The organism is Acetobacter zythi (assembly GCF_963921165.1).
GTDB lineage: Bacteria > Pseudomonadota > Alphaproteobacteria > Acetobacterales > Acetobacteraceae > Acetobacter.
In genome coordinates, this window is sequence record NZ_CAWUEO010000023.1 from 1 (window position 1) to 227,420 (window position 227,420).

At 56.4% G+C, this 227,420-nt stretch carries 215 protein-coding genes, 5 tRNA genes, 1 other RNA gene, 5 pseudogenes and 1 riboswitch (1 of these 227 running past the window's edge); of the genes and pseudogenes, 105 read left to right on the forward strand and 121 right to left on the reverse strand.

Annotated elements, in window-relative coordinates; genetic code table 11:
* Positions 1–216 (reverse strand): hypothetical protein (locus tag AABE20_RS08600; protein ID WP_338332683.1); only part of this gene is annotated, 216 nt, incomplete at its 3' end.
* 51 nt (positions 217–267) lie between these two features.
* Here AABE20_RS08600 and AABE20_RS08605 point away from each other — a divergent pair.
* Positions 268–423 (forward strand): annotated as a pseudogene (locus AABE20_RS08605) (IS5/IS1182 family transposase); the annotation flags it as partial.
* A gap of 218 nt (positions 424–641) precedes the next feature.
* On the opposite strand, the gene AABE20_RS08610 reads toward AABE20_RS08605, so the two are convergent.
* Both AABE20_RS08610 and AABE20_RS08615 read right to left on the reverse strand, forming a co-directional pair.
* Positions 642–4,262: an ATP-dependent DNA helicase gene (locus AABE20_RS08610; protein ID WP_338332684.1), complete on the reverse strand. Its 3,621-nt coding sequence runs from the start codon at positions 4,260–4,262 to the stop codon at positions 642–644.
* A gap of 56 nt (positions 4,263–4,318) precedes the next feature.
* Positions 4,319–5,419, reverse strand: coding sequence for a restriction endonuclease (locus AABE20_RS08615; RefSeq protein ID WP_338332685.1), 1,101 nt, complete (start codon positions 5,417–5,419; stop codon positions 4,319–4,321).
* Positions 5,420–5,716: 297 nt separating this feature from the next.
* Here AABE20_RS08615 and proA point away from each other — a divergent pair, with 297 nt between their 5' ends.
* From proA to AABE20_RS08635, 4 genes are all read left to right on the forward strand, one after another.
* Positions 5,717–11,761, forward strand: a complete 6,045-nt coding sequence (proA, locus tag AABE20_RS08620) for an anti-phage protein ProA (protein WP_338332686.1) — start codon at positions 5,717–5,719, stop codon at positions 11,759–11,761.
* A 137-nt stretch (positions 11,762–11,898) separates the two neighbouring features.
* Positions 11,899–12,090: a hypothetical protein gene (locus AABE20_RS08625; protein ID WP_338332687.1), complete on the forward strand. Its 192-nt coding sequence runs from the start codon at positions 11,899–11,901 to the stop codon at positions 12,088–12,090.
* A gap of 24 nt (positions 12,091–12,114) precedes the next feature.
* Entirely contained in the window at positions 12,115–12,342 is a 228-nt protein-coding gene (locus tag AABE20_RS08630) for an AbrB/MazE/SpoVT family DNA-binding domain-containing protein (protein ID WP_338332688.1), read from the forward strand.
* On the forward strand, positions 12,342–12,737 hold the full coding sequence (locus tag AABE20_RS08635; RefSeq protein ID WP_338332689.1) for a type II toxin-antitoxin system death-on-curing family toxin: 396 nt from the start codon (positions 12,342–12,344) through the stop codon (positions 12,735–12,737). Before AABE20_RS08630 ends, AABE20_RS08635 begins: the two co-directional genes overlap by 1 nt.
* Before the next feature lie 26 nt (positions 12,738–12,763).
* On the opposite strand, the gene AABE20_RS08640 is transcribed toward AABE20_RS08635, so the two are convergent.
* Positions 12,764–13,066, reverse strand: coding sequence for a helix-turn-helix transcriptional regulator (locus tag AABE20_RS08640; protein WP_253531425.1), 303 nt, complete (start codon positions 13,064–13,066; stop codon positions 12,764–12,766).
* Between the two features lie 72 nt (positions 13,067–13,138).
* Here AABE20_RS08640 and AABE20_RS08645 point away from each other — a divergent pair, with 72 nt between their 5' ends.
* On the forward strand, positions 13,139–13,417 hold the full coding sequence (locus AABE20_RS08645; protein WP_338332690.1) for a hypothetical protein: 279 nt from the start codon (positions 13,139–13,141) through the stop codon (positions 13,415–13,417).
* A gap of 249 nt (positions 13,418–13,666) precedes the next feature.
* Positions 13,667–14,176, forward strand: coding sequence for a hypothetical protein (locus tag AABE20_RS08650; protein ID WP_338332691.1), 510 nt, complete (start codon positions 13,667–13,669; stop codon positions 14,174–14,176).
* A gap of 141 nt (positions 14,177–14,317) precedes the next feature.
* Here AABE20_RS08650 and AABE20_RS08655 read toward each other — a convergent pair whose 3' ends face one another.
* From AABE20_RS08655 to AABE20_RS08690, 8 genes are all read right to left on the reverse strand, one after another.
* A complete protein-coding gene (locus tag AABE20_RS08655; protein ID WP_338332692.1) occupies positions 14,318–16,198 on the reverse strand; it encodes an AAA family ATPase in 1,881 nt (626 codons plus the stop codon).
* Between the two features lie 158 nt (positions 16,199–16,356).
* Entirely contained in the window at positions 16,357–16,884 is a 528-nt protein-coding gene (locus tag AABE20_RS08660) for a tyrosine-type recombinase/integrase (RefSeq protein WP_338332693.1), read from the reverse strand.
* On the reverse strand, positions 16,871–17,383 hold the full coding sequence (locus AABE20_RS08665) for a DUF6538 domain-containing protein (RefSeq protein WP_408740816.1): 513 nt from the start codon (positions 17,381–17,383) through the stop codon (positions 16,871–16,873). The genes AABE20_RS08660 and AABE20_RS08665 overlap by 14 nt, the downstream gene beginning before the upstream one ends.
* A 382-nt stretch (positions 17,384–17,765) precedes the next feature.
* Positions 17,766–19,829: a 3'-5' exonuclease gene (locus AABE20_RS08670; RefSeq protein WP_212345523.1), complete on the reverse strand. Its 2,064-nt coding sequence runs from the start codon at positions 19,827–19,829 to the stop codon at positions 17,766–17,768.
* Complete coding sequence (locus AABE20_RS08675) at positions 19,826–22,861, reverse strand: site-specific DNA-methyltransferase (RefSeq protein ID WP_338332695.1); 3,036 nt, start codon at positions 22,859–22,861, stop codon at positions 19,826–19,828. The genes AABE20_RS08670 and AABE20_RS08675 overlap by 4 nt, the downstream gene beginning before the upstream one ends.
* A gap of 12 nt (positions 22,862–22,873) precedes the next feature.
* Positions 22,874–25,924 (reverse strand): BPTD_3080 family restriction endonuclease, encoded by a 3,051-nt coding sequence (locus AABE20_RS08680; protein WP_338332947.1) that lies wholly within the window; start codon positions 25,922–25,924, stop codon positions 22,874–22,876.
* 394 nt (positions 25,925–26,318) lie between these two features.
* Entirely contained in the window at positions 26,319–26,612 is a 294-nt protein-coding gene (locus AABE20_RS08685; protein ID WP_212345505.1) for a type II toxin-antitoxin system RelE family toxin, read from the reverse strand.
* A complete protein-coding gene (locus tag AABE20_RS08690; RefSeq protein WP_212345502.1) occupies positions 26,609–26,869 on the reverse strand; it encodes a type II toxin-antitoxin system RelB/DinJ family antitoxin in 261 nt (86 codons plus the stop codon). Before AABE20_RS08690 ends, AABE20_RS08685 begins: the two co-directional genes overlap by 4 nt.
* A gap of 215 nt (positions 26,870–27,084) precedes the next feature.
* On the opposite strand from AABE20_RS08690, the gene AABE20_RS08695 reads away from it, so the two are divergent.
* Positions 27,085–27,531, forward strand: coding sequence for a hypothetical protein (locus AABE20_RS08695; RefSeq protein ID WP_338332696.1), 447 nt, complete (start codon positions 27,085–27,087; stop codon positions 27,529–27,531).
* Positions 27,532–27,792: 261 nt separating this feature from the next.
* Here the strand turns inward: AABE20_RS08695 and AABE20_RS08700 are convergent, their stop codons facing one another.
* From AABE20_RS08700 to AABE20_RS08785, 18 genes are all read right to left on the reverse strand, one after another.
* Positions 27,793–28,140 carry a TIR domain-containing protein gene (locus AABE20_RS08700; RefSeq protein ID WP_212345451.1) on the reverse strand — a complete coding sequence of 116 codons (348 nt, stop codon included), beginning with the start codon at positions 28,138–28,140 and terminating at the stop codon, positions 27,793–27,795.
* On the reverse strand, positions 28,137–28,613 hold the full coding sequence (locus tag AABE20_RS08705) for a hypothetical protein (protein ID WP_212345448.1): 477 nt from the start codon (positions 28,611–28,613) through the stop codon (positions 28,137–28,139). The genes AABE20_RS08700 and AABE20_RS08705 overlap by 4 nt, the downstream gene beginning before the upstream one ends.
* 497 nt (positions 28,614–29,110) lie before the next feature.
* A complete protein-coding gene (locus AABE20_RS08710) occupies positions 29,111–30,220 on the reverse strand; it encodes a 3'-5' exonuclease (protein WP_338332697.1) in 1,110 nt (369 codons plus the stop codon).
* Between the two features lie 282 nt (positions 30,221–30,502).
* Positions 30,503–32,260, reverse strand: a complete 1,758-nt coding sequence (locus AABE20_RS08715) for an ATP-dependent nuclease (RefSeq protein WP_338332698.1) — start codon at positions 32,258–32,260, stop codon at positions 30,503–30,505.
* A gap of 124 nt (positions 32,261–32,384) precedes the next feature.
* Positions 32,385–35,570 (reverse strand): type I restriction endonuclease subunit R, encoded by a 3,186-nt coding sequence (locus tag AABE20_RS08720; RefSeq protein ID WP_338332699.1) that lies wholly within the window; start codon positions 35,568–35,570, stop codon positions 32,385–32,387.
* Positions 35,567–36,841: a restriction endonuclease subunit S gene (locus AABE20_RS08725; RefSeq protein ID WP_338332700.1), complete on the reverse strand. Its 1,275-nt coding sequence runs from the start codon at positions 36,839–36,841 to the stop codon at positions 35,567–35,569. Before AABE20_RS08725 ends, AABE20_RS08720 begins: the two co-directional genes overlap by 4 nt.
* Positions 36,842–36,853: 12 nt before the next feature.
* Complete coding sequence (locus AABE20_RS08730) at positions 36,854–37,156, reverse strand: nucleotidyltransferase family protein (protein WP_338332701.1); 303 nt, start codon at positions 37,154–37,156, stop codon at positions 36,854–36,856.
* Positions 37,153–37,554: a nucleotidyltransferase substrate binding protein gene (locus AABE20_RS08735; RefSeq protein ID WP_338332702.1), complete on the reverse strand. Its 402-nt coding sequence runs from the start codon at positions 37,552–37,554 to the stop codon at positions 37,153–37,155. Before AABE20_RS08735 ends, AABE20_RS08730 begins: the two co-directional genes overlap by 4 nt.
* Positions 37,554–39,167 (reverse strand): class I SAM-dependent DNA methyltransferase, encoded by a 1,614-nt coding sequence (locus tag AABE20_RS08740; protein WP_338332703.1) that lies wholly within the window; start codon positions 39,165–39,167, stop codon positions 37,554–37,556. Before AABE20_RS08740 ends, AABE20_RS08735 begins: the two co-directional genes overlap by 1 nt.
* Positions 39,168–39,292: 125 nt before the next feature.
* On the reverse strand, positions 39,293–41,029 hold the full coding sequence (locus AABE20_RS08745) for a hypothetical protein (protein WP_338332704.1): 1,737 nt from the start codon (positions 41,027–41,029) through the stop codon (positions 39,293–39,295).
* Positions 41,030–41,048: 19 nt separating this feature from the next.
* Entirely contained in the window at positions 41,049–41,438 is a 390-nt protein-coding gene (locus AABE20_RS08750) for a MobC family plasmid mobilization relaxosome protein (protein WP_338332705.1), read from the reverse strand.
* Positions 41,439–41,614: 176 nt separating this feature from the next.
* Positions 41,615–43,231: a DUF6538 domain-containing protein gene (locus AABE20_RS08755; RefSeq protein WP_338332706.1), complete on the reverse strand. Its 1,617-nt coding sequence runs from the start codon at positions 43,229–43,231 to the stop codon at positions 41,615–41,617.
* Between the two features lie 86 nt (positions 43,232–43,317).
* Positions 43,318–43,403: transfer RNA gene (locus AABE20_RS08760), tRNA-Leu, on the reverse strand.
* A 65-nt stretch (positions 43,404–43,468) separates the two neighbouring features.
* The gene (locus AABE20_RS08765) at positions 43,469–44,191 is read right to left on the reverse strand and encodes a M48 family metallopeptidase (RefSeq protein WP_338332707.1); all 723 of its coding nucleotides are present in this window, start codon (positions 44,189–44,191) and stop codon (positions 43,469–43,471) included.
* Entirely contained in the window at positions 44,145–44,618 is a 474-nt protein-coding gene (locus AABE20_RS08770; RefSeq protein WP_338332708.1) for a YcgN family cysteine cluster protein, read from the reverse strand. Before AABE20_RS08770 ends, AABE20_RS08765 begins: the two co-directional genes overlap by 47 nt.
* The gene (locus AABE20_RS08775; RefSeq protein WP_338332709.1) at positions 44,615–45,037 is read right to left on the reverse strand and encodes a spermidine/putrescine ABC transporter permease; all 423 of its coding nucleotides are present in this window, start codon (positions 45,035–45,037) and stop codon (positions 44,615–44,617) included. The genes AABE20_RS08770 and AABE20_RS08775 overlap by 4 nt, the downstream gene beginning before the upstream one ends.
* The gene (locus tag AABE20_RS08780) at positions 45,034–46,137 is read right to left on the reverse strand and encodes an extracellular solute-binding protein (RefSeq protein WP_338332710.1); all 1,104 of its coding nucleotides are present in this window, start codon (positions 46,135–46,137) and stop codon (positions 45,034–45,036) included. Before AABE20_RS08780 ends, AABE20_RS08775 begins: the two co-directional genes overlap by 4 nt.
* A 35-nt stretch (positions 46,138–46,172) precedes the next feature.
* A complete protein-coding gene (locus AABE20_RS08785) occupies positions 46,173–47,294 on the reverse strand; it encodes an ABC transporter ATP-binding protein (protein ID WP_338332711.1) in 1,122 nt (373 codons plus the stop codon).
* Positions 47,295–47,367: 73 nt separating this feature from the next.
* Between AABE20_RS08785 and AABE20_RS08790 the strand changes: the two genes are divergently transcribed.
* The 6 genes from AABE20_RS08790 to AABE20_RS08815 all read left to right on the forward strand — a co-directional run bounded on the left by AABE20_RS08790 (position 47,368) and on the right by AABE20_RS08815 (position 51,457).
* Positions 47,368–47,670, forward strand: a complete 303-nt coding sequence (locus tag AABE20_RS08790) for a hypothetical protein (RefSeq protein WP_338332712.1) — start codon at positions 47,368–47,370, stop codon at positions 47,668–47,670.
* Between the two features lie 40 nt (positions 47,671–47,710).
* Entirely contained in the window at positions 47,711–48,136 is a 426-nt protein-coding gene (locus AABE20_RS08795; protein ID WP_165991098.1) for a phage holin family protein, read from the forward strand.
* Positions 48,137–48,270: 134 nt separating this feature from the next.
* Entirely contained in the window at positions 48,271–48,765 is a 495-nt protein-coding gene (locus tag AABE20_RS08800; protein ID WP_338332713.1) for a MarR family winged helix-turn-helix transcriptional regulator, read from the forward strand.
* A gap of 22 nt (positions 48,766–48,787) precedes the next feature.
* On the forward strand, positions 48,788–48,982 hold the full coding sequence (locus AABE20_RS08805) for a DUF1656 domain-containing protein (protein ID WP_059024613.1): 195 nt from the start codon (positions 48,788–48,790) through the stop codon (positions 48,980–48,982).
* Between the two features lie 26 nt (positions 48,983–49,008).
* A complete protein-coding gene (locus AABE20_RS08810; RefSeq protein ID WP_338332714.1) occupies positions 49,009–49,920 on the forward strand; it encodes an HlyD family secretion protein in 912 nt (303 codons plus the stop codon).
* Positions 49,921–49,942: 22 nt separating this feature from the next.
* The gene (locus tag AABE20_RS08815; RefSeq protein ID WP_338332715.1) at positions 49,943–51,457 is read left to right on the forward strand and encodes an efflux transporter outer membrane subunit; all 1,515 of its coding nucleotides are present in this window, start codon (positions 49,943–49,945) and stop codon (positions 51,455–51,457) included.
* Between the two features lie 105 nt (positions 51,458–51,562).
* Here the strand turns inward: AABE20_RS08815 and AABE20_RS08820 are convergent, their stop codons facing one another.
* From AABE20_RS08820 to hpnA, 6 genes are all read right to left on the reverse strand, one after another.
* Entirely contained in the window at positions 51,563–52,288 is a 726-nt protein-coding gene (locus AABE20_RS08820; protein WP_338332716.1) for a phosphorylase family protein, read from the reverse strand.
* Positions 52,289–52,522: 234 nt separating this feature from the next.
* Complete coding sequence (gene hpnE, locus AABE20_RS08825) at positions 52,523–53,821, reverse strand: hydroxysqualene dehydroxylase HpnE (RefSeq protein WP_338332717.1); 1,299 nt, start codon at positions 53,819–53,821, stop codon at positions 52,523–52,525.
* 18 nt (positions 53,822–53,839) lie between these two features.
* Entirely contained in the window at positions 53,840–54,718 is an 879-nt protein-coding gene (hpnD, locus tag AABE20_RS08830; protein WP_338332948.1) for a presqualene diphosphate synthase HpnD, read from the reverse strand.
* Between the two features lie 93 nt (positions 54,719–54,811).
* Entirely contained in the window at positions 54,812–55,672 is an 861-nt protein-coding gene (gene hpnC / locus AABE20_RS08835) for a squalene synthase HpnC (protein WP_338332718.1), read from the reverse strand.
* Positions 55,673–55,779: 107 nt separating this feature from the next.
* Entirely contained in the window at positions 55,780–56,994 is a 1,215-nt protein-coding gene (locus AABE20_RS08840; protein WP_338332719.1) for a glycosyltransferase, read from the reverse strand.
* Positions 56,995–57,008: 14 nt separating this feature from the next.
* A complete protein-coding gene (gene hpnA, locus AABE20_RS08845; RefSeq protein ID WP_338332720.1) occupies positions 57,009–58,004 on the reverse strand; it encodes a hopanoid-associated sugar epimerase in 996 nt (331 codons plus the stop codon).
* Positions 58,005–58,219: 215 nt separating this feature from the next.
* On the opposite strand from hpnA, the gene AABE20_RS08850 reads away from it, so the two are divergent.
* Together AABE20_RS08850 and AABE20_RS08855 are read left to right on the forward strand one after the other, a co-directional pair.
* On the forward strand, positions 58,220–59,290 hold the full coding sequence (locus AABE20_RS08850) for a lysylphosphatidylglycerol synthase domain-containing protein (protein WP_338332721.1): 1,071 nt from the start codon (positions 58,220–58,222) through the stop codon (positions 59,288–59,290).
* Entirely contained in the window at positions 59,291–60,193 is a 903-nt protein-coding gene (locus tag AABE20_RS08855) for a prephenate dehydrogenase/arogenate dehydrogenase family protein (RefSeq protein ID WP_408740822.1), read from the forward strand.
* Positions 60,194–60,199: 6 nt separating this feature from the next.
* Here the strand turns inward: AABE20_RS08855 and AABE20_RS08860 are convergent, their stop codons facing one another.
* The 3 genes from AABE20_RS08860 to AABE20_RS08870 form a co-directional block, all read right to left on the reverse strand.
* Entirely contained in the window at positions 60,200–60,898 is a 699-nt protein-coding gene (locus AABE20_RS08860) for a tetratricopeptide repeat protein (RefSeq protein ID WP_338332722.1), read from the reverse strand.
* 3 nt (positions 60,899–60,901) lie between these two features.
* The gene (ykgO, locus tag AABE20_RS08865; protein WP_003625637.1) at positions 60,902–61,027 is read right to left on the reverse strand and encodes a type B 50S ribosomal protein L36; all 126 of its coding nucleotides are present in this window, start codon (positions 61,025–61,027) and stop codon (positions 60,902–60,904) included.
* Positions 61,028–61,193: 166 nt separating this feature from the next.
* A complete protein-coding gene (locus AABE20_RS08870) occupies positions 61,194–62,123 on the reverse strand; it encodes a hydrogen peroxide-inducible genes activator (protein ID WP_338332723.1) in 930 nt (309 codons plus the stop codon).
* A 167-nt stretch (positions 62,124–62,290) separates the two neighbouring features.
* Here AABE20_RS08870 and AABE20_RS08875 point away from each other — a divergent pair, with 167 nt between their 5' ends.
* Positions 62,291–62,833 (forward strand): peroxiredoxin, encoded by a 543-nt coding sequence (locus tag AABE20_RS08875; protein WP_165991085.1) that lies wholly within the window; start codon positions 62,291–62,293, stop codon positions 62,831–62,833.
* A gap of 200 nt (positions 62,834–63,033) precedes the next feature.
* Complete coding sequence (gene ahpD, locus AABE20_RS08880; protein WP_338332724.1) at positions 63,034–63,561, forward strand: alkylhydroperoxidase, AhpD family; 528 nt, start codon at positions 63,034–63,036, stop codon at positions 63,559–63,561.
* Positions 63,562–63,693: 132 nt separating this feature from the next.
* Here ahpD and AABE20_RS08885 read toward each other — a convergent pair.
* From AABE20_RS08885 to ppa, 3 genes are all read right to left on the reverse strand, one after another.
* A tRNA-Asp gene (locus AABE20_RS08885) sits at positions 63,694–63,770 on the reverse strand.
* 157 nt (positions 63,771–63,927) lie between these two features.
* Positions 63,928–64,752 carry a DODA-type extradiol aromatic ring-opening family dioxygenase gene (locus AABE20_RS08890; RefSeq protein ID WP_338332725.1) on the reverse strand — a complete coding sequence of 275 codons (825 nt, stop codon included), beginning with the start codon at positions 64,750–64,752 and terminating at the stop codon, positions 63,928–63,930.
* Between the two features lie 174 nt (positions 64,753–64,926).
* Complete coding sequence (gene ppa, locus AABE20_RS08895; protein ID WP_338332726.1) at positions 64,927–65,454, reverse strand: inorganic diphosphatase; 528 nt, start codon at positions 65,452–65,454, stop codon at positions 64,927–64,929.
* Positions 65,455–65,611: 157 nt separating this feature from the next.
* On the opposite strand from ppa, the gene AABE20_RS08900 reads away from it, so the two are divergent.
* The 3 genes from AABE20_RS08900 (at position 65,612) to AABE20_RS08910 (ending at position 67,999) form a co-directional block, all read left to right on the forward strand.
* Positions 65,612–65,685, forward strand: a tRNA-Ile gene (locus tag AABE20_RS08900).
* A 78-nt stretch (positions 65,686–65,763) separates the two neighbouring features.
* Positions 65,764–67,443: an energy-dependent translational throttle protein EttA gene (ettA, locus tag AABE20_RS08905; protein WP_338332727.1), complete on the forward strand. Its 1,680-nt coding sequence runs from the start codon at positions 65,764–65,766 to the stop codon at positions 67,441–67,443.
* A gap of 58 nt (positions 67,444–67,501) precedes the next feature.
* Positions 67,502–67,999 carry a GNAT family N-acetyltransferase gene (locus AABE20_RS08910; RefSeq protein WP_338332728.1) on the forward strand — a complete coding sequence of 166 codons (498 nt, stop codon included), beginning with the start codon at positions 67,502–67,504 and terminating at the stop codon, positions 67,997–67,999.
* A gap of 67 nt (positions 68,000–68,066) precedes the next feature.
* Here AABE20_RS08910 and AABE20_RS08915 read toward each other — a convergent pair whose 3' ends face one another.
* The 3 genes from AABE20_RS08915 to AABE20_RS08925 all read right to left on the reverse strand — a co-directional run bounded on the left by AABE20_RS08915 (position 68,067) and on the right by AABE20_RS08925 (position 70,634).
* A complete protein-coding gene (locus AABE20_RS08915) occupies positions 68,067–68,690 on the reverse strand; it encodes an MlaC/ttg2D family ABC transporter substrate-binding protein (protein WP_338332729.1) in 624 nt (207 codons plus the stop codon).
* Positions 68,691–68,715: 25 nt separating this feature from the next.
* Complete coding sequence (locus tag AABE20_RS08920) at positions 68,716–69,564, reverse strand: MlaA family lipoprotein (protein ID WP_338332730.1); 849 nt, start codon at positions 69,562–69,564, stop codon at positions 68,716–68,718.
* Between the two features lie 242 nt (positions 69,565–69,806).
* Positions 69,807–70,634: a TerB family tellurite resistance protein gene (locus tag AABE20_RS08925; protein WP_338332731.1), complete on the reverse strand. Its 828-nt coding sequence runs from the start codon at positions 70,632–70,634 to the stop codon at positions 69,807–69,809.
* Positions 70,635–70,750: 116 nt separating this feature from the next.
* Here AABE20_RS08925 and AABE20_RS08930 point away from each other — a divergent pair, with 116 nt between their 5' ends.
* Both AABE20_RS08930 and AABE20_RS08935 read left to right on the forward strand, forming a co-directional pair.
* Positions 70,751–71,692 (forward strand): ketopantoate reductase family protein, encoded by a 942-nt coding sequence (locus AABE20_RS08930; protein ID WP_338332732.1) that lies wholly within the window; start codon positions 70,751–70,753, stop codon positions 71,690–71,692.
* A 102-nt stretch (positions 71,693–71,794) separates the two neighbouring features.
* A complete protein-coding gene (locus tag AABE20_RS08935) occupies positions 71,795–72,667 on the forward strand; it encodes a PhzF family phenazine biosynthesis protein (RefSeq protein ID WP_338332733.1) in 873 nt (290 codons plus the stop codon).
* A 49-nt stretch (positions 72,668–72,716) separates the two neighbouring features.
* Here AABE20_RS08935 and AABE20_RS08940 read toward each other — a convergent pair whose 3' ends face one another.
* From AABE20_RS08940 to queA, 4 genes are read right to left on the reverse strand one after another with little or no spacing between them, the layout of a single operon-like run.
* Positions 72,717–72,962: a ribbon-helix-helix domain-containing protein gene (locus AABE20_RS08940; protein ID WP_338332734.1), complete on the reverse strand. Its 246-nt coding sequence runs from the start codon at positions 72,960–72,962 to the stop codon at positions 72,717–72,719.
* Entirely contained in the window at positions 72,959–74,071 is a 1,113-nt protein-coding gene (gene queG / locus AABE20_RS08945) for a tRNA epoxyqueuosine(34) reductase QueG (protein WP_338332735.1), read from the reverse strand. Before queG ends, AABE20_RS08940 begins: the two co-directional genes overlap by 4 nt.
* A gap of 45 nt (positions 74,072–74,116) precedes the next feature.
* Complete coding sequence (tgt, locus tag AABE20_RS08950) at positions 74,117–75,277, reverse strand: tRNA guanosine(34) transglycosylase Tgt (protein ID WP_338332736.1); 1,161 nt, start codon at positions 75,275–75,277, stop codon at positions 74,117–74,119.
* Between the two features lie 47 nt (positions 75,278–75,324).
* Entirely contained in the window at positions 75,325–76,386 is a 1,062-nt protein-coding gene (gene queA, locus AABE20_RS08955; protein ID WP_338332737.1) for a tRNA preQ1(34) S-adenosylmethionine ribosyltransferase-isomerase QueA, read from the reverse strand.
* Between the two features lie 166 nt (positions 76,387–76,552).
* Between queA and AABE20_RS08960 the strand changes: the two genes are divergently transcribed.
* Together AABE20_RS08960 and AABE20_RS08965 are read left to right on the forward strand one after the other, a co-directional pair.
* Positions 76,553–76,765: a hypothetical protein gene (locus AABE20_RS08960; RefSeq protein ID WP_338332738.1), complete on the forward strand. Its 213-nt coding sequence runs from the start codon at positions 76,553–76,555 to the stop codon at positions 76,763–76,765.
* A 14-nt stretch (positions 76,766–76,779) separates the two neighbouring features.
* Positions 76,780–77,268: a kinase inhibitor gene (locus tag AABE20_RS08965; RefSeq protein WP_338332739.1), complete on the forward strand. Its 489-nt coding sequence runs from the start codon at positions 76,780–76,782 to the stop codon at positions 77,266–77,268.
* A gap of 47 nt (positions 77,269–77,315) precedes the next feature.
* Here AABE20_RS08965 and AABE20_RS08970 read toward each other — a convergent pair whose 3' ends face one another.
* The 6 genes from AABE20_RS08970 to AABE20_RS08995 form a co-directional block, all read right to left on the reverse strand.
* On the reverse strand, positions 77,316–79,460 hold the full coding sequence (locus tag AABE20_RS08970) for a hypothetical protein (protein ID WP_338332740.1): 2,145 nt from the start codon (positions 79,458–79,460) through the stop codon (positions 77,316–77,318).
* A gap of 72 nt (positions 79,461–79,532) precedes the next feature.
* Complete coding sequence (locus AABE20_RS08975) at positions 79,533–80,282, reverse strand: methylenetetrahydrofolate reductase (protein ID WP_338332741.1); 750 nt, start codon at positions 80,280–80,282, stop codon at positions 79,533–79,535.
* Entirely contained in the window at positions 80,279–81,187 is a 909-nt protein-coding gene (locus tag AABE20_RS08980) for a bifunctional methylenetetrahydrofolate dehydrogenase/methenyltetrahydrofolate cyclohydrolase (protein ID WP_338332742.1), read from the reverse strand. The genes AABE20_RS08975 and AABE20_RS08980 overlap by 4 nt, the downstream gene beginning before the upstream one ends.
* A gap of 124 nt (positions 81,188–81,311) precedes the next feature.
* Positions 81,312–82,472 (reverse strand): GNAT family N-acetyltransferase, encoded by a 1,161-nt coding sequence (locus tag AABE20_RS08985; RefSeq protein ID WP_338332743.1) that lies wholly within the window; start codon positions 82,470–82,472, stop codon positions 81,312–81,314.
* 18 nt (positions 82,473–82,490) lie between these two features.
* Positions 82,491–82,952, reverse strand: coding sequence for a RidA family protein (locus AABE20_RS08990; protein ID WP_086646354.1), 462 nt, complete (start codon positions 82,950–82,952; stop codon positions 82,491–82,493).
* 38 nt (positions 82,953–82,990) lie between these two features.
* Positions 82,991–84,529, reverse strand: coding sequence for a TSCPD domain-containing protein (locus tag AABE20_RS08995; RefSeq protein WP_338332744.1), 1,539 nt, complete (start codon positions 84,527–84,529; stop codon positions 82,991–82,993).
* Between the two features lie 186 nt (positions 84,530–84,715).
* Between AABE20_RS08995 and AABE20_RS09000 the strand changes: the two genes are divergently transcribed.
* The 7 genes from AABE20_RS09000 (at position 84,716) to AABE20_RS09030 (ending at position 89,282) form a co-directional block, all read left to right on the forward strand.
* Positions 84,716–85,096, forward strand: a complete 381-nt coding sequence (locus AABE20_RS09000) for an NADH:ubiquinone oxidoreductase subunit NDUFA12 (RefSeq protein WP_338332950.1) — start codon at positions 84,716–84,718, stop codon at positions 85,094–85,096.
* 56 nt (positions 85,097–85,152) lie between these two features.
* Positions 85,153–85,689, forward strand: coding sequence for an outer membrane lipid asymmetry maintenance protein MlaD (gene mlaD, locus AABE20_RS09005; RefSeq protein ID WP_338332745.1), 537 nt, complete (start codon positions 85,153–85,155; stop codon positions 85,687–85,689).
* A 34-nt stretch (positions 85,690–85,723) separates the two neighbouring features.
* Positions 85,724–85,957 (forward strand): hypothetical protein, encoded by a 234-nt coding sequence (locus AABE20_RS09010; RefSeq protein WP_408740826.1) that lies wholly within the window; start codon positions 85,724–85,726, stop codon positions 85,955–85,957.
* Positions 85,954–86,592 carry a DUF2155 domain-containing protein gene (locus AABE20_RS09015; protein ID WP_338332746.1) on the forward strand — a complete coding sequence of 213 codons (639 nt, stop codon included), beginning with the start codon at positions 85,954–85,956 and terminating at the stop codon, positions 86,590–86,592. The genes AABE20_RS09010 and AABE20_RS09015 overlap by 4 nt, the downstream gene beginning before the upstream one ends.
* A 96-nt stretch (positions 86,593–86,688) precedes the next feature.
* The gene (otsB, locus tag AABE20_RS09020; protein WP_338332747.1) at positions 86,689–87,432 is read left to right on the forward strand and encodes a trehalose-phosphatase; all 744 of its coding nucleotides are present in this window, start codon (positions 86,689–86,691) and stop codon (positions 87,430–87,432) included.
* Between the two features lie 3 nt (positions 87,433–87,435).
* On the forward strand, positions 87,436–88,779 hold the full coding sequence (locus tag AABE20_RS09025) for an alpha,alpha-trehalose-phosphate synthase (UDP-forming) (protein ID WP_338332748.1): 1,344 nt from the start codon (positions 87,436–87,438) through the stop codon (positions 88,777–88,779).
* Entirely contained in the window at positions 88,776–89,282 is a 507-nt protein-coding gene (locus AABE20_RS09030; protein WP_338332749.1) for a disulfide bond formation protein B, read from the forward strand. The genes AABE20_RS09025 and AABE20_RS09030 overlap by 4 nt, the downstream gene beginning before the upstream one ends.
* Before the next feature lie 146 nt (positions 89,283–89,428).
* Here the strand turns inward: AABE20_RS09030 and AABE20_RS09035 are convergent, their stop codons facing one another.
* Positions 89,429–89,917 (reverse strand): NUDIX hydrolase, encoded by a 489-nt coding sequence (locus tag AABE20_RS09035; RefSeq protein ID WP_408740828.1) that lies wholly within the window; start codon positions 89,915–89,917, stop codon positions 89,429–89,431.
* Positions 89,918–90,035: 118 nt separating this feature from the next.
* On the opposite strand from AABE20_RS09035, the gene AABE20_RS09040 reads away from it, so the two are divergent.
* From AABE20_RS09040 to AABE20_RS09055, 4 genes are all read left to right on the forward strand, one after another.
* Positions 90,036–91,019, forward strand: coding sequence for an aldo/keto reductase (locus tag AABE20_RS09040; protein ID WP_338332751.1), 984 nt, complete (start codon positions 90,036–90,038; stop codon positions 91,017–91,019).
* Positions 91,020–91,182: 163 nt separating this feature from the next.
* Positions 91,183–93,444 carry an excinuclease ABC subunit UvrB gene (gene uvrB, locus AABE20_RS09045; RefSeq protein ID WP_338332752.1) on the forward strand — a complete coding sequence of 754 codons (2,262 nt, stop codon included), beginning with the start codon at positions 91,183–91,185 and terminating at the stop codon, positions 93,442–93,444.
* A 78-nt stretch (positions 93,445–93,522) separates the two neighbouring features.
* Positions 93,523–94,182 (forward strand): 2OG-Fe(II) oxygenase, encoded by a 660-nt coding sequence (locus AABE20_RS09050; protein ID WP_338332753.1) that lies wholly within the window; start codon positions 93,523–93,525, stop codon positions 94,180–94,182.
* 42 nt (positions 94,183–94,224) lie between these two features.
* Complete coding sequence (locus AABE20_RS09055; protein ID WP_338332754.1) at positions 94,225–96,966, forward strand: M16 family metallopeptidase; 2,742 nt, start codon at positions 94,225–94,227, stop codon at positions 96,964–96,966.
* Between the two features lie 151 nt (positions 96,967–97,117).
* Here AABE20_RS09055 and AABE20_RS09060 read toward each other — a convergent pair whose 3' ends face one another.
* From AABE20_RS09060 to AABE20_RS09070, 3 genes are all read right to left on the reverse strand, one after another.
* Positions 97,118–98,170, reverse strand: coding sequence for a transporter (locus tag AABE20_RS09060; RefSeq protein WP_338332755.1), 1,053 nt, complete (start codon positions 98,168–98,170; stop codon positions 97,118–97,120).
* Positions 98,171–98,601: 431 nt separating this feature from the next.
* On the reverse strand, positions 98,602–99,681 hold the full coding sequence (gene dinB / locus AABE20_RS09065; protein ID WP_338332756.1) for a DNA polymerase IV: 1,080 nt from the start codon (positions 99,679–99,681) through the stop codon (positions 98,602–98,604).
* Positions 99,682–99,853: 172 nt separating this feature from the next.
* Entirely contained in the window at positions 99,854–100,453 is a 600-nt protein-coding gene (locus tag AABE20_RS09070) for a hypothetical protein (RefSeq protein WP_338332757.1), read from the reverse strand.
* Between the two features lie 164 nt (positions 100,454–100,617).
* On the opposite strand from AABE20_RS09070, the gene AABE20_RS09075 reads away from it, so the two are divergent.
* The 3 genes from AABE20_RS09075 to AABE20_RS09085 are packed head-to-tail and all read left to right on the forward strand — an operon-like array spanning position 100,618 to position 102,968.
* Positions 100,618–101,691, forward strand: a complete 1,074-nt coding sequence (locus AABE20_RS09075; protein ID WP_338332758.1) for a quinone-dependent dihydroorotate dehydrogenase — start codon at positions 100,618–100,620, stop codon at positions 101,689–101,691.
* On the forward strand, positions 101,688–102,563 hold the full coding sequence (locus AABE20_RS09080) for a TIGR01459 family HAD-type hydrolase (protein WP_338332759.1): 876 nt from the start codon (positions 101,688–101,690) through the stop codon (positions 102,561–102,563). The genes AABE20_RS09075 and AABE20_RS09080 overlap by 4 nt, the downstream gene beginning before the upstream one ends.
* Positions 102,564–102,566: 3 nt before the next feature.
* Entirely contained in the window at positions 102,567–102,968 is a 402-nt protein-coding gene (locus AABE20_RS09085) for an NUDIX hydrolase (protein ID WP_338332760.1), read from the forward strand.
* A 70-nt stretch (positions 102,969–103,038) separates the two neighbouring features.
* On the opposite strand, the gene AABE20_RS09090 is transcribed toward AABE20_RS09085, so the two are convergent.
* The 5 genes and pseudogenes from AABE20_RS09090 to AABE20_RS09110 all read right to left on the reverse strand — a co-directional run bounded on the left by AABE20_RS09090 (position 103,039) and on the right by AABE20_RS09110 (position 105,262).
* A complete protein-coding gene (locus AABE20_RS09090; RefSeq protein ID WP_338332761.1) occupies positions 103,039–103,854 on the reverse strand; it encodes a TIGR00282 family metallophosphoesterase in 816 nt (271 codons plus the stop codon).
* Between the two features lie 33 nt (positions 103,855–103,887).
* Positions 103,888–104,472 carry a 5-formyltetrahydrofolate cyclo-ligase gene (locus AABE20_RS09095; protein ID WP_338332762.1) on the reverse strand — a complete coding sequence of 195 codons (585 nt, stop codon included), beginning with the start codon at positions 104,470–104,472 and terminating at the stop codon, positions 103,888–103,890.
* Positions 104,459–104,614, reverse strand: a non-coding RNA gene (gene ssrS, locus AABE20_RS09100) — 6S RNA. The genes AABE20_RS09095 and ssrS overlap by 14 nt, the downstream gene beginning before the upstream one ends.
* A 141-nt stretch (positions 104,615–104,755) precedes the next feature.
* Positions 104,756–104,962: pseudogene (locus tag AABE20_RS09105) on the reverse strand (cell division protein ZapA); the annotation flags it as partial.
* Between the two features lie 3 nt (positions 104,963–104,965).
* Positions 104,966–105,262 carry a hypothetical protein gene (locus AABE20_RS09110; protein ID WP_338332763.1) on the reverse strand — a complete coding sequence of 99 codons (297 nt, stop codon included), beginning with the start codon at positions 105,260–105,262 and terminating at the stop codon, positions 104,966–104,968.
* A gap of 55 nt (positions 105,263–105,317) precedes the next feature.
* On the opposite strand from AABE20_RS09110, the gene AABE20_RS09115 reads away from it, so the two are divergent.
* The 3 genes from AABE20_RS09115 to AABE20_RS09125 are packed head-to-tail and all read left to right on the forward strand — an operon-like array spanning position 105,318 to position 107,367.
* On the forward strand, positions 105,318–105,833 hold the full coding sequence (locus AABE20_RS09115; RefSeq protein WP_338332764.1) for a hypothetical protein: 516 nt from the start codon (positions 105,318–105,320) through the stop codon (positions 105,831–105,833).
* On the forward strand, positions 105,830–106,744 hold the full coding sequence (locus tag AABE20_RS09120) for a class I fructose-bisphosphate aldolase (protein WP_025827857.1): 915 nt from the start codon (positions 105,830–105,832) through the stop codon (positions 106,742–106,744). The genes AABE20_RS09115 and AABE20_RS09120 overlap by 4 nt, the downstream gene beginning before the upstream one ends.
* Positions 106,745–106,782: 38 nt before the next feature.
* Positions 106,783–107,367: a thiamine phosphate synthase gene (locus AABE20_RS09125; protein WP_338332765.1), complete on the forward strand. Its 585-nt coding sequence runs from the start codon at positions 106,783–106,785 to the stop codon at positions 107,365–107,367.
* A 56-nt stretch (positions 107,368–107,423) separates the two neighbouring features.
* Here the strand turns inward: AABE20_RS09125 and AABE20_RS09130 are convergent, their stop codons facing one another.
* The 3 genes from AABE20_RS09130 to epmA form a co-directional block, all read right to left on the reverse strand.
* Positions 107,424–108,200 carry a fasciclin domain-containing protein gene (locus AABE20_RS09130; protein ID WP_338332766.1) on the reverse strand — a complete coding sequence of 259 codons (777 nt, stop codon included), beginning with the start codon at positions 108,198–108,200 and terminating at the stop codon, positions 107,424–107,426.
* A 73-nt stretch (positions 108,201–108,273) separates the two neighbouring features.
* Positions 108,274–108,678 carry a hypothetical protein gene (locus AABE20_RS09135; protein ID WP_338332767.1) on the reverse strand — a complete coding sequence of 135 codons (405 nt, stop codon included), beginning with the start codon at positions 108,676–108,678 and terminating at the stop codon, positions 108,274–108,276.
* Between the two features lie 95 nt (positions 108,679–108,773).
* On the reverse strand, positions 108,774–109,799 hold the full coding sequence (gene epmA / locus AABE20_RS09140) for an EF-P lysine aminoacylase EpmA (RefSeq protein WP_338332768.1): 1,026 nt from the start codon (positions 109,797–109,799) through the stop codon (positions 108,774–108,776).
* 20 nt (positions 109,800–109,819) lie between these two features.
* On the opposite strand from epmA, the gene AABE20_RS09145 reads away from it, so the two are divergent.
* Positions 109,820–110,869 carry a lysine-2,3-aminomutase-like protein gene (locus AABE20_RS09145; RefSeq protein WP_338332769.1) on the forward strand — a complete coding sequence of 350 codons (1,050 nt, stop codon included), beginning with the start codon at positions 109,820–109,822 and terminating at the stop codon, positions 110,867–110,869.
* 21 nt (positions 110,870–110,890) lie between these two features.
* Here AABE20_RS09145 and ggt read toward each other — a convergent pair whose 3' ends face one another.
* The 3 genes from ggt to AABE20_RS09160 all read right to left on the reverse strand — a co-directional run bounded on the left by ggt (position 110,891) and on the right by AABE20_RS09160 (position 114,744).
* On the reverse strand, positions 110,891–112,690 hold the full coding sequence (gene ggt, locus AABE20_RS09150; protein WP_408740832.1) for a gamma-glutamyltransferase: 1,800 nt from the start codon (positions 112,688–112,690) through the stop codon (positions 110,891–110,893).
* Positions 112,691–112,695: 5 nt separating this feature from the next.
* The gene (map, locus tag AABE20_RS09155) at positions 112,696–113,496 is read right to left on the reverse strand and encodes a type I methionyl aminopeptidase (protein ID WP_338332770.1); all 801 of its coding nucleotides are present in this window, start codon (positions 113,494–113,496) and stop codon (positions 112,696–112,698) included.
* A 114-nt stretch (positions 113,497–113,610) separates the two neighbouring features.
* A complete protein-coding gene (locus AABE20_RS09160) occupies positions 113,611–114,744 on the reverse strand; it encodes a D-alanyl-D-alanine carboxypeptidase family protein (RefSeq protein WP_338332953.1) in 1,134 nt (377 codons plus the stop codon).
* Positions 114,745–115,060: 316 nt separating this feature from the next.
* Between AABE20_RS09160 and clpS the strand changes: the two genes are divergently transcribed.
* Both clpS and clpA read left to right on the forward strand, forming a co-directional pair.
* Entirely contained in the window at positions 115,061–115,438 is a 378-nt protein-coding gene (gene clpS, locus AABE20_RS09165; RefSeq protein WP_165991040.1) for an ATP-dependent Clp protease adapter ClpS, read from the forward strand.
* A gap of 361 nt (positions 115,439–115,799) precedes the next feature.
* Positions 115,800–118,145 (forward strand): ATP-dependent Clp protease ATP-binding subunit ClpA, encoded by a 2,346-nt coding sequence (clpA, locus tag AABE20_RS09170; protein WP_338332771.1) that lies wholly within the window; start codon positions 115,800–115,802, stop codon positions 118,143–118,145.
* Between the two features lie 63 nt (positions 118,146–118,208).
* Here the strand turns inward: clpA and AABE20_RS09175 are convergent, their stop codons facing one another.
* Positions 118,209–118,709, reverse strand: coding sequence for a hypothetical protein (locus AABE20_RS09175; protein ID WP_338332772.1), 501 nt, complete (start codon positions 118,707–118,709; stop codon positions 118,209–118,211).
* 233 nt (positions 118,710–118,942) lie between these two features.
* Between AABE20_RS09175 and AABE20_RS09180 the strand changes: the two genes are divergently transcribed.
* Complete coding sequence (locus AABE20_RS09180; protein WP_338332773.1) at positions 118,943–119,956, forward strand: cache domain-containing protein; 1,014 nt, start codon at positions 118,943–118,945, stop codon at positions 119,954–119,956.
* 91 nt (positions 119,957–120,047) lie between these two features.
* Here the strand turns inward: AABE20_RS09180 and AABE20_RS09185 are convergent, their stop codons facing one another.
* Complete coding sequence (locus tag AABE20_RS09185) at positions 120,048–120,944, reverse strand: polyphosphate kinase 2 family protein (RefSeq protein WP_338332774.1); 897 nt, start codon at positions 120,942–120,944, stop codon at positions 120,048–120,050.
* A 109-nt stretch (positions 120,945–121,053) separates the two neighbouring features.
* Here AABE20_RS09185 and AABE20_RS09190 point away from each other — a divergent pair, with 109 nt between their 5' ends.
* The gene (locus AABE20_RS09190; RefSeq protein ID WP_338332775.1) at positions 121,054–121,662 is read left to right on the forward strand and encodes a YqgE/AlgH family protein; all 609 of its coding nucleotides are present in this window, start codon (positions 121,054–121,056) and stop codon (positions 121,660–121,662) included.
* A 49-nt stretch (positions 121,663–121,711) separates the two neighbouring features.
* On the opposite strand, the gene rapZ is transcribed toward AABE20_RS09190, so the two are convergent.
* Positions 121,712–122,683 (reverse strand): RNase adapter RapZ, encoded by a 972-nt coding sequence (gene rapZ / locus AABE20_RS09195; RefSeq protein ID WP_338332776.1) that lies wholly within the window; start codon positions 122,681–122,683, stop codon positions 121,712–121,714.
* Positions 122,684–122,926: 243 nt separating this feature from the next.
* On the opposite strand from rapZ, the gene AABE20_RS09200 reads away from it, so the two are divergent.
* Positions 122,927–123,325: a RidA family protein gene (locus tag AABE20_RS09200; protein ID WP_408740858.1), complete on the forward strand. Its 399-nt coding sequence runs from the start codon at positions 122,927–122,929 to the stop codon at positions 123,323–123,325.
* A gap of 20 nt (positions 123,326–123,345) precedes the next feature.
* Here the strand turns inward: AABE20_RS09200 and AABE20_RS09205 are convergent, their stop codons facing one another.
* Together AABE20_RS09205 and AABE20_RS09210 are read right to left on the reverse strand one after the other, a co-directional pair.
* On the reverse strand, positions 123,346–125,127 hold the full coding sequence (locus AABE20_RS09205; protein ID WP_338332778.1) for an ATP-binding protein: 1,782 nt from the start codon (positions 125,125–125,127) through the stop codon (positions 123,346–123,348).
* 9 nt (positions 125,128–125,136) lie between these two features.
* Positions 125,137–125,853, reverse strand: coding sequence for a response regulator transcription factor (locus AABE20_RS09210; protein WP_086646319.1), 717 nt, complete (start codon positions 125,851–125,853; stop codon positions 125,137–125,139).
* 190 nt (positions 125,854–126,043) lie between these two features.
* On the opposite strand from AABE20_RS09210, the gene AABE20_RS09215 reads away from it, so the two are divergent.
* The 9 genes from AABE20_RS09215 to AABE20_RS09255 all read left to right on the forward strand — a co-directional run bounded on the left by AABE20_RS09215 (position 126,044) and on the right by AABE20_RS09255 (position 135,788).
* Positions 126,044–126,625 carry a nucleotide exchange factor GrpE gene (locus AABE20_RS09215; protein ID WP_338332779.1) on the forward strand — a complete coding sequence of 194 codons (582 nt, stop codon included), beginning with the start codon at positions 126,044–126,046 and terminating at the stop codon, positions 126,623–126,625.
* A 193-nt stretch (positions 126,626–126,818) separates the two neighbouring features.
* Positions 126,819–128,729 (forward strand): molecular chaperone DnaK, encoded by a 1,911-nt coding sequence (dnaK, locus tag AABE20_RS09220; protein WP_338332780.1) that lies wholly within the window; start codon positions 126,819–126,821, stop codon positions 128,727–128,729.
* Between the two features lie 155 nt (positions 128,730–128,884).
* Positions 128,885–130,021: a molecular chaperone DnaJ gene (dnaJ, locus tag AABE20_RS09225; RefSeq protein WP_338332781.1), complete on the forward strand. Its 1,137-nt coding sequence runs from the start codon at positions 128,885–128,887 to the stop codon at positions 130,019–130,021.
* A gap of 5 nt (positions 130,022–130,026) precedes the next feature.
* Positions 130,027–130,806, forward strand: coding sequence for a 4-hydroxy-tetrahydrodipicolinate reductase (gene dapB, locus AABE20_RS09230; RefSeq protein ID WP_408740833.1), 780 nt, complete (start codon positions 130,027–130,029; stop codon positions 130,804–130,806).
* 188 nt (positions 130,807–130,994) lie between these two features.
* On the forward strand, positions 130,995–132,182 hold the full coding sequence (gene metK, locus AABE20_RS09235) for a methionine adenosyltransferase (protein ID WP_338332782.1): 1,188 nt from the start codon (positions 130,995–130,997) through the stop codon (positions 132,180–132,182).
* A gap of 18 nt (positions 132,183–132,200) precedes the next feature.
* Positions 132,201–132,938: a tRNA (guanine(46)-N(7))-methyltransferase TrmB gene (gene trmB, locus AABE20_RS09240; RefSeq protein WP_338332783.1), complete on the forward strand. Its 738-nt coding sequence runs from the start codon at positions 132,201–132,203 to the stop codon at positions 132,936–132,938.
* 95 nt (positions 132,939–133,033) lie between these two features.
* Positions 133,034–134,611: a bifunctional phosphoribosylaminoimidazolecarboxamide formyltransferase/IMP cyclohydrolase gene (purH, locus tag AABE20_RS09245; protein ID WP_338332784.1), complete on the forward strand. Its 1,578-nt coding sequence runs from the start codon at positions 133,034–133,036 to the stop codon at positions 134,609–134,611.
* Between the two features lie 119 nt (positions 134,612–134,730).
* Positions 134,731–135,489 (forward strand): OB-fold nucleic acid binding domain-containing protein, encoded by a 759-nt coding sequence (locus tag AABE20_RS09250; RefSeq protein ID WP_338332785.1) that lies wholly within the window; start codon positions 134,731–134,733, stop codon positions 135,487–135,489.
* Positions 135,490–135,611: 122 nt separating this feature from the next.
* Complete coding sequence (locus AABE20_RS09255) at positions 135,612–135,788, forward strand: DUF1328 domain-containing protein (protein WP_025826588.1); 177 nt, start codon at positions 135,612–135,614, stop codon at positions 135,786–135,788.
* A 101-nt stretch (positions 135,789–135,889) separates the two neighbouring features.
* Here AABE20_RS09255 and glyS read toward each other — a convergent pair whose 3' ends face one another.
* Both glyS and AABE20_RS09265 read right to left on the reverse strand, forming a co-directional pair.
* On the reverse strand, positions 135,890–137,950 hold the full coding sequence (gene glyS / locus AABE20_RS09260; RefSeq protein ID WP_338332786.1) for a glycine--tRNA ligase subunit beta: 2,061 nt from the start codon (positions 137,948–137,950) through the stop codon (positions 135,890–135,892).
* Positions 137,951–137,954: 4 nt separating this feature from the next.
* Complete coding sequence (locus AABE20_RS09265; protein WP_338332955.1) at positions 137,955–138,839, reverse strand: glycine--tRNA ligase subunit alpha; 885 nt, start codon at positions 138,837–138,839, stop codon at positions 137,955–137,957.
* Between the two features lie 233 nt (positions 138,840–139,072).
* On the opposite strand from AABE20_RS09265, the gene AABE20_RS09270 reads away from it, so the two are divergent.
* Positions 139,073–139,834, forward strand: a complete 762-nt coding sequence (locus AABE20_RS09270; protein WP_338332787.1) for a DUF2076 domain-containing protein — start codon at positions 139,073–139,075, stop codon at positions 139,832–139,834.
* Positions 139,835–139,938: 104 nt separating this feature from the next.
* Here AABE20_RS09270 and AABE20_RS09275 read toward each other — a convergent pair whose 3' ends face one another.
* The 4 genes from AABE20_RS09275 to AABE20_RS09290 all read right to left on the reverse strand — a co-directional run bounded on the left by AABE20_RS09275 (position 139,939) and on the right by AABE20_RS09290 (position 143,676).
* On the reverse strand, positions 139,939–140,451 hold the full coding sequence (locus AABE20_RS09275) for a helix-turn-helix domain-containing protein (RefSeq protein ID WP_338332788.1): 513 nt from the start codon (positions 140,449–140,451) through the stop codon (positions 139,939–139,941).
* A 135-nt stretch (positions 140,452–140,586) separates the two neighbouring features.
* Positions 140,587–142,257, reverse strand: coding sequence for an apolipoprotein N-acyltransferase (gene lnt / locus AABE20_RS09280; protein ID WP_338332789.1), 1,671 nt, complete (start codon positions 142,255–142,257; stop codon positions 140,587–140,589).
* A gap of 85 nt (positions 142,258–142,342) precedes the next feature.
* Entirely contained in the window at positions 142,343–143,188 is an 846-nt protein-coding gene (locus AABE20_RS09285) for a GNAT family N-acetyltransferase (RefSeq protein ID WP_338332790.1), read from the reverse strand.
* Positions 143,185–143,676 carry a transcriptional repressor gene (locus AABE20_RS09290; protein ID WP_165991018.1) on the reverse strand — a complete coding sequence of 164 codons (492 nt, stop codon included), beginning with the start codon at positions 143,674–143,676 and terminating at the stop codon, positions 143,185–143,187. Before AABE20_RS09290 ends, AABE20_RS09285 begins: the two co-directional genes overlap by 4 nt.
* Before the next feature lie 161 nt (positions 143,677–143,837).
* Here AABE20_RS09290 and AABE20_RS09295 point away from each other — a divergent pair, with 161 nt between their 5' ends.
* On the forward strand, positions 143,838–144,122 hold the full coding sequence (locus AABE20_RS09295) for a sulfurtransferase TusA family protein (RefSeq protein WP_338332791.1): 285 nt from the start codon (positions 143,838–143,840) through the stop codon (positions 144,120–144,122).
* Positions 144,123–144,172: 50 nt separating this feature from the next.
* Here AABE20_RS09295 and rho read toward each other — a convergent pair whose 3' ends face one another.
* Both rho and AABE20_RS09305 read right to left on the reverse strand, forming a co-directional pair.
* On the reverse strand, positions 144,173–145,471 hold the full coding sequence (gene rho, locus AABE20_RS09300; RefSeq protein WP_338332792.1) for a transcription termination factor Rho: 1,299 nt from the start codon (positions 145,469–145,471) through the stop codon (positions 144,173–144,175).
* A 250-nt stretch (positions 145,472–145,721) separates the two neighbouring features.
* Complete coding sequence (locus tag AABE20_RS09305) at positions 145,722–146,870, reverse strand: magnesium transporter CorA family protein (RefSeq protein WP_338332956.1); 1,149 nt, start codon at positions 146,868–146,870, stop codon at positions 145,722–145,724.
* Positions 146,871–147,136: 266 nt separating this feature from the next.
* Between AABE20_RS09305 and trpB the strand changes: the two genes are divergently transcribed.
* The 10 genes from trpB to AABE20_RS09355 all read left to right on the forward strand — a co-directional run bounded on the left by trpB (position 147,137) and on the right by AABE20_RS09355 (position 159,840).
* Positions 147,137–148,381 carry a tryptophan synthase subunit beta gene (gene trpB, locus AABE20_RS09310; protein WP_338332793.1) on the forward strand — a complete coding sequence of 415 codons (1,245 nt, stop codon included), beginning with the start codon at positions 147,137–147,139 and terminating at the stop codon, positions 148,379–148,381.
* The gene (gene trpA / locus AABE20_RS09315; RefSeq protein WP_338332794.1) at positions 148,378–149,211 is read left to right on the forward strand and encodes a tryptophan synthase subunit alpha; all 834 of its coding nucleotides are present in this window, start codon (positions 148,378–148,380) and stop codon (positions 149,209–149,211) included. The genes trpB and trpA overlap by 4 nt, the downstream gene beginning before the upstream one ends.
* Positions 149,212–149,230: 19 nt before the next feature.
* Positions 149,231–150,490, forward strand: a complete 1,260-nt coding sequence (locus AABE20_RS09320; protein ID WP_338332795.1) for a TIGR03862 family flavoprotein — start codon at positions 149,231–149,233, stop codon at positions 150,488–150,490.
* On the forward strand, positions 150,487–151,968 hold the full coding sequence (locus tag AABE20_RS09325; protein ID WP_338332796.1) for a helicase HerA domain-containing protein: 1,482 nt from the start codon (positions 150,487–150,489) through the stop codon (positions 151,966–151,968). The genes AABE20_RS09320 and AABE20_RS09325 overlap by 4 nt, the downstream gene beginning before the upstream one ends.
* Positions 151,969–152,020: 52 nt before the next feature.
* Entirely contained in the window at positions 152,021–153,205 is a 1,185-nt protein-coding gene (locus AABE20_RS09330) for an ATP phosphoribosyltransferase regulatory subunit (RefSeq protein ID WP_338332797.1), read from the forward strand.
* 69 nt (positions 153,206–153,274) lie between these two features.
* A complete protein-coding gene (locus tag AABE20_RS09335; protein WP_338332798.1) occupies positions 153,275–154,564 on the forward strand; it encodes an adenylosuccinate synthase in 1,290 nt (429 codons plus the stop codon).
* A gap of 253 nt (positions 154,565–154,817) precedes the next feature.
* Complete coding sequence (gene phoB / locus AABE20_RS09340; RefSeq protein ID WP_338332799.1) at positions 154,818–155,513, forward strand: phosphate regulon transcriptional regulator PhoB; 696 nt, start codon at positions 154,818–154,820, stop codon at positions 155,511–155,513.
* 30 nt (positions 155,514–155,543) lie between these two features.
* Positions 155,544–156,803, forward strand: coding sequence for a sensor histidine kinase (locus tag AABE20_RS09345; RefSeq protein ID WP_338332800.1), 1,260 nt, complete (start codon positions 155,544–155,546; stop codon positions 156,801–156,803).
* Positions 156,804–156,941: 138 nt separating this feature from the next.
* Positions 156,942–157,967 (forward strand): phosphate ABC transporter substrate-binding protein PstS, encoded by a 1,026-nt coding sequence (gene pstS, locus AABE20_RS09350; protein WP_338332801.1) that lies wholly within the window; start codon positions 156,942–156,944, stop codon positions 157,965–157,967.
* 157 nt (positions 157,968–158,124) lie between these two features.
* Positions 158,125–159,840 carry an OprO/OprP family phosphate-selective porin gene (locus tag AABE20_RS09355; protein ID WP_338332802.1) on the forward strand — a complete coding sequence of 572 codons (1,716 nt, stop codon included), beginning with the start codon at positions 158,125–158,127 and terminating at the stop codon, positions 159,838–159,840.
* Positions 159,841–160,067: 227 nt separating this feature from the next.
* On the opposite strand, the gene AABE20_RS09360 is transcribed toward AABE20_RS09355, so the two are convergent.
* On the reverse strand, positions 160,068–160,517 hold the full coding sequence (locus AABE20_RS09360; protein ID WP_338332803.1) for a glycine zipper family protein: 450 nt from the start codon (positions 160,515–160,517) through the stop codon (positions 160,068–160,070).
* A gap of 129 nt (positions 160,518–160,646) precedes the next feature.
* Positions 160,647–161,969: a hemolysin family protein gene (locus tag AABE20_RS09365; RefSeq protein WP_338332804.1), complete on the reverse strand. Its 1,323-nt coding sequence runs from the start codon at positions 161,967–161,969 to the stop codon at positions 160,647–160,649.
* Between the two features lie 234 nt (positions 161,970–162,203).
* Between AABE20_RS09365 and acuI the strand changes: the two genes are divergently transcribed.
* From acuI to AABE20_RS09395, 6 genes are all read left to right on the forward strand, one after another.
* On the forward strand, positions 162,204–163,178 hold the full coding sequence (gene acuI / locus AABE20_RS09370) for an acrylyl-CoA reductase (NADPH) (protein WP_338332805.1): 975 nt from the start codon (positions 162,204–162,206) through the stop codon (positions 163,176–163,178).
* Positions 163,179–163,616: 438 nt separating this feature from the next.
* Positions 163,617–165,278 (forward strand): thiol reductant ABC exporter subunit CydD, encoded by a 1,662-nt coding sequence (cydD, locus tag AABE20_RS09375; RefSeq protein ID WP_338332806.1) that lies wholly within the window; start codon positions 163,617–163,619, stop codon positions 165,276–165,278.
* Positions 165,275–167,011, forward strand: coding sequence for a thiol reductant ABC exporter subunit CydC (gene cydC, locus AABE20_RS09380; protein ID WP_338332807.1), 1,737 nt, complete (start codon positions 165,275–165,277; stop codon positions 167,009–167,011). Before cydD ends, cydC begins: the two co-directional genes overlap by 4 nt.
* Before the next feature lie 39 nt (positions 167,012–167,050).
* Positions 167,051–168,643, forward strand: coding sequence for a cytochrome ubiquinol oxidase subunit I (locus AABE20_RS09385; RefSeq protein WP_338332808.1), 1,593 nt, complete (start codon positions 167,051–167,053; stop codon positions 168,641–168,643).
* A gap of 15 nt (positions 168,644–168,658) precedes the next feature.
* Positions 168,659–169,795, forward strand: coding sequence for a cytochrome d ubiquinol oxidase subunit II (gene cydB / locus AABE20_RS09390; RefSeq protein ID WP_338332809.1), 1,137 nt, complete (start codon positions 168,659–168,661; stop codon positions 169,793–169,795).
* A gap of 14 nt (positions 169,796–169,809) precedes the next feature.
* Entirely contained in the window at positions 169,810–170,007 is a 198-nt protein-coding gene (locus AABE20_RS09395; RefSeq protein WP_165991001.1) for a hypothetical protein, read from the forward strand.
* 270 nt (positions 170,008–170,277) lie between these two features.
* Here the strand turns inward: AABE20_RS09395 and AABE20_RS09400 are convergent, their stop codons facing one another.
* Positions 170,278–171,009, reverse strand: a complete 732-nt coding sequence (locus AABE20_RS09400) for an SDR family NAD(P)-dependent oxidoreductase (protein ID WP_338332810.1) — start codon at positions 171,007–171,009, stop codon at positions 170,278–170,280.
* A gap of 33 nt (positions 171,010–171,042) precedes the next feature.
* Entirely contained in the window at positions 171,043–171,963 is a 921-nt protein-coding gene (gene argC, locus AABE20_RS09405; RefSeq protein ID WP_338332811.1) for an N-acetyl-gamma-glutamyl-phosphate reductase, read from the reverse strand.
* 78 nt (positions 171,964–172,041) lie between these two features.
* Between argC and mazG the strand changes: the two genes are divergently transcribed.
* Positions 172,042–173,013, forward strand: a complete 972-nt coding sequence (gene mazG, locus AABE20_RS09410) for a nucleoside triphosphate pyrophosphohydrolase (RefSeq protein ID WP_408740841.1) — start codon at positions 172,042–172,044, stop codon at positions 173,011–173,013.
* An 84-nt stretch (positions 173,014–173,097) separates the two neighbouring features.
* Here the strand turns inward: mazG and htpG are convergent, their stop codons facing one another.
* Complete coding sequence (gene htpG / locus AABE20_RS09415) at positions 173,098–174,960, reverse strand: molecular chaperone HtpG (protein WP_338332812.1); 1,863 nt, start codon at positions 174,958–174,960, stop codon at positions 173,098–173,100.
* Positions 174,961–175,098: 138 nt separating this feature from the next.
* The gene (locus AABE20_RS09420) at positions 175,099–176,043 is read right to left on the reverse strand and encodes an N-formylglutamate amidohydrolase (RefSeq protein ID WP_338332813.1); all 945 of its coding nucleotides are present in this window, start codon (positions 176,041–176,043) and stop codon (positions 175,099–175,101) included.
* Positions 176,044–176,109: 66 nt separating this feature from the next.
* On the opposite strand from AABE20_RS09420, the gene AABE20_RS09425 reads away from it, so the two are divergent.
* Positions 176,110–176,184 (forward strand) — tRNA-Val (locus AABE20_RS09425).
* Positions 176,185–176,311: 127 nt separating this feature from the next.
* On the opposite strand, the gene AABE20_RS09430 is transcribed toward AABE20_RS09425, so the two are convergent.
* Both AABE20_RS09430 and AABE20_RS09435 read right to left on the reverse strand, forming a co-directional pair.
* Positions 176,312–177,385: a tyrosine-type recombinase/integrase gene (locus tag AABE20_RS09430; protein ID WP_338332814.1), complete on the reverse strand. Its 1,074-nt coding sequence runs from the start codon at positions 177,383–177,385 to the stop codon at positions 176,312–176,314.
* 458 nt (positions 177,386–177,843) lie between these two features.
* Positions 177,844–178,122: a hypothetical protein gene (locus tag AABE20_RS09435; RefSeq protein WP_338332815.1), complete on the reverse strand. Its 279-nt coding sequence runs from the start codon at positions 178,120–178,122 to the stop codon at positions 177,844–177,846.
* Between the two features lie 28 nt (positions 178,123–178,150).
* Between AABE20_RS09435 and AABE20_RS14415 the strand changes: the two genes are divergently transcribed.
* The 5 genes from AABE20_RS14415 (at position 178,151) to AABE20_RS09460 (ending at position 182,602) form a co-directional block, all read left to right on the forward strand.
* On the forward strand, positions 178,151–178,735 hold the full coding sequence (locus AABE20_RS14415; protein WP_338332816.1) for a DUF3383 family protein: 585 nt from the start codon (positions 178,151–178,153) through the stop codon (positions 178,733–178,735).
* A complete protein-coding gene (locus tag AABE20_RS09445) occupies positions 178,732–179,211 on the forward strand; it encodes a hypothetical protein (RefSeq protein WP_338332817.1) in 480 nt (159 codons plus the stop codon). The genes AABE20_RS14415 and AABE20_RS09445 overlap by 4 nt, the downstream gene beginning before the upstream one ends.
* Before the next feature lie 130 nt (positions 179,212–179,341).
* The gene (locus AABE20_RS09450; protein ID WP_338332818.1) at positions 179,342–179,689 is read left to right on the forward strand and encodes a hypothetical protein; all 348 of its coding nucleotides are present in this window, start codon (positions 179,342–179,344) and stop codon (positions 179,687–179,689) included.
* Positions 179,690–180,104: 415 nt separating this feature from the next.
* Complete coding sequence (locus AABE20_RS09455) at positions 180,105–180,611, forward strand: hypothetical protein (protein WP_338332819.1); 507 nt, start codon at positions 180,105–180,107, stop codon at positions 180,609–180,611.
* A gap of 242 nt (positions 180,612–180,853) precedes the next feature.
* Entirely contained in the window at positions 180,854–182,602 is a 1,749-nt protein-coding gene (locus tag AABE20_RS09460) for a transglycosylase SLT domain-containing protein (protein ID WP_338332820.1), read from the forward strand.
* Positions 182,603–182,615: 13 nt separating this feature from the next.
* Here the strand turns inward: AABE20_RS09460 and AABE20_RS09465 are convergent, their stop codons facing one another.
* The 5 genes from AABE20_RS09465 to AABE20_RS09485 all read right to left on the reverse strand — a co-directional run bounded on the left by AABE20_RS09465 (position 182,616) and on the right by AABE20_RS09485 (position 185,594).
* Positions 182,616–183,380, reverse strand: coding sequence for a hypothetical protein (locus AABE20_RS09465; RefSeq protein ID WP_338332821.1), 765 nt, complete (start codon positions 183,378–183,380; stop codon positions 182,616–182,618).
* Between the two features lie 286 nt (positions 183,381–183,666).
* On the reverse strand, positions 183,667–184,149 hold the full coding sequence (locus AABE20_RS09470; RefSeq protein WP_338332822.1) for a hypothetical protein: 483 nt from the start codon (positions 184,147–184,149) through the stop codon (positions 183,667–183,669).
* Between the two features lie 71 nt (positions 184,150–184,220).
* Positions 184,221–184,523: a BrnA antitoxin family protein gene (locus AABE20_RS09475; protein ID WP_338332823.1), complete on the reverse strand. Its 303-nt coding sequence runs from the start codon at positions 184,521–184,523 to the stop codon at positions 184,221–184,223.
* Positions 184,507–184,770: a BrnT family toxin gene (locus AABE20_RS09480; RefSeq protein ID WP_338332824.1), complete on the reverse strand. Its 264-nt coding sequence runs from the start codon at positions 184,768–184,770 to the stop codon at positions 184,507–184,509. The genes AABE20_RS09475 and AABE20_RS09480 overlap by 17 nt, the downstream gene beginning before the upstream one ends.
* Before the next feature lie 488 nt (positions 184,771–185,258).
* Positions 185,259–185,594: an Arc family DNA-binding protein gene (locus AABE20_RS09485; protein ID WP_338332825.1), complete on the reverse strand. Its 336-nt coding sequence runs from the start codon at positions 185,592–185,594 to the stop codon at positions 185,259–185,261.
* Positions 185,595–185,680: 86 nt separating this feature from the next.
* Here AABE20_RS09485 and AABE20_RS09490 point away from each other — a divergent pair, with 86 nt between their 5' ends.
* From AABE20_RS09490 to AABE20_RS09520, 7 genes are all read left to right on the forward strand, one after another.
* The gene (locus AABE20_RS09490) at positions 185,681–185,878 is read left to right on the forward strand and encodes an Arc family DNA-binding protein (RefSeq protein ID WP_338332826.1); all 198 of its coding nucleotides are present in this window, start codon (positions 185,681–185,683) and stop codon (positions 185,876–185,878) included.
* A 55-nt stretch (positions 185,879–185,933) separates the two neighbouring features.
* Positions 185,934–186,665 (forward strand): Rha family transcriptional regulator, encoded by a 732-nt coding sequence (locus tag AABE20_RS09495; protein ID WP_338332827.1) that lies wholly within the window; start codon positions 185,934–185,936, stop codon positions 186,663–186,665.
* Between the two features lie 122 nt (positions 186,666–186,787).
* On the forward strand, positions 186,788–186,976 hold the full coding sequence (locus tag AABE20_RS09500) for a hypothetical protein (RefSeq protein WP_338332828.1): 189 nt from the start codon (positions 186,788–186,790) through the stop codon (positions 186,974–186,976).
* A gap of 64 nt (positions 186,977–187,040) precedes the next feature.
* Positions 187,041–187,757, forward strand: a complete 717-nt coding sequence (locus tag AABE20_RS09505; protein WP_338332829.1) for a phage baseplate protein — start codon at positions 187,041–187,043, stop codon at positions 187,755–187,757.
* Between the two features lie 3 nt (positions 187,758–187,760).
* Complete coding sequence (locus AABE20_RS09510; protein WP_338332830.1) at positions 187,761–188,069, forward strand: phage baseplate plug family protein; 309 nt, start codon at positions 187,761–187,763, stop codon at positions 188,067–188,069.
* The gene (locus tag AABE20_RS09515; protein WP_338332831.1) at positions 188,062–189,057 is read left to right on the forward strand and encodes a baseplate hub protein; all 996 of its coding nucleotides are present in this window, start codon (positions 188,062–188,064) and stop codon (positions 189,055–189,057) included. Before AABE20_RS09510 ends, AABE20_RS09515 begins: the two co-directional genes overlap by 8 nt.
* Positions 189,026–189,688: a Gp138 family membrane-puncturing spike protein gene (locus AABE20_RS09520; protein ID WP_338332832.1), complete on the forward strand. Its 663-nt coding sequence runs from the start codon at positions 189,026–189,028 to the stop codon at positions 189,686–189,688. Before AABE20_RS09515 ends, AABE20_RS09520 begins: the two co-directional genes overlap by 32 nt.
* Positions 189,689–189,746: 58 nt before the next feature.
* On the opposite strand, the gene AABE20_RS09525 is transcribed toward AABE20_RS09520, so the two are convergent.
* The gene (locus AABE20_RS09525) at positions 189,747–190,232 is read right to left on the reverse strand and encodes a hypothetical protein (protein ID WP_338332833.1); all 486 of its coding nucleotides are present in this window, start codon (positions 190,230–190,232) and stop codon (positions 189,747–189,749) included.
* A 218-nt stretch (positions 190,233–190,450) separates the two neighbouring features.
* Here AABE20_RS09525 and AABE20_RS09530 point away from each other — a divergent pair, with 218 nt between their 5' ends.
* Both AABE20_RS09530 and AABE20_RS09535 read left to right on the forward strand, forming a co-directional pair.
* Positions 190,451–190,804 carry a contractile injection system sheath initiator gene (locus tag AABE20_RS09530; protein ID WP_338332834.1) on the forward strand — a complete coding sequence of 118 codons (354 nt, stop codon included), beginning with the start codon at positions 190,451–190,453 and terminating at the stop codon, positions 190,802–190,804.
* The gene (locus AABE20_RS09535; protein ID WP_338332835.1) at positions 190,791–191,786 is read left to right on the forward strand and encodes a baseplate J/gp47 family protein; all 996 of its coding nucleotides are present in this window, start codon (positions 190,791–190,793) and stop codon (positions 191,784–191,786) included. The genes AABE20_RS09530 and AABE20_RS09535 overlap by 14 nt, the downstream gene beginning before the upstream one ends.
* 461 nt (positions 191,787–192,247) lie before the next feature.
* Here the strand turns inward: AABE20_RS09535 and vapC are convergent, their stop codons facing one another.
* From vapC to AABE20_RS09575, 8 genes and pseudogenes are all read right to left on the reverse strand, one after another.
* Complete coding sequence (gene vapC / locus AABE20_RS09540; protein WP_338332836.1) at positions 192,248–192,652, reverse strand: type II toxin-antitoxin system tRNA(fMet)-specific endonuclease VapC; 405 nt, start codon at positions 192,650–192,652, stop codon at positions 192,248–192,250.
* Positions 192,652–192,888, reverse strand: a complete 237-nt coding sequence (gene vapB / locus AABE20_RS09545) for a type II toxin-antitoxin system VapB family antitoxin (RefSeq protein ID WP_489752674.1) — start codon at positions 192,886–192,888, stop codon at positions 192,652–192,654. Before vapB ends, vapC begins: the two co-directional genes overlap by 1 nt.
* 912 nt (positions 192,889–193,800) lie before the next feature.
* The gene (locus AABE20_RS09550; RefSeq protein WP_338332837.1) at positions 193,801–194,169 is read right to left on the reverse strand and encodes a hypothetical protein; all 369 of its coding nucleotides are present in this window, start codon (positions 194,167–194,169) and stop codon (positions 193,801–193,803) included.
* A gap of 189 nt (positions 194,170–194,358) precedes the next feature.
* Positions 194,359–194,799 carry a DUF1493 family protein gene (locus tag AABE20_RS09555; RefSeq protein ID WP_338332838.1) on the reverse strand — a complete coding sequence of 147 codons (441 nt, stop codon included), beginning with the start codon at positions 194,797–194,799 and terminating at the stop codon, positions 194,359–194,361.
* A pseudogene (locus AABE20_RS09560) lies at positions 194,800–195,153 on the reverse strand (STM2901 family protein). It lies immediately after the preceding gene.
* A gap of 426 nt (positions 195,154–195,579) precedes the next feature.
* Positions 195,580–195,775: pseudogene (locus AABE20_RS09565) on the reverse strand (type II toxin-antitoxin system VapC family toxin); the annotation flags it as partial.
* 62 nt (positions 195,776–195,837) lie between these two features.
* Positions 195,838–197,199, reverse strand: a complete 1,362-nt coding sequence (locus AABE20_RS09570) for an MFS transporter (protein WP_338332840.1) — start codon at positions 197,197–197,199, stop codon at positions 195,838–195,840.
* A 531-nt stretch (positions 197,200–197,730) separates the two neighbouring features.
* Positions 197,731–197,958: a hypothetical protein gene (locus AABE20_RS09575; RefSeq protein ID WP_338332841.1), complete on the reverse strand. Its 228-nt coding sequence runs from the start codon at positions 197,956–197,958 to the stop codon at positions 197,731–197,733.
* 359 nt (positions 197,959–198,317) lie between these two features.
* On the opposite strand from AABE20_RS09575, the gene AABE20_RS09580 reads away from it, so the two are divergent.
* Positions 198,318–198,653: an acyl-CoA thioesterase gene (locus AABE20_RS09580; RefSeq protein WP_338332959.1), complete on the forward strand. Its 336-nt coding sequence runs from the start codon at positions 198,318–198,320 to the stop codon at positions 198,651–198,653.
* A gap of 55 nt (positions 198,654–198,708) precedes the next feature.
* On the opposite strand, the gene AABE20_RS09585 is transcribed toward AABE20_RS09580, so the two are convergent.
* On the reverse strand, positions 198,709–200,346 hold the full coding sequence (locus AABE20_RS09585) for a carbohydrate porin (protein ID WP_338332842.1): 1,638 nt from the start codon (positions 200,344–200,346) through the stop codon (positions 198,709–198,711).
* Positions 200,347–200,634: 288 nt separating this feature from the next.
* Positions 200,635–202,311 (reverse strand): alpha-keto acid decarboxylase family protein, encoded by a 1,677-nt coding sequence (locus AABE20_RS09590; protein WP_338332843.1) that lies wholly within the window; start codon positions 202,309–202,311, stop codon positions 200,635–200,637.
* 509 nt (positions 202,312–202,820) lie between these two features.
* Here AABE20_RS09590 and AABE20_RS09595 point away from each other — a divergent pair.
* The gene (locus AABE20_RS09595; RefSeq protein WP_338332844.1) at positions 202,821–205,259 is read left to right on the forward strand and encodes a membrane-bound PQQ-dependent dehydrogenase, glucose/quinate/shikimate family; all 2,439 of its coding nucleotides are present in this window, start codon (positions 202,821–202,823) and stop codon (positions 205,257–205,259) included.
* Positions 205,260–205,358: 99 nt separating this feature from the next.
* Here AABE20_RS09595 and arsC read toward each other — a convergent pair whose 3' ends face one another.
* Positions 205,359–205,709, reverse strand: coding sequence for an arsenate reductase (glutaredoxin) (arsC, locus tag AABE20_RS09600; RefSeq protein ID WP_338332845.1), 351 nt, complete (start codon positions 205,707–205,709; stop codon positions 205,359–205,361).
* Between the two features lie 121 nt (positions 205,710–205,830).
* Between arsC and AABE20_RS09605 the strand changes: the two genes are divergently transcribed.
* Positions 205,831–207,522 (forward strand): SulP family inorganic anion transporter, encoded by a 1,692-nt coding sequence (locus tag AABE20_RS09605; protein WP_338332846.1) that lies wholly within the window; start codon positions 205,831–205,833, stop codon positions 207,520–207,522.
* Between the two features lie 37 nt (positions 207,523–207,559).
* Here AABE20_RS09605 and AABE20_RS09610 read toward each other — a convergent pair whose 3' ends face one another.
* Together AABE20_RS09610 and AABE20_RS09615 are read right to left on the reverse strand one after the other, a co-directional pair.
* A complete protein-coding gene (locus tag AABE20_RS09610; RefSeq protein WP_338332847.1) occupies positions 207,560–208,345 on the reverse strand; it encodes a sulfite exporter TauE/SafE family protein in 786 nt (261 codons plus the stop codon).
* A 39-nt stretch (positions 208,346–208,384) separates the two neighbouring features.
* Entirely contained in the window at positions 208,385–209,311 is a 927-nt protein-coding gene (locus AABE20_RS09615; protein WP_338332848.1) for an MBL fold metallo-hydrolase, read from the reverse strand.
* 106 nt (positions 209,312–209,417) lie between these two features.
* Here AABE20_RS09615 and AABE20_RS09620 point away from each other — a divergent pair, with 106 nt between their 5' ends.
* The 3 genes from AABE20_RS09620 to AABE20_RS09630 are packed head-to-tail and all read left to right on the forward strand — an operon-like array spanning position 209,418 to position 211,070.
* Entirely contained in the window at positions 209,418–210,077 is a 660-nt protein-coding gene (locus tag AABE20_RS09620) for a peroxiredoxin (RefSeq protein ID WP_338332849.1), read from the forward strand.
* A complete protein-coding gene (locus AABE20_RS09625) occupies positions 210,074–210,499 on the forward strand; it encodes an ArsR/SmtB family transcription factor (RefSeq protein WP_338332850.1) in 426 nt (141 codons plus the stop codon). Before AABE20_RS09620 ends, AABE20_RS09625 begins: the two co-directional genes overlap by 4 nt.
* 7 nt (positions 210,500–210,506) lie before the next feature.
* Positions 210,507–211,070, forward strand: a complete 564-nt coding sequence (locus AABE20_RS09630; RefSeq protein WP_338332851.1) for a DNA-3-methyladenine glycosylase I — start codon at positions 210,507–210,509, stop codon at positions 211,068–211,070.
* On the opposite strand, the gene AABE20_RS09635 is transcribed toward AABE20_RS09630, so the two are convergent.
* From AABE20_RS09635 to AABE20_RS09650, 4 genes are read right to left on the reverse strand one after another with little or no spacing between them, the layout of a single operon-like run.
* Positions 211,043–212,653: a TolC family protein gene (locus AABE20_RS09635; protein ID WP_338332852.1), complete on the reverse strand. Its 1,611-nt coding sequence runs from the start codon at positions 212,651–212,653 to the stop codon at positions 211,043–211,045. The genes AABE20_RS09630 and AABE20_RS09635 overlap by 28 nt on opposite strands.
* Complete coding sequence (locus AABE20_RS09640) at positions 212,650–214,446, reverse strand: FUSC family protein (protein ID WP_338332853.1); 1,797 nt, start codon at positions 214,444–214,446, stop codon at positions 212,650–212,652. The genes AABE20_RS09635 and AABE20_RS09640 overlap by 4 nt, the downstream gene beginning before the upstream one ends.
* On the reverse strand, positions 214,427–215,476 hold the full coding sequence (mdtN, locus tag AABE20_RS09645; protein WP_338332854.1) for a multidrug transporter subunit MdtN: 1,050 nt from the start codon (positions 215,474–215,476) through the stop codon (positions 214,427–214,429). The genes AABE20_RS09640 and mdtN overlap by 20 nt, the downstream gene beginning before the upstream one ends.
* Before the next feature lie 3 nt (positions 215,477–215,479).
* A complete protein-coding gene (locus AABE20_RS09650; RefSeq protein ID WP_338332855.1) occupies positions 215,480–215,752 on the reverse strand; it encodes a YtcA family lipoprotein in 273 nt (90 codons plus the stop codon).
* Positions 215,753–215,889: 137 nt separating this feature from the next.
* Between AABE20_RS09650 and AABE20_RS09655 the strand changes: the two are divergent.
* Positions 215,890–216,333: pseudogene (locus tag AABE20_RS09655) on the forward strand (HIT family protein); the annotation flags it as partial.
* On the forward strand, positions 216,307–216,708 hold the full coding sequence (locus AABE20_RS09660; protein ID WP_408740861.1) for an ArsC family reductase: 402 nt from the start codon (positions 216,307–216,309) through the stop codon (positions 216,706–216,708). The pseudogene AABE20_RS09655 and the gene AABE20_RS09660, both read left to right, overlap by 27 nt.
* A gap of 55 nt (positions 216,709–216,763) precedes the next feature.
* Here the strand turns inward: AABE20_RS09660 and bfr are convergent, their stop codons facing one another.
* The 3 genes from bfr to AABE20_RS09675 form a co-directional block, all read right to left on the reverse strand.
* Positions 216,764–217,249 (reverse strand): bacterioferritin, encoded by a 486-nt coding sequence (gene bfr / locus AABE20_RS09665; RefSeq protein ID WP_025826363.1) that lies wholly within the window; start codon positions 217,247–217,249, stop codon positions 216,764–216,766.
* A 167-nt stretch (positions 217,250–217,416) separates the two neighbouring features.
* Complete coding sequence (locus AABE20_RS09670) at positions 217,417–218,418, reverse strand: Lnb N-terminal periplasmic domain-containing protein (RefSeq protein ID WP_338332856.1); 1,002 nt, start codon at positions 218,416–218,418, stop codon at positions 217,417–217,419.
* Complete coding sequence (locus AABE20_RS09675; RefSeq protein ID WP_338332857.1) at positions 218,415–220,376, reverse strand: esterase/lipase family protein; 1,962 nt, start codon at positions 220,374–220,376, stop codon at positions 218,415–218,417. Before AABE20_RS09675 ends, AABE20_RS09670 begins: the two co-directional genes overlap by 4 nt.
* Before the next feature lie 124 nt (positions 220,377–220,500).
* Between AABE20_RS09675 and AABE20_RS09680 the strand changes: the two genes are divergently transcribed.
* The 6 genes from AABE20_RS09680 to AABE20_RS09705 all read left to right on the forward strand — a co-directional run bounded on the left by AABE20_RS09680 (position 220,501) and on the right by AABE20_RS09705 (position 225,189).
* Positions 220,501–221,061 carry a histidine phosphatase family protein gene (locus tag AABE20_RS09680; RefSeq protein WP_338332858.1) on the forward strand — a complete coding sequence of 187 codons (561 nt, stop codon included), beginning with the start codon at positions 220,501–220,503 and terminating at the stop codon, positions 221,059–221,061.
* A 55-nt stretch (positions 221,062–221,116) separates the two neighbouring features.
* A riboswitch (cobalamin riboswitch) is annotated at positions 221,117–221,328 on the forward strand.
* Positions 221,329–221,366: 38 nt separating this feature from the next.
* On the forward strand, positions 221,367–221,807 hold the full coding sequence (locus tag AABE20_RS09685; protein WP_338332859.1) for a hypothetical protein: 441 nt from the start codon (positions 221,367–221,369) through the stop codon (positions 221,805–221,807).
* A gap of 85 nt (positions 221,808–221,892) precedes the next feature.
* Positions 221,893–222,600 carry a LysE family translocator gene (locus tag AABE20_RS09690; RefSeq protein ID WP_338332860.1) on the forward strand — a complete coding sequence of 236 codons (708 nt, stop codon included), beginning with the start codon at positions 221,893–221,895 and terminating at the stop codon, positions 222,598–222,600.
* Positions 222,601–222,708: 108 nt separating this feature from the next.
* Positions 222,709–223,434 (forward strand): IclR family transcriptional regulator, encoded by a 726-nt coding sequence (locus AABE20_RS09695; protein ID WP_338332861.1) that lies wholly within the window; start codon positions 222,709–222,711, stop codon positions 223,432–223,434.
* Positions 223,435–223,528: 94 nt separating this feature from the next.
* Complete coding sequence (locus AABE20_RS09700) at positions 223,529–223,927, forward strand: GlcG/HbpS family heme-binding protein (protein ID WP_338332862.1); 399 nt, start codon at positions 223,529–223,531, stop codon at positions 223,925–223,927.
* Between the two features lie 26 nt (positions 223,928–223,953).
* On the forward strand, positions 223,954–225,189 hold the full coding sequence (locus AABE20_RS09705; RefSeq protein ID WP_338332863.1) for an MFS transporter: 1,236 nt from the start codon (positions 223,954–223,956) through the stop codon (positions 225,187–225,189).
* 170 nt (positions 225,190–225,359) lie between these two features.
* Here AABE20_RS09705 and AABE20_RS09710 read toward each other — a convergent pair.
* From AABE20_RS09710 to AABE20_RS09725, 4 genes are all read right to left on the reverse strand, one after another.
* A tRNA-Glu gene (locus tag AABE20_RS09710) sits at positions 225,360–225,435 on the reverse strand.
* Between the two features lie 162 nt (positions 225,436–225,597).
* Complete coding sequence (locus tag AABE20_RS09715) at positions 225,598–226,029, reverse strand: DUF1489 family protein (protein ID WP_338332864.1); 432 nt, start codon at positions 226,027–226,029, stop codon at positions 225,598–225,600.
* 46 nt (positions 226,030–226,075) lie between these two features.
* A complete protein-coding gene (gene hemW, locus AABE20_RS09720; protein WP_338332865.1) occupies positions 226,076–227,230 on the reverse strand; it encodes a radical SAM family heme chaperone HemW in 1,155 nt (384 codons plus the stop codon).
* Positions 227,231–227,234: 4 nt separating this feature from the next.
* On the reverse strand, positions 227,235–227,420 hold the final stretch of the coding sequence (locus AABE20_RS09725; protein WP_242012599.1) for a potassium transporter Kup. Its footprint extends 1,680 nt past the window's final position; only the last 186 of its 1,866 coding nucleotides appear in the window; its start codon lies off the right edge, out of view — the gene reads right to left on this strand; its stop codon occupies positions 227,235–227,237.

Here is a 227,420-nt window from a genome sequence, read left to right on the forward strand (position 1 = left end):
GAACTCCTGCCCTGGCACTGGAAAGCCCACCAGCAGGTCCACAATACCATCGCCGCCTGAATACGCCCGCGTCTCTCGCCGGATGGTTACGCTTGGTTGCTTCTTTGGTATCTTAATAAAGTCTGGCAGTCGCTTCAGGCTCTGCATCTTGTCGAAGTAGAACCGTGCCTGTTCATAGGTGGAGGGTTCTAAAAACCCACTGGTTTTGTTTCGCACTTTGTGATTCCATTCCTTCTACGTTTGTTGGTTGGGGGGGAGGGATGAATGATGAAGCAGCCTGATTTCTTTGATGTTGAAGAGCGCCTTGCTCGTCTGAGCGGGCTTGGTGATCAGCTCGAGGCCCTTTCCCAGACTGTAGATTTCGAAGCTTTTCGTGCTGATCTGGATAAAGCACTGGCCTATGCGGATGCCGTCAAAGACGGTGAATAAGATTCGAACCCATGAACTCTCGAATAACAGTCATTTGCGACTTTTTCGTATAGCGACTTTTGCAGGTCGAACGCTGTAAGCTGACGGACTGCTGACGGTCTTGCCGGAGACGAGTTCTGCTCCATTGTTTTCAGCCTCTCTGACAGCGTCCCGAAGGGTTTACCTTTGTTATAGGTGGTCGGCAGGCCAGAGAGAGCCTAAACACCTAACGCCTACTTTCGCCTGATTTGCTGAATTAGTCTGTCTGTGTCGGAACTGAGCTGGCTACTTTCGAGCGTCTCGATCAGGCGCCCTGGGAAATTAGTCTCGTACCAAGCCTTCTTTTTATCGCGATGTGCCGAATACTCCTCATCTGACGTCATCCCCCAGTGTTCCCAGAAGTATTTTTCCCCACCCACTCGAAGCGTGAAATCCGGTAGAAAGAAGCTGCCGTCTCCAGCATAGAGTGGCTCTTCATATGTAAATGGGATACCTGCTTGATGGAGCAGGTTCGCGATTATCACCTCGGATTTTGACCGCACCATGTCGCCGCTGAGCGCTTCATGGATCTTGCCGCTTTCATACCAGTCGCTTCTAGCCAACAGTCGGTCATCAATGCTCCTAAAATGGCCGAAAAGCGATGACGAAACGAGTACGCTCTGAGCATTCTCTTTGCGCCGCGCGTCCAACAACGGTGAGAGATTACCTTGCACGTACAGCCTGCAATGGCCTTGGGCGCGCGTTAATGCAGTATAGAGAAGTTCCGCACTCAGCGGTCGTCGAGACGCAGGGAGGACAACAAATGTCTGCTCGAACTCGCTTCCTTGTGACTTATGGATCGAAATTGCATAGGCGAGCTCAAGATTGCTCTCGACACTCTCAGATGTGAATCTTCCTTTTGTCGCGGTGGGAATGTCGCGACCATAGTTTACGCAAATCTTCTCTTTTCTCGCGAACTTCACCTGAAACCGCTTCAGGCGCTTCTTGCTGTAGCCCGCAAACACTTTCTTTAGGTCTGCTCGGTCGAAGTTGTGAGGTTCGACATACCCGATTTCTCCGTTAAAAAGCTCAACTTGGCGGGCTTTTCCGATAGCGAAATCAAAGGCCCACAGTCCCCGTCGAGATGTTCTGTTCTGGATCTGGATGACCTTGTCGTTCAACGTGATGCCGTCAACTGCACCCACACGGTCGATCAGGTCATTTGTCAAAACAGATTGAAGCTCAATATTCAGCGCCTCGACGCCATGAAGCTCTCCGCGGTGAGGGGTTAAGACCTGCAAGCGTTCGGGATTGTTCTGGACGATCTCGTTGCGCCACAACTTATAAATTGGCGGGTCACTATCTTCTCGCGGCAGGACTGAGACCAAGTCTGACACTAGGCTAGCTACGAGGTCCTCGGCCGAGTTCCAATAGACAACATCCAGATCTTCGTCGATCTTCCCTCCTTGGTGCACCTTCTGAAGGAGCTGCTCTGCCTCAGGCGTCGTTTGTTGGCTTTGCACCGCCGAATCTACCAAAAATAGCTCTGCTAGGTCGAGGATGCCTTGACCCTTCCCGTCGAGCCTATTTTCCATCTGACGCATATTAGTCTCAAGAACCGCCAGATTATGCGTTTCGGCTTTGCGCAGCCATTCAATGATATCCGAGAAGACGCGCCCTCTGCCGATCGGAGGAAGCTGATTGTGATCGCCAACAAGGATGAGACGCTTCACGTTTTGCCATTCGATTGATCGGAAGAATGTGGCGGCGAGCGCAAGATCAAGCATGGATGTTTCGTCGATGACGATCGTGCCTTCGAGATCAGAGCGTTTTCCACCCCATTTCTTGAAAGTTAGGTTGTCATTGAGCCAGCCGTTTGAAGCCAAGAAGGAGTGGATCGTCGACACGTCGACACCAGCTATCATGTGACGTTCGAATACGGCGCGTACACGGTCCGTTGCCTTGCCGGTCGGCGTCATCACATGGATCGGCGCGCCAACTCCCTCGACTTGCCGGATGCCTTTGACTATAGCACGGATGATGGTTGTCTTTCCGGTGCCCGCACGACCGGACACAACCGAAAGAGGCAACCTAAATATTTGAGCACATTGCTCTGCTTGGGCTGCGACTGCCTTCTTGTATTTCTCACCCCCCTTCTTCGAGAGGAGTGATTCATCATCAGAAACAGCTTGCAGCCAAAACCCATCTGGGAGGGGGCGGGACAGAGCAATGGCGGGCCGGTCGAAAAGCTCTGTGAGCGCCTTTTCGACTCTACGCTCATCCTGAAATACCTGCTTCAGATAGAGGTAGAGGCGCTCGTCTTCATTTTTGAGTACCAAGGCTTTTTCGAGCGGATCTCGCTCAACCTCAAAATATCGCAGACTGAAATTATGCCTCTTCCATTCTGGCATCCGATCCATTCGGGCATTGATTTCCTTCAGAATGATATCCGCCGGACGGAAGGTCTGATTAGGTTCGCGTCGTAATTGTTCCACACATAGCGAACGAAGCCTGCGAGGATCATCAAGGAGCATGTCGCATAGTACATCACCGCCGAGCTCCGGTGACGGAAAGACCCCGCGATCCATCGTACTCCATGGGATGATGTCTTCGGGCACATCTCCGACAAAGAGTTCGCTTAGCAGATAGGGGTCTTCGACAATTTCCTTCAGGTCGTCAGGCAGACCATGCGCGGCACGCTTCTGACCAACAATGCTTTTAAGCTGATCGAGATAGAGGTCAACGCGCACTGCAATCGTTTTAAGGAACATACGCGCATCGTCTTCCAGCAACTGCCAGGAACGCGAGACACGTTTCGTCACGAACCCAGTCAATTCCAGTTCGGGGCAATCCTTGCCGCTGTCGAGGGCATCAAAGAAAAGCTCGTAGGCTTTCTTCTCCTCCCTTCTGTCGCAATACCATTTGGCGTTGTTGATGCTGACTTCCGCATCGAGAAGATCCATCACGGTAAGCAGGCCAGGATATAAACCGCGCCGCTGCCAAAGCTTGCCGATCTGCGCCTGTACCCATTTTTCGCGAAGGTCCCAATCTTCCTGGGCGTCTCCGATCTCTTTGAGCCGGCCTATGGCATCGAGCAACTGCTCCAGCATCCCGATGGCCGTATCATCGGTGAGGTGACGCGCACCGTATTTGCACGTGGCGGGGTTCTCAGGTGTGACGAGGATCTTCTCGAGAATTCCAGGTTGATCGCGATAAGCGTGGTAGGGAATGCGGAAACCTTCATCAGGGTAGTAGGACGTCACATTGCGTGCCCACACCATGCCCTGAGCGAAGCGCTTTTTGATGTCGTCCGTGGCGTTCGGATAGAAAAGCGGTTTGCCGACCTGTTTTACTCGTGAGACCCCGACGATCACATACTTGGGGTCATTTTCGTCGGTGAACGGGTTGGAGTGGTTGGCATAGTAGAAGATCAGGCTTTCGCCATCGTCCAGTTCTGCAAAAAATTCGTCCGCGCCTCTGCGTCGCTTATCGTTATCGAGCCGACCGTCAGTATAAACCTCATCGCCATACATGGCTTCATACGGCCAGACGCATACGGTCGAAGGCGGGATATCCCATTCTTCCCGATCAGCACCACCGTAGAAGAAGTCTGGTGGATTGGAATAGCCGCGGATCGCGTCGGGCCCAAAGGTATTGATGCTGTATATGCAGGGTGGCACGTCGTCCCCCTTGAGCTTGCAGACCGCTTGGCCGGCGCAAGCCGTTTCCCTCTCCAAGTTCCGCTCTCGGTGGATCACGTCCCCAGGATAGGACTTCAGGCCAACGCAGTAGGTGTTGAGTTCTGGCTTCGAGCAGACGCGTCCGTTCCATCCGTCGTCATGCCAAGCGATGCGGGCAGTGAGATGCGTGGTCATGTGGCCGATGCCTCCTCTTTGGACTTGTAACGGTTTTGTGCCGGTATGGGGTCTTGTTACGCTGCTTTGGCGGTCATGTAGAGACGACGCTGGCCGTGCAGATAATCCTGATTGTGAACCTTCACAAAGGCGCTGTCGTTATCTTCCCCGCCAAAGGTCACACCGGTCGTCCGGTGAGCTTCGTCGCAGACAATCAGATCGAATTCCGGGAAGTCATGCTCTTTCTGGGCCTGACTGATGACATCAATGGAATGATAGGTGGAGAACACCACCGTCATATGGGTGGCGTCGTGACGTTTCTGGTATTCGGTCGCCAGTCGTTTGGGGTTTGTGGTTGCAGGGTAGCGAAGTTCGTGAACCTTGACCTTGATTTCGTCGTCGTTGGATGCCTTTTTCTTTCCCACATCACTGTCTGAACAGACAGCGAAACTATGCAGGGGAACATGACTTTCCTGGGTCCATTCCGTCAGGGACTGGGAAAGCAGGGACAGGCTGGGAACCAGAAACAGGACGCGACCACCAGCGCCAACCAGTTCTTCTGCCAGTTTCAGACTGGTGAAGGTTTTACCTGTGCCACACGCCATGATGAGGCGACCACGCTGATGCTTTTTGAAACCAGCCAGCACGTTCCCGATGGCTGTTTCCTGATGCGCGCGGGACTTTTTTTTCTCCCGTAGGACAGGCTTCTGTTTCGGCTGATACTGTGACCAGTCAATGACGCTGGTTTCAAGGTCGAGCAGGTCAATCTTGCTAACTGGCGGGTGCTGGTTGGCCAGTGTGTCTTCGGCGTTGCTGTTCCAGTGGTTCGTGGTCGTCACAATGACGCGATGGGAGAACCAGCTTTTGCCGGACGCTGAGAAGAAGGTGTCGATATCCTTCTTGGTTATCTTGTGGTCTGGTGCGTAGAACTTGCATTGGATGGCGTGGAGATTGCCTGTCCCCCGTTCTTTGGCCACAAGGTCGATACCTGTATCCTTGACAGGATGTCCCTCTTCCTTTGCCCACTCCTTGTAGGGCCAGACCTTGTCATAGAGATCGACATAGCTGGGTTCTGTCCGGAGATAGCAGACCACCAACTCCTCAAAATACGTCCCTTTTTCGCTCTCGGTGACGGCCATATGGCGAAGGGTGTCAAGCAGGGTAGAAAGAGTAGACATAAACAGAGGCCTTCAGGATTAAGATATTTCACCATATCGCTGAACGTCTTGTAGCAAAACCTTTGTCTTTATAACTTTGTGATGTGTGAAGTCATGCTACGTTAACACAGTGCCGATCTTCGTGCAGGTAAGCAATAAAGTCGTCAACTGTCTTTAAGGAGCATAGCAAGCATTCCAGTCGAGCGTGTTTTTGGGGCTGAAAGCGGCTTGAAAAGCTGGCCTTAATGCCTGACAGTTCTTTGCAGTGAATTATGGATGTTTTTTCATGTCCCGATTGCCCTCATGGTACGCGGATACATGAATATGCCGGGCATGATGGAGTTTTCAGTGAATACAGAGCATGAACCGATTGAAACAGAAGATGGCGTCACGTTGACTGAAAACAAACCTGAACTTCAAATCGCGTTGCAGGGCTCTGTGAATGCAAGTCTGTGGGAGAATAGTGTACCTCTCCTTGAAGAACTGGCATTCGATAACAAAAGTACAAATCCATATCAACTTGTCGAAATCAGTATTACCAGCGAGCCCCCATTTCTTACCCCTCGTTCATGGTTGCTTCAACAAATTGGCGCTGGGGAACTTCGGGTTCTAAAAGACCGTGACCTGACGTTGGACGGGGCATTGCTTTCTGCCCAGAGTGAAGCGTCAAAATCGACCGTAACTGTTGTGGCGCGGGCTGGGGAAGTTGAGCTTGCCAGAACGGCACATGATATTCGGATGCTCGCCCGCAACGAATGGGGCGGATTGTCGGGCATACCCGATATTCTGGCGGCTTTCGTTCTTCCTAATGATCCGGCAGTAGCCCGTATTTTACGCAATGCATCCGATATTTTACGTCAAGCCGGACAATCACCATCCTTGGAAGGTTATCAGGGCGACAAGGCGCGGGTGTGGGCGCAGGCACAAGCTCTGTGGTGTGCCATATGCGCCCTTGATATTACCTATATCAATCCACCTGCGTCTTTTGTTGAAAACGGCCAGCGTATCCGCCTTCCGACGCAGGTTGTGGAAGAACGACTGGCGACGTGCCTCGACACGACAGTTCTGTTCGCAGCATGCTTGGAAGCCATTGGCCTTCGGCCCCTGATTGTTCTGACGCGAGGACATGCTTTCGCTGGTCTGTGGCTCGCACAGCAGGATGCGGGCGCATCGGTCGTTCAGGATTTGCCAGGTATCCGTAATCGTTTGAAGCTTGATGATCTGCGTGTTTTTGAAACGACACTGGTGACAGCCTTATCCAAACCGGGCTTCACCGTTGCATGTGAACGCGGCGAGGCGCATCTGAGTGAGATTGATGACGAAGATCAGGATACGTTCCGCGAAATCATTGATATTCACCGAGCACGCCTGCGTCGTATTCGTCCGCTATCCACTTCTACAGTTTTATCAAATGATACAACGGATGAGGCTTCTTCCGATTTAGCTGGACAGCCAATATTCGAAGCTGCTCCTGCATTGCGTGAAGAGCAGGAAGAAGAGCGCCTGCCAGAGCGTCCTGCTGACCGTGTGCAGCGTTGGTGTAATCGTTTGCTCGATATGTCTGCACGCAATCGGCTATTGAATTTGCCGAAATCAGATCGGCAACTGATTGAACTCGATTGCCCAGATCCTGCAGCTCTCGAAGACATGGTTGCTGACATGCGTTCTGGCGGGAATGCTAAACCGCTTCGTTTCGTTTCTGCGCCAGGCCTCATGGATGACGATGATCCAAGAAATAAAGCTCTTCATCAAGGGCGGCATCATGAGGATGCCTCAAGAGCTTATGCTCAGGAGGCTCTTACACGACGTGAAATTGTCGTGCAGTGGAAAGAGGATAAGCTTCAAACCGCGCTGACCGAGATTTATCGTCAAGCGAGAAGTTCAGAGCAGGAAGGTGGCACAAATGTACTTTTCCTGACGATTGGTGCTCTGGCTTGGACACCTCAGGATAAGTCAAAACCTTATCTTGCACCCCTTATCCTTGTTCCTGTGATTTTGGAGCGGACTAGCATCAAGTCGCCGTTTATGCTGCGTGCGCATAGTGACGAAACCCGGATCAATACAACGCTGTTGGAAATGCTCCGCGCTGAATATGACATTCGTATTCCACTTCTAGAAGGAGAGGCGCTTCCAGAAGATGAGTCCGGTCTTGATGTGCCGAAAATTATCGAGGCATTTCGGCTGCATCTTCGTCATATTCCAGGATGGGAGGTGCGGGAGCATGTTAGTCTGACCACATTGAGTTTTGCAAAATTCCTGATGTGGAAGGATCTTCTTGAGCGCAAAGATCATCTTGCCACAAACGATGTAGCCAGTCGTTTGTTGAATGGAGTTAAAGAGAGCGAACAAATCAATCCGCACCTGCCGACAGGCTTTGATTGCTCTGGCGATCTTGATGATTTACTTGCCAAAGCCGATCTCGTTTGTCCGATGGAAGCAGATTCTTCTCAGCTCAAGGCTATCGCTCGTGCTGCGGCTGGTGAAAACTTCGTCCTAATTGGTCCACCTGGTACCGGCAAAAGCCAAACAATCGGCAACATCATTGCTAATACCTTGGCTCAAGGCCGTACGGTATTGTTTGTAGCTGAAAAACGCACTGCACTGGAGGTCGTCCGTGCGCGGCTTGCCAAGTTGGGTATCGCAGAATTCTGTTTGGACCTGTTTTCACCCAAAGCCAATAAAATGGCTGTTCTACAACAGTTTCAGACAGCACAAGCTGCGCTGGAGGATTTTCAACCCGAGGAATATGCACAGACCAAGCATTCACTGGACACTCTTCGTGCCGAACTAAATACCTACGTACGTGATTTACATACGCCTCGTCGAAATGGTTGGACACCCTATCGCGGTATTGGTGTCACTCTTCGCGCTCAGGAATCCTCTATCGTACGTATTCCACTTGAATGGGCAAACGCCGATGTCCATTCAAAAGCCGACTATGATGCACTCCTTCAGTCTGTTGAAGATTTGGCAACGCTTTATGCTCGTATTGGAGACGTTGTCATCTCACCCAGACTGGCAGGTCTTGAGCAAACAGACTGGTCGCCATTGTGGGAAGCCAAGCTACTTGGTGCTGTCAATGAGGCACTTAGTGCATTCGATACATTTCAAGATGCAGCACAGGATGTTCTCAAAGCTCTTGCTTTGCCAGCGAATAATCTCTCTTTTCTTCGCCTTGAGCAAATTAACGCGCTTTGCCAGCAGTTGCTGTCACCTCATATGGCCGCCTGGGCTTTTGCTGAAACTGCGCAAGACATGCGCGATGCCGTGTTGTTGGAGCAAGCAGCGGTTGCGCGTCATAGCACTTTGGCTACGGATTTAGATATCCGTTGGAAAGACAGTATTCGTGCCCTGCCTTTAACTGAAATGCTAGCAGAGTGGCAGGTCGCTAAAGATAAGTGGCTCCTAGCCCGTTCTATGGGGCAAAAAGCAATCCGTAAACGGCTAGAGCCTCATGCTATTACCTTACCTGAAGATTGTGAAAGTGACTTGGAGGCGCTCGTTGAATGTAAAACGATTTTTGAAAAACTCGCTAATGCTCCACATAAAGCAAGTATCGGAGCAATGTGGCGTGGTTTGGATACTGATTTTAATCAAATTAATACCACATTTGATTGGGGGCAGGAAACGCGTACCTGTCTAGCAGGGTGCGCGACCGATACTGCTGAGTTACTTACTGCGCGTGCCAATCTCAGAACCCTTCTGAATGAAGGACAGGATCTGTTGGCTCCTGGTGGAGCCGTCCACGTTGTTCTGACCCGCTATCTGGCAGCTTTTTCTGCGCTCGAAGTTGCCATGAAAACACTGGGGGCCTGTAGTGCCAGCAATGTAGTTATGTTGGTCGACCCCGCAAATGCCAACTGGCTTAATTGTACTATAGATAAACTGCGTGAGTGGAAAAATGCTGCGCGTGAGTTGCGGGACTGGTGCTCTTGGCGTCGTGCCTGCCATAAGGCTGCACAGCTAGGCCTAAAACCTATGGTCGAAGCTATGGAGCATGGTTTAGTTGCGCAGAACGATGTGCTGATCGTTTTTGAAGCGAATTATGCGCGTTGGTGGACGATGCATGCGGTCAGTGATTCTGCTTTGCTGAGTGGTTTCGTCGCAGCGACACATGAAGGACGTATTCTTCGGTTCTGTGAACTTGATGAAAAGCTGAAAACTTTGGCCGTTCGCCTGATCCGCGCGCGTCTTGCCGGGCGTATTCCAGGAGAAGCCGCGCGACAACATGATCCAGAATACAAGGTTCTTACTCGGGAAATCGCCAAAAAAACGCGCCATCTGCCGGTCCGTCAGTTGGCGGAAAAGATGCCGGAAGCACTTCGAACCCTGACACCGTGCCTGATGATGAGTCCATTGTCGGTCGCACAATACCTGCCCGCTGATGCTGCGCCGTTCGATCTTGTGATCTTTGATGAAGCATCCCAGATTGCAACATGGGATGCGATTGGTGCTATTGGTCGTGGCAAACAAGTCATTGTGGTTGGTGATCCCAAGCAGTTGCCTCCGACTGATTTTTTCACGGCAGGCAGAGCGACCGCTGATGCCGATACATCTGATGAGATGACGGACCTTGATTCGATCCTTGACGAATGTTTAGGCGCAGGTATTCCGGCCATTAGTTTGGAATGGCATTATCGCAGTCGTCATGAAAGCCTGATCGCCTTTTCCAATCAGGCCTATTATGGTGGTGATCTGGTTACCTTTCCTTCGCCAGTTACGGCGGATCAAGCTGTTTCTTTTCGCTTTGTTCCGAAAGGTATTTATGAACCAGGTAGGAATGGTTCACATACTAATCCAACAGAAGCTCGGATGGTGGTTGCGGAAGCGGTTCGGATTATGCGTGATGCTACCGATCGTTCGGTCGGCATTGTTACCTTTAATGGGGAACAGCAAAAGCTTATTGTTGATTTGTTGGATGCGGAAGTCCGAAGAGATCCAGCGCTTGAAAGATTTACGGGAGAACAGGCGAATGAGCCGGTTCTCGTAAAAAATCTGGAAAATGTGCAGGGTGAAGAACGTGATGTGATGCTTTTCTCGCTCACCTATGGTCCGGATATTACAGGTAAGATCTCAATGAATTTTGGGCCGCTGAACCGAGAAGGAGGGGAGCGTCGCCTCAATGTCGCAATCACACGCGCTCGCGAACAGTTAATTGTCTTCGGATCATTACGGGGCGATCAGATTGCAATCGAGCGGACGCGTGCAGCGGGTGTCCGAGATCTGCGCCGTTTTCTCTTGTTCGCAGAGCGGGGGGCGATGGCGCTTGCAGGCGCACACGAAGGTTCCGTCGGAGGATATGACAGTGTTTTCGAAGTCGAAGTTGCGGGAATGCTTCAGGCAAAAGGTTGGGAAGTAACAACCCAGGTGGGTGTGTCTGGTTTTCGAGTGGATCTTGGTGTTGTAGATCCTGATTTGCCCAGTACGTTTCTTGCTGGCGTGGAATGTGATGGAGCAACTTATCACCGCAGCGCAACGGCTCGCGATCGTGACCGATTGCGGCAGGCCGTGCTTGAAAAGCTCGGATGGAACATCCTACGTATTTGGTCCACTGATTGGTGGACCAATGCTCCTCGCGAAGTTGAGCGGATTGACCGTGCTTTAAACAGTTTTCTCGAAGATGCGCGTCAGACCCGTTCTGAACAAGTTGAGCGCGACAAGGTGGCAGCTGAGGAAGCGCTTAACGCTACCTCTATTGCAATGGATTGCGAAGGTGCTGTTGATGAGGCTGGCGCAATTGCGCATACTGAAAGGCGTATTGAAGAGCCAACGTTCGAGCCTATGCAGGATCAAGAAAATATTTCTGAGTCTCGTTATGCCAAAGCGCCGGAAGACATCTCTGCTCATGGTGAAGATGATTTAAACATTGAGATCGCTCCATCTCGGTTCGCTCAGGACGACTATCTGCCGACACTGACCAAGCTGATTGTTCGTGCAATCGATCAGGCAACAGTTATCCGTGAAGACATTCTTATTCAGACGTTATCACGAGCACATGGTTTTAACCGTGCAGTTCGAGAAGTCCGCGAACGACTTCAGCGCGCGATTCCCGCAGCTACTGCTCGTACGGAGGAAGCAATTGGGACTTTCCTTTGGTCGGATCAACAGCCTGTCGTCCCACGGTTACCTTTGACATCCTTACCTGTTGAAAAGCCTTTGGACCCGGCGACATTACCTCTTCAAGCACTCGTAGATCTTGCTTGTCGAGCTATTGCAATTGACTGTCCGGATGACGATGCCATTGCCCGGATGCGCGATGCATGTGGTATGAGCCGTATGGGACAGGCGACCCGTGCACGCTTTGCTGTAGCTTTGAATGAAGCGCGTCTTATGAATGACCAACACGATAAGGCTGGAGTATAAAAATAATACTCTGTTGAGAACAGGACTCTTCTGCTTTGTGTCAGGATGCTGAGGAGCGCAATGGGGCATTTGCCTTTGATAGTTGTAAATTTGAGGCGTGCGCTACGCATTAAAAGACGTGGATTTTATCGGTGCTGATGCTGGAAGACCCTGTCTGTTCAAAGCGGAATCAACTACATTTTCACGTAAAATCTGCGTCTGATTATTGGGTTATGCACTTCGAAGATACTGACGATGATGAATATGATTATGCGGTAGCGATGGAAGATGATGTGAAGGTAGGCCAGCGGATTGTTCTTGCTATTGGCAGGAGGCGCAGCATAGTATGACGGCATGTAATACGGAGGTATGTCATGGAAACAGTGGTTGTTCGCAAACAGGGGAATTCTGTCGGCATCACTCTTCCCGCTGAGACCCGTATCCGTCTGGATCTGGAAGTCGGCCAGGAATTGACGTTGGTGGAAATGGCGGACGGAATCAAACTCGTCAAACGTAATCTCAAGCTGGAGCGCCAGATGCAGATAGCGCGGGACACGTTGCGCGAACAGGCTGACGTTCTTCAGGAACTGGCAAAACGCTGATGGTTCCCGAGTTCCTTGAGCCTGATGTCGTTCTCTTCATGCATGATCAGGCTTTACGGGAATATGGTGGCACGCACGGTCTTAAAAGTGAGCACTTATTGCTGAGCGCTTTGGCGCGCGCAGAAAACTGTTGGCACTATGCCGAGGGAGATTTTCCGGACGTGACGACGCTGGCTGCAGCCTATGCGTATGGTATTGCTCGCAACCATCCTTTTAATGACGCCAACAAGAGGACAGCATGGAGTTGCTGCGTTCTCTTTTTACGCGTGAATGGTTTTCGTGTTCATGTTGCCGCGTCCGAGGTTGTTGAAACGGTTGTCGCTTTAGCGTCCGGGGCGATGACTGAAGAGGCCTTCGCGCTCTGGCTCAAACAACATAGTCATGTCGCTCAATAAGTTCAGTTCGGTCGCGTAGAGGGTATTTACTCTTCTGCGGTGAATAATGTTTCCAGTTCCATGCCTGGTGGAAAAAAGGTTGTGAATGACTTTTCGCAATCCAGGCGCAGGCCAGGACCAAGGCTACCTTCAGCGTCCAGAAAAATAATCCCGAGCGAGCAAAGAGTCTCGCGGATCGCCTTCAGGGTACGAGGGTGTGGTGATCGTGTTCCCGTTTCAAAATCAGCCAGTGTTCTGGAGCCGACTTCGGCTTTTTGGGCAAGCTCCTTTTGGGAGAGTCCAAGCATGGCGCGTGCGGCTCTGCATTGTGAAGCCAGCAGAATGGACATTTCGATCATCCTTGTCGGTTGTGGGACGTGTTTGCGTCTGCACTTCCATGTTGCGCTAAAATTGCAGTTTTCATGTTGGTTGTCAAATGGATATGGATATCTGGTACCGAAAAATCGCTCATAAATATACATAAACAAAGCAATATGGAGCCAAATATGTTTACAATTGCGTTTTGGCTCGATAAAGAGGTGTTCTGGAGAGTGACATTCTGCGTCGCTCGAATGTCAGATGCGGGTACGGACATGATTATCAAAGCCACGCGGATCGTGGCCGCAGATTCATGGCATGGTTTGTGGCGACACCTGATGCGTACGGATGAGAACGAAGCCGACATTGCTAAACAACCGTGATAAACCCAACTAAAATTTTTTTGCCGTTCTCGACTAAGTCGGCGGTTGATAACTCCCAAGAATATCTAACTTTGACTTCGGCATGGAACCATGCCATCCGAATGGATAGAACATCTTTGAAAGGCGAATAGTTGATGGCCAGAAGAGATTTTAAATATTATTTCTTCACAGAATCGTTGATAGAAAAAATAATAAACAATTATTATGATGTTTGAGGGCGAAATTACAAAAAATTAAGGAGCGAAACGGATGGATGAATTCATAGATTCTTACTCTGACGACCAAATCTATTTAACATTGTTAGAAAAGCTTGTTGATGGCGATCCTGAAGAGGCACCTTGCCCGGAAAGAATAAAGTACTCAAGTTACTGTAGATTGTGGAGTACGATGATGATCGGATCCATAGAGATGATGATAAAAAAATGGAACACAGGGGACAACCTTTGGAGTGACATCTATTCTTATTTTAATAGAGGCACTAATGAAGAGCGTATCGATAGATTAAAGGAAGCCTTTACAGTTAGAGGGATGAAATTAGATGAGGATATATTTAAGGATTTATTAGCCATTAAATATATCAGAAACGCATACGTTCATGGTGACTGGAATGCGCAGCAGAAAACATACGTTGTCGAGCGGTGTTTCCCGGATAATTTAATGCAATTTTCCAAGCCTAATTTTGTTAGATTTCAGGAGGTTTATGCGTCAGTCATGAATGCTCTTGGAACGATAAACGCGATTAAAACCATCTCGAAATAGCGAGACACAGCACTCGCCCTTCACTACTGCCACTCAAAACGCAGCTGGTGAAGTCTTTAAATAGACTTCACCAGCTAACCGTGCAAGCAAGATAACTGCATATGCGCTTTATCTCGCTACTGTCTTGAAATATTTCTTAGATTACTTCTTCAAAAATGCTTCAAATAGATTCGTCCAAATTTTTATAAATTTTTCATCAACATATTTACCAGGCTTTTTTTGTAATTTTTGTTTAGTTTCAATGGATAATTGTACTTTCCAGTTGGTAACAAGATCTACATTGTGAGCGGACGCCCAGCTTTTGATCTGTGGAACGATAGGCTTGCCTTCCTCATACGTCCCTTCAAAGTCCGTATCAGGTCGTCTTTCCATCTTATCTATAAGTTCGATTATCAACTCAGGCGGAATTAGATCCTCAATTTCAGTGTTCTGGATACCATCGATAAATTGGTCGGTGTTTAACACGGAGCTCTCATGTCCAGCATAAAGACTTTCTTTAAGTGCTGTAGCAGCTTGCTTTCCGGGACTATCGCTATCTAGGAGAACAAATGGAAGTGTATCATCCCTTCCGAGCAAAATAGATGCGATAATTTTTGCAGTCTTAGCACCTCCAGAAGGGGGAAAAACAAGTTCCATGCTAGGTCTTATCAGACTTCGAGAAACCAGAATATTTTTTATAGCAGATAGATAATGTTGGTCAGACGGCCCCTCAACAATAATCGGTTCACACCCTAGTAAAAGACTCTCAGCAACGCTTAAGTTCAAAGCAGAATGTACGGCATATGTCGCTCCTGCTTCACGTGTGCCACTCCTTGATCTACCTGCTCCTAAATTGCTGGATGCGACTGTACCACCGCTGGCATCGATATAAATTTTCCTCACTCTATCAAGCCGATCAGCATCAATTATAAATGGTGAGTGCGTAGTAAACAGTATTTGGTGCTTCTCAGAGAGAGAATTAAAAAAATAAGACAAGTCACGTTGAGCAAGGGGGTGTAGAGAATGGCCGGGTTCGTCTAACAGAACGATAGAATTGTCATGTGCGGCATCACTTTCATAAGTAAAGACAAGGAAAAAGCTCAAAAACCATTGGAGCCCAGTACTCCGATTTTCTAATTCAACTTTTTCAGGACGACGACTATCAGATACCCAAATTCTAAAATAATTACCATCTGCCTGTAGTTCAAAAACATAATTTCCCTGTTTCCACCAATCCTTAAAAGATTTAGTGAGTTTTGACGAGGCGGATTGTAAAAGTATAGACCTTTCTCTGACCTTATCATTTCCTAGTTCTTGTTGATTTTCGCTTTGGTCAACCCTCTGAATTAGTTGATTGAGATGATTGTATTTCTCAGTAATAACTGTGCGCGTTGCCAACTCATAAATTTCGTCAGCACTTAGATTTACAAGATCAAAAAGTACTTTTATAGTGCGAACTTTTGCTAGTTCTTTAGGACCCAAATCGTCCCTTTTCATATTTTCAATAACATGAGGTAAATAAATCTGTGCATCAAGATTTCCATAATTAGAATAATATACAAATTTTGGAATCTTGGAAATAATTGCAGACTTAAGGCTTTCTGATGACTCTGATTTTACTTCCGCGTCTTCTTCATTGTGAGTGTTAAATGTATTATTTGCGTCTACATCTAGACAATCTATAAGGCAAACATCATATTCTCCCGAAAATTTGCGGGAAATCTCGATACGAGTAACTTTCCCCTGATCTATTCCAAATTTTTCTAGGAAGCTTTTTTCTTCATCAGTCAAGATGAATACTGCTCGTATGAATGTATGCTGGTCTGGGTGCTCTCTCATTTCGGCGTAGAGTGAACGAGGCATATCGTCGACAAGATTAATTTCCCCCCCTCCAGATGGCTTCAATTTCCATAGTGGGAGCAAAATATTTGTCTTTCCGGCTTCATTTTCTCCAATTAGAGCTGTCACATCTTCTGTGTTTATCCAATCACTGTCGATCACCGAACGAAAATTAGTAACGCGAAATTTTGATAGCAGCAACATCGATACTCCTCATTGATTACGAAGATGTTCACGCTTATTTCGACTGGGATCAAGCGAACATATCGGGTCCAGCGATCCAAACGTGAAAGGTGTCCGTTTTCCTCACGTATGAGCAGCAAAGCCGACAGGTGGTTTCCCCCCCAAAGCTACCGTTTACGTCATCTGTCAGGCGTGAAGTGTATGAAAGGCGGATAGATGAGCGCCTCAACAACCCGTTGCAGGTTCTTCACCTCAATGCCTGACATGTAGTTTGTTGTTCCCTGTGAACGATGCGTTGCTTCATGCCCTAGCAGCGCATCAATCCACAGTTCGCGGATATCGTTCTCCTGATTGCGCAGCTTGGTGGAGACAAGGTGACGGAAGGAATGGAAGGTCACATCTTCTGGAATGCCTATACGGCGTTTGAATTTCGAGAAGGCCTGTGCAAACTCGTTCCCTCTGACCCCGTGTGGTGCGATTGTCAGTTCATCAAATAAGTAGAGTCCTGAGTTTTTGAACGTCAGGATTCCAGTTTCAAGCAGTTTGCTGTGTATCGGGACAATGCGTGTGCCTGCGGCAGTCTTGGGCGACCAGTTGCGCTGCTTGCCGTTCACAATCTCGGTGTGAGGCTGGATGTGGAAGCAGGGGATGCCGTCGATAATCTCGACGTCCTTGTTACGCAGGTTGCAGATTTCACCCAGACGCATCCCTGTATAAAGGGCTGTCTGGATAATCCCCTGATATGTGCGCTCGGATGTTACCCGACTTGTCCACGGTGCGGATATCGGTGCTTAATCTGCTCAGACGGTGCAGAAGATCATTCATGGCGGGAGTGACACGCTCGAAAAAATCTTCGGTCTGCTTCACAAGGGTGAGTTTCTCGTAAAGATGACGGGCTTCATCGGCCTTGCGGCGTGATTGTGCAGCGGCGCGTTCAACGTCACGCAGGTCTTCATGTTCGGTGATAATCTTCTGCTGAAGGGCAATCAGTTCCTTCAGTTCGGCTTTGGTTGGCTCGGGTGCGGCATCCTTGGCCTTATTGAACAACTCGCCGATCCTTCCATAAAGCAGCCCTGCGCGTTCGCGCGCTATCACTTTATTGCTGGTTTTCAGCGCAAGGGAAAACTCTTTCCGACCTAGTATGGCTTGGATGTCGCGTGGCACGGCACGCCTGAAATAATACCTCGTCCCCATGACCCGTAGCATCCCGCACTCTCATCCCGCACGTTCAAGCTGCTGGCAAACTTATGGGTAAAAAATTACCGTCACAGTTCCGGAACTAATAAATCCTTCTAAATCAAGGATTTATGGTGCGAACTGCGGGACTCGAACCCGCACATTGTCGTCGCCCATAGGTTTTTACCCAGGGAAATTCCCCTTTGTTTCGAACAGTGAAATTTCTACGCTAAACATTATGGGAAAGGCAAATGCCGGTTCAGGGTGAGGCCTATATGGAGGGATATTGTTATAAGTCTCTCTTGAAGGTCGATAGGCTGATTGGGGGGGGGGCGAAAGGTCTGCTTTTAGATCCTACTACAAACAAGCAGACGTCGTTGATTAGTCTCCTTCGCTTCAAACGAAAAATTGATTACTTAAGACTCTCCAAATCATCTAGGAATTCTGATCCCGGTTCTATCCCCGACACCCAAAGCGCATCTCGCGCCCGCGTGCAGGCCACATAAAGAAGGTGACGCTCAGTGGCGTAAACTTCTTCGAGTTCACCTTCATCTGCAACCTGCTCGATCCGCGATTGAAGCGGGATAACCTCGTCGTCACACGCCATAACCACGACAACCCGGAATTCCAGTCCTTTTGCCAGGTGCATCGGCAGTATGGAAACGGAACCAGGCGTAAGGACAAGCGTGTCGTCCAATATTGTAGCCGTCATTCTGGCTGCACGAACGGCAGCCTTCGCCCGGTTGATCTCGGATCGGGAGCGAACAAGAACAGCGATCTCCTCCGGCAGACAGCCTTCCTTCATGCGTTCGGCAATCCAGCGTCCCGCCTCAGCCTCTTCTGTCTTAGCATCATCAAACAAGGCAATAATTGGCGTTGGGCCATCGAACAGAGAGACCGTCTCGGCCCGTTCGTCCACAATACCGTCAGCATCCGAGACGGATCGGGAGAGGAGCCGGTCTGCGTGCGTTCGGATCTGATGCGAGGTGCGATAGTTGATCTTCAAGGTGGACGACCGGCCTCGAACATCAATCCCCATTGCCTTCCATGAAAAAGGCTGCTGGAAAATCCGCTGGCCAAGATCGCCTGCAAAGAACAGACCGTTTTCCTTTCCACCAACAAGAGCGGAAAGGAAACGCGCTTCGGCGATATCCAGGTCCTGCGCCTCATCCACGATGACAAACCCATAAGGAGGCGCCAGTCGTCCAGCCTGCAATGCATCGGTCAGAGCCAGAAACACATCGGCCATGGTCATCAGGCCGTCCTGGGCAAGTGACTTCCGTAACGATTCAAAACACGTCCAGAGAGATGCGCGCTGCTTTTCACCCAGGCGGGCCTTACGTCCCATGCGTGACGCTGTGCGATAGGTCTCCCAATCACGGATCTGGCGCGCATCTACCACATCGCTCCATTCCCCGAACAAAAAGGATAGCGAAAACCGGCTGTCCGCTGCATCATTCGCGATTTGTGTCAACCGCTCCTGAATATCGGCTGAGAAGGCTATGAGCGGCTTTTTCCCCGTCAGGGTCGTGTAAAGCCCCAGTCCCGTTTGCATCAGACAACTTACGTCAATCCGGGAGGCGAGCGAACTGTCGTCCGAAACTAACAGGGACACCCGTGTCGCCAGCGCACGTGCCAACGGACCGGAAAAGGTTGTGAGTAGGACGCGTTCGTTCGGATGAACTCGTGCCAGATGTACAGCGCGATGTAGAGCAACGATCGTCTTTCCCGTTCCCGCGGAACCCATTACCCGCGCAGGCCCAGAGAATGACCGCTCCACCAGTGCCTGCTGTGCAGGATGAAGGAAAATGGCCCATTTGTCCCATGGATAATCCAACGCGCGGCGCAGTTCCTCCACTCCATGCAGCACGCGGAAACGACGTTGAGCATCGGGATGGGCGAAGCCCTGAACCTCTTTTTCGATCCGTGCCGGAGCTGGCTTTTCCCCTACTGCCAACGCCATCAATGCCTCTGCCGCCTCGCCAGGTAAGTGAGGGAGCAGATCGAGCAGCGCATCTTCATCACTGACGGCCAGAACATCCGCCAGCCAATCCGCTGGCACTCCGAAGGAAAGCAGTTCCGCCTCGGTGCGTCCCGCGAACAGTCGCTTTTCTCGCAGAACAGGGACGGGCAATTCTTCAACCCGTTCGCGGATTTCCACCATCTGCATCGCGCCAGTCGCAGGGTGAACCTCAATCCGCCGTCTCTCGGCCCAACGATAGGCGTCATCGTGGTGGTCCACCCAGACGAGCATCAAACTGCCTGCCATACGATGAACGATTAGGCGGATATCCCTGTTCACCCGGACAGACCAGAAATGCGGATCTTTCGCATGGTCGATGCGGTGGAAGCTCAGTCCCTTGCCGGTCGGGTCAAGTTGTAAATCCAGCGCCGTGATCTTCGCGGCTTTCTGCTCCTGCCCCGAAAGCCGCGCAAGGCTCGCAGTGAACGTGTCAGCAATGCGAAACTCGGTCATGAGATATCAAACACCTTCATCACCTCATCGCCAAACTGGTTGATGACTTTCACGGCAATCCGTCCGGTCTCTGGTTTCGGGAAGGGACGCGAGACCTCACTGTTCAGGCTGGTCCAAGCTTCTTCGTCAATTTCCGCTTTCAGTGTCGTCTTCAACGCCTTGTAAGGATCGTTTGCGCCAAGGAAGTAAGCATGACGCACAAAGAAGCTTTCCTCGTTATAGTCCGTATCAATCATCCACAGAGCGATATCCTCTGGCCCACCCGACACAACCTCGCCTGTCGAAGGCTTGAACACGTCCACACCATGGATGCGAACACGAATTTCTCCATCTTCCGTTTGTTCAATGCCTATATCCGGCTCACCAAACACGACGAACAGGTTGCCACTTGATTTCAGATCCGTCTGCATATGGAGGTCCGGGTTCATCCGTGCGCGCAAGACTTTCAGGCGCCCAAGGCTATTGAACTCGGACGCATTGGCTTCGTAAGCAAACGCACAGGAAATCAGCACATCAAATCCGGCGTCCCCAGCTTCACGGGCTGCCGAAGTCAGGTCAGGTTTCGTCACAGTTCCGAATTCAGGACCAATCAGGATACCAGCCCGCCGCTCGGTCTCGCCCTCCATGAAGCGCCCTTCAGCACAAAGCATTTTGCCCGGCCAGACATCGAGCGATGTGAAGGTAATCCGCTCGCGCTTGTCGCCCTGCTGTACGCCGGCTTCACGCAGGGTCGTCAGGATCATGGTGACGAAATCACGCACGGATGGATCGCGCGAGGGCGCCGTCGGCTTGCCGGGGTCGAAGAACTGATCGTCCGTGCCAACCGCCAGCATCCGATGTGGCGAGAGAGACTCAACCGTAAACGGTCCGCTCACCCGCACCTTCGAGCGGTCTTCGTAGGGCTTGTCATAGAGATACTCGGTATCCGCCTTGGCAGCGATGGAAGCGTCGATCTCCTTCTGACGGGCAATGCGCTGCTCCCACCATGCTGCGTGCGTTTTCCGTGCAGCTTCGGGCCAGTTCGCCTCTGCCTCACGCGGAATTTCCCATTCCTCCCGATGCTGGCCAAGGGATTTGTTAAGTTCTGCCCGCAGAGGCTCCAGCCGTATCTGGAAATCTTCCCAGATCACGTCGATTTCGGCATTGTTGGCGATGGATTTCAGGGTGATATGCGACACGCGCTCATAGACAAAGCCATGCTTAAGGTTGCCATGCGTCGGGTGAGATTTCGGAATGGACCGCGTAACTTCAGCCTCCTTGCGTTGCCCTTCCGGACTGTCAGCAAGGAGATAATAGGGGTAACGGGCACCCATAAGCCGAGAGCGAGCAAGTGCAAGTGCTACACGGGATGTATCAATAGTAATCCAGCGCCGCCCGCGTTGCTCGGCAACGTAGGCTGTTGTGCCCGACCCACAAGTAGGATCCAATACAAGATCACCTGGATCGGTGGCCATAAGCATGCAACGTTCTATGACTTTTGCAGCAGTTTGCACTACATATTTTTTATCAACAGCAAACGTACTTTCTATAGTATCATCCCAGAAAGCATTTATCTTCACAACAGGAAAATCTTTTTCATATCTTTTATATGCAAGCGTATCGGATACACCAATAATTCTTCCAGACTTACTTAATACATTCAATCCCACATAATTCGTCTTCCAAAATGTATTCTTTGAAGGCTTGTAATTTTTATTTTCGAAATTGAATGCGAAGCTGGATTTTTCTCCTCCACTTTGCGATACGAGAATAGATGTTTGGAAAATATTATCTCTTTCTAAAATTCCAAAATTTTCCTTTTCATGCTTCTTCAATCTTCTTGGAAGGAAATCGTCATCAACCCAATTATACCCTGACTGTATCATCGAAATAGGGCGTGATTTATATAAATCCCTATATTTTGTGATTTTTTTATTTTTTGAAAACCAGCATATGTAATCTGATATATTATCTATAAAATTTCCTCCCTTGCCTCCTGTTTTCTTGAAAGATATTTGTGCAATAAAGTTTTCCTCCCCAAATATCTCATCCAGAACCGCCCGAACACGATGAACGTTTTCATCCCCAATTTGAACGAAAATACTCCCACTTTCTGTCAGCAAATCATGCGCCACGGTCAGTCTGTCACGCAAATAGGTTAGATAAGAATGAATCCCATCACGCCATGTGTCACGAAACGCCTTGACCTGCTCTGGCTCCCGCGTCACCTGATCGAGCTTGCCATCCTTCACATCACGCGAGGTTGTACTCCACTGGAAATTCGAGTTGAACTTGATCCCGTAAGGAGGATCGAAATAGATGCATTGCACCTTACCCCGCAAACCTTCGCGCTCGGCGAGACTGGCCATCACCTGTAAGCTATCGCCAAGGATCATGCGGTTCGACCAGTGCTGGTCGTGACGGTAGAATTCGGTTTTTGCCTGACTGTCCGGCAGGCCGTTAAAATCGCCGAACAGATCGGGGGCATCATCCTCAATGCGTGCTCGGCTTTGCCGTTTGAGATCTTCTATCAGCGCCTGCGGATGAACTTTCTCCTGAATATACAGGGGCGGCGCGGACACACTGAGGGCTGCTCGGTCTTGTTCATCCTTCCCGCGCCAGACAAGTTGCGGGTCCAAGTCGGAGTTGCGGGGATAGAGCAGCGTCTTCGGCTTGCGGTCCTCTGCCTCCATGATGGATTCAAACTCGGCTGTCGGGATGTTCCGCCGCGTGGCTTCGTCGTGACGATAGCTGCTTATGGCATGCTTTTTTGTTTTCGTCCCTTTTGTCGCGGGCTTTGCCTTTGTACGTGACGTCGTAGCTATATTTTGAGATGAGGCTTTTGGTGCTTCGACGACGGAGGCTCCAGCAAGATGCACAGAGCCCCCCCTTCCACGTCCGTTTGCAATCGTCCCGGCAGTAAGCAATGCGTCTTTGACCTCTCTATAGTCACTCTCGTCCCAGCCCAGTCTTTCACGAAGAGTGCCGTTACCGGCTGATCCACCTTCAGCACGAAGGGCTTCTAAGAATTCGTTGTTCCGTGTGTCCGTCATCGTCTCGCTCTCTTAAGCCACTTCTGTTGTCTTTGTTGTCGAGGCGGCACGCAAGCGATCCACCAATTCGTTGAATTTGTCTTCGATCTCGAAAACGTCTTTGAATTCCTCAAAAGCCCAGCGTCCACAGGTTCCTAGATGATTCACACCGGGAATCCACAATGTGCGCATTGTCTCGGCCTTGGCTTTCGCGTCTTCCTTTCGATACCCCTTAATTTCGACCACCAGATTGAGTGGATCTGCTTCTCCATCATTAATGCGGACGATAAAGTCGGGCCGGTAATGGCGGGAAACATGGCCATCATTGTAAGGCACTTCGAAGCCAAGTCCCTGATTTTTTACATAGGCCAAAACGTGAGAGTTCTTCTCCACTACACGGCAGAACTCCGCCTCCCAGTCGCTGTCGCAAACGACCACGTTGATATGGCTTTTCTTTGGATCGGTTTTCCATGTCGTCTTTGTTGTAACGAAACTTACATCGGCCGATGAGCCGATCGGCGCGAAAGGATCGGGCACGACGATGACCGGTTTTTCACCAATATTGGCGCGCGTGATGGCATTCTTGATTTTCTCCGCTGCCCGCTCCGCAATATCAGGGCGAAGCAGGAGCGCAGGATAGGTTCCGCCTTTGCAGACGAGATGACTGTCTATCCATTCCCGAACGATCCGACGAATGGGGCCGAAGAGGTGCAAAGGCGGGTCTTCCCCCGCATCTCGATAGGTTCGAGTAATGAGATAGGTCGCAAGCTTGAAGATAATAGTGGAAGAACGGGCATCTTTCATGTCAGCAAGCGTAAGATTGTTACTCTCTCCAATAATACCCGCATTCTCTGTGTTTGTCGGACCAACAAGATCCGGCGTCAGTTCCAGTGTGGAATCTGGAGTGAACTCCGCTTTAGCTGTCTGGCTGGGCAATTCTGTACGATAGGCCGCCACACGAGGAAAAATGATTTCCAAAGCATCCCGGTCAGGACGCACAGCATGAACATGCGTGGTCGGTTTTGGGGTAGCCGGGACTGAAACGACGGGCTTTGCAGTAAAGTCGAACGGGATGCCAAGGATGTCGGCGTATTCGGGGTTTAGCAAGCCGTCTGCGTTCAGCTCATAGGACTGACGGCGCAGAGCACGACCGACGACCTGCTCGCACAGGAGCTGCGTGCCAAAGGCACGGACGCCAAGAATATGCGTGACGGTATTCGCATCCCATCCTTCGGTAAGCATGGAGACGGAGACGACACAACGGATCTGCGCGCCCAGTTTGTCGGACTTGCCAACGGTGTTCATGACTTCGCGCAACAAAGTCGCGTCATCAATCTTGGCTGCTGCCTGCGGGTTGCCTTCACGTTCTGCAATGTCGCGGCGGAAGCGTTCGATCTCGTCGGACGCAGCAGCACGGAAGCTGGGATCGAGAGCTTCCCCAGATTCAAGCTGGGCGCTGTCGATCAGGATGGTGCGCGGGCGGGAATAACGCTGATGATTTTCATCGTAATTGGCAAAGAGCGGGAAACGCCCTGTGTTTACGACTATTTCGTTACCGTCTTCGTCAATCTCGCTCCATCCAGAGATGTATTTATAGACGAGTTCGGAAGTCGTCGTGTTGTTGCAGACGACGATGAAGACCGGCGGCACGTCAATGCCTTGCTGCTCCCAAAGCTCAAAGACCTGGCGGTAGTGTCCATAAAGCGCGTCCAGCGCGTCATAGAGTAGATGCGGCAATTTTTCCGGATCAGCCACAGCGCTGCTACCGCGGCCTTTCTTGGGCATATCCTTGCCGATATTATCCCACAGATTGCGCAGCAGCGGCATCCGGCTGCCGGGCACGTTGTCGGAAATCGGGACGCGGGGCAGTTTTACGATCCCGCATTCGATGGCATCCATCAGAGAAAAGTCACTCATCGTCCATGGGAAGAGTGTGCCTTCTGCGTAACCTGAGCCTCGGAGGAAGAATGGCGTTGCGGAGAGATCGAAGATCGTTGCGATGCCAAGTTTACGCTGCACGATTTCAAGGCCGGACAGCCAGAGCCGGGCAGCCTTGTTGTTCTCGTCGGCTTCCGCCTTGTCGTCGCCCTTGAGTGTCCCTTCCTCGTCCGTTGTCGGCTTCTCGCGATAGCAGTGATGCGCTTCGTCATTGAGCACGACAACACGTTTGAGACCCATCAGTTCGGGCATGACCCGCTGAAGCATCTGTCCTTCTGTTTCCAGTGTCTGGACCGTTTCCTCTCGCCAACCCTCAAGAACCGTGCGAGTACCTTTTGCAAGATCCAGCCGTTCACGCAGCTTGAAAGCATGGTAGTTGGTAATGACAATCCGGGCCTTCATCACGTCTGGCATCATGTCGAGTGGAACAATTTCGCGCGAGCGGTAATAGCTGTCCGGATCGTTGGGGAGCAGGACACGGAGCCGGTCCTTGATTGTAATGCCGGGGGCCACGATCAGGAAGCCTGATGAAAACAGTTTGCTCCCTGGATGACGGACGGCGTTCACGGTTTGCCACGCGATCAGTAGAGCCATAACGGTCGTCTTGCCGGCCCCGGTAGCAAGCTTGAGTGCAAGGCGGGACAGTCCGGGATTGGCGCCGTCGTTGGCTTGTTTGAGATGCCTGATGAAACGTACGCCCCGATTACCCAGCTTGGGCGCGACCTCAGTTAACCAGATTGCCGTTTCGACTGCCTCGAGCTGGCAGAAGAAGGGCTTGATTCCGCTGAAATTATGGTGCCGCCAATGACGAAGCAGCCGTGCGGTTTCAGGCGTCACACCCCATTGGTCCGGGTTGGGAAGCTGCCGCCATGCATCGACGACTGCACGCACCTCGTTGATGAGGCGGCTATGATTGTATTCCTGCTCTTCGGAGGAAAGCCCTTCTGCATCTGTGTAGACCAGACTGGCTTGAGCTGCTGTCGCCTTGGTTTTCTTGGGTTTGGGAACCGGCGTAACGAATTCCGCCGCTCGCCGTGATTCTACAAGGATTCCTGTTGGCTGCCCATGTTCGTCTAGTGCCCAGTGAAGCGCCGGATATCCATAAGGGGAGTTGACGACGGGGCGGAGGAAGAAGTCGTGTTGCATCAAACCGGATAATCCAGACAGCAGAGGGATATTGAAATCAACTTTAACAAACAATTTGCAACCCGGCGAGGTATTGCTCACAGGCTGATATAGAAGATTGATAATGCCTTTTTTTGGTGTAAGCTCAATTTTGTTGCTCAAAATCTCGTCTTGAGATTTTTGACTGCTTCTCTCTCCCCTTGAAACAACCAGGTACAACGCGTCGGCGGTTAACCCGTCCTACACAAGGCATGGACCTATCTGCTCCGGCATCAGCAATTTTGAAGACAGTTGGGATTTACTGAGCCGACCAATCAGATGAGACATGTTCTCATGTCCGCTTTTTGGTTTTCCCAAAATTTGTAACGAGATCCGCCATGACGGCGAAAACAGACGTGTAATGGAAGCAAAAATTTCAGTCTGTCCGTTTTGTTGCTAATGCATAAATTTCATTATCGGTTCTACGGCCAACGGCAATCACATAAATGACGATACGTTCGTCTATGACCTGATAGACAAGGCGATACCCGTCTTTAAGAAGTTTGATTTTATAAAATCCAGCCAGATCACGATGAAGCTCATTTCCCCGGGAATGAGGATTCCAGATTAATTTCTCCATCTTCTTTTCGAATTTCTTGCGGACACTTCCGTCGAGCGCATCCCATTCTCTCAATGCCCTCTCATCGAATTCAAGCGAATACTCTTTCATTCGTGATGACGGCTCTTCAGTTCTGCAAAAGTCATGCGGTGTTTTGGGGCAGGGTTTTTAAGGCGTTCTCGTACAATTTCGAGGAGGTGGGCATCCTCATCCGTGACAAGCTGACGTTTAACGGGGGACCGGCCGGTTTCTGCGATGTAGGCCAAGGTATCGCGCAATGCATCGGAAAGAGAGATACCTTGCGCTGATAGTTTCTCAACGGCAGCCGCCTTCAGTGTTTCATCTACCCGAAATGTAACAGCGGACATGGAAGATCTCCCTTATTTGTATGAACATGTGTATCACATACGTTTATACAAATGAAGTGTAATCGTATCGGCGGGTAAGCGTCTGTTAAAATCTGACCGACGATCAAAACTGCCTCCTCATGCTTTGGAAGGTACTGAACCACTGGACCACACTGCGAGAGGATCGCCAGTTTGTAAGGCGTGCCTACAGACAAGCCAGTCAGGACGGGGATGTCATGCCCGAGGCTGTTTTGAAGCGTATGGTGATTCTGGCTGATCTTGTTCAATTTGAACTTCCCATCAACACGATTGATGATCTGATGAAGCGGGTCAGTTTTCAGATGGACACAAGGAAAAGCCGCCAGATGTCGGAGGCGATAAATCTGGAAGTGATCCTGCGTGATCTGGCGGCTGTTCGGCAGACCCATATCAGTGAGACTGAAGAACTGAAAACGCACATCAGGGAGACTGAGGCTCCGGAACCCCCCGATCCTGTGCAAACGACATGTCCGCCCAAGCCCAGACACAATACGGCTACAGGGCGCAGGAAGGAGATTGAGGCCATCCTTGCCTCCCCGGACAGTCAGAAAATGACGTTGCGTGAGATTGCCAATCGGGTCGGTGTATCACCAGCAACGGTTCTGAATATTCGGCGCAGGATGAAAAGGGTGCGTTCAATTTGAACATGAGGTCACAGAGGGTGAGAGGCCTGTCGCGTTTCTCTTTCTGTGATCTCTTGCTCCAATCATCACTCGCTATGGGCCAATAATATCGGCGGTTATGGGATGGAACTGCGCAGCCATGGGGTATTGCGCTGATTGGTGGGCTGCTGGCAAGTCAGGCCCAGCCCATGTTCACGATCAAAGCGTTTGATGGCAGATATGGGGGGGAAGCGGAAGGTCCGTTTACGAACGGAGACTGGAGTAAGCCGATATATAGTTTAGTCATGATAAATCATAAATTGCTTTAATAAGAAACTCTCTTGATTTTTCTATTATCAAACATGTGGACAAATCATTTGCATCAATTGTTATTTTATGCACTCTCAAAGAGTTTGCTTTATTTATTTCCCACGCAACCCATGGAGATTTCTTTATAGAACTAGTGCTTAATAGTAAAAAAATATCTGCTTCCTGAAGCTCATTTTTCACTCTTTCTTGTTTATCCTTAGAATCATTGTGCAGAATATCAATATATACATCTCCAAGATCAGATAGTTTTCCTGCAAGAGAAGATAAAAAATCTCTTGTTATCACACCATCCCTAGTCGTGTAGCTTACGAATATTTTCATACTTTTTGCACGCAGCAATGCATTATATTAATAGTTAATTTTGTTAATAGAAACAAAAGAAGTATTGAAATAAAATACATGTAGAGTATCATTGATTTGTTAAATATAGACATAATAAAAGAATTTTTTATAGGTTCTGAATTATAATTACCTTGCTCATTCCTGTTTGAAATTTTATTTTGTATGGAGGAAAGTTTTTGCCTATTAGCTCTTTGATAATAATAGGCTGTAGAATCACACATCCAGAATCCTATTGTAACAAATATACAAATTAATGGAACAAATATAAGAGTGCCTTGTGAATTTATTTTTAACATTGCCGCTATAATTATACCGATAGCTCCAACGCATAATTTTTTATATTCGAAACATTGATTGCTAATTTGCATAATAGATTCGTGGTATTGATCTATGCTACTGAAGTCTAATTCATCACTTAAGCTTTTTTTATATTCTTTCACATCATCACTCATTTTTACAATCCCAAAGAAAAACGTGTGTTTTTAATATACCTCGATTGTAAGACTGTGCACAATGATCAGTTATTATTTAATTTTTTTTGACACATGACGCAATCACCGACGGCGGAATCACAATATTTTATATTACTCCAAGAACGCAACTTTCCATGACGCTGTTAAGGATTCACGCGACAAGCTCGAAACCATCCGTGGATCAATCCCATTTAGCAGAAAATATGTTGATATTGTCATTACCTAGAAGTGTTCCGATCTTAGAATCCGACAGATAACATTCGTTCGTGTGCATTTCAGCGATACTCGCAAGTAATGCAAATCAAAAAGTTTCGCACCTCTAGCACTTGATGATATTAAACCGCATCCAAAATCGAGCAGTCCGCTTTACGACTACCAAATGGCTATGCACCATGTCCGACAAGTAGGCGATTGCCGCCTGTCTGCTGTTGCCATGCCGAGGAATAAGGGAAGTGGGGAATGGAAAGGGGCGTGTTTCAGGCACGGGCTGAGAAACGATCCCATGCGGTAATTTCACGGGTGAGCAGGGCGACCTCACGAAGATAGATTTCTGTTTTCAGGAAATGCTGTTCGTCTTCTTTTTGCGCCTGCGGCACTTCGGTAAACCACGCTTTGGGGCGACCATCTGTGCCGTCATTCCAGCGGTAGCCACGGGCCTTGAGCTTATCTTTAAGGTCAAAGGGGGCATTCTCCGCCCAGATCTGCCAGCGGGGTTGCCGCGCTTCCTGAAGCAGGGCGGAGAGGGCTGGGGTCTGTGTTTTAGGCAGACGTGTGCTGAGTAAGGTCACACCAGCCAGACAATCATCAGCGGCCCGGTGTCCCTCAAAAAACCACCCGGCCTGCATGACGAGATAACCAAGGCTGCGCCCTTCATAGCCTTCTGCCTGCCAAGGCACATCTTCCATGGAACAGGCCCAGGGTAGTGTTGAAAACCCCTCCCAGAAGCGTTCGGCAAACAGTCTGTCAAAGCGGGCGTTATGGGCGACGATGTCCGCCGCTGCCGACAGTTTCATGCTGCGCGGTTGTTTGGACGAGGATTTCTGCCCATCGGGTTTATCTTCATTGTGAGGCAGGCTGGTCTGGATCAGGCCACAAAGCGTGGTGATCTGGTTTTGTAAGCCCTGTTTTTCGGTGACAGCCCACACTTCCCGTTTTTCGAGGGTGTGCCTGAGTTGTCCCAATCCCTTCAGAAGGCCTTCCATGTGAGGCAGGACCGTATTGAGGAAGGTTGATTGCTTGGTGACCAGATCGGCTTTTTCAATGAGATGCTGGGCGCGCTCGGCTTCGAGCACTTTTGCGGCACTGTCTTCCTGAGCTTTCAGAGCGGCCTCGTAGCTGTCAATCAGGTCGCGATAGAGGGCCAGAAGGTCGTCTTTGGTGGGGTGTTGCATCTTGCCTGCTCTGAAAAGCTGTCCCGTCCTGGCATACAGGGCGGCTGCACGTTCACGGGCGACCAGTTTATCAGAGGTATGGAGGACAAGGGAAATCTCGGTCTTGCCCAACAGGGGGCGGAGCAGTGCCGGGACGATGCGGCGGAAGTGATAACGAGGCTGTCCTGTGCGTCGGGACGGGATGGCGCGGAGCATGAAGTTTTCCCATTATGGGAAAATTCCCTCTCGGACAAAATACCTCTGTTTTTCAACAGTTTGTGGTGCGAACTGCGGGACTCGAACCCTCATCAACCCGCAGTAGCACTTTTCTAACCCGTTGAAACAGCAAAAAGAGTAGCGACGTGCTGTCTTCTGATTACTGAATTCCTTATATCGTTGGTTAAACATTCTGGGAAGTGGTTATGCTCGAAATTATGTGGAAAGAAATTATCTTTTATCTCTAAATATATGTGAATTTAATAACTGTCATTGTGATATTCATTCCGAAATTATATTCGTCTGAAATTCATTTTCAGATTGCGGATATGGATTTGTATAGGAAAGTATTTTTTCAATAATTTTTCCATAAATTCTTATACCTTCATTGTAAAGAGCCTTTTCTAATACTGTGAGAAATAATAGCCAAGGTTCAGCCCAGTCTGGATTAGTTTCTTCTTCAATTTTAGCAAGAATTTGAGTCATGAATTGCCGTTTATGGCCGTCCACTACGCTGAAAGGCATTAATTTTCCCTCTGCATCTATTGCATAGCCATCAAACCAATTGGGATTTTTGTCGTAGAGTTCAGAAATCCAATTATCTGGAAACAGCCCCTCTATTGCGAAGCGGTCTCTTATAATAATAAAATTCTTGTTTGCTTCGAATGGAATTCGTTTTTGGCCTAAAAATCCTTGCAATGCTTTGCGACATTTATCACCAGCTGCGTCTCCGTCGATAAGTATTACGCAAGGGCGTTCTTCTCGAATGAATTGATATGTGGCGCGTACAAACCCCTCCAACCCAGTTACCCCACCTTGATCTAAGTATGAAATTGCTTTTGAAGTAATGATAGGAAAATCGATCGCACGATTTATTTTTTTAATATAGTTTCCAAAAAATTCTAGGTACTCTCTATCTGTTTCTCCTTCAACAATAACGTTAAAATGATTCAAGTTATAGAAATCACTAAATTTAACACCCAGAGATTTTCTAATTTTGTTTGTTGCTTCATAATAGGTTTTAAATACATGGGCTTTTGTCCAACCTTCTAGGCGTTCGATTCCTAACGTTCTTCGTGGATCTTGAGGGACAAATCCTAAGGAGTGAGTTGTACAAATTACTTGTGAACAGTCTCGGAGTTCGTCAATCATTCTGTCGCATTGTGATGCAAGTTCTGGATGTAAATATGACTCAGGTTCTTCCAGTAGCCAGATGACATTTTTATCATCTTTTATTTCTTCAAGCGTAATCCAATTAAACGAAGAAAGAATTGCAGCAGATTGGATTCCCATTCCTTTACTAAAAATACTAGTTTTTTCTGGATCACTTAATGAGAAATCAACTTCTTTAAAAAAACGATTGGGATCTGAAGGAAAAGTAAAAGAGCTTTTGAGCCCATTGATGCTTGCTTTTTGTAGAGAAAGATTAAAGCTTTTTGCAACGGAATCCATTGCTGAGCTTATTATTGTCATGTGTGGAGTAAGGGCACTAAAGGCTTTTTTTAATAAAAATGGAAGAATTAAATCATTATAAAGCTGTTCGCTACTTTTATCTGATGGTATATAATGAACAGAAAATTTGTTAAAAATAATATCCATGAAAGATCGCTCAAATCTTGAGTAAGAAGCTTTTGTGGTTGCAATGGTTGGTCTTTTTGAATTGGGATAAACTCTATAGATTGGGTTTGAGGAAGATGAGAAGGTCAAATATACTGTTATTTCGTTGTTTTTTGGTTTATCAACCTTTAATAATTCCGTTATATTTTCTATAATGTTGTTTATTTCGTCGCTGTCGCTTTGTTCTATACGGAAAGTAATGGATATATTAGTTTGATTTCTTCCTTGTCCAAAGCTGAGATCACTCTCTCTGTTATATCCAAGAGAGTTGTTATAGCCAGTAAAAAATAGCCTGATCGCTTTCAGTAAGTTTGTTTTCCCAGCATTGTTTGGGCCAACTAACGTCAATCCCTTGTCAAGATCAGGTAATACTTCGTCTAAAACAGTACGATAGTTACGAATTCGTGCAGAAATAATCTTCAAGGGTTAACTCCATGAATAAATATGGAAGATATGTTGATAATATAACATAAAAATAATGCATTTATTTCTCAAGGTGGTATTTTATTGGTTATTCTATTTGCATAAATTTTTATAACTACCACCATTAAAAATTCCTTTTTTTAGCCCAAACAGGTGCGAACTGCTCCGCTTGGCGTAGAATGTGCTGCACGGCTTCGTCCTGCATATCCGGCGGGTATCCATACTGCCGGAGCAGGCGTTTGACGGAAGTGCGCATCTTGGCGCGTGCCTGCGCCATGACGGTCCAGTCCACTGTGGCATTCTCCCGAATGGTCTTCACCAGTGCTGTGGCGATAACCCGTAGGCTGGGGTCGCCCATAGCTTCCTTGGCGCTCTGGTTCTGGGCCAGCGCGTCATAGAACGCGATTTCTTCCTGTGTCAGGCCCAGTTCTTCGCCCCGGTCGCGGGCGGAGGCCATGTCACGTGCCATGCGGATGAGTTCATCCAGAATTTGAGCGGACGTCAGGGCGTTGGCATGGTAGCGGGCGACAGCCTGTTCCAGCCGTTGTGAGAAGGCTTCGGCTTCCGTGATGTTGGAACGGGTTCGACTGCGTATCTGGCCTTCCAGCAGTTTCTTGAGCGCTTCAATGGCCAGATTGCGCTGGGGCATTTCCCGCACTTCCTGCAAGAAGGCGTCCGAGAGGATGGAAATATCAGGCTTTCCAATGCCAGCAGCTTCCATGATGTCGATGATGTCTGTTGAAACGACCGCCTTGCTAACCAGTTGCCTGATGGCCAGTTCGCGCTCCTGTGCACTGCGCCCATCGGTGCCATTGCTCAAGCTCTTGACTAGAGCCGCCCTGACAGCCTCGAAAAACCCGATTTCATCGCGCAGTCTGGCGGCTTCATCACTGGCGGAAGCCAGCGCAAAGGCAACCGAGAGTGCCTTGACGGCATCAGGGTAGCGTTTCTGGGCGGCCTTACGCTCTTCATCATTTTTGGCGGATGCCATGGCGCGTTGCTGCTGGCCCAGAATATGGTCAAGCGCTCCCGCCATGATGGACAGCTTGGCCTTGGGTGTCGCGCCGTCCTGCAAGGCGGGGCGGTAGTCAAAGCCACCAGTCTGGCCGGGGTTGAACATGGCCCGCACGACTTCGTAGCGTTCCTGCAAGGCGCGGATGGCCTCGCCTTCATCAATGCCAACCTGTTCGCGGTCTCCGGCGGAGTATTCGCCCAGAGCCGTCTTCAGGTTCTGGGCCAGACCTATATAATCCACCACTAAGCCGCCGGGTTTGCCCTTGAATACGCGGTTGACGCGGGCAATGGCCTGCATCAGCCCATGCCCGCGCATGGGCTTGTCCACATACATGGTGTGCATGGAGGGCACGTCAAAGCCCGTCAGCCACATGTCGCGCACAATGACCAGTCGGAGCGGATCATTGTTGTCCTTCATGCGCTTTGCCAGCAGCTCACGCCGGGCCTTGGACTTCTTGCCAATATGGGGCTGGAATCCGGCAGGGTCAGATGAACTTCCGGTCATCACCACCTTGATGGCTCCTTCATTGTCATCATCACTATGCCAGGTGGGGCGCAAGCGGATGATCTCGTTATACAGAGCCACACAGATGGCCCGGCTCATGCCCACGATCATGCCTTTGCCTTCAAGGGCGGTCAGGCGATTTTCAAAGTGGGTCACAAGGTCTTCGGCAATCCGACGCAGGCGGGGTTCTGAGCCGACCAGTGCTTCCACCCGAGAGTATTTCTGGCTGAGCTTATGTTCCTCGTTCTCGGAAAGCCCTTCGACAATATCGGCCAGTTCGTCGTCCAGCTCTTCCTTGAGGTCTTCATCCAGTTCGATGCGTACAAGGCGGCTTTCGTAATAGATGGGCACGGTTGCGCCATCCTCGACAGCCTGCGCGATATCATAAATGTCGATGTAATCGCCAAAAATACCGCGTGTGTTCACATCAGCATTTTCAATGGGTGTGCCGGTAAAGCCGATAAAGGAGGCATTGGGCAGAGCGTCGCGCAGATATTTGGCAAACCCGTAGGTCATTTTACCAGTTTTCGGGTTGAATTTGGCTTCCAGTCCATACTGGCTGCGATGTGCTTCATCGGCCATGACCACCACATTGCGTCGGTCGGCCAGCACGGGAAGGCTGGTTTCTCCGTCTTCAGGCTGGAATTTCTGCAAGGTGGTAAAGATGACACCGCCAGAGCTGCGCCGGAGGAGTTTCTGTAAGTCCTCCCGGCTTTCCGCCTGCTCCGGTGTCTGGCGCAACAAAGCCTGTGCGCCGGAGAAGGTGGCGAAGAGCTGGTCGTCCAGATCATTGCGGTCTGTCAGCACAATGATGGTGGGGTTTTCCATCTCCGGGTGGCGGGCAATCACACCAGCATAGAACGTCATGAGCAGGCTCTTGCCTGACCCCTGCGTATGCCACACGACACCGACCTTTCGGTCTCCATCCGGTGCCGAAGCCCGCACAGTCTGCGCCACGGCTTTCCGGCAGGCATGGAACTGGTGATAGCCCGCCAGAATCTTGATAGGGCTGCCGTTCTTCTCGCCAAACAGCACAAAGTCACGGATCAGGCCCAGAAACCAGTGTGGCGTAAACACGCCCCGCAATACGGTTTCCATTTCCTCATGGTTTTTGGCGATCAGGTCTTCGCCGTTGATCGTGCGCCATGGCATGAAGCGGTCACGGTCGGCGGTCAGCGAGCCAATGCGGGCTTCTCTGCCATCCGAAATCATCAGCGCTTCATTGAAGCGGAACAGCGATGGAATAAGGCTGCGGTAAGTCTGGAATTGGTTCCATGCAGAATCCAGCGTAGCGTTCTCGGAACTCGGGCTTTTGAGTTCAATCACCCCAAGCGGCATACCGTTGATGAACAGAACGAGGTCTGGCCTGCGGTTGGCTTCGTCTTTTTCAATGACGAACTGGCGCACGACCAGAAAGTCATTGTTCTTCGGGTTCTCAAAATCCAGCAGGCGTACCCGATCGCCAGACTGGGTGCCATCCCCGCGCACCACGTCCACCGGCACGCCATTGACCAGATAGTCATGCAGGCGGCGGTTTTCGTCTACATGGTCGGGTGTGTCTTCACGGATCAGAGCGAGTAGGGCTTCATCGCGCGAGGTTTGGGGAAGGTGTGGATTTAGCTTGTCTATGGCTGCCCGCAGGCGTTTTTCCAGAATGACGTCCGATAACGAAGTGCGTTCGGGCTTTTTGCCACCGGGGGCAATATCCGGCCCCCAGACAATGGTGTAGCCACATTCGCGCAGAATATCGCAGGCCCAATCTTCGATCTCGTTTTCGGACAGAAAGCTCATGCCGCGTCTTCCACCATTTTTTCGGCATCCCGGATGCTGATCTCGCCAGACATTAACTTGGGGAGAAGGAGATCTCGGAGTTGGGTGAGGGTACGGGATTCTGCTTCGTTGGCTATAATTTTAGAACAAGTAGGCATCACTTGGCTTTCAAAGGCTTTTTCCAAACCGCTTTCGATGACAAACAAGTCTTCAAATTGCTTTTTATTTATAGAGCCAAAAACTGTCCCAGTATTCTCAAAAGACGAAAAGACATTTCGTAAAAATTTCATAGTGAAATAAGTGTAGTAAGGAAGGTTATGAGGATGACGAACGGAGGCGAGTCCTCGGCCAATGCAACATTTTTCCTCAGAAAAATTGACATCGCCAACAGGAGCTCTGACGCTTACCAAGCTATCTAATGCGTTTGCGAAACGAGTGGGTGCGGTGCAATACATCCTGCGTTGCGGGAAAATAAAGCCAAAATCCGTCTTCCCTTGGTAAAAAGGAATGCCTACTCCGTCAGAGTTGTAAGTGTTTCCCGGTGGAGACTGCCCCATCGTGACATCAAATTGTTTGCCAACAAGACTATTTATCCACCCCTCAGGCTTCCCCTCATCATCCAGCCTATCGGGAAAGAGTTCCCACAGTTCTGGTGCGAGATAAGGAGCTTCTCCGGCCATTTTTGCCCGTGTCGGGCCAAAATCGACAAACCAGTCCCGAAACAACGCCTGCGCCATGGCTTCCAGCGTTTCGTTCGTCCGGCGGTTAAGGTCTATTTTATCGTCCAACCTACGTAACAGACTGCCAATTTTCTCTTGCTCTTTGATAGGAGGAGCGAAAAATTCATAATCTCCTATCTGATCTAGACTAATATGCGGAATTGTTGTTCCGGTTTGAACTGAGAGGATATAATTTGTAAAATTTCCTGATCCTATTATATATGGCAATATATATTTATGTATGCCTGGTAGGGAGCGTAATCTAGCGACGCGCTGCACTAATAGTGACCCATCATCTTCCTGGTGTATTACTGAATACTTTAATCCGCTGGATACCCAAGGACGATCCATTGCGATGACGACATCATCTTTTTGTAAAATATACTGGGATAACTGAGATGATTTTTCAATGGGCCAAAATTTAACACCATTCCATTGGAGAAAGCCTTGCCCAATATTGTCACCTCGTAGGAGTTTAATACCAGTTTCTGAGTATTCTGCGCTTTTAAAAGGGAATCCAACTTGAATTTCTGTGACATCTTTAAGTCGAAATTTATAAGTGAATATAGTCATTTTTTGAACATCTTACTCTAAAAATATAGAAACAGGGTTTATCAAACCCTGAAAAGTTTTATCTGATGAAAATTGATCGAGAATATCAACTTTCCACGGCAGATCAGACTCTGAGAAAGCTTCCTCCAGCCGTGCTCGTATTTCCAAAGGCAAAGGGTCATCACCCATAATCGCCAGATCGAGATCAGAAAATGGCTTGGCCTTGCCTGTGACACGCGAGCCAAAAGCCCGCACTTCACGGTCAGGCACAATCTCGTTGAGTATCCGCAGCACAATAGCCCGCTCTTCGGGGGTGATGTCGATCTGCCCTGTCACGCTGTGCGTTCTTTCAGCGTGGCCAGCAGAAACTCGGCTTCTGCAATAAAATCGGGAATGGTGGCCACAACCTGTTTGGCCGTCATTTCGTTGTAAGTATGGCTGGTCAGGTTGCGCATTTTGCGGAATACGCTCCACTGGGGCCATGCGCTTTTCAGCAGTCCGGCTTCGTTGGCGGAGCGGATCATGTCCGGAAAGCCCATGCGGTCATACTCCTCGGGCGAGGCTGAATTGGCTTCCAGAAAGCGCTTCAGGGTCTTGTGGCTGAGTTCATAGGTAAACTCGAAACGCTGGATCAGGCCATCCCGCAACTGTTCGTCGTCGGGTTGGGCAAGGTGTCGTACCCAGCCTTCCTTTAGCCGGTCGAGAGCGCGTTCCAATGGGGTAAGATACAGCATTACGCACTCTCCTTCTGCACAATCAGCTTGAGGGATGCGGCAATTTTAGTGTTCAGGACTTCTCCTTGTGCGAACTGCTCTTTCAGGGTCTTTTCAAGGGCTGCAAAGCGTTCGGTAAACGGTACACTGTCTTCCTCGGCTGCCTCTGCTCCCACGTAGCGGCCCGGTGTCAGCACAAAGCCGTGCTGTTCCACTTCATCCAGCGTGGCGGATTTGCAGAAGCCCGGACTATCCTCATAGGTGCCCGCGTTCTTCTCTCCACGCCATGCGTGGTAGGTGTCGGCAATGCGGGCCACGTCCTCGTCCGTCAGTTCCCGGCGGGTGCGGTCAACCATCGTGCCCAGCTTGCGGGCGTCAATAAACAGGATTTCCCCGCGCCGGTCTCGCCAGCCCTTTTGCTTTTTGGTGCGGGTGAGGAACCATAGACAGGCCGGAATCTGCGTGGAATAGAAAAGCTGACCGGGCAGGGCCACCATGCAGTCCACCACATCGGCTTCCACCATCCGGCGGCGAATTTCGCCTTCGCTGTTCTGGTTGGAGGACATGGAACCATTGGCCAGCACCACGCCAGCGGTGCCGTCGGGGGCCAGATGCCAAAGGATATGCTGGAGCCACGCATAGTTGGCATTGCCCGCAGGTGGCTTGCCATACTGCCAGCGCGGGTCTTCCTCCAGGGACGCATTCCACCAGTCCGAGACGTTAAAGGGTGGGTTGGCCAGAATATAGTCAAAGCGCAGGTCTTTCAGCTCGTCGCGCAGAAAGCTGCCTTCATTGTTCCAGCGGATATCCGCGCCAATACCCCGCACCGCAAGGTTCATGCGGGCCAGACGCCATGTGGTGTGGTTGCTTTCCTGCCCATAAATAGCGATGTCACCCAGCTTACCACCATGGGTTTCCACAAAGCGTTCAGACTGCACGAACATGCCACCAGAGCCACAGCACGGGTCATACACCCGGCCCTTATAGGGTTCGAGCATGGAAACCAGCGTGCGCACCACGCTGGAAGGCGTGTAGAATTCGCCCCCGCGCTTGCCCTCGGCTCCAGCAAACCCGCCAAGGAAGTATTCATACACCCGGCCCAGCACGTCCCGCGCCTTATCATCCGTATCGCCCATGCCGATGTCGGAGATCAGGTCAATCAGTTCCCCTAGCATCACGCTATCAAGGGCAGGGCGTCCGTAATCCTTGGGAAGAACGCCTTTGAGCTGTTCCGGGTTGGCTTTTTCAATGGCCAGCATGGCCTCATCAATCATCTTGCCAATGCCGGGGGAACGGGCGTTGTCTCTCAGGTGAGACCAGCGGGCGGTCTCGGGCACCCAGAAGATGTTTTCAGCCAGATATTCGTCGGGGTCTTCCGCGGCTGCCGGATCATCCAGCATCAGTTCAGCATGGCGGGCTTCAAACGCGGTGGAAATGTAGCGCAGGAAGATCAGGCCAAGGGCCACATGTTTGTAATCTGAGGGTTCAAGGTTCTTGCGCAGCTTGTCAGCCGCTAGAAACATCTGCTGTTCAAAGCCCAGTGTCGCACTCGCTGCCTTGGCTTTGCTGGCCTTGGTGGTTTTCTTGGGGGCAGGGGCAGCATCAGGGTTTTTGCGAGGGCGACCGCGTGGCATGAAAGAAAGCCTTGTTTCTCAGAAAATTCAGATGCCCCAGTTTGACGGAAACTGGCGATCTGGTCGAGAGGCAATGGCGGGATGGAGGGCTGTCTGACATTGCGTGACAGTGGCGAACCGGGATTTTATGGTGATGGTCCCATGGCCGGTTTGGGTTGGGCAATGCCCATGGTGTTCCTCAAGCCTTCTGGAACAGACAGTTTTGAGCGCAGGCGGGCGATTTCCTGCCTTGCCCGCTCTTTTTCCGGCTGGTGGGCTTTGTTCCATTTCCAGATGCGGTCCTGTCTGGCCTGCACCAGACTGTCAAAGCGGTATGAGAGCCAGACCTCAATTTTTTCCGGATCAGCCATGGCGGTAAATTCTTCATCATGCCGTTTGCGGAAATCCTCAAGGACTGGTCTATCCTGTTCTGTCAGGACAGAACGGACTGGTTCTGGCGGTGTGGAGCGCAGTCCGACAACATGCAGCAACGCCTGCACAACAAACCGCAGGACTTCCAGAAATTTGAGCAAAAGCTGCTGGCAGATTTTTTCCAGTTTCCCGGCTCGTCCGGTCATGCGTTGCCAGCGGCTTGCGTCAGCTTGTTTCCACTCTTTTTTGGCATGATGGTAACGCGCAAAGCTGCTCCGCAGTTGCTTCTGGTAGGGTGTGAGGGCTTTGCGCCATTTCGCGAGCATTTCTTCCCTCTTTAGAGGGGCCCAGTCCGCTTCTGGTGCTCTCCGGTCAAGGATAGCCTGTTGGTCCAGAATAGCCCGCCTGATCCGACGGCGGATACGGGCTTCGTCAGCGCTGAGAATCAGCGGATACAATGGTTCCGAAGGGGCGTGCTGCATGATGGCTGGCCTGTCCACATCCTTTATCTGCCTGAGTCTGAGTGCGTCAATCGCCTGATTCCTGCGTGGCAGGGAAATGCGTTTCGGCTCTCTTTTTTTGGCAGGTGGGGAGGCAGGGGCCGATAGTATCCCGGTCTGGTCATTTTCAGCTATCATGCGCACAGGAACACGGGTGCTCCTGATATCCAGTTCAGGCTTTTCGTGTTCCGGTGAGTGTTCTTCAGCCAGCAGCTTTCTGAATTCCGCCATGCGCACCTTTGTCAGCCGGGTAAAACTGCCAATCAGCGTTCCATCGCTGGTTTCAATGATATGAGCACCGGGGCGTGTGTCCTTTCGATCACCTTCCCGCATAGTCAGGCCGTGTTCCGCCAGCGCCGCCCGGAATGATTTTAACCCGTCCGATTGTGACCAAAGGGCGCTGACCAGTTTTTGCATTGCCGGGAGGTCAAGCCCCTGTCGTTCCGTGATCCGGCGGGCCTGCGATGTGTAGGCGGCGCGAGGTTTGGCGCTGTCAGGAACAGGAATCAGGGCTGCGACCTGTTCCGCTGCCTGATGATGGGCTTCCTTGCGCAGGGCTTTGGCAATAGCTTTGTCATGCCTTCCGGGTACGAGAGCATGATCAAGCCGGATTTCTTCCAGCCGGGCGACTTTCTCCAGGCGCATCCATGTGAACCGGCTTTCCAGCACGTGGTTGCCCTGCCATTCGGGCAGGATCAGGTGTCCGTGTGTGCTGCCGTCCTTCTGGTGAACCACAAGGGTGAGGTGTTCCGGGTCTGCATGGAGTTCTTCACACAGGCGACGGGCGAAGCCCGAAAGCTGATCATCGCTCATGGCCTCGTCAGGATTGAAGGCGATATGACGCAGACCGTAGGTCAGTCCCTCACGTCTGGCTTCGCGCATAGCATCACGCATGAGCCAGTCCGACCCCGCCAGAACCCGGATGGCTTCATTCTTTGCACCATGCAGCACATGGCGGGACAAAGCACCTGCGCCACTTTTTGTTCTGATCCGGCTTTCTTTGACGATCATGGGGCATGACCACAAACAGTCAGTGCAGGGGCAGTGCTGGCCTGTCGCACCTGCGACGGGCAGACCTGTCAGGGTGGTTTCTCCGTGAGTGGCGGAGAAGGTAGTCAAGATGCTGGATCAGTTTCTCAATCTCGTTCAGGACACCCTCGCAATGCACGGCATCGCCGCAGTTGGCAGAATGGGCAAGCTGGTTGAGGTTATTCCCGACACGGGAAAGCTGATGACGTATCCCGCGCAGTTCATCGGGAACGTGTGGCCCTTTATGCCCGGCCAGTTCTGCACTGGTCAGGAGGGAGCGTATCCATTGTGCGGTGGTGGCATGGCCATGAGCGCTGGCGATATGGTTCCAGCGCACCAGTTCATCGGGTGATGCACGGACGGAAAGGCGGGAAGTTCGGGAAATCGGCATAACAGAGTTCTCCTTAAAGAGGGGGTTAACGGGGGAGATTTCTCCCCCTTACCAGCTTGCTCCATGCACCCTTTGGGTAGCCATGGAGCACTGCTGGCTCCCTGTAAGGGTAACCTATTCAGATGCCTGATTTCCGAACTTTTTTTGATGCAAACAAGATGGCGAGAATAAGCCTTTCAAAAAGGTATGATGCACTCTGCTGGGTAGTGAAGGGCTTCAATAACCTGCTGAAGATTGGCAACGTCAATCCCGCTGGTATAGTTCATGGTTCCTTGCGATTTGTAGGACGCTTCATGCCCGAGCACGGTGTCAATCCAGAGTTCGCGGATATGGGCTTCCTGATTTCTAAGTTTTGTCGAGACGGTATGGCGGAAGGAATGGAATGTCACTGCTTCTGGCAGACCAAGCCGCTTTTTGTGCTTTGAGAAGGATCGGGCAAAGTTATCGCCCCGTTCACCAGAAGTAGAAACGGTCAGGTCCGGGAACAGATATTTTGCACCATTGTCCTCAAGTAGATTCAGCCCCTCCATTCTGAGCAGACTGGAATGAATGGGAATGATACGGGTGCCCGCTGACGTTTTGGGTGACCAGCCATCTTCGGGGTGAGGGCGGACATGGAAGCAGGATACTCCGTCGATCACCTCAATATCCTGTCTGCGTAAATTGCAGATTTCGCCTAACCGCATACCTGTGAACATGCCGATGCTGATAATGCCAGTCCATGTCCTGTGAGAGACAGCGGTTCCCGACCACTGAGTGCGGGCGAGCAAAGCCAGTTCACCGTCAGTCCATCCCCGGCGGACAATCTTTTTGGTGACATTGAAGTCCCAACCGGCCCATGGATTCTTGTCGGCAAAGTCGCGTTTGACCAGATGACCCCATAGTGCAGACAGTCGGGAAAAATGATTTTTAACCGTTTTACCCCCTACCGTTTCCAGACCTCGTTCCTGAGCCTGTGCAATGACAACACGTAACGGGAGAACAGTCTTGCCCTTACCATGTGTTGCGGGCAGGGAAGAGAGTAGGTCAAAGAACTCTCCCGCCACGTTGCCGGTAATCTGTCGCACGGGCATGTCGCCAAAAGCTTCAATAAACAGACCGATAGTCTTCTGGGTGGCTTTTATGGTGTCGGCACTCTTTGTTTTGTCGGAATAGATGAAGCGTTCAGCCATGGTTGAAAGAAGAGGCGATGAAATTTTAGGGGCGGGTTTGCGCTCTTCCGGTGCAGGTGAGGCCATTGTCTGTGGCACCGGCTGGACAATATGGGCAGGCTGGCGGCTCTGGATGTCAACGATCATGCCGGACAGGCGGTCGGCTTCCGCCTTGAGCATTTTCTTTTCCTGTTTGCTCAGGGCAACGCCGGTGGTGAGCTGCTGACGCAGACTGTCAAAGCGCTGACCGATCTCGCGTATCTTTCTTGAGCTTTCATCGAGGAAGGCGTTTTCGTTCTGAATTCTTTCGAGCAGGGCCATGTTATGGGTGGCGTCGCGAATTTTGCGGTCAAGGGCATGGCACTCTTCAGCCAGGGCGAGCGTCTCTTCCTGATCCCGGATCATCTGGGCCTGAACGGCCAGCAGGTCTTTCATCAGATCGGTGTCAGGCTTCTCGTCCATCATCCTTGCCCTTTCAAACAGTGTGCCCGTGGCTGCATAGAGGGCAGCCGCCCGTTCTCGGGCAATGAGCTTACTCTGAGTTTGCAGGGAAAGGGAGATTTCGGTTCTGCCGAGGCAGGCTTGCACGGCCTGAGGAACCGCGCGACGGAAGTGGTAGTGTGATCCTATGAGTCGGAGCATCTGCGTTTCCCAGTCTGGGAAGACAAACGGGAAAATCCCGCAGACCCGTCAAATTCTCATTTTACTGTTATATTTCAAGTGGTTAGTGGTGCGAACTGCGGGACTCGAACCCGCACGCCCATACGGGCTGGAGATTTTAAGTCTCCTGCGTCTACCATTCCGCCAAGTTCGCGCATGGTCTGTAAACCATTAGAGGGTGTTCTTTAGCATGCTTCAGCTATTGCGCAAATCTTCGCTCTATTTGGCCTGTAAAAGCAGAGGTCCTTTCTGGCGCAACCATGTTTCTGCCTGTTTTCGATAAGGCGTTATGCTGGCGACCTGCTGCCAAAATTGGGGGCCGTGATTCATGTGCAGGAGGTGGCTTAGTTCATGGGCAATCAGGTAATGCCTGACCAACTCCGGGGCCATGATAACACGCCATGACAGCATGATCCGGCCTGATGTTGTGCAGCTTCCCCAGCGGCTGGAGGTATCTCGAATATCCACTCGGTTTGGATGTAAACCAGTCATTTGAGCCATTTGCTGCACTTCTTTTTTAAGTACAGCTGCCGCATGAGTTCGTAAAAAATCAGTAACACGTCTGTTTATGAACGCCAGATCTCCGCTGACCATAAGGCGGTCATTTTCCAGCCATGCGCCACCGGATTGTTGGGGAGCGTGTACAATAAGGTAGGGTTTTCCCTTAATAAGAATAGTGTTGTTGGCTGAAAAAGATGGCGCCTTTACTAATTTTTGCAGGCGATCTTTAATCCATGCATGATTTTTGTTTGCAAATGTGAGTGCCTGTGTAGGGGGGCAGCCCTGCGGAACAGTAACAACAAGCTTTTGCTCATGGGGTGCAATGCGTAGGGAAAGCCGCTTGGCCCGGACTGAATGTTTCCAGATAACCTGTATGGTTTTCTGAGAACAGATACTAATTTCCGTCGGGAGTTGTCGCGGGTTCTGCTGGCCAGTCGACAATGTAATCCTCCAGTGCTCCTGCGCGTCTTTCGCTAATGCAACGGCCTGCGGCAGATGCGCCGGAGGCGATAACGGTATTGGGGTCCCCCGTAATCAGCGGGTGCCATGCGGGCAGGTCATGTCCGTCTGATAAGCGTTTGTACGCGCAGTCTGGGGGAAGCCAGTCCAGTTCGGGAATCATGGTGGGGGTTAAGGTTACGCAGTCCTGCACTTTGCGGTGGCGCTTGGGGTAGTCCGTGCATTGGCAGGTTTTTACGTCCAGAAGTCTGCATGCAACAGATGTGTAGTGGAGTTCTTCTGTGTCATCATCACGGAGTTTGTGCAGGCAGCACCGGCCGCAACCATCACACAAAGATTCCCATTGTTCGGTTGTCATGTCCGCAAGGGGGGTGGTTTTCCAAAAGGGGAGGGAGGATGAGGCTGTCATTGTACGATGCTAAAAACGAGTGAAAGAAAAATGCTTAAGCACGCAGGTTTTTGCAAAAGAGGCCACCAGAACAAACGTAATCTGGACATTCTGCCTGCGCCAAGCTCCTGAGCTGTTTCCGCCCAGCCGGTCTGGAGTGTTCGAACTGGCAAAGATGCGGGGAATAACAACAGAGGCAAAAGTAAAACCCCCTGCAAAAATGGCGTCATTGCCGAATACCAGAGCAAAGGCAGGGCGGTGGACAGGCCTGTGCAGGGCAGAAGTAAGGGGAGCGTGAGTGTGTAAAGGTACCGTTCTGCACGGCAGGTTACGCTCAGGACCAAAAACAGGGCTGTGGTGAGCAGACTGGTCGCGGCAATTAAAAAACCATGGATAAGTGCTGCATGAGCGGACGCATGGGCCATATAATATGGGATCATGTGTGGTGCATCCATTGCTGGAAGCGTTCACTCAGCTTTTCCAGATTGGCTTCCCAGAACGTGTCATCCACCGCAATCGCGGGGGGGATGCGGGCAAGATGTGGAGCCAGAGCGTTCAATTCCGCCATGGAGGGGAGCGAGGGCCATGCATTGGCAAAGGCTTGTTGTTGCACAGCCTGTTCCAGCCAGGACACAAAAGCCAGAGCTGCCGGGTTGTTGGCGGCGGTGGTCAGCACCCCCCAGCCATATTGCACCAGAAAACGCTGCTGCCAGTGCAGGCCAAAGCGCTGCCGGTCTGGCCCTGATGCCCCCAGAATTTCTCCAGTGGGAACGCACCCCATCAGTGCGCCTCCGGAGGTCAGGATATGCCCGGCTTCCTCGGGCGTGGACCACCATGCAATATAGGGACGCAACTGTTCCAGTTTGAGAAAAGCGTGATCAACACCCTCTGGCGTGGCCAGCATAGGGTAGAGCGCACTGGCGGGTACGCCATCCGCCAGTAGGGCGATCTCAAGCGTCAGGCGTGGGTCTCGGCGGAGGCTGCGGCGGCCGGGGTGGCGTGCGACATCCCAAAAATCCGACCAGCCGGGGGCTATGTCAAATCGCGCCTTGTCCCATGCCATGGCGTAATCAATGGCGGCGGAGGGTTGGCCGCAATTACTGGCGGAATTATCCGCCTGATGGCGCGACAGGAGCTTGAGGTTGCAGCCAATACGCAGGCTGCTGGCTTCCATCATGGCGGCTGCCAGAGGAAAACGCGCAAGCCCTGTAGAATGTTGGAGATCGGTAATGCGCCCGTTCCAGCCATGGGGCACAATGCTTTGGTGGGTTAGCTGCTCGTAGGGTTTGAACAGGACCTTGCTCTGTGTTTCGGCAATTTTGCCGGAGAAGGTCAGAATGTGCAGGCCCCTGCCTGTTTTGGTCTGTTTTTGGCCGTGGCGCGCCATGGCGAAACCGGGGAGCAGGCACCCCAGCCCGGCCAGTAACGCGCCACGGCGGGACAAAGCATGAAGAGAAGGAGCCTGCCCCTGTTCCTGGGAGGACAAAGCCTGCCTGTCGGGTATGTTCAGGAAAGGGAGAGAGAACAGGGTAAACCTCACGCGTTGTTATCGTTGACCAGTCATGCAGCCTAAATCTAGCTGGTTTTTTTATCCATCGGAAAGGCTGTTGCATTCCGGGTTTGCCAGGCAAGCAGAGCCGCGCGGCCTGCCCCCAGTTCCCGCTGGGTGTGTACCGGGGGACGGTTGACGGTGACTTCCGTCCCGTCGCGCAGGCGCATCCGCATGATAATGGTGTGGCCAAGATGATGGGCGGAAACAAGGGTGCATGGCAGGTCGCCCGCTTCCGCACTGTTATCAGCCTCCGCCTGCCGCGGAAAGAGAACAGAGAGCCGGTCGGGCAAAATGCATATGCTGGCCAGATCATGCTCTGCCAGATCACCTTCGGCCATGGTCTCCACCGTCTCGCCCGAGGGTAGCCGGAGTTCGGCTATGTCATCGTCAAGGCGCAGGACCTTGCCGGTCAGGATATTGGCATCCCCCAGCGCCAGCGCCACGGCAGGGGTGGCCGGGCGGTTGAGCAGGGTCGGCGCGTCCGCCAGTTGCAGCAGATGGCCCTGATCCAGAACACCAATGGTGTTGGCGGCCATGAACGCTTCTGTGCGGTCACGGGTGAGGAATAAAGAGGTCAGGCCAATGGCCTGCTGGAGTCGCTCCAAAAATACCAAAGAGCGTTTTGCCGCAGCCGGAGGCATGGCATCCAGCGGCTGGTTCAGCACCAGCAGGTCCGGGGTCACCACAAGTGCGCGGGCCAGTGCGGCCCGGAAAACCTGCTCGGCTGAAAGTGCGGAGGGGAGAAGAGCGCGAACCGCGTCCAGCCCGGTCAGAGCCAGAACCTCGTCACGTCTGCGGTGGATTTCGGCTTTGGAGAGTGTGCCCATGGCGCGCAGGGGGAACAGAATGTTGTCGGTCACGCTCAGGTGCCCAAACAGGGGAGCGTGCACCCCCATGGTGGCAATTCCACGTTGGCCCTGTGGCAGAGGGCTGACGTCCACCCCATTCACGCATATCTGCCCAGATGACGGGCCGCGCCCGGCCAGTGCCGCGGTCAGCGCGTTCAGGTCCTGCGGTGTCTGACCGATTCCCAGCAGGGCAATGCAACGGCCAGAGGCCAGATGCAGGGCGAAGGGGGGCGCTTTGGGCAGGACAGTAAAATTCGTGAGCGCTAAAGCCGGGGGGGAGCCATGCGCGGGCGGCATGCAACTATGTCCTTTTTCGTGGGTTACACTGGGTGTTGTCATTTAGAACGATAAAGTCAACGAGGTTTGTTTCATGTCATCAGATAAAATCAAAGACGTTAAGCTAGCAGGCGAAGCCGCAGCCGATACCGCGCGTGAAGAGCTGGACGCAGTTAAGGCCCATATCGAACGCCTTGTTACACAACATATTGTTCCAGCACTGGGCCGTGCGGGCGGCAAAGCGGGCGATCTGACCGAACAGGCTGTTGCCAATGCGCGCGAACTGGCCGATCATACGCGCAACGATCTTGCAAAGCGTACAGGCAGTCACACGTCCTGGCTGTCCATTGCCATTTCCGGCGTGGTAGGGTTTATCATCGGGCGCTTGTCTCGCTGACGCTCTGCGCGTCATCTGAACGAAGGTAGCTCCAGAGCCCATGCGTATCTTTGATCTTGGTAAATCCGCCCTATCTGCCCAGTCCTCCCTGATGCAGCAGATGGCCATCCGATACGGTCGTCAGGCCGCTTTTTTGATTATGGCTGCGGTGTTTGGCCTGTTTGCCCTGATTACAGGGCATGGGCTGCTCTGGATTCTTCTTGTGTTTGTTGGCCACTTCGGGCCGGTTGGCGCATCCTTTACCGTTTTCGGGTTGGATGTACTGGCCGCCCTTGTGTGCATTCTGTTCGGCCGCCGCTCCTACCTGACAACGGATGAGGTTGATGCCCGGATCATGCGTGACCGCTGCATGACCCAGATGCGCGACTCCGTAACCATGGCTGCGGTTACCGCAACCGTTGCCACCGCCGTTGGCCGTGGTGGTACCCGCAAGGTGTGGGATATTGTGCGCGGTAAAAAGGACTGAATCTGTCCAGTCTAGGTTAAGCCATAGGTTCCATTCCAAATTTGCATTGGCGCGCTGGATTGTTTCTGTAAATGATGGCGTCAGTCTTTTGTGAGTGTGCAAATTTTTTGCATGCTCGCTAGTGTGAGCAGTGAATGGAACTTGAGCATAATCCTGTTGTGGACAACGAGACCCGGCGGTCATTTGGCTACCGGCTTGCTCGTCTTGCGTCCATGTGGCGGCGGGAAATTGATGCCGACCTGCGGGTGTTCGGCCTGACCGACGCTACGTGGCGGCCCATTTATTATCTCAATTTTTCATCATCATCCATGCGCCAGACCGATCTGGCCCGTTCCCTCTCGCTGGAGGCCCCTTCACTGGTGCGGCTTCTGGATGTGCTGGAAAAACGCGGCTACGTAGTGCGCGAAACGGATGAGGAAGACCGGCGTTCCAAGCTGGTCAGCATTACGGCGCAGGGTCGGCAGGTGGCGGCTCTGGTGAGCCGTGTTGCCGATCAGGTCACAGACCGGCTGATGGCCGGTGTATCCGACCCCGAATTGGAGCAATGCTGCGGCGTTCTCGACCGGGTGGAGCAGGCTGCTCAGGCACACAAGGAAAGTGCCGATGCTGAAAAAAGGGACGCACGGTAATGCTGGTGTCCAGGGCGGTGTCATGCTGACGGAATTTAATCTTTTTGGTGTCTTTATGGCGCCTATTGTTGTGTATGCGCTGGCAGCACTCCCTATAACCATGTGTATTCGGTTTGCGTTGTGGTGGAGCGGCCTGCTGGGCTGGTTCTGGCATATCGCGCTGTTCGAAGTTTCGCTCTACGTCTGCATTCTTTGTCTGCTGATCCTCTACGTCTGACCTGAAAAGGCTTTTGAGTCTCTGCAATGCCCCTTCTGCGCACCCTGATACGAGTTGTTCTGACCCTTGCGGTCGTCTCTCTTGCGATTGTTCTGGGGATCACTCTCTGGAACGTCTACATGATCGCCCCCTGGACCCGTGACGGGCGCGTGCGTGTTTACGTGGTCGATGTGGCTCCCGAAGTGGCGGGCACCGTGGTCCAGATTCCGGTGGTGGATAACCAGTTTGTCCATAAGGGCGACCCGCTCTTTGTGCTTGACCCGGTCCGCTTCCGTCTGGCCATCCGCGAGGCACAGGCCCGTCTGGACGGCGCATTGGAAGACCTGAAGCTCAAACGCAATGACGCCAAGCGCCGTATGGGGCTGGGTGGCATTGTGTCGGCCGAAGAGCAGGAAGTGTTTAACTCCAACGTGGCAACCCAGATTGCTGCGGTGGATGCAGCCCGTGCCGCGCTGGACGTGGCCAAGCTAAACCTGCAACGCTCGGTTCTGTATTCCCCCGTCAATGGCTATGTCACCAACCTGAACCTGCGGGTGGGGGACTACGCCGCAGCCAGTCAGGCGCGTATGGCGGTGATTGATGCCGACTCCTACTGGGTTTACGGGTATTTTGAAGAAACCAAAATGTGGGGTGTGCATGTAGGCGATGTCGCCCGCGTCAAGCTCATGGGCTACAAACCGATTTTGGCCGGGCATGTGGTCAGTATTGCCCGTGGTATTAACGATACCAACGGCACCCCCGATAAACTGGGTCTTCAGGATGTGAACCCGATCTTTACATGGGTTCGTCTGGCGCAGCGTATTCCTGTTCGTATCCATCTGGATCATGTGCCCGACAGTGTCACGCTTGCAGCGGGTATGACGGCCACGGTCAGTGTGGGGCCAGAGCCAACCGGGCGCAGGGGTGCATTGACCACCTGGCTGCAAGATCATCTCTGAGCGTGGGCCAAGGATGAAACGCATGAAGGCTCGCCGTCGCTTTGGGTTATGTGCCGCAACAGGCATGCTGCTCTCCGCCTGTACTGTTGGGCCGAACTACCAGCCTGACCGTATGAAGTTGCCTGCCCAGTTCAAGGAGGCAGCAGAGGAACACGTTGCGACCCCCGAAGAGATTGAGCGCACAAACAAGGAAATGGTCGAGTGGTGGGCGCTCTTTAAGGACCCTCTCCTTTCCCAGCTTGTGCAGGATGCCATAAAAGGGAACTACGACCTGCAGATTGCGGGGCAGCGTATTCTGGCCGAGCGCGCCATGCGCGATCGTTCCGCTGCGCAATGGTACCCGCAGATGGATGCCAATATGGGGGGCGGGGATGTCCGCTACTCCCTGAATATTGATAACTGGCCGATCCGTCCGGGTAACCCGCAGAACAGGCCGGAAGCCTCCATGTTGACCTATGGTGCGACCGCATCGTGGGAGTTGGATATGTTCGGGCGTATCCGGCGGGACGTGCAGGCCCGTGAACATGCGGTTGAAGCCACGATTGAGGCCCGCCGCGCAGTATTGATGGGCCTTTTGTCCGAACTGGCGTCGGATTACATGCTGTTGCGCGTAACACAACTGCAGATCCAGATTGCCACAGACAACATCCGTGTTGCCAAGGATGCGGTGGACCTGACCAACAAGCTGTATCTGGAAGGGGTGGGTAACACCTTGCAGATTGCGCAGGCTCAGGCGGAACTGGATGCGCAGATTGCCGCGCGTGAGCCGTTGAAAACACGCGTCTCTCAGGTCACACATGCCATTGCGGTGCTTCTGGGCAAAATGCCGGGTGAGTTGGAAGACCAACTCAAGCAGCCCCGGCCGCTACCTGTAGTGCCAGAATTTCCTGCGGTTCTGCCTTCTGTTGTTATTGCCAATCGCCCGGATGTGCGTATGGCGGAGCGGCGTTACGCGGTTGCCACAGCCCAGATTGGTGTGTCGGTTGCCAATCTGTACCCGCATTTTGTGGTCCCGCTGACCTTTAACCCCAATGCTTCGGCCATGTATCAGGCGTTTCAGGTGAATGCCATGAGCTGGCAGTTCCTGCTTATGGCCAGTCTGCCGCTTATGCATGGCGGTAAAATGACATCCGAAGTCCGTGCAGCGCAGGCTTCAGCAGAAGCATCGCGCCTGACCTACCGGCAGACGGTTCTGACCGCTTTCAAGGAAGTCGAAGATTCCATGGCGGCATGGCATGACGATATTGAATATGCCGAACAACTGCACAAGGCTGCGGAAGATAGCGCAACGGCCAGTGATCGCGCCCGCAAGCTGTATGGTGCTGGTCTGGTCGGCTTTTTGGAAGTGCTGACAACGGAACGCACAACGTTGAATGCACAGAATATGGAGGCGCTGGCCCGGCTCGAACGCCTGCGCGATGCCGTTAACCTGTACACAGCACTGGGAGCAGGCTGGAAAGGCGTTGCTCTGACCAATTCCACCCTGCCTGTTTCGCTGGAAACACAGAATATTCTGGCACGCGCTTTCTCGCAGTAACCTGTCTGAATTTTTGTCGTGTTCAAACCCGTCCGGTCTTTTGCCGGGCGGGTTTTTTTATGGACCGGGGGCTGTGCCTAGCCCGCTTGAACGCGCCTGCGCCTGTTAGCCGCGCGTTGTGCCGGTTGCAAACTGCCTGAAGGCAGGGCGGCTGGCCTGTTCATGCAAAAAATGCAGCATGGCCTTGCGGGCCAATCCCGCATCACGGCCCAGATTGATCAGCCCGCCAATCTGGGCTGGGTGGCGGAGCAGGGAGCGCAGGAGCAGGCCAATCTTCAGCCCACCATCGGGGGAGAGCACACAGGCCGTAACAGGGGGGAGGGAGCGCGTGGCCGGGTCGCATACAACACGGAGCACGGCAAAGGGCAAACCCGCTTCCTGCGCGGCACGGGCCAGAAACCCACTTTCCATATCCAGTGCGGCACAGCCTGAAGCAGCAAACAGGTCAGCTTTATGGTCTGCTTGTAGCACCACGTCATCATTATGCAGCAAAGGCCCACTTATGGTGCCCTGTTGGTCTCCGCCCAGAATATGGCGCAGGGTTGGGTCGCAGGCCCATGTGTTGCCCCATGCTTTGACGGCAGTGGGAATAATGATGCTGCCCGGTGGCAAAGCCGGGTCCAGCCCCGCAGCCAATCCAAAGGATAACAGGCAGTCCGCACCACATGCGGCCAGTCTGTTGGCCTCGCGTTGTGCGCCTGTGCGTGTAGCACCACTTGCGGCAATGGCTGCGTGGGGGAACACGCCCCGGATCAACTGCGCTTCGGCTTTAAGGCCGACCAGAATACCGGGGTGCATGGGAGCGGCGTGTGCGGTTGTTGGTTGCGTCATGGATCAGAACCCAAGCTTTGATGAACATGAAAACAGTCGGATCGACCGCTATTGTGGAACAGCGCCCCGCCATGCTCGGTCTGCTGAATGCCGGGGAGGGATGCGTTACCCTGCGGTCCGGCACATTCTGCTGCAATCCGAAGGCTGTAAAAAACAAGACCTGTTGACCGGTTCTGCCAAAAGACCTGCCTATGGCCCATAGGGCCGTCAACAGGGAGCCGTGCCGGGTGTTGTTCAGGACGGTGTTTTAAGGCCCAGTGCGTGAACGGCGTGCAGGCCAGAGCGCATTGCACCTTCCAGCGTTGCAGGGAGGCCCGTATTTGTCCAATCACCCGCCAGCGCCAGATTGATAAGCGGGGTGGCTGAACCCGGCCTACGGCGGTTCTGCTCGGGGGTTGCGGCAAAGGTTGCGCGCTTTTCCCATACGATCCGCTGTGCATCGGGGGTTGGGGGTAGGGGCTGCTCCAGCACCGCGTCACAGGCACTACGAAGTTCGGACCAGATAATGCGGGCCAGTTCCTCATGGTCATGCTTGGCGTAGCGGTTTGCCGCACTGACCGTAACAGACAGAATATTCCCGCGTAGGAAAACCCATTCTGTAACCCCGCCAATAACGCCCATAAACCCGCATTTGGCAAAAGAGCCAACGGGGCGCGGCGCATCCGCAAGGCGGAAATGCAGGTTGAGAATGCTCTCAAACGCATTGGGGGTCATCAACCCTGCCATGTGCTGGCGGAGCAAGCCTTCCGCAACCGGTGCGGTGGTTGCAACAATAACTGTGTCATGCTCGGACAAGGCGATGCTGTCCTGCGCGGTATGGAGTGCTGTTACGCGGCCTTTTGCTACATCCAGCCCTGTAATGCGCGTTTGTGTACGCACCTCGGCGTTCATGGTGCCCAGATAGGCCACTGCGGGGTCTACAAGGGATTCGGAAAGACCATCACGCGCAAACCATGGCACACAGGCATGCCCACCAAGCGAGAGCGATTCCCGCACCACAGCGCCAAGCAGTGCCGCACTGCCCGTATCGCTTAGGGTGTTCAGGGCGGAAATGGAAAAAGGCTCAAGCAGCCTGCGGGTAAAGGCGCCGGGAAGCAGGCAGTCTGCCACGGTTGTCTGTTCGTCCGCGCGGATCAGGCGGTATAGGCTCTGCAATTCGGGCAGGCGCATATCCGGCACACGGCGATGTGGTTGAAAAACCCACAAAGGCAACCGCCCGCGTGACAGGTCGAGCGTCCAGCGGGCATCTTCTGCCAGATCTACAAACGGAAAAATCGGCGCGCCCGGCCCGCTCAGCGTATCCAGTGCGCCCGTTATGCCAAGGTAGCGAAAAACCGTGCTGTTGGCGGACAGCAGCAGGTGGTTGCCATTATCTATGCGGCAATCAAGGTGCCGGTCATGGTAGGAGCGGGCACGCCCGCCGCATGTCCGCCCAGCCTCATGCACAATAACGCGGGTGCCAGTACCCGCTACGTCTACTGCTGCGGCAAGGCCCGCCATGCCGCCGCCAATAATATGCAGAATACCAGCCATGCCGCGTTTTGCCGTTTCTTAGGACGTGTAGGAAAGGGCAAACCACCGGGCTTTGCCAAGAAGGGAAGTCTGGGGGCGTGCGCGCAGCACGGGGGCGCCCCAGCCACGTTTGCACAGAGCCTTGAGAATGGACTCGTAGCTAGCCCCCATAATACGGGCAGGCAGCATGGAGCGGGGCTGGCAGACCTTCATGGTTGCAAATGCGGTGCGGAAATGGTCCTGCGCACGCGCGGCCATAACGCGGGCGACCAGCTCCAGCCCGGGGGCATAAAGGGCCTGAACCGGGTCTTTGGGCACATCAAAGCGTTCCAGCAGATCGGCAGGCAGGTACAGCCGCCCCCGGACCGCATCTTCGGGAATATCGCGCAGGATGTTGGTGATCTGGAGCGCTCGGCCCAGATGGTAGGCTACGCGGTCACCATTGGCTGAACTGTCGCCAAAAATACGGACGGACAGGCGGCCGACGGCGGAAGCTACGCGGTCGCAATACTGGTCCAGCGTTTTTTCGTCCGGGGCAACAATGGCGGTCTGGGTGTCCATCAGCATGCCGTCAATCACGGCGTCAAAATCGACCTGCTGAAGGGAGAAAAAGTTGATGGCGGCAAGGAGGACGCGGTCCAGCGGTTCCGTGGGGGGAAAAGCCCGCTCCGCGTATAGATCGGCAATGCGTTTGTGCCAGTCTTCCAGCCCTTTGGTGCGTTCGGCCAGCGGGGCGTTGCCATCCGCAATATCGTCCACCACACGGCAGAAGGCGTATATGGCGTACATGCCATAACGCCGCATGGGGGGGAGAATACGCATGCCAGCGGCAAAGGAGGTTCCGGCCTGTTTGACGGTGCTTTCCACCCAGGCAAGATCAGCCGGATCGCATCCGAGCGGGGTCGGTTTGTCGTGCATCTGGATGTTGGCTGTCACGCGCTTTTCACCTGTTATTCATCACGATTGAAGAGAACGGGTCTCTTTTTACAGAACTTTCACCGTTCGGGAAGGTCATGCCCATGCCCGCAGGGCCGCAATGGCTGCATGCATGACGTCCGTCCGGCGCAGGGCCACCCGCCCTGCCAGCGGGTCTTCGCGGCGCAGGCGCTGGGTCAGGCGGTGGGCAAGTTCCACAATGGCCGCGCATTCCATACGAAAACGCCGGTCCCGAATATGGGCCGGTAGTGCGCTGGCCTGTAGGTTAAGGGCATCCACCCCATCGAGCAGGGTGTTAAAAACGCGGCGCATGGCAGGGCTGGTCCGCCCTGCAAGCAGGTCCTGTGCGGAAGTGCCCGCCTGTTGCATGAGTTCGGACGGCATGTAGCAGCGATCAAGCCGTTCCAGATCCTTGGCGCAGTCCTGCAGGTGGTTCAGAATCTGCAAGGAGGTGCACAGCGCATCCGATGGGCCAAAGGCTGCGGGGTTTTCCCCGTGCAGGCAAATCAGGTAACGGCCAACCGGGTTGGCGGAATACTTGCAGTAGTGCAGCAGGTCGTCCCATGTGCGGTATTCATGGCCGCGCGAATCATCGCGAAAAGCGATCAGCAGGTCTGTTGCGGTCTCAAAGGGCACATTGGTCTGTATGAGCGAGGCCCGCAGTCGGGCAGCGCTGAGTGCATCGGCCCGGTTAATGGCGCTGCGCTGGCCGTGGAGCACGTCTTCCATGGCGTTGAGCCGGGTTATTTTGTCTTCGGGGGAGAGGGTCTCGCAGTCGGCAATATCGTCGATAACACGGGCATAATCATAATAGGCATGCACATGCGGGCGCAGTTTGCGGCTGAGCAGGAAGGAGCCTACGGGAAAGTTTTCATCAGATGCACCCTTGCCGGATGAAACGTCAGCTTTTCCCCAGATGCGTGTATCGTCAGTCATGCCGTACCGTGTTCAAAAAATGGGACCCCAAGGGCCGCTTGGTGTTTACATGAGGCCGCCTGCCATGCCTACCCTTAATGCCGGAGGGTTGGTGGGGGCAAAAAATCCTACCGGCCGGGAGCCTGAATTTTCCGCCCTGCTTCGGTGCCGCCTGCACGCCCGTTGTTGGGAATGGCCTCGGTATAGGCCCGGTTTTTCCAGACCACGCCGCGCCCACGGTGGTGGTTGGCGGCGGAGCCGATGGTGGCGGCCGTATAAAAAGCTGAAATCAGAGGCAGCCCCAGCGCCCAGAGGGGGGAAAGCCCGAAGCGGCGGAGGGTGGGCAAAAAGGACAAGGTGGAGGCTAACCACACTCCAGCCCCGATCCACTGTGCGGCGCCATGGGCAAACAGGGCCAGCGCTATGGGAGCAATCCAGACCACCAGCATGGCCAGAACGGTCAGAACAAGCAGAAGAGGCGAAAAATTGAGCTGCACATATGCCGTGCGCGCAATCATACGCCAGATATCGGCAGCGGACGGGTAAGGGCGAATGGAGCGCGCAAGGCAGGAATGGCCAAGGTAGAGCCGCCCACCCGCCTGTTTAACGCATGACGCCAATGTGCAGTCATCAATCAGGGCACCTTTAAGGGCCTCAATCCCCCCGATCTGGCGGAGCATATCGCGCCGGAGCAGAATGGTGCCTCCCGCGGCCCCTGCGGTTTTATCCGCTGGGTTGTTCACCTTGGCAAAGGGGTAAAGCAGCGTGAAAAAGAACACAAAGGCGGGCACGAGTGCCCGCTCGGCCAGTGTTTCGCACTGGAGTTCCACCATTTCGGAAACCATGTGCAGCCGGTCGGCCTGTGCCTTGGCAACCAGAGTGGAAATATGGGCTGGTGCATGGATGATGTCGGCATCCGTCAGGAACAGGTAGCCACTGCCATGGGGGCTTTGCCGTTCTGCCTCCTGCACACCTTGGGCCACGGCCCACAGCTTGCCGCTCCAGCCAGCTTCGGGGGTGGCGCCGTCCAGCACACTTAGCCGGTTGTGGGGGTCGGGCAGGGTTCTGGCCAGTGTGCCTGTGCCATCCGTACTGCGGTCATTGACCAGAATGACGGAGAGCGCACCGGGGTAGTCCTGTTGCAGTAGTGACCCCAAGGCGACTTCAATAGACTCCGCCTCGTCCCGTGCGGGAACAACCACGGTCACGCCCGGAGCAATATCGGCTGGTGCATCCGCCATGCTGGCAGGCTGGAGTATGGGACCCGCCTGCCAGAAATGCCCGTGGCAGAAAATAAGGCCCACCCAGATTATGGCGCAGACAAGAGCGAGAGCCAGAACCATGACGGACCGCTCCCTTATTTAAGCATGCCGTTATTACGGAACCACGTAATGGCGTCTTCCACCGCCATGCGGGCCGGGCGCGGCGCATAGCCCAGTTCGTGCATGGCTTTGGCGGAGGAGAAAAACATTTTTTTGCGGGACATGGCGAGCATCTCCCGCGTGACGCGGGGCGAAAAGCCAAAAGCGCGGGACAGCCATTCGGACACAATGGCCACTGGCCAGATGACCTCCTGCGGCAGGCTGATCTTTGGCGGGGGCACATGCGCGATTTCAGACACCATGGCGAACAGGTCGCGCAGCAGGTAGTTCTCGCCGCCCAGAATATATTTTTCGCCGATTCTGCCGCGCTCAAGGGCCAGTGCATGACCTTCTGCCACGTCATCCACATGCACAATGTTCACGCCCGTATCGACATAGGCGGGCATGCGGCCTGCCGCGCAGTCCAGAATCATCTGGCCGGTGGGGGTGGGTTTGATGTCACGCGGGCCAACGGGGGTGGAGGGGTTAACAATAACGGCTGGCAGATTCAGCTCACGCACAAGGCGCAGCACTTCCTGCTCGGCGCGGTATTTGGAGCGTTTGTAAATGCCAATCACGGCATGCTCTTCCACCGGCGTGTTTTCATCCGCAACGGTGCCATCGCCAATCAGGCCAAGGGCCGCAACGGAGGAACAGTAAACAATCCGTTCCACGCCTGCCTTCTGGGCGGCCAGCATAAGCAGGCGTGTGCCTTCCACATTGGCGGTCATCATGGGGGCGGGGTCGGGCACCCATAGGCGATAGTCGGCTGCAACATGAAAAACATACCGGCAGCCCTGGACCGCGCGCGCAAATGTGTCCGGCTGGGACAGGTCGCCCTCCACCAGCTCGGCGGGAATGTCGGCAATATTGCTACGGTCGCTGCCTTCTCGCACCATCAGGCGCAGGGAATGACCGCGTTCCAGCAGTGTACGAGCCACGGCGGAACCGACAAAACCAGTTGCGCCGGTTACGAGCGTATGAGCAGTCATGAAGGATGCGCTCCCGGTAGAGGGCTGAAAGAAAACAGGTGTTGGGCGTTAATCCCGAACGGCTGGTTTGTTTCTTTATCCTGACACCCGAGGTGGCGCCAGACCCCGTGGTAGTGTAAGGGGGCGGAACATTCACACATGCGCCCGGTTGGGCTTCGGGCGTGCCCAAGGGCGTGACGGAGCTGCGGGCGTAACAGGCGGACAGAGCTGAGGCCTTGAAGAAGCTTACGGTTTTTCTCACTTTTCTTGGGCTCGTGGTCGTTACGGCAGCAATGGCGTGGAGCGGTTTCGATTCCGTTTTGCGCGCTGTTATGCGTATTGGTCTGGGCGGCTTTCTGCTTATGGTATGCTGCCAGTTGGCCGTGGATGGCCTGCTGGGCATGGCATGGCATGCTGCTTTTCCTGAAATTGGGTATGTGCGCCTGCTGCTTGCCCGCATGGTGCGCGACGCGGCCGCGACCTGCCTGCCGTTTTCGCAGGTTGGGGGCATTGTTATTGGCATTCGCGCCACCTGTTCTGGCCACGGTGTACACCGTGCATCGGACAGGGAGGTGGAACTGCCCGAGGCCGCCTGCGCCAATCTTGTGGATATTACAACCGAGGTCATGGGGCAGGTGGCGTTTGTGCTGCTGGCCGTGGCCTGCCTTGTGGCGCACCAGCGGTCCAGCCCGTTTGTGGTGCCGGTCGTGGGTGGCACCGTATTCCTGATTGCAGGGACCGCAGGCTTTATCTGGACGCAGACGCATGGTGGTAACCTGTTCCGCAAGTTCGGGGGGATGTTGACCCGCAGTCTGGCCTCACAATGGCGGGACAGCATTCTGGCCGGTGCCGATAACCTGCAAGAACGGATGGAGGCGGCATGGAGCCGCCCGTGGCATATCTGCCGTTCGGCCAGCTACCATCTGCTTGGCTGGCTGGGTAGTGCGGGCATGCTGTGGCTGACGGCGCGTTTTTTGGGCGCGCATCTGACCTTCCCCGGCGCTGTGGCGGTGGAAGGTGTGACCTGCGCCATTATGTCCGTTGGGTTTCTGGTCCCCGGTAGTCTGGGTGTGCAGGAAGGGGCTTACATGGCTCTGGGCCATGCGTTTGGCATAGACCCGTCCCTGTCCCTCGGTATTTCCCTGCTGCGCCGTGGGCGGGAAATTACGATTGGCATTCCCGTTCTCCTACTCTGGCAGTTTATGGAAATGCGCGGTCTGCGCCGGAATGCTCCCTCCCAGCCAGCCCCGAACACGGGCGAGGGCATGGGGTATTCTGCCTCCTCCAACCCGGTGAAGGATAGCTGAGTGGTGGTTGAGGCGCATTGTCCTGTTGTGTTTGACACACTTGTTGTTGTGGGGCCGGGGCTGATTGGTTCTTCCGTGCTCCGCCGCGCAAGGGCGCATGGCAATCTGGCCCGCAGGCTCATTGCGGTGGATAACAGCGCGGATGTCTGCGCGCGCGTGATGGAACTGGGCTTTGCAGATGAAGCAACAACCGACCTGATCGCTGCGGCCGCACAGGCGGACTGCGTTATGCTGTGCGTGCCGGTGGGGGCCATGGGGCCTGTGGCTGCACAGGTTATTCCTGCCATGAAGCCGGGCGCGGTGCTGACCGATGTAGGCTCCACCAAGGTTTCGGTGACCGAGGCGATTATTCCCAGCCTGCGGCCGGACGTGCCTTATGTGCCAGCACACCCTATGGCGGGTACGGAGTTTTCCGGCCCGGATGCGGGGTTGGTGGACCTGTTTGAAAACCGCTGGTGCCTGTTGACCCCGCTGGAGGCCACTCCCCCCGAAGCCCTCCAGCAGATCCGCACGTTATGGACACGCTGTGGCGCACGCCTGCGGGAGATGACCCCCGCACACCATGACCGCGTATGCGCCATTGTCAGCCATCTGCCGCATCTTCTGGCCTTTACCATTTGCGGCACGGCAGATGATCTGGCGGGGGAAACACGCTCCGAGGTGCTGGACTTGGCGGCCTCGGGTTTTCGCGATTTTACACGGATTGCCGCCTCCGACCCCGTTATGTGGCGTGATATTTTTCTGGCTAACCGTGAGGCCCTGCTGGAAATGCTCGGGCGCTTTATGGAAGATGCACAGGCTATGGCCCGCGCCATCCGCTGGGGGGATGCGGACTATATTGTGAACAAAATTGAACGTGGGCGCGAGATTCGCAAAAGCCTGATCGAGAACAAACAGGCCTGAACCTGCTTAGGTCGGCTGGCCAAAAGCCTTGAGCCGCAGGGACTCGGAGCGTTTGTGGCTCCTGTCCAGCATTGGGTTAAGGGCCGTGGCTTTCTGCCATGCCTTGAGTGCCGCCTGACCGTCGTTCAGATGTTCTTCCACACTGGCCAGCAGGCTCCAGCTTTGCGCGTCATCCCCATCGCGCATCAGGGCTTCGCCCAGATCCGCCACGGCTCCTTTCAGGTTGCCAGCAACAAGGCGCATCTGCGCGCGTGTGCGCCATAGGATGGCCTGATCGGGCTGGAGAGCAAGGGCGTCTCCCATATCCTCCACCGCATCGTCCGGTTTTTCGGATGTCAGGTCTTTTTCAGCCCTGCGGACCAGTAGCTGCGTGGTGGGGGAAAGGTGCGATGCCCGTAGCGCCTCCAGCCTGTCTTGCAAAGCATGGGCGTCTTCAGGCGTTGGTGCCTGAGCCAGCAGCTTGACCAACTGGCCAATCTGCCCTGCCGTGGCGCCAGTGTGCTCTGCTGGTGGCGGAGGGGTGGTGGCGGCTGAAGGTGCGGGGGAGGTTTTGGAGGCCGTCTGTGCCCATACGGCGGGGGCAGCCGTTATGGTGAGTACAACGGACAGGCCACAAAACAAAAACCCGTTCCTTCGGTATCCGAGGGAACGGGCTTTATGCATGATTGTCATGACAAGCTTGCCCGTAAGGGCCAGACCCACCATGAATTAGCCCTGACGGGCCTTCATGCGGGGGTTCTTTTTGTTAATCACGTAAACCCGGCCACGACGACGGACCACACGGCAGTCTTTGTCGCGCACCTTGGCTGACTTCAGGCTATTTCTGATTTTCATGGCCCGTATTCTCCGCCGATGCTGCTCAATGCATGAATAAGTTGGCTCGGCACATACCGGCCCCGTGCGGCTGAGTCAATATTCCCCGCATTTATAGCGCATTTTTCTTGCTGATTTTGCGCGTTAAAGTGCGTTTTGTGGTGTTGGTTCCGCCTGATCTGCCCCCTTACGCGGGGTCGAGGGCAAGTGTGAGCAGTGTGCTGGCCAGAGTGGAAAAATCCGCGGCACGGGGGGAGCGGGGCCGCCATGCCAGACCAATGGTGCGCCATGTGGCGCCATCGGCCAGTGGGCGGGCGGTAATTTTGCGGTTTTTCAGAATACCCCCGTTAATGGCCAGCGCGGGCATAATGGCGATTCCCAGCCCCAGTTCCACCATTTCCGCCATGCTGTGGAGCGACATGGCGGTAAAGGTGGGTTCGCTTTCCCCTTCCGAACCATTGCGGCTGGGGCTTTGGCGGCAGATAGCCAGTGTTTGCTCACGCAGGCAGTGCCCGTCCTCCATCATAATCATATTGTACTCGGACAACCGCTCCACAGGTACGCTCTCCAGCGCGCTAAAGGGGTGGTCCGTGGGCATGATCACGTAAAAGGGGTCCTGCCATAGGGGGTGGGTCTCCGTGCCATCACACAGGCAGGGCATGGCCAGTACCAGCATGTCCAGTTGGCCAAGGGAGAGCTTTTCCAGCAGATGCTCGGTGGTGTCTTCCGTCAGGGATAAAAGCAGGCGTGGAAAATGCTCGCGCAGAATCTGCACCGTACGGGGGATAAGGAACGGACCAATGGTCGGAATAATCCCGAGTCGTAAGGGGCCGGTCAGTGGGGTACGGGCTGCGGCGGCCAGTTGGGGCACGGCCTCCAGTGCTGCGAGCGCCTGCCGGGATTTCAGGGCGATCTCATGCCCCAAAGGGGTAAAAACCACCTTTTTGCCAACGGTGCGGTCCAGCAGGGGCGTATCAAGCTGGCGCTCCAGTGTCATAATCCCTGCGGACAGGGTGGACTGGGTTACAGCGCATGCCGCCGCCGCCCGGCCAAAATGGCGTAATTCGGAAAGAGCGATCAGGTAGCGGAGCTGTTGGGCGGAGGGGAGGGGAAGCATGGCCAAGTCCTACCTGAAAACCGACGAATGGTTAATCGATACATTCAATTGTTCCTATATAAAATATTCATTGGATTAAATGAAAAAGGCGGGTCATACATACTTGCACCGTCTGATCCGGCCTGAAGCCGGGTCAGGCACAGTGCCAGAAAACAAGGAGCAAACATATGCTGACCGTTGGCGATAAATTTCCCAGCTTTGATCTGACCGCCGTTCCGGGTGGGCCGGAAGGCCTGAAAGGCGAATTCGTTCAGATTTCCGACAAATCCGATGCCGGTAAGTGGAAAATCGTGTTCTTCTGGCCGAAGGACTTCACCTTCGTCTGCCCGACCGAAATCGTAGCTTTTGGCAAAATGGCCAAGGACTTCGCAGATCGTGACGCAGTTGTATATGGCGTGTCCATCGATAGCGAGTTCGTGCATCTGAACTGGCGTCTGCACCATGCTGACCTGAAGGATCTGCCGATCCCGATGCTGGCAGACATCAAGCGTGAACTGACCGAAGGCACGGGCGTTATGGCAAAGGACGCGGGCGTTGCCCTGCGTGCAACCTTTGTGATCGACCCCCACGGTGTGATCCGTCATGTGTCCGTCAACGACCTGTCCGTTGGTCGTAACCCGCAGGAAATCCTGCGTATTCTGGACGGTCTGCAGAGCGATGAGCTGTGCCCGTGTAACTGGAAAAAGGGCGAAGACTTTATCAAAGTCTGAGCCTGACGCACTTTCCGGTCCGCGTTTGCGGGCCGGGGGTGGTGCGGCGGCCACCACGTGTGGCCTGCCGTAACCCACCGTATAATTCTATCAGGGCTGCCTGCCTGACCGGCCAGCCTGAGGCTGCGCGGAATATGCCCCAGCCCCGCTGTATTGGTCTGGCATAATTTTCCCAAAATAATTCACGATGGAAAAAAGTCATGTCTATCGATGCACTCAAAGACCGTATTCCCGATTACGCCAAGGACCTGCGCCTGAATCTGGGTTCTCTGGCAAGCGATATCGCCCTGACCCCGCAGCAGCTTGCGGGCACTTTTATTGCATCCGCCCTTGCCGCCCGGAATGACGATGTAACGCGTGAGATTGTTGCCCAATTCCGCGATACTCTGTCCGAGCAGGCGCTGGCTGCTGCACAGTCCGCCAATGCCATTATGGGCATGAACAACATTTACTACCGCTTTGTGCATATGGCGGGTGGTGAATACGCCAAAATGCCAGCACAACTGCGCATGAGCGTGATTGGCAACCCCGGTGTGGACAAGGCCGATTTTGAGCTGTGGTGTCTGGCTGTGTCCATTATCAATGGATGTGACTTGTGCGTGACCAGCCACGAAAAAATCGTGCGGGATGAACTGGGCGCGGCTGCGGTGCAGACGGCTGCACGTATTGCGGCAACTGTGCATGCTGTTGCGGTTACGTTGCAGGGCGCGGATGCCTTGCAGAAGTAAACGCGGCAGAAGATTTGTAGAGGAAGGTTTGGCAAACCGGTCGTTCTGGCGACCGGTTGATCAGTCTTTTCTGGTGGTGCGCAGGAAGGCGCTCGGCGCCACTTTCTGATACGATCAATTTGTAAAGGAAAGTGGCGCGAGTGACGGGGCTCGAACCCGCGACCTCCGGCGTGACAGGCCGGCGCTCTAACCAACTGAGCTACACCCGCATTTTCCAACACTCAACAGTTGTGTGTGTCGGTATGTGGGGCTTTATAACGATGTTTTTTTCTTTGGCAACAGGCATTTCATAAAAAAATGCAAAGATCTGCATTTTTGCCGGAGCGGCATTGGGGGATGGTGCGGAATTGCCTGCACAGACCGCCATTAACCAAAACGATAACCCGATAACGCCTTGCCCAGCACCGTATCGCTGTAAATCTGCTGGCCGTAATCCTGCCCGGCGGCACCTGCTGCCACCATCAGCGGCAGCAGGTGTTCCTCGCGCGGGTGGCATAGCCGTGCGCCCGGTGCCTGCGCCCAGTGCGTGAGCTGCTGGTTGCGTTGTGGTGGTGGGGCACAGGCCGTACGGGTCAGCCAGGCATCAAAGTCCGCTGCGGGCTGGTTGGTTACGGGGGAGCCGTTCATAAAGTGGGTCAGGTTATGGTAGCTCAGGCCCGTGCCTACAATCAGCACATTACTGGCGCGCAAAGGGGCCAGTGCGGCACCAAGGGCCAGATGTTCCGCAGGGTCCAGCGTTTTGAGCAAAGACAGTTCCACAATGGGAATGTCGGCCTGCGCAAAGGCCAGCATGAATGGAATAAACACGCCGTGGTCAAATCCGCGCCCGCTATCTTCGGCGCTGGCAAGGCCCGCCTGCCCAAGAAGGGCGCGTATGCGCTCGGCCAGAGCGGGGTTCCCCGGTGCCGGGTATTGCAGCGTGTAGGTGTGGGGCGGAAAACCGTAATAGTCGTAGATAAGCCCCGGCTTGGGTGCGGACATGACCGTGGCGACCTGTTCCTCCCAATGGCCCGAGACCACCACAATAGCATCCGGCTTTTGGGGGAGTGTGTCAGACAGGCCGCGCAAAAAAGCCGCCATACGGTCCCATGTCTGTGGCCAGTCCATAAAAAAGCAGGGACCACCCCCATGGGGGATGAACAGGGTTGGCTGTTTGGGGAGGGTGGAAGCAGCAGGGCCAGTGGCGGACATGAACGTCACCTTTGAACAGAAGGAGGGGTCTTGGGTGCTGTTCAGAGCATGGCGTAAAACTGGCAGGCTGATAATCCGCAACGTACGGAATATATTTCACACTCATGGTGTGACCATGGTGTGCGGCAGGCAATGGGTTGGCGTGCCTGCCGCAATGGAAGTGTGTGTTGGGCGTTACTTCGCTTTGGCGGCTTCCAGAGCCTTGAGAATAAAGTCGCCTGCTTCTTCCTTCGTGCCCCAGCCGGTCACTTTAACCCACTTGCCTTTTTCAAGGTCCTTGTAGCGGGTAAAGAAGTGTTCAATGGCCTTGACCGTAATTTCGGGCAGGTCCGCAATGGTTTCGACCTTGGAGAACTCGGGGTGCACCTTGTCGTGCGGGACGCAGATGATCTTTTCGTCCTGCCCGGATTCGTCTTCCATCTTCAGCACGCCAATCGGACGGGAGCGGATAACGCTGCCCGGCACCACATTGGAAGGGGTCAGAACCAGTGCATCCGTGGGGTCGCCATCGGCGGCCAGTGTGTTGGGGATAAAGCCGTAAGCCGTTGGGTAAGCCATGGGCGTGAACAGAAAACGGTCAACGAACAGGGCGCCACTTTCCTTGTCAATTTCGTATTTGACAGAGGAACCCTGCGGGATTTCAATCACGACATTAATGTCGAACGGCACATCCTTGCCGGGGGAAAGTTTGGAAACGTCCATGAACACTGCTCCAACCGATAAATAATGGGAATGGTGCAGACCCTATCCGCCCGTCTGCGGCTTGCCAAGAGCCGGATTATAAACGGGTGATATATGGATTTTCCTCCCCCAGACCCTTGCCAAATGGCTCTGGTTGCGTAATCACAGACACGCCTGCGCGCCCGTAGCTCAATTGGTTAGAGCGGGCCGCTCATAACGGCTTGGTTGCGGGTTCAAGTCCTGCCGGGCGCAGGCTGTTCCAGCCAGCAGCGCAGCCTGTGGCCGCTTAATTTTTTTTCAGTTTATTCCGCATAACGGGAGTTCATCATCATGGCATCCTATCAATACGTCTATGTGATGAAGGATCTGACAAAATCCTATCCCGGTGGGCGCGAAGTGTTCAAGGGGATCACCCTGTCCTTCGTCCCCGGTGCCAAAATTGGTATTCTGGGCGTTAACGGGGCGGGTAAGTCCACCTTGCTCAAAATCATGGCCGGGATCGACAAGGAATACGGCGGCGAGGCATGGGCGGCCGAAGGTGCCCGTGTTGGCTACCTTGAGCAGGAACCCCAGCTGGACCCCAAGCTGACCGTGGGGGAAAACGTTGCTCTGGGTTTTGGTGACCTGAAAAAAGCGGTGGATCGTTTTAACGAGATTTCCGCCCGGTTCGCAGAACCCATGGAAGACGACGAAATGAACGCCCTGCTGGCCGAACAGGCCGAATTGCAGGAAAAAATTGATGCAGGCGATGGTTGGGAACTGGACCGCAAGCTGGAGATCGCACTCGATGCCCTGCGCTGCCCCCCTGCGGACAGCTCGGTAGAAAAACTCTCCGGGGGTGAGTGCCGCCGCGTGGCCCTGTGCCGCCTGCTGCTGGAAAAACCCGACCTGCTGCTGCTTGACGAACCTACCAACCATCTGGACGCCGAAAGCGTTGCATGGCTGGAAAAAACCCTGCGTGACTACGACGGCACGGTTATGGTCATTACCCATGACCGCTACTTCCTGGACAACGTGACCAACTGGATTTTGGAAATCGAGCGTGGCCGCGGCATTCCGTTCGAAGGCAACTATTCTTCGTGGCTGGAACAGAAGCGTAAGCGCCTGTCGCAGGAAGAAAAAGAAGAAAGTGCGCGCCAGCGTGCCCTTGCTGCCGAGCAGGAGTGGATTAATGCCAGCCCCAAGGCCCGTCAGAGCAAAAGTAAAGCCCGTATTGCCAAATACGAGGAAATGCTGGCCGCCAGTGCCGAACGGGTGGGCGGTGTGGCCGACATTGTTATTCCCCCCGGCCCCCGCCTTGGTGGCACGGTTATTGAGGCCGACAACCTGAGCAAAGGTTTTGGCGACCGCCTGCTGATTGATAACCTCAACTTCAAGCTGCCGCCGGGCGGTATTGTGGGGGTTATCGGGCCGAATGGCGCGGGTAAGTCCACTTTGTTCAAAATGATCATCGGGCAGGACAAGCCGGATTCGGGTGAGCTGAAGATCGGGGAGACGGTCAAGCTCGGCTATGTTGACCAGTCGCGTGATGACCTTTCACCCGATAAAACCGTGTGGGAAGAAATTTCCGGCGGAACGGATGTGATCTATCTGGGCAAGCGGGCGGTACCTTCGCGCGCTTATGTAGGGGCCTTCAACTTCAAAGGTTCCGACCAGCAGAAAAAGGTTGGTGTGCTTTCCGGTGGTGAGCGTAACCGTGTGCATCTGGCCAAGATGCTCCGGCAGGAAAGCAATGTTATCCTGCTTGACGAACCGACCAACGATCTGGACGTGGATACCCTGCGTGCGCTCGAAGATGCACTGGCCGAGTTTGCGGGCTGCGCTGTGGTCATTTCCCATGACCGCTGGTTCCTTGACCGTCTGGCAACACATATTCTGGCGTTTGAGGGTGATTCCCACGTTGAGTGGTTTGAAGGTAACTTCCAGGCTTATGAAGAAGACAAGCGCCGCCGCCTTGGCCCGGACGCCACAGAGCCGGGACGTATCCATTACAAACCGCTTGCCCGCTAAAGGCATGGCAGTGCGAAGGCTCCATTATGGGGCCTTCCTCTGTTACGGAGGCTGAGCGGTGGATTTACGCTCGGTCAGAACACCTCGCCTGCTCCTTAAGCCCGTCACATGGCGGGATATGGAAGATATGGTGCGCCTGAAGGCCGATGGCGGTGCTTTTGGCCAGATGCTGGGGGGTGTTTGCACCCGCCAGCAGGCAGAGCACGAGATGGCGGATGACATTGCATTTTGGGCCTGTCATCGCGTTGGTATTTTTACCATTCATGAAAATGGCCAGTTTGTTGGCATGACCGGAATCCATGACCGCCCGGATGGACGGGGCTTTGGCCTACGCTTTGCCCTGTTTGCAAGTGCAAGGGGGCGCGGTATTGCGCGCGAAGCAGCCAATGCGGCCCTCAACTTTGCACATGATGCGGGGTTACATCGGGTTATTGCCGTTGCGGCGGAAAGTAACGTGGCATCGCGTACCATTCTGGGCAGCATAGGCATGCATGTGTGCGAAACATTTGCCAGAAATGGCCAGACAATGATGGTGTACGAAAGCAAACGTGCATAAAAAAAGGCACCCATAAGGTGCCTTTCTTCCAGATTATGGGGGAGGTCCCCCAGACTGTTCTACCAGTTTAGTTGCTGGCCTGATTGTGGCGGTCCAACTGCTTTTGCAGGGCGGACAGCAGTGTTGCAACGCTTCCGCCATTCCGGGCAATAAAAGATGAGTAGTCGTTGCGCTGTGTCAGGCGCAGGCTGGCCCCTTCGCCCACCACGTCTACAACCTGTGGCTGCCCGTTGTCGTAGCTGACAACCCACTGCATGGATGCAGGCGGCTGTTGCGGACGCAGCAGGATTGCATTGACGGAATCTTCACCACCAGATTTGGTCACATCACCAATGGTAAAGCTAACGCCACGGTATTCACCCAGCTTGTCGGTAATGGCGTTGACCAGCACCTCATGGAACAGCGCCAGATAATGCTGCCGCTGTTCGGGGGTGGCAATTTTCCAGTAACGGCCAAGGCAGTAGCGGCCAATGCCGTCAATATCCACGTTCTTCTGAACCAGTGGAAGAACCTTGGTCTTTTTTTCAGACAGCGGGACAGGGCTGTTCACAATGGCGACAAGCTGTGTGCCAAAGTTCTGAATAAACTGTTTGGCGTTATCCGCTGCACGGGCAGGCAGGGCAAACAGTCCGCTGGCGCATGTCAGGGCCAGAGTGGCAAGAACAATACGGCGACCAGAAAGGAGTTTCATGTCTGCGCTACCTTTTTGTTGTTAGTTATTGATACCAGTCTGGCACGGTGGCGCGGCGGTCATTTTTAATGGCCTCGGCCTGTGCCTTGCGCTGCTGCTGGTAAGCGCTGCGAATGGTGGCGTATGGGTCCAGCGCATCACGCTGTAGGGCATCCAGATCTTCCAGATGCTCGGAGCGGCCATGCACAACGCCCATCATGTTATAGGCCCAGTTAAAGCTGACAAGCCCATAACCACGCGGCACGTAATCCCACGGGGAAAGCCCCTGATCAATGCCATACCCAATGCCGTCACGGAAAGAGGACGGCCCCATGGGCAGGAACAGGTAGGGACCGGAGGAAATGCCCCAGTTGGCCATGGTCAGGCCCGCATCGTTATCATGGTGGGGGAAGCCAGCCATTTTGGCTACGTCAATCAGCCCGCCAACACCCACGGTCATGTTAATGCACCACCGCACGAACGAGTCCCCCGCACGGCGGGGCTTGCCTGCCCCAACGTCGTTAAAGAAGACGGAGGGTTCGTTCATGGTTGTGATCATGTTGCCCAGCGAATTCCGCACAGGGCGCGGCACGGCCCACACATAGGCTTTGGCAACTGGCCGCAAAGCCCATGTATCGAACTTCATGGTCAGGTTGAACACTTTGCGGTTCAACGGTTCATACGGATCGTTGGCGGCCTTGTATTCGGCCAGAGCGTCCGGGTCCGTGGGAACGGGGGCTTTTATGGAACTGCACCCGGCCGTGCCGAGCAGCACCAGACCAAGGCAGAGTGTTCCCAGACGGAAACGGCGATGTACCGAGGAACCTTCCCGCGCCTGATCATGCTGATCCTGTGCGCGAGGGCGGAGCCGTGAGCCGTTCCGTCCTGAAATCATTGCCACCTTTACCTTTGCCTTGTGACGTCCGCATGGCCTGCCGGGCAGACCTGTTTTATTGCTGCCTTCTCTACCATGAGAAACGCAGGGTGCAATGGCAGGGCTTCTCTGCGTAGAGGGCAGGGGACAAAAATAGCCCTTTGCATGTTGCCTTTTTGCCGGGAAGAACAGATTTTTGCAATCGCTGTTGCCAGAAAGTCGCACATCCTGCTCAGGATGTGATGGCAACAGGGAATCCGGCATTACAGCCCCCGTTCGCGTTTGATGATATCCCATGCCGCATTGATTTTGGAAATGCGGACCGAGGCGACCTGCACCTCCTCGGGGCTGGCGTTGCGCGCGGCCATAACATCGGGGTGGTACTGCCGGACGAGTTTTTTCCAGTGCGCGCGCAGGTCTTCGTTGGAGAGGGACGCGCTGACCCCCATAACGGTATAGGCGTCCTCTTCGCCCATGGCGGCGCGGGCGCGGCCCTGCTCGGCCCGCTCCCATGCACCACGCCCCAGCCCGAAAAGAGCATGCACACGTTTGAGAAAGCGCAGTTCCTCGGGGGCAAGGGGTTCATCCGCCGCCAGATCGGCGCGGGCAATGGCAAACAAAGTCCCCATCAGGTCTTCCAGAGGGGGCTTGTCCTTGCCGTAGGCCTGCCCGAGTTCACGGGCAAAGGCTTCGTAGTCGTCCGTTCTCTGGCGGGCCATGTCAAACAGGCGGCCAATATCGCGCATGTTTTCGTCTGGCACCCGGAATCGGGTTTTGAAGGCGTTGATCTCCCGCCGGTTTACCGGGGCATCGCATTTGGCCAGCTTGGCGCACAGGATAACGCATGTCAGCCCGTAGAGCTGTTCCTTTTTGCCCAAGGTGGCGGCCAGCTTGGCCGCTACAAACGCAGCAGCCCCGTTGGGGTCCGGGCGGGCGCGGGCGGCCCATCGGTCGCTCCAGCCAACGGCTGGGGGGTTTAGCAATGTGCCGCTATCGGCCGCATGGCCCAAAGCTGTGCCCAAAGCCGCGCCCAGTGGTCCGCCAACGGCAAAGCCGGTAACACCACCAAATATTTTGCCCCATATCGCCATAGGGTTCTTTTATCATGTTCTGGAACGGAACCCTAGCCTGCGCAGGGGGGCTGCAAGGGCTGGGCAGCAATGTGCCAGTATCGCATTGGGCGCAACACGCACCTGAAGGATGAAGTATGCGAACACAGACATTTCCCCACCATGCACCCGCGCAGCAGCCGGAGGTTGCCCTGATCGGGGCCGGTGCGGTGGGGCTTGTTGTGGCTGCGGCCTTTGCCCGCGCGGGGTGGAAGGTGCTGGTCTGTGGTGCGCGCCACCCGTTTGCGCACCTGCGGGTGCATGAGGTGGGACAGGGGGCGGGGCATGGGGCCGACTACCCGGTTCAGCATGCCCGCACTCCGGCGGAACTGGCGGGGTGTAGGGTGGCCATTGTGGCGGTCAAGGCGCACCAGACTGCCGATGTAGCGGACTGGATTGTCGCCCTCAACCGGGCCGATGCGCGTATTCTGGTCGCCCAGAACGGTCTGGAGCAGTGCGAGCGCATTGCCGCCTACGCGCCAAAGGCGGTGGGGCTGCCTGCCATTGTTTATTTTAACGCTGAACGGTCCGCCCCGGGGTGTTCGGTCTTACGCCGAATCGGTCCGACCGATCTGTGCCTGCCCGCCAGCAGGCAGACACAGGACCTGAGTGCAGCCTTGCAGGCAGGGGGGCTGCGCGTAACCACGGCGGAGGATATGACCACAGTGGTCTGGACCAAGCTGCTGGCCAACAGTGCCGCCAACCCGCTGACGACCTTGTGCGGCCGGCATACGGGGGTCATGCGCGAACCAGACTTTGTGGCCAGTGCCCGGCAGGTCATGACCGAAGTGGCGCGGGTTGGGCAGGCGGAGGGGGCCGCACTGACCGCGCAGCATGTGGATGAGACCCTCGCATGGCTCCAGAGTGTGCCGCCTGAGAGCGCAACATCCATGTTGCAGGACCGGCAGGCCGGCAGACCGTTGGAATATGACGCCATAACCGGGGCCATTGTGCGCGCGGCTGAGCGGCATGGGCTTGATGTGCCCCTTAACCGGCTTATTCTGGGGCTGCTGTCCGCCATAAGACCCACACAGGCATAAGCTGGCCAGACCCTGGGCCGCGCTTGGCTGGGAATGATCGCCCCATAAACGCAGCGTTTGCCCGGATTTTTCTATTTTATACAGTATTATGCGAGAAGTTTTATGAAACGTGCTTACAGGGTTGTGGATGTTTTTACCAAAACACCTTTTACGGGCAACCCGGTTGCCGTGGTGCTGGATGCACAGGGGCTGGACACCCCCGCCATGCAGGCCATCGCGCGTTGGACCAATCTGTCGGAAACAACCTTTGTGCTCCCACCCCAGAATGCGGTGGCGGATTACAGGCTTCGTATTTTTACCCCCCGGAGCGAACTGCCCTTTGCAGGCCACCCCACTCTGGGCAGTGCCCATGCGGTGCTGGAGGCCGGGCGCGCCACGCCGCGCAATGGCCAGTTAGTGCAGGAATGTGGCGTGGGCCTTGTTGCACTCAAGGTGGAGGGCTGCGGGGCTGGTCGCGTGCTATCCTTCGCGTTGCCCCCGGCCAGCCAGACGGCGCTGGATGAGGCCGACACACAGGAACTGGAGGCCATTCTGGGCGTGGGGGTGGACCGTGTGGCCCGCCCCTTGCGTATTGATGTTGGCCCGGTCTGGATTGTGGCCCGTCTGGCCGGGGTGGAGCAGCTTCTGGCTCTACAGCCCGATTCGGCCCGGTCTGTGGTGTTTGAAAACCGGCTTGGGGCTACGGGCATAAGCGTGTTTGCTCCCCATGGTGAGGGGCGCGAAGACATAGAAGTCCGCTCTTTTGCCTTCTCGCAGGGGGTGGCGGAAGACCCCGTATGTGGCAGCGGCAATGGCAGTGTTGCCGTGTTCGGGCATGTGCATGGCCTGTTGCCGCCCGGTCTGGTCCATTACAGTGCAACACAGGGGCGCTGTGTTGGGCGCGCAGGCCGGGTGAAAGTGCAGGTTGCTCCCGATGGGGCGGTGCAGGTGGGTGGTCAGTGCGTGAGCACGGTCGAGGGGTATCTGGCTGGGTAGGTGTTCGGGCTTCTGGCGCAGAGTGTGCCCATGACGTACCGCGCGGGATTTACAGGCGGGTTTGCGGGTTTGTGCCCACTTGCTGCTGGAGCCATTGCAGTGCCGTAACCCGCAGGGCGGATGCCAAAGACTGGTCTGGCGCACGGGTTGCGTCCACCTGCGTGACCAGTTGCACCAGTGTGACGTTCTGGTGGGCAATCATGTCTTCCAGAACGCTCCAGAAGGCGGGTTCGAGTGCCACACTTGTATCATGCCCGGCCAGTATCAGGCTGCGTTTGCGTAAGTGTCGGCTCATGTCCGGGGGCTTTCAAGCTGGGCAATAGCCCAGTATGCGGCGTCGCGCACAACCGGGTCTGGGTCGGTTGTTAGGGCATGGGCGTGGGGCAGCAGGTGCGCCCTGCCGGAATTGCCAATGGCGACCAGCACATTGCGGATAAAACGGTCCCGCCCGATCCGTTTGATGGGCGAGCCTGAAAACAGGGTTCTGAACGCCGCATCATCCAGTTGGCTCAGGGTGGCCAGATCAGGGGCGATCAGGTCTGCGCGGGGTTGGAGTTTGATGTGGTGTGCCGCTTGGGCAAACCTGTTCCACGGGCAGACGGCCAGACAGTCATCACAGCCATAAATATGGGTGCCCATCAGGGGGCGCAGGGCCAGCGGTATGGGGCCTGCATGTTCGATGGTCAGGTAGGAAATGCAGCGCCGTGCATCCATCTGGTAAGGGGCGGGAAAAGCCTGCGTGGGGCAGGCGTTCAGGCAGCGGGTGCAACTGCCGCACCCACCACCCGAAGGGGCGGATGTTGGTAAGTCGAGTGTTGTGTAGATTTCGCCCAGGAACAGCCAGCTTCCATGCTGGCGGGAGACCAGGTTGGTGTGTTTGCCAACCCACCCCAGCCCGGCTTTGTGGGCCAGAGGTTTTTCGGCCACGGGGGCTGTATCCACAAAGACTTTGACCTCGGGTGCCGCTGTGGTTGCCTGCCTGCCCTCGCGCACCACAAACTGGGCCAGATGTTTGAGCATGCCCTTGACCACATCATGGTAGTCCCTGTGGCGGGCATAGACGGAAATATTGCCGCAGTTGGGGTTTTGCAGGGTTGCCAGAGCATCGTCCGGTGGGGCGTAGGACAGACCAAGGGCAATAACCGTGCGGGCTTCGGGCCACAAGGCTGTGGGCTGGCTGCGCTGCTCCGTACGGTCGGCCAGCCAGTCCATTTGTCCGTGGTACCCGTTGGCCAGAAAATCCTGCAAACGCATCCGTGCCTCCGGCCCCAGTGTGGCCGGGCAAAAGCCAATGGCGTCAAACCCCAGTTCCAGCGCCTTTGCGCGTATGCGCGCCCCAAGGCGGCTGCGTGCATTGGTTGCATCAGACGTGGGGGCGGCGGAGGGAGATGAAGCCTCTGTCATGCGCGCAGGGTCGGCCCGGATGGGTTGGTCAGGTTTATGGAGGTTTTAGGGAATGGGGGGAATGTGGGGCTGTGGCATTTCATCTTCCGTCCAGTCCTGTGCAGCCCATTCGGCGCGCATGCGTGTGGCTGTGGTGTCCAGATTTTTGTCCATAATAGCCTGACGGATCTGGCGCATGAGGCGCTGATAGTAGGCGATATTATGCCATGTGAGCAGCATTGGCCCCAAAATTTCGTTCGCGCGGAACAGGTGGTGCAGATACGCGCGACTGTAGCGTGTGCAGGCCAGACAGTCACAATGGGGGGAAATGGGGCGGGCGTCCGTGGCGTGGCGGGCGTTGCGCAGGTTGAGCGTACCCCGCTCGGTATAAGCCCGTGCCGTGCGGCCCGCGCGTGTGGGCATGACGCAGTCAAACATATCCACCCCGCGCTGCACGCTGCCGAGCAGGTCGTCTGGCGTGCCAACCCCCATAAGGTAGCGTGGTTTGTCAGCCGGCATGATGGGGGTTGTGGTGTCCAGCGTTGCAAACATAAGCTCCTGCCCTTCGCCCACCGCCAGACCGCCAATGGCGTAGCCTTCAAACCCGATATCGGTCAGGGCCTTTACACTTTCGGCACGCAGGTCGGTTTCCGTACCGCCTTGCACAATGCCAAACTGGCCGTAACCCGCGCGCAGCACATACGCCTCGCGCGAGCGGGCTGCCCAGCGCATGGACAGGCGCATGGAGGCGGCAATGGCCTCGGGTGGGGCGGGGAGTGCGGGGCATTCGTCAAAGCACATGGTTATGGTGGCATCCAGATCATGCTGGATGCCCGTTGAGCTTTCAGGCGTTAGCCGGTGCTCCGATCCATCAATATGGGAGCGGAAGGTCACTCCATCCTGGTCCAGCCGCCGCAATGCCCCAAGGGACATAACCTGAAAGCCGCCCGAATCGGTCAGAATAGGGCCGGACCAGTCCATAAAGCGGTGCAGCCCCCCTAATGCGCGCACCCGTGCGGCACCGGGGCGGAGCATAAGGTGGTAGGTGTTGCCCAGCACAATGCCCGCCCCTGTGGAGCGCACGGCGTCCATGGTCATGGCCTTGACCGTGCCAACAGTGCCCACGGGCATGAAGGTTGGCGTGGCCACGGGGCCGTGGGCTGTGTGCAGCATGCCCGCGCGGGCGGCGCCATCAGTACTTTCACAGGTCCAGTGGAAACGGCTCATCGGGTGGTCCTTGTGGGGTAAGGCTGTGGAGGGCGGGAGTGTTTTTTTTAACTGGCGTGGATGCTGTTTGCGCATGTGAGCAGACAGGCATCGCCATAGGAATAAAAGCGGTAGCCGGTGTGCAGCGCATGGGCATAGACCGCTTTGGCCCGTTCCTGCCCCGCAAAGGCGCAGACCAGCATGAACAGGGTGGAGCGTGGCAGGTGGAAGTTGGTCATGAGCACATCCACAGCCCGAAAACGGTAACCGGGACGGATGAAAATGGCCGTCTCCCCCGCAAACGGGTGCACAACGCCGTGCTCATCCGTAGCACTTTCCAAAAGGCGCAAGGTGGTGGTGCCAACGGCAATAATACGCCCCCCCGCCGCCCGTGTGGCGTTAATGCGTGCGGCCGTTTCGGGCGTGATAACCCCGTGTTCGGAATGCATGTGGTGGTGTGCAATATCATCCGCACGCACGGGCAGGAACGTGCCAGCCCCGACATGCAGCGTTAAGGTGCATCGCTCGGCCCCTGTGGCATCCACTGCGGCCAGCAGGTCTGGCGTAAAGTGCAGCCCGGCGGTGGGGGCGGCCACAGCCCCTTTGTAACGCTCAAAAATGGTGGCGTAGTCCTTGCTGTCCTGCGCCGTGGGGCCATTGGGGCGGTGGATGTAGGGGGGGAGTGCCAGAGCGCCCGCTGTTTGCAAAAACGCATCAAATGCATCTCCCTCGCACGAAAAGCGCAGGTTTGCCCCGCCTCCGGGTTCGAGTGCCATAACCTGTGCCGTCTGGTCTGAATGGGGGAAGGTGAGCGTATCTCCCACTTTCAGGCGGCGGGCATTGCGCACCAGTACGTGCCATGTGCCATCGGGGCGGATCTGGTCGAGCGTTATGCCAATTTTGGCCTCTCCGCGCAGGGCATGGAGCTGTGCGCGAATGACCGCCGTGTTGTTGGCCACCAGCAGGTCCCCCGCGCGCAGCAGGGCTGGCAGGTCGCGCACATGGCGGTCCACCAGTGTGTGCGGCGCGGTTGCATCCAGCAGGCGTGCGGATTCACGCGGGCGGGCAGGCTCCTGCGCGATCAGGGCGTCGGGGAGGTGGAAGTCAAAATCTTCGGTGCGGTTGCTCATGGTGTGCCGGGTTTACGCAATAGGGCAGCGCAATGCCAGAGGGAAAGGGAGGTCTGCCTCCACGCCACGGGGCTTGCGCATATGGCTACGGAAGGCCAGATTCGGTGTGGAGAGGCCACAGCCAGTTCCGCTTTGGCCCATAGTTTACGTAAGGAGATGTCCCGGTATGTCCTATGCTCTGCTTGATGCGGCCCGTGTGGCCAAGGCTTCTGGTGTTTCGCTCGGTGTTCTTAAAACCAGTGAGGAAACATCCGAAACCCATGTTCGCAAGGTGATCATGATTGAACGGATTGAAGCGCTGGCCAGTGCCGCCGCCGAATCCGGCGAACGTGTGACCCTGACATCCGAAGAGTTCTGGCTGATCAGCAAGAACTGGTAAGGGGAGCGTCCGCCATGGCGTTTGTTCTGACAAGTCCGGCTTTTGCCAATGGGGATGTGCTGCCGCAGGCCCAAGTTTACAATGGTATGGGCCAGAGCGGGCAGAATCTTTCTCCCCCGCTTCAGTGGCACGGCGCGCCACAGGGAACAAAGAGCTTTGTGGTTACGGTCTATGACCCCGATGCCCCGACTGGCTCTGGCTGGTGGCACTGGGTTGTGGTGAACCTTCCCCCCACCACAACATCCCTGCCTCAGGGAGCGGGGTCGGGTACGGCCAGCCTGCCAGAAGGGGCCGTGCAGGTTCGCACCGATTTTGGCGCACCCGGCTATGGCGGGGCCGCACCACCCGCAGGGCATGTGCACCGCTATGTGTTTACGGTGTACGCGCTGGACGTGCCAAAGCTGGACATAACACCCGATGCAAGCCCGGCACTGGTCGGGTTTATGGTGCACCACCACAAGCTGGGGGCGGCCAGCCTGACCGCCCTTTACGGCAGTCAGTAACCAACACTGGCGCGCAGTACACGGCCAGCCTGTGCGGGGCTGGCCGGTCAGGCCGTTGGCGGGTTGGGTTTTGTGGTCCGGCGTGGGGTGTGGACTGCCAGATCGTGCAGCACATCGGCCTGGGAGGCCAGCATAGCGCCAGCCGCAATGCTCCCTGCGGGCATGACCAGCACGGGTGCTCCTTCGTTCATAAACCGGACGGACAGGCTGCTCCAGCGGGGTAGAATAAAGTGGCGCAGCATTTGCGCCAGCGCGCAGCGGTCCATGGCGGTATGGACCGTGCTTTTGGGCGTATAAACGGTGTTCAGGTAATCATTCATAAACGCGGCAATAGCGGGCAGGCGTTCAGGCTCGCCAAAATAGGCTGTATCCGTGCCAATACCCCACGGCGTGCCGTGGCTCTGGCGACCATCATGGTTGAAGAGTGCCAGGTCAAACCCGTAAGTGGCGGTGTTTTTGAGCGTGCGCAGCAACGTGGCTGTATTGGCGGGAAAATACCCCGCGCAATCCCCCGTCATGACCGGGCAGCGGAACCGGGCCACAATGTCTGGCAGCACAAGGTAACGTAATGCGGGTTCTAATGCCGTATCCCGTTCGGCGGTGGGGCCATGGCCAAAGCTCAGGCGCAGGCTGGTGGCGTATTGTTCCAGCCAATCGGCAATGGTGCGTAAAAAGGCCAGTTGCTCGGTATTGGGGTTGGCAACGCCAATGCAAAGCTGCACCGGCCCGCTTGAGCGGTCCTGCCGGTAGGCTTGCAGCAAGGACAGGATAAGGCCGGGCAGGAGGTGAAAATTCGCACTGTCACACGCAAAAACAAGGCAGAGCGCGGGTGGTGTGCCCGCCGGGCTGAACCGCCATTCCCAGCGTGAGACACCCGTGCGGTCCGGTATGGCGCGGCTGGCCATCTTGTTGCATTCCTGCGCGCTCAGCCACGAGAAAATTCCCGCATTATCGGGCGAGGGCATGGCCCCTTCCTGCAAGGCAAGGCGGCGGGCAATGGCGTAGTGGGCATCGGCTTCGGCCATAAGTCCGGCGAGCCAGCTTGTGTGGCCCATGGCGGTTTCGGTCCACCAGCTCAGGCCGTTCAGGCGGGCTTCAGTTTCCAGCAGCCGCAGGTCCGTGGCGGTGTTGAGCCGCTGGTAGGCGTTCTCGAACAGCATGGCGTATATCTGGCGGATGTCCGGGCCGTTTCTGGCGGCCAGCCGCATGGGCACCAGCAGGGTGTCAAACCGTTCATCAAAGCCGGGAAGGTCGTGCTCGTACAGCATGTCGGGCACCAGCAACAGTGCGTCCTCCCCTTGCCGCAGGCGGGTCAGGAGTGCGGGTAGCGTGGCTGAAAAATCCTGCTTGGGGTAGCGCTCGCGCAGGGCCACGGCCAGCAGGTCGGCTGCGCGCGCGTGGTCATGCAGGCGCAGGGCAATAAGGGCCTGCAACCACACCAGATCGGCCATTTGCGCAAAAGACTGGGCATAAACCGCAAACTGCATGCCCAACTCCCCCTGCCCGCACTGGCAGCAGAGCTGTGCCAGACCAATACATGGGGCAATGGCCGAAGGGGTGATGCTGAGTTTAAGAACCTGTTCGCGCACGTCCTCCACCGTGGCCCATGGGCTGAGTGCGCGGCGGAATGCACCAACGTCCAGCAGTTCGGTCACGTTTTCGAGCAGGTTTTCCAATACGCGGGAGGGGCACGCGGTTAGCGTGACCTTCTGGGGGGCGGTAGTGCTCCAAAGGGTGAGTGTGTCGGCCCGCAATTCTGCCTGTAGCTGCTCCACCGGCCATGTATGCGGGCCAAGGCGTAGCTCATGGCCCGTGCAGGTCGGCTGCCCCACAAAGGTGCGGCCATCATGCCATGTGCCCCGCAGCAGGGTGCGCAGTAGTTCGGCCAGTTCGGGGGTAATGAGCAGAAAATGCTCCCACGTGGCGCACAGGGGCACGGCGTCAAACTGTGTGGGGCTTCTGCTGGAAAGATACGCGTTGCCTGCCCGGAGCGCCACAAGGGGGCGTTGGGCAACGGTGGTTATGGGTTGGGCACGCACAAAGGCCCCGCCGGGGGCGAGCGCGTTGTGCTGCGCGTCCAGCGCAACGGGGGTGGTGGTACGGTTTGTGCCCGCCGTGGGGCAGAGCGGGTGCAGGCGCTGGCCGGTAAAGCCGACCAGAGCGCCATGAAAAGAGAGAAGATAAAACGCCATGCCGACCCCGTTGGTTCAAGCGGCACACCCGGCACTATGGCGGTTAAGGTCCGCCTGCCGGGGTGTGCCTGTTCAGGACACCGCTTCAAGCAGGGCGGGCAGGTAGTGCTCCAGTTTAACGCGCACGGGCATAAGATAGGCCGAACCCTTATCACGGTTCAGTTCGCGCAGGACGGTCTGGGCAAAAGCAATGTTGGATTCAAGCGTTGTCGAAAAATCCTTGGGGAACACAATATGGTTTGTGGTTTCCCAATAAGAACGCGAACGTGGACCAATAACGGGGGAAAGGCCCCAGAACACGTCCTCGCCTTGCAACCATTCGCGGCACAGGTCGAACAGTTTGTAGTCAAACACGGGCTGGGTAAAAAAACCGCAGGCTCCGGCTTCTTTTTTGCGGGCTATGTCCTCCAGTTCCTTCCACGGTGCGCGGCGGTAGGGGTCGAACGCGGCATAGACCTTAAGGTGCGGCGCTTCCTTGCGGTAGCGGCGGATAATGCTTTCCGTGCTGTTGGGGTATGTGCGCATGGACAGATCGGCCGGAGGGTCTCCGTGTATGACCAGAATTTCCTCCAGACCGTCCTGCCCGGCACCGGGCAGGGGGGCGTGGGGGGCTATGTCTATGGCGCGGATGTGCGGAATAACGTGCGCAAAGTTTGGGCGTAGCAGGGCGGCGGCCTCCCAACTCCGTAGGGGAAAGCGCATGAGGTCAGGCACGTTGAGCGTATCTGCTACGGGAAAAACCGCTTGAACGGTTTGCAGGTCCTGCGTCAGGGCTTCGGTGGAGCGGGGGATCAGTTCAACGCACAGGCGGTTCAGGCTCATTCGGTTTTTCCCTCGATCTGCATCTGTGCCGCCGTAAGCGTGTTTTTGAGCAGGCAGGCAATGGTCATGGGGCCAACACCACCCGGCACGGGGGTAATGCGCCCGGCGACCTTTACGGCCTCATCAAACGCCACGTCACCGACAAGGCGGCTTTTACCACTTGCAGTCTGGGTGCGGGTAATGCCCACGTCAATAACCGTAGCACCTGGTTTGATCCAACTGCCCTTGACCAGTTCGCGGCAGCCGGTAGCCACGACCAGAATATCCGCCTCGCGCGCAAGGGCTGCTGTATCACGCGTGTGAATATGGGCAATGGTGACCGTGCAGCCTTCTGCCAGCAGCAAAAGCGCCATGGGTTTGCCCACAAGGTTGGACGCGCCAATAACCACGGCGTGCTGGCCTTTCATGTCGCCCAGCTGGTCGCGCAGGAGCATCAGGCAGCCAAGGGGTGTGCAGGGCACAATGCCGGGCAGGTCCACGGCCAGACGGCCTGCGTTGACCTCACCCAGACCATCCACATCCTTTTCAGGCACAATGGCGTTGGTAATGCGGCGGGCATCCAGCCCTTTGGGCAGGGGGAGCTGCACCAGAATGCCATGAATTTCCGGGTCGTTGTTCAGTCGCCCGATCAGGGTGAGCAGTTCTGCTTCCGACGTGGTTTCGGGCAGCATGTGCATAAAGGAACGCATGCCCGCATGGTGGGTCTGAATGGCCTTGTTTTTAACGTACACCTCGCTCGCCGGGTCGTTGCCGACCAGAATAACGGCCAGTCCGGGGGTTACGCCATGCTGGTCATGGAAGGCCAGAACATCCTCACGGATCTGCTGGCGCACGGTTGCGGCAAAAGCCTTGCCATCAATCAGGCTGGCCTGATGTTCGGGGGGGAGGGAGGTGGATGTGCTCATCAGTGCCAGTCCGGTCGCATCAACAGGTGGAAAAAGATCACGCGGGCATACGCAAAAAAACGCGTGCCGACAATGTTTGCAGCCCTTTTGTCCGTTTTTTGGGGGGCTGGTTCAAGGGGCGGTGTTACGGGCTTTGGGGCGGGAGGTCCTGCCGATAGGGGGTTAGGGTGTTCAGGGCCTGGGCCTCGGCCTGTATGGCCGGGCGTTCGGCTTGCAAAAAACGGTCCACCGCATCGCGCAGAGCGGGGTTTTGCAGCCAGTGTGCGGAATGGGTGAGGGTGGGCACATAGCCACGCTGGATTTTGTGTTCGCCCTGTGCCCCGGCCTCCACACGTTGCAGACCGTGGGCAATGGCAAAATCAATGGCCCGGTAATAGCAGAGTTCAAAATGCAGGAAGGGCCAGTTGCCCGTGCACCCCCAGTTGCGGCCATAGAGGGTGTTTGTGCCCATCAGGTTCAGGGCTGCGGCCACAGGGGTTGTGCCGTTGCGCGCCAGCATCAGCACGACCCGCTCCCCCAGACGTTGCGCCATGAGCGGAAAAAAGTCCTCGCTCAGGTAAGCGCTCCCCCATTTGCGGTCGATGGTGTTGCGATAAAACTGGTAAAAAGCCTGCCAGTCCGCCTGCGTTATGCTGGCTCCCTGCCGGGTTTCAAACGTCAGGCCCGCGTTATTGGCATCGCGCCGTTCGCGTTTGATGCTTTTGCGTTTGCGGGCGGAGAGTGTGGCTAAAAAATCGTCAAATGTTGCGTAGCCGTTGTTGTGCCAGTGGTACTGCAGGCCAAGGCGGGGCAGCCAGCCGCGCTGGTGCAGCACGGTGCTTTCCGCTTGGGTGCAGAAAGTCACATGGGCGGAGGACAGGCCCGTATCCGCGCAGATCTGGCGCAGGGCGTCCGCCATAACGGCGGCGGTCTGGGGCGGGGCATTCGGGTGGAGGAGTAGCCGGTGGCCGGGGGCGGGGGTAAAAGGGACCGCAATCTGGAGCTTGGGGTAGTACTGGCCCCCTGCTGCCTCAAACGCGCGTGCCCAGCCCTGATCAAACACGTATTCGCCCCATGAATGGCCTTTAAGGTAGGCGGGGCAGACAGCGGCCAACTGACCATCTGGGCCGTGCAGGCAGACATGCCGTGGCACCCACCCGCTTTTAGGCCCTGTGGAGCCGCTGTCTTCCAGTGCGGTTAAAAACTCGTGGCTGATAAAAGGGTTGTCCGGCCCCGCACACTGCGCCCATTCCCTTGCGGGAATGTCGTGCATGCTGTTGTGCAGGGTAACGGACCAGTCAGCCATAAGGTTTTTTCCGCTTGGTCAGGCGATCTCGAACAGACCTTCCACTTCCACCGGGGCATCCAGCGGTAGGGAGGGCACACCAACGGTGGAGCGGGCGTGGCGTCCTGCATCTCCAAACACGGCAACGGCCAGATCGGACGCCCCGTTCATGACGGAAGCATGGGCCGTAAAGTCTGGTGTGCAGGCAATAAAGCCGCCCAGACGCACAACGCGCTTAACGCGGGAGAGGTCACCCACGGCGGCTTTGACCTGTGCAATCACGTTGATCATGCTGTAACGCGCGGCTTCCACCGCTGTTTCCACACTCACCGCATCTCCCAGCTTGCCGGTGGCGAACAGCTTGCCATTGTGCAGGGGCAACTGGCCAGACACCACAAGGAGCGAACCTGTTTGTACACAGGCCACATAATTGGCCACAGGGGCTGCGGGTGTGGGCAGGTCAATACCCAGTTCGGCCAGACGGGATTGGGGAGTGCTCATGGCGGTTTGTTCCGTTCCTTGTAAAAAAAAACCGGGGCCTAGCAGACCAGACGCAGGTTGCGCCGTGGGCGTGTGGGCTGTGTGTCGTCCCCTTCGGGCAGGTCCAGCGGGAGGAGCGGGTCCGGTTCGGACGCGCTGTCCTGATGGGGGCCGTCGGGCAGGCGTCTGTCCAGATAGGTGTCGGACAAAGCCCTGAACGCATAGTCCAGCATGGAAGTGGCATAGGACGCAACCGGGTCGCCCTCCACCGTGCCTGCGGGGCCAAAGCAGGAATAGGCAAAGTTTTCCACGTAGGCTTCCAGCGGTGCCCCATATTGCAGGCCAATGCTTATGGCATCGCCAAAGCTTTCCATCAGCCCGCGCACCATTGGACTTTCCCGCGTGGGGGTAAGGGACAGCTCACCCAGTGTACCATCCTCGTATTCTCCCGTACGCATGAACAGGCGGTGGCCCCCAATGGTGGTTTTTTGCGTAAAACCTCCATGCCGTGCGGGCAGAATCCGCCGCATGCCCCGTTCCAGTTTGAGTTTTACGGGGGTGGGCAGTGTTTCGGGGCGGGCGGGCATGCGGTCTGCAAAGCCGGTCAGCGCACGGTACATGGCCAGATGCGCCTTGGGGCCGGGCTGGGGCAGAACAGTCTCGCCCGCAAGGGCTGCTGCCAGAGCGGTTTCCACCGTAAAGCCGCGCACGTCCAGCCGTTGGCGTGTGCTGCTGGCCAGCCTGCCATCTGGGCGGAGCATGGAAAACACGGGGGCCAGCCCGCAGGCTTCCACGCCCAGTAGCCCATCTATGGGGTTGGGGGTGGAAAAACCTGTTTCAATCGGGGCTACGGGCGCATCGGTTTCCACCGCTGCTTCGTTCCAGACCGCGCGTAGGGTCTCGCCCAGCCCGGGCAGTACGGTGCGTACGGGGGGCAGGGGCAGGGACTCCGGCCCCCGTCCGGCGTGGGCGGTCAGCGTGGCCAGTGCGGTAATGGCGCAGGCGGCGGCGCGGCCATCCTCGCTATCATAATCCAGACCGACCCCAGCCAGACAGGCATCCATGTTGGTCAGCAGGATGTCTCCTGCTGTTACGGCCTGCATGGGGGGGGCGTCTGTTCCGGCGGAGGGGGCGGGTACAAACAGGTCGGGCAGCAGCAGGTCGCCATTGCGCTGGTCCGCTTTGTTCAGCGCTGTCTGGCGCAACACCGCGCAGATGAGCTTGAGGGCTGCAACAAAGGTGCGCGCGGCAAACCCTTCCCCGGGGGAGACAAAGGCGGCCAGATTGACCACAAACCCCGCCGGGCGGTCGAACGCGCAGTGCCACACGGCTTCCACCGGGGCCGCCTGGCGCGTAAGCAGCAGCCAGACCAGTGATCGGGCCGACGCTTCGTCCGGGGCAAGGGCCGTGATCCACCGCGACGCAAGCGTGGGCAGGTCGATCGGGCCATCGCCCGGCATAAGCTGGGCGAGTGCGGACGCTGTGTCCACATCCCACTCTGCGGGCAGGGTTACGGAGCGGAGCGGTGCGTCCGGGTCTGCTGCGGCTTCCAGTGTGCTCATCAGCACACCGTTCCAATGGCGTCTGGCTGTTGTCATGGCGCCATGTTACCGCTGCGCGCACTGGCGGCGTAACCCGACAAAACACGTTCGAGGCCCGGTTATCACCCTGCAAAATGAGGATATGGGGGATAACTTTTGCCATCCCTCTGCTCGCGCGCGGTTGATCGGGTGGTTTGCGATAAAACATGGACCGCAGGCCATGCGGAGTCCTATCATCTTCCCATGGCAAATTTCGGAACATGGCTGCATACGCGCCGGAAGGGTCGGCTGTTTGGCAAGGATGCCGATGGCCGCTGTTATTACGAATCAACCGGCCCGGCCCGAAAGGGTGGCGGCACGGAGCGCCCCGAACGCTGGGTGATCTACCTTAAAGGGGAGGATGCCTCCGCCGTGCCGCCCGAATGGTGGGGGTGGCTGCACCATACGCTGGATGCTCCCATTGCGGCAGCGGAGCGTAAGCCGTGGCAACTGCCGCACCAGCCCAACATGACCGGAACCGCACAGGCCTACCACCCGCAGGGTAGCCTGTACGCAACCGGCCAGCACCCGCCCGCAACCGGCGATTATGAAGCATGGACGCCCGAGGGTAATCCAGAGGCGTGATTTGCGGCCCATTCCCTGTTAGAGTGGTCTCTCTCATCAGGGAGTGTACGTAGTTTATGGCATCGGCAATGGCGGAAAAATCACGGCGCAGTCTGGCGGAGCTTCTGACTGGCACAGCCGTGCTGGTGGCTCTGGCGGGTATGCTGGCCGCAGCAGTGGTCGGCGAAGGCCGCAAAACAGATACGGTGGGGTATCAGCTTGGGGCTGACTTCTCGCACGTGGATGGGTTGAGTGTTGGCTCGGATGTGCGGCTGGCCGGGGTCACAATCGGCACCGTGCAGAGCGAGAGTGTAAACCCGCAAACCTTCAAGGCGCATGTGGTCTTTACCGTGCGCCCGGATATCCACCTCTCGGCGGATACAGCGGCTATTATTACCAGCGACAGCCTGCTGGGCGGCAAATACATAGCCCTCTCCCCCGGTGGGGATGACAAAACCCTGTCAGCAGGGGCCACCATTAGCCAGACTCAGGGTTCGATCAGTCTGGAACAGCTCCTGAGCAAATTTATTTTCTCTGTGACCGATACACTGACCCGCGCCAACAAGGGTGCCGCAGAAGGCCAGAGTGGGGGTAGCGGCGCAGACCTGCCCTGAAACAGACATAAAAGCAGTTTAGTAAGATTTAAGTATGATTGAGGCGGACAGAATGACGGCGTTGCGCATATGGCCGCAAGAAGACGGGCAGCCTGTTACGTGTCAGGAAAAACTGCGGATGCTGGAAGAAAACTGGCAGGAAATACAGCAGGTTCTGACTGACGCGTTTGAGGATGCAGTGCTGATGGGGGTAAGTGAACAGGTTATGCGTGAACGTCTGGCAGAGCTTGTGGCATCGCTTTCGTCCCCCAAGGTGGTCGGGGCATGACAGTGCTGGTCTGGGGGCGGTGCTCCCGTCTGCTGGTAACGGGTCTGCTGGCTTTTGCCAGTTATGGCGGGGCGGTATGGGCTGCGGGTACACCGCTGGCCCCTCCCGCTGTTTACCCCGCAGGTACATGGCAGGGTAAAGGCACGGCCGTTGTGCGTGTTCTGGACCGGTTGGATGCCCATGTGGAGGTGTTGTCCGTGCCGGTAGGGGGCGAACCCACACATTATAAAAATCTGGACATTCTGGCCCGTCGTTGCCTCCAGCGCCCCCCAACCCGTGCCCCCGATGCCGCCGCATGGCTGGAAATTCAGGATACGCACCCCGGAGGGGCAACCTTTAGAGGCTGGATGCTGGCCGCCGAGCCGGGGCTTGGGGTGCTGGAAAGTTCGGTTTACGATGTGCGGATGGTCAAGTGCGGAGGGGATGATATGGCCCCGTTCCTGCCTGCCCTGCCCAAACCCGTAGCCCCCCCGCCCTTGCCAGAAGCGGCTCCGGTTGAGGATGGCACGGCCCTGCCAGCAGGTACGCCTGCCCAGCCCGACCAGCCGGGAATTGCGGCCCCCGTTGCCCCCGCCCGCCCTGCCGCGCCGGATAACGCCAATCCGTTCCAGCCGGAAAGTGATGGGACGTATTAAGACCCGGATTTGAAGAATTCCTGATCATTACTGTAGCGCCATAGGTGCATATGGGTTTTGCCCGGCGCTACAGGCAGACAATAAAAGAGGTGCATTGTGTTTGGTTCCTCCTTTGCGCAGGACGGCCGTTTTAAAATTCCCCCTCTGAGCCAGACAGCATTTTTGCTGGATTTTGATGGTACACTGGTGGACATAGCCCCAACACCCGAATCCGTGGTGGTCCCCCCCGATCTGCTGGAAACCCTGACCCACTTGCGCAATGCCTGCGGAGATGCGCTGGCAATTATCTCGGGTCGGCCGATCGAGCAGATTGACCAGTTTTTAGGCGATGTTCCGTTTGCTGTTGCAGGCGAACATGGTGTGGCCATTCGCCACCGCCCCGGCGGGCCTGTTGAGCGTGCCGTGCTGCCCACCATGCCGCAACGCTGGCTGGTACAGGCGTCCGACCTGCTGGCAACCCTACCGGGCACGCGGCTTGAGCATAAGCAGGGTGGTTTTGTGCTGCACTACCGCGCTGCCCCCGAAAAAGCGGAAGTCCTGCGCCAGACGGCGGAACGCTGGATTAGGGAATCCGATGGTGCGTTTACGCTCCAGCCTGCCAAAATGGCGTGGGAAATCCGCCCGACCGGGGTGGATAAAGGCTATGCCGTGTCCGTGCTGATGGAAACCGCACCCTTTGCCGGGCGTAAGCCTGTGTTTGTGGGGGATGATGTTACGGATGAGGACGGCATGGCGGCTGTCCACCGCATGGGGGGCGCTTTTTTCCGCATTCCTGCGGATTTTCCAACACCGGCGGTGTTCAGGGCCTGGCTGGCATCCCTTGTTGCAGGTAGGGGGTGAGGCATGCAAAGGCTGGTCATTGTTTCCAACAGGGTGCCAGCAGTACGTGACCGCAAACAACCAGCAGGCGGTCTGGCTGTAGCACTCAGGGCCGCCATTCAGGACCGCCCCTGTTTGTGGTTTGGCTGGTCTGGTCAGCAGATAGGTGGAGATGGGGCGGACAGGCCCCTTGGTGTGGATACGGTTGGCAATGTAACCTACGCCACCATAGGGCTGACCCAGAAGGAATATAACGGGTTCTATCAGGGCTATTCCAACGGTATTTTGTGGCCGCTATGCCATTACCGTGCAGGGCTGATGAACTATAGCCGGCATGACCAGCAGATTTATGCCAGCGTGAACACCCTGTTCGCCACCAGACTGGCCCCCCTGCTTGAGCAGGACGACATGGTGTGGGTGCATGATTACCACCTGTTCCCATTGGGAAAAGCCCTGCGGGATTTGAAAGTCAAAGCACGGATTGGCTTTTTTCTGCATATTCCCTTTCCACCATGGAGCCTGATGCGCTCCCTGCCAGAAGCCCCGGCCCTGCTGCGCGCCCTGCGTGCGTATGATGTGATTGGCGTGCAGACCGAAGATGATGCCCGGAATATGAACGAGGCGTTCTCGGTCTTGGGTATTCCCGCCAGAGCGCGCGTTTTTCCCATAGGAATTGACCCGGACAGTTTTGCGTCCTGTGCGCGTGCGGGCCAGACTCTGCCACAGGTGCAGCGCTTACAGCAGGACCTGCGCGGCATGCCGCTGATTATTGGTGTGGATCGCATGGATTACTCCAAAGGTCTGCCAGAACGGCTGCGTGGGTATGATACGTTCCTCAAACGCTACCCGGAATATCGGGGTAAGGTTGCGTATCTCCAGATTACGCCCGTCTCCCGCGGGAGTGTGCCCGAATACCAGAGCCTGCGTGCCGAGTTGGACCAGATTGTAGGGCATATTAACGGCACCTATGGTGAGTTCGACTGGACCCCCGTGCGCTACCTGACCCACCCGCTCCCGCGTGAACTGTTGGCGGCTTTTTTCCAGCTTGCCAGTGCAGCGCTCGTAACCCCCCTGCGGGATGGGATGAACCTTGTCGCCAAGGAATATGTGGCCGCCCAGCAGCCTGATAATCCGGGTATGCTTGTTCTGTCCCGTTTTGCAGGTGCGGCGGCGGACATGGAGGATGCGCTGCTGGTCAACCCCCATGACTCGGACGAAATTGCAACAGCCCTGCACAAGGCGTTAAGCATGTCCGGCTCCGAGCGGCGGGTACGCTGGGAGCGATTGCGCACGGAAGTATGGCGGGTTACCGCAGCAAGCTGGGCGCGGTCATTTATCGCGGCGTTGTCTGAGGTCAGAACAGCATGAAAAAACCCATGCGGCTGAGTACGGTTGCATTGTTTATGATTCTGGCTGGTTTTGCAGCCCTTGGCGTTGCGTGGTGGACGCAGCACGAACTTGGCATTATGCCGTGCGAGCTATGCCTGTGGGAACGCTGGCCGTGGCGTGTGCTGATTGTGCTGGGGGTTATGGTGCCTGTGCTGCCAGCCCGGCTGGGGCGCGGCGTATTGTGGCTATGCGCGCCTGTTCTGCTTGTGGCGGAAGGTCTTGCAATCTGCCATGCCGGTGTGGAGTGGAAGTGGTGGCCCAGCCCGCTCCCCGCCTGCCATGCCGCACACGTTGTGGGGCGCACACTGGCGGAACGCTGGGCCTCCATGCCGCTTATGCCATCCAAACCGTGTGATGCACCAACCTATTTAATACCCGGCCTGCCTGTTTCCATGGCGGTTATGGGGGGCATGTTTGCCTGTGCTGTGTTTGTGGCATTGTGCGTGGGGCTGGTACGGAGCAAAAAAATCCGCCGGTTCTGATGGATTGTCAGATTGGGGTGTGCAGGTGGCGCCAAAACTGGCGTGTAAAACCGATGGCCTGTATTTAAGAAATTTCTTTATCAGGTCTTTTTGTTTTTCAAGGGATTGCCGGATGGAGAAAAAACACTCTGTACTGCAATCGGGTTTTAGCTCTGCTTTTGTGCCTGCATAATGCTTTGTGTTATTGTATACAGGCGTGCGCTGGCTTTTGTGCCAAGCTGGCTGATTTCTTCATAACTAAACCACCGGACTTCCCGCGCATCATCCCCGGCAACGGGAGTGGTCAGGGCTGGTTGGGGTTCGGTGCAGAGCACAGCCAGAATAAGGTAATGAAAAGCCAGTGTGCCATCAGGTGCGTAGTGGATGCTGTCAAACACATCCACAAGGGATGTTGCCTGTGCCTGTAAGGATGTTTCTTCCATAAGTTCGCGTTCGGCAGCACGAAAAAAAGTTTCCCCCCCTTCTACCTTGCCGCCGGGAAAACCCCACAGCCCCGCATCGGGTGCATTGGCGCGGCGGACCAGCAGAAAATGACAATCACGGCGCACAATAGCCAGCACACCAGCACGAGGAAACACAGAAGGGGTGTGAGCGTTCATGGTCGTGTAGTGTAGGGTGCCGTGCATACAGGTCAACCCATCTTTGCTGTAAAATACTGCATCTCTATCCAGATGCGGTGTTTAGTGGGTAAAGTGTGGCAATAGCGCCGTAAGCGGCCTGTTGAAGAAAAACGATAGTCAGGGAGAGTATGACGTGACGGCGGAATTTATAAAAATTGAGGGTATTCCCAAACCGGCCTCGCGTATTGCTTTGGGCACATGGGCCATGGGTGGGTCCATGTGGGGCGGGCCTGATGATGATAACGCGGCAAAAACAGTAGATAAAGCGCTCGATGTTGGCATAAATCTGATTGATACAGCTCCAGTCTACGGGTTTGGTCATTCGGAGGAAATTCTGGGTAAGGCGCTCGAAGGGCGGCGTGACCGGGTTGTGCTGGCTACCAAGGTGGGGCTGAACTGGCAGAATGGTCAGGTGTTCCGCGATAGCAGAAAAGCACGGATCGAGGAGGAGCTGGATGCATCGCTCAAGCGTTTGCGCACAGACCATATTGATCTTTATCAGGTGCACTGGCCAGACCCCAAAACCCCGTTTGAGGAAACCGCGCGCGCATTGGAAAAAAGCGTGCAGAATGGCAAGGTCCGCGCCCTCGGGCTGAGTAATTTTTCGCCTGAGCAAATGGACGAGTTTCGCAAATTTGCACCGGTTGCGGCCATTCAGCCACCGTACAATGTGTTTGAGCGCGAGATTGAAAAAGATAGTCTGCCATATGCGATTACGAACAAACTGGTGGTTCTGGCCTATGGCCCGCTGTGCCGCGGTCTTCTGTCAGGCAAAATGACGGCGGATCATGTGTTTACCGGCGATGACCTGCGTAAGGTGGACCCCAAGTTCCAGCAGCCGCGTTTCAGCCAGTATCTGAACGCGGTTGAAGGGCTTAAAACCATTGCGGAACAGCACGGCAAAAGCCTGCTTGCATTGGCCATCCGCTGGGTGCTGGACCGTGGGCCAACCATTGCCCTGTGGGGTGCCAGAAAGCCCGAGCAGATTACGGGTGTGCAGGACGCTTTTGGCTGGACACTGAGCAAGGACGACATGGCCGCTATTGACGCCATTTTGGACAAGACCATTACCGACCCCGTGGGGCCAGAGTTTATGGCGCCTCCTGCGCGGTCATAAGCGGGGTCGGGTTTCCTCCTGCCGCTTTGGAAGGAGGGGCTGCCATAATGGTAGGCGGTGGTATGCCCTGCTGTGGCCCTATGGCAGGGCTTGTCCCGCCATTGTGTGTGTTCGCAACGGCTGCTCCCTTGCATAGGGGAGCAGAGTTGACCATCTTGTGGGCATGGGTGCTTCATCTTCTTCGACCGTGCCGCCGTCGCGCGGCAAAAAACGGCCTTCTCTGAGCGAACGGGCTGCCAGCCTGCCGCCAGTAACCTTTGTGCCGGAACAACAGGCGGCCCGTCCGCGCCTGCGCAGGATGGAGGTTGTCTCCGAATATGATCCCGCAGGTGACCAACCGCAGGCGATCAGGGAACTTGTGGCGGGCGTGGAAGGAGAGGAGCGCGATCAGGTGCTGCTCGGCGTGACCGGTTCGGGCAAGACCTTCAGCATGGCCAAGGTGATAGAAGCCACCCAGAAGCCAACCCTTATTCTGGCCCCCAACAAAACACTGGCCGCGCAGCTTTATGGGGAGATGAAACAGTTTTTCCCCAATAACGCCGTGGAGTATTTTGTTAGCTATTACGACTATTACCAGCCCGAAGCCTATGTGCCGCGCTCGGACACGTATATTGAAAAAGATAGCCAGATTAACGAACAGATCGACCGTATGCGCCACGCCGCCACACAGGCGCTGCTGGAGCGCAATGATGTCATTATTGTTGCCTCGGTCTCGTGCATTTACGGTATTGGCTCGGTCGAGACCTACTCACGCATGGTGGTCAAGCTGGAGTTGGGGGGCGAGATCGACCGTGACAAGCTGATCAAAAGTCTGGTGGAACTGCAATACCGCCGGAACGATGCCGCCTTTGCACGGGGTGCGTTCCGTGTGCGGGGGGAAAGTGTTGATATTTTTCCCGTGCAGAATGAGGACCGGGCGTGGCGTGTCTCCCTTTTTGGCGATGAGGTGGACGGTATTATCGAGTTTGACCCGCTCACGGGGGACAAAACGGCTGATTTGCAGGAAATTACCATTTACGCCAACAGTCACTACGTAACGCCCCGGCCAACGCTCAATCAGGCCATAAAAGGCATAAAGCACGAACTGCGCACACGGCTGGACCAGTTTACAAAAGACGGCAAGCTGTTGGAGGCCGAAAGGCTGGACCAGCGCACTACGTTTGATCTGGAAATGCTGGAAACAACAGGTGTGTGCAAAGGAATTGAGAATTACTCACGCTACCTGTCCGGGCGCAAACCGGGTGATCCGCCACCAACCCTGTTTGAATACCTGCCCGAAGACGCCTTGCTGATTGTGGATGAAAGCCACGTAACCGTGCCCCAGATTGGGGGCATGGAACGCGGAGACTTTGCGCGTAAATCCATTTTGTCAGACTTTGGGTTTCGGCTTCCCTCCTGTCTGGATAACCGGCCGCTCAATTTTGCGGAATGGGACAAATTTCGGCCACAGACCATTTTTGTCAGCGCAACCCCCGGCCCGTGGGAAATGGAGCGCACGGGCGGTGTGTTTGCCGAACAGGTTATTCGCCCCACGGGTCTGATCGACCCTGTTACCATTATCCGCCCCGTGGAACATCAGGTGGATGACCTGTTGGCCGAGTGCCGCGAGACCATAGCCAGGGGGAGCCGTGTGCTGGTAACCACCCTGACCAAGCGCATGGCCGAAGACCTGACCGATTACATGAATGAGGCTGGCATTCGGGTGCGCTACCTGCATTCGGATGTGGATACGCTGGAGCGGATCGAAATTATTCGTGACCTGCGCATAGGGGCCTTTGACGTGCTGATCGGCATTAACCTGCTGCGTGAGGGGCTGGATATTCCCGAATGTGCGCTGGTGGCTATTTTGGATGCGGATAAGGAGGGCTTTTTGCGTTCACGCACATCGCTCATCCAGACCATAGGCCGTGCTGCGCGTAACGTGGATGGCCGTGTGCTGCTGTACGCAGATAAAATGACCGACTCCCTGACCTACGCGGTGGAAGAGACCGCACGCCGCAGGGAAAAGCAGATGGCATGGAACGAGGCGCACGGCATTACCCCCCAGAGTGTGCGCAAACATATTGGCGATATTGTCGGTTCCGTGTTCGAGCAGGATTACGTGACCATTGCCCCGGATGAGGATACCGGGGTGGCCGAGTTTGTGGGGCAGGATCTGGGCGCCACCATTGCCGGGCTGGAAAAGCGGATGCGGGATGCCGCAGCCGAACTGGAGTTTGAAACAGCAGGCCGCCTGCGGGATGAAATTAAAAGGCTCGAAGCCCTGCAACTTGGTTTGGATGCACCACTCCCCCCGCCCAAAACCGGGCAGGGCGCGGGGCGCAGGGGGGCCGGAAAAGGCCAGCAGGTGCCGCGCCCACTGGGGCCGGGTGGTGGTGGGTATGAGCCAAAACCCGGTAAGGGCCGCAGTAAACGGCGCTCGTAACGGCGGGGCCTTGTTTATGCCGCGTAACCCTTCTACCGTTTCGGCGGTTAACAGGTTCACTTTTGCGGACAACAGGGTATGACCACCTCAGAATCCACCATCCGGCCCGATTACGCGGCCTTAACGCAGGCTTCCGTATGCGCGGAGCCATTTATGCATATTATGGTGCCGCATTTTATTCGTAAGGATGATCTGCCCCGCGTGTTTGCAAGCCTGCCCGCTATTGCTTCGGGTGGGTCTTTTCCTCCGCAGTCTCTTAAACTCTCCCCCCTGATGCAGGCATTGGTGCGGGAGATGGAAGGGCCGGAACTGCGGGGGATTATTGCCCGGAAGCTGAACCTTGATCTGGAAAACGCTCCCTCCATGCTGACCATCCGTGGCCGCACGCGCGAGAAGGATGGCCGCATTCATACCGATTCTATGGCCAAACGCGTGACCATTCTGCTCTACCTCAATCCCGCGGGGCCGGGGTGGGAAAAACAGGAGGGCTGCCTGCGCCTGCTACGTGGCCCGCATGATATTGAGGACTACGCAAAGGAAGTGCAGCCGGTGGATGGCACGCTGCTTGTTTTCCCCAATGGGCCGACCACATGGCACGGGCATAAGCAGTTTGTGGGGTCGCGCTATACCATCCAGCTTAACTACATGACCGAGGACGCCAAGGCCCGTTCCGAACTGCGGCGGCACAAGCTGTCTGCTCTGGCTAAAAAACTGCCTTTGCCCGCTATGGGCTACTAGGTATTCTTTCCTTGCTGTTTTCCACAGGACACAGGATTTTTCATGATTTTTCGTAAAATGACCATCTCTCGTGTGCGAGGTGTTGCTCTGGTAGCGGGGCTGGCTCTGTGCGGTAGCGCCCTCTCGCCCGTTGGGGCGTTTGCACAGGCGGCGGCTCCCTCCATGCCGTCCGCTCTTGTGCCGCCTTCGCTCAGCAGTGCTCAGGTGGTGCGGGCAACCCTGCCCAATGGCCTGCGGGTCGTGATTGTACCCAACAAGCTTGCACCGGTGGTCACAACGGAAATCAACTATCTGGTCGGTTCGGCCGAAGTGCCCAAGGGTTTTCCCGGCACGGCACATGCGCTTGAACATATGATGTTCCGTGGCAGTCAGGGGCTGGATAAGGACCAGTTAGCAGCCGTAGGTACGCGCCTTGGCGGAAGCTACAATGCGGATACGACCGAAGACGTAACCCAGTATTTTTACACCGCACAGGCGCGCGACCTGCCGGTTCTGCTCAAGATCGAAGCCCTGCGCATGAGCGGGCTGACCCTGTCCGAGGCGGACTGGAGCAAGGAACGCGGCGCAATTGAGCAGGAAGTCTCGCGCGATCTGTCCAGCCCTGCTTACCGTTACCTTGAACAGTTGCAGGCTATTTTGTTTGCGGGCACCCCCTATGAGCACGATGCACTGGGTACGCGGCCATCGTTTGACAAAACAAAAGCTGCGGACCTGCGTGCATTTTACGAAAAATGGTACGCACCGAACAACGCCATTCTGGTCATTGTGGGGGATGTAAACCCGGTCAGCGCCTTGCAGCAGGTGGAAGACGCCTTTGGCGGTGTTCCACGTAAAACATTGCCAGCGCGGCATAAAGTGACCCCCGTTCCCCCTCCAGCCAAAACGCTTACGCTGGCAACGGACTACCCCGTAGGGTTTGCAACGCTCGCCTTTCCCATGCCCGGTTCGTCTGCGGCGGATTACGCGACAGCGGATGTTCTGTCTGATGTGCTGGCCAGCCAGCGTGGTGCGTTGTACGACCTTGTGCCGCAGGGTAAGGCACTGTTCGCAGGGTTTGAATACGCACCCAAAAAGGAAGCCGGGTTTGGGCTTGCTCTGGCCGCTTTTCCCAAAGGGGGGGATTCCGCCAAGGCTATGGCGGATATGCGCGCTGTGCTGGAGAATATTCGCAAGAACGGTGTTCCGGCTGATCTGGTGGAGGCGGCCAAACGGCGCGAAATTGCACAAATGCAGTTTGCGGCCAACTCAGTCAGCGGTCTGGCGTCCACATGGTCCACGGCTCTTGCTTTTCAGGGGCTGGATGCACCGGGGGATCTGGTGGCCGCTTATCAGGCCGTCACGCCCGAAGCGGTTAACAAACTGGCCGCAGTCCTGCTTAACCCCGCCCATGCTGTATCTGCCGTGCTTACGCCGGAAAGTTCGGGCAATGCTGTATCGGGCAAGGGGTTTGGGGGAGCGGAATCCTTTGCATCTTCCCCCGATAAACCTGTTAAACTGCCTGAATGGGCCGAAAACGCTCTGCTCAAGCTGGACAAGCCCGAGCCAACACCCCAGCCTTATGTGAGCACCCTGTCCAACGGGATCAAGCTGATTGTCTGGCCTTCCCATGTCAGCCACACCATTCAGGTCAATGGTCAGGTCCGCCAGACGCCCTCTCTCCAGCAGCCCGCCGGGCAGGATGGGGTGAATGATGTGACCGAGGCACTGTTCTCCTACGGAACCACACATTATGACCGTCTGGCCTTCCAGAAGGCTCTGGACGACATTCCCGCATGGGAGAGTGCGGGGAGTGCGTTCTCCCTGCAGGTGCTCACGCCAGATTTTGTAAAAGGTGTCGCCCTGCTGGCAGATAATGAACTGCACCCGGCCTTTGGAGATAAAGATTTTCAGGTTGTGCGCCAGCAGGCTGCACAGGCGCAGGCGGGGGAACTGCTCTCGCCCGAGCATCTGTTCAGCCGGGCTATAAAAACAGCCGTGCTCCCCCCCAAAGACCCCACGCTGCGTGAGGCCACGCCGCAGTCCATCATGAGTGTGAAACATGATGACGTGCAGGCTTATTACAAAAAAGTCTGGCGCCCAGATAGGACAACCATTGTCGTGACCGGCGATGTCACCCCCGAACGGGCGCAGGCGGTTCTGGAACAGGCATTTGGTGGCTGGAAAGCCGAGGGAGACGCATCGGATATTGACCTGCCCGCCGTGCCGCTCAGCAAGGCGTCCCATGCGCTTGTGCCAGATAAAAGCAGTGTGCAGGACGAAGTGGTGCTGGCTGAAACACTGGGTCTGACCGCCGCCCAGCCCGACCACTTTATGCTCCAGTTAGGGAATGAAGTGCTGGGTGGGGGATTGTTCTCTTCCCGTCTGTACCGTGATCTGCGTGTGAAAACCGGATATGTTTACACAGTAGGGAGCGCGTTTGAGTGGGGGCGTACCCGTGGCATGTACACGGTTAACTACGGCGCAGACCCCGATAAGGTGGGCAAGGCACAGGCTGCTGCGGTGCGTGATATCAAGGCCATGCAGTCCGCCCCACCATCGGATGATGAACTGGCTCTGGCCAAGGCGTCCCTTCTGCGCAGTATTCCGCTGGCCCGCGCCAGTCTGGACAGGATTGCCGCTCAGTACCTGCATCTGACGGAACTTGGTCTGCCGCTGGATAATGCAGACCGTGGCGCACAGGCCTATTACAATGCCACAGGGGCGGATGTGCAGGCCGCATTCCGCCAGTGGATCCGGCCGGATGATCTGGCATCCATTGTTAAAGGTCCTGCTCCGGCTTTGTAAAAGGCCTGGACTGGAAATAAGTTTTTATGGGCGGCGGAAAGTTTTCTTTCCGCCGCTTTTCTTTTGTGGAATATTCTGGAGGTAATGAACAAACGGGCATAAAATATTAGTGTAGATTCAAATATTTTTGGAAATATGCGTTCGTTGGATGTTAAAAAACACTGTTGAACGCCACCTGAGGTGATATGTCAAAACCAGTGTTGTGGCCAGCAAAGTAAGTGGAAACGCCCGCAATAACCCCAAAGCGGGGCGACCAGTTATATTCAATGGCTGGGGCAATCTGCCAATCGCCAGAGGCTTCGGACACATTGTCTACTTTTTTGCCCGTGGCATTTGTGCCGCGTAGATGTGCGCCGTTAGCCCAGTCCCGTGCCAGATCGAGTGCTAGAACCCACTTCTGGTTAATACCAAACTCCAGAGAAAAACCGCTCTCTCCATACATGCCCGGCTGTGCCCGACCCTTAAAACCGGCCGATGTACCATAGCTTGTTACGTCATGCAGATGCGCTGTGGTCACGGCACGGCGGAACGTGCTCCATACACGTAGCCGCAGTTCGTGCTGACCGGGCAGGGTGTAGGTGGATTGTTCGGTCAGGGCCAGACGGAATGTATATGCGCCTGCGCCCACGCCATCCTGCGCACGACCGAGCCTATTGTAATCCCCGGTGGGCATGGCCATGCCTGCAAAAATGCTTAGGGCAGGAATGTAACGTTTGGGGTCTGCATCCACATAACGCCACATCAGGTCTACGGGCAGGTCACCAAATTTTAGACCGCTGCTGGTGTTATCTCCCTTTTTCCAACGGTAGCTAATGACGGGGGTAAGCTGAATACTGACTGAATCTGTAATGGAGTATTTATAAAGCGTAAAATTGCTAACAGCCTTTTGCCGTGGGTGCTGTGGCTGGCTGACCCCGTTGCTGTTGAACTGCCCCACGGGCTGGCTGTAGGTCATGTACGGCTCCCACGCGATCATACCTTTTTTGGTCATGGCCCCGGAGGGGGAGACAAGGGATCCAGTGTACCACTGGGGTTTTTCCTCCTGTATGCTTGGCTCTTCAACCCGTGCGCTGCTGTTTGTATCTGCCGCCTGAGCGGTGGCGGTTACAAGTGTGAGCAAAGGCAGACCAAGGAACGCACAAAAGTAAGTGCGGACGTTGCCAGACTGGTGGGGGCTGGCCAAAAAATATTTCAGCTTACGCATCAGGCGACCCTCGCGAGGGGATGCGTGTCTGTGCCAAGCCTTTTGGGTGGAAATACTCTGTTGCTCTGTTGTTGACCCGGCCCATGGTGGTTTTGTGCTCTGGTGGTGGCGCCAGTGGCAGCAGTTTTTGGGGGCATGGAGCGGGGCACGGTCATTTCGCCAACCTTAAAGGAGTTCAGTCTTTTATATTGGAACCGTATCGGTTGCCCCGAATTGTCGTGGGTGTAAAGATGTATGGGTGATCAAAATAAGTGTACCAGAATGTAATCATCTTATTGTTTTTGCCATATTGATTTCCATAATCTGCAATTTTCCGTATATTTCTTGGGAATTGGTAAAATATTTACTGCAAACACATTATGATATCAAAACGGTTTTAGGGTTGTATTATCCGTATTGTATACAGCGGCATATTATGCCGCGATTCCGCTTTACGGCAGTAGAGAAAGCTGGCGATCCGCCACAGGCTGCCCCGGCAGAACCAGCCCGGTAAGCGATACCCCCAAAAGCCGTACCGGCTTGGCAAGGGGGAGCAGAGGAGCAAGTAGCCTGCTCCCGGCTTCACGCAGGGTGGCCTCGTTTTGGATGGGCTGAGGGAAAGACTGGCTGCGTGTGAGCTGTGTAAAATCCGCATGGCGGAGTTTGAGCGTGACTGTGCGCCCGCTGAGTTCGCGCTTCAGGCAGCCCGCCCAGACCTGCGCGACAAGTGTGTTCATAGCCTGTGCAAGGTCGGCCTCGGCATGCAGATCTTGCAGAAAAGTTGTTTCCTTACCCAAAGATTTGCGTGGACGGTTGGCGTCAACGGGGCGGTCGTCCACCCCACGGGCAATCCCGTGGTAGAACGTGGCGGCCTTGCCAAAATGGTGTTTGAGAATATCCAGCGCACAGGCGCGCAGGTCCGCCCCGGTATGAATGCCCAGACCATTCATACGCCGGGCCGTGGCTGGGCCAATACCGTGGAACGTGCCTACCGGCAAAGGGGCCACAAAGGATTCCCCCATCCCCGGCGGAATAACAAACAGTCCATTGGGCTTGCGGTGGTCCGATGCCAGCTTGGCCAGAAACTTATTGTAGGACACTCCGGCAGAGGCTGTTAGCCCGGTCTGTTCAAAAATACTGGCCCGGATTTCTTCCGCAATGGCTGTAGCCGAAGCGCGGCGGAGTAAAGGGTGGGTGATGTCCAGATAGGCTTCATCCAGCGAGAGGGGCTGTATGAGTGATGTGTAGCGGGCAAAAATGGCGTGAATCTGGGCAGATACCGCTCGGTAGGCATCAAACCGGGGGGGCACAAAAACCAGTTCGGGGCATTTGCGCCGGGCAATAAGGGAGGGCATGGCCGAGCGCACACCAAATTTTCGGGCTTCATAGCTGGCGGCGGCAACTACGCCACGTTCCTGGCAATGGCCTACGGCAACCGGTCGCCCTTTAAGGGCCGGGTTGTCGCGTTGTTCAACGGAGGCATAAAATGCATCCATGTCGATATGGATAATGCGGCGTATGGGCGTAGGCATGGCCCAGCCATTATGGCATGGATTGCGCTACAATGGAACATAACAGGAACGATTACATTCAAACCAAATGCGTATGGCAGATCCGCCACAAGGGCTGCTCCCAACCTCTGGGCCTTACGGAGCAGACGGGCAAAGCAACAGGTGCGGCGTTAATGCCAGATTCGGGGTCTGTTCAGCCCAGATTGTAAGGGGCAAAAGTGTTGCGGGGGGAGGCATGATGCCATGAATGGGCAACGCTCATATCCAGATCATGCCAGCGCGCGACCGAAAGGGCGGCGGTTGCGGGGTAGGCGGCGCGGCTCATACCCGGCATGGCCACAGGCTGCTGCAACGGACGTGCCGCATGGTGCGAAAGCCAGTACCCCGCTCCGGCAAGGCACGCACCCAGTGTGGTCAGGGCTGCCACCATACGCTGGCGCAGGCGCGCAAAGGGGAGCAGCGGGCTAAGGAGTGCCTGCATGTCCGTTTCCCGCTCGTTTTGTGCGGCTTCGGTTGCCAGAAGCAGATTATATTCCGTTTCGGTCACGGCCAGCGTGCTGCCTGCGCAAATATCCAGAGCGGGCATTTCGTGTGCTGCCATATCTGTCAGCGCATCCTGAAAAGCCTGAGAGACGGCCATGAACTCCTGTCGGAAGCAGGGCAGGAACAGGCTCCCCGATGCACCGGGCACTGCACCGCATGGGGGTGGTGCGCCAGCAAGGCGGCGGATGGTCCATAGGGTCAGCCGTTCGCTGGCGGCCAGATCGGTAAGGTAGACGGGTGTATGATGCATGACGTGATCCGGAGGCGGCGCCTCCCTCCCTTGCTATCGCTCATGGGGGATCATTAAATGAGAATCACTCTCAGTTGCAAGTAAAACTTTGGGGAATAATCGTGTGCTCACGGGGCTGGTTTTTTCTCTTTCCTTAGGGGGCGGCTTGGGGCAGTACAAAAGGCATGTCAGTGCTAGCATCCCTCTCCCTGCCGCTTGTGCGCAAGCTTGACCCCGAAAAAGCGCATGAGTTCGCCATAGATGCCCTTACGCTGGGCATTTCCGTCCCCTTCAAACGCCCCGAGGATGACCCCGCCCTTGCCACGCGTGCGCTGGGTATGCGGTTTTCCAACCCCATTGGCATTGCCGCAGGGTTTGACAAGAACGCCCGCGTGTTGCGCCCCCTTGCCCGTTTGGGCTTCGGGTTTGTGGAAGCCGGGACCGTGACCCCCCGCCCACAACCCGGCAACCCCAGACCGCGCCTGTTCCGGCTGGAGGAAGACCGGGCGGTTATCAACCGCATGGGCTTTAACAATCAGGGGATCGACCGGTTTGCCGTGCGCCTTGCGCGCCTAACCCGGCCGCTGCCATCTGGCCGTGCCGGTGGGGCGGGTGTGCCCGTGGGGGCCAATATTGGCATTAACAAAACAGGTGCCGACCCCGAGCGTGATTATCCCGCCCTTGTGGCGCGGGTTAAGCCGTATGTGAACTATATTGTGCTCAACGTATCCTCCCCCAACACGCCGGGCCTGCGCGGGTTGCAGGATGCGGCAAAGCTTAAGGGCATTCTGGACGCCATTGCGGCCCGCCACGCCGAACGCCCTCCTTTGCTGGTCAAGCTGGCGCCCGATCTGGAAAACGACGCCATTGCTCCTATTGTGGAAGCCGCCATACAGGGTGGCGCGCAGGGGTTGATTATCAACAACACCACACTGGCCCGGCCAGACAGCCTGCGCAGCCCGTACAAGGGCGAGTCCGGTGGTCTTTCTGGCCGTCCGCTGGCCACCCGCTCGACCGAGATGCTGCGTATTGTTGCCAACATTGCCGCAGGCCGTCTGGCATTGGTCTCCTGCGGGGGGATCGAACACGGGCGGGATATTCTGGAGCGCATCCGCCTTGGGGCTGATCTGGTGCAGGTCTATACCGCTTTTGCGTATGAAGGACCGGCCCTGATCGGCCGCCTCAAGCGGGAAATGCTCCAGATCATGCGCGCTGAAGGCATAGAAACGCTGGATGATGTGCGTGGGGTGGACCTGTGAGCGATGCAAAGAACTGGACAGTCCCGCAGATTGCCGGGCTGGAAGCGCTGGCCAGCCAGTATGACGGGTATATTATAGACCTGTGGGGCACTGTGCATGATGGGGTCAATCCATACCCCGGCGCCATAGAGTGCCTGCGGGCGCTCCATAAGGCAGGCAAGCGCGTTGTTATGCTCTCCAACGCGCCGCGTCCCGCTGCTGTGATCGCCACACAACTGGAAGGGTTTGGCGTAGACCGCAGCCTGTACCACGGGGTGATGACCAGCGGACAGGAAACCCACCGCCAGATGAAGGAGAGGACAGACCCGTGGTTTGACCGCCTTGGCAGCAGGGTGCTGCATATTGGCGGTGTGCATGACCTTGGTCTGTACGAAGGGCTGAATATCCAGTGCGTGGCCGATGTGGGGCAGGCCGATTTTGTTATGAACACGGGGCCGGATCTGGAGCGTGGCGTAGCATCGCTGGAGCCGTATCTGCCCGAACTGCGGGCCTGTCTTGCCCGCAACCTGCCCATGATCTGCGCCAACCCGGACCGGGTAGTGGTCAAGGGGGGGAACCGGCAGATCTGCGCGGGTGCTCTGGCGGCATTCTACGCCGAACAGGGGGGCGATGTCCGCTGGATTGGCAAGCCATACCCCGGTGTGTACCAGCCCGTGTTTGACATGCTGGATGTTCCCCGCGCGCGCATTCTGGCTATTGGGGATGCCTTGGGAACCGATATTAAAGGTGCTGCGGCCGTGGGTGTGGACAGTCTGTGGATTCTGGGTGGCATCCATCAGGAAATGATCGGGAACGACATGGCATTGGCCACGGCCGAGGCCAGTGCGGCGGGTTTGCGCCCAACGGCTGCCGTGCACCGGCTGGTGTGGTAGCCCATGCTGCCAGCGGTCGGGTGTGGTGCGTTTATCCTGCGTGATGGATGCGTGCTGCTGATCCGTCGTACCAAAGCACCCGAGGTCGGGTGCTGGGGGTTGCCCGGCGGCAAGGTAGACCCGTTTGAAACCACAGCACACGCCGCCATGCGTGAAGTGCGTGAGGAGGTCGGGCTGGAGCTACAGGCCGGTCCCCTGTTGTGCGTGGTGGACCAGATTGACCGCGCGGCAGGCACGCACTGGGTCGCCCCTGTCTACAGGACTGGACCAGTGCAGGGAGAGCCGTATGTGTGCGAACCCCATAAGCACGATGGTCTGGGGTGGTTTGCACTGGACGCCCTGCCGCATCCGCTAACCATAGCCACACAGGTTGCCGTGCAGGCGTTTCACACGCTGGCGAAGTAGGTTTTATCCCCCGCCCGCAGTCAATGCGGCGGGGGGAATTTTTGCAGATATGACCGTGTGTGCCGGGTTGTCAGAAATCGGGCATGGTTGGGGCCAGCAGTCCGCCCTGCCGCAAAGGGGCCAGACGGCGGGCCAGACCGGTTGCATCGTCCGTTTCCACCATAATACCGCAGATCGTGGCTTCCCCTTCCGAGGGTTGGAGCCGCTCGCCGGGCATTTTGCGCACAAAGCGGGCAACAGCGGGTTCCTTGGTCATGCCGATCACGCTGTTGTAGTCCCCACACATGCCTGCATCGGTCTGGAAGGCCGTGCCTGCGGCCAGAATGCGGTGGTCGGCGGTGGGGGTGTGGGTGTGGGTGCCCACAACAAGCGATACCCTGCCGTCCAGCATATGGCCAAAAGCCCATTTTTCGCTGGTGGCTTCGGCATGGATATCCACCACAATGGCATGCACCGTGGCCCCCATGCGGTGCTTGGTCAGCAGTTCGTTTGTGCAGCGGAAGGGGTCATCCAGCGGGTCCATGAACAGCCGCCCCATCACATTGACCACCAGCGCCTTGCGCCCATCGGCCAGTGCGACAAGCACGCTCCCCTGACCGGGGGTTGCGGGGGGGTAGTTAAGCGGGCGGATAATGCGGGGTTCGCCATCAATATGGCCGATCAGGTCGCGGCGGTCCCATGCGTGGTTGCCCAGTGTAATAACATCTACCCCACTTTGCAGCAGAGTGGTGGCAATGGCGGGAGAAAGCCCAAAACCGTGGCTTGCGTTTTCCGCATTGACCACCACAAGGTTCAGCCCAAGCTGCGCGCGCAGGGCGCCCAGGCGCGAGAGCACGCCATCGCGCCCGGTGCGGCCGACAATATCGCCCAAAAACAGAATTCTCACGCGCGGGTCCTTCGCGCTGTGTGGGGGGGTGGGTTAGCCAAAACGAATAACCTCCTTTTCGGTTACAATGCAGTTCAGGGGCTGGTCATGGGGGCCGCAGGGAAGGTGCGCCACCTCCTGTGTGGAGGGAGCATAGCCTATCCTTGCCGCGTGGGGCAGGGCGGCCAGTGTGCGGTCGTAATATCCACCTCCATAGCCAAGGCGGTTGCCTGCGCGGTCAAACCCCAGCAGGGGGACCAGCACAAGGCCGGGTTCCATAATCGGGCCATCGGGGTAGTGGGTGCCAAAGCGGCCTGCCAGCATGGTGGAGTCGGGGCGCCAGTGCCGAAAAACCAGTGGCGCGCCGCGTGGGGGTGTTTGGGGCAGCACAACAGGTATGCCCGCTTGCGCCAGCGTGTGGCACAGGGGGCGCAGGTCCACCTCGTGCGGGAGGGGCCACACACAGGCAATGGGGCCGGTGTGCGCGCGCAGCAACGGTTCAAGCCGGTGGATAATTCCCTGATCGCGCTCAACGTCACGCGCGCGCAAAGCCGCTACGCACTGAACCCGCAGGGCTTTTTTGCGCAGGGCAATATCAGGTGGGTCATTGCATGGGGGGGGACTGTGCGGAGCCACCATGGACCGTGGGTCTTTCAACCTCCAGGACCTGCTAGTGCAGGTGGGCGCCGGGTAATGTGACCAGGGCCACAACAGAGCCAGCTCCCTAGGAAGTGCTTATCGGCCCAGGGGATGACTTGCCTCACGCGTCGGGCAGCCCCGCCTCTTCTATGTAGGCGCGCTCTATCTCCGCTGCAAGAGATTCCGCAGTGTCTGCCAGATCGGCCAGCCGGTTGTTGGTCAGGGCCAGCTCCGCACGCAGGCGTTCGGCCTCCAGTGCGGCCATGGCCGTGCTCTCGGGCACCCTGTTGCCGGAAAGGTCCTGAATTTCGTCCGCCATCAAAAGGGCGGCCAGCACCAGCAGGCGGGTCTCGCCACTAAAGCCCAGATTGCGGACCTGCTGCACACGGCGTTCCACCTGATGCGCCATGGCCTGAACGTGGCGCTCCTGCCCGTTCTCGCACCCAACAGTGTAGCTGTGGCCGTTAATATGAACCGATACAAGCGCCATGGGTCAGTTCTCTTCCTCATGCCGGGGCGGGTGCGGGTCATGGCCGGGTGTGGTTTGGGCCGTCTGGTCCAGCACATCACGCACGCGCATGATCAGCGCGTCTATGTTGGCCAGCAGTTCCTGCTGGTTGGTTTCCGGACGGGTCTGTTTTTTCTGCTGCTGCTTATCAAGAGCAAAGGAAATGCGTTGCAACGCACGGTCCAGACGGGTGATGGACTCTTCCGCAGGTCTTGCGCGGGTGTGCATGCTGGCATAGCTGTTGCCTTGGGGTGAGTGCGGCTCCACGTCTTGATCCTGCATTCCTTTTCCCTTCTCTTGGGGTAAGGAATCACCCGCAAAAGCGATCGCGTCAAGCATGCTCACGGAAAACAGGCCACTTTTCTCATCTTCTCCCGCGTGTATCCGCTATGTGTGCGTGTATGACCATGCGGGCGCACACATGGCTCTGGCTGCGGCGGACAGGGCGGAGTATGGCGGATGTGTTGGCCTGCTTTCGCCCTCCGGTGCTGCGGCGTATATGGGGGCTGGCTGGTGGCGTGCCTTAATGGGCAGCGTGGCAGAATCGGCCAGACGGGCCTTTGTGCATGTGCTGGATTGTGACAGTACGCCAGCAGGTGCGCTCATGGCGTTGCGTTGTGGCCAGCAAGCTGCCATTCTGTGCCCGCAAAACCCACAATACGAGACGATCCGGGCCTTGTACGCACAGCAAAACGCCACACTTCTGTCACAACGCCCGCCATCATTTAACCTTATCATGCCGTTAAGTGCCACATCGTCTCTTGTCGGGTATTTCGCCCACGGTTATTGCCAACACCAGCATCCGGAAAATAATGTGCCGGACACAAGGCAAAAGAAGGACTGTTCCACATGACGTTGACCCCGAAGGTTAAGGCTATTCTCAATCAGTATGAGAGCGATAACCCCGGTACAAAGACCAATCTGGCCCGTCTGCTTAACGCAGGTAAGCTGGGTGGAACCGGCAAAATGGTCATTCTGCCGGTGGATCAGGGGTTTGAGCATGGTCCAGCCCGCTCTTTCGCCGCCAATCCGGCCGCTTACGACCCGCACTACCACTTCCAGCTCGCGATTGAAGCCGGGCTGAGCGGTTACGCGGCCCCTCTGGGCATGCTGGAATGTGGCGCTGCGACCTTTGCGGGCGAAATTCCGCTTATTCTCAAGTGCAACAGTTCCAACAGCCTTGCGACTGAAAAAGATCAGGCCGTTACCGGCACCGTGGCGGATGCGCTGCGTCTGGGCTGCGCGGGCATTGGCTTTACCATTTACCCCGGTTCCGAATACTGCTTCGACCAGATGGAAGAGCTGCGCGAACTGGCCGCTGAAGCCAAGTCTGTTGGTCTGGCCGTTATTGCGTGGAGCTACCCGCGCGGTCCGGTGCTGGACAAAAAGGCCGAAACCGCAGTGGACGTTTGCGCCTATGCCGCCCATATGGCAGCACTGTGTGGTGCGCACATCATCAAGGTCAAACCACCGACCGATGTTGTGGCACTTGATGCCTGCAAGCCTGTGTATGAAAAGAACAAGGTGGATGTGGCAACCCTTGCCGCGCGCATCAACCATGTTGTGCAGTCCAGCTTTGCTGGCCGCCGGATTGTGATCTTCTCTGGTGGTGAACACACCGGCACGGACAACCTGCTGGCCACCATTCAGGGTATTCATGACGGTGGCGGCTTTGGCTCCATTATCGGTCGTAACGTGTTCCAGCGGCCCAAGGCGGAAGCGCTGGCTCTGCTCGACCAGATCATCACCATCTTCAAGAACTGAGTCATGCAGGCGCGCATTGTGCGGGAAGGATAGCCGCAGTGTCGGAACTTTATCTTGCAACACCTGCACTTTTGCACGCCGATGCATTTTTGCCTGTGCTTGAGCAGCGTCTGGCCCACCATCAGCCAGCTGCTCTGCTGCTGCGCCTGAGTGGTGGGGTAGCCCCTGCTGCCGCCACAGCTATGGTCGAGGCTATCCGCCCGCTCGTCCAGCATAAGGGTATTGCCCTTATGCTCGAAGATGCGCCGGAACTGGCGGTACAGACCGGGTGCGATGGGGTCCATCTGTCCCGGTCCTATACGGCTGCCAGTGTGCGTGATGTGCGTCGCCAGATTGGGGATGAACTGCAACTTGGTGTTGCCGTTGGCAGCAGCCGTGACGATGCCATGCGTGCGGGCGAAGAAGGGGCGGATTACGTCTACTTTGCCCCCGATGCCCCAGACGGGGCGGAACAGGCACAAGCCGTGCAGGCTCTGGCCCAGTGGTGGTGCATGATGATGGAACTGCCCGCCGTGGCTTTTGCAGGCACCCCAGAACAGGCCAGTGCTTTGGCCGGGTGTGATGTGGACTTTGTTATGCCCGACACCTCATGGTGGGATGACCCGGCCCCCTGGGCGCTTTAAGCTCCCCACCACAAAAACCTGCCCCTTGCGTGGCGCAGGCATAGCCCCACCCGTATTTAAGGGGTGCTGGAAAGCGGAGCCGTCTGCTCCGTGGGTGGTAGAACCAGCGAGCGGGTAAAATACAGCACACCATTGGATTGCGGGATTCCCATCACCCACAACTGGCTGCTTGGCCCATGGGGTGTGCCCACCATGATCTGATCGGTTTGTGGGTCCAGCCAGACGCTCAGGTTCCGCCCGCTCAGGGTCGGGAGAGACAGGCTGTGACCGGGGGCTGCATCCACTGCTGCGCGTAAAGCCTTGTGGGGCCATTTGCCAGTTACAATCGTATAGCCCAGCATTGTGCGCACAGCACTGGTGTTGGCTGGGTTCAGGAGCCGGTCCTTATTCTGCGCGTTATAGGTTTCCAGCGCAGCGTTGGGCAGGGCAAAAACCGTAAAGGGGCCAGCTTGCTGCAAGGTGGCAAACAGACCAGTGCTGTCCAGCAGATGGGTGTAGTCTGCCAGTTCTATGGAATTGCGGAGCGTGTCTGATAGCGGGCGGTCGCAAAAGGCTGGCGTTTGCGGGTTGCTGTAAGCCACGGCGCTATCCACCGGGTTTGGCTGGTTGGTTGTGGCGCCAGACGGGCCGCTACGCCCACGTGTGTAGGTGCGTGTGCCAGAGACTGTTGGCATCATATACGCACAGGTAGAAATGGGCGTTAAATATGTGTCCTGCCGAGCGGGGCTTTGCTGGCACCCACCCAACACACTCATGCCTGCCAGCATGAGTGCACGCAGCGCCAAAAATCCATGCCGCCGCAAGGGGGCATGGCGGGGTGGATGGGAAAGCAAGCGGGCCTCCTGAAAGGTCATGGCATAAAGGGAACTAAGGACGGGTCAGGAGGCACAGCATCGTGTGGTTGGCCTAGCAGCCGTCACCACGCATGGTCCAACTGATGACAACCCCATTCACCAGTTCAAAGTTGGTCTGGCAGCTATAGGTGTAGGCCGTGCTCATGCCGCCCCAGCCTCCGCCATAACCACCCCAGCCTCCCCAGCCACCGTAGCCCCAACCGCCATCCCAGCCCGGACCATACCCCCAGCCACCGCCCATGGGCATGGTGGTGTAGTCGGTCTCCTGCGTGATGTAGGCCAGAAAGGTGTGATCCCCTGTGGTGAACTGGCGCGTTGGCACGCCAAAGGTCCGGATAACGTCCACAGTTGGCCGCCCGATCATGGAATCGAGTTTGCGGCGTTCCTGCGGGCTGGGAACCTGGCAGGCGGTGAGGGCCAGAAGCCCGACCAGTAAAAGTTTGTTTGCGTATGTCATGGCACCGACTTGCCCCTTGGTGGAATACGCCTGCGGTATTCATCGTACTGGTGGAAGATGAGCAAAAAACACCTGTTGAGGGTAAATGTTGCAGACTAATCCTGTATCCACAAGACATCCTGTATATGGCGTGCCCCGCTGGCCAGCATAACCAGCCGGTCAAAACCTAGTGCAATGCCCGAACAGGGGGGCATGTGGGGCAGGGCGTGGAGCAGTTTTTCGTCCATGGGCCATGTGGGGCGGGTGGGGTAAAGCTGGCGGCGTTCGGCCCTGTCTTGTGCAAAACGCTGGCGTTGTTCCACTGGGTCAGTCAGTTCTTCAAACGCGTTGGCCAGTTCCATGCCCGCTGCGTACAGCTCAAAACGCAGGGCGACACGCGGGTCAGTGGGGTCCTTGCGGGCAAGGGCCGCCTGACTGGCAGGCCAGTGCGTTAAAAATGTGGGGCGTGTCTGGCCAATGGCTGGCTCGATTCGCTCCAGCAATAAACGAAAAAACAGGTCTTCCCACTGCTCACCATCGCGCAAGGAGCAGCCTGCGGCATTGGCCAGTGCCTGTGCGTTGCCCTGTGTGGGCAGGAGGTCAACGCCCGCATGGCGGCAAAAGGCCTCTTCCATACTCAGCCGCTCAAATGGCAGGCTCAGGTCCAGTGTGCAGGCATTGCGGGGCACGCTGGGGGGGAGCACGGCTTTAAGCAGGGCTTCGGTCTCGTCCATCAGGCCGGATAGGGCCATGTTGGGGCGGTACCATTCCAGCATGGTAAATTCGGGAGCATGGGTGCCGCTGGCCTCGCCATTGCGCCAGACGCGCGCAAACTGGAACAGCGGCAGCCCGGTGGCCGCTACAATGCGCTTCATGGCAAATTCGGGGCTTGTGTGCAGGAACAGCGTCTGGCGGAGGCCATCGGGTGTTTCCCGCTCGGTCTGGAAGGGCAGTAAATGCACTTCCTCCCCCGGTACGGGCACGGCGCACGGGGTTTCCACCTCCACGCAGCCGCGGGCTTCCAGAAAAGCGCGTACGCCGCGCAAGGTCAGGTTGCGGCGGATTAAAAATGGCAGCCGGTCACGAATACGCTCAGGGTCCGGACCACCAGAAGGCAGATGAGATGTTGCAGACACAGACATGGGCAGAGTAGAGCCGGTACATGTCTTCCCCGGTCAAGCCCCCTTTTGCGACCAGCCGAACGCTGCGCACCCCAGATGAACTGATTGCCGCCGGTATGGCCACGCCTGAGCAGAAGGCGGACCTGCACGCCATTGCCCGGCATTACGCCACAGCCATACCGCCAGCTTTTGCGGCCCTTATGCAAACCCCGGATGATCCGATCGGGGTGCAGGTTGTGCCCTCCACCCAAGAACTGGTGGTCGCCCCCGAAGAACGGTCCGACCCGATAGGGGATGACGCCCTCTCCCCCGTGCCCGGCATTGTGCACCGTTATGCGGACCGGGCGTTGCTGAAACCCCTGCTGGTGTGCCCGTTATACTGCCGATTCTGCTTCCGGCGTGAGCATGTGGGACCAGATGGCGGCGTGCTGGATGAAGAAGCCCTGAGCCGCGCGCTGGACTGGCTGCGCGCGCATGACCAGATCCGCGAGGTTATTCTGACCGGGGGTGACCCGCTCATGCTTTCGCCCCGGAGGTTGGGGGAAATTGTGCAGGCCCTCTCGGGCATGGCGCATGTGACCACCATTCGGGTGCATACGCGCGTGCCGGTTGCCGCCCCCGAACGTGTGACGGACGCACTGCTGGACGCTTTGGAAACAGAAAAAGCCATGTGGATGGCCGTGCACATCAACCATGCGCGGGAAATGGCCCCAGCCGCGCGCAGCAGCCTGCGCAGTATTGCCCGCCGTGGCATTCCCCTGCTTGGGCAGTCGGTTCTGCTACGCGGTGTGAATGATAGCGAGGACGCGCTGGAAGGCCTGTTCCGCGCCATGGTGGAAAACCGTATGCGCCCGTACTACCTGCACCAGCTCGACCCCGCTCCGGGTACGGCACATTTTCATGTGCCGGTGGAGGAGGGGCAACGCCTGCTGGCGGGGCTGCGCGGGCGGGTTACGGGGCTGGCTTGGCCCATTTACGTGCTGGATATTCCCGGCGGGTACGGCAAGGTGCCCCTTGGGCCGGACTATATTGTGAGCAACCGGCAGGTGCGCGACCCACAAGGAACCACCCATAATCTGGACCGCCTGTAGGGAGCGTGGCTTAGGGGAGGGTTACTCCCCTATGGCCGCTCCGCCGGGGTGGCGGTGGTCGGACCCGCCATAAAAGCGTGCAGGTCCGTGGCTGTTCAGGCTAGGGCCACCGACCAGAATCCCTTCGGGAATGCCCCATGGCGCATGCAGGACAAAGCTGTACCCTTCCTGCTCCAGTGTTTGCTGCACCTGCGGGGTCAGGGCGTTTGCCTCCACCTCCACACTTTGTGGCATCCACTGTTCGTGCAGCCGGGGCAGGTCTATGGCCTGCTGGATGTTCAGCCCATAATCCACCACACCCAGAATAACCGAGAGCACAATGGTGGGAATGCGCGACCCGCCGGGGCTACCAATGACCATGACCGGCTTGTCATTGCGTGAGACTATGGTGGGCGCCATGGAGGAGAGTGGCGTTTTGCCCGGTGCAATGGCGTTTGCCGCACTGCCGGGAATACCAAACATATTGAGCGCACCGGGTTTGATGGAAAAATCATCCATCTCGTCATTCATGACAATCCCGGTATCTCCCCCCATGACTTTGGCGCCAAACCAGCCGTTGAGCGTATAGGTGGTGGAAATGGCAAAGCCGCTTTGGTCAATAACCGAAAACTGGGTGGTCTCCAGCTTTTCGGGCGAGGCCACGCCTGCGCGCAGGTCGGCGGAAGGGACGGCCCGGTCGGAGGGGATATGCGCACGCACGCTGGCAATATAGGCCGGATCCAGCAGGCTGCTGACCGGGTTGTGCACAAAAGCCGGGTCGCCAAGGTCTCGCCGGTCGGAATAGGCGTGGCGCATGGCTTCTATTTCGTGCTGGAGGGCGGGGGCTGTGTGCAGGCCAAGGGCGTGCATGTCATATCCGGCCAGAATTTCCAGCATTTCGCACAGGGCTATGCCGCCAGCACTGGGGGGGGGCGCTGTTTCCACCAGTAACCCACGGTAGGTGCAGCTTATGGGGGCCAGTTCGCGGGGCTGGTAGCGTTCAAAATCCTCAGCCTGCAAAATGCCGCCATGGGCTTTGGACTGAGCCAGAATACTGGCGGCAATCGGCCCTTTGTAAAAAGCATCCGCCCCGTTCTGCGCGATCAGCTCCAGCGAATGGGCCAGCTCTGTTTGCACCAGTCTGTCACCGGGCTGGAGGGGGGAGCCATCGGGGCGCAGAAAAATTTTGCGCGCAAAGGGGTCTTTGGCAAAGGCGGCGGTAGAGGTGTTCAGGAGTTGCACATCTCCTTCCTCCAGCACAAATCCGTTGCGCGCGAGTGCTATGGCGGGTTCCATAACGACCTTGCGTGGCAGGTGGCCCCAGCGCTTGTGCACAGCCTCCAGCCCGGCAACCGTGCCGGGCACGGCAACGGACTTCCAGCCCAGAACGGACAGGTCGGGAATGACATTGCCTTTGCTGTCCAAAAACATCTCAGGCGTTGCGGCCTGTGGTGCTTTTTCCCTAAAATCGAAAAAGATCGACGGCTGACCCGGTGGGCGGAGCATCATAAACCCACCACCTCCCAGATTACCCGCTGCAGGGTAAACAACAGCCAGCGCATACCCCATGGCCACAGCCGCATCGGCTGCGTTACCGCCTTTGGCCAGAATACGCGCCCCAACCTCGGACGCCAGCCTTTGGGCGGACACCGCCATGCCATGCTGCCCCGCCACCGGAGCCGCAACAGACCCTGTTGCGGACGGTGCGGTACCATAGGCCAACGGGTCGGCTACTGGTGCGGCGTATGCGGGCAAGCCCATGCCCACAGCACTCAGGCAAAAAGCCGCCAGCACCACGTGACGCACAACAAGGGAGGAAAGCGTGGTGGGGGCGGCCTGCATGGCGCTTATCCTTCGGTTGGGTAGGGTGGGCAGTCGTAACCAGCGGGGGAGCGGGTGAAAATTTCGTACCCCGTCTGGGTTACTGCCAGCATATGTTCAAACTGGGCGGACAGGGAGCGGTCGCGGGTGACTGCGGTCCAGCCGTCTTCAAGAATTTTTACTTCAGGTTTGCCAATATTGAGCATGGGTTCAATGGTAAACACCATGCCTGCCTTCAGCTTCATACCTTCGCCGGGGCGACCGTAATGCAGAATGTTCGGTTCGGCATGAAAAACCTGCCCGATGCCATGGCCGCAAAAATCTTCCACAATGGAGTAGCGGTGTTTTTCGGCATGGTTCTGAATGGCGTACCCAATATCGCCCAGCGTTGCACCGGGGCGCACAACTTCAATACCGCGCATCAGGCTTTCATAGGTGGTGGTGATCAGCTTGGCCGCTTTAATGGACACCTTGCCCACGGTGTACATGCGGCTGGTATCTCCAAACCATCCGTTCAGTTTGGGGGTAACGTCAATATTGACAATATCGCCCTCAATCAGGGGACGGTCCCCCGGAATGCCGTGGCACACAACATGATTGACCGAAATACAGCATGACTTTGGGTAGCCACGGTAGTTCAGTGGGCCGGGTGTGGCGCCGTGCTCAAGCGTGTAGGCATGAATAATGCGGTCCAGTTCGCCCGTGGTTACGCCGGGTTTGACGTAAGGCGTAATCATATCCAGCGTAGCGGCGGCCAGTTGGCCCGCCGCACGCAGGCTTTTGAAGTCTTCTTCGGTATGGAGAACGATTCCGCCTCTGCCCGCCATTCTGCACTTCCTCATCGTTGTTGGTGCTTTTGAGAAAGCAGCAAGATGAAGAGTGCAGGCCACAAAGGCAACCCGCTTTGGTTATAACGGACCGCCTAAATAGCCATAAAATGCTTAGGTGCGGTTGTGTGCGGCATTATGCCGCGTTGTGCTGCGGCGGATGGTCGGGGTGGAAATGGTGTGAACCTTGGCCCCGATAACCGTTGCATGGTGGCCGTGGCTGACATTGGTAATGGCCGCATGGCGGCGGCGCGTGGTGGGGGCTTCCGCCACTTCAAGCGGGGAGTGCCGGTGGTTGGCGGCCGCCATGATCAGCGCACCACGGTGGCTGCGGTGGCGCTGGCTGCTGGCTGCCTGCGCCACAATAAGCGGGCGGGCCACAGGGGCCACACCTTCGGCATCAAACCCGTGGTCAAGCTGGTTGGCCATGACCAGAGAGCGCTGGGTGTTGCTGGATGCCCCCATGACCACACCAACCAGCCGCACATTGTCCCGCAGGGCGGAGGTGACAAGGTTGCGCCCGGCTTCTTGCGTGTATCCCGTTTTCATACCATCTGCCCCGGCATAGACCTTGAGCATGGGGTTATGGTTGGGAATATAGCGGCCATGAAAGCGGAAGGCAGGTGTAGCGAAGTAGTGGTAATATTCAGGAAAATCGGCAATCAGGCGGCGGCCGAGGGTCGCCAGATCCCGCGCGGTGGTCATCTGGTCCGGGTCTGGCAGGCCCGAGGCATTGCGGAACAGGGTTTTGGACATGCCAATGGCATGGGCCTGCTGGGTCATCATTGCGGCGAACTGGGGTTCGCTGCCACCACCAATCAGCTCGCCCAGCGCGCAGGCGGCATCGTTGGCGGATTTGGTGACCAGTGCCAGCACCGCCTGCTCAACTGTTAGCCGGGAGCCGGGAACCAGACCAAGCTTGGAGGGTTCCATAGTGGATGCGTGAATGGAAACGGGCACGGACTGGGTGAGCGATATGGCTCCAGCGCGCAGTGCGTTGAAGGTCATGTACAGGGTCATCAGCTTTGTCAGGCTGGCCGGGTAGCGGCGCAGGTCCGGGTCGGTCTGGGAGAGAACGGCCCCGGTATTGGCATCCATGACAATGGAGCTGATCTGCCCGGCATACTGGGCATGGGCATGGCTGGCGGTTGTAAAGGCGGCAAGCGTTACACCGGCAAGCAGTGCTGTCCATTTACGCAAACGCAGATTTTTTGTGCTGCCAGACGTTAGTCTGTTGTGTTCCGCCATCTGCCGTAACGCCGGTTTGTTTGCCACTGCTACCCCCACCTGTGCCGTATGGAGCACTATTCCGCCTACTGTTAGGAATCGCAAGAGCATGGCGGCAAAAAACTGGAACCCGGAGGCATGGAATCCAAATATTCCGTACCCGGTCCCTTTAGCCATGTTGTGGCAGTGTGTGGCATAAATATGGCGCATGGGTCCATTTTGGCCGCGCACACCAGCTATTCTGTCACTCTTGCCACTTTTATTGTACTTTGGCTTTGCCAATATGGTGGTAAGGAACACCTCACGTTTTTCACCCTGCCTTGGGAGTCTGGTTGCTATGGCCTCGTTTCATTTCCCTGTTCTGCATACAGGCAACGGGCCGTCGCGGCGTGATGAGGGAACGGATTCGGATCGGGATGATGTGGAAATTGGCGTGGTGGTGCGCGCCAAGCCCAAAACCCGCAAACCCGCCATGTACAAAGTGCTCATGCTGAACGATGATTATACGCCCATGGAATTTGTGGTGTACGTTCTGGAGCGGTTTTTCCAAAAGAATCGGGATGAGGCAACGGACATCATGCTGAATGTCCACCGTAAAGGCGTGGGCGTGTGTGGTGTGTTCACATACGAAGTGGCGGAGACCAAAGTCTCTCAGGTCATGGACCTTGCGCGCCAGAACCAGCACCCCTTGCAGTGCACCATAGAAAAAGACTGAACCGGGGTCGTAAGCCCCCACTACCAAGGTCTGTCCCCTGCCACTGTTCCGGTGTGTTTGAGCGTACGCGCGCTCGAACCGATAGCCATTGTTATGGCGCTGTATTCGCCTTTTTGGGCGGAAATGCTGTTTGGCAGGCTCCTGCCGCGTATTTTTACAATTTGGCGCCATTGGCAAAAAAGCGCGAAAAACCAGCATTCCTGTAAGCCGTGAGAACGAAAAATGCGTGAACGCGCGTTTTTTGCGTGGTTATGACTCGCATTTCTGGCCGAAGCAGCCAAATATGTTTTCAGGGCATCCGATTGTGGTCCCGTGGTCGTTTCACCATGGTCGGAAAGTCCGGGGAAAGGAGCGTCTCGTCATGTTGTCACGCAATCTTGAGCAGACGCTGCATCGGGCGCTTATTCTGGCCGGAGAACGGCATCATGAATATGCCACGCTAGAGCATCTGCTTCTTGCCCTGGTTGATGATGCGGATGCCGTAACGGTGTTCCGCGCCTGTGGGGTTGATCTGGACCGACTGCGGACAGACCTGACAGGCTTTCTCGACAAGGATCTGGCAGGTCTGGCGTCTGACCGTCCGACCGAGCCCAAACCAACCGCCGCATTCCAGCGTGTTATCCAGCGTGCGGCCATTCATGTGCAGTCCACCGGGCGCGATGAGGTTACAGGTGCGAACGTACTGGTCGCGCTTTTTGCCGAGCGCGAAAGCCACGCTGTGTACTTCCTGCAACTTCAGGACATGACACGTCTGGACGCGGTGAACTTCCTCTCCCACGGGATTGCCAAAGCCCCCGACCGCGCCACCCGGCGCCCGGTTGCAGGCAGCAATACAGGTGCGGAAAAAGGGGAAGAACCCGAACGCGCGGAAGCCAAGACCCAGAAAAGTCAGGATGCGCTGTCCACCTACTGCGTCAATCTGAACGACAAGGCTCTGGCCGGTAAGGTTGATCCGCTGATCGGGCGGGATACCGAGATCGAACGCACGATCCAGATCCTGTGCCGGCGCACCAAAAACAACCCGCTTTATGTGGGTGACCCCGGCGTTGGCAAAACCGCCATTGCCGAAGGGCTTGCCCGCAGGATTGTGGAAGGCAGCGTGCCCGAAGTGCTGCTCAAATCCACGATCTATTCGCTGGATATGGGCGCGTTGCTGGCCGGAACCCGCTACCGGGGCGACTTTGAGGAACGCCTCAAAGCCGTTGTAACGGAGCTGGATCAGGACCCGCATGCCATCCTGTTTATTGATGAGATCCACACCGTTATTGGTGCAGGGGCCACATCGGGTGGGGCCATGGATGCATCCAACCTGCTCAAGCCCGCTCTGGCGGCTGGCACGTTGCGGTGCATTGGTTCGACCACATACAAGGAGTTTCGCCAGCACTTTGAAAAAGATCGTGCTCTTGTCCGGCGGTTCCAAAAAATTGATGTGCCAGAACCCAGCATTGACGATGCGGTCAAAATCCTGCGCGGCCTGAAGGGAAGCTACGAAAAGCACCACAAGGTCCGTTACACGGAAGAGGCCATTCGTGGGGCTGTGGAACTGTCCGCGCGCTATATTCACGACCGCAAGCTGCCCGATAAGGCAATTGACGTGATTGATGAGGTCGGGGCATCCCGCATGCTTCAGCCCGAAGGCCGCCGCCGCAAGACGGTAAACCTGAAGGACGTGGAAGACATCATCGCCCGTATTGCGCGCATTCCGCCCAAAAGCATTTCCGCTGATGACAAGGAAGTGCTGCGCTCCCTTGAGCGTGACCTCAAGGGCATGGTGTTCGGGCAGGATCAGGCGATTGATGCCCTCTCCGCCGCCATCAAGCTGGCGCGTGCTGGCCTGCGCGACCCCGAAAAGCCGATTGGCAACTATCTGTTCTCTGGTCCGACCGGGGTTGGTAAAACGGAAGTGGCCCGTCAGCTTGCCAATGCACTGGGTATTGAACTGATCCGCTTTGATATGTCCGAGTACATGGAGCGGCATTCAATCTCCCGCCTGTTGGGGGCACCTCCGGGGTATGTCGGGTTTGATCAGGGCGGTCTGCTGACCGATTCCATCGACCAGCACCCGCATGCCGTGCTGCTGCTGGACGAGATCGAAAAAGCCCATCCCGACCTGTACAACGTGTTGCTACAGGTTATGGATAATGGGCGTCTGACGGACCATAACGGCAAAACGGTCGACTTCAGGAATGTTATCCTGATCATGACCACCAATGCCGGTGCGTCCGATATGAGCAAGGAGGCCGTGGGCTTTGGCCGTAAGGTGCGCGAAGGCGAGGATGAAGAGGCTATCAAACGCTTGTTCACCCCTGAATTCCGTAACCGGCTGGATGCGGTTATTCCGTTCGCACATCTGACGCAGGAAATTGTTGGGCAGGTTGTTGAAAAGTTTGTTCTGCAACTGGAAGCACAACTGGCGGACCGGCACGTAACCATCGAACTGTCCTCGGCAGCCAAGGAGTGGCTGGCGGAGAAGGGGTATGACCGCCTGTATGGTGCGCGCCCACTGGGGCGGGTTATTCAGGAATCCATTAAAAAACCTCTGGCCGAGGAACTGCTGTTCGGGCGTCTGGCCAAAGGGGGAGCCGTTAAAATCGGTCTCAAAAATGGTGAACTGGCGTTTGATATTGTGGAGAGCAATGGCAACGCGGCCTCCAACTCCGGCGAGGATGAACGCGGGAGCGAAAAGGAAGAGGAAGCAGCAGACTAGCCCTTGCGCAAAATCTGCAAAACATATGTGGCTGGCCAGTTTTTCTGGCCAGCCATTTTTTGTTCAGTCGTATTTGGTGCCGTTGACAATCACGTAGCCCGGTATCCCCCATGAACGACCGGTGCCGCGGTGTGTCCAGTCCACGCCCTGCTGGCGGGCGGAATCGTAATAATAACGGCCAACAACCTCGACCTGATCTCCCTTGGCAACCCACGGCCATGTGGGTGTATGCATTTCGTCCAGATTGGTGACAATCCGAATGGAAATGTTGGGCGCGACCGTTATGTAAAAATAACCATGTCGGCCGCTACGGGTCTGTTTGGCTGTTTGCGAAAGGGCGAGCACTGTTCCGCAAATATGCACAGCGGCATCTGCTTTTGGGCCGCCATTTTCAAACGCCTGCTGTTTGGCCAGAAAATCCTGATTATCGCATGTATCAGATACGGAAGTGGGCTGGCTTGTGCTTGCGTGTTTGTGCCGTGCCAGTGCGGGGTTGCTCAGGCTGGGCAGGCTCAGTGCGGTGCATAGGGCCAGTAGGGTCATGCGGTTTGCAAAATGGGTCATGGGGCACCTTATGGTGGCTAAGGGGTTGATCTGATTTTGTTCATGACCGGGAGGTCAGGTGCTGTCAAATACCCGTGATTATGGAGAAATAGACTGGTCGTCAGGAGTTTACAGATCATAATAATTTAGGCAGAACAGGGGAATACAGCATATTCTGCTGTTGTTTTGGCGAAAATGGTTGTGTGTCCCATACGCCATATTGTTTCGATACCGGATTGAAAGACATATCCCGCATGCAAGACGATATTCTAAAACTTGCTTACGAAGTCTCTCAGATGACGCGGGAAAAAATTCATCTGATTGCTTCAGTCATGAACGAAGCCAAGTTTCTTGCCATCAACACACGCATAGAGGCCGCACGCGTTGGGCAGGCTGGTGCCGCGTTTGGCCTGCTGGCAGATGAAATGGGGCGTATTTCTACCCGTATTGTTGGCATTGCGTCCGAATTGCGCAGCGCAACAGACAGCAGCACTGACCGCCTGTTAAAAGCAGGGAACGACCTGCTTTTGCGCGGCAAGGGCGAGCGTATGACCGATCTGGCCCTGAATGTTGTGGATCTGATTGACCGCAATCTGTACGAGCGTTCGTGCGATGTGCGGTGGTGGGCGACAGATAGCGCTGTGGTGCAGGCGCTGGAGAGTGCTACCCCCCAAGCGTACCAGTATGCGGCGGAGCGGTTGGCGACAATTTTGAAATCTTACACTGTTTATCTTGATCTTTTTATTGTCGATCCAAAGGGGCAGGTTGTGGCGTGTGGTCGCCCGCAAACCCATCGCTCCCTTTTGGGGAGTGATATGTCGGGCGAGCCATGGTTTGTAAAAGCCATGCGTACGCAAAGTGGGGAAGAATACGCCGTGGCGGATGTTAACCGCGTGCAGGCACTCAATAACGAACAGGCCGCCATTTACAGCACGGCCATTCGTGCGGGGGGCGAGGCGCGCGGGCAGGTACTGGGCGTTCTGGGTATTGCTTTTGACTGGGCGCCACAGGCAGAGGCCATTGTTCATGGTGTGCGTTTGTCTGATGTGGAGCGCGGGCAGACAAGGGTTATGCTGGTAGATGCCGACAAACGTATTATTGCATCCTCTAACGGACGCGGTGTGTCGGGGGAGCATTACAAATTTACTCCGCATGATGAGCGGGGTTTTTACGTCAGCGAGGACAAGCTGATCGCGTATGCCCATACCCCGGGTTACGAAACCTATAAAGGGCTGGGTTGGTACGGAGTATTGGAAACATCTTTATAAAAACAATGTTTTTATAAAAGGGGAGGTAACGCCCCTGTAGCGTAATGTGTGCCCCTGCGCGGGTCTGTGACCCGAACAGGGGAAATACTTTTTAGGGTTTTTCCTGCAACAGGCGTGTGCGGTAGTCATCTAGCTGGTGCATGACATCGGGGTTGGGCTGCGGTGTAATCTGCCGCAGATTGTGCAGCGCGCGAATAATGGTGCCAATGACCACAAGGCGTGCGTACCATTTGTGGTTGGCGGGCACGATAATCCATGGCGCATGTGGGCGGGCCGTCTGGGCTATGGCGTCCTGATAGGCGGTTGCGTAATCATCCCAGTATTCACGCTCGTGCAGGTCGGATGGAGAGAATTTCCAGCGTTTTTCAGGAATATCCAGCCGGGCCAGCAGGCGTTCGCGCTGCTCCTCGCGTGAGATGTTCAGGAAGAATTTGAGCACAATTGTGCCCTGCCTGCTCAGATAATGTTCAAGGTGGCGAATATCGCTGTAACGCCCTTCCCAGAATTCAGGCGTGTCGAGTGCGCCGGGCAGGTGTCCGTTTTTAAGCAGTTCGGGGTGTACGCGGCTGACCAGAACATCTTCATACTGGCTGCGGTTGAAAATAACGATGCGCCCGGCCTGTGGTGCGGCGGCATGAATGCGCCACAAAAAGCCGTGCAGCAGGTCGGTCGGTCCGGGCTGCTTGAAGGAGGTTACGGCCACCCCCTGTGGATTAACCCCAGACATAACATGCTTGATCGTGCCGTCCTTACCAGCCGCATCCATGCCTTGCAGAATGATCAGGAGCGAGTGGGTCTGGTTGGCGTACAGCAGTTCCTGAAGGTCCTGTAACAGACCCTTGACCTGCCGGAGCAGTTTTTTGCCTGTTTCCTTGTCCAGCCCCAGATGACCATCATCATCGGGGTTATGGTCGGTAAGGCGGAACTTGCTGCCATCCGTGACCTTGTAACTGTCCAGTGCGTTCAAAAAGCGGGAGAGGGTGTTCATGGACATGTGTCCTGAAAATTGATCAGTATGTGTCGGATGCATAGAATTACAGACAACAGTTGCGCTGGCAATCTTGCCAAAAAAGGAAGTGTTTCTCATATCTTGGTGGATGGCATTCGCAAACCTGACTCAACCCGCCCCCTCTGTTATGGATAATGGCCTTTCGCTGGCAGGTATGCTGCTGGTGGCAACGCCCATGTTGGGGGGCACCCTGTTTGGGCAATCCCTTATTTACATATGCAGCCACACTCCGGATGGGGGCGCTATGGGGCTTGTCATCAACAAGCGTCTGCCCCGCCCGGATTTTGATGACCTGCTCGAACAATTGCAGATCGAACCCGTGCCACCCGCCAGGCGGATTGGTTTATGCGCTGGAGGTCCGGTGGAGGAGGGGCATGGCCTTGTCCTGCATTCTGCTGAATGGAGCGGGCAGGACAGCCTGCGGATTACAGATAACGTGGCCCTTACGTCCAGCATGGATGTGCTGCAAGACATTGCCCAAGGCGGTGGCCCGCAGGATGCGCTGCTGGCTATGGGGCATGCAGGCTGGGCGGCAGGGCAGCTTGAGCAGGAAATTCTTCAGCATGATGCATGGCTGGTCGTGCCTGCCACGCGGGAGCTGATTTTTGGCATGGACCATACCGTTAAATGGCGGCGGGCTTTGGCCTCCATCAACATTGATCCTGCACGCCTGAGCGGGCAGACCGGCCACGCCTGAGTGGGGTTATGAAGGGGCCATGCCAACAACGGTATGGCCTGAGCATGGTTCAGTAAGGGTCCATGTGCGTCGGTTCGGTCGGTTTTCTGGCCCAGCGCCACGCACTAATGCCCTGGCGGGCCAACTCGCGGTGCATGATCATGATCGGCCATTGGCCAGAGCCTTTGTAATGCCCCATGCCATCGGGGGCGGACAGGCGTGTGGCCAGTGCTTCCACTAGCGTGACCGAGCGGTGTCTGCCGCCCGAGCAGCCAATGGCAATGGTTGCATATTTTTTGCCTTCCTGCACAAAGCGCGGCAGCACAAGCTGGAGCATGGTGTGGATCTGGTTGAGGAAGGGCAGGTAATCCGGGTCGTGGGTGACGTAGGTCGCAACATCCGCATCCAGTCCGGTTTTGGGGGCCAGTTCTGGCACGTAGTGCGGATTGCGCAGGAAGCGGGCGTCAAACACAATATCCGCCTCCCGCGGTAGGCCCGCTGGGTAGGCAAAAGACATAAGCGTTACGGTCAGCCCTTCGCCTGCGCCACCAGCCCATGGGCTAAAGCGGCTTTCCACAAACTGCCGCAGGTCTGGTGGTGGCATATCGGTTGTATCAATCACCAGATCAGCGGCGGCCCGTAGGGGGGCAGTCAGGGCGACCTCGGCTTCTATGCCTTCTTTTACGCTGCTATGGGGGGCCAGCGGGTGCCGCCGCCGGGTGGCGGTGTAGCGGCGTAGGAGCACACTTTCGTCGGCTGTGGCGTAAATGAGTTCCACGCGCAGGTGTGGGTTCACCCGCAGGCGGGCCAATGCCGCCAGCACGGCGGAGGCATCAAACCCACGGGTGCGGGAATCGACCCCAATGGCAACGGGCCGCTCCGCACGGGCGACAATATCGTCCAGCATGTGCAGTGGGGGGTTGTCGATCACCTCGTGGTCAAGGTCTTCCAAAATTCGCAGAATGGAAGACTTGCCCGCCCCGGACAGACCAGACACCAGCAAAATGCGGCGCGGAACCGACGTTTCATCCGCCATATGCATGGACGGTTCTTCCTTTTTACTGTCCAGACAGATGCCCGCCCCGACCGGGCGGTGGGTGGCATATGGTGTGCACTTCGGATGCGGCGCGAGTTTAGAGCAGTTTTGTAGCGGAAGAGAAGGCGTTCTGCTCAGACCAGCTATACCGGATGTTAACAAATATGGCCCATAGGCCAATGGCGGCGCATTTGTTACGAAAGGGAAAATTGCGATTGCGCGCCCTGTGCCTTACATCATCATTCCGTGATGAAAGATAAAACCCTGACACGGAACGCGCGTTCCGTCGCCAGTCGCCCGCGTGTTGTGCAAACGACGGGCGGCTATGTGCTTGCCGGGCTGCATGCCCCCCAGTTCCGGGGTATGGAACTGGCCGACCAGTGCCGGGTCGCCTTTGAGGAAGCCGTGACCTTGCTCAAGGCGCATGACCTGAGCCTGAGTGATGTCAGCCGTATTGTCTGCCACATTGCGGATGCGGACGAATTTCCCGCCAGTTTTCCGGTATTCCGCCAGTTTTTCCCTTCTACATCACCGGGTATGACCATGATGTGGGTTAAGGATGCTCCCTCTTCTGTGCCTAAACTCGTGGTGGATCTGATCATCACGGTGCCAGAAGTGGAAGGGATCGGGGCAGAAGCCGGGTTCTGAGCAGTTGTGCCAGACCACGCCTAGCGTGGCGGCAGGCTGAGAACACGCGGGAGTTCGATCATAAACTGGGCTCCCGTGATATGCCCTTTGTGGTCATGCAGGTTCTCCACGGCAATGTTGCCATGCAGCGCCTCTACAATCTGGCGGCTGATGGACAGACCCAGACCGGAATGCTGGCCAAAATTCTCGTTTTTGGGGCGTTCGGAATAAAAGCGGTCAAAAATGGAATCCAGCTTGGCCTGCGGAATCCCCGGTCCTTCATCCGACACGCAAATCCGTACCATTTTGCCATTGGCCGCCGCATGCAGGGTAATCTGCCCATCGGGCGGGGAAAACGATATGGCATTGCCGATCAGGTTGCGCAGCACCTGCACCAGACGGTCTTCCACCGCCAGCGCGGTGAGCGGGTGTTCGGGCGTGTCATCCTGCACATCGGTTATGATCACCGGCTGGCCTTCCTGACGTGTCGCCTGATGAATTTCCGCCAGAACCGCCAGAAGTGGGCCAATAGCCACGGGCCTTGCCTTGGCGCGCGACATTTCCGCGTCCAGTCGGCTGGCGTCGGAAATATCGGTAATCAGCCGGTCCAGCCTGCGGACGTCATCGTTAATAATGGTCAGCAGGCGGCGCTGCTGGTTCAGGTCCTCTATGCGCAGCAGGGTCTCAATAGCTGAACGGATGGAGGTCAGCGGATTCTTGATTTCGTGGCTGACATCGGCAGCAAAGCGCTCAATGGCGTCCATGCGTTTCCATAAGGCCTGCGCACTGGCCTGAAGGGCGCGGGCGACATCGCCAATTTCGTCCCGGCGGGCGAGCAGGCGGGCGGGCACCGTGCCCGTACGCCCCGTGGTGTCGCGCATGACCTGCGCCGAGGCCGCCAGACGCAGCAACGGTCGGGCAATAGTGAGCGAGAGATACCACGAGAGCAGGACGGTGAGGACCAGCGCCAGAAAAAAGAGCGAGAGAATGGTCGAGCGGATGGCGAACAGCGAGCGGTCCACCTGCGAGGCCACACGGGTAAGCTGGATAACGCCTACCGTCCACCCATCACGCATAACGGGTTCGGCAACCGTAATAATCAGCCTGCCGCGCGCGGTGCGGCGGATATAGGGGGGGGCTTCGGGCGGTGGATGGTCGGCGCCGTCAAGCCGTTGCGGGTGCGCAGGCCGGTCGGGAATATCTTCCTCATCGGTATTGAGGGTGACAATGCCGGGATTATGGCCCGACCACAGCCATGTAAGAAACCGCTCATAGATGCCGGGCTGGAACGCGGGCGGAAAAGGAATGGTGTGGGAGCGGAAGTGATGGGGTTCTGGCGGAGTGTCCAGTGTGTCGGCGACATCAATCAGGTTATCGGCCACCAGTCGTCCATCAGGGCCAAACAGCCGCGCATGGGCATTGGGGCTTGGTTCGGTCAGGCGTTGGAGCAGCGGGCGGGCCAGAGCCGCTTCCAGCTCGTACCCCCGGTCCTGTAACTGGGCGGCATGGGGGTGGGCGGCGCGCACCGCACTCTGCCCCAGTGCTCCGGCGTAAATGCGGGCCTGTTCGCGCAGGGCTGTCACCTCTGTTGCCAGCAGGCTGTTGCGGAACTGGTTGAGGAACAGCACCGTAAGCCCCAGCAGGGCCAGCGGCAGAATATTTACCAGCAGCACACGGCGCATAAGGGGGGAGACCAGCCGGGTGCGGGAGGCCTGATAGGCCGCCGTGGCTTCCACCCCGCCATTGTGCGGGCGCTGGCCGGGTATGCGCAGGCTGCGCGCCCGTGCAAACAGGTGTGCCAGCAGGGGGGGGCGGTTGGTCATGCCCTTGGGTCAGTCTTCCTTGTAGCGGTAGCCAATGCCGTACAGGGTTTCGATCTGGTTGAAGTCATCATCCACCTGCCGGAACTTTTTGCGGACGCGTTTGATGTGGCTATCGATTGTCCGGTCATCCACATACACGGTGTCCCCATAGGCGGCGTCAATCAGCTGGTCGCGGGATTTGACCAGACCGGGGCGCTGCGCGAGGGTTTTGACCAGCAGGAATTCGGTTACGGTCAGGGGAACATCCTCCCCTTTCCATGTGCATTTGTGCCGCAGTTCATCAAGCGAAAGGTTGCCACGGGTCAGTGCGCCACCCCCTGTGGGTGCGCCGTTGGCTTCCGCCCGGCTGACCTCGTTGCGGCGCAGCAGGGCGCGAATGCGCTCCAGCAGCAGGCGCTGGGAGAAGGGTTTGGTAATGTAGTCATCCGCTCCCAGCCGCAGGCCCATGAGCTGGTCGACTTCCTCATTTTTGGAAGACAGAAAAATGACAGGCAGGTTGGAGCGCGTGCGCAGGCGCTGCAAAAGTTCCATGCCGTCCATGCGGGGCATTTTAATGTCCAGAATGGCCAGATCGACCGGGTAGGCCGTTAGTCCCTGCAATGCCGACTCGCCATCCGTATAGGTGCGGACGTTAAAGCCTTCCGCCTCCAGGGTCATCTGAACCGATGTCAGAATATTGCGATCATCATCAACCAGCGCAATTGTCTGCTTGGTGCGCTCTGTCATCGTTTGTGTGTTCCTTCCCTTGCCATCAGCGCAAGCTGTTTAGCTTAGGCGCCGCAAGCTTCCAATGCCAAGAGGGCGAATGGTGTAATGGGCGCTTTTTTCCCGCCAAGGGCTGCCGTGCGCAAAATCCTGCATTGCAGGGGGCCAACGGGTCTTGTCGGCCGGGGCGGTGTTGCCTACTTCTTGCTCCATGACCCATGATACAGAACCCACACAGGTCGAGACCCCGGTAGATCCGGCTCCGGCCGAACAGGCGGCCCCCCAGCATGAGGGGGCTGCCGAGAGTGCAGCCGATGCACGCGTGCATGAGCTTGAACGCTCCGTTACGGAGTTCAAGGAAAAATGGCTGCGTGCGGAAGCCGAAAATCAGAACCTGATGGCCCGCGCCAAGCGCGACGTGGACGATGCCCGCCAGTACGCGGTGCAGAAGTTCGCCCGTGATGTGGTGGAAGCAGCCGAAAACCTGCGCCGCGCACTCGACAGCCTGCCCGCCCCGACAGAGGGTGAGGATACGGTTGTGACCAAAATGCGCGAGGGGATTGAAAGTACGGAACGTTCCTTCCTGTCCATTCTGGAACGGCACGGAATCAAAAGCGACAACCCCGCTGGCAAGGTGTTTGACGCCAATCTGCATCAGGCCATGGCCGAACAGCCCAGCACCGAGCATACGCCCGGTACGGTCATGCAGGCATGGACACCAACGTGGACATTGCATGGCCGCCTGCTCAAGCCCGCCATGGTGGTTGTGGCCAAGGGTGGCAGCGCGCAGTAACACTTGAACGGCGGGAGAGAAAAAACCTTCCCGCCGAGTGGTTTTTCCTCCTTGAAAAAGGGAAAACCGCACCATACATCAGGCTTGTCATTCTGGTTGCGCCCCGACATTGGTCCGGGCACAGTCGGTTACGATAAAAAAGGGCCTTATCGGATGCTTCGGGTCGGATAAGGTCGCTAAAAGGAGCACGAAATTGAGCAAAGTCATTGGTATTGACCTCGGCACCACCAACTCCTGCGTGGCCGTGCGCGAAGGTAACGAAACAAAAGTCATCGAAAACAGCGAAGGCGCACGCACAACGCCGTCCATGGTCGCTTTCACCGAAGGGGGTGAAATGCTGGTCGGGCAGGCTGCCAAGCGTCAGGCTGTTACAAACCCCACCAACACCCTGTATGCCGTAAAGCGCCTGATCGGCCGCCGCTTTGACGATGCGACCGTCCAGAAGGACAAGGGCATGGTCCCTTACGCCATTGTTAAGGGCGACAACGGCGATGCATGGGTTGAGGCACGCGGCACAAACTACGCGCCTTCCCAGATTTCCGCCTTCATTCTGGGTAAGATGAAGGAAACCGCAGAATCCTATCTGGGTGAAAAAGTGACGCAGGCCGTTATTACGGTTCCCGCGTACTTTAACGACGCCCAGCGTCAGGCAACCAAGGACGCAGGCCGTATTGCCGGTCTGGAAGTGCTGCGCATCATCAACGAACCGACCGCTGCGGCTCTGGCTTACGGGCTGGAAAAGAAAAGCGGCGGCACCGTGGCTGTGTATGACCTTGGTGGCGGCACGTTCGACGTTTCCGTGCTGGAAATTTCCGATGGCGTGATCGAAGTGAAGTCCACCAACGGGGATACGTTCCTGGGTGGGGAAGACTTTGACAACCGCATTATCGGGTTCCTGGCAGACGAGTTCAAGCGCGAACAGGGCATTGACCTGCGCTCCGACAAGCTGGCTCTGCAGCGCCTGAAGGAAGCAGCGGAAAAAGCCAAAATCGAGCTGTCCTCCTCCAAGGAAACCGAAATCAACCTGCCGTTCATCACGGCCGATGCTTCCGGTCCCAAGCACCTTGTGGTCAAGCTGACCCGCGCCAAGCTGGAAAGCCTTGTGGATGATCTGATCAGCCGCACGCTTGAACCTTGCAAAGCCGCACTGAAAGATGCCGGTCTGTCCGCTTCGGGGATTGATGAAGTCATTCTGGTCGGCGGTATGACCCGCATGCCCAAGGTGATCGAAACGGTTAAGGAATTCTTTGGTAAGGATCCGGCCCGTAACGTAAACCCTGACGAAGTGGTTGCCATTGGCGCCGCCATTCAGGGTGCTGTGCTCAAGGGTGATGTCAAAGACGTTCTGCTGCTCGACGTAACGCCGCTGTCTTTGGGGATTGAAACGCTGGGTGGCGTGTTCACCCGTCTGATCGACCGCAACACCACCATCCCGACCAAGAAGAGCCAGGTGTTCTCCACGGCGGAAGATAATCAGGGTGCTGTGACCATTAAGGTCTATCAGGGCGAGCGCGAAATGGCGGCTGATAACAAGCTGCTTGGCAACTTTGACCTGACCGGCATTCCCGCCGCACCGCGTGGCGTGCCCCAGATTGAAGTGACCTTTGATATTGACGCCAACGGCATTGTGTCCGTTTCCGCCAAGGACAAGGCAACCGGCAAGGAACAGCAGATCAAGATCCAGGCCTCTGGTGGTCTGTCGGATAACGACATCGAAAAGATGGTCAAGGACGCCGAAGCCAACGCAGCAGCCGATAAGGCCAAGCGTGAGCAGGTGGAAGCCCGCAACAGTGCGGAATCCCTTGTGCATCAGGTCGAAAAATCTCTGGCTGACGTGGGCGACAAGGTGCCTGCGGCAGACAAGACCGAAGCCGAAGGTGCTATTGCTGCCGTTAAGTCCGCTCTGGAAGGCACGGATGTGGAAGCACTCAAAAGTGCAACCGAACGTCTGACGCAGGCCGCCATGAAGGTGGGTGAAGCCGCCTACAAGGCCGGTCAGGAAGCTGAAGGCGCAGAAGGCGGTGCCGCCGCAGGTGCCAAGGCTGATGAAAAAGACATCGTTGACGCCGACTTTGAAGACGTGAACGAAAACAAAAAGTCCTGATCGGACGCATGCAGACTATGGGGCCATGTCAGCAGCATGGCCTCGGTGCATCATTTTTCTGGCGTCCGTGCTTTTTATAAGGCGGACGCCTTTTTACATTTTACAATCTGGACAGATGCTGTGCTCATGCAAGAGGCAGCCCCAAGAGGACTTTCATGGCTACTCAGCTTGATTACTACGAAATTCTTGAGGTAACCCGCACGGCCTCTGGTGAGGATATTAAAAAAGCCTACCGCAAAATGGCCATGAAGTTTCATCCCGACCGCAATCCGGGGGATGATGCAGCGGAGGCCAAGTTCAAGGAAATCAATCAGGCTTACGATGTGCTCAAGGATGAGCAGAAGCGCGCCGCCTACGACCGCTTTGGCCATGCCGCGTTCGAAGGGGGTGGCCCCGGCCCCGGTGGGTTTGACTTTAACGGATTTGGTGGCGGTGGTCTGGGCGATATTTTCGAACAGATGTTCGGAGATATGATGGGCCGCCGTGGTGGGCAGGCCCGCAGTGGCAACGATATTCAGACCCATGTTGAAATCACGCTGGAAGAAGCGTTTGCCGGTGTGGAAAAAGATGTGCGGGTTATTACCCGTGTCGCTTGCGAATCCTGCCATGGCACCGGCTCCAACAGTGGTGCGTCCGGGGTGGAAACCTGCCCAAGCTGCCATGGTGCGGGCAAGGTGCGTGCGCAACAGGGATTTTTTGTGGTGGAACGGGCCTGCCCGACCTGCCATGGCGCTGGCCGCGTGGTCAAGGACCCCTGCAAGGCCTGCCGTGGGGAAGGGACCGTGGAGCAGGAACGCACCATAAAAGTGCAGATTCCCGCAGGGGTGGAGGATGGTACCCGCATCCGCCTGACAGGCGAGGGCGAGGCCGGTGGAAATGGCGTGCCATCAGGTGATCTGTATGTGCATGTCTCCGTTTCCGAACACTCCATTTTCCAGCGCGATGGGGCAAATGTATATTGCCGTGTGCCCCTTCGCATGGCGCAGGCGGCACTGGGTACCGAGATTGAAGTGCCTGTGATTGATGGCAGCCGCACCAATGTTAAAATTCCGGCAGGTACCCAAACGGGTGCGCATTTCCGCCTGCGGGGGAAGGGGTTCTCTGTCCTGCGCTCCAGTGCGCGGGGGGATATGTATATTCAGGTCACGGTGGAAACACCGCAGGTTCTGACCAAGCGCCAGCGCGAACTGCTGGAGGAATTTGAGAAAGAAGCGGGCGAGGACATCAAACACAGCCCCGAGCACACCGGCTTTTTCCGCCGTGTGCGCGATTTTTTTGAAGGATCGGAATAAAATACATGCGCATTGGTATCGCAGGAATTACAGGCCGCGTTGGGCGTTTGTTAATTGAGGAAGTGCTTGCCGCGGGTGCAACCGTGGCCGGGGGCACAACGCGCGCACCTGAGCAGGCCGAGGGCCTGCCTGCGGATATCCCTCTGTTCAGAACCATGTCCGAACTGGCTGAAAACTGCGATGTGGTCATCGACTTTACCCATGCGGACACGGTTGTAAACAGTGCCAAGTCTCTGGTCGGTACGGGTGTTGCGTGGGTGCTGGGCACAACAGGGCTGTCCGCACTCCAGAGCAAGATGCTGGAGGAGGCATCAAGCTACGTGACTGTGGTGCATGCCGCCAATTTTTCGCCCGGTGTCACGCTGGTGCAGCGCCTTGCCCAGATGATGGCAAGCGCCTTGCCCGCAGACTCCTATGATGCGGAAATTCTGGAAATGCATCACCGGCAGAAGGTAGACGCCCCCTCTGGCACGGCGCTTGCCATTGGTCAGGCCGTGGCGCGTGGCCGTGGTGTGGTGCTGGCAGATGTGCGTGAAAGCGGGCGAGATGGCCTGACAGGCCCCCGTAAACCCGGAGCAATCGGTTTTGCCGCCCTGCGTGGCGGGCAGATTGTGGGCGAACATGACGTTCTTTTCACATCGGCGGATGAGCAGATCACCTTGTCTCATCGTGCGTTTGACCGGCGCATTTTTGCAACCGGTGCCGTGCGGGCTGCATTGTGGACAAAAGGGCGGGATGTCGGCCTTTACAGCATGGAAGACGTGCTGGGCCTGCCCCCGTTATAAGTCTTTCGGGTCTGGGGTGGGCTGTGCCCCGCGTTGTGTGCAGGGCTGAAAACAGGGGCTTGTCTTGTGCGCTGGTGGCGTATGGCCCTTGACCATTACTTTCTATAACGCCATAGGATGCCGTCCCCTTTTTTTGGGGATGGTTACCTGTTTTCTTTTTTCACTGGCGTGGGGCGAACGGCACCATCATGCGTAAAGACGGCGATTTTCTGTTTACTTCGGAATCGGTTTCCGAAGGTCATCCCGATAAAGTTGCTGACCGGATCAGCGATACCGTTCTGGACGCGTATCTGGCGGCAGACCCGGAAGCCCGCGTGGCGTGTGAAACGCTGGTAACGACCAACCGTATCGTTCTGGCTGGCGAAGTGCGTGGTCCCGATTCCGTTACCTCCGAGCAGCTTATCCATCTGGCCCGTGAGGCTGTGAAGGACATCGGGTACGATCAGGCTGGCTTCTCCTGGCGTCATGCCGAGGCCTCCAACTACCTGCATGCTCAGTCTGCTGACATTGCCGTTGGTGTGGACAGCACATCGGACAAGGACGAAGGTGCGGGCGATCAGGGCATCATGTTCGGTTATGCCTCTAACGAGACAGATACCCTCATGCCTGCGCCGCTGTATTATGCGCACCGCATCCTGCACACCATCCGTGACCTGCGTCGCGCTGGTGACCCGCGCGTTGCTGGCCTGCAGCCCGATGCCAAAAGCCAGGTAACACTGCGTTACGTGAACGGCCGTCCTGTTGGCGCCACCTCTGTTGTGATTTCCACACAGCATGATGAAGGGGCCGACCAGAAGGCCCTGCGTGAGCGTCTGCTGGACGTGACCCGTGGCGTGCTGCCCGAAGGCTGGATGCCGCCGGAAAGCGAATTTTACGCCAACCCGACCGGCGTGTTCGTTATTGGTGGCCCCGATGGGGATTGCGGTCTGACGGGCCGTAAAATCATTGTGGACACCTATGGTGGCGCAGCACCGCATGGTGGTGGCGCGTTCTCTGGTAAGGACCCGACCAAGGTTGACCGTTCTGCGGCCTATGCCTGCCGTTACCTTGCCAAAAACGTGGTCGCTGCCGGTCTGGCTGACCGTTGCACCATCCAGCTCTCTTACGCCATTGGCGTGTCGCATCCGCTCTCCGTTTACGTGGATCTGGATGAAAGCGGCAAGGATGTGGATGAAGCCCGTCTGGGTGAAATCCTGCGTGAGGTCATGGACCTGACGCCGCGCGGTATTCGCAAGCATCTGCGCCTGAACCGTCCGATCTATGCAACGACATCCGCTTATGGCCATTTTGGCCGTACACCGGACGACAAGCTGGATACCTTTACGTGGGAACGCACCGATCTGGTGGACGCCCTGCGCAGCACCCTTAAGCGCTGATATAAAGGGCGCGAGTTCATGACGGAGGCAAAAGGCCAGAGCGTTGCTGGCCAGCCCGAAGCAGTGGATGTAAAGCCCCCGCCGGAAAGGCTGTATGGCCGCCAGCGTGGGCATCCCCTGCGCCCCCGTCAGGAACGCCTGCTGGACGAAACGCTGCCACGCCTGCGGTTCCCGCTGGACAGGGCAGCTAACCCAGCCTCTGTTTTTGGCCATGCGCCAGAGCAGATCTGGTTCGAGGTCGGCTTTGGTGGGGGCGAGCATGTGCTGGCCCAGACCAAAGCACACCCCGAAGTTGGCTATATAGCCTCCGAAGTTTTTCATAACGGTCTGTGTTCGCTGCTGAACAAGCTTGTGCCTGTTGAGCAGGAAGCTACCGCCCCACTGCCGGGCATGCTCCGCCTGTGGGATGATGACGCGCGGCTTGTGCTGCGAGCCTTGCCCGACGCCAGTCTGGACCGCCTGTTCCTGATGTTCCCTGACCCGTGGCCCAAGGCCCGGCATGCCAAGCGCCGTTTTGTGCATCCGCAGAATGTGGCGCTGTGTGCCCGTGTGCTCAAACCCGGTTCTGTCTGGCGTGTTGCCAGCGATGACCCGACCTATCAGGCATGGGTGCAGGAAGTTATGTCCGCCCAACCGTATTTTGAGGCGCCTCCACCGGCCACCACCCGGCCCGATGGATGGTTCCCCACCCGGTATGAGGCCAAGGCCATAGCGGCTGGTCGCCAACCGTTGTACTGGACGTTTACCCGCCGTTAGGCTGCGTCCATCTTCTTTGTTTCGGCTGGTTGCCTCCGCGCGGCATGTTGGCTAATCAGCCGCATTACGTTTTTTGCCGTGCGAAAGGTCCGCCCATGAGCCAGACGACGCTTCCTATCCGTCGCGCCCTTATTTCTGTATCCGACAAAGCCGGTCTGCTTGATCTGGCCCGCGCCCTTGTGGCGCAGGGGGCGGAAATCCTGTCCACGGGCGGTTCCGCCAAGGCCCTGCGCGATGCCAGCGTGCCCGTTACGGAAGTGTCGGATTACACCGGTTTTCCTGAAATTCTGGATGGTCGCGTTAAAACGCTGGTGCCCAAAATCCATGGGGGTATCCTTGGCCGCCGTGACCTGCCTGCTCATGTGGCGCAGATGGAGGAACACGGCATTGGTCCGATCGATCTGGTTGCAGTTAATCTGTACCCGTTTGAAAAAACGGTAGCCTCTGGTGCGGATGCTGAAACCTGCATTGAAAATATTGATATCGGTGGTCCAGCCCTGATCCGTGCCGCCGCCAAAAACCACGCGCATGTGGTGGTGCTGACCGACCCCGCCCAGTACGAAGGGCTGATTGATGCGCTGGGCGATGGTGGCACCACGCTGGAGACACGCCGGTTTTATGCTGGTGCAGCCTATGCCCGCACCGCTGCATATGATGCCGCCATTGCGGCATGGTTTGCAGCGCAGGCGCAGGATGCGTTCCCCGAGCGGTTTGCTCTGGCTGGCCAGCGGGCGGAAATCCTGCGCTATGGCGAAAACCCCCATCAGCAGGCCGCATTCTACCGCGATGGCACCACACGCCCCGGTGTGGCTACTGCCGTGCAGGTGCAGGGTAAGGCGCTGTCTTATAACAACATTAACGATACGGATGCCGCGTTTGAGGCCGTAGCCGAGTTTGATGAACCGGCTGTGGTGATTGTCAAACATGCCAACCCTTGCGGGGTTGCCGTCTCTGGCGATCTGACAAGCGCCTGGGATCAGGCCCTGCGGTGTGACCCGGTTTCCGCCTTTGGGGGAATTGTTGCCCTGAACCGTCCGTTGGATGCGGCTACGGCGGAAAAAATTTCCACCATCTTTACTGAAGTCATTGTTGCCCCCGATGCGGCGGACGATGCCAAGGCGCTGCTGGCGCGTAAAAAAAACCTGCGCCTGCTGCTGACCGGCGGCCTGCCTGACCCGACTGCTGCTGGCACGGTTGTGCGTTCGGTTGCGGGGGGCTTTTTGGCCCAGACGCGTGATAATGGGCGGGTTGCTCCCGAAGCGCTGAAGGTTGTGACCAAGCGCGTTCCCACGGAACAGGAAATGCAGGATCTGATCTTTGCCTTCCGTGTGGCCAAACACGTTAAATCCAACGCCATTGTGTATGCCAAGGGTTGTGCAACGGTGGGCATTGGTGCGGGGCAGATGAGCCGCGTGGATTCCGCGCGGATTGCCGCCAGCAAAAGTGGAGAGGCCGCAAAGGCTGCGGGCCAGTCCACACCGCTTACGCAGGGGTCGGTTGCCGCATCCGATGCGTTCTTCCCCTTTGCCGATGGGCTGGAAACCATTGTGGCGGCAGGGGCAACCGCCGTTATTCAGCCCGGCGGTTCCATCCGTGATGATGAGGTCATTGCCGCAGCAGATGCCGCCGGTATTGCCATGGTGTTTACTGGTATGCGTCATTTCCGCCACTGACGCGCTTTTCCCGCTCTTGCGGGAATGGCCCTAAATGGCAGACTATGCACACGAGTCTCACGCATTGCCGCGCCCTGCCCGTGTTCGGGTGGGGTGCGCCTGTCCTTAGTGGTTGTTTCATGCGCTCTTTGCTTAGTTTGTCTGCTCTGATTCTGGCATCTTCCGTTGCGGTGGCAGCCCCTGCCCATAAGGAGGAGCCAACCCAGAGCACCACCTTTGCCTCCCGGCAGACAACAACGGAAAAACAGGCGACAGGCGTGTATGACCTGTCTGTTCTGCCGGTGTTTACGGGCAGTGTGGTGCAGTTCCTGCCCGCACCCCACGGCGGTATTGTTGGCTTTGTGCTCAATGACGGCACGCAGGTTTTTGTCTCCCCCGAACAGGCGCATACCTTTGCAGGTCTGATCAAGGTGGGAGACAAGGTGAACATCCGCGGGATTAAGGGGCAGGTTCTGCCGATTATCCGTGCGTTCAGTGTTTCCAGCCCGCGTGGACGTACCGTGCAGGACAGCTTTATTGAAATGCCACTGCACTCCCCCGAAATGATCGCTGGTCCCGACCTTGTCCTCCATGGTGAGGTCTGGATGCCCCTGTACGATGCGGGGGGCCACCTGAGTGGGGCCGTGCTCAAGGACCATTCGGTCATTTACCTGTCCCCGCGTGAGGCCGGGCGTGTTGCCAACCTGTTGCAGGCCGGGCAGACGCTCTACGCTGTGGGTGGTGGTAGCAGCGGCGATCTGGGTATTGCGATTGATGCGCGTGAGATTGGACCGGCTGCGGACAAGCTGATTGGCATTGCGGTTGGTAATGTGCCGCCGCCCGGTCCTGCACCGGGCAGTCCGGGTTATGACCTTATTCCCGGTGCTGACGAACACTGATCGCCTGAACACAAAGTGTCATGCCAAAATGGCGACCACAGAACCGTGGTCGCCATTTTGCGTTAAACTCTTATGGGATCAGGAAACGCTCATGGCATGAGCGTGGATGACGGGAGGCCATAATGGCGTTGATACGGTGGATTATTGTTTTTCTTATTTTTGCTCTTCTGGCGTCCCTGTTCGGATTTAGTGGCGCTGCATCCGGGTTTTCGGAAATAGCTAAGGTGTTGCTGTTTGTTTTTGTTGTGCTGCTGATTATCAGCCTGTTTTTTGGCGGGCGTTCGCGTTCGGGGCCATAAAAACACAAAGGGTTCGTACGCTCAGCCCGTACGAACCCTTTGCTTTGCAACTCAGGTTTTACATCCCCCACTTTTCCGGAACCGGAATGTGGGGGATTTTTTTAGCCTTCAATCTGGCTGAAGTCGGCAATCAGCCGCATCATGCGCACAAGGCGGGACAGGAGTTTAAGCCGGTTCTGGCGCAGTGCAGGGTCTGGTGCGTTTACCGTCACGCCTTCAAAAAAGCGGTCGAGGGGTTCGCGCAGGCTGGCGGCAGCGCGCATGGCATCGGCAAAGTGCTCGGCGGCAAACGCCTGTTCCACAGCCGGTTCCACCGTTTGCAAGGTGGTGTAGAGTGCGCGTTCTTCCTCCTGTGCAAACAGGGCGGGGTCTGGCGCGCCCTCATGCGGGCCATCCTTTTTGTCCTCAATCCGCAGAATGTTGGCAGCGCGGCGGGTGGCGGCCAGCAGGTTTTTGCCGTCTTCGGTTTCCAGCATGGTCTGCAACGCCTGTGCACGGGCGAGCAGGCGCACAATGTCCGTGTCCTCATTATCGACCGAGATTGCAGCCAGACAGTCATGCCGCGCCCCTTCTGCACGGACCTGCACACGCAGGCGCTCGGCAATAAACTGGGGTAGCAGGGCCAGATCGGGCGCATTGCGCAGGGGTTCGGGCAGGGCTTGTGCCGCCAGCACAAACAGTTTGACCAGATCAAGCCGTAGTCCATTTTCACGGATCAGGCGGATAATACCAAGAGCTGCACGGCGCAGGCCAAACGGGTCGCCCGAGCCGGATGGTTTTTCGCCTGCGGCAAAAAAGGCCGTGAGCATGTCAAACCGGTCGGCAAGGCCCAGCACGACGGAAACGGGCGCTACCGGCACGTCATCCCCTGGGCCGCGGGGGGTGTAATGCTCGCTAATGGCCTGAGCCACATCGGCCTGTTCGCCGTCATGGCGGGCATAGTAGCCCCCCATGACACCCTGCAACTCGGGGAACTCCCCAACCATGCCGGTTGTCAGGTCGGTTTTGCTCAATTCTGCCGCGCGTTCACACTGGTTTCTCGGTGCCCCGGTCATGTCGGCCAGAATGCCCGCAAGGCGCACCATGCGGCGGGTACGGTCCCCTTGTGAGCCAAGTTTGGCATGGAAGGTAATGCTGTTCAGCCCTTCCACGCGGGAGGCAAGGCTGTGTTTGCGGTCAAGGTTCCAAAAGTGCCGCGCATCGGCAAAGCGGGCGCGCAGTACACGTTCGTTCCCGCTGACAACCAGCGTGCCATCATCGGTGGGAATAATGTTGGCGACAAAAGCAAAGCGTGGTGCAGCCGAGCCATCGCTATTGCGCAGGGCAAAGTAGCGCTGGTTGACGCGCATGGACACCTGCATGACCTCGGGCGGGAGGTCCATGAAGATGGGGTCAATCTGACCAAGGAAGGGCACGGGCCATTCGACCAGCCCGGCCACTTCGTCCACCAGTCCGGCATCTGGCACAATGCTCAGCCCTTCGGCCTGTGCAAGGGCGTTCAGCCCTGTTGTAATGCTCTGGCGGCGTTCGGCGGCATGCACCATCACGTGGCGTTCATGCAAACCCTGCTGCCATTGTGCGGCGCTGGTTACGTCCATTGCACCGGGGTTGAGGAAGCGGTGCCCCTCGGTCTGGTTGGAAGCGCTCAGGTCGTGGCCGTTATCATCCGCCGTTGCCATGGAAAACGGCACAATCTGGCCATCCAGCAGGCAAACAATCCGCCGCAGGGGGCGCACCCATGTCATGGCGCTACCGGCACCCCAACGCATGGATTTGGGCCACGGAAAGCGGCGTAGCAGGTCGGGCATAATGGCGGCAATATGGGCTGCGGCGCCAATAGGGGCTTCCTCGCGTTCAAGCACCCAAAAGCCGTTTTGCAGGGCCAGCGCATCCTTGCTGACGCCGTGCTTGCGGGTGAAGCCTTCCAGTGCTTTTTCCGGCGCACCCTCACGCGGGCCACGTTCGGAAACGGTGCGCCCGGGCACCATTTTGTCCAGACACAGGGAGGCGGCAATGCGGCGCGGGCCTGTGTAGCTTCTGGCATCCACAGGGTTGAGCGGGGCCAGTGCCTCGCTTAGCAGGCGGAGCAGGGTATCGCCTGCCTGCTGCTGCATGCGGGCAGGAATTTCTTCGGAAAAAAGTTCAATCAGCAATTCGGGCATGGTCTTATTTGTCCTCGCCTGCCAGCCAGGTTTCGCAACACAGTTTTGCCAGTGTGCGCACCCGGCCAATATAGGCCGCGCGTTCGCTTACGCTGATGACGCCGCGCGCATCCAGCAGGTTGAACAGATGGCTGGCTTTCAGGCACTGGTCGTAGGCGGGCTGGGCCACACCGGCTTCTGCCAGAGCCACACTTTCCTTTTCCGCATCGCTAAAGTGCTGGAACAGAAGGTCCGTGTTGGCCAGTTCAAAATTATGGCGCGAGTAGTCCTGCTCGGCCCGCAAGAACACATCGCCATAGGTCAGGCCCGCGCCATTGTAGTCCAGATCATAAACATTCTCGACACCCTGCACATACATGGCCAGACGTTCCAGCCCGTATGTCAGCTCCGTGGAGGGCAGGGTTACGGGAATACCGCCAACCTGCTGGAAGTACGTAAACTGCGTTACTTCCATGCCATCACACCAGACCTCCCAGCCCAGACCCCATGCACCTATGGTCGGGTTTTCCCAGTCATCTTCCACAAAGCGGATGTCGTGCTTGTCGGGGTCAATGCCAATAGCGCGGTAGCTGTCCAGCAGGAGCTTCTGGCTTTCTTCCGGGGTGGGTTTGAGCAGCACCTGATACTGGTAGTAATGCTGGAGGCGGTTTGGGTTTTCCCCGTACCGGCCATCGGACGGGCGGCGGCAGGGCTGCACATAGGCGGCCTTCCACGGTTTGTTCCCCAAGGCCCGCAGCGTGGTGTGGGGGGACAGTGTGCCTGCGCCTATTTCCTGATCATAGGGCTGAAGAATGGCGCACCCCTGTTTAGACCAGAACTGGTGCAGGGTCAGGATAAGGTCCTGAAAGGAAAGGGGCCGCTCTGTGGGGCGGGGAGACGCCGGGTCCATGATAGGGATGAAACTCCGCAATATGACGGTCAGGTTGAATGTGCGCAGGGCACGCTTGGCCACACCATACAGCCCTGCGCGCCAGACCGAAAGAGAAGGCAGACCTTATGGCAGGGTTTCCTTCGTGGCGTAGTCTCTTGTAACAGGCTTGTGGGCGCGCCACATCTTGGCCAGAGTGTTCTGGCACAAAGCTCTGGTGCTGTAATTGGCCCGTCAGGGCGGGAAGGTATGGAATGACAAACGAAGAACGCGATCTTATTGAAAAATTTATGGCCCGTGTTGGTGGTGCTGCCCAAGGCGGCTTTGGCAGTGTGCCGGGGAGCCAGCCCAACCTGCCCGCGATTGACCAGCAGGCAGACCAGTTTATTGCGCAGGAATTCCAGAAATACCCCGAAGCCCGCTACCGCGTGACCCAGATGGCCGTGGTGCAGGAAGCCGCACTGGTGCAGGCACAGAATCGGATACAGCAGCTTCAGTTCCAGCTTCAGCAGGCGCAGCAGGCCTTGCAGGCTGCCCAGCAGCAGAGCAATGCCGGGCAGCAGAAGTCTGGCGGATTTTTTGGGGGTCTGTTTGGTGGCGGACAGGCCGCGCAGCCGCAGTCTGCTCCTCCTCCGGGGTGGGGTGGTCGGCCTGCCATGCCTCCGCAGTACCAGCCGCAGCCCATGCCGTATGGCATGCAGCCTTCCTCCTTTTCTGGCGGGTCGGGCTTTTTGGGCAGCGCACTTACAACGGCTACGGGTGTGGCTGGCGGCATGCTTGCGGCCAATGCCCTGACCAGTCTTTTTAGCGGCCACCACGATGGCGGCATGGGGGACGGTGGCATGGGTGGTGCAACGACCAACGAAACCATTGTGAACAATTATGGAGACGCAGGGGCCGACCCCTTTGCTGGTGCTGGTGTGCAGGCCGATCAGGGTTTTGACGCAGGTGGCGGTGATTGGGGCGGAGATGCCGGTGGCGGAGACTGGGGTGGTGGAGACGATCAGAGCTTCTGATCCTCCAGTTTTTTCCAAAACGATCCATGCCAGAAGGGGCGGTACGCAAGTACCGCCCCTTTTTTGTGGATGCATAAACAGAATGGGTCGGGATGTGCCGGTTTTCAGTCCAGAGTGCCGGTGCGCGCCATGGACTGGATAAGGTCCAGCATTTTCTGCCGTAAAGCCTTGTCCGGTATTTGGTAATAGGCGCGTACCAGATCCAGTGTTTCTTTTCTGGCCAGCAGGTTCTGTTCGTCTGTCAGGGTTTGCATGGCGGTGGAGGCTGGCGGAATAGGGGAGGGGGCGGGTGTGCCAAAAGGTTTGCGTGTTTCAGCAAAGCCCCTGTTGGTCATGCTGCCTGTGGGGGCTGGGAGCATGTCATCAAAAAAGAAGCTGATGGGCACATCCAGCGCTGTTGCAATATCATACAACCGGGACGCGCCAACCCTGTTGGTGCCACGTTCATATTTTTGAATTTGCTGGAACGTGACCCCAAGTGCCTCGCCCAGTTTTTCCTGCGATAATCCCAGCAGCGTTCTGCGTAGCCGGATACGTTTGCCAACATGGGCATCTATCGTTTCGGCATGGGTGGATATCGTGGAGGCTGGATCCGTCAGAGGCTCGGTTTTGCTCACGACTGGGTTTTTTCCCGCGGCTGTAAAGGCTGGAACAGGTGGACGGATAACATGTAATCTTAACGTTTCATAAAGGAAAATTGGTAATGTTCCAGAAAAACGTTGGATAATGCGGCCATAACACGTCCTCCCTTTTTAGGGCTGTGTTGTGCTGCTGCGGGATTGCAGGCGCTTACGGCGGGGTATGCAGGCCAAGGCCAGAAGCATAACGCACAGGGCTAGCGGAATGGATTGTCCCATCAAGCCAAACAAGGTTGGCGGAAGTGAGGCAGGGAGCGCCACAGTAAGCACGCCGGCCTTGCCCCAGCCCAGATGGTCCAGCATATGGCCCATACCATCATAAGCGGTGGAAATGCCGGTATTGGCCGCGCGCGCCACGGGCAGCCCTTCTTCCACCGCGCGCAGCCGCACGGAGGACAGGTGCTGGCGTGGGCCAGCACTGTTCCCAAACCATGCATCATTCGTCACATTGGCCAGCCAGCGGGGGCGGTCATGCCGGTCGACCACATCGCCCGAAAAAATAACCTCGTAACACACAAGGGGGCCAACGGCGGGAATGTCGGCCAGATGCCACGTTTGTGGCCCCGGCCCTGCCGCCATGCCGCCTTGCGGTACAATCTGGAGGGGAATGAACGGCGGCTGATATTCGCCAAAAGGCACAAGGCGGGCTTTGTCGTATGTGGCCTGTATGGCCCCGTCGGGGGCCAGAGCCACAACGGAATTGCGGTAGTGCCCTGCCGTATCCATGCGCAGTGCGCCAATAAGACCCGCATCTGCCCCAACGGCCCATTCCATAATGGCCTGCCGCGCACGGGGGCTGTCCTGTATCAGATCGTAACCGGGAAAAGAGGTTTCGGGCCAGAGGAAAACAATGGGCCTAAAGTGTTCCCCCGGTTTGCGTTGCGCAACCTGTAACGCTTGGGCGGCCTGCACGCCCTGTGCGGTTAGCGCCAGATAACGCGTAAAAATATCGCGCGGGGTTTGCCGCCCGATTTTTTCAGATTCAGGCACATTCCCCTGTACAATTACGGCAATGGGGCCGGGTTCACCTGTTGGATGGGCCGTGTAAAGCCGCAGACCGCCAGCCACGCACCACACAAATATGCCCACAACCGAGCAGGCAACAACGCGCAAACGCAGAAAAGACAGGCAAAGTGCGGGCGTGCTACGGGGCACAGCAATTTGGCTAACCCAACGCGCCAGAGGTGTTTGCTCTAGCAAGGCTGTGCCACAAAGCGTGGAAAGCAGAACCAAGGCAAGGGTCAGGCCATCCTCTCCCACCCATGCGGCAGGCTGGATAAGCAGGCTCCCCACAGAACCGGGAATGGCAAGGCTGCTGCCAAGCGCGTTCCATGTAAAACCACTGAAGATAAACGTGCGCCCCATATCAAACAGGGTCCACAGGGCGGCAAAGGCGCTCAGGCGGCGTATGCCAGCGGGTAGCAGAACGCACAATGCGGCGGGCACAGCCACAGTAGGGGCCAGAATAAGTGCGCAGCCAAGGGAGGGAAACGGAACAAACCACCAGAACTCATCCGCACGGATGAGAACAGCGTTGACCAGCCAGTAAAGACCGGCGGCATAAAACCCGAACCCGAACAGAGCACCCGCCCATGCCGCGCGCCGCCAGCTCTGGGTTGTATTGAGTATGTGCCCAAACAGCCCAAAGGTCAGGAGTAGGACAGGTAGAACATGCAAAGGCGGCAAGGCCAGAGTGGACACCCCCCCCAAACCCAGCAGGAGAGCAGCAAAACTGAGCGTTGCCCGTTTTGGACAAAAGCGGGACAACACGGTTTTTGGGGACATTGGGGCGCTCATGGCACAGGCGGGTTGCCCGCCCGCCGGATGGATTCGTTAAAAATCAGGGCAACAGCCTGCTGCCGTGCGCGACTTAGTCCAGAGCATCGCGCAGGCGGCGTTCGTAATGACGGTAGTATTTGTCCGCCAGAAGTTCGCTTTTAACCAGAATGGCAACGTCCGTGGTGTTAAACTGCGGGTCAATAACCGCACCATCGCCCACATAACCACCAAGGCGCAGATACCCTTTAATAAGGGGCGGCAGGCCCACAAGGCAGCGCCGCACATTAAGGGTGTGCGGGTCCGTGCGCAGCATTTCCACCCGGCGGCTTTCAAGCGCGCGAACACGCAGGGCGGGGGGGGCCAGATGGTTGTGGTAAAGATAGGTCAGTTCATCCGCGATCTGGTCCGGGTCTGTGCAGGGCAGGCTGGCGCAGCCAAACAGCAGATCAATGCGGTGCAGGAAAATGTAGGAGGCAATGCCGCGCCACAAAAGCTGCATGGCCGCCCGGCCACGATAGTTTTTGTCCACGCAGGAGCGCCCGACTTCGAGCAGCCTGCCGGGGAATTCCTTGAGCGGAGTAATGTCGTATTCGTTGGAGGAATAGAACCGGCCGATCTTCTGGGCCGCATCGCCCTGCACAAGCCGATATGTGCCAATCACACCGCGCGCGTCCGAGGCAATGGCGTTGTCAATGACCAGAAGGTGGTCGGCAACGCTGTCAAACTCGTCAATATCACGCTTCAGGCGCAGGGTTTCCGCGCTGGGGTGGGCACCCATTTCCTCGTAAAAAACGCGGTAGCGCAGGGCCTGGGCTGCATCGCGTTCATCATCCGTTTCGGCAATGCGGACACTCAGGCTGCCGCCATGCAGTTCGGGAAAGCGAGACCGGTCCAGCTCCAGCGCCGAAAGCCCGCCTGTGGTTTGTGTGGAACTCATGTCTGGTCTCCCTTGCGGCGTGAACGGGGTGTTGTTTTGCCGGAGGAAGCATTGGCGGGCTGGCGTTTTTTGCCAAACAGTTCCAGCCGCATGGAGACAAACTCGAATCCAAGTCGGTCCGCCACCTTCATCATGAAGGCTTCATGTTCCGGGTCTTCAAACTCAATCACTTTCCCGTTATCAACGTCGATCAGGTGATAATGGTGCCGACCATGTTCCGTTGCTTCATATCGAGCACGCCCGCCGCCAAAGTCCCGGCGCTCCAGAATGCCTTTTTCCTCAAGCAGCCGCACCGTGCGATACACGGTTGCCACCGAAATGCGGGAGTCCAGCACTGCCGCACGGCGGTACAGTTCTTCCACGTCCGGGTGGTCGTCTGCTTCGGAAAGAACACGTGCGATAACGCGCCGTTGTCCGGTCATTTTCAGGCCGTGTTCGATACACAGCTGCTCAATCCGTGATTCTGCCGCTTGTACCTTCAAGGTCACAAACCCTGCCTAATGTTATCATCTCTGCGTTCGTTATTCAGGTAGCCGAAATCAGAGGTGTTTGTCCAATTTTACACCATCATACAGTTTTTTTATGGTGTGTATGCCTGTCTGTATGATGCTGGCCTGTCGTTTTTCCCCTCGAAAGGAGGAAAGTCTGCATGAATGATACCCCGATGACGGGACGGGAGGACGGTACCTGCCCGGCGGTTCTGGATATTACAGGGGAAAAATGCCCCATGACATTTGTTCGCACCCGTCTGGCGCTGGATGTGCTGCCGCCGGGTGGTCTGCTGGCGGTGCGCCTGATAGGCGAGGAGCCGCACCGCAATGTTAGCCGCTCCGTACAGGCTTTGGGTCACAGCATTCTGGCTGATGCACCCCAGCCTGATGGTAGTGTGCTGCTGACGATCCGCAAAAAGGAGGCCGCATCCGCTCCAGCCTGATAGAGGTTTAAGCAGATGCGGCCTGCGCCACAGGCAAACTGTGGATGATATCAGTTGTTCATGGCTTCAAAGAAGTCATTGTTCGTTTTGCTGTATTTAAGCTTGTCCAGCAGGAAGTCCATGGCGTCCATGGTGCCCATGGGTGCCAGAATCCGGCGCAGCACCCACATTTTGGACAGGGTGGAGCGGTCAACCAGCAGTTCTTCCTTACGTGTCCCGCTTTTGGTGATGTCGATTGCGGGGAAGGTGCGTTTGTCAGCCAGTTTGCGGTCAAGGACAAGCTCGGAGTTACCCGTGCCCTTGAACTCTTCAAAGATCACTTCGTCCATGCGGCTGCCGGTATCGATCAGCGCGGTGGCGATAATGGTCAGGGAGCCACCTTCCTCAATGTTACGGGCTGCACCAAAAAAGCGTTTGGGCCGCTGTAGGGCGTTGGCGTCCACACCGCCGGTCAGCACCTTGCCCGATGAGGGAACAACCGTGTTGTAAGCGCGCGCCAGACGGGTAATGGAATCGAGCAGGATCACCACATCGCGCTTGTGCTCCACAAGGCGCTTGGCTTTTTCGAGCACCATTTCGGTCACCTGCACGTGGCGGTGTGCGGGTTCGTCAAAGGTGGAGGCAATCACTTCGCCGCGCACGGAGCGGGCCATGTCGGTCACTTCCTCAGGCCGTTCGTCAATGAGCAGAACGATCAGGAACACTTCGGGGTGGTTGGCCGAAATGGAGGAGGCAATGCTCTGGAGCATGACCGTTTTGCCCGAACGCGGGGGAGCCACGATCAGGGCGCGCTGGCCCATGCCAATGGGGGACACAAGGTCGATCACCCGTGGGGTAAAGTCCTTTTGAGCACCCTTTTTGTTTTTGTCGCCCTTGGGTTCTGGGGCGGTGGCCTGACTTTCCACTTCCATCTGCAGGCGGCGCTCGGGGTAGAGCGGGGTCAGGTTATCAAAGTTGATCCGGTGGCGCACCGCATCGGGGGACTCAAAATTGATCGTGTTGATCTTGAGCATGGAGAAGTAGCGTTCGCCATCCCGTGGGGCGCGAATCTGGCCTTCAACCGTATCACCCGTGCGCAGGCCAAAGCGGCGGACCTGCGTGGGGGAGATATAAATATCATCCGGGCCGGGAAGGTAGTTGGATTCGGGCGCACGCAGGTATCCAAACCCGTCATGCATGATCTCAAGCGTGCCTTCGCCATAAATGGCCTGATCATTGTCAGCCAGTGTTTTGAGGATGGCGAACATCATGTCCTGCTTACGCAGGGAGGACGCGTTTTCGATATTCAGGTCTTCAGCGCAGGCCAGAAGGTCGGCTGGGGACTTGGCCTTGAGTTCCGCAAGATGCATTGAGTAAATGCCCTGACTGGCAAGAGAAGTTCAAAAGGGGAAGGTCACGGGTCGTTCCATGCACGGCAGAGCCGGTCGGGGGGACCGGAAAGCAAGCATGCCTGACAAGGCATGTCCGAGCCAGAAGGAACCTGACGGGAGGGATACCGCTGGGCAGGTGAAGTCAGCCAGCGTCTGGGGGCGGATAATACCTGCGGCGGATTTGATCGTCAACACAGGATATGGCGCCATGCGCGGTTGTGAGCAGGGGTTACTTGATGCCCCCAAGCCACCCTTTTTTCCAAAACCAGAGCAGGGGCAGCACAATGGTCGTGGCCATGAGACCAAGCGAGTACCAGTAGCCAAAAGACCAGTCCAGCTCGGGTATGTATTTGAAGTTCATACCGTAAATGCCAGCAATCAGGGTGGGTGCAACCCCAATGAAGCTGACCACGGTCAGCACCTTCATCACCCCGTTCTGTTCGATGTTGATGAAGCCCAGCGTTGCATCAAGCAGGAACTCCACCTTGTCCTGTGACTGGGAGACATAGGCATCGAGCGAGGACAGGTCATGGCTGACCGATGTGATGCGCGCGCGCAGAATGCCAGATAGGGCATAGGCCGCGGTGACCTTGCCGTCTTCATCCGGTGCGGGGGTGGCAAGGGGTGTGGGGGGGGATGAACGGGGCGTGCACAGGGCAAACCCCGTAACCGGCAGGGCGGATGCGGTTTTGCGGCTTTCGCCCAGGAACAGGGCTATGCGTTCCATGCCCAGTAGTGTGTCCCGCATGCGTGAGCACAGATTGCCAGCTTCCCCTACACGCTGGAGCAGGTTGCGCTGCCACACGGCCACGTTGCGGATGGGGGTCTGCTGCGTACGGGCGCGAAAAATATCGTGCGAGAGGGCGTCCAGCAGGTTGCCCATGCTTTCCAGAATATCGGCCAGCCGGTCCACAATCGCCTCGATCAGCGCCACGAGTATTTCCCCTGAATGGAGCAGGGTTTCGTGCTGGGGGGGGATCTCGGTTGGCTGGGGCTGTGTTGTCTGGCGCTCAGGCGTGGTGTGCGGGGGTGGCATGGCGGAGGCCACGCAGTCCGCCACAAGCTGGGCCACAGTCTCGAACGCCAGATAGAACTGGAAGCGAATGGTAAAGAGCCGTTTTTCGGTCAGGATAAAACCGACCGGCATGGTCTGAAAATCCGACCCGCTCTTGCGCAGCAGGGGGGAGGACAAAAATGCCGCCCCATTGCGTACACTGATGCGTGAGGAACTTTCGATGGCGCTCAGGTCATCAAGTGTGGGTATGGGCTGGCCGCAGAGTTTTTCCGCCAGTTCCAGTTCCTGTGGCGTGGGGTTGAGAAGGTCCAGCCATACAGCATTCTTGGCATCGTCTTCCGTTTCAACGGCGCGAGCAGGCATACCGGGCCTGTGGGCCAGAAACATGCGATTCTCCCAGTTTTTGCCCTGTGGGCACGTGCACCTGTATGCCGGTTCTGGCGGTGCCCCTCCCGGAGCATGTGCATAACGCCAAGTATGACGCCTTTGTTCGGTTTATGGCAAGATGACCGCACGGGACCGTGCAATGCGGTAGCACTTCTGGTAAGCCATTTTGCCAGTTGAAAAGATAAAAACATATGGCACCCGGCAGGGCGCGCCATGGGGCTAAAGGAGCGGCAGGACGAGTAATGGCGAACCCGATCGAACACGGCGGCGCGGCGGCGCAGAGCAATTCTTTCAAGCAGCAGCCTGACGAGCATGGCCATTTTGGTGGCCGCTATGGTGGCCGCTTTGTGGCGGAAACGCTCATGCCCCTTATTCTGGAACTGAACGAGGCATACGAAGCCGCAAAGGCTGACCCCGCCTTCCATAAGGAACTGGTTTACTACCAGACCGATTACATTGGTCGGCCCAGCCCGCTCTGGTTTGCCCGCCGCCTGACCGAAGCGTTCGGGGGGGCAAAAATCTACCTCAAGCGTGAGGAGCTGAACCACACAGGCTCGCACAAGCTCAACAACGTTATGGGGCAGATTTTGCTGGCCCGCCGCATGGGGCGCACCCGCATTGTAGCCGAAACCGGGGCAGGCCAGCATGGTGTGGCCACCGCCACCGTATGCGCCCTGTTTGGCATGAAATGCGTGATCTACATGGGGGCAACCGATGTGGAACGGCAAAAGCCCAACGTGTTCCGCATGCGCCTGCTGGGGGCGGAGGTTGTGCCCGTAACCGCCGGGGCCGGTACACTCAAAGACGCCATGAACGAAGCCATGCGTGACTGGGTGGCCAATGTGGCCGATACCTACATGCTGATCGGCACCGTGGCTGGCCCACACCCATATCCCGCCATGGTGCGTGACTTCCAGAGCGTGATTGGTGAGGAAACCAAAGCGCAGATGCGTGCTGCCGAAGGACGCCTGCCCGATGTGGTGGTCGCAGCCATTGGTGGTGGCTCCAACGCCATGGGTATTTTCTATCCCTTCCTTGATGATACGTCCGTGCGCCTGATTGGGGTGGAAGCGGCAGGCCATGGGCTGGACAGCGGCAAAACGGCGGCCTCCATCGAGCGCGGTCGCCCCGGTGTGCTGCACGGCAACCGCACCTACCTGCTGCAAAATGCGGACGGGCAGATTGATGAGGCTCACTCCATCAGCGCCGGGCTGGATTACCCCGGTGTTGGGCCGGAACATTCGTGGTTGAATGATATCGGGCGGGCGGAATACGTGGGGGCCACCGATGCCGAGGCGCTTGAGGCCTTCCAGATCTGCACAAAGCTGGAAGGGATTATTCCCGCTCTCGAATCGGCGCATGCCGTGGCCTATGCGGCCAGAATTGCCCCCACCTTGCCCAAGGATTCATTGTTGGTGGTCAACCTGTCCGGTCGGGGGGATAAGGATATCTTTACTGTTGCCGAGCATTTGGGAGTTACGCTGTGAGCCGTATTGCCGCCCGTTTTAGAACCCTTGCTGCCGAAGGCCGTGGTGCGCTCATTCCTTATCTGGAGGCGTATGACCCCGACCGGGCGACATCGCTGGAGTTATTCCGCGCCATGCCAGCAGCCGGAGCCGACCTGATTGAAGTTGGCATGCCGTTTTCCGACCCTTCGGCCGATGGTCCGGTTATTCAGGCCGCTGCCCTGCGTGGCCTCAAGGCTGGTGCGACGCTGGTGGGCGTGCTGGATATGGTGGCCGAGTTCCGTAAGGAGAATGACGAAACCCCGGTTATTCTGATGGGCTACGTCAACCCGGTGGAAGCCTATGGGTACGAACGCTTCTGCAAGGATGCCGCCGCCGCCGGGGTGGACGGGCTTATTCTGGTTGACCTGCCACCGGAGGAAGGGGCGGTTATTGCCGCTCCCGCGCAGGCTGCGGGGCTGGATATTATCCGTCTGGTCGCCCCCACAACACCCGATGCCCGTCTGGAATATGTGCTCGCGCATGCATCGGGCTTTGTTTATTATGTCAGCATTGTTGGCATTACGGGCACGCGCTCGGCCAGCGCGCATGACCTTGCAGGCGCCATCCCCCGCGTGCGTGCGGCCACCGACCTGCCCATAGCCATTGGTTTTGGCGTACGCACACCCGAGCAGGCCGCGCAGGCATCCAGCATAGCCGATGGTGCGGTGGTGGCGTCCGCCCTGCTGGCCACATTGGCCGAAACACTGGACGCGCAAGGCCGCGCCACACCCCAGACCGTGCCGCGTGTGCTTGAGCAGATCCGTGGTCTGGCGCAGGCTGTCCGTGCGGCAGGTCAGAAACCTGAATGACCCACGCCTTTAATCACCCATGACCGCTCAACCGCGCATTGTTGTTGTGGGTGGTGGCCCGGCGGGGCTTGCCGCGGCGGAGCATCTGGCCGGGGCAGGTTGTGCCGTGCAGGTGATGGAGCGCATGCCAAGCCTTGGCCGCAAGTTCCTTATGGCCGGGCGGGGTGGGCTGAATATTGCCCATTCGGAGGACCACGCGGCCGTGCTGGAGCGGTATGGCCCTGCCCGGTCATGGTTGCAGCCAGCACTGGACGCATGGACCATGCCCGACATCCGGAGCTGGATGGCTGGGTTGGGGCAGGAGAGTTTTATAGGCTCATCCGGCAGGGTCTTCCCTGTAGGCATGAAGGCATCCCCCCTGCTGCGCGCATGGCTTGCCCGCCTGAATGCCGCAGGCGTTACCTTCCGCACACGTGCGGAGTGGCTGGGTTGGGGCACGGACGGGCAGCTTCTTTTTAATCTGCAACATCCGGGGGATGCGGCGGCCCATCCGACAGAAATAGCGGCAGATGCCGTTGTGCTGGCCCTTGGCGGGGCAAGCTGGCCCCGGCTGGGCAGTTCTGGCGGCTGGGCGCCTCTGCTACAACAGCGTGGGGTTGAGGTTGCGCCGCTGGAGCCTGCCAATTGTGGGTTTTGTACCCCGTGGTCTGCGCTGTTTGCCGAGCGCTTTGCGGGAACCCCCCTCAAGCCGGTTGCCCTGAGCTTTGCAGGCACACGTGTGCGTGGCGAAATTGTAGTGACCCGCACAGGGGTGGAAGGGGGCGCGTTGTATGCGCTCTCCCGCACGGTGCGGCAGGCCATTACCGCGCATGGCCAAGCCACGGTCCTGTGCGACCTGCGCCCCGATCTGAGCGAGCAGGACCTGCTGGACAGGTTACGGGCCACCCGTGTGCGGGAGAGCCTGAGCAACCGCTTGCGCAAGGCGATCAGGCTCGCGCCAGCAGCCATTGGCCTGCTGCGGGAGGCACAGGGCGAACTCCCGACCGACCCGCGTGCTCTTGCGGCCCTGATCAAGGCTCTGCCCCTTACGTTTTATGCGCCCGAACCGCTGGCGCGCGCCATTTCCACGGCTGGAGGGGTCACGCAGGCGGCGTGCGACCAGTCCTTCATGCTCAAAGCTCTTCCCGGTGTGTTTGTTGCGGGGGAAATGCTGGACTGGGAAGCCCCAACCGGGGGCTACCTGCTCCATGCCTGCCTTGCCACGGGCCGCGCGGCGGCAAAGGGTGCGGAGGCATGGTTGCGCAAGGGTGGGGCAAGGCGGTATCTCCTCCAACCATGAACAATATGATTACAATGGGGGACGTGCCGGGGGGTGGTCCGGCACAGATGGACCTTGGCGAACTACTGGCCACGCGCCTTCTGGTTCAGGGGAACTCGGGTTCTGGCAAGTCGCACCTGCTGCGGCGTTTGCTGGAGCAGTCCGCCCGTATGGTGCAGCAGGCCATTATTGACCCCGAGGGGGATTTTGTCAGTCTGGCCGAAAAATTTGGCCATCTGGTCATAGACGGAGCCGATCACTCGGAAATGGCCCTGCATGCGGCGGGCGAGCGCATGCGCATGCACCGTGCCTCCGTCGTGCTTAATCTGGAAGGGCTGGACGCGGACCAGCAGATGCGCTGGGCGGCAGCTTTTCTGGGCGGTATGTTCGAGGTGCCGCGCCAGCACTGGTACCCCGTTCTTGTGGTGGTGGACGAAGCCCAGCTTTTTGCCCCCGCCGCCGCGGGCGAGGTCTCGGACGAGGCGCGCCGGGCCTCCCTTGGGGCCATGACCAATCTGATGTGCCGTGGCCGCAAACGTGGCCTTGCAGGCATTATCGCCACGCAGCGTCTGGCCAAGCTGGCCAAGAACGTAGCGGCGGAAGCCTCCAACTTTCTGATGGGCCGCACCTTTCTTGATATTGATATGGCGCGCGCAGCCGACCTGCTGGGTATGGAACGCAGGCAGGCCGAAGCGTTCCGAGACCTCGCACGCGGCACGTTTGTGGCCCTTGGGCCAGCCCTCAGCCGCAGACCGCTCTCGGTCCGTATTGGCGCGGTCGAAACAGAAAGCCGCTCGGCCGGGCCGGTGCTTGCTCCGTTTGAACCGCCAACCGCACCCGTGCACGAGCTTATTCTGGCCCCCGTGCCGGTGCATGACCTGCCCGCCCGCCAGCGCAAGGCTCCAGCTCCTGCCGCACCAGACCTGCTTACCCAGCTTGCAGCCCACGGCGAGGCACAGGCCAGCGTGCAGGCCGAGCCTGACAGCACGGAAGATACAACCGAAACCCAAGGCGAGCGCGAAGCCCGCATGACCGCCATTTTGCGGGACATGATGGAGGATGAGGATTCGTCCTTCAGGCCCGTGCCTGTTCTGTATCAGGACTTTCTGGTGCGGTGCCGCATTGCGGGGCTGGGGCGCAACGCGCTGGACCTGCGGCGCTTCAACCGCGCGCTGGCCACGGCCCGCAGCGGTGTGAGCGAGGATATGTCGACCTCCACCGAATGGCAGGAGGCCGAAGCCCGCGCATCGGCCCTGCCGGAGGATTTGCAGGCGGTGTTTCTGTTCCTTGCCCGTGCGGCCATTGAGCGTGCCCCGTGCCCGTCTGATGCGCAGATAGCAAAAGTGTATGGCACGGTCTCCAGGGGGCGGGCACGCCGCCTGCTGGCCTGGTTTGAGGACCAGAATCTGGTCGTCCTGCGGGCCGATGGCGTGGGGCGGCGGGTGCTGACCTTTATAGGCACAGGGTGGGAAACACTGCCCGGCGTGGCCGACGGCTGACCCATCAGCCCGTTTTGTGTGGCAAAAGGCGCAAAAGAACACACCCGCGGGCATGACGGGCGGAGCGGGGAGTGCTATAGCCCGAGGCATGACGGACGACCCGCCCTTTAGCCCGGCCCTGCTGCCTGCTGGCTTTGTAGACCTGCTGACCCCCGATGCCCGAACGGAAGCACGGGGTGTGGCCACTCTTATGGATGTGTTTGCCTCCCACGGCTACGACAGCGTCCGCCCGCCTCTTATGGAATTTGAGGAGACCTACCTTGCCGGTGCAGGGGTGGCTCTGGCGGAGCAGTGCTTCAGGGTTATGGACCCCGATACACGGCGCATGATGGTCCTGCGCCCCGATATTACACCCCAGATCGCCCGTATGGCCGCGACTCGTGTTGCCGGGCTGGCGCGCCCGCTCCGTGTTTCCTACGCCGGGCCTTGTGTTGTGGTGGCGCCTGTTGCGGCGGAGGAAAGCAGCCGCCAGATCATGCAGACTGGCATTGAGCTGATCGGCCCGGATTCCCCCGAGGCAGATGCTGAAGTCATGTCCATAGGGGCAGAAGCGCTCATGCGTCTGGGGGTCAAGGATGTCTCCTTCGACCTGACCATGCCGCCCTTTATTCCCGCTTTGCTGGAAGAGGCCGGTGTGCCCGCAGCTCAGCGCCCGACCCTTATGCGCGCACTCGACCGCAAGGATGCGGCCGCCGTGGCCCAGCATGGTGGCGCGCTGGCGGCAACGCTTATTGCCCTGCTGGACGCCACAGGGGCTGCCGAGCACACTGTGGCGCAACTGGCGGAACTGACCCTGCCGCCCAAGGCCCGCATTATTCTGGACCGGCTGATTGATACGGTTGCAGCCCTGCGTGAGATTTGCCCGAACCTGCGCATGACCGTGGACCCAGTAGAGTTTCGGGGGTGGAAGTACCATACAGGTGTGTGCGTCACGCTGTTTGCCGTTGGTCGCTCCGAAGAGCTGGGGCGGGGCGGGCGCTACATCTGCAATGATAACGAACCCGCCTGCGGGCTGACCCTGCGCCCCGATGTGCTGTTTCGTATGATCCCGCCTGCACCCGCCCGTGTGCGCGTGTATCTGGCGGCGGATGCCAGCCGGCAGGAAGCCGCGGCCCTGCGGGCGCAGGGCTACGCCACCGTGCGTGGTTTTGCCACAGGGGCCAAGGCCGAGGCCGAAGCGCGGCATTTGGGGTGTGGCATTGTTCTTTCAGGCACCCAGCGGGTGGACCTTGCCTGAGGGCTTGCCCTTGGGTGTGACTTTTTTCTTTTTGACCAGCAGGCAGTTTTTTTCAGGAGCAGACCGTCTATGTCCAACGTAACCGTGATCGGCGCCCAGTGGGGCGATGAAGGCAAAGGCAAAATTGTTGACTGGCTGGCCAGCCGGGCCGACGTGGTGGTGCGTTTTCAGGGTGGTCACAATGCGGGCCATACGCTGGTGGTCGGTAATCAGGTTTACAAGCTGTCGCTCCTGCCATCGGGTGTTGTGAGCGGTAAGCTGGGTATTATTGGCAACGGTGTTGTGGTGGACCCACAGGCGCTACTGGCCGAAATTGCCCGGATTAGCGAACAGGGGCTGAAGGTTACGCCCGAAACCCTGAAGATTGCGGAAAATGTTCCCCTTATCCTACCCGTGCATGGCGCGCTTGACCGTGCGCGTGAAGCCGCGCGTGGTGACCGCAAGATTGGCACCACCGGCCGTGGCATTGGCCCTGCCTACGAGGACAAGGTTGCCCGCCGCGCCATCCGCCTGTGCGATCTGGCCGAGCCGGAAACGCTGGACTGGAAGCTGGATGAACTGCTCCTGCACCACAACACCTTGCTGGCAGGCCTTGGCGCGCCAGTTTTTGCCAAGGAAGAACTTCTGGCGTTCCTGAACGATGTTGCCCCCAAGGTGCTGCCCTTTATGGCGGCAACATGGGACATTCTGGACGATGCCCGCCGCAATGGCCGCCGCATTCTGTTCGAGGGTGCGCAGGCCGTTATGCTGGATGTGGACCACGGCACCTATCCGTTTGTGACCAGTTCCAACACGGTTGCTGCCAATGCGGGCACGGGTTCTGGCATGGGGCCATCGGCAGCAGGGTTTGTGCTGGGTATTGCCAAGGCGTACTGCACCCGTGTGGGTGAAGGGCCATTCCCGACCGAACTGCACGACAGCATTGGCCGCCGCCTTGGTGAGCGTGGGCATGAGTTTGGTACGGTTACGGGGCGTCCGCGCCGCTGTGGCTGGTTTGATGCGGTTCTGGTCCGCCATGCCGTCCGGGTTGGTGGCATAAACGGACTGGCGCTGACCAAGCTGGACGTGCTTGATGGTCTGGACGAGATCAATATTTGCGTCGGGTATGAACTGGATGGCCAGAAGATAGAACGCTTCCCCTCGGGTTCGGCAGCACAGCAGCGTGTACGCCCGATTTATGAGACGATCGAAGGGTGGAAAGAAACCACGCAGGGTGCGCGCCGCTGGGCCGACCTGCCTGCGCAGGCCATCAAATACGTCCGCCGGGTGGAAGAGCTGGTTGGCGCACCTGTAACGCTGCTGTCCACCAGCCCGGACCGTGATGACACCATTCTGGTGCGTGATCCGTTTGAAGACTGATTGATGTGACGGTTATATGACGTAACCCGTAAAGCCCCGGCCTTTGTGCCGGGGCTTTTTTGTTGGGAGTCTGCTATTTTTTCATGTGGGTCATAAAACATTCACAAAGCGGTTTTTGCTGTGTGTGCTGCGGCTTTGTGGGGGGTGCAGAGTGCCATAATGCTGTTTGTGCAGGGTTTTAGGTGGACTGGCGGTTGTTTTTTGTCATCTGCGCGTCATATCCTAGTGGCAGGTTTTCAAAGGGCATTCTGGTATGCACAAGGCAGATCTTCTGGTTGTTGAGGACGATCCGGCACTCGCCCGGCTTGTGAGCTACAATCTGGAAAAACAGGGTTACATGGTACGCCACGCGGCGGACGGAGAGGCTGCCTTGGAATATGTTCGGCAGCGTCGGCCGGACCTGATTCTGCTGGACTGGATGCTGCCCGGTATTTCCGGGTTGGAGGTCTGCCGCCGTTTGCGCGAACAGGCTAGAACAGCCGCCCTTCCCATTATTATGTTCAGTGCCCGGGGTGAGGAAGCAGACGCCATTCGTGGGCTGGATACAGGGGCGGATGACTATCTGGTCAAGCCCTTTAGCATGGATGCGCTGTTTGCCCGTGTTAAAGCCATTTTGCGCCGAGCACCCCCAGCGGATAAAACCTTGCGGTTTGATACGCTGGTCATGGACCGGGTCAGCCATAAGGTGGAGCGCGATGGTCGCCTGCTGTCGCTGGGGCCTACGGAATACCGTTTGCTGGAATTCCTTATGCTCCACCCGGCTCAGGTTTTCTCGCGCGAGGAGTTGTTGAAACACGCGTGGGAGCGCAGTTCCTTTGTGGAGTTGCGTACAGTGGATGTGCATATCCGCCGCCTGCGGCAAACCCTGAACGAAGGGGGCGGGGTGGATCTGATCCGCACCGTGCGGGCACGTGGTTATGCGCTGGATAAAGTGCAGGATCAGGACTAAGCAACACACCGCAAAAAGGGGCGGCTGATCATGCATGCTTGGCTGGCGGCACTCTGCGGTATGGCAGGGGGCGGCGCGTTGGCGGCTTTGCCGCTGTTTTTCGCGCGCTCGGACCGCTTTGAACCGATGCCCGAGGATTCGGAAAGGCAAAAAAACCGCGTAGGGCGGGACGCGGCCTCCACGGTTACGCTGGACGAGGTCATGGCCTGCCTGCCCGCAGCAACGCTGGTTCTGAACGACACGCGGCTACCGTGTGTGATTTCGGCTGAGGCCAAACGGCAGTTCACCAATAGTATTGGCAGTATTATTCGCCACCCGGCTTTTCAAAGTGCGGTGGACAGGCTGCTGGCGCAAAAAAAAGACGACCCTCTGCCAGCAGAAGCACTGATCGTGCTGGATATTCCCCACTACCGGATTGTAAGGGCATGGTTGCAGAAAAAAACCGTGCCCGATGTGTTCCTCTCCGAAGGGTACCGCAAGGGTGGGGGGGCGTTTTCGTCCAAAACAACGCTGGTTTTTGTTGCCCTGCATGATGAGACCGAGGCCGTGCTGGCCGAACGGCAGCATACGGATTTTGTGGCCTTTGCCAGCCATGAACTGCGCACGCCTTTGGCCTCTTTGCTGGGGTTCATAGAAACCCTCCAAGGCCCTGCGGCGGATGACCCGGTTATTCAAAAAGAGTTTCTGGGCATTATGTCCGAACAGGCCAAGCGCATGCAGCGTTTGCTGGACGGTCTGCTCTACCTCTCCCGCGTGCAGATGCAGGAGCACCACCGGCCCAAAGAAACAATAGGCATTGCCGAACTGCTCAAGCGCCTGTCGGACGAGGCATCGGGGCTGATTGCAGGCAAGCCTGTCCGTTTTCAGGTGCAGGCGGATGGTGTGCAGGAACTCTGCGTGCAGGGGGATGAAGCCCAGCTTTTGCAGGTGCTTATGAACCTTGTGGAAAACGCGCTCAAATACGGTCTGTTTGATCGTGGTAAACGCAATGATGAACCATTGGGCATTACGGTTGCCTGCGCGCGTGCCGCCAAAAATGCGGGTTGGCCTGCCGAACCCGGTCTGGTGCTCAGCGTTACGGATACGGGGCCGGGCATTCCCGCGCGGCATCTCAACCGTTTGACAGAGCGATTCTACCGTGTGGCCAAAACGGCAGCCAGCGTGCAGGGCAGCGGGCTGGGGCTGGCTATTGTGCAGCAGATTCTGGCCCGCCATGACGGACGGTTTGTTGTGGAGAGCACAGTGGGGGAAGGGACAAGCTGCCGCATATGGCTGCCGCTGCTGAGTTAGGATTGCGGTGTCATAAAACCGTCATCCAATTGTCCTGAAAGCATAATACCATTTTGCTCTGACTTACTTTAACCCAGAACGGCACGGCACATTTTTGTTGCCGTAAGCTTTTGCAATTGGCTCAGGGAAAAAACCAACATGCGTTTTTCAGTCAGGTCTGGAATGTGTCTGGCCGTTATGACCACCTTCCTTACGGCACTTCCAGCAGCATCTCGGGCCGAGAGCGTGACCGGTGCAGGTTCCAGCTTTGCCGCTCCGATCTATGAAGGCTGGGGTGCGGTCGCAAAGTCCGCTACTGGCGTGACCGTCAACTACCAGAGCGTTGGCTCCAGCGCAGGCCAGAACCAGATCGTGGCTGGCACGGTTGACTTTGGTGCATCCGATGCGCCGATGGACGCGCAGAAACTTGAAACCAACCATCTGTTCCAGTTCCCCACGGTTATGGGTGGCATTGTTCCGGTTGTGAACATCCCCGGCGGGATCAAGCCTGATACGATCACCCTGAGCGGTGACGTGCTGGCAGAGATCTATGCAGGCACCATCACCTCCTGGAACGATCCCAAAATTGTGGCTCTGAACCCGGACGTTAAGCTGCCAGAAGTTGCCATTGCACCTGTGCATCGCGCGGATGGTTCGGGCACGACCTTTGTGTTTACGTCCTACCTTGCTGGTTCTTCCTCCTCCTGGAAGGAAAACTACGGTGCAAGCACGTCCATCAGCTGGCCCGGTGGGCTGGGTGCGCGTGGGAATGACGGCGTTGCCGCAACCGTGCAGAACACCGAAGGTGGTATTGGTTACGTGGAATACGCTTATGCAAGCCGTAACCACCTGACCACCGTACGCCTGCGCAACCACGCTGGTGCAAGCGTTGCCGCTGGCATGAACAGCTTCTCCCACGCAGCACAGGCTGCCGACTGGGGTCACGCATCCCATTTCGCAGTGAACCTGCTGGATACGGATGGCAAGGAAGCCTGGCCGATTATGTCCGCAACCTACGTGCTGGTTCCTGTGCCTGCCCGTAATGCAGACCGTGATCAGGCCGTGCAGAAGTTCTTTAGCTGGAGCTTCAACAACGGTGATGGCATTGCCACCAAGCTGGATTACGTTCCGCTGCCCAAAACCGTTAAGGACAGCATTATGTCCGCTTGGAAAAACGGTAAATAATAAGCGTTTATAAATTTTACTGCGTATTTGAGCTTATCGGAAAGCGGCCCGGAAACGGGTCGCTTTTTTTCATAATTCCGTAACGAAACCATCACCGAAGCATCACGCACAAAAAAGTTATGGCGGGTTATTCACTCCTCATCGTTCTTATCATGGAATGGCCACAATGCGCTGTAACTCGCTTTTTTCTTCTGTTGCTCTAACGTCTTTTATGTTGGCTGGAATCGCTCCTGTGGCCGAGGCGGCTTCCACTGAGGATTCCGAAATTCGCCTGCTGCGTGCCGAAATGTCCCAGATGCGTCGGGACATGCAGCAGCAGATCGTCACCCTCAAGCATCAGCTGGCAAAAAGCGATGCGACCTCTACACGGGGCCACATGGGTCAGGCGGCGGGCCACGGCCGCAACGCCATGCACGTTGCCGATGGGAACTACGACCCGAACGTGCAGTTCGGTGAGCAGGAACCCCTTAAAAAAGTTGCGCCCGTATCCGGCGTGGGCACTCCCCCGTCCGATCGTGGTGACACCATGTCCTGGAAGGACTTCAAGGCTGCTACGGCATCTGACGAAGAAGTCCGCGTTGGTGGCATGATTGTCGGCTTCCCTAAAGGCCGCTTCACCGTTTCTTCCGAAGATGGCGCTTACGGCTTCTCTGTTGGTCTGGCCTTCCACGAAGACTTCGGTAGCTTCTTGGGAATGTCTCGGAATGGTCAAAATGGTCCTAAAGGCGATTTTGACGGTTTCTCTGAAAATGCACGCCGTATCCGTATTCCTTTTACCTTCCGCTATAAGGATTGGGTTGCCAACGTAACACCTGATTTTGGTGCGGGTGGTACTGATGGCTATACAAACGATCAGCTTCTCTATGAAGCAAATCTGAACTATACCGGGCTGCATAACACGATCCTGACGGTTGGTTACTTCCAGCCTCGCGTGACGGAAGAAGATTCCGAAAGCTCGAACGACTTCGAAATGATGGAACGTCCTACCATCACCAATATTGTTCGTAACATTGCCGCAGGGGATGCCCGCTTTAGCTTTGGTGGCCTGCATTACGAAAAACGCTGGTGGATTGCTGCATACTTTACGGGTCAGAGCTACGGTGCGCGAAAAAACAACACGGCAGCTTACCCGTATGGTGTAACGGATAGCCAGACAGGTGGCACATTCCGTGTGGCTGGTCGTCCGTATGTTTCAAAAGATATAGATCTGCATCTGGGTCTGTCTGCCATTAGTGCTTTCAAAGTTGCTCAAAACGGCAGCAGTGGTCGTACGACTAGCTTTGCTGATACACCAGAAGTGAACCTTACAAGCACAAAGCTGTTGGGTAGCGGTAGTATTGCAAATGTTGGTTCTGTCTGGGCTGCTGGCCCGGAACTAGGTTTCCGCTGGAAAAAGCTGGTTCTGAAGGGCGAATACTATCATATTGGTGTTACTCGTGGGGATAATGTGGGCGCTGCGAGTGATCCGCGTCTGACACGGACAGCCAATTTTGAAGGTTATTATGGGTCGGCAAACTATACCCTGTTTGGTAAAGGCCGCGAATATAACATCAAAGAAGGTGCATTTGGCGCTCCGGGTGTTGAGCATGAATTTGACCCCTCACGCGGTTATTGGGGTGCACTTGAAATTAGTGGCCGTTATAGCGTTTCTAACTTCAAGGATGCTTCCGCTGGGATTAATGGTAACAAGCAGACCGTTTGGTCTGGTGGCCTGAACTGGTATCCCAACCGTCACTTCCGCGTTATGCTTGATTTTAACCACTTTATGGCTTCTTCGGCACAAAAGCCGGATAGTTCTGCAACTCTTCTGGATTACAACGTGGCAGGGCGTCACGGGAACTCCCTCGCTGCTCGTGTGCAGGCTGCGTTCTAAAGCATTCTGCTTCTGGCTTTGGTCAGATATTCAGTGTGAAAAAGGGCCATTCGAAAGAATGGCCCTTTTTTTATGCATGGAGCGGGATGGTAAAAGCCGCGCTATTGGATTGGCTTATTGCTTTTCCCGGTATTACCGGTCGGTGTTTGCTGGCTTGGTGTGCCGGGATTGTTCCGTGCAAGGCTGGTTTTGCCCAAACCTGATGCGTATAAGGTTTGGGCTGTTTTTTAGCGTGCGTAACCGTACCCATAAGCGGGCTGGGGTGCGGGCAGGACGTTCTTGTAAGCAATCATGCACGCCACGTACGCATTGTTATACTGCGTTTGAATGCCGCCCTGCTGACTGTTGGAGTAGAGGCTGCCCCCCAGACCACCACCCATGGCCCCGGCGGCGGCACCAATGCCCGCGCCTGCGCCACCACCGGCGGCAGCGCCAAGGCCCGCACCCAGAGCAGTGGCCGCAAGGCCGCCATAAATAGCTTTATGGTTCTGGCGTTCGGCCTGCCCCTGCACGGCGGCGGCGGCCTGAGAGCGGCAGAAATTCTGTTCCTGAAGGAACTGTCCATAGTCCTTGCCCGGGCCGGGAAGCACCTGTGCGGTTGGCCCCATTGGGGTTTCCGCGCAGCCTGCCAGCAGAAGAACAGGCAAAAAAGCTATGGAAAGCGTTGTAAACTTCATCTCACTTTCTCCAAGTTATATTGGATGATGTTAAAGTGAGAGGACTATGTCATTTTTTTTGAAGTAGAGGAATAATAGAAAAAAGGTGGCAAGGCCGCTATGCTTGGCTGGCCTTGCCCTCCTTGTTGTTCAGGGTGTGGCGTTCAGCCGGGTGACCAGGAGCTGGTTGATGCGGAAACCCTCTACGTCCACCACTTCAAACCGGAAGCCCGAGGCATCTACCCTGTCAGTTTTGCGCGCCATGCGGCGCAGGCGATGCATGATAAAGCCGCTGATCGTGTCAAACTGCTCATGGTCGGGCAGGTTGGCAATATCCAGCTCCCGCATAACCTCCCCAATGGGGGCGGCGCCATCGACCAGCCAGGAATTGGCGTCACGCTGAACAATGGCCTGTTCTTCAAACGGACTGGCCAGACCGTCCATCAGCACACCCATAATGTCCTTGAAGGTGATCAGGCCCACAACCAGCCCATATTCGTTCACCACCAGCGCAAAACCTACGCCCGAAGTATCAAACTGGGCCAGTGTGTCCCACAGGTTCAGGGTTTCGGGCACGGAGGGCACATCACGCCGCATACGGGCAATGGGGTTGGAATGTGGGCGACCAGACGGGGCAGTGGACGGGTCCACAACCGAGGCCAGAACGTCTTCGGCGCGGATGGAGCCAATAACCTTATCCAGCCCACCATTGCACAGCGGATAGCGTGAATAGGGTTCCATCCGCACTTTTTCATGATTGTGTTCAGGAGTGTCCTGAATATCGAGAAAAATAATTTCGTCCCGGGGGGTCATGGCGGATGTGACCGAACGGTCCTGTAGGCCCAGAACATTTTCGATCATCTGGTGTTCCTGCTGGAGCAGGGCGCCAGAGGCCGTGCCTGCGGCCAAAATGGCGTGCAGGTCTTCTGGTGTTACGGGTTCTACTGCGGAAGCTGCGGGAATTTTGAGCGCTTTGAGCACCACATCGGAAATTTTGGAAAAAATCCAGACCACCGGGTAGAGGATTCGGAGCGCCAGCCGAGGGAACCAGCCAACGGCCAAGGCTACCTTGTCCGGGTTGCTCATGGCGACCCGTTTGGGCAGCAGGTCGGCAAACAGCACAAACATGCCGGTTACAAAAATAAAGCTGAAGGTGGAGGCCAGATTTTGCGCCCACCAGTCAGAAAGGTTCCATTGGGTAAAAAAGGCGGCCAGTGGGGGGGACAGCATTTCGGAGCTGACAATACCGCCCATAATGCCCACGCCGTTCAGGCAGATCTGGATAACGGTTATAACCTGCCCGCTATTGCGGCGGAGCGCCAGAAAGGCTTGGGCTCGCGGGTCTCCTGCTTCTGCGCGGCTGCGGAGTCTGACTTCTCGTGCGGCGGCAAAGGAGATTTCGGAAAGCGCGATCAGGATACTGATTGCGATAAGCAGAACAAGGGTCAGCAGACCCATTATGAACAGGAGCAAGAGAACGTCCGCTATACTATTAGGATGCCACAGTATGAACAAAAAGTGAGCCGCTGACCAGCACGATTCCAATTGTATTTTTTATGTCACGCATAAAATACGCGGAACTTCAAAACTCTGTCAGGTCGGGACGTTGGGGCTTTGCAGGCGTTGGTTAAAGGCTAGCGTGCTGTGCCGCCTTTGCGGCGGTCTCTATTTTTGACTGTCTGTTCAGCTCTGTCGGAATGAAAACTGATGTTTGATGCGCTCTACCTAGAAAAAGCAGGCCAGACGGCCACGCTGCGGACCCTGCCGGAAACAGCCTTGCCTGAGGGAGAGGTTACAGTGCGCATTCACTGGTCGGGTCTGAACTACAAGGATGCGCTGGCCGTGACCGGGCGCGGCCCTGTTGTGCGGGCGTGGCCTATGGTGCCGGGTATTGATTTTGCTGGTGTGGTTGAGCGGTCTGCCAACCCCGATTTTGTGGTCGGGCAGGAGGTTATGCTCAATGGCTGGGGTGTGGGCGAAAAACACTGGGGCGGCCTTGCGCAAAAAGCCCGTGTGCCCGGAGCATGGTTGCTGCCCGTGCCGCAGGGGCTGACTGGCCAGCAGGCCATGGCGCTGGGCACGGCGGGGTTTACAGCCATGTTGTGTGTGCAGGCACTGGTGCGCGAGGGCGTGGCCCCAGACCACGGCCCTGTTCTGGTAAGCGGGGCCACGGGTGGTGTTGGTAGTGTGGCGGTCATGTTGCTCGCCAAAATGGGGTATGAGGTTGTGGCTCTGACGGGGCGTCTGGAGGAGCAGCCTTATCTGCACCGGCTTGGGGCTGCGGAGGTGCTGGCCCGCTCACATTTTGAAATGCCGTCCCGACCATTGGAAAAAGCCCGTTGGGCTGGAGCGGTGGATGTGGTTGGGGGGCAGGTTCTGGCCTCCATCTGTGCTGCCATGAAACCGCAGGGTGTGGTGGCGGCCTGCGGTTTGGCGGGTGGGATGGATTTTCCCGCAACTGTTGCTCCATTTATTTTGCGCGGTGTGACGTTGGTGGGGATAGACAGTGTGATGTGTCCAGCGCCTGTTCGGCAGGGCGCATGGGAGCGTCTGGCACAGTTGATCAATACAGCCGAACTGGCGGATATGACTCGGGTTATTCCTTTATCCGCAGCACCAACTGCCGCGGCAGATCTGCTGGACGGAAAAGTAAAAGGCCGCGTTGTTGTTCAGGTGCCCTGATCAAAGACCATCTGGCTGCATGAAGGGGGCGGGAGCCGCCTTCTGCGCCAAGATATAATTTATAAATTTATGTAAGTGTTGGGCTGAAGCAAAGTCGTCTGGGCATAAAGGTTGGGAAAACTATAAAAATATACACGCAGGTAAAATTAAAAATAACGAATAGTGTAAAAATAAATAAACAATAAATAAAATATAAAATTATTTTCTATGCAAGAAAAGTAAAAATTTAACAAATTATAAACGATGTTGTGTGCGTAATATCGTTTCAAGACAAATTTATTTTTGAATATACATAGATGTGTGGGTGTTGAGAAAATTCTCAACATCGCATTTCTCTTGACAAAACTTACATCCAAATATAATTAATCATAATTGTTAATTAAACAATGTAAGTATGGGGTCATGGAATCCACATCCGCCCAACCTCACGGTGCCGATATGACAAAGGGACTGGCCCGCATTGCGCGCGGCTGGTTGCTGGGTTCCGTGGTGGCTGGGGGTGTGTCGGCTGTTCTGCTGGTGTGCCAGTTTATTCTTCTTGCCCACATCGTGGATGACATGGCTTTTCACGGGCACGGCCTGTATGCGCAAAAACAGACGCTTGGGCTAATCCTTGCCTGCCTTGTGGGGCAGGTGGGGGCGCGTTTTGCATCCGATATTATGGGTACACGGGCTGGTTTGCGCGTGGCCCGCCATGTTCAGGGGCAATTACTGGCACATCTGTTTGCGGCGGGGCCTGTCGCCTGTGCTGGTGTACCAGCGGGGGAAGTGGCCACGACCTTTACAGAGGGCGCACAAGCGCTGGTGCCCTATTTTGCCCGGTATGTACCTTCTGCAGCCATGATGGTGGTTCTGCCGCTGCTTATTCTGGCCGTTGTGGCGGGGGTGGATGGGTGGAGCTTTTTTGTGCTGGCCTGCACAGGTCCGCTTGTGCCGGTCTTTATGGCCTTTGTTGGTTATGGCGCTCAGGCTGTTATGGATCGGCGGTGGCGTGAGTTGTCCCTGCTTGGCGGCAGTTTTCTGGATGCTTTGCGGGGGTTGAAAACCCTGCGGTTGTTTGGTCGTACGCAAGATAGTCTGGACCGTATTGCCCATCTGGCGGACGCGCACGGGCGAACCACCCTGTCTGTTATGAAAGTGGCGTTCCTGACCTCTGCGGCGCTGGAGTTTTTCTCCAGCCTTTCCATTGCGCTGATTGCGGTTGTTTTTGGCTCACGCCTGCTGGCGGGTACGGCGGACTTTCGGTCTGCTTTTCTGGTGCTGTTGCTTGCTCCAGAATATTTTATGCCCTTGCGCACGTTCTCGGCCAGCTATCACGCCCGCCAGAATGCGCGTGCCGCCATGGACCGTATGGGCACCCTGTTTGCCTTGCCTGCTCTGGCACGCCGTTATGGCGCACAAACGCCCTATGCGGGGGGTGTGGTTCAAAGCCTGAACTGCACAGGGCTGGAAGTGCATAGCCCCGAAGGTGCGGCCATATTGCAGGATGTAACCTGCCATTTTATCCGCAACCGCCTAACGGTTGTTACCGGGGCAAGTGGTGCGGGTAAAACCACATTGCTCAATACCATATTGGGTTTTTTGCAGCCCACGGCTGGCAGGTTGGAGGCTTGGGATGAATCCGGTCGGCCGATCCCGCTGGATTGCCTGCGCATGGCCTGGGTTCCGCAGCGCCCACTTATGGTTTTTGGAACCGTGGCGGATAATTTGCGGCTTGGTGTGCCGGACGTGGATGTCCAGCAGTTGCGGCAAGCCGCGGCAACGGCCGATGCCCTTGGTTTTATTGAGGCGCTACCAGATGGGTTTGATACGCATATAGGCGAACGGGGTAGCCGCCTGTCTGGCGGGCAGGTGCGCCGTCTGGCTCTGGCGCGGGCGCTGCTGCAAAACCCTGATGTTCTGGTGCTGGATGAACCAACCGCTGGTTTGGACGTGGCAAGTGCCATGCATGTGGCCAATGCCATCCGCCGTTGTGCGGTGGGGCGTATTGTTGTGGTTGCAACCCACCGGCAGGCATTGGCCGATCTGGCCGATGTGCTGGTGCATGTAACGAACGGCACGCTCGCAATACTGCCGACGCAAAAGGAAACTGTCGCATGACCATGCCGCAAAATCCTTTGAGGAGCAGCCACGGAGTGGTGGGGGTGCGCGGGTTTTTCCGCCTTGCGGAGGGGGTGCGCTGGCGCTTGGCTCTTGGGGTAGGGTTTGCCTGTGCGGCGGCTTTGGCAAGTTTTGGTTTGCTGGCGCTGTCAGGTTGGCTGTTGGCCGGGGCGGCTGTTGCGGGGCTTGGGGGGCAGGCTGCCGCGCGGGCGTTCAATATTATGTTGCCAGCAACGGGTGTGCGTTTTTTTGCTTTGGTGCGCATTTTGGCCCGGTATCTGGAGCGGGTTGTGGCGCATGATGGTGCGCTCCGTTTGGGTGGGCGTTTGCGAGGGTGGGTTTATGCGCGCCTTGCCCCGTTAGCTCCTGCCGGGCTGACCGATCTGCAAGGTGGCGACCTGCTGGGGCGTTTTGTCTCGGATACGGACCGGGTTGCGGCGTATTACACGGATGTGGCCCTCCCTTTTTGCCGGGCAATGCTCTGCGGTGTGGTTTTTGTGGGAGTGTTCGCCTGCTTTCTGCGTCTAGCAGCCTTTGCTCTGGCTGTGGGCCTGCTGCTTGGTGGTGTGCTTGTGCCGCTTCTGGTTGGTTCTGCCATGGACCGGCTGGTGCGTGTGGCAGCGCAAAAGCAAAGTCATGTTCAGGCGGAGCTGGCACAAACACTCCAGAACATGGGGGAATATCTGCTGTGGGATGCCGCGCGCAGCCGGAGCGAAGGCTGGCAGACCCAGCAGGCGGTTATGGATAATGCACGTTGGAAACTGGACGTGGTGGAAAGTGCCGCGCGCAGCCTGATCAGCATAATCACATTTGTAACGGCTTTGGGTGTTCTCATTCTGGCTGCCAGCGCCTGCCATGCCGGGCAATTGCATGTTGCGGAAGTGCCTATGCTGGTTTTGGGGGTTCTGGCTGCATTTGATGTGGCGGCACCATTGCCCATGGCGCGGCAGGCCGCCGCGGAAGCGGGGCTTGCGCTCATGCGGCTGGAGTCAGCCAGCGCTCCCGGTGGTCCGGTTGTTATGGTGGAGCAGGCCCGCCAGCCACACACACCGTATGATCTGGAGGTGCAGGATGTGAGTTTTGCATATCCCAAATCTATTACGCCTGTTTTCCAGAATGCCAGCCTGACCATCCGGCAGGGGGAGCATGTGGCGCTGGTCGGCCCATCGGGTGTTGGCAAAAGTAGCCTGATCAACCTGCTGTTTGGCTTTTACGCGCCCCATAGTGGCAGCATACGCTTTGGTGGTGTGGATGTCAGCACATTGCGGGCGGAAGACATGGCGGCTTTTATTGGTGTCGCCACGCAGGATTTCCATCTGTTTGCTGGCACACTGCGAGATAACCTGCTGCTTGCGGCACCCCAGGCAACAGAGCAGGAGCTTGCAGATGTGTTGGAAACAGCCCAACTGACCCAATTTATTCAGTCTTTACCAGATGGTTTGCAAACATGGGTCGGTAATGACGGGCTGCGTCTTTCTGGTGGGCAGGCCCGCCGGGTGGCTGTGGCTCAGGCCCTGCTGCGTGGCACACCATGGCTGGTTCTGGATGAACCAACCGAAGGGCTGGATGCCCCTCTTGAACAGGCCCTTATGGCAGCGTTGGTGCAGCACAGTGCCCGGACAACCATTTTGTGCATAACCCACCGTCAGGCGGTGTTGCCGTTCATGCACAGGGTTGTCCGGGTGGAGAACGCCTGCTTTTGCCCCGGAGGAGGGAGCGACATGAAGCACTGAAAGTGAAAAATACTTTTATTCCATAATAAGGTTAAGAAAATGGACTTGATTAATCCTACGGTCGTTGACCTTTCACGCTTTCAGTTTGCGTTAACGGCTCTTTACCACTTCATGTTTGTCCCCCTGACTTTGGGGCTGACCTTTATGCTGGCCGCCATGGAAACGGTGTATGTTGTTACCGGCAAGCAGGTCTACAAGGATATGGCCCTGTTCTGGGGCAAGCTGTTTGGTATTAACTTTGCTCTGGGTGTGGCAACGGGCCTGACCATGGAGTTTGAGTTCGGGACCAACTGGTCCATGTATTCCCGCTTTTTTGGCGATATGTTTGGAACACCGCTGGCCATTGAAGGGCTGATGGCGTTCTTTATGGAATCCACCTTTGTGGGGTTGATGTTTTTTGGGTGGGACCGTCTGAGCAAGCCTGCTCACCTCGCCATTACCTATCTGGTTGCGCTGGGTTCCAACCTGTCCGCTTTGTGGATTCTGGTCGCCAATGCCAGCATGAACATGCCCAATGGCGCGCATTTTGACCCCGAAACCCTGCGTATGACGTTTGACAGTTTTGTAGGCGTTGTTTTTAACCCCGATGCACAGGCCAAGTTTGTACATACATCGGTTGCGGGGTATGTGGCGGCGTCCATGTTTGTTATGGGGATTAGCGCGTTCTACCTGTTGCGCAAACAGCACCGTGAATTTGCCGCACGGTCATTCCGTATGGCCGCATTGTTTGGCATTTTTTCCACCGTTGCGGTCATTACGCTGGGCGATGTGCTGGGGCGGCTGGATTATGAGCATCAGCCAACCAAAATCGCGGCCATAGAAGGGTTGTGGCACACCAGCAAACCCCCATATGAACCATGGATTGTAGCTGCTCTGCCCAATGATGCAAAACAGGAAAGTTCGTATGAAATTGGGGTGCCTTTTGTGCTCACCCCCCTGATTACGCACAGCTTTAACACCCCCATTACCGGCATGATCGAACTGGAAGACGCAGCGGCCCCCCGTATTGCCTCTGGCATTACCGCCGTTAGTGCGTTGCGCCGGTACGAGGAAAACCACCAGACAGCAGATCTGGAGCTTTTCCGTGCCCATCAGGATGATATGGGTTATGGCCTGCTGGCCACCCGCCATGCGCCCAATCAGGACGTAACGGCCATAGAACCCGAGCAGCTCCAGAGTGTTATTGAACAGACAAAACCCGATATTTTGCCAAATGTTTTTGTAACATTCTGGTCTTTCCGTCTTATGGTGTTTTTGGGCGTGTTCTTTTTTGTGCTGTTCGCTATGGCGTCCTACCTGAGCCTGAAGAACCAGCTGGAGCGTAACCGTCTGTTCCTGAAGCTGTGCATGTGGTCCATTCCCCTGCCGGTTCTGGCAACGGAGTTTGGCTGGATTACGGCTGAGGCTGGTCGGCAGCCATGGACCGTGTTTGACCGCCTGCCAACTTTCATGTCCGCTTCCACACACGGCGTGTCCTACATGCTGTTCTCGTTGGCTGGGTTTACCGTGCTTTACAGCATATTTATCGCGGTCGAACTTTACCTGATGTTCAAGTTCGCCCGGTTGGGGCCGGAGGCGCATGCTCCGCATGACCATGCAGATCCCGCGCACCTGTCCGTTGTGGCGCACTAAGGAGGGCCTTGCATCATGGATATTTACGTTGTTCTCAAGCTTGTCTGGGCGGGCCTTTTATGTGTGCTCCTGATCGGGCTTGGCCTGATGGTGGGCATGGATATGGGGGTCGGCACCCTGCTCCGCTTTGTGGGGCGCACGGATGGTGAGCGCCGGACGGCACTCAACATTATCGGCCCACACTGGGATGGTAATCAGGTCTGGTTCATTCTGGGGGGTGGTGCCATTTTTGCAGCATTCCCCACCCTGTATGCCACATCTTTTTCCGTGTTCTATGTGGTTATGATTCTGCTGCTGTTCAGCATGATCTTGCGGCCAGTAGCGTTTGAATACCGCTCCAAGGTAGATGCCCGCCTGTGGCGCGCAAGCTGGGACTGGGTTTTTCTGCTTTCGGGCTTTTTACCCATGTTTGTGTATGGCGCGGCCTTTGGGAATATTCTGCAAGGTGTGGGCTACCATTTTAACTGGACCGGGCAGTATTTTCAGGATGGTTCGTTCCTTGCTTATCTGCTCAACCCCTTTGCCATTCTGTGTGGCCTCATGGCTGTCAGCCTGAGTGTTATGCAAGGTGGGGTCATGCTGATGATCCGTTCGGATAACCCTATTCATGACCGTGCCCGGCGTTATGCCAGCGGTGCTGGGGTGCTGGCCGCTGTGCTGTTTATCGTCGGTGGTGTGTGGGTCCGTGGCATGCGCGGTTTTGTGCTGGAGCAGGGTGATCCTGCCATGCCCGCAAACCCCATGCATGGGCAGCACGTAAGTGTGCAGGTAGGAGCATGGTTGAACAACTATGCAGCCCATCCCGTTTTATGGCTGCTGCCCGTGCTGGGTGTTGGGTGCATACTTGCTGGCGTGGTCCTTGTTCTGGCTAACAGACCCCGTGTGGGCTGGTGGATGGGGCTTGGGGCATGGGTCGGCACCATTGGTACGGTTGCTGCCTCCATGTTCCCATTTTTTATGCCATCCACAACGCAGCCCGATCAGAGCCTGACAATATGGAACAGTTCCGCCAGCCAGTATGGCCTGACCTGTATGCTGGCTGTTGCCACAATCTTTGTGCCGCTTATCCTATGCTACACATCGTGGTGCTATTACGTGATGCGCGGCAAGGTCCATACGGCAGACATTATCAAAGATACGCATAGTTACTGAAAAGGAGAGAGCATATGATCATATTGCTGCGTTTTGCGGGGCTGGGTCTGGCTCTGGTCGTGGCCCTTCTGTTTGCTGTTTTTGTAGGCGATCAGGGGCCATGGTACTTTGCGTGGGCGGTTGGCACGGTCATGATCATTCTGGTCGCAGCCGCGGGAGCTGTTCTGTTTGATGCACAGGTAGAACAGTATACGCCAGAAGGGGAGTTCTGAGCATGATGGGCGATCTGGAAGCAATTATATTTTTTGTGCCATTTTTGTATTTATCGTTTTATATTATAGCTTTTTCTGTTATAAAGAAGATGTTTCCCTAGCCTGTAATTCTAACGTCAGGGAAGTCTCACAAAGGAATAGCCTGCATGCCACTGGTATGCAGGCTGTTTTGTTTTGTGCGTACATAAAAAACCCCCGGCCATGATCGGGTCATGGTCGGGGGTGCAAAACCATTGTTTCCTCAAAGAGTTTGAGGAAGCATGGTCAGGTTCAGGCTTCCAGGCCGCCATCAACCGGCAAGGCTGCGCCGGTAATGTAGGACGCCTTGGGGCTGGCCAGGAATGCCGCCATGGCGGCAATGTCGTCCACAGTGCCGTAAGCGCCTGTGGCCACAAAGCTGCTGATCAGGGCTGCACCTTCACCATCTTCGGGGTTCATGTCTGTATGGATTGGGCCGGGTTCGATCACGTTGGCTGTAATGCCGCGGCTCCCCAGATCGCGCGCAACGCCTTTGGCAAAACCACGTAGGGCTGCCTTGGTTGCGGCATAAAGTGAAATGCCGGGGAAGGGAGCACGCGCACCAAAAGCAGAACCGATATAGATGATCCGCCCGCCGTCCTTCATGTGTTTTACGGCTTCCATGGTTTCCACCATAACAGCCCGCACGTTCAGGTTCAGAATGTTTTCAATCTGCCCCACCGTCATTTCGTCAATCGGGCCGTAGGGGTAGGTGCCTGCGTTACAGACCAGCGCGTCAATCCGGCCAAAAGCGATGATGGTTTCGGCAATTACTTCGCGGTTGCCTTCGACCGATGCGCTGTTTGCCTTGATGGTGAGCGCCTTGCGGCCCAGCCCCCGGATTTTTTCAGCAACTTTTTCCGCAGCACCCGAACTGCTGGAATAGGAAATAGCAATATCGTACCCGTCTTTTGCCAGTGCTTCCGCAATGGCGGCTCCAATGCCCCGGCTCCCGCCGGTTACAATAGCAACTCGATTGCTCATGATATTCAAAACCTTTCAAAATGTATTTTGTTATCAGGTGTTATTCAAACCCAGCATCAGGCTGATGTTCTGCAATGCAGCGCCCGAGGCACCCTTGCCCAGATTATCCAGACGGGCACTCAGCAGGGCTTGTCTGGTCTGCGTGGTGGCATGCACGCGCAGTTCCATTTTGTCGCTCCCCGCCAATGCTTCGGCAGAGAGTTTGGGTTCATGCGGCATAACCCGCACATGCTCCTGTCCTGCATAGTGGTCTTGCAGAATGGTGTGCAGATCATCCCCGGTAATATGACCTTGCAGGTCATCAAGATGCAGGGGGATGGAGACAATCATCCCACGGGCAAAATGCCCGACCGACGGCACAAAAACCGGGCGGCGCGCAAGGCCCGCATGCTGGTGAATCTCGGGCACATGCTTGTGCTCAAGGCTCAGGCCGTAGAGTTCAAACGCAGGCCCGCCTTCGCGTTCATGCGCTTCAATCATGCTGCGCCCACCCCCTGTGTAGCCACTGACCGCGTTAATGCACACGGGGTAGCGGGCGTCCAGAACGCCTGCGTCAATTAACGGACGGAGGAGTGCTATGGCTCCGGTCGGGTAGCATCCGGGGTTGGACACGCGCAGGGCGCTGGCAATGGCCCGGTCCTGCCCTTTGGCCAGTTCGGGAAAGCCATAAACCCATGTGGGATCGGTGCGGAAGGCCGTGCTGGCATCCAGCAGGCGGGGGGCTGCATCACCCAGTGTTGCAGCCATGTCCACCGCCTCGCGCGAGGCATCGTCAGGCAGGCACAGAACGACCAGATCGGCCGCGGCCATGGCGTCCTTGCGGGCGGCCGGGTCCTTGCGCCGGGCAGGATCGATTGAAAACAGCGTAACTGGCAGGGCCGAAAGCCGCTCGCGGATTTCCAGCCCGGTTGTGCCTGCTTCGCCATCAATAAAGATAACGGGTTTCTGTGTCATGCCTTCCTCTTCTGATTCTGGCGTTAGGTTAGGCTTTATGCCCGCAGGCGCATAGACGCGGTACAGGATTATGGCACAATGTTTAACACATTAAGACCCCGCCTCCCGCGTGACAGGCCAGCAGAACAGGCAGAAACCATGACCAATACAGCCCCCCCCACCGCCGCTTCCTCCACGGTTCTGGTGTACAACAGGCAGAAAGCCGCGCAAAATCTTGAACGTCTGCTGGCCCTTATGGCCCGTTTGCGTGACCCGGAGGAAGGTTGCCCGTGGGATAGGGAGCAAACGCACCAGACTATAGCCCCCTATGCCATAGAAGAAGCCTATGAGGTGCTGGACGCTATCGAGCGGCAGGACTGGCAGGCTTTCCCCGATGAATTGGGTGATCTTTTGTTGCAGGTTGTTTATCAGGCCCAACTGGCGGAAGAGCAGGGGCGATTTGCCTTTGCCGATGTTGCGCGGATTGTGACGGAAAAAATGATCCGCAGGCACCCGCATGTGACCTTTGGCAAGGAGGTTCTGGGGGAGGTCATGCAGCCTGTTTCCACTGGGGGGGTGGCATCCGCCAGCGCCATGCCGGGGCAGTGGGAGGCCATAAAGGAGCAGGAGCGCAGGCGTCTGGCGCAGGTGGGGGGTGAGGATACGCCCCGCCCCGGTGCGTTAGCCGGTGTGCCACCCGCCCTGCCAGCGTTGCTCCGGGCCTCCAAATTGGCGTCCCGCGCGGCACGGGTTGGGTTTGACTGGCCAGATGTTGCGGGTGTTCTGGCAAAAGTGCATGAGGAAATAGAAGAGTTTTCGGTGGAAATGCAAAACGCTGACCGGGAAAAAATGCGAGACGAACTGGGCGATGTTCTGTTTTCCGTTGCCAGTCTTGCACGCCGCTTAAAGCTGGACCCCGAGGCCTGCCTGCGTCAGGCCTGTGATAAGTTCACCCGTCGGTTCGAGGCGGTGGAAGCGCGTTTGGCCCAGGATGGGCTGAGTATGCAGGATCAGAGCGTGGAGAAGCTCGATGCGTTGTGGAACGCTGTAAAACAGACTGAAAAACGCTAAAAGAAAAACGGCTGGAGTTTTCTCCAGCCGTTGGGTTCCGCGTGAAGCGAGGGGTGTTACCCCAAGCTTACCGGGCGCTGGAGGTTAGCGCGCCCCGGCCAGATAATCCATAATCCGGCGGGAAAATGCGTTAACATCCTTGGGTGTTTCACCATTCTGGATGCTGGCTACATCGAACAGAATGTGGGCCAGTTCATCAATCGTCTCTCCAGCCTGCACTTTTTGCGCCAGAGTATGAATAATGGGGTGTGCAGGGTTAAGTTCCAGCACGGGGGTTACATCGGGTATGTCCTGCCCGCTACGCTGCATGAGCTTGCGCAGTTGCAGGTCCGGCCCGCCTTCTGGCGCGCTGAGAACCATGGCGCTGGAGACCAGACGGTCCGTTGCGCGGATGTCGGATACGGCATCCCCCAATGCGGTTTTCAGGGCTGGCAGCAATGAGTCCATATCCGCTTTTTCGGCGGCATTGGCTTCGGGTGCGCCAAATTTTTCAAGGTCATTCAGGCCCTGTGCAACATTACGCAGGCTTTTACCTTCATACGTGCCAAGGCGTTCGGGCCAGAAGGAATCCACCGGGTCGGACAGGAGCAGGACTTCCACCCCACGGGCCTTGAAGCCTTCAATCTGGGGGGATGCACTCAGTACGTCTGCATTGTCGCCCGTTACGTAGTAAATGGCGTCCTGCTCCGGCTTCATGCGGGTGATGTAATCATCCAAAGAGGTCAGTCCTTCCACCGCGCTGGAACGGAAGCGGCTCAGGGCTGCAACATCGGTTTTGTATGTGGGGTCGTCCCACATCCCTTCCTTGAACACGGGACCAAAACTATCCCAGAAGGTGGCGTAGTTTTCGGCCTCCTTGGCGCGGGTTTTCAACTCGTTCATGACCTTGGTGGTCACGGCCTTGCGGATACGGACCAGAACGGGCGTTGCTTGCAACATCTCGCGCGAGACATTGAGCGGCAGATCTTCCGTATCCACCACACCTTGGACAAAGCGGAGCCATGGCGGCAGAATTTCGGCATCGTCGGTAATGAACATGCGGCGGACATGCAGGCGGACCTTGCTCTCACGCATCTGCTCGCCAAATTCGAACGGGCGGGTAGAAGGAATGAACAGCAGGGCGGAAAACTCCATTGTGCCTTCCGCACGCCAGTGCAGCGTGTCCCACGGTTTGTCAAAATTGTGGGTTATATGGCGGTAGAATTCCTCAAGCTGTTCTTCCGTTACGTCATTGCGGGACTTGCGCCACAGGGCGGTCCCTTCGTTTGCGGCTTCTTCTTTGCCTTCACGCATAATGGTAACGGGCCATGCAATATGGTCCGACCATTTGCGAATAATGGCCTGCAAACGCCACGGGTCCAAAAATTCATCCGCATCGGATTTGATGTGCAGCGTAATGTCTGTGCCTGCTTTTTCCCGCGTTGCGGGTTCCAGTGTGTACGCACCTTTACCATCGGACGACCAGCGCCATGCCTCATCCGATCCTGCCCTGCGGGAGACAACATCTACCTTATCCGCCACCATGAAGGCCGCATAAAAACCAACACCAAACTGGCCGATCAGGCTCGGGCGGTCTTCGGGTTTGGCGGTTTCCAGCTTCTGGCCAAAGGCGCGGGTGCCAGAGCGGGCAATGGTGCCAAGGTTGGCCACCAGTTCGTCCCGGCTCATGCCTGACCCGTCATCACTGATTGTCAGCAGACGGGCGTCCTTGTTGGGGTTGATGCTGATTTTGGCGTTTTCGGGCAGGGCCTGCGCGCCATCGGTCAGGGCTTCAAAACGGCGGCGATCGGTGGCGTCCGCTGAGTTGGCGACCAGTTCGCGCAGAAAAATTTCACGCTCGGAATAGAGCGAATGCACAACCAGATCGAGTAGGCGCCCGACTTCCGCGCTAAATTCACGCGTTTCACTTCCCGGATGTGCCGTGGCGTTTGGGGTTGCTTCTGTCATGCTGCTGGTCCTGTCAGTTACTATAAAATCTGCGTGGGGGCAGTATATGCCATACCCGTGGTGGCTGTGCATCCCTGCCTGTTATGCGTGAACAGATGTGGTGGGGTAGGCCCGTTTTCAATATCTGCAACGGGCATGTCAGCCAGAAAGATGCGTTGTGTTTTTCTGGCTGGGAAAGTGGGCCAGAACCTGCTCGACCACTATGCAAAGCGCATCGGACAGGGCTGCAAATCCTTCGTGTGTGGTGCGTGTGTCCTCATTCATATACAGGCCGCGACGCATTTCTATTTGCAGGGCGTGCATGTTGTGGGTGGGGCGGCCGTACTGGCGCGTAATGTAACCGCCTGCGTAAGGGTGGTTACGAGCGGTTTTAAACCCCAGCCCCTGTAGGGTCTGCTCTACAAGGTTGGTCAAACGTTGTGTGCAGGATGTGCCGTAACGGTCCCCCAGCACAAAGTCGGGCGATCCTGCCTGCGGTGCATCGGGCATGGAGTGCAGGTCCAGTAGCAGGCAAAAGCCGTGTTGTGCGTGGGCAACTTCCAGCAGTTCGGCCAGAGTTGCATGGTAGGGCATCCAGTAATGGCGTATGCGCAGCGCCGCTTCCATAAAAGGAAGACGCTGCCTGTAAATCGGGCGGCGGTCCGCGACAATGCGGGGGATGGACCCCAACCCCGCCAGCCCTCGGTCGGAGGGGGCTACAAAAGATGGGATGGTCCCATAGAACATGCGGCTATCCAGATCCCATGCCGCGCGGTTTACATCGCAGAACACACGGGGGAACGTGGCTTGGAGCAACGGAGGCCCCAGACTGTGCGCCGCTTGTGCAAGGTCTTCTACAAAACTGTCTTCGCCACTGCGGAGAATATTCAGAGGTTGGCGGGCAATGCGTACAAAAGCTTCGGGGTAAAAATGTCCCGAATGGGGAGAGGCCAGCACAACGGGTCCGGCAGCCGGTGTGCCAGAGACCAGAACCGGGGCTGGAGCGGCCCGCCTTTCGGGTGTGTTCTCCCTGTGCGTTTCCTGCTGAAGCTGAAAAAAACGCTTCAGGCCGGGGGGAAGCAGGGAGGACGCAAAATTTTTCATATTCCCACTATTGTGGGCTTGCGCTTACAAGGCAAGGAGGATAAAAGGCCCACACACATCAGGAATGGGCGCATAGCTCAGCGGTAGAGCACTACCTTGACATGGTAGGGGTCACAGGTTCAATCCCTGTTGCGCCCACCATTCCTGAGCCGCAGAAAACTGCGGTTTTAACCATGTCTCCCCTTAAAAATAAGCTCTGCCAAAACTGCATTGAGTGGCACTAATAGCCATCAATCGGCACCCATATCTGTGCCAGATCCGTACCGCGTTACAAACCCCACCACGCGCGAATCTCATCTCGGTAGGCATCGGGCATTTTTTTGGCATACCGGGCGACGATTCCCATGGTTGCCCATCCCCCTTCCTCTTTGAGGGCCAGAACGTCTCTGTGGAGACAGTAGTGCCATGATGCCCATGTATGTCGCAGGCCATGCGGGGTCACATCGGGAACAAAGGTAGATTTTTCCTTCTCCGCTCCCCTTGGTGTCCATATCCGCATATGCCCCGGGAGACCGGCTTTTCTGCATGCCACAGACCATGCCGATTTAATCTGGCCACCGCTGGCGCGCCCCCTGTCTGCATAGCCCCTGCCGATTCCTCTCCTATACCTTGGGCGGAACACGGGGCCGTCCCGGTCTGGCAAAGCCACAAGCGCCGAAATAGCGCGGGGCACGAGTTCAATATGCCGTTCATTGCCCTGCTTCTGCCAGACAACTGCGCGCGCGCCTCGGATATCTACGTCACGCCAGTCAAGCTCCACAGCCTCAGACATGCGGCATCCGGTGCAGATCAGAAACACGAGGAGTGGCCTGATATGTGGCGAGGCTGATTCTACAAGCCGGGACGCTTCGTCCGGACGTAAAAAGATAGACCGCGCCTTTGGAATGGACGGCCCTTTGAATGCGGGCCTATCGCACCATTGTCTGACAGCAGCAAACTCAAGCACAGCCTTGAGGGGCGTTAAAACCCCTCGAACCTTTGTCGCAGGGGCGGCATTATCGCCATCCCTCAAAAGGTACCTGTAAGACTGGTCAACGGTCTCTTGCGTAATGTCAGAAAGTTTCATGCGCCCAAAATGGAGCAGCAGACGCATGAGATAATCTTTCGTGGCATCAGACCGGTCCTCTGCCTTGAGATAGGCCTCAACAGCACTTGAAAACGTGACTACCGCGCGTGCGCCAAAGACGCTGGCCGTCCAGAGTTCATGCTCTCTTTTGGCCCGGTACGCTTCCGCTTGCTTCGGGTCAGCAGTTCCTGTGCTCTCAAAAATGCTTTTTCCGCAGACGGTTCCACGGACATAGAGATATTCGCGATCTTTGCGGGAGATGATTTTGAGCGACATTCCAAGCTATCTAGCAGGCGTTTGAAGTCATCGTTGCGAAACACAAATTTCCTGCCCCAGCGCCGATGCGTTGGGCCTCCCCCATAAATGGGTGTTTCTGAAAGGTGCTTGCGCAACGTCTTTTCTTTGATCGTTCCATGCAGGCGCAATAGAACATCCTTGAGCGTCATAAGATCCGGAAGAGCCTCACCCATCCGCCCCCTCCTTCCCCGGAATAGGCCGGTCGTTGCGTGCCTCTGGGATGGTTATGGTGTCGGGGATCATTCCTTCTATTCTCACAGATCTTTTGCGGCCCCCTGATTGCTCAATCCGGAATTGCCCTGATGGCGTCACGCGAATTCTCAGCTTTGCAGCGCTGGTTTCCAGCTCCATAGTGACATGGCCCCCATGACTGTAGAGGCGCGTGATCTCACACGCTCCCCACTTGAAGCCATATTGTGTTGGGATTGCTCGCACCATCACCCCACCTCCCGCGCTGCGTCGATGGCGGCCCGGATTGTTTCAGAACTCCCGATGACACGCTCTCGGGGTTTGGCCATACGATGCTGCACGATGTCGCAGTAAACGTCTGCATCCCCGGTATCTGCTATTGGTTCTGATCGAAAGCGCACATCACAACATCCGCTTTCCAACCAATCCAGCCGCTCACTATCCCGCGCAATCTCCGCCCGCACGCGCTGTTCTGCCCGGCGTTCGGCTTCGAGGATGTGGGCTTTGGCAATGCAAAACCTACTCATAACGGCCTATCCAGCAACGGAGTAAGTCATGGGCAATATCCCCATTTCACAGGTTGTAAAGGTCACCCCCGGCGTACTGGCGGCGGGTTCTGGCCTGAACAATCTTTCCGCCCTGTTTGTCACCACGGCTTCCAGCACCCTTGCGGCTGGTGTGGTCAAGTCCTTCACCTCTGCCTCTGATGTGGGCACGGCCTTTGGAGACACCTCCACGTTGTACCAGATGGCGGAGGTTTATTTCTCGGGCTACGAAACTGCCGTCATGACGCCCGGCACTCTGTACGTGGGGGCGATTGCGTCCACCGGGTCTGGCGCCACTGGCACGGCTGTTCTGGGTACCCAGACTGAGCATACGGTTGCAACCGTTGCTGTGGATGATGGCGGCACAGGCTATGCTGTGGGTGACACGGAAAGCCATCATGACCGCGCAGCAGACGGCCCGGTCTATTTACCGGCTGGGTGGCGAGATCACCCTGACCAGTACGGGCCGCAAATACACCATGGTCAACGGCCTTCTGCGCGCAGCATCCGTACTGCCCGCAGCCGGGCGTGTGCTGGAAACCCGGACCTTTGCCATCCGCTGGCAGTCCGTAACCCCGGCGGGGGTGTGATATGACAAAATCGGTCACAGTGGTTTGCCCCCACGAAGGGGCGGACAAGGGCAAGCGGTTTGTCATCACGCGCATGAGCGCCGTGGCGGCAGACCGGTGGGGGCGGCATTGCCTGCAAGCGGCGGCGTCCTCCGGGGAAGATATTTCCGGGGTGGCGCAGGGCGGCGGCATTGCTGCCGTGGCTGCTGCTGGCATTGGCATTTTTGCCGCCATGGACCCGGAACGCATGGACGTGCTGATAGACCAGCTTCTCCAGTGCGTGCAGATGCAGCCGGACCCGGCCAACCCCGGTGTGTTGCTTGCGTGGGACGTGGTTTCCGCTGGCGGCCAGATTGAGGAAATCCCCACCGTTGGCTGGCTCCAGAAGGAAGCATTTTCCCTGCATGTGGATTTTTTCAAAGGCGTAGGCCAGTTGTTCTCCCTTCTCACGCTCATGCTGGGGACGGAAAGCAACGCCCCTGCGCCCGCGTCTGCAACGTAGATGAACGCCACGCGCTGGTAGTTATGGAGGGGCTTGCGTCCCTCCACGAACTCCAGACTGTTTACGACAGCGAGGACTTTGAGGACTTGCTGGAAATGGCCGTTGTGAAGCGGTTTAATGGAGGTTGAAGGTGCCTGACACAGCTAAAACACTCCCTCTTACGGTTACTCTTTCATTTTCTGAAGGACTTCCGGAGGGCATCGCGGATCTGGCTGATTTGATCGCTGGCCGCCTGCGTGATTTCGGGCAGGCTATCGTTAATGAATTGCCGTTTTGCATCAGCGAGACGTCCGAGGTGAACCCCGCAGGACGTACAGACAATCTCACTGTCGTCTGTGGCATCTCTGCGGTCGAATTCGACCGCAAGCTTGAGATTGCCCTTAAACGCGCACTTGAGTCTTTTACGTCTCCTCCATTGACGGAAGATTACGGATCAGGGATGCATGGAGGAAAGGCGTGTGATGGGGATGATCTATAGATCCCATGTTCTTTTGGGATCGCTGAACCAAGCTGACAACTTTGGGGCACGGTAAGCTGTCCACCCCTTCTTTTTCTGCCGTATGACGATCAATCTGTCATGACTCGGGTAGGGAAGTATTTTCATCATATCATCTATGATTGTTTCGGTTGGTTTTAACGTATCCAAAAACCACACTGATTCCACAGGATGCCTGCACTCATAAGTGCGAAGATAGTCGTAAAGGGCATCGTACCCCTTATCGCCCGGCTTATGCAGATCGTAAGTGACCATAATTACTGACATATGGGATTCTCCTTCCCGCCCAGCCTGCCAGTACACCCAAGCCCTCACCAATCACATTTCCCGAGAAAGTCCCCAGCGTGTCCTGTGGCCGAGTGAGTCTTTTTATAATATTCAGGTTGCGAGGTGCTGCATGAGCGATAAAATCGAAAGCGATGAGACTTCAAAAGGAAAGACGGGGGGCGAACTCACTTTCTGGTTAATTGAAGAGGCGCTGAGATCCGGAGAAGATGTTCTTGATCGTCAGGAAAAGACTTTTGACGCTAAGCGCGCTCAGGCAACCAGTATGCTTGGTTGGTTTGTTTCCATCACGACCGCAGTAACTTTTGCAACTGTTTCCACAAATAAGATTGCAGTTGGAGCGTGTATCGCAGCGTTAAGCACAATACCGTGCTGCTGCTGCGTATATGCCCTGATGTCCAAGGCATGGTCCTACAAGCAGTTACATCCAAATCAAGTTCTTGATGCGAAAGAAAGCAGCGAGAGAGACTACAAGTATGTGAATGCTTTAGGTCAGCAAGAGGCGATAGATGATAATGCAATAATTTTGCAGAAAGTGAATACAGCCCTAAATGCTGCATGGCTCACTTTCTGCATTATTCCTATAGCTGGATTGCTTTTTTATTCTATTTTTTCTTGACGGGCGCTTTATCTGCCTGACCTTTTGTTTCTATTGGTGGGCGGCGAGGCATCAGCCCTAGCGGCATCCCGTCAGCCCCAGGTCTATTTGTGCTGTGCGTGGATACTTGGTCATGTCTAGGCGTGGGAGTCTTTTGAACTCCCGGTTTCTTAATATCGCTCATCAAATACTCCTTTGCGGGCATAGTGCCCGTACTTGAATGATTCGGCAAAGCCGATTGTTCGTTAAGCAGGACATCCCCCATGGCCACAGTAATCGACGCCCTCGTTGTCACCCTCGGGCTGGACCCTAAGGGTGTGCAGAAGGGAGGGAAGGAGGCTGGAGAGGCTTTTGATAAGACAAAGGCCAAGGCGGAGAAAGTCGGGAAGGACATTGAGGCCAGCGGTGTAAAGCCCGCCGAGTTCTTCACCAAAATGCGCAACAGCGCGCTATCGTTCTTTGCCGTCATGACCGCCGGGAAAACCCTTAAGGCGTTTGTGTCGGATACGGTGGCCAGCAATGCTAGCCTAGAGCGCACTTCTCGCCGCCTGAACATGGCGACCAAAGATGTATATGCGCTGCAAAAGGCGGTAGATTCTGTGGGCGGTTCTGGGGATGCTGCAACGGCATCCATACAGAACATTCAGAGCGCCATGACGGACCCGGCGCAGGCCGCCCAGCTTGCGCAAAGGCTCTCCCAGTTGGGTGTGAGTGATGGCATTGACATCAAGACGGGCCAGATCAATGATATTAGCAAGTTTTACCAAAATCTTGCTGAAAATAGGACCAAGCTAGCCAATGCTCCGCGCGTTGGTCTCTTGCAGGATATTGGTCTGGATCAGGGGTCTATTGACCTCGTCCTCAAGGGAGGCAACGCGGTAAAGTCCACGTTTTCCACATATGAATCCTTCGGGAAGAGGATGCAGGAGAACGCGGAAGCATCGGAAAAGCTGCAAGCGCAATACAAGGAACTGATCGAGCAGAACCGCGTGTATGCGCAGGAATTGGAAGGCAACCTGCTCCCAGCCCTGACCAGCATTACCGGAGCCATGTCCGACTTTGAAAAAAACAATCCGGGCCTGACCAAAGGGCTGATTGGCACCTCTGCGGCCATTGCTGGCGTTGGCACTGCGATACTCGGCGTTCTCAGCATCGTTGGAGGCGTGCGCTTCCTGCGCGCCCTGAAAAACATCGAGCGCTTGGCCGGGGGAGGGAAAATTGCGGGGAAGGCAGAAAAGGCAGAGGAAGCAGCGGAAAAGGGGGCCGGTGAGGCTGCAAAGGAAGCAGCGCCAGCCGCCACCAAGGCATCCCGCGCAGCCAGAATTGGCCGCATTGCGTCCCGCGCCTTTGGTGGCCTGAACATCGCCGCTGATGCCTATACGGTGGGCGATCTTTTCTGGAACGGAGCATCGCCTTCCCTCTCCAAAAACGACACCAATAATGCTGCAAAGAAGATGTTCCTGAGCAAGCTGGACGCGCAATACGGGCTGCCTGCGGGGTTTATGGACGCCATATGGGCGCGTGAGAGTTCACGCGGGGCCAATGCCAAGCCATCCTCTGCCGGAGCGCTGGGTGACTTCCAGATCATGCCCGGCGTAGCCAAGGAGGCAGGCGTGGACCCTATGAACTTTGAGCAGGCCGCGCGCTATGCCGCAAAGCGGTTCCACAACAACTTTGCCAATTATGGTGGGTCTTTGTCTGCCAGCATTGCCGAATACAACTGGGGAGGCGGCAACCTGAGCAAGAGCATGTCTCAGTATGGTGGAGACTGGCAAGCCCATGCTCCGCGTGAGACCCAGAACTATATATCCGGGGTGAGTGCGGCCTTGGATGCCGTGCGGGGCATGCCGCGAGGTGGCGCGGATGCGAGCCAGAACACCACGCACAACACGGTCAACGTGGGGGAGATTAAAGTGGTCGCTCCCAGCCCGGAGAGGGCTGGGGATGCTGTGCAGCGCAAGATTGTAGAAATGAGAACAGCCGCTTCATTCTCCAATTCTGGTGCCGCATAATATATTATGATTATTATTTTTCTTCGTCATCTTGTAGAATGAACCTACAAGTGTACTGCATTTTTTTATCAGCCCCGATAGGGGCGGGCAGGTCTTTGTCTAACCATGCCGACCGCATATTGTAATCAATGCATGAGCGGCTAAAAATTTCTTTTGCTTCCTTATCTCCATCAAAAGAAACGATCGAACACCCTGTCGCATGCCATAAAAGACTTTTCCCTCGCTCCATCAAGCACGATGTAGTGACCTTCCCAGACCAGTTATTCTCCAAGGCATCTGGAGGATATTCTATTGAGGTATGGATAGAGTGAACTGGCTCGCCCAAAGCCCCGCTGCCAGGAAATAGTAGGCCATCTGGCCCTATATATCTAAGCACTGATAAGGTTGGGGATATAATCATCTGACCAGAGGTAGAAGTATAATTTGTTGGCTCGGTTCCTATTAAAATCGCAGAAGAATTATATTTAATATGCCCAGTTTCGTCATTTATTACAGTTGTATATTCCTGCATGCTGCCGGGCATAGCGTCTATTATTAATACACTATTATTACTAAGCCATTGTTTTTGCCCAAATCTTGATGATATTCGCGCAAAAAAACATTTCCCTTTTATATCGTAAGGGTCGTCAAACCCTATAATTCCTTGAAGCTCACTGGGGTATCCATGGCAAATGCTGTAAATATTTTTTTCGGGGACTTCTTTTGTTCGGTGCGCATCCTCACACCACCCCACCCCCGGCACCGCAAGGGCCGCGATCACAAGCAGTAAACGTCTCAAATCCGCCTCCATTACATTTTGGTAGGGAGGATAGCGGGGAAGCGCGTCTCGCGCGAGAGAAAGGAGAGAAACGCAGTGACAAACTCAAAAACTGAAACAACAAACATACTTGTGCAGATAGATAAAATCTGGTTCGAACCCGCCGAGAAAGGGGCAATCCTTATGGTTATGACCAACTCGCCATTTGTCGGGTCGAGTGATTTTGAGGCTCCAATCCGACTGGGTGAGCAGGAGTTTACCGCCAAGTTTTCTTTCTCGGGGGCAGTTTCATTTGAGGGAGAAAATATCAGCCGAGCGTTGTTCCGAGCCACTGAACTAAGCCCGGTGCATTCTCAATCCCCTTCGAAATCAGAGATGAGGTTAAATCTTTCAGGGCCTCGCCTCCCATCGCCTTCACTTTCTGCTTAACGCTGGCTTTTGTGGCCTCGCTCTCAGGAGCGGAATCAACAGCTCTGCACAAAAGAGCTTTGATTGTATCGCCATCCAGCTTAACGGTAATGGTTTTTTCTTCCGCAGTTATTCCGCCATCATCGCTTAAATAATCAAGCCCTCTGGCAGTAAGTTCAACCCCGCCCCAACTCCAGAATCCATCTATACTTCTATCACAGCGGCTTTTAATAAAACCGTGCAGAGAAAGATAGGATAAGCACTGGAAAAGTAAGTCCCTATCAATCCCATCGAATACTTTGATGTCAGATACATACTCCATCCCATAGGGTTGAAGCCTGTGCAGTACGCTTAGCCATTCTTCGCGTGTGATCTTGTTCATGGTGCGCTCCTTTATAGGAGAACCCTGCCAGTACCCACCCGCCCCCAAAAGGTACACAGATGGGGAACGCCTTAAAGCCCCACCGCCTGACGCAGCAGTTCATTCGCACGCCCTTGCCAGCCGGGGCCATCGGCCTTTAGGCGAGCCACCAGATCGGGGTCCAGGCGCATGGACACGAGCGTTTTGGTGGGAGCTTTCTGCGGCCCGCGCACCCGGCGTGCGTTGGCTAGGGCAGGGGCGACCTCTTGGGCAGTCTGTGCCCGCAGGAAGTCTGCCTCTGTCAGTTCCGGGCTATCTGGGTCCATGGCAATGCCCTGATTGATCCGGGCATCTTCATCATCCGTGGGCATGGTAAATTCAGGTTTGCGCGGCATAGAGCTTTGCCTCCCGTTTGTTGGCCTTACGCAGGCTGATTATGCGAACAATGCGGGTTTCAATGCTGAATACCAGAACATGAAGCCGCAGATTGATTGGGGCGACAGCGACAAGGCGAGGCTCGTTGGCGCTCTGGCTGGCCATGATGAGAGCAACGTCCCATTCGAAACTTTCCGCCACGACAAAATCAACGTCGTGTTTGGCGATGTTGCTCTGTCGTTTTGCTTCGTCCCAATCGTATCTCATGGATTATTGTATATACGATAAAACCACATTGGGCAAGGAATATTGTATATATAATTTGACTTGAGCAGGTGGGGGGAGACCTCTTAATCAAGAGGAAGCGGTTTATCTACCGTGGCCCCATTCAAAAGTAGTAATGCCGCAGAGTTTCTACATATAGGCAAAGAAAATTTTGTGTGGCAGTCAGAAAGAAAATCATCCCTTTCTTTCCCGCATCCTAGCATAACATCTGCTATATTTTCTCTGGACTCTACGAAGTTATGTTTTATTCCAAATGATCGCGAGCAAGAATATAAATTATGTATATCATTTTTATGCGCTGAGTTCATGTACCCCATAGAAGCGGCAGTATTCCGCACAGACTCTAGTTCTTCTGGAGTGAAATCCTGAGCGTATCCGATCCCGTGCCACCCAAGGGAAAGAAGTCCAACCGAAGCCAGTAATACTCGTATCAATTAATCCTCCTAAAAACACACGGGTGGAGAGCGGGGTTAGAGCGCGACCTTATCAATGTGCAGAAGGTCTATAACAGCCCGCTTTTTTTCTTCTGACAATGATCTCCAGAACCTCACAAGCGCCAACTCGTCATCGGAAAGCGGCGCTTTTTTTTCATCAATTTTCGCCAAAAATGCGCGCGCAAGCTCGTGTGCGGTCGTGAAATCTATGACAGCTTGATTGTCACTCGTGAGGGCGGGTTTGAAGCTATCTTCTACACGCTGCACTATCTCTGCATTGAGAGAGCGATGGTTTTGTTCAGCGGATTCCTCGGCCCGCCTTTTCAAATCAGCGGGCATGCGAATCCTGAATTGAGGGTCGTCTTTTGCCATGTCACACGAATGGCTCATTTTCCATTTGACATAAAGGCCCCATAATGGGACAAGTAGCGCGTCACATTTTGTGACGGGAGAAAGTAATGCAAGTTCGAGATTGGCCACAATTTCGAGTAAGGCTGCCTGCGCGCCTTCTGGAACAATTAAAATCAGATGCCAAAGATGGGTATAGGACCCTTAATTCTGAGGTTGTCATGATTTTGGAAAATCATTTTGAAAATAAAGAAAAGGCGTCAGGCCCAGCCGTGGAAAGCAAACCTGACGCCTCTTACGCAGAATAGGAAAACTGCTATGTCAAAGAATAGCATAAGCGTCATCGCTTATTCAACGCCTACGATGTCCAGCCGTGAAATCGCGGAACTGACAGGTAAGCGTCACGACCACGTTGTGCGCGATATTGAGAAGATGCTCAATGACATCGGGGAGGGTCTCCCCAAGTTTGGGGGCACCTATATCAATGAGCAGAATGGCCAAGAATACCGCTGCTACAATCTCCCCAAGAACCTGACCTTAAACCTTGTAACAGGCTACCGGGCCGATATGCGGCTGAAAATTATCGACCGCTGGCTGGAACTGGAGGCCGGGCCATCTGTTGCCGCTCCATCCAACATGGTCGAAGCCCTCACGCTGGCTCTTGAGCAGCAGAAGGAACTGCAAGCCAAGGATGCCGAGATTGCCGAACTTTTCCCCAAAGCCGCCGCGCTGGACGCTATATCGGAAGCTGAGGGCGATATGGGCGTTCGGGATGCCGGGCGGGAACTTGGTATTGGCATGTCCAAGGTGGTTGATTTCCTGCTCGATCACAAGTGGGCCTGCCGTGAAGGCGAGAAAAAGAAGAAGCTCCGCCCTGCTCATTATGGCCAGACGCAGGGGTATTGCCGCCTTGTGACCAAGACTTACCCGGAGCGCCATACGGGCGAAACGTGCGTTGGACACGACTTCAAAATCACGCCTCGCGGCCTCGCCCGCCTAGCAGTCCTGCTGTGCGGCATCAATTCCGAACCGGCGCGCAGGCTGAACGGAGCGAAGAAGGCTGTCCCCGTCCCTTTCTCCCAAACGCCAGCGTAAGCGCCGTAACGGCCAGCCATCCCTTCGGGGGTGGCAACGCTGGTGATCTTCACGGAGAAGATACGCTTCTGACGTTCATGCAGGGGTTATTGCGCCACCTTGAGGAACGGGCTGCCGGGAGAATGAGTGAGGCGGAACTGCGGGAAGCGATGGCAGGCGGCCAAGCTGCATTTATTCTGAGCGATAAACCGGAGGAGGCGGACTACAGGCGTAGCCTGCTTCGTCGCTGCGCAAGAGGAGTGATGCAGCTTTGGCGTGATCTGGAGCGGGAAGACCAGCGCATGGAGGTGGGGCAGAAGGCGCTGGCATAGCGCCCTTGCCTTGTACCCAACCCACAACCTGTACTACGCTTCCCCCACCATTCAGGAGCCATTCATGGTCATGCAAACGGTGGCCCAGCCGGTCACAGCCAATGTTATTCCGGGCGCGGGGGTTCCCAAGCTCTGGTCCACGGTCATTTCCGATGCGGAGGCCGTGGCCTCGGTCGAGCTGGACACGCTGCTGCAAAGCTATCTGGTCCAGCAGGCAGACACGCAGTGGGGTATTTTCGACAGCAAGGGCGTGGCCGTGGTCACGTCTGGCCGGGTGCGCGCAGTGGACATCCGCGCCGGGTATATGATTTCTGACGCGCCGTTAGAGGATGGCGCGTTCATGTCCTACAACAAGGTCAAGCGCCCGAGCGAGATCATGGTGGAAATGCTGTGCGATGGCACCACCATGAGTTACGGGAACCTGAGCGCCATTAGCAACCTGTTGTCAGCCACAGGTATTGCTGGACCCTCCAAGGAGCAGAAGGCCCGCACCAGCTTTACCAAAGCGCTCGATGCTCTGGTGGCGGACCTGAACCTCTACTACGTGGCCACGCCCGAGCAGAACTACGTTAACATGAACGTGGTGGAATACTCTCTGCGCCGTTCTGTTGAGCGCGGGATTACCCTGCTGTGGGCGGATGTGCGGTTGCAGGAGGTGCGGCTAACCGCCTCCAACCAGCTAACAAAAACTGTAAAACCTAGCGGCGAGGCAAAAGCTTTTTCAGGTCCGGTTTCGACCGATACCGCAACAAGCGCGCAAGCCGCTTCCATAAGTGGGTGAAAGATGGCTGATCCTATTGTTATTCCCCTGAACGCCGTTGCCCAGCAATCGGTTCAGGTCACTTTGTCTAGCCAGTCTGTTCAGCTTGATATCCAGCAGCGTACCACCGGCCTGTACATGAATATCTGGCTGAATGGGACGATGATTATTGCCGGTCTGTTGTGTCAGGACAGAACGTGGCTTGTGCAGAAATCTTATTTCGGCATGCCGGGGGATATGATGTTTGCCGATCAAGAGGGGGAAAGCGACCCCGACTACTCCGGCCTTAGCGGTCGGTATGTTCTGATGTATCAGGAGGGTGTGAATGTCTGAAACAAGTAGGGCTACAGTTGATGTTGTTGGAAAACGGACATCAGGAAAACTTCACAGACGCAAATTGGATGTGAATTTCAATCTCGTTACGGGAGGATTTGGTCCGGGCGGCAAGGATAATTTAACCCTTTCGGGGCATAGGGTCCGCGCTCACATCACAAACGCAGGCATGGCTACGGGATCGTCTCTCTCCCTGCGCATTGAGGGAATGACATTAAGCGAAATGAACCGCATGTCTGTCATTCGCGCGCGGCAAACTTGGCAAAATGCAAACCGAATAACTCTTTATGGCGGCGATGAAAAAACGCCCATGACTACTATATTTTCAGGGTATGTTACTGCCGCTTTTGCAGACTTTACTGGCGCACCCAATGTGGCGTTCCAAGTGGAGGCAAATAATTTATGTTTGGCGGCTGCAAAGATCATTCCGACAATTTCATTTTCTTCCGCAGTCTCTTTGGTAACAGTGGCTTCCGTTGTTGCGGATGCGATGGGGTGGACGCTTGTGAATCATGGCGTGCACACTGTTTTTCCCAGCTTCTATGGATGGGGTGACGCCAGAAGTATTTTGGAGCGCCTTGCCTTGGCAGCAAAGGTAGTTTTCCATGTAAACGAAGATCTGGAATCTTTGCATATATGGCCTTCAGACAGCGTGGACATATCCGCAGAAAAAGACATGCCGGATATTAGTGCTCAGAATGGCCTTATCGGCTACCCGGCTTACAGTGATGCTGGCGTTCTGTTCGAGTGCCTATTCAACCCCAATATCCGGTATAATTCTCCCCTTCGTCTCAAGAGCAATTACGCTCCTGCTGGATGGGTCAATAATCAGAATGGGCAGGTGCCAGCCCAAACCTCACCTGCCAATGGCATCTGGACCCCGTACATCATTGAACACAATCTGGAATCAGAAGTACCGGACGGCCAGTGGACAACCTTTGTAGGAGCAACGCGCGGTGACAACCCAGCAAACTTCAAACTCGGGTAATCTTCCCGGCTCTTGGCAAAGGCCCGATGGGGCTTCCGGCTTCAACGTTACCAACGCCGCAATCCGCCGCGTCCTCTCCATGATCGGCGCAGATACGCTGGTGCAGGTCAAAGGCGTTCATGCTGAGGGGCTGGAGCCGGTCGGAACGGTGGACGTGCAGATTATGGTCCACCAGCAGGACGGGGCAGGGCGCACGGTGCCGCACGGCATTATCTACGGTATACCCTATTTCCGCCTACAGGGCGGCACGCGGGCGGTTATCTGCGACCCGGCTGTAGGGGACATTGGCGCGCTCATTGTGTGTGGTCGGGACATATCCGGCGTAAAGGCCAACCGCGCCCCGTCCGCCCCCGGCAGCTTCCGCCAGCATGATTACGCGGATGCGCTGTACATCGGCGGCTTCCTCAATGCGGCCCCGGTGGAATACATCGGTTGGGTCGGGGGCGATGTTCACGTCAAGACGGCGGGCAAGTTTGTGGTGGATGCTGCTGAGTGTGACATTAACTGCGCGGTGAACGTAACGGGAGCCGTGACGGCCACCGGGGACGTGAAGGCAGGCAGCATCAGTCTTGAGAGCCACAAGCACTCGGGCGTGCAGCCGGGTAGCGGGAATACTGGGGGGGCGGAGTGATGGGGTTTTTATCAAATGGAGGGTATTTGGCTGTTGCCTCTATCGCCATTTGCGCCTGTCAGTGGATGATACTTGTTACCGTCAAAGACCTTGGACGCCTATCACGCGACTTGCGGGAGATTTCAAAAACAAGCGTCACCTCTCGGCCTGACAAATCCCCGATTGAGTAAGCGTCAAGCCTGATGTCAGTATCTCCCGGCGGTATATCTTGGTTTACTCGCACGGGGTCAGTATCTATGTCGCCATTCCCATCGTTGAATATAAGACGCAGGTCATTTGGGGCTTTTATGGAAACGCTATCCATGACTATGGATCGCTGCGTTTCATTGATGAAATGCACCAAAATTTCCATGCGTGTTTTTCCGTCCGTATCAGGGCGATACATGCGTTGGGAGCGGTTTTTATGAATGTCGATCTCAACGCCCGGGAGCCACTCGGCTCTTCTATCTTTCCACTGTAGCCATAGCATGACCGCGGTAATAACAGATGCAGGAGCGCCAATGACAGCTCCAGCAGCTTGAAGTATATCGGTTGCACCACTCATTGGCTCAAGAATGTACCAGCCACTCGATTCCCCAAAAGGTACACAGATGGGGAACATCTATCTCTTGTACCCGCGCGCGGTTTTTGGCATAGTTCCTTTACCGCTGCGCGGGCTACGCAGATACCGCTTGTACCCGGTACCTTTTTACGGTAGTTTTTCCTTACTCTCTCATAATTCTGTCAGCCGTCCTTTGGGGCGGCTTTTTTGTTGGTGAAGCCATGAACACGCTCCTTCTTGACCGAAGCACGTGGGACTTGCTGCTTGATCACAATGGCAACATTGCCGTGGCCTCCAGTGCCTATGCAGTCGGGCAGGACATATCCTCTGCCGTGCGGGTGTTTCAGGGTGAGTGCTATTACGACACGGCGGCGGGATTGTCGTACCTCGGCAATATTCTTGGGAAAAACCAGTCCGCTTCTATTTTCCAGTCACAGGCCGAGACTGAGGCCGTAGCCGTGCCAGACGTTGCCGAGGCGCGCTGCGTACTTTCTGGCCTGAGCCATGACCGAGTGCTTTCCGGGGCAATTCTCTTCACCACTACAGACGGGACCACCAGCAATGTCGGGATCTGATTACGGCACAACGTCAGTACCCGCGCCGTCCTTTACCGATGCGGGGTTTGTGGCCCCGGCTGAGAGCGATATGCTCACCGGCGCTCTGGCGGACCTGAACGCGGCCATGGGCGGCAACCTGAACACGGGCCTGTCCACGCCGCAGGGCCAGCTTGCCATGTCGCTCACGGCCATTCTGGGCGATGCGTATGACCAGATGCTTGCCATCTTCAATGGCGTGGACCCGGACCGCGCTTTCGGTCGCATGCAGGATGCCATTGGCAACATTTACTTTATCAGTCGCAACGGTGCGACAGCTACGGTTGTTGGCGTAACCTGCTTGGGCGCGGCGGGCGCGGTAGTGCCAGAGGGTACGCTCATTCAGGATGGCAGCGGCAACTATTACGCGGCAGACGGGGCTATAACGCTGGATGCGACCGGCACGGGCACGGGGTCTTTCTCCTGCACCACCAAGGGCGTGATCTATTGCCCGGCCAACAGCGTGTCCGTTTACCAGTCCGTCACGGGCCTGACCTCGGTCAACAACCCGGCGGCAGGCGTGACGGGGAGCGCGGAAGAGGGGCGGAGGGCATTTGAAGCCCGGCGCGCGGCAACGGTGGAGGGTAACGCCATTGGTCCGCTCAACGCCATTGCAGGGGCCGTGCTGGAGGTGGCCGGGGTAACGGATGCCTACGTGACCGACAATAGCACCGATGCGGCAGTAACGACCGGCGGCGTCTCCATTGCGGCCCATAGCCTGTATGTGTGCGTCAACGGCGGCACGGACGAGGATGTGGCTCTAGCCATTATCAGGAAAAAACCTCCCGGATGCGCCTACACCGGCACAACCAGTGTGACTGTGACGGACCCGAACAGCGCCTATCACACGCCCCCGACCTATGCGGTGCAATTCACGCGGGCCACGGATACGCCTGTGTTCTTCTCTGTCTCGTTGCAGAAAAACAGCGGTGTTCCCGCTACTGCGGCGGCAGAGGTGCATTAGCCATCATCGGGGTGTCGTGCGATGACCCGAATCTAGGCTACAGCGAAGTCAGGGGCCATCGTCCGTGTCTGTTCCCAGTCCTGTAACATGCTGACAGACACGTGGAGACAACTGGCTAATTCGCCTTGAGACAGACCCAGATCGTTACGGGTTTTACGGATCAACAGCGCCCTTTGCCCGCGTTCCATGCCTTCGTTGGATACCGCGCGGTCTTCGGAGTCCGCCGGATCGGCAGGCAGAATGATATAATCTTTCTTCACCGTTGTTGCTTCTTCTCACGGAAATAAAACGGGGAGATTATCATGCTAGATAATTACACTGATGTCCTCAATGATGGAGGCGTTTTGTTTGCTGGTCGTGACTGCGGTAGTTGTGGAATTTGGCACAAGTTTTTTGCTGTTTGCAAAGACAAGGTTGGCAGTGCGCATTGGCGGGCTGGATAGTCGATTTTTATGCTTGGCTTAATCAGCCATCCAATCCTCAGAACGTAGACCATTTACCCGGGTAAACTCACGAAGGTTTCCGGTTACTACAACAAGACCTCTGCTTCGTGCATGCCCAGCAATCATCAGATCATAGGGGCCGATCACGCAACCACGATGCTCCAGATCAGCTCTAATTTCTGCTGTATGAGCTGCAGCATCGTCATCAAAAGGCAAAACTGAGAGACGGGCCGCAAAATGTTCCACCTCACGCCGGGTTTTTGCCGGATTCTGAGACTTTTCCGCACCATATAAAAGTTCGTAAAGCACAACATCTGAGATGCAGAGTGCTTCCGCAGTTTCGTTAAAACGTTCCCGTAAGCCTTGTGGACGATCACGCAGCACTCGGATGCAAAAATTCGTATCCAGAAGATAGCGAAGCATCAGAAGCTTTCACGCGCCTGCATTGCAGGCTGGTTACGCTGAGGCAGATCGATACCCGGTGCAGCAAAAAAATCATCCCACGCAGCATCAGCGGGTGCAATGATACGGCGTGCACCGTCTGGAATAATCACAACCTCTTTAAGGTTGCTGTCGAAGGCAACAGCTTTAGGCAGGCGGACGGCTTGAGAGCGGTTCGAAAGGAAGAGAGTTGTACGGGTGAACATCGTGTACTCCATGAGGGATATGTCCATAGTATATACAAATCGATGCGATTCAGCCAACACAATTCATCTCATCTGAGGTTGGTAAGTCTTTCAAATCTATCTCATCCACGACGGTCTGTTCGCGTGACGGCCTGCCAGCAGTAAACACCGACTTAGCCGCTCGCTCAGGCGTAGGGCCATTATCCTCGGCAACGGGGATTTCATAGCGTGGGCGCGCCTTGCTCATGCTGCTACCTTCTCATCCGCCAAAGCCTTCTGCGCCTCAGTCAACGGCACCCCGGCCCGCAGGTTACAAAGCGCACACGCCACATCCCAGTTGCGGGGCGGCGCGTAGATTTCGGAGTTTGTGGGCTTGAAGGGGGGGGGGGGGCATCGCCGTACGTCCTGAATTTTTCCGCAACATACGCACCTACGGGTCTGCCAATTAAGGCCACGGTCTCCGTCAACTTCCAGGGCACTCCAAGCTGTCCACTTATGGAAAATCCAGCATGACTTCCGCACATCTTTGACGACTTTTTGCCGCACTTCCCGCACCCATCACTAAACATCTCAGAGCGATCGTTATGGACAACCCACGGAGATTTTCCATTTCTGATATGCGCTTTTTTGTTCAATTTGGGCTTTTCTGGCATCCCCCAAGAGAATCACAAACCCCCACGCATGTACAGCAAAAATGTGCATCACCCTGCGTTTTTACGTGTCGTTATTTTGCGACAGTGCCCGCTATCCACAGGGTTGTACACATGGGCCATTCTGCCAATCATCCCACAACGGCAAAATCTCCTCATCCAACAACCCCTCCTCCGGCTCATGAAGCGGAACCGGGTGCGGCGTGACCACCGGCACTCGCACCGGCCCGTACCTCGCTGTGCAGAAAATCCACCAGCTCGTCCGGGTCTGGTTCGTGGCCGGTTCCCCATTCGGTCATTTGGTGCCCCTCTCACGAACGATCAAAATCATCATCGAAATACCAAGCCAAACGGCTGCGCCATACCACGCACCAGCCGGATAGCTATCGGCCAAAAAGCCCTCCACAACACACACCAAGACCCCAACCCAGAACAACAGCGCCAATTTCAACATACCCCTAAAATCCTCCACAATGCGCGCACAGCGCAATCTAACGTCCATACATAACGATTTACCGATGGAGACCCTTATCGGGCAGTCCGTATTTGCTTCCACAACAGATGGCAGCATCAGCACCGGCACCACAGGCGCGACCATCGCGGGTTCTGTCGAAACCACGTGGAAGGTCTCGCAGGGCAATGCCGCTGGCTCGCCCATCATCATCACAGGCCCTGTTGCGGCTGCATAAGGAACCACAGGCCCAGAAGCCACGCATCCACCAGTCGCAAGTGTCGTTGGTAGTGTTCTCCTGCAACCATACAATGTTCAGAAAAGCCCACGGGACCAATAAATTCGTGGAGTTTACTTTATTTGCATGTCAGATTGAATTCGATACTTCTAAAATATGTCTGCTCATGTTCTGTTATGAATGCGCGAAAACCATCCTGTTTTTTTTGGAGGGGGATAAACCTGTGTGCCAGCAAGAGATTCAATGCGTGCGCAATTCCAGATACCATCGTCTATTGCTTGTTGGAGCATGGCTAATGTGACTGGTAATGTTATCAGGCTGACTGGTTTGCCCAGAAAAAGTTGCCAGATCAGAAATCGAAAAAAAAGAAAGAGGATAGCGGGAATAATTAATAAAACTGGTGTTTCATCATTAAAATATCGACGAAAATCAAAATCTCCTTCATTAATTGGAAACGTGTCGAAGTAAGATACCATGAAGTAATGAGCCTCAATTCCATCTACGCCAAGATCTTCTACAATTCTTGTTGACAGTTGAATTTCATTTTCAGAAATCTTTTCTTTGTATATTAAAAAATTCTTGAATTTTTCAGAGAGAATATGCATTTAAAAAATCCTGTCTTCAGATTTAACCAGACGATTATACTGCTGAACAGTATTATAAACAATTTTTGATACATCGTAAAAAGTGATAGCGGCATCTACATAAGGTAAAGATCATCCAATAGAAACTCCAATGTTTTTGGTAAGTATGTATCTACAGTTTCGCAATGGAGTCCCTTTTGTGTATTGATTAAATTCACCTCGAACTGTTATATTGTTTTGACCGAGAAAGGTAGCAACAATTGCTTCGATATCATGAATTCTAAGTCCTTTCCCTATTTCATCGATTGCGATATAAGCAAATAACGCTACTGGTTTAAGGTTTTTGTGTATTCCATATTTATAGAGATTACCCATTATTTTTTATCATTGATGGTACGTTTATGAGGAATTAACATTTCTTACTAAAGAATTATTGATTCTGCGCGATTGTCTTCTGTTGACAAAAAGTCTTACTCAGTTTGTTTTTCCTGTGTTTCGAAGTCGGTTTTTGGGGAGATTGGTGGATGCGTGGCTGCTGGGCTTGCCCCACCAGAGATCCGTTAGTTTCTCAAGGTTACGGTGGCGGTGCTGCCCATGACGTGACATGCATAACGCTATGGGAAAGGCACGCGGTCTATGTTCGGTTCCGCCTGTGAATTGAGCCAGATGTCTGGGATGCTTTAACGGCGCTGGTCGCAACTCCACGCGGTTTTCTGGTCGACAAGGGGTATGATAGCAACGGCATCCGTGAAAACCTGCTTTTCCACGGGATACTGCCTGTTACTCCGCAAGTTCGAATCGCACACAGCCACGATGCTCCAGATTAGCCCTAATTTCTGCTGTATGAGCTGCGGCATCGTTATCAAAAGGCAAAACTAAGAGACGGGCCGCAAAATGTTCCACCTCACGCCGGATTCTGGGACTTTTCCGCACCATATAAAAGTTCGTAAAGCACAACCTCTGAAATGCAGAGTGCTTCCGCAGTTTCGTTAAAACGTTCCCATACGGGCAACTGGGTTGCCAGATGCACACTGGCAGCAGATCTGCCATTCCAGTCCTCTATCGCTTCTCCTCGCGCCGAATAACACGGCGCGAGACACTGAGCGTTGCCCCAAGGAGGGCAAACCCGGCTGCCAGTTCAAGGCAATGTAAGGCTCCACCACTCCCTTGGGAAAAGCCAAAGACCAGAGCCACCAGTGCGGAGCCAAGCGCCCAGCCCAGTGTGCGTGCAACCGCCATCATACCACTTGCCGCACCACTACGGGTTGCTGGGCCGGAGGTCATGACGGTCAGGTTATTGGGCGTTTGGTAAAAACCAAACCCAATACCGCATAGCGCCATACGCCAGCATACATCCCAGAAAGCGGGTTGCGCGGGCATAAGGCTTAGGGTGGCTAGGCCCGTTGCCAGAATTGCCAGCCCTATACTGCTTAAAACCGAGGCCGGATGCCGGGTGGCCAGTCGACCCGCAAAGGGAGCGGCAACCGCAACAAGCACAGGCCAGGGTGTTACGAGCAGGCCAGTTGTTACGGCAGAAAGATGCATAACGGTCTGGAACAAAAAAGGCAGAGCAACATAGGCCAGTATCTGTGCCGTATAAGCGCAGATTGAAGTGAGGATTGAGAGCGAGAACAGTGGAATAGCCAGCAGGTCCAATGGCAGCATGGGCGTTTTCAGCTTTTTTTGCTGGCCATAAAGCAGGAAGGTGCAGAGTAGGCCTGTCCCGATCTCAAACACCGCCAGTCCTGTTTTCTTCTGCCCCAGCGCATCAACGCCCAGAATACCCAAGCCCAGAGCGCCCACATTCAGCAATGTGCCTACCCAGTCGAAAGAAAATGGAGCGCGGGGGCTGGCCGGGGCTGCCCGTAGGAAAAGAGCAACCGCTATCAGACCAATTGGAACGTTAATTAGGAACAGCCATGGCCAAGGAGCCACAGCCAGCACTATTGCTGCCAGAGTTGGCCCAACTGCGGCAGAAATGGCAACGGCCAGAGCGATGATGGCAAAAGCCTGATGCAGCATGGCTCTGGGATACACATTGCGCACAAGAGCGCCGCTCAGTGCTGCCATGCAGGCTGTTCCCAGCCCTTGCACCACCCGTGCCGCGATAAGAGTGCCCAATGAGCCTGAAAGCGCGCAGGCAAGAGATGCTGCTGTAAAAAGGGCGATCCCAAACCCGTAAACCCGCTTTAGGCCCAAAGAGTCTGCCAACGCTGCGGCAGGTAACAGGCTGACCGCAACGGCCAGATGATAGACATTGACGACCCAGACGGTCTGGGTCTCGCTACAGTGGAGGTCATGGGCGATGGTTGGGAGGGCAATGTTGGCAATCGCCCCATCCAGCCCACCCAGAACAATGCCAAGTACGGCGCAAAGCATGACCAGACGGCGCTGTGTGTCGGAAACAGGCAGGGAGGTCATAAAAAATCCGGTGTCCTAAGTGTTAAAAATTACAATTTGTATCTTAGTCTGCAAATACCAATGTTTTGCGGCTTTTCACAATGTGCATCTCAAACGGATTGGGGCCGTTTGCTGTCCGGTCCAATGCGCCATGCTTCTCTTCAGGACGTAAGCGGAGGACCTTTTTTGAATTCATGCAGGGTGTTGGTTGTTATGACAAAACCGTGGCTATAGGCTGTCAGGCCATCACAAGATACTTGGAGCGTATCACGCATCCATGCTGACCTTCCCAGTTTTTTTGGCGGGGTCACAGAGTGATCCCGTGGTTTTATATTCACTATTTTATGCTGTGATTTTGCATCTGGAACGCAGATTTTTGCGGTGTGTCACGCTCTTCTGGTCTCTGGTGGGAGTTTGAGCCAGAAGGTGCATGGAAGCATTAGGTTAGGCTTTGGTTGTCCCAACCATGTTGCTTAAGTAACGATGTAAGCGGGGCGAGCAGAATATATTCTGTGTGGTATCATAATACAGAGTTAAGTCTGAAAATAAGACTTATGCGTAAAAATCCCCGGAATTTTTTTCTTTCATGACGTTTTCAATGGTCTTGTCCACAAATTTTTCGTTCGCATTCACGCGCGCTTCTCGGATGTCACTGGCGTATACTTCGCCAGATCCGCTTACCGCCGCCTGAATATTGCTATTATTGCTTTTGGCTTGGAGTATGGTATCTCGGATATTGGATTGTGTCTGGTCTGTAAAAGAAACGGCATATCTGTACATTGTTACCCCTCCTGCTCTGCGTTGAATTATGAACGAATCTATAGATTCGTGTAAAATAAAATTTCATCGATGAAAATGATATTACCGTCGCTCACATAACAAATGCGTGATTTTGGGTGCGCTATGGCCGTTCGGGCTGTGGATTTGAGGCGAGATCTGGGTCTTGTGCCAAAGATTTTTCACGTTTTGTACAGGCATGGGTGGCGCGCACAGATTCCTCTGTATGTTTGCCAAGGAATGGAGAAACATGATCCAGATATTCCGGCAAGGACCATACGCAGGCAGAAGGGGCGATCGTGGGTAGTACTGAACCAAGTGAGTGGGCAACGGATGCCAATCTGGCTGTCAGGGTTGTTGCCATGCGCAGGGATACAAATGCCGCGGGCGATATTTTTGGTGGCTGGGTTGCCGCTCAGATGGACCTTGCAGCCAGTACCGCAGCCGAAGGGTTTGCGGGGTGCAAATGTGTGACCGTAGCCATTAACGGTATGGTTTTTCATCACCCCATGGCGGTCGGGGATGAACTGAATGTTTATACCCGGATTGTTAAGGTCGGACGCACGTCCATTACCATTTGCGCGGAATCTGTGCGGCGCATCAGGCGCACAAATATCCGGCAGAAGGTTACATCGGGCAATTTTGTTTTTGTTGCTGTGGATGAAGAAGGACGGCCACAAACCCTGAGCAAGGAGTGATTGGCCCCGCTTAAAATTCTTACTCGGCAAACTGCCTGTCTTTCAGGCAGTTTTTTTACAGATTGGCAATAATTTTAAGCCCGACCAGTGCTGCATCGGGGATGTGTGATGTTTCCCCCGGCCTGATCATATATTCAAATTCAGGCTGCACGGTTACCCCGGGCATGGCGTCTATGGCATAATAGGCTTCGATCACATGGGAGTCCGTTTGGGGCCCCCGGACCTGACTGCCCAGCGACAGGCCCGCATCTAGCGCATACATCTGACCAAGTCGTTTGCGATCACTCACATGGTACCACGAATACATAATGCCCAGCCTGTCTGTCAGACGGGTGGGGATCAGTCCGTTGAATGACAGCCCGGCGTAAGCTTCGTCCGAAATGGAGGAAACATGGGGTGTGTTATGGATGTATCCGGCCATCAGGTAACCACCGGCCATCTGGTTGCGCCCCCCCTTGCGGTAGATCATCTGGTCCCCTTCAAACCAGAAAATATCCATAGGAGCACTGCGTTCGCGGCCGGGCTGTGCAAGCAGGGAGGCGGGCTTTTTGCCCAGTTCGTCCGCATAGCGGGTTGTATCGTGCGCGTAGCCAAACACATAGTGGCCGGGTAGGCGGTTGCGGGTCAGGAAAGGCTGCCAGGTAAATTCCACAGGCAGCATCATGCCTGTTGTATCCTCGCTCCCCCATGACCATCCGCTCGGATTGCCGTTGAGGGGAGAGACCTGATACGCGCCAAGCTGGACCATGGTGTCCCGCGTGGGGCGGAAGCGAACGCGCGCCCCCCATGTTGCTTTGGGGTAAACCGAAAAACCCGGGTCCAGCTTCAGCGCTACGGGCGCGGAACACGTGACCATGAAGGAGCAGATAAGCGGCGATGTTGCAAAAACATGCGTCAGAGACATGCGCCCGAACGTGATGTCCATGCGATTGTTAAGGAACTGCTTTTCGGCGTACAGATCGACCAGATGGGCGACAACATGACCCGACAGGCCGTACACTTCCATCAGGTTGACATAATATTCGCCCGCCATGTCGTGCGAGACCTCGCGGCCAGCACGGTTCATAAGCAGCGTATGCACGGACCAGCCTTCCAGCCCTGCCATTTTGCCCAGATCAAAATTCATCTGCAATGTCAGCTCATGCACGTAGTCCATGCCGCGCTTTATGCCGCCATTGATGTTGCCCATGGCCTCCCCCTTGTAGGTAAAGGAAAAAGCAAACCCTTTTTGCTGCAAACGTGTTCGAAAAGGCATGATCTGAGGCACAAGGTGGCTGCTGCCCGCTGTTGGCACATAATAGGGGTCTTCCATATCAGTGCGGCGTTGGGCATCCACTTCGGACGGGAGAAGCCACGATGGCCCTTCCCGTAGGCTCAGGGGTTCCAGTGTCATGATATGATGGGGCTTTTTTGCCCCGTAATCATTCACGCTGGGAATATTCATTGTGGCAAGGCCCGGCCAGGGGGCAACTGGCACACCACTGGGCGGGAGGGGGGAGTTGAGGGGGCGCTGTAGAACATGGGGGTCGGGCAGAAGGGATTGGTCATCTGCCTGATGCATGGCGTGCTCGACCAGTGCCCGAGTATTGGCAGGGTTGGAAAGAACAGTTTGCGCATACACGGATGGGGCATGGCAGACGGCTGCAAACCCCCACGTGGCCAGAGCCAGTAATCCTGATGATTTGATGGTCATGTGGCGTTTTCTAATATGTTTTTATGGAAGATTTTTTTGAAAAACATATTAGAAAAAATACGTTTTTCTTTTTATTCTTTCCAGTTGCATGGTGCGGAAGATGCCGCGGCCAGTCATCCTTGTAAGGTGCTGAGAAACTGGATTTTGCGTAACATAGTTTTTGAAAAAACTTATTATAAGATAACGTGATTTGAAGCACATATTGGTGATTGATTGTGCATGGGTAATAAAAAACGCCCCGGATTTGAATCCGGGGCGTTTTTTCAAATGGAGAATATAAGCTGTCTGTTATGAAACATGCGGCTTGCGGGCATTGGCGGAGGCGACACGTTTGCCCCACTGCACCAGCATGTCCGTGCAGTCCGTGCGTTCGATCTGGCATTCAATAATGGTCGGGCCACGGTGGTTGGCCTGTGCCTTTTTAATGGCGTCTGCCAGTTCCGCCCCGGTTTTGACCGTCAGGCCAAGGCCGTGGCCTTCGCCTGCGTTAAACACGTTCATCAGACCGGCATAATCCCAGTTCTTGATGTAGTTGTATGGACCATCATGGATGGCAATTTCGATCACATAACCCCGGTTGTTCACAAGGAAGATGATAACGGGCAGTTCGTACCGTACCATCTGGGCCACTTCTTGCGCAGTCAGTTGGAAGGAGCCATCACCCACCATGACAATATGTTCGCGTTCCTGCGAACCCATGGCATTGCCAAAGGATGAAGGAACGGACCAGCCAATATGGCCCCACTGCATTTCTGTTTCCACGCGGGCGTGGCGGGGCAGGTGCATGCGCATGGCGTTGAACCAGGAATCGCCCGTTTCCGCCACAAGGGTGGTTTTGGATGTGAGCATGCCGTTGATCTGACGGGTCATTTCGTCATTTGTCAGGCGTGCATCGGGGGCTGCGGGGGCAATTTTGGTGGGCGTGTATTTGGAATCACGCGCGCTGGCAGGGCGGGAGGGGGCTTTTTTGGCCAGAGCGGTCAGGAATTCACGCAGTGTGAAGCCCTCAAACGTCTGCCCGCCAACTGTTACGCGGTTGGGGTCTGCCACCAGCACGTTCTCGCCCTTGGGCCATGCGGTCCAGCCAACGGTGGAATAGTCATTGAACACGGGCGCAATGCACAGCACGGCATCGGCTTTTTCCACAAGGTCCTGCGCGCCGGGGGCTGAGACCTCGCCCCAGTAAAGGCCACGGAAGTTTGCATGGTCTTCAGGGAACAGGCCTTTGGCTGCGGCCATAATGGTTACGGCACAGCCAATGCGGTCGGCCAGTGCTTCGGTTTCGCTCAGCGCATGGGCGGAGCGGGCTTTGGTGCCAACCAGCATAACGGCCCGTTCGGATTTTTCCAGCAGGGCTACGGCGGCGTTCACCGCAGCGTTCAGGCTGGTGGTGTCAGGCGTTAGTTCTGCCAGCAGGGAGGAAACCGGACCGGGGCGTGCGCATTCAGCAGAGGACACGTTGCACGCAATTTCCAGATACGCCGGTTTGCGCTCACGCAGGGCGGTGCGGATAACGTGGTCGATCTTGGCGGGGGCGGATGCGGCATCCGTAATGCTTTCGGCCGCACAGGTTACGTGGCGTACCATCTCAATCTGGTAGCCGTAATCCGTGTTGCCCAGTGTGTGGTGCAGCACATGGCCGCTGCCGTAGTCATTGCTGTTGGGGGAGCCGGAAATAAGGATAACGGGCAGGTTTTCCGCATAGGCACCGCCAATGGCGTTCATGGCGGAAATGGCGCCAACGCTAAAGGTCACAACAGCGGCGGCAGCACCGTGGGCGCGGGCATAGCCTTCAGCACTAAAGCCGCAGTTCAGTTCGTTACAGCAGTAGATCTGCTGCATGTCCTTGTTGAGCAGGAGCTGGTCCAGAAGAACCAGATTATAATCCCCAGCGACGGCAAAATGATGTTTCAGGCCAATCTGTGCCAGACGGTCGGCCAGATACATTCCAACGGTATAGGTCATGGTAACTGTGTGTTCCTTAAAAAATGGTCCTGCGAGCAGGGGCGTTGTCCCAGTTAAACGCGCGATGCCGGGGGGATGTCCAATATATGAAGTTGTTATAACCCATATGTTTCCAGTATGCCTTGAGGGGGATTGTGGAGGTGTTTTAACGTGAGAAACCGCAAGGAAGTCTGATAATTCAACGGTTTGCAAAACACGCATGGGCAAGGTCAGGGCAGGTCGTGAGGGGGCGTCCCATGGTGGGGCGTAAGGGTGTTCGGGGTGTTTCACCGCAACGTGATACAGGTCGGGACTGTACCGTGTATTGCGCATGAAAAAACGAGGTCATTTTCTTGTGTGTATCCAGTCGTGATTTGAAAAACGCTGAATTATTATTGACATCATCCAAGGTAATGGATCACAGACCACCATCTTTCTGAGGAATGGCAGGGTGTGGGCTGGTCTGGGCGGTATTCTTCAGGTCTGCTGGCACGCGGTCTTTGGGAACTTTGGGAATTGGGAGAAAAAGAATGGATGAACCATTCAGGACAGAACATCGGATCACTGCGGCCGATGTGTACCGGGTTCTCTTTGCACTGCTGAGTGCGGGGGTGGGGCTTGTGCTTGCCTATGGTGGCGGGCAGTTGCTGGCTTTAGGGGGATCGGCGTACTACCTGCTTGCCGGGCTTGCCTATGTGGCGTTGGCGGTGCTGTTTTTCCGCCGCAAAAGCAGTGCTTTGCCTGCATCAGTCGCGGTGTTTGTGGCAACATGCCTGTGGGCTTTGTATGATGCACCGCATATCGGCTACTGGGAGCTGCTGCCACGCCTGGTTGTGCCTGCCATTTTGCTCACTCTGGGTCTGTGGCTGGCTGCACTATTCCCCAACATAGGAAGCCCGGCCCGCCGCTGGAGCGCTCTGGGTGGGCTGGGTGTTCTGGTGGCTCTGGTGGGCACACTGGTCTCCGCTTTTTTTCCGCATGGGAGCATTGCCAACCCCGATGCCTTGAGTGATGTGGCCAAGGTGGCGCAGGCAGGTCAGCCCGATGCGCCAGAAAACTGGGAGTTTTATGGCCGGAGTGCGGGGGGTACGCGCTTTGCGCCCTATAGCCAGATCACGCCTGCCAATGTGGGCCAGCTCAAGGTTGCATGGGTTTACCGCACCGGTCGCCGCGTAAGCGGGAGCGGCTTTGGCACGGATGAAAACACGCCACAGCAGATCGGAAACGTGCTGTACTCCTGCACACCAGAAAACCTGATTACGGCCATTGATGCCGATACGGGGCAAAAAATCTGGAAGTTCAATCCCAATGCCGTTACGGCCGAGCACGTAAGCTGCCGTGGTGTTGGGTATTACGACATGGATGCGGATACAAGCCTGACACCGGAGCAAAAAGCCGCTTACACCGCGCCAGACTGCCACCAGCGTATTCTGGTTTCCTCCATTGATGCACGCCTGTTCGCACTGGATGCCCATAGTGGCGCTGTATGCACAGGCTTTGGCAATGCAGGGTTTGTGGACCTTAAAAAGCAGATGGGTCCGACCGAAAATAGCAAACGCTACCACCCCACCGCAGCGCCCGTGGTTATGGGGCATCTGGTTGTGGTTGGTGGATGGGTGCGTGACATTATGCCCGGTGAACCCTCAGGCGTTGTGCGCGCGTTTGATGTGCGCGATGGCTCCCTTGCCTGGGCGTGGGATGTTGGAAACCCGGATAACACACAAGCTCCGGCACCAGAGCAGACCTACACGCTGTCCACCCCCAATGTGTGGACGGTGCCCACATACGACAAGGAACTCAACCTTGTGTATCTGCCAACGGGGAATGGCCCGCCGGATTACTGGGGTGGGGACCGTAGCGCGGTTAACAACCGTTTTGGGGCAGCCGTTGTGGCGGTGGATGCCGCCACGGGCAAAACCCGTTGGGTCTCGCAGCTTATCCATCATGATGTGTGGGATTATGACCTGCCATCCCAGCCCGTTATGTATGATGTGACCAATGCGCAGGGCGAAAAAATTCCCTCCCTGATCCAGACCACCAAGACCGGCCATATTTTTGTGCTCGATCGGCGCACAGGCAAGCCTGTGACCGAGGTTGTGGAAAAGCCGGTTGCCACAACGCCTGCAGCGCAGGACGAACATCTCTCTCCCACCCAGCCTTTTTCCGTTGGCATGCCCACGATCGGTGCGGACCCGCTGAGCGAAGGGGCTATGTGGGGGGTCAGTACGTTTGACCAGCTTTACTGCCGGATCATGTTCAAAAGTTCGGTCTACACAGGGCCGTTTACCCCACCGGGTGAAAAGCCGTACATCGAATGGCCCAGCCTGCTGGGCGGGATGAACTGGGGCGGTATTTCGGTAGATGAAAACAGTGGTCTCATGTTTGTTAATGACATGCGCATGCCGCTGCGGATGTCTTTGGTCACGCGGGAGGACGCTAAAAAATTCAAGGTCTCAACGGACGAGGTCCCGGGCTTTATGGGAACCATCCGCCCGCAGTTGGCCGGGCCTTATGGCGGGGTTAAAATTGATATTCTGCAATCGCCACTGGCCGTGCCATGCAGCACGCCGCCCTTTGGCACCATGACGGCCATTGACCTGCACACCAAAAAAATTGTTTGGCAGGTTCCCATGGGCACAGTGGAAGACCTTGGACCACTTGGGGTTAAAACCCACCTGCCTGTGCCAATTGGCATGCCAACACTGGGTGGCCCCACCTCGACCGCATCGGGGCTGGTCTTTTTTGCCGGAACGCAGGATTACTATCTGCGCGCACTCAACTCGCGGACCGGGCAGGAAGTGTGGAAGCAACGCCTGCCAGTGGGGGCTGTTGCGGCTCCCCTGATTTACCGCTCGCCCAAAACCGGGCGGGAATATGTGGTCATTTCCGCAGGTGGTGCCAGCCATTCGCCTGATGTTGGGGACTATATTATTGCCTATGCCCTGCCAGAAGGGGCGACCGCGCACTAACTTTGGGTGTCAGGCGGAACGTATGGGGCCTGCCCGGTTTGTTATAAGCCGGGCAGGCCTTTTTTTGTGCCATATGGCTGTTGTGCCCATAGGCGGTTTTCAGGGCAGCAGGTCGAGCACCAGCCTGGCCGGGCGGCAGGCCTGCGCCCCTTTGGGTGTGACCACAACAGGGCGGTTGAGCAGAATGGGGTGCTGGGCAATGGCGTCCAGTATCTGGCTATCTGTTACATCGGGTTTGTCCAGACCGAGTTCTGCGCACAGTTTTTCCTTTGTGCGCAAAAGATCGCGCGCACCCAGTTTGTCGTGGTGCAGAATGTCTTCAAGCTGTTTACGGCTGGGTGGTGTTTTAAGGTAAAGCACCACCTCGGGTTCTATGCCCGCATTGCGCAGCAGTTCCAGCACGGAGCGGGACGTACCGCAGGACGGATTGTGGTAAACTGTTACAGTCATGTTACACGCCTCTTTGACAAAGGCGCGATTGTTGCATGTTCTGCAAGGCTGGCAAGGGCCTGCATGCCCCGGATCAGGCCGCGACAAACCATGGGGTAGGGAAGAAGGGAGCAGGGGCCGCGTGCGCACATTAACCGGCTGGTGGCAAAAACCGTTCTCCATAAGCAAAAACGTGTGGGCCGGGCTGTCTTTGGCATCCATGAACATTCCGCAGGTTCTGGGGTATGCACGTATTGCGGGCATGCCCACAGTAACAGGGCTGTATACGGTGCTGTTTCCATTGGTGGCCTTTGCGCTGTTTGGGTCCTCCCGCCATCTGGTTGTGGCGGCGGATTCTGCAACTGCTGCTATTTTTTCCAGCGCCCTATCGGAAATGGAGCCGGTGGGCAGTGCTGCCTACATTCATCTGGTTAGCGCCGTTGCCTTGCTGAATGCAGGGTTTTTGCTGGCGGCCCGCCTGTGCAGGCTCGGTTTTCTGGCTGATTTTTTGTCACGCACTGTGCTGGTTGGTTTTTTGGCCGGTGTGGGTGTGCAGGTCAGCATGAGCATGCTGTATGACATGGTGGGGCTGGATGCGGCATCGCATAATACGCTGGCGCAGTTTGTGGGGCTTGTGCGGGCAGGTGCGCATATGCACCTACTTACGGTTGGTATTTCCTGCATGGCATGTGCGTTGCTGCTGTGTGGCGCGCGGTTTTTGCCGGGCCGGCCCGTGGCGCTGGTGGTGGTGTTGGGTGGGCTGGGGCTGAGCTGGGTTTTGGGGCTGGCCCAGTATGGGGTTACTGTGCTGGGGCCAATGCAGGGGGGCTTGCCGCATTTTGCGGTACCCGTGGTCTCGTGGCATCAGTTTTTAGCACTTCTGCCTGTGTCTGGTTCCTGCGTGTTTGTTATTATCGCGCAAAGTGCAGCCACATCCCACGCTTTTGCCTATAGGCTGCACGAAACAGTGGATGCCAATGCGGACATTGTGGGGCTGTGTGCGGCCAACGCTGCGGCCGGGTTGAGTGGCACATTTACGGTCAATGGCAGCCCGACCCAGACCGCCATGGCCGTGCAGGCTGGGGGAACAAGCCAGAAGGCGCAGCTTGTCTTTGCTGGGGTCACCTTATGTGTGCTGCTCTTTTTTACCGGGCCACTCCAGTATTTGCCCCGCTGCATTCTGGGTTCGGTCGTGTTCTGTGTTGCCGTGGGCATGATTGACACAGCAGCCCTTAACCATATCCGCAAGGAAAGTCCGGGGGAATTCAGGCTTGCACTGGTTACAATGGCCACGGTGGTGAGTATTGGGGTGGAGCAGGGCATTTTTATTGCCATTGCCCTCTCTTTGTTTCGGCATGTGCGGCATAGCTACCGGCCCCATACCATGGTGCTCAAACCAGACCCGATAACGCATGAGCTTGAGGCCATACCCGTTCGTGCAGGGGAGCAGACAGAGCCGGGGCTTGTGGTTTACCGGTTTTGTGCGGACCTGTTCTACGCCAACTGCTCGCTTTTTGCTGAGGATATTGACCTCCTGCTGTCCAGCGCTCCAACGCCGGTGCGGTGCATGGTGGTTGATTGCAGCGCCATTACGGATATTGACTATTCCGCAGCCAGTGTTGTGCGCGATGTGCTGTTCCGTTTGCACATGCAGGGCGTGCGGGTTATTTTTGGCCGTGTTGCGTCCTATGCGCTGGCCGATATGGAGCGGCACCATATTGTTAAGGCTTTGGGGGAGGGGAATATTTATGCCCAGCTCCATCAGGCCATGGCCAGCGCGCAGCATACGGTGGAGCAGCAGCCACCCACCAGCGCGCTGGAGATTGGCCCGTAAAGACCTGTGCTTTTTGGTGGAAGTTGGGTGTCAGAGCCTAAAACTGGCGGATGCTCTGCCAGATCATATAGGCGGCAACAACAAAAATCAGGCTGGCAAATATGGTGGTTAGTCTGCCCGTGGACCCTGCCAGTGCGCGTGACGCCTTTGTGCCAATGCTACAGCCAACGGCTCCTCCCAGAATAAACAGCCCGGCAAGCTGCCAGTCCACATAGCCCGAGAGCATGTAGCTGAACGTGGTGCTAAACCCAAAAGCCGCCACAGCCACAAGCGATGTGCCAACCGCGTTAAGGATGGGCATGCTGGTAGAGGCCATAAGCCCCGGCACGATCAAAAATCCTCCACCAATACCAAAAAAGCCGGATAACACGCCCGTGCCAAACCCACAGGCCATGACCTTGGGTGCGTTTTCCCTGTTACAGCTTGCGCCGGGGCAGCCGGTATTGTGGCGGCCACGGATCATAAGCACCCCAACCCCGATCATAAGAATGGCAAACAGGAGCAGCAGGTGCCTGCCATCCACGGCCTTGCCGAGGGATGCCCCCAAAAAAGCCCCGCCCACACCGCACAGGGCAAAAATACCAGCGCACCGCCATTTTACGGTTTTGTTGCGCGCATGTTGCGCCAGCCCCACCAGTGCGTTGATGGAGACAGAGAGCGCGCTGGTGCCAATAGCCACATGCGCGTTAGGCACCCCAACCAGATAGACCATAAGGGGCACGGCCAGAATGGACCCACCGCCCCCAACCAGCCCAAGGGTAAACCCCACGGTTGCGCCAGAGGCAATTTCCAGCGCGATATGCAAAATGTGGGGCGTTAACATGGGTTCTCCGCAGTATGGTTGGGCAGGGGGCTGAACAGCTTACAGGCGATTGACTGGAATTTTGATATAGCTGACGCCATTGTCCTCCGGTTCGGGCATATGGCCCCCACGGATATTGACCTGCACGGAGGGCATGATCAGGTTAGGCAGGCTCAGCGTTGCGTCCCGCGCGGTACGCATGGCCACAAAGTCCTCTTCGTTTACACCATCATGCACATGAATATTGTGTTCGCGTTCGGCGCCTACGGTTGTTTCCCATGCAAACGTGTCGCGCCCCGGTGCTTTGTAGTCATGGCACAGGAACAGGCGGGTCTGTGGGGGTAGGCTCAGCAGGCGGCGGATGGAGTGGTACAGCATGCGGGCGTCCCCACCGGGGAAGTCGGCCCGCGCGGTGCCGTAATCGGGCATGAACAGCGTATCGCCAATAAAAGCGGCATCCCCGATAATAAAGGCCATATCCGCCGGGGTGTGGCCGGGTACATGCAGGGCCATACATTCCAGATTGCCCAGCTTAAAGCCTTCGCCATCGCTGAACAGGTGGTTGAACTGGGAGCCATCGCGCGCAAATTCGGACCCGGCATTGAATATTTTGCCAAAGACTTCCTGCACACGCACAATATCAGCCCCAATGCCCAACTGGCCGCCAACCTGTTCTTGCAGCCATGGGGCGGCGGAAAGGTGGTCGGCATGGGCATGTGTTTCCAACTGCCAGACCACATGCAGGTCCTGTGCCCGCACGTAGTCCACAATCTGCTGGGCGGAGGTGAAGTTGGTGCGGCCCGATGCTGCGTCATAATCCAGAACGCTATCTATAACGGCAGCCTGCTTTGTGGCGGGGTCATGCACAACATGGCTTGCGGTAAAGGTGGCGGGGTCAAAAAAACTCTGCACTACGGGTCGGGTCTGCGGATGGCGGAGCATCATCAGAATCTGGGCCGTAGCTGTTGTGATGGCGGTATCCGACATGGGAGACTCCGATTGTTAATAACTTACTGTAACATTGTATATTTGATTTCACTAAATATGAAACCATCTTGCGTCAAGATCAGGATTTCGCGTAAAGGAAACTGCCATGAACGATCGCATAGCAGATGCCTGTCCTTTGGTGCCTCTCGCCTCCTCTTTGAAGATCGGGGACGAAGCGCCTGATTTTACGGCCCGGACCACGCAGGGGGACTTTACACTCAGCAGCCTGCGGGGGCGGTGGGTTATTCTGTTTTCGCATCCGGCGGATTTTACCCCTGTCTGCACCAGCGAATTTATTGCCATGGCGCGCGCTGTTCCCCAGTTCGAGGCCATGGACTGTGCGCTGGTTGGTTTATCGGTGGATAGTCTGCCTGCACATCTGGCATGGCTGGAAGCCATACGCTCACGCTTTGGCGTAACAATCTCCTTCCCTGTGATCGAGGACCCCTCGCTGGCTATTGCCCGTGCCTACGGTATGCTGGATCTGGATGCGCGCAATAGTGCTACCGTGCGTGCGGCGTATTTTATTGACCCCAACGGCATTGTGCGTGTGATTACCTGGTACCCTGCAACGGTTGGCCGCTCCGTGGCCGAAATGCTCCGTGTGCTCTCCGCCCTGCAACGGGTGGAGCGGGGGGATGTCATGACCCCCGAAGGCTGGATACCGGGGGCGGATGTGGTGCTGCCCGCAGGCCAGACGCACGAGGATGTTATGGCCGCAGGCCCGGACTGGTTTATGAATATGAGCCGGGATACCGAGGCATGAGTGTGCTGAGTGTTGAGGAAGCCAGACAGCTTGTTGAATGCATGAAGCTGTTTGCCCAGCCGCAACGGCTCATGATTCTGGATGCTCTGCTTGAGCGTGGTTCTCTTGCTGTGGGGGAACTGGAAGCCTGCACCGGTATAGGCCAGCCCACCCTGAGCCAGCAGCTTGGCGCCTTGCGGCGGGCGGAAATTGTGGTGCCAAGGCGTGAATCCCGCACAATCCATTACAGCCTTGCCAGCGAGGAGGAAGCTCTGCGTGTGCGCGCCCTTATAGGCCTGCTCCGTGGGGAACGTGCCGCCCTGCCCGCTTTGCGGGCTGTGTCCGAACGGTATGGAGCGGGTAGCCGCACCACAGCCCAGCGGGAGGCGGAGGGCGGGGCACAGTTTGCCTTCATCCGCACAAACGATACATCCCGCTCCTAAAACGGGCGTGCTGGTACGCTGTGGCTGGGCGGAAAGCAATGCCCTGCTCCGTGCATACCATGACCACGAGTGGGGAAAACCCGTAACAGATAGCCGCGCCCTATGGGAGGCGCTGGTGCTGGAAACATTTCAGGCCGGGCTATCGTGGAATACGGTTTTACAAAAACGTGAGCATTTCAGGCGGGTTTTTTGTGGGTTTGATCCGCGCAAAGTTGCCGTGTTCACGCATGAGGATGAAGAGCTGTTACTGGGGGATGCTGGTATTATTCGCTCCCGCGCCAAAATTGCAGCCACAATAGCCAATGCGCGCGCATGGCTTGCTATGGAGGATGCGGGGGAGGATTTTTCCGCATTTGCATGGGGTATGGTGCGTCAGGCCCTTGCACATGAGCGCGGCACGGGGCTGGAGCCGCATTCTCCCTTGTCCGCCACTGTTGCAAAAGCCCTCAAACACAAAGGGTTCCGGTTTGTGGGGCCAACAACCGCACAGGCATGGATGCAGGCCGTTGGTATGCTCAATGGGCACGAGGCCGCGTGTTTTTGCTACCGGGGCGCTTCTTCCACGCCCTGATCAGGCATGTTGCCGATTGCTCCCGTTGCAAAGCCAAGGCTGGCTGCGGCAATAAGGGCGGCGTAATACGCATCCGATCGGGCAAGCTGTGCATCCAGCAGGCCGCTCTGGGCCAGTGTTGCGGGTGTTATGGACCCCACACCACTGCGGTAGGCTGTAAAAGCGGCATCAAAACTGGTCTGGGCCGCAGCTTCCAGCTTGGTGGCTGCGCGGTATGCGCTCAGGCCCGTATGCAGGCCGTTTTGTGCGGCAACAATCTGTTTGGCTGAGTCGTCAAGTGTCTGTTCCAGCGTGACCTGTGTGCTGTCTGCGCGGTTCTGTACCTGCTTCAGCACGGCGGCACGCATGCCACCGTCAAAAATAGGTACCGAAATACCCCCCAGAACAAGACTGCTGAAGTTGTTGGAGGACAGGTTGAGGGTGGGCGAGGAATCCGACCCCGCACCCGGCACGGAGGAGAGAGCCAGATGCCCCGTGGTATAGGCGACGTTACCTGTAACAAAAACCTTTGGCAAAAACTCGGCTTTTGCTGCTGTTACGTTGCTGCGCGCAGCTTTTGCCGCGGCATAGGCCGCCAGCACATCCGGGCGTTGAGAGACGGCAGTGCGGATCATGTCATCCGTCATGCGCATGTCGTTTATGTTAAGGGCGCGGCCGGCCACGTCTTGCGTATGCAGTTGGGTGGAGGGGGCAATACCCATGGATGTCATGAGTTCCAGATAGGTGTTTTCAATGCCGTTCTGGGCCTGTACCAGCCGCAGTTCCGCCTGTGCGGTCATCTGCTGGGTCTGGGCAACATCCACAATGGTGCCCTGCCCCTGCCGCAGGCGCGCCTCGGCTGCGGCCTGAACACTCCGGGCATTGCGGAGTGACTGTTCGACCAGCCCTGCACGCGCTACGGCCGCTGCGTGTGTGTAAAAAGCCAGTGTTACACCGTAAATGACTTTTTGGTGGGCAGCGGTAAACAGCACATTGCTGGCTAACTGCAACTGGGATGCGGCGTCTATCATGGCTTCGCGTTTGCCAAAGTCAAAGAGCAGCCATTCCATGTTCAGTGTCTGGACTTCGCCCTGCCCGTTATTGTGGGTTCTGGGCGTGTCGGTGTTGTTAATAACACCGCCTACCAGCCCACCGTTTTCAACATTCACCGAGCTGTTGTTGTGCCGGGTGCCATACCCGCCAACAATGGAGGCTGTCAGATGCGGCACGTAGGCTGTGCGGGCAATACCGACCGTAAGTGCCGCATCCCGCGCTGCATCCCATGCTCTGCGTGTGCTTGGGTTGTTTGACTGGGCAATATCTATCAACTCGGGGAGCGAATAGGTGTGTGTCGGGTTTATGCTGCTATCCGCAGGGCGGGGGGTAAGGGCATGGTTGGCGGGCAATACGTAGCCGGGGGGGAGCATAAGCCCACGGCGGCCTGCCTTGCCGGGCAGGAGTTCGCCATTGGCGGCTACGTTGGGCTGCCACGGCATATCTGGCCGGGCGGGGGCGCTGTCCAGTGCCTGTGTGGCGCAACCCGACAGGCCCAGCAAAAGGCAGGGCAGGCCAAGCAGGACCCGGGTCTGTGCGCGGTGTGTCATGTCAGGGCTTGTTCCATGTCCTGTATGTGTTGCTGAACGGCTTTTTGGCGGGATGGTAGCAGCCCGTCCTCGGCTACAATGGCGGCCTGTCGGGTGATGGTGGCATAGGTGAGCAGGAGCGGCATGCGCGCGCGCATATGTGGGGGTTCGGCCTCTGCCAGTTCCAATGCCCGCTCCGTGCTGGACAGGTCTTCCTGCACCGTTGCGGCCAGTCGGGTGTGCTCGGCCACGTTGGTTGTGGCGATCTGTTTTTTCAAAATATCCAGCAAAGTGCTGCAGCGTTGTGCGATTGGCGCATAGGCGCTGGATGGCCAGAAGGTGGCGAATACAGCATAGGTTATAAAATTTCCAAGCAGAATACCAATAATACGATCGCGGGCGGTGGTCATGTCTGTTGTGGGACCATAACCTTTGAGGTCACTCAGAAAAAAGGCAAGGCCGATCTGGAAGCCTGCATAGGCTATGCGTTCATCTCCATTTTTGACCCATGATGCAAAAAGCGAGACAACAAAAATAAGCAGGAGAAAAGCTGCAATATTATAAAGATGAGGCATAACGAAAATAATTGAGGCAATGCCAATCGCCCCCCCCACCAGCGCGCCACTAATACGCAGGCGGAGCTTTGTTGTCATTTCCCCCACCGTGGGCAGGGCAACAATAAAGCACGTGATGATGCAGGTATGGATGCCCGGCCAGTTCAGAATGGTGAAAATAAAATAGCTGATGAGAACAGCCGCTGTGCCCTTGACCGCAAAACGCACGTGTTCGGGGTTGCTAAAGGCATCGGGGGTAAAAAAGCCGGATTTCTGCTCAGGCTGGGGTGTATTTTGCGGTGTGGGTGCGGCGGGGTCTGTAAAACCGTGTAGCACAATGGCCAGTTGGGCCAGAGCCGGGGCGTTGTCTGGTGCGTTCAGGAGGGGAATATCCTGCGGGTATGCATTGTGCGAGAACATTTCCGCCATGTCGCGCAGGGTTTGTGAAAACTCCAGACTGTTTTGCTGTTTCTCCCCACCCCGGAAGGCCGTGTGCGCTAGAGCTAGGGCCGCAACGCTGGAATAGGCTGATTGCTCCATGTGTGCGAGCTGGTCCTTGTGCAGGATTTTTTCCAGCTTGGCCATTTTAAGCAGTTTGAGCATACCGCTTGCCCCTGCACGCAATGTGGCGCGGGCGTAGTCCAGTTGGTAGCCATCGGGCTGTTCCAGCAATGTGGCGCACAGGCGCAGGCGGGCTGCAATTTCGCGCATCATCAGCGTTGCGGGGGAGGGGCAGATCAGTGGGCCACATATGATCATGACCGCGCCGGGGACCAGAATAAACAGGTCCGCGTAAAGCAGTGCGCGGGTTGCAATTTCGCCAATCGGTGCCTGATCCGCAACGACCAGTGCAAAAACAACGATCAGCCCCAAAAGATAGGCAACGGGTTTGAGCTTGCTGGCCGAGCCTAGAAAAAAGAAGATAAAAGACAGCAGCATAATGGCAACCACCTGACCAAACGGGTGGTCCAGTGTCAGACGGATCAGCACGAACAGCAGCGCCAGAATCGCTACGATCAGGATGTTGATCGCAACACCTGCGATCATATTGGTTGTGCGGTCCTTCTGCCACACAGCCATGGTGCACAGCGCAGGGACCGCCACATCGGGGATCTGCCATATCTCCCCGATCAGCACGACCATGGAACAGGCCGCCGCCATGCGCAGGCTATGGCCGCCCCGGCCCGGCAGGGGGGCGCGTATCAGCCACCATATCCGCGCCAGTGTGCTCTCGCCTGTGTCAGTCGCAGGCGGCGCCATGGCGTATTTCCACTGTGGCTGTGGCCCCAAGCCGCAGCAGTTGCGGGTTGGCCTGTTCCAGCCTGATCCGTACCGGAAAACGCTGGGCCACATGCACCCAGTCCATCTCGCGCGGGACAATCGGCAAGGTGCGGCTCAGGCCTGCGGAATCAGCGGAAAAAACGCCCCAGCCAATGCTTTCCACATGGCCACGTATGGGGGTGCTCCTGTTGATCATGGAATAGACCGTGGCGCAGTCACCCGGATGAATGGCATGGAGCGTGCCTTCGCGCATGTTGGCGGTTACAAACCAGCCGTCATTGGCGATGAGCGTAAACAGAACCTGCGATGGAATAAGGACTTCTCCCGGAATGACCCGCAGACTGGTCACGTATCCATCGGCTGGGGCAATAACGGTGGTCTGGCGGAGGGCATAGCGGGCTTGCGCCAGTGTGGCCTCGGCCACCTGCCGTGCCGCCATGGAACTGTTGAGGTCCCCTACCGCCACCTGTGCGGCGCTGGCCTGCAGGTGGCTCTGGTCCAGTGTTATGCCGGAATCGTGTAGGGCAACCTGTGCCTGATCATATTGCTGCCACGGAATATAGGATTTGCTGGCCAGCGGGCGCAGGCGTTCCACGGTGCGTTCGGCCAGTTCATGGTTGGTTTTGGCGCGCATTGCCTGATTTTTGGCAATATCGGCATTGGCGGCTTCCACCGCCACCAGCCGCTGCTGCTGCTCAACCCCTGCCTGCGTGAGCGCCAGCCCGGCGGTGGCCTGCTGCACGGCCAGATTATAGGGTTCGGGGTCCAGTTGGTAGAGCACATCGCCCTTTTTGACCGACTGGTTGACGTGGACATGCAGGGTTTGCAACCGCCCACCAACCGTGGAGGCTATGTGCACCACCTCGGCATCCACCGTTCCGGTATCGGACGATGGGTAGGATTCGTCCTGACCCAGAACGTAATAACCAAGGGCTGAGGCCGCAGCAATGCAGATGGCGGCTATGGCAAGGCCAATGGGGTTGCGGGTGGAAAGAGAGACTTTTTTCATGCGTTACGGCCCGAATGCCAAAAGCCAGAACAGCAGGCCTGTTATGGTGCCAAGAGAGACATAGGTGAACAGCCGCAGCCTGAGCAGGGCGTCAATGTCTGTGGCAAGGAACAGCACACGCAGCCCGACCGCCACAAGAATGCCAAACAGACCGCAGAGCATCCAACTGGGGAAGTATGCTCCGGCCAGTGGAAAGGACGGTGCGCCCGCAACCTTGCAGCCTGCCAGAGGCAGAAGCAGAACAGGTATGGCGCGCTGGAAGGGTTGATAGCGCATGGTCATCTCATTAGGACGTGAACATGCTTTTACTGTCAAGAAAATGCAGTCATTAGTGGTATTTATGTGCCATTTTTTGGATAAGGCATGGTCGTTAATTTTATACTAACTGGTTTTGATGGGGGGGAGGTCAAGTAATGACGCAGAATGTCATTCAGCAACGTGTGGCGCTGGCACGCAGGGGAGCTTACCCCAAGGTGATCGGGCGCATGGCATCGGGCTGGCTGGTGGTGGCGGATACGCAGCCGGTGGCGGGATATTGCATATTGTTGGCAGACCCCGCCGTGCCCAGCGTGAATGACCTGCACGGCCAGCAACGGCAGGATTACCTGCAGGATGTCGTGCGTGTGGGGGATGCGCTCCTTGAAGTTACGGGCGCTGCGCGCATCAATTACGAAACATGGTGCAATCAGGCCCCATCGCTCCATACCCATATTGTTCCGCGTTATGCGACGGAGCCGCAGGCCCAGCGGTTGCTTCCGTTATGTGTTGCGTATGATATTGCTCAGGCGCGGGCATTTAACGAGCAGGACGATGCGGCGTTTATGCAAAAAATGCGAAAAGCGCTGGGGATTTGCCCGGTAGGGGAGAATAACGTGGCTGATGGATTGACATTATACGGCATTAAAAATTGCGATACCGTGCGCAAGGCCCGCAACTGGCTGGAAGAGCATGACGTTGCGTATATCTTCCATGATTACAAGCTGGCAGGCATTACCGAGGGCAAGCTTGTTGCATGGGTTGCACAGGTAGGGTGGGAAAAACTTCTGAACAAGGCAGGCACAACGTTCAGAAAGCTGCCAGATGCGGATAAAGCGGATCTGACGGAAAAACGGGCCATAGCACTTATGGTTGCCCATCCAACCCTGATCAAACGCCCGGTGCTGGAAATGCCACAGGGTTTGCAGGTGGGCTTTAAGCCAGAACTTTACGCGGCGGCGCTGGGTAAAATCTAGGTTCACAAAAACAGACTGCCGCCCAACCAGAAAAGGCAGGGCGGCAGGGTATTTTTTATTCCTGCTCGGGAGCGGAAGCAGAGTTGAGCTGGATGTAGCGTTCAACCCCGATCTGCTTGATCAGGTCGAACTGGCGATCAATGAAGTCTTCGTGTTCTTCTTCATTGGACAGGATTTTCAGCAGCAGGTCGCGGGATACGAAGTCACGCACGCTTTCGCAATAGGCAATGCCTTCGCGCAGGTCGCTCATGGCCTTTTCTTCCAGCTTCATGTCGCATTCAAGGATTTCCTTGACGTCCTGCCCGATCAGAATCGTGTTCAGGCGCTGTACGTTGGGCAGGCCACCCAGATACAGAATGCGTTCGATCAGCCAGTCAGCGTGACGCATTTCCTCAATGGATTCTTCGTATTCTTTTTTGCCCAGCAGGGTTACGCCCCAGTGGCGCAGGGTGCGGGCATGCAGAAAATACTGGTTGATGGCGGTCAGCTCGTTGGTGAGCTGGATGTTCAGATGTTCAATAACTTTGGGGTCTTTGACCATGGTGGTTTACTCGCAATGAAAGGAGGAACTGGTGCGGACCATAGTATAAAATATGTCCATTCGCAAACAAAAAAATGTGCAAAATCAAATGCTTTTGAAGAAATAATTATCACTTGCAATAAGCTTACTTCTGGTTGCGAGTGATATGCATGTATTTACCCTTGTTTTTATTTATTCTCAAGTGCGAGGGGTAGGGATTCTCGTATTTCATTAGAGTAATTCGCATCTGGCATGGCGTTTGCGGGCCGCTTTATCCGGCTGAGTCTATGAAGTGTTGCAAAGTCGTAGTGTGTGTTCAGCAACCCCAGATCGTAGGCGAGGGAGGCTGTGTACCCGCTTAGCAGTACCCGCCAGTCCAGCCTGTAGCGGGTGCGGGCGTTGGCCCTTGCCAGAATTTCCGTTGTGCAGTTGTCCATAAGCGTATTGTACCACCGGGGCTGGGTGGTCAGCATGTGTATTTCCGACAGGTAGTTTCTAAAAACGGCCTCACGCGTCTGGGCGGAGAGTTCAAGGCGGTACAGATACACACGTTCTTTGCGTATATCCGTACGCACACCAATCAGGTCACGTTCATCGGCTGTAACGTAAGTGAGTTCGTAATGATGAAAAAATCCGGCAAGGGTGGAATAGGCAAATTTTTTCTGGCGTCGTGTTTCAATGGATACGGCAAGGTGTCGGCCATCATCAAACCCGAAGGATAAAAACACATGGGCAATGCTGTCTCCCGCCCAGTAGGAGGTTATCAGGTCTATGGTGGCCAGGTGGTCCAGATTAAAGTCTGCGTTGTAATAGTGCGCGGTGTAGTCGGTTTCGGTTTTATACGTAAAATCGCGGATATTGCGCACATGCACAACGCGCCCATCCTGTATGGCATCGGCCAGAACGGCATATTCCCCGGCCCATTCACGGTTGTTGCTGGGGCGGTCGGTGTAGAACCAGATGGCAAAACACACGCCAACACCGCTTAGGGCTACAAGGCGGCGCATTGGCTGACGTATGAACAGGATTGCCGCGCACACCCCACCACACAGCACGGTGGCTCCAAGGCGCAGCAGGTCCGGCTCCAGCGTGGAATAATACAGGGCCGCACAGGCATAAATTGCAAACATGCAGGTCGGAACGGTTAGTCTGCGTTTTGTGTGGCGGCGCGTGCGCGGGGGCCTTGTCATGGTTGTGGCTTTGCCCATGCCGCGGGAATGACGTAGTCCCCACCAATCCGCATGATGTTGGTGTGGTTCATATCGCCCTTCATGCGGATGTCGGGCAGGGTTGTGGCCAGTTGTTGCAGCAGAATACGGCGCACTTCTGCAATGGTAATGGGGTTAGCCTGCGTGGAATGCCCGGAGTTGCGGACAACCAGTTCACTTTGCACCTGTGGGTCATGTGCGCTGGCATAGGTCACAACGCCATCATCGGCATGACTCAATGGGCCATTGCCTATGACGGGAATAATGGAATGGCTTTGCACATCTGGCGCAACAGGCACGGAGGCCAGTGCCTGTATGAATGCGCTGCGGGGGGACATGCCATAAACACTGCCAAGGCGGCCGGGACTCATATCCACTTTAAGAGCACCAGTATTGCCCTGCAGGATTTGCTGGGTCACTTCTGTAATGGCTGCGGGGAAGGTGACCATCCGCCCGATAAGATGGGCAATGGAAAAATCCGCCAGATAACTGCCGTGCTGTGGAGTGGAAATAAACACAACACTTTTGACTTCAGGCATGGGGGTGGGAAAAAGGGATCGTTCCAAAAACTGGTGTACATTGGCCGAGAGATTGAGGCTGGAAAGGGAGCGCTGGGTCAGCCCTTTCCACAAGGCATCATGCGGATCAATGGCCAGCATTTTTGCCAACAGCCCGCCCTGGCTGTGCCCGATCAGGGTAATCTGCCCCAGTGCGGGGTCGGCTTGTGTGCCGCCCAGATCATGAATGGTGCGGTTCAGGGCATCGCGCAGTTGCAGGGCGGAGTAGGGAATGGGGTTGCCCGTTGCATAGGAAAAAAACCAGAATTCATAATGCTCCCGGATTTGTGGGTCTTCGAGCAGGTCATTCACCATATCCGCCCAACGTCCGGGGCTGGATGCCGTGCCATGCACAAGCACGACGGGCCTGTGGCCATACTGGTGCGGTTCTATGGCAATAAGCTGCGCACGCTTGTTAAACAGATTGCCATCCAGAAAACCCTTGTATTCCACAGACCAGTCCACCGCATTGCTCAGGCTGATCGCGCGGGAGGCGGTCTGGTCATATTGGAGGGGAATAACGCCGTCTGTTGTGGGCAGGCTGGATGTTCTGTCAATGGTTGCCAGTGTCAGGCGCCCAGAAATCTGGTTTGTAAAAATCTGCTGGCGGGGGGTGGGAATGTCCAGCAGAAGGTTAACGGGAATACGCAGCTTGTCGGTAATGGAAAAGGAAATCTGGCTATTGGCCGGTGGGCGTGGAACCGCGGCCAGAGGTTCCCCCAGCCCCGCCTTGCGATAAATGTTTTTGATCCCACGCACAGACAGGCGTGCGGTGGGGCGGAAGTCGGTCAGGGTGTAGCCATACCATTGTGTCTGCGCGGGGTCGGTGGACAGGTCGAGTGTTCCAAATGGCAGCGTCCAGCGTTGCGGTGTCACATTAACCGGGTTGCCCAGCGCTTCGGTCAGGCCAAACATATATATGTCGCAGGCTTGCCGAAAATGCACATCATACGGGTTGGGTTTTGCGTGTTCTGGCCCATCGGGGTTCAGGTAGGCGTAGGCATAAAGCGCGGCAGCCATAAAAGCCGTACGGTCCGTGTTCTGGCGGGCCATAAGGTAGTGCAGTTCCGCCAGAGCAAAAAGCTGGTCCTGTAGATCGGGTGTATAAAACTGCGCCTGTGTGCTGGCGCGCAGGATGGCCAAAGCCTGTGCCGGATTTTTTTTCCATTTGGGCAACAGGTTCTGGCGCTCAAGCACAATGCGGGTGGTGTTGCTCAGGGTCTGCCCGCTCAGCGTGCTCTGGCTTCGTTCCTTGTAGCTGTCCGTCAGGCTCAGGCGTTGCACGGTAATGGGGGCCGCACAGCCAGAAAAAGCCACACAGAGCGCTACCCATGAAAAACGGGAACACAGAGCACTGGATAAAAGGCGGGGAGGGGAGGGCATCCGATTCTCGGTTTGAAATCGCGGTCAAATAATGTCTGATGGTGTAGGGTGTCTGCGCCATGCTGGCAAATTGCGCAGTTATGGCGATGCCCCTGGACCAAGGGCCAATGCAGGAAAGGTTGGTGTGTTGAAGCTGCTTTGCTGTGCGTCTGAGTTGCCCCCGGCTGTGCGTAAAGGGGAACTGCCGAATGGGGCCGAGCAGGTTGCAAATGGCTATGACCAGCAAAAAGTGGCGGCTTACCTGCCATCCATCAGCCAGCTTACCGTGTATTATGCTCCAGATGTTACAGCACCTGGTGCTGAGGGGCATATGCTGCAACCACAACCGGCCCTACGGGACAGAGATTATGGTTTATGGTCTGGTCAAAGCTTGCAAGTGCTGGGGCCAGCGGAACAGCTTGCGTTTTTATCCGATGCAACATTTGCCCCACCCGGGGGGGAAAGTTTTGCTGGCAGTTCCCAAAGGATAGCCCTCTGGTTGGGTAGCCTCAGCCAGACTCCGCCCGTTGCAGTGGTGCTGGCACGCCCTGCTGTTGTGCGGAATCTGGTTTTGCACGTGTTGTATCCGGGTGGTCCTGTGGGTCTGGCCCATGCCGCGCGGGTGGATGTGCCGCCCCTGAGTTATAGCCTGTTGACCTGCCACGCCGGCCGGTGGCGCGTGGGTATGCTGGGTGCTCCGGTGTAGGGAGCGGCCGCTTCCTTTTTTTTTGCTCGCGGCAGTTGGTGCATGGGGTTATAGCCTGACCCCATTGGTCGAAGGTTCCGTGCGAACGGATGAAAAGGGAACACCGTCAGCGCCATTATGGAGCAAGTCGGAGACTGTACCCGCAACTGTAGGCAGAAGCCCACACCCGTTGCCCCAACTGAGGGGCAGCCACTGGTGCATAACCGGGAAGGCAGGGTGCAAGGCGTATCTGCAAGTCAGGAGACCTGCCTTCGTCTTTGCATGCCATGTCACCGGGCGGGGCCGACCGGGGGCTGAGATGACTGATGTCACGTTATGTTATGCCGGGTTTTAACCCGTATTTTCCCCCATGTTCCACCCGATCAGCGTACGGGGCGGACGGCCAGCATCCACTGTTGCACCATGTGCTGCGGAGTGCGCCGGACAGGGCCGAGGTTCTGGCCCTGCTAGGGAATGCTACACCACTGGCGGAAGAGGCCGCCTTGCAACAGGCCGGGGCACATATGTTCGGGCTGTTCGTGCGTGACCTTCCCGCCTCTTACCGTGCAAGAGGGCAGCAGCTTGAGGCACAGTTCCGTATAATGCTGGAGCAGACGCAAAGTCTGGTCATGCAAGCCCGTTTTGCGCCGGGGCGGAGCGGGGCGGAAAAGACTGTGTCCGGGCATGCCATGGTCATGGCTTATGTGGCTGTACAGCACCTTGTGGGGGCACGCCGTATGGCCATGGATTTGTATGGCGGCAGGTAAGGCTGGGGAGCCATAGCGGCCTTTTTATTGGCCTGCCTCGGGCTTTTTTTGTTTCCTGTTCTCTTTTACACATGGGCCGTCTTCCATGTTGGCCATTATGGCCCGCATGGTGGCCTATGTTGCCCGATATACAGAGCAGGATCAGGTTATGCCCCATACGTTTTTGCCCATACTGAGCTTTGCCGCAGCGTGGGGTGTTCTGGTGCTGACACCGGGGACCGAAACCGCTCTTGTTATCCGTCTGGGCATGAATGTCGGGCATAAGGCGGCCTTGGGGGCGGCTCTAGGTACCGGCACGGGGCTGGCCATATGGGGTGTTGGCACGGCGTTTGGGGTCAGTGCACTGGTGGCGGCATCCCCCACGTTGTATCTGGCGCTCCAATGGGCTGGTGCTTTTTATCTGGCTTATCTGGGTATCCGCCTGCTTATGCCCTCTGCTGGCGTTCATGATCAGGCGGAGGGGGCCGCGCAGGCGCGCCAGATTACCAGTATGGGGGCTGGGTATCAGCGCGGTTTGCTGACAACCTGCCTGAACCCACTGGTGGGTGTGTTTGACCTGACAGCCTTTGCCCAGTTTATTCCCGCAGGTGTGGAGCGTGTCAGCTATTCCTTGCTGCTGGCGGGGGTGCAGGTGGTTATGGCTGTGGCATGGTATGCGGCTCTGGCCTGTTTGGCGTTTTCCCTTGGTCGTGTTCTGTCCACCCCCAAGGTTGTGCGCGTACTGGATATGCTGACGGGGGGCGTGTTCTTCTATTTTGCACTCAGGCTGGCCCTGAGCGGTCTTCCCGCCTGATAGGACCGCACCGGAAGGTTTTGTGGCGTTCAGCCCTGATGAACTTGTAGGGCGCACGGTATAATATGGGCGGGATGTGCTAAACCCCTTTGGCAACAGGAATACGCCATGAGCAAAACGCCAAAGCTCATTCAGTCCATAGAGCGCTCTGCTGCCATTTTGGAAATTATTGCCCAGCAGGGTGGTGGTGCGCGTTTGCAGCAGATTGCCAGTATTGCTGGCATAGGCAAAACAACAGTACACAATATTTTGCAAACGCTGGACCATTTGGGATACGTCCAGCGCCGGTCGGGAGATATGCGGTATCATCTGGGTGGGCGCATCCTCAACCTCGCGCGTATTGCGGGGGATGACAACCTGCTGCGCGCCCGCCTGCGCCCGGTGCTGGAGGCTATGGCGCACAAAAGTGGCGCCACGGCATGGCTGGCGGTCCCCAGCGGGGATCAGGCGACGTATCTGGATATTGTAGACCCCAACGGGCTTTGCCCTGCTCTGGCCACCATGCCCCGGCGCGAAAATCTGGAAGGGTCAGCCGTTGGGTGGGTGTTTCTGGCCTGTGTGCCGGGGTTGGGTAAGCGGGTGCTGGCAACCCGAGCCAATGCCCTGGATGTGGATGTGCTGAGCAGGATCGAGGATGTCCGCATAAAAGGCTATGCGTTGGATATGGAGGCATACAGGCCGGGGCTGAACGGTGTTGCCATTCCGTGGCGCGAGAATGGGGAGGTCAGGGCAAGCCTGTGCCTGACCGGCCCGCCCGCGAGGTTTCCGCAACACAGGTTGATGAGGCTTGCATGGATGATGATGCGCGCGCTCGAACAACTCAATGTTCAATAATATTGAATAAATAAGCTTTGCCCTCTTTTGCTTATTCCCTTCTCCAGCAGTCGGGCTAACGTACACCCCTTTATGCAAAAGAGGTGTAAGGACCATGAAAGCAACAATAGCAACCGCCATGCTGGAGGCAGCACATGCCGAGGCGCAGCGGATGGGCGTGAATGTCTGCATTTCCATTTTGGATGCAGCGGCGTGGCCTGTTGCCTTCCTGCGTATGGAAGGCACAATTCTGGGTGCTGTGGATGTTGCCAGCAAAAAGGCGCGTACGGCGGCCCTGTTCCAGATGGATAGCGCGGATTTTGCAAAAATTGGTCGTCCGGATGGCCGTGCGTATACGTTGGAAAACACCAATGGTGGCATGGCCAGTTTTGGTGGTGGCCTTGTGCTTAAAGCTGCGGATGGCACGTTGCTTGGGGCAATCGGGGTTTCTGGCGCCAGCACGGAGGAAGACATTGCCATTGCCCGGGTTGCTGCAAACATTCTTTCAGCCTGACAGGCTTTTTGGCTAAGAGAAACTTTATGACAACACAAACCATTCCTTCTGCAGGCAGCACGCCCCCGGTGCCGCCTCCAGCGGGTAGAACCGCCGCACTTCTTGTGCTGACATTTGGCGCATTTGTTGTTGGCACTGGCGAGTTTGCCATTATGGGCATGCTGCCAGAATTTGCAGCCTCTCTCCATTTGTCCACGGCAGATGCGGGTTACGCCATTACGGCCTATGCGCTGGGGGTTGTTGTTGGCGCGCCACTTATTACCATTCTGGGTGCGCGCCTGTCGCGCCGGGAACTGCTGCTTGTGCTGCTGCTTTTGTTCGGGTTTGGCAATCTGCTCAGTGTTGCCATGCCAACGCCGGGGTTGGTTGAGATTGCCCGTTTTATGACCGGATTACCGCATGGGGCTATTTTTGGTGTGTCGGCTCTGGTGGCCGCATCCATGGTGGAGCGTACGCGCAGGGGGTGGGCCGTTGGGCGTGTGCTGTCCGGCATTGCTATTTCCACCTTGGTGGGAGCGCCTTTTTCCACTTTCGCCGCCAACCACTTTGGCTGGCGTGTTGCTTACCTGATGATTGGCCTGTTCGGGTTTTTAACCTTTATGGGGGTATGGCGCTTTATTCCGGCTGATACCCCAAACCGTTCCAATTCTCCGCTGCGTGAGATTACGGCGTTGGGCAACGCACAGGTTTTGCTAACCCTGTTGACCGCGGCTATTGGTTTTGGTGGCATGTTTGCAATTTACACCTACCTGACAAGTGTTTTGCAAAATGTTACGCACGTGCCCGAATGGCAGGTCATGCTGTATATGGTAATCTGGGGTGCAGGCATGCTGGCTGGCGCCAATATTGGGGCATGGCTGGTGGACCGCAACATTAACCTTGCCGCTATTTTTGCACTTGCGGGAAGTGCCTTAGCCATGCTGGTTTTTTCAGCACTTTTGCACAACAACCTTGGATTGATGCTGGATGTGTTCCTTATTCCAGCGTGCGTTAATGCACTGGGTCCGGCGCTACAAACCAGATTGATGGATTTTGCGGGGGATGCGCAAACATTGGCGGCATCCCTTAACCATTCGGCATTCAATATTGCCAATGCGCTTGGCGCATCGCTGGGCAGTCTTCTGCTAGGCCAACAGTTTGGGTACGGCGCGCTGGGTGTTGGGGGCGCGCTTTTGTCTATTGGTGGGTTGCTGGTTTATCTGCTGGCTCTTTTTATCCTCAAAAAGAGCGGTGTACCAGAAGAGCGTCTGCCCATAACATAATGGGGGACCAGTTGCGCAATGCCCTTTGATAACAAAAAGGGGCATTGTGTTGCTCTCTTTTGAATACGGACAATCAGCGCAAGTTAGCGGCCTGAACGCAGCAGATTACTGCATGCACTGCAAATGATGGGCAGATTTTTATGGGGAGTAACAACGCATTAAAATAAAAATGGTATCCCGTACGGGATTCGAACCCGTGTTGCCGCCGTGAAAGGGCAGTGTCCTAGGCCTCTAGACGAACGGGACAAGAGGCGTTGTTGAGCCGTTGTTTAGAGCGGAATTGGGGGAGCGTCAAGCAGCTAAATGCCCTATGTGCATTTTTTTTGGAAAATGGCGCCAGAGCGCCCAGAGCGCCCAGAGCGCCATGCTGTGGGGTGCAAAGTGGCATACCGTGCATGGCTCTGCATTTTATAACCCAAGCAGGGCCAGTTCTTTTTGCAGGGCAGGCGGAAGGCTGGTGTGCCCTGTGGCGCCGCCCAGATCGGGCGGGGCGTCGGTCTGGCGCAGGTAGCGCCACCCCTGAAAAGCACGTAGGGCGCGGGCCTCCACCCGAATGATTGCGGGGTCGAGAAAGAGCAGGGTGCCCTTTGTGCCATCCGCCCGGACTTCGGACGCAATGTCCACAAGGCGCTGGCGGCATAGGATAAGCCCTGCAATAACCCGGTAGAGTGATCCACCTTGCAACAGCTCTTCCGCCTGTTTGGGAAAGGTCCGTGTGTGCACAACGGGCAGCAGTTTGCCACTGGCTGCGTGCATGCGCAGGTTGGTCGGCACAAGCTGGCGTTCGGCCAGTTCCTCAAGGGAGGAGACGCCAACAACAAGTTTGATCAGGTTTATCATGTTACTCACATGGGATTGGTCGGGTAGGGGAGCAACATGGGCAGACCTAGAGCACAAGGGCGGCCAGAAGGGCTTCCAGCCGTAACCTGCCATCTGCTGTAGCACTAAGGGTTTGTGGGGTGCGTGTCAGGTAACCTTCTTGGAGCGCCTGCGCCAGAACGCCCTGATCGACCGCGTTATCCAGCGCCATACCGGTGCGGGCATAAAAACGGTTCAGGTTAATACCCTCATGCACACGCAGGCCCATAAGCAGCATTTCCTGCGCACGGTCGTGTGGGGTCAGGTCTTCTTCCGATGTTTGGCCGGTGCCTGTGTTTTCCACCCGCTCGGCCCAGGGTTCGGGGGCACGGTGGCGGCGTGTGGCCTTGAGTGCCCCACCAAAACTCAGGCGGCCATGTGCGCCCGGCCCAATGCCCAGATAATCTCCATATCGCCAGTAGGTCAGGTTGTGCTGGCTCTCACTCCCCGGTCTTGCGTAGTTGGAGACCTCATACGCTGCCATGCCGTGGGCCTGTGTGAGTTCCGCTGTGGTGTCGTACAAGGCGGCGGCTGTATCGTTATCCGGCAGCGTGAATGTGCCCTGGCGGTAAAGGGCCTCAAACCGTGTTCCCGGCTCGATTGTGAGCTGGTAGAGAGAGAGGTGGTCGTCCGCCAGTTGCAAGGCGGTGGTCAGTTCCTGCCGCCATGCGGCAATGCTCTGCTCGGGGCGGGCGTAGATCAGGTCAAATGTCAGGCGGGGGAACAGGCTGCGGGCTGTTTCCAGTGCTGCGCGGGCCTGCGTGGCCGAGTGTTCACGCCCCAGAAAGGTCAGGGCGCGGTCATCCAGAGCCTGAATACCAAGGGATACACGGTTAACACCGGCCTGACGGAACTGGTGCAGGCGCTCGGCCTCCACGCTGGTCGGGTTGGCCTCAAGCGTTATTTCCATGTTTGGTGCGGCGTCAAACAGGGTTTGGGCGTCTTCTATCAGGGCGGCCACGGTTTCTGGCGCCATGAGCGAGGGCGTACCGCCGCCAAAAAAGATGGAGGTCAGTCTGCGGCGGCCCAGACGGGCGGCGTCATAGGCCAGTTCGGCCCGGAGTGCGCTGGCAAACCGGGCCTGTGGAATACTGTCCCGTACGTGGGAGTTAAAGTCGCAGTACGGGCATTTGGCCAGACAGAACGGCCAGTGAATGTAAAGGGCGAGTGGTTCGTTCTGCACGCGTTCAGATGGCGACCTTCACGCCCAGTTCCACCACGCGGTCTGGCGGAATACGGAAGAATTCCATGCTGGAGGTCGAGTTGCGCAGCATGAACAAGAAGATGGACATCCGCCACCGCGACATGCGCGGCACGGAAGAACGTGTCACCAGTTCGCGCGATGTGAAGTACGAAGCCTGAAGGGCGTCAAA

Coding starts and splice junctions, on each gene's coding strand:
- argC (WP_338332811.1), bottom strand. CDS start 171,963: ATGACACAGAAACCCGTTATCTTTATTGATGGCGAAGCAGGCACAACC.
- AABE20_RS09085 (WP_338332760.1), top strand. CDS start 102,567: ATGCTGCCAGCGGTCGGGTGTGGTGCGTTTATCCTGCGTGATGGATGC.
- AABE20_RS09490 (WP_338332826.1), top strand. CDS start 185,681: ATGCAAGTTCGAGATTGGCCACAATTTCGAGTAAGGCTGCCTGCGCGC.
- AABE20_RS08980 (WP_338332742.1), bottom strand. CDS start 81,187: ATGAGCACATCCACCTCCCTCCCCCCCGAACATCAGGCCAGCCTGATT.
- ahpD (WP_338332724.1), top strand. CDS start 63,034: ATGTCTATCGATGCACTCAAAGACCGTATTCCCGATTACGCCAAGGAC.
- mazG (WP_408740841.1), top strand. CDS start 172,042: ATGTTTAACACATTAAGACCCCGCCTCCCGCGTGACAGGCCAGCAGAA.
- AABE20_RS08995 (WP_338332744.1), bottom strand. CDS start 84,529: ATGACAACAGCCAGACGCCATTGGAACGGTGTGCTGATGAGCACACTG.
- AABE20_RS09715 (WP_338332864.1), bottom strand. CDS start 226,029: ATGATAAACCTGATCAAACTTGTTGTTGGCGTCTCCTCCCTTGAGGAA.
- AABE20_RS09640 (WP_338332853.1), bottom strand. CDS start 214,446: ATGGCGCCGCCTGCGACTGACACAGGCGAGAGCACACTGGCGCGGATA.
- epmA (WP_338332768.1), bottom strand. CDS start 109,799: ATGTCTGTGTCTGCAACATCTCATCTGCCTTCTGGTGGTCCGGACCCT.
- AABE20_RS08930 (WP_338332732.1), top strand. CDS start 70,751: ATGCGAACACAGACATTTCCCCACCATGCACCCGCGCAGCAGCCGGAG.
- dinB (WP_338332756.1), bottom strand. CDS start 99,681: ATGCCTACGCCCATACGCCGCATTATCCATATCGACATGGATGCATTT.
- cydD (WP_338332806.1), top strand. CDS start 163,617: ATGACAAAGGGACTGGCCCGCATTGCGCGCGGCTGGTTGCTGGGTTCC.
- dapB (WP_408740833.1), top strand. CDS start 130,027: ATGCGCATTGGTATCGCAGGAATTACAGGCCGCGTTGGGCGTTTGTTA.
- AABE20_RS08810 (WP_338332714.1), top strand. CDS start 49,009: ATGCCCCTTCTGCGCACCCTGATACGAGTTGTTCTGACCCTTGCGGTC.
- AABE20_RS09000 (WP_338332950.1), top strand. CDS start 84,716: ATGGCAAATTTCGGAACATGGCTGCATACGCGCCGGAAGGGTCGGCTG.
- AABE20_RS08710 (WP_338332697.1), bottom strand. CDS start 30,220: ATGCTCCGCGCCATCCCGTCCCGACGCACAGGACAGCCTCGTTATCAC.
- AABE20_RS09635 (WP_338332852.1), bottom strand. CDS start 212,653: ATGACACACCGCGCACAGACCCGGGTCCTGCTTGGCCTGCCCTGCCTT.
- AABE20_RS08820 (WP_338332716.1), bottom strand. CDS start 52,288: ATGACGCAACCAACAACCGCACACGCCGCTCCCATGCACCCCGGTATT.
- AABE20_RS09615 (WP_338332848.1), bottom strand. CDS start 209,311: ATGTCGGATACCGCCATCACAACAGCTACGGCCCAGATTCTGATGATG.
- AABE20_RS09705 (WP_338332863.1), top strand. CDS start 223,954: ATGACAACACAAACCATTCCTTCTGCAGGCAGCACGCCCCCGGTGCCG.
- AABE20_RS09060 (WP_338332755.1), bottom strand. CDS start 98,170: ATGCGTAAGCTGAAATATTTTTTGGCCAGCCCCCACCAGTCTGGCAAC.
- rho (WP_338332792.1), bottom strand. CDS start 145,471: ATGCATCTTGCGGAACTCAAGGCCAAGTCCCCAGCCGACCTTCTGGCC.
- AABE20_RS08925 (WP_338332731.1), bottom strand. CDS start 70,634: ATGGCGATATGGGGCAAAATATTTGGTGGTGTTACCGGCTTTGCCGTT.
- AABE20_RS08775 (WP_338332709.1), bottom strand. CDS start 45,037: ATGATCCCATATTATATGGCCCATGCGTCCGCTCATGCAGCACTTATC.
- trmB (WP_338332783.1), top strand. CDS start 132,201: ATGACGGAGGCAAAAGGCCAGAGCGTTGCTGGCCAGCCCGAAGCAGTG.
- AABE20_RS09620 (WP_338332849.1), top strand. CDS start 209,418: ATGAACGATCGCATAGCAGATGCCTGTCCTTTGGTGCCTCTCGCCTCC.
- AABE20_RS09210 (WP_086646319.1), bottom strand. CDS start 125,853: ATGACAGAGCGCACCAAGCAGACAATTGCGCTGGTTGATGATGATCGC.
- AABE20_RS08630 (WP_338332688.1), top strand. CDS start 12,115: ATGGAAACAGTGGTTGTTCGCAAACAGGGGAATTCTGTCGGCATCACT.
- AABE20_RS09135 (WP_338332767.1), bottom strand. CDS start 108,678: ATGACATACGCAAACAAACTTTTACTGGTCGGGCTTCTGGCCCTCACC.
- AABE20_RS08815 (WP_338332715.1), top strand. CDS start 49,943: ATGAAGGCTCGCCGTCGCTTTGGGTTATGTGCCGCAACAGGCATGCTG.
- AABE20_RS09180 (WP_338332773.1), top strand. CDS start 118,943: ATGCAAGACGATATTCTAAAACTTGCTTACGAAGTCTCTCAGATGACG.
- AABE20_RS09660 (WP_408740861.1), top strand. CDS start 216,307: ATGCGAAAAGCGCTGGGGATTTGCCCGGTAGGGGAGAATAACGTGGCT.
- trpB (WP_338332793.1), top strand. CDS start 147,137: ATGGCGAACCCGATCGAACACGGCGGCGCGGCGGCGCAGAGCAATTCT.
- AABE20_RS08700 (WP_212345451.1), bottom strand. CDS start 28,140: ATGAAAATATTCGTAAGCTACACGACTAGGGATGGTGTGATAACAAGA.
- AABE20_RS09580 (WP_338332959.1), top strand. CDS start 198,318: ATGCGCAGGGATACAAATGCCGCGGGCGATATTTTTGGTGGCTGGGTT.
- vapB (WP_489752674.1), bottom strand. CDS start 192,888: ATGGAGTACACGATGTTCACCCGTACAACTCTCTTCCTTTCGAACCGC.
- uvrB (WP_338332752.1), top strand. CDS start 91,183: ATGGGTGCTTCATCTTCTTCGACCGTGCCGCCGTCGCGCGGCAAAAAA.
- htpG (WP_338332812.1), bottom strand. CDS start 174,960: ATGACAGAAGCAACCCCAAACGCCACGGCACATCCGGGAAGTGAAACG.
- AABE20_RS08750 (WP_338332705.1), bottom strand. CDS start 41,438: ATGCCGATTTCCCGAACTTCCCGCCTTTCCGTCCGTGCATCACCCGAT.
- AABE20_RS09030 (WP_338332749.1), top strand. CDS start 88,776: ATGAAAAAACCCATGCGGCTGAGTACGGTTGCATTGTTTATGATTCTG.
- AABE20_RS09495 (WP_338332827.1), top strand. CDS start 185,934: ATGTCCAGCCGTGAAATCGCGGAACTGACAGGTAAGCGTCACGACCAC.
- ggt (WP_408740832.1), bottom strand. CDS start 112,690: ATGCAGGCCGCCCCCACCACGCTTTCCTCCCTTGTTGTGCGTCACGTG.
- AABE20_RS08695 (WP_338332696.1), top strand. CDS start 27,085: ATGCCCGAGGCTGTTTTGAAGCGTATGGTGATTCTGGCTGATCTTGTT.
- AABE20_RS08970 (WP_338332740.1), bottom strand. CDS start 79,460: ATGGCGTTTTATCTTCTCTCTTTTCATGGCGCTCTGGTCGGCTTTACC.
- vapC (WP_338332836.1), bottom strand. CDS start 192,652: ATGCTTCGCTATCTTCTGGATACGAATTTTTGCATCCGAGTGCTGCGT.
- AABE20_RS09475 (WP_338332823.1), bottom strand. CDS start 184,523: ATGCCGCGCAAACCTGAATTTACCATGCCCACGGATGATGAAGATGCC.
- AABE20_RS09585 (WP_338332842.1), bottom strand. CDS start 200,346: ATGACCATCAAATCATCAGGATTACTGGCTCTGGCCACGTGGGGGTTT.
- AABE20_RS08675 (WP_338332695.1), bottom strand. CDS start 22,861: ATGACGGACACACGGAACAACGAATTCTTAGAAGCCCTTCGTGCTGAA.
- ppa (WP_338332726.1), bottom strand. CDS start 65,454: ATGGACGTTTCCAAACTTTCCCCCGGCAAGGATGTGCCGTTCGACATT.
- AABE20_RS08915 (WP_338332729.1), bottom strand. CDS start 68,690: ATGAAACTCCTTTCTGGTCGCCGTATTGTTCTTGCCACTCTGGCCCTG.
- mlaD (WP_338332745.1), top strand. CDS start 85,153: ATGGCATCGGCAATGGCGGAAAAATCACGGCGCAGTCTGGCGGAGCTT.
- AABE20_RS09185 (WP_338332774.1), bottom strand. CDS start 120,944: ATGAACACCCTCTCCCGCTTTTTGAACGCACTGGACAGTTACAAGGTC.
- clpA (WP_338332771.1), top strand. CDS start 115,800: ATGTTGTCACGCAATCTTGAGCAGACGCTGCATCGGGCGCTTATTCTG.
- AABE20_RS09325 (WP_338332796.1), top strand. CDS start 150,487: ATGAACAATATGATTACAATGGGGGACGTGCCGGGGGGTGGTCCGGCA.
- AABE20_RS09555 (WP_338332838.1), bottom strand. CDS start 194,799: ATGCATATTCTCTCTGAAAAATTCAAGAATTTTTTAATATACAAAGAA.
- AABE20_RS09595 (WP_338332844.1), top strand. CDS start 202,821: ATGGATGAACCATTCAGGACAGAACATCGGATCACTGCGGCCGATGTG.
- AABE20_RS08725 (WP_338332700.1), bottom strand. CDS start 36,841: ATGACTATATTCACTTATAAATTTCGACTTAAAGATGTCACAGAAATT.
- bfr (WP_025826363.1), bottom strand. CDS start 217,249: ATGGTCAAAGACCCCAAAGTTATTGAACATCTGAACATCCAGCTCACC.
- AABE20_RS08860 (WP_338332722.1), bottom strand. CDS start 60,898: ATGGTGGGTCTGGCCCTTACGGGCAAGCTTGTCATGACAATCATGCAT.
- AABE20_RS09675 (WP_338332857.1), bottom strand. CDS start 220,376: ATGCCCTCCCCTCCCCGCCTTTTATCCAGTGCTCTGTGTTCCCGTTTT.
- dnaJ (WP_338332781.1), top strand. CDS start 128,885: ATGGCTACTCAGCTTGATTACTACGAAATTCTTGAGGTAACCCGCACG.
- hpnD (WP_338332948.1), bottom strand. CDS start 54,718: ATGCACGACAAACCGACCCCGCTCGGATGCGATCCGGCTGATCTTGCC.
- AABE20_RS09330 (WP_338332797.1), top strand. CDS start 152,021: ATGACGGGCGGAGCGGGGAGTGCTATAGCCCGAGGCATGACGGACGAC.
- AABE20_RS08610 (WP_338332684.1), bottom strand. CDS start 4,262: ATGACCACGCATCTCACTGCCCGCATCGCTTGGCATGACGACGGATGG.
- cydC (WP_338332807.1), top strand. CDS start 165,275: ATGACCATGCCGCAAAATCCTTTGAGGAGCAGCCACGGAGTGGTGGGG.
- AABE20_RS08870 (WP_338332723.1), bottom strand. CDS start 62,123: ATGCTTCCCCTCCCCTCCGCCCAACAGCTCCGCTACCTGATCGCTCTT.
- AABE20_RS09455 (WP_338332819.1), top strand. CDS start 180,105: ATGAGCGATAAAATCGAAAGCGATGAGACTTCAAAAGGAAAGACGGGG.
- AABE20_RS14415 (WP_338332816.1), top strand. CDS start 178,151: ATGGGCAATATCCCCATTTCACAGGTTGTAAAGGTCACCCCCGGCGTA.
- metK (WP_338332782.1), top strand. CDS start 130,995: ATGCGTAAAGACGGCGATTTTCTGTTTACTTCGGAATCGGTTTCCGAA.
- phoB (WP_338332799.1), top strand. CDS start 154,818: ATGCACAAGGCAGATCTTCTGGTTGTTGAGGACGATCCGGCACTCGCC.
- queG (WP_338332735.1), bottom strand. CDS start 74,071: ATGACAGAGGCTTCATCTCCCTCCGCCGCCCCCACGTCTGATGCAACC.
- AABE20_RS08735 (WP_338332702.1), bottom strand. CDS start 37,554: ATGCTGTATCTTACCCCATTGGAACGCGCTCTCGACCGGCTAAAGGAA.
- AABE20_RS09285 (WP_338332790.1), bottom strand. CDS start 143,188: ATGAGTTCCACACAAACCACAGGCGGGCTTTCGGCGCTGGAGCTGGAC.
- AABE20_RS08990 (WP_086646354.1), bottom strand. CDS start 82,952: ATGAGCACTCCCCAATCCCGTCTGGCCGAACTGGGTATTGACCTGCCC.
- AABE20_RS08705 (WP_212345448.1), bottom strand. CDS start 28,613: ATGAGTGATGATGTGAAAGAATATAAAAAAAGCTTAAGTGATGAATTA.
- AABE20_RS08985 (WP_338332743.1), bottom strand. CDS start 82,472: ATGGCTGACTGGTCCGTTACCCTGCACAACAGCATGCACGACATTCCC.
- AABE20_RS09700 (WP_338332862.1), top strand. CDS start 223,529: ATGAAAGCAACAATAGCAACCGCCATGCTGGAGGCAGCACATGCCGAG.
- ykgO (WP_003625637.1), bottom strand. CDS start 61,027: ATGAAAATCAGAAATAGCCTGAAGTCAGCCAAGGTGCGCGACAAAGAC.
- AABE20_RS08655 (WP_338332692.1), bottom strand. CDS start 16,198: ATGTTGCTGCTATCAAAATTTCGCGTTACTAATTTTCGTTCGGTGATC.
- AABE20_RS09305 (WP_338332956.1), bottom strand. CDS start 146,870: ATGCCTGCTCGCGCCGTTGAAACGGAAGACGATGCCAAGAATGCTGTA.
- ettA (WP_338332727.1), top strand. CDS start 65,764: ATGGCATCCTATCAATACGTCTATGTGATGAAGGATCTGACAAAATCC.
- AABE20_RS08640 (WP_253531425.1), bottom strand. CDS start 13,066: ATGTCCATTCTGCTGGCTTCACAATGCAGAGCCGCACGCGCCATGCTT.
- AABE20_RS08785 (WP_338332711.1), bottom strand. CDS start 47,294: ATGCCGCCCGCGCATGGCTCCCCCCCGGCTTTAGCGCTCACGAATTTT.
- AABE20_RS09215 (WP_338332779.1), top strand. CDS start 126,044: ATGACCCATGATACAGAACCCACACAGGTCGAGACCCCGGTAGATCCG.
- AABE20_RS09550 (WP_338332837.1), bottom strand. CDS start 194,169: ATGATGATGGGCGAGCCAGCGGCATTGCCCTGCGAGACCTTCCACGTG.
- AABE20_RS08840 (WP_338332719.1), bottom strand. CDS start 56,994: ATGGTTCTGGCTCTCGCTCTTGTCTGCGCCATAATCTGGGTGGGCCTT.
- AABE20_RS09480 (WP_338332824.1), bottom strand. CDS start 184,770: ATGAGATACGATTGGGACGAAGCAAAACGACAGAGCAACATCGCCAAA.
- AABE20_RS08935 (WP_338332733.1), top strand. CDS start 71,795: ATGAAACGTGCTTACAGGGTTGTGGATGTTTTTACCAAAACACCTTTT.
- AABE20_RS08670 (WP_212345523.1), bottom strand. CDS start 19,829: ATGACCGAGTTTCGCATTGCTGACACGTTCACTGCGAGCCTTGCGCGG.
- AABE20_RS08690 (WP_212345502.1), bottom strand. CDS start 26,869: ATGTCCGCTGTTACATTTCGGGTAGATGAAACACTGAAGGCGGCTGCC.
- AABE20_RS09650 (WP_338332855.1), bottom strand. CDS start 215,752: ATGCGCTATCAACCCTTCCAGCGCGCCATACCTGTTCTGCTTCTGCCT.
- AABE20_RS08740 (WP_338332703.1), bottom strand. CDS start 39,167: ATGCCACGCGGTCGCCCTCGCAAAAACCCTGATGCTGCCCCTGCCCCC.
- proA (WP_338332686.1), top strand. CDS start 5,717: ATGAATATGCCGGGCATGATGGAGTTTTCAGTGAATACAGAGCATGAA.
- AABE20_RS09345 (WP_338332800.1), top strand. CDS start 155,544: ATGCATGCTTGGCTGGCGGCACTCTGCGGTATGGCAGGGGGCGGCGCG.
- AABE20_RS09095 (WP_338332762.1), bottom strand. CDS start 104,472: ATGGTGGCTCCGCACAGTCCCCCCCCATGCAATGACCCACCTGATATT.
- AABE20_RS09610 (WP_338332847.1), bottom strand. CDS start 208,345: ATGTTAACGCCCCACATTTTGCATATCGCGCTGGAAATTGCCTCTGGC.
- AABE20_RS09505 (WP_338332829.1), top strand. CDS start 187,041: ATGGTCATGCAAACGGTGGCCCAGCCGGTCACAGCCAATGTTATTCCG.
- AABE20_RS08680 (WP_338332947.1), bottom strand. CDS start 25,924: ATGCAACACGACTTCTTCCTCCGCCCCGTCGTCAACTCCCCTTATGGA.
- AABE20_RS09485 (WP_338332825.1), bottom strand. CDS start 185,594: ATGGCAAAAGACGACCCTCAATTCAGGATTCGCATGCCCGCTGATTTG.
- AABE20_RS09400 (WP_338332810.1), bottom strand. CDS start 171,009: ATGAGCAATCGAGTTGCTATTGTAACCGGCGGGAGCCGGGGCATTGGA.
- hpnA (WP_338332720.1), bottom strand. CDS start 58,004: ATGACTGCTCATACGCTCGTAACCGGCGCAACTGGTTTTGTCGGTTCC.
- map (WP_338332770.1), bottom strand. CDS start 113,496: ATGGCGGGCAGAGGCGGAATCGTTCTCCATACCGAAGAAGACTTCAAA.
- AABE20_RS09420 (WP_338332813.1), bottom strand. CDS start 176,043: ATGAAAAATTTTGCGTCCTCCCTGCTTCCCCCCGGCCTGAAGCGTTTT.
- AABE20_RS09395 (WP_165991001.1), top strand. CDS start 169,810: ATGATCATATTGCTGCGTTTTGCGGGGCTGGGTCTGGCTCTGGTCGTG.
- AABE20_RS09515 (WP_338332831.1), top strand. CDS start 188,062: ATGTCTGAAACAAGTAGGGCTACAGTTGATGTTGTTGGAAAACGGACA.
- AABE20_RS09670 (WP_338332856.1), bottom strand. CDS start 218,418: ATGACAAGGCCCCCGCGCACGCGCCGCCACACAAAACGCAGACTAACC.
- mdtN (WP_338332854.1), bottom strand. CDS start 215,476: ATGAAAAAAGTCTCTCTTTCCACCCGCAACCCCATTGGCCTTGCCATA.
- AABE20_RS09335 (WP_338332798.1), top strand. CDS start 153,275: ATGTCCAACGTAACCGTGATCGGCGCCCAGTGGGGCGATGAAGGCAAA.
- AABE20_RS09250 (WP_338332785.1), top strand. CDS start 134,731: ATGCGCTCTTTGCTTAGTTTGTCTGCTCTGATTCTGGCATCTTCCGTT.
- AABE20_RS09160 (WP_338332953.1), bottom strand. CDS start 114,744: ATGGCGGAACACAACAGACTAACGTCTGGCAGCACAAAAAATCTGCGT.
- arsC (WP_338332845.1), bottom strand. CDS start 205,709: ATGACTGTAACAGTTTACCACAATCCGTCCTGCGGTACGTCCCGCTCC.
- glyS (WP_338332786.1), bottom strand. CDS start 137,950: ATGCCCGAATTGCTGATTGAACTTTTTTCCGAAGAAATTCCTGCCCGC.
- AABE20_RS09070 (WP_338332757.1), bottom strand. CDS start 100,453: ATGCATCATACACCCGTCTACCTTACCGATCTGGCCGCCAGCGAACGG.
- AABE20_RS08890 (WP_338332725.1), bottom strand. CDS start 64,752: ATGTCCGCCACTGGCCCTGCTGCTTCCACCCTCCCCAAACAGCCAACC.
- AABE20_RS09200 (WP_408740858.1), top strand. CDS start 122,927: ATGAAAGATAAAACCCTGACACGGAACGCGCGTTCCGTCGCCAGTCGC.
- AABE20_RS08875 (WP_165991085.1), top strand. CDS start 62,291: ATGCTGACCGTTGGCGATAAATTTCCCAGCTTTGATCTGACCGCCGTT.
- AABE20_RS09255 (WP_025826588.1), top strand. CDS start 135,612: ATGGCGTTGATACGGTGGATTATTGTTTTTCTTATTTTTGCTCTTCTG.
- AABE20_RS09445 (WP_338332817.1), top strand. CDS start 178,732: ATGACAAAATCGGTCACAGTGGTTTGCCCCCACGAAGGGGCGGACAAG.
- AABE20_RS08615 (WP_338332685.1), bottom strand. CDS start 5,419: ATGTCTACTCTTTCTACCCTGCTTGACACCCTTCGCCATATGGCCGTC.
- AABE20_RS09175 (WP_338332772.1), bottom strand. CDS start 118,709: ATGACCCATTTTGCAAACCGCATGACCCTACTGGCCCTATGCACCGCA.
- AABE20_RS09115 (WP_338332764.1), top strand. CDS start 105,318: ATGCTCACGGAAAACAGGCCACTTTTCTCATCTTCTCCCGCGTGTATC.
- AABE20_RS09010 (WP_408740826.1), top strand. CDS start 85,724: ATGATTGAGGCGGACAGAATGACGGCGTTGCGCATATGGCCGCAAGAA.
- hpnC (WP_338332718.1), bottom strand. CDS start 55,672: ATGACTGACGATACACGCATCTGGGGAAAAGCTGACGTTTCATCCGGC.
- AABE20_RS09535 (WP_338332835.1), top strand. CDS start 190,791: ATGTCGGGATCTGATTACGGCACAACGTCAGTACCCGCGCCGTCCTTT.
- AABE20_RS09050 (WP_338332753.1), top strand. CDS start 93,523: ATGACCACCTCAGAATCCACCATCCGGCCCGATTACGCGGCCTTAACG.
- AABE20_RS09460 (WP_338332820.1), top strand. CDS start 180,854: ATGGCCACAGTAATCGACGCCCTCGTTGTCACCCTCGGGCTGGACCCT.
- clpS (WP_165991040.1), top strand. CDS start 115,061: ATGGCCTCGTTTCATTTCCCTGTTCTGCATACAGGCAACGGGCCGTCG.
- AABE20_RS09385 (WP_338332808.1), top strand. CDS start 167,051: ATGGACTTGATTAATCCTACGGTCGTTGACCTTTCACGCTTTCAGTTT.
- AABE20_RS09270 (WP_338332787.1), top strand. CDS start 139,073: ATGACAAACGAAGAACGCGATCTTATTGAAAAATTTATGGCCCGTGTT.
- cydB (WP_338332809.1), top strand. CDS start 168,659: ATGGATATTTACGTTGTTCTCAAGCTTGTCTGGGCGGGCCTTTTATGT.
- AABE20_RS09205 (WP_338332778.1), bottom strand. CDS start 125,127: ATGACCAACCGCCCCCCCCTGCTGGCACACCTGTTTGCACGGGCGCGC.
- AABE20_RS09025 (WP_338332748.1), top strand. CDS start 87,436: ATGCAAAGGCTGGTCATTGTTTCCAACAGGGTGCCAGCAGTACGTGAC.
- AABE20_RS09510 (WP_338332830.1), top strand. CDS start 187,761: ATGGCTGATCCTATTGTTATTCCCCTGAACGCCGTTGCCCAGCAATCG.
- AABE20_RS09320 (WP_338332795.1), top strand. CDS start 149,231: ATGACCGCTCAACCGCGCATTGTTGTTGTGGGTGGTGGCCCGGCGGGG.
- AABE20_RS09625 (WP_338332850.1), top strand. CDS start 210,074: ATGAGTGTGCTGAGTGTTGAGGAAGCCAGACAGCTTGTTGAATGCATG.
- AABE20_RS09120 (WP_025827857.1), top strand. CDS start 105,830: ATGACGTTGACCCCGAAGGTTAAGGCTATTCTCAATCAGTATGAGAGC.
- AABE20_RS08685 (WP_212345505.1), bottom strand. CDS start 26,612: ATGAAAGAGTATTCGCTTGAATTCGATGAGAGGGCATTGAGAGAATGG.
- AABE20_RS08965 (WP_338332739.1), top strand. CDS start 76,780: ATGGCGTTTGTTCTGACAAGTCCGGCTTTTGCCAATGGGGATGTGCTG.
- AABE20_RS09190 (WP_338332775.1), top strand. CDS start 121,054: ATGGCATTCGCAAACCTGACTCAACCCGCCCCCTCTGTTATGGATAAT.
- AABE20_RS09525 (WP_338332833.1), bottom strand. CDS start 190,232: ATGAGTGGTGCAACCGATATACTTCAAGCTGCTGGAGCTGTCATTGGC.
- AABE20_RS09110 (WP_338332763.1), bottom strand. CDS start 105,262: ATGCAGGATCAAGACGTGGAGCCGCACTCACCCCAAGGCAACAGCTAT.
- AABE20_RS08770 (WP_338332708.1), bottom strand. CDS start 44,618: ATGACAGCCTCATCCTCCCTCCCCTTTTGGAAAACCACCCCCCTTGCG.
- AABE20_RS08625 (WP_338332687.1), top strand. CDS start 11,899: ATGCTGGAAGACCCTGTCTGTTCAAAGCGGAATCAACTACATTTTCAC.
- AABE20_RS08660 (WP_338332693.1), bottom strand. CDS start 16,884: ATGCGTCTGGGTGAAATCTGCAACCTGCGTAACAAGGACGTCGAGATT.
- rapZ (WP_338332776.1), bottom strand. CDS start 122,683: ATGCATATGGCGGATGAAACGTCGGTTCCGCGCCGCATTTTGCTGGTG.
- tgt (WP_338332736.1), bottom strand. CDS start 75,277: ATGAGCCGTTTCCACTGGACCTGTGAAAGTACTGATGGCGCCGCCCGC.
- AABE20_RS09355 (WP_338332802.1), top strand. CDS start 158,125: ATGGCCACAATGCGCTGTAACTCGCTTTTTTCTTCTGTTGCTCTAACG.
- AABE20_RS08720 (WP_338332699.1), bottom strand. CDS start 35,570: ATGAGCTTTCTGTCCGAAAACGAGATCGAAGATTGGGCCTGCGATATT.
- AABE20_RS08795 (WP_165991098.1), top strand. CDS start 47,711: ATGCGTATCTTTGATCTTGGTAAATCCGCCCTATCTGCCCAGTCCTCC.
- AABE20_RS08645 (WP_338332690.1), top strand. CDS start 13,139: ATGTTGGTTGTCAAATGGATATGGATATCTGGTACCGAAAAATCGCTC.
- AABE20_RS09295 (WP_338332791.1), top strand. CDS start 143,838: ATGAATGATACCCCGATGACGGGACGGGAGGACGGTACCTGCCCGGCG.
- AABE20_RS09015 (WP_338332746.1), top strand. CDS start 85,954: ATGACAGTGCTGGTCTGGGGGCGGTGCTCCCGTCTGCTGGTAACGGGT.
- hpnE (WP_338332717.1), bottom strand. CDS start 53,821: ATGGCTGGTATTCTGCATATTATTGGCGGCGGCATGGCGGGCCTTGCC.
- AABE20_RS08650 (WP_338332691.1), top strand. CDS start 13,667: ATGGATGAATTCATAGATTCTTACTCTGACGACCAAATCTATTTAACA.
- AABE20_RS08800 (WP_338332713.1), top strand. CDS start 48,271: ATGGAACTTGAGCATAATCCTGTTGTGGACAACGAGACCCGGCGGTCA.
- AABE20_RS08755 (WP_338332706.1), bottom strand. CDS start 43,231: ATGCTCCGACTCATAGGATCACACTACCACTTCCGTCGCGCGGTTCCT.
- AABE20_RS09575 (WP_338332841.1), bottom strand. CDS start 197,958: ATGTACAGATATGCCGTTTCTTTTACAGACCAGACACAATCCAATATC.
- AABE20_RS09695 (WP_338332861.1), top strand. CDS start 222,709: ATGAGCAAAACGCCAAAGCTCATTCAGTCCATAGAGCGCTCTGCTGCC.
- AABE20_RS09685 (WP_338332859.1), top strand. CDS start 221,367: ATGTCACGTTATGTTATGCCGGGTTTTAACCCGTATTTTCCCCCATGT.
- AABE20_RS08960 (WP_338332738.1), top strand. CDS start 76,553: ATGTCCTATGCTCTGCTTGATGCGGCCCGTGTGGCCAAGGCTTCTGGT.
- AABE20_RS09470 (WP_338332822.1), bottom strand. CDS start 184,149: ATGAACAAGATCACACGCGAAGAATGGCTAAGCGTACTGCACAGGCTT.
- AABE20_RS08805 (WP_059024613.1), top strand. CDS start 48,788: ATGCTGACGGAATTTAATCTTTTTGGTGTCTTTATGGCGCCTATTGTT.
- purH (WP_338332784.1), top strand. CDS start 133,034: ATGAGCCAGACGACGCTTCCTATCCGTCGCGCCCTTATTTCTGTATCC.
- AABE20_RS09570 (WP_338332840.1), bottom strand. CDS start 197,199: ATGACCTCCCTGCCTGTTTCCGACACACAGCGCCGTCTGGTCATGCTT.
- AABE20_RS09500 (WP_338332828.1), top strand. CDS start 186,788: ATGAGTGAGGCGGAACTGCGGGAAGCGATGGCAGGCGGCCAAGCTGCA.
- AABE20_RS09430 (WP_338332814.1), bottom strand. CDS start 177,385: ATGTCGCTCAAAATCATCTCCCGCAAAGATCGCGAATATCTCTATGTC.
- AABE20_RS09530 (WP_338332834.1), top strand. CDS start 190,451: ATGAACACGCTCCTTCTTGACCGAAGCACGTGGGACTTGCTGCTTGAT.
- AABE20_RS08635 (WP_338332689.1), top strand. CDS start 12,342: ATGGTTCCCGAGTTCCTTGAGCCTGATGTCGTTCTCTTCATGCATGAT.
- lnt (WP_338332789.1), bottom strand. CDS start 142,257: ATGTCCCCAAAAACCGTGTTGTCCCGCTTTTGTCCAAAACGGGCAACG.
- AABE20_RS09145 (WP_338332769.1), top strand. CDS start 109,820: ATGTCTTCCCCGGTCAAGCCCCCTTTTGCGACCAGCCGAACGCTGCGC.
- AABE20_RS08940 (WP_338332734.1), bottom strand. CDS start 72,962: ATGAGCCGACACTTACGCAAACGCAGCCTGATACTGGCCGGGCATGAT.
- AABE20_RS08920 (WP_338332730.1), bottom strand. CDS start 69,564: ATGATTTCAGGACGGAACGGCTCACGGCTCCGCCCTCGCGCACAGGAT.
- AABE20_RS09690 (WP_338332860.1), top strand. CDS start 221,893: ATGTTGGCCATTATGGCCCGCATGGTGGCCTATGTTGCCCGATATACA.
- queA (WP_338332737.1), bottom strand. CDS start 76,386: ATGAGCAACCGCACCGAAGATTTTGACTTCCACCTCCCCGACGCCCTG.
- AABE20_RS09360 (WP_338332803.1), bottom strand. CDS start 160,517: ATGAAGTTTACAACGCTTTCCATAGCTTTTTTGCCTGTTCTTCTGCTG.
- AABE20_RS09590 (WP_338332843.1), bottom strand. CDS start 202,311: ATGACCTATACCGTTGGAATGTATCTGGCCGACCGTCTGGCACAGATT.
- AABE20_RS09075 (WP_338332758.1), top strand. CDS start 100,618: ATGTCAGTGCTAGCATCCCTCTCCCTGCCGCTTGTGCGCAAGCTTGAC.
- acuI (WP_338332805.1), top strand. CDS start 162,204: ATGTTTGATGCGCTCTACCTAGAAAAAGCAGGCCAGACGGCCACGCTG.
- AABE20_RS08745 (WP_338332704.1), bottom strand. CDS start 41,029: ATGATCGTCAAAGAAAGCCGGATCAGAACAAAAAGTGGCGCAGGTGCT.
- AABE20_RS08665 (WP_408740816.1), bottom strand. CDS start 17,383: ATGCTACGGGTCATGGGGACGAGGTATTATTTCAGGCGTGCCGTGCCA.
- AABE20_RS09265 (WP_338332955.1), bottom strand. CDS start 138,839: ATGGACCCGGCGTCTCCCCGCCCCACAGAGCGGCCCCTTTCCTTTCAG.
- AABE20_RS08975 (WP_338332741.1), bottom strand. CDS start 80,282: ATGAGCCTGAACCGCCTGTGCGTTGAACTGATCCCCCGCTCCACCGAA.
- AABE20_RS09435 (WP_338332815.1), bottom strand. CDS start 178,122: ATGAGTAGGTTTTGCATTGCCAAAGCCCACATCCTCGAAGCCGAACGC.
- AABE20_RS08790 (WP_338332712.1), top strand. CDS start 47,368: ATGTCATCAGATAAAATCAAAGACGTTAAGCTAGCAGGCGAAGCCGCA.
- pstS (WP_338332801.1), top strand. CDS start 156,942: ATGCGTTTTTCAGTCAGGTCTGGAATGTGTCTGGCCGTTATGACCACC.
- AABE20_RS09055 (WP_338332754.1), top strand. CDS start 94,225: ATGATTTTTCGTAAAATGACCATCTCTCGTGTGCGAGGTGTTGCTCTG.